At 69.4% G+C, this 224569-nt stretch carries 212 protein-coding genes, 1 tRNA gene and 2 other RNA genes (2 of these 215 running past the window's edge); 88 read left to right on the top strand and 127 right to left on the bottom strand.

From position 1 onward, the window contains the following. The 6 genes from flgC to cckA form a co-directional block, all read left to right on the top strand. Positions 1–113: the end of a flagellar basal body rod protein FlgC gene (gene flgC / locus ACWH43_RS08770; protein ID WP_158444519.1), read on the top strand. The gene continues 298 nt to the left of window position 1, outside the view; only the last 113 of its 411 coding nucleotides appear in the window; its start codon lies off the left edge, out of view; it ends in the stop codon at positions 111–113. Between the two features lie 31 nt (positions 114–144). Beyond that, positions 145–468, top strand: coding sequence for a flagellar hook-basal body complex protein FliE (locus ACWH43_RS08765; protein ID WP_158448348.1), 324 nt, complete (start codon positions 145–147; stop codon positions 466–468). Positions 469–557: 89 nt separating this feature from the next. Then, positions 558–824 (top strand): flagellar biosynthesis protein FliQ, encoded by a 267-nt coding sequence (gene fliQ / locus ACWH43_RS08760; RefSeq protein ID WP_158444521.1) that lies wholly within the window; start codon positions 558–560, stop codon positions 822–824. A gap of 80 nt (positions 825–904) precedes the next feature. Next, a complete protein-coding gene (fliR, locus tag ACWH43_RS08755; protein WP_158444522.1) occupies positions 905–1663 on the top strand; it encodes a flagellar biosynthetic protein FliR in 759 nt (252 codons plus the stop codon). A 7-nt stretch (positions 1664–1670) separates the two neighbouring features. Beyond that, positions 1671–2738: a flagellar biosynthesis protein FlhB gene (gene flhB / locus ACWH43_RS08750; protein WP_158444523.1), complete on the top strand. Its 1068-nt coding sequence runs from the start codon at positions 1671–1673 to the stop codon at positions 2736–2738. An 85-nt stretch (positions 2739–2823) separates the two neighbouring features. After that, positions 2824–5328, top strand: coding sequence for a cell cycle histidine kinase CckA (cckA, locus tag ACWH43_RS08745; RefSeq protein WP_158444524.1), 2505 nt, complete (start codon positions 2824–2826; stop codon positions 5326–5328). Between the two features lie 84 nt (positions 5329–5412). Here cckA and ACWH43_RS08740 read toward each other — a convergent pair whose 3' ends face one another. Next, positions 5413–6729, bottom strand: coding sequence for an MFS transporter (locus ACWH43_RS08740; protein ID WP_260347766.1), 1317 nt, complete (start codon positions 6727–6729; stop codon positions 5413–5415). A 346-nt stretch (positions 6730–7075) separates the two neighbouring features. Between ACWH43_RS08740 and recA the strand changes: the two genes are divergently transcribed. The 4 genes from recA to ACWH43_RS08720 all read left to right on the top strand — a co-directional run bounded on the left by recA (position 7076) and on the right by ACWH43_RS08720 (position 12178). Next, a complete protein-coding gene (gene recA, locus ACWH43_RS08735; RefSeq protein ID WP_311734767.1) occupies positions 7076–8161 on the top strand; it encodes a recombinase RecA in 1086 nt (361 codons plus the stop codon). Positions 8162–8498: 337 nt separating this feature from the next. Continuing rightward, entirely contained in the window at positions 8499–11141 is a 2643-nt protein-coding gene (gene alaS, locus ACWH43_RS08730) for an alanine--tRNA ligase (protein ID WP_158448349.1), read from the top strand. Next, positions 11141–11800 carry a hypothetical protein gene (locus tag ACWH43_RS08725; RefSeq protein ID WP_158448350.1) on the top strand — a complete coding sequence of 220 codons (660 nt, stop codon included), beginning with the start codon at positions 11141–11143 and terminating at the stop codon, positions 11798–11800. The genes alaS and ACWH43_RS08725 overlap by 1 nt, the downstream gene beginning before the upstream one ends. 81 nt (positions 11801–11881) lie before the next feature. Next, the gene (locus ACWH43_RS08720) at positions 11882–12178 is read left to right on the top strand and encodes a cupin domain-containing protein (RefSeq protein ID WP_158444395.1); all 297 of its coding nucleotides are present in this window, start codon (positions 11882–11884) and stop codon (positions 12176–12178) included. A gap of 94 nt (positions 12179–12272) precedes the next feature. Here the strand turns inward: ACWH43_RS08720 and ACWH43_RS08715 are convergent, their stop codons facing one another. Then, the gene (locus ACWH43_RS08715) at positions 12273–13487 is read right to left on the bottom strand and encodes an NADP-dependent isocitrate dehydrogenase (protein ID WP_158444394.1); all 1215 of its coding nucleotides are present in this window, start codon (positions 13485–13487) and stop codon (positions 12273–12275) included. 210 nt (positions 13488–13697) lie between these two features. Between ACWH43_RS08715 and ACWH43_RS08710 the strand changes: the two genes are divergently transcribed. The 3 genes from ACWH43_RS08710 (at position 13698) to ACWH43_RS08700 (ending at position 16076) form a co-directional block, all read left to right on the top strand. Then, the gene (locus ACWH43_RS08710; RefSeq protein WP_158444393.1) at positions 13698–14513 is read left to right on the top strand and encodes a hypothetical protein; all 816 of its coding nucleotides are present in this window, start codon (positions 13698–13700) and stop codon (positions 14511–14513) included. Positions 14514–14607: 94 nt separating this feature from the next. Beyond that, on the top strand, positions 14608–15345 hold the full coding sequence (locus tag ACWH43_RS08705) for an SDR family NAD(P)-dependent oxidoreductase (protein ID WP_158444392.1): 738 nt from the start codon (positions 14608–14610) through the stop codon (positions 15343–15345). Between the two features lie 185 nt (positions 15346–15530). Beyond that, positions 15531–16076 (top strand): 2,4'-dihydroxyacetophenone dioxygenase family protein, encoded by a 546-nt coding sequence (locus tag ACWH43_RS08700; protein ID WP_448153439.1) that lies wholly within the window; start codon positions 15531–15533, stop codon positions 16074–16076. A gap of 158 nt (positions 16077–16234) precedes the next feature. On the opposite strand, the gene ACWH43_RS08695 is transcribed toward ACWH43_RS08700, so the two are convergent. Then, positions 16235–16642, bottom strand: a complete 408-nt coding sequence (locus tag ACWH43_RS08695; protein ID WP_158444391.1) for a flagellar assembly protein FliX — start codon at positions 16640–16642, stop codon at positions 16235–16237. Between the two features lie 309 nt (positions 16643–16951). On the opposite strand from ACWH43_RS08695, the gene ACWH43_RS08690 reads away from it, so the two are divergent. The 8 genes from ACWH43_RS08690 to flaF all read left to right on the top strand — a co-directional run bounded on the left by ACWH43_RS08690 (position 16952) and on the right by flaF (position 23574). Then, positions 16952–18058, top strand: a complete 1107-nt coding sequence (locus ACWH43_RS08690; protein WP_375796984.1) for a flagellar basal body P-ring protein FlgI — start codon at positions 16952–16954, stop codon at positions 18056–18058. Continuing rightward, positions 18058–18411, top strand: coding sequence for a rod-binding protein (locus ACWH43_RS08685; protein ID WP_158444389.1), 354 nt, complete (start codon positions 18058–18060; stop codon positions 18409–18411). Before ACWH43_RS08690 ends, ACWH43_RS08685 begins: the two co-directional genes overlap by 1 nt. Before the next feature lie 2 nt (positions 18412–18413). Then, entirely contained in the window at positions 18414–18902 is a 489-nt protein-coding gene (locus tag ACWH43_RS08680) for a hypothetical protein (RefSeq protein ID WP_158444388.1), read from the top strand. A gap of 178 nt (positions 18903–19080) precedes the next feature. Beyond that, a complete protein-coding gene (locus ACWH43_RS08675) occupies positions 19081–19533 on the top strand; it encodes a hypothetical protein (protein ID WP_158444387.1) in 453 nt (150 codons plus the stop codon). Positions 19534–19798: 265 nt separating this feature from the next. Next, entirely contained in the window at positions 19799–21193 is a 1395-nt protein-coding gene (locus ACWH43_RS08670; protein ID WP_260347764.1) for a flagellin N-terminal helical domain-containing protein, read from the top strand. Between the two features lie 188 nt (positions 21194–21381). Then, positions 21382–22785 (top strand): flagellin N-terminal helical domain-containing protein, encoded by a 1404-nt coding sequence (locus ACWH43_RS08665; RefSeq protein WP_158446964.1) that lies wholly within the window; start codon positions 21382–21384, stop codon positions 22783–22785. Positions 22786–22826: 41 nt separating this feature from the next. Next, complete coding sequence (gene flbT / locus ACWH43_RS08660; RefSeq protein ID WP_158446965.1) at positions 22827–23219, top strand: flagellar biosynthesis repressor FlbT; 393 nt, start codon at positions 22827–22829, stop codon at positions 23217–23219. Further along, on the top strand, positions 23203–23574 hold the full coding sequence (gene flaF, locus ACWH43_RS08655) for a flagellar biosynthesis regulator FlaF (protein WP_158446966.1): 372 nt from the start codon (positions 23203–23205) through the stop codon (positions 23572–23574). Before flbT ends, flaF begins: the two co-directional genes overlap by 17 nt. Positions 23575–23662: 88 nt before the next feature. Here the strand turns inward: flaF and ACWH43_RS08650 are convergent, their stop codons facing one another. The 7 genes from ACWH43_RS08650 to ACWH43_RS08620 form a co-directional block, all read right to left on the bottom strand. Then, positions 23663–25186 (bottom strand): flagellin, encoded by a 1524-nt coding sequence (locus ACWH43_RS08650; protein WP_158446967.1) that lies wholly within the window; start codon positions 25184–25186, stop codon positions 23663–23665. Positions 25187–25193: 7 nt separating this feature from the next. Further along, a complete protein-coding gene (flgK, locus tag ACWH43_RS08645; RefSeq protein ID WP_158446968.1) occupies positions 25194–27041 on the bottom strand; it encodes a flagellar hook-associated protein FlgK in 1848 nt (615 codons plus the stop codon). Positions 27042–27168: 127 nt separating this feature from the next. Then, positions 27169–28569 (bottom strand): flagellar hook protein FlgE, encoded by a 1401-nt coding sequence (locus tag ACWH43_RS08640; RefSeq protein WP_158446969.1) that lies wholly within the window; start codon positions 28567–28569, stop codon positions 27169–27171. 177 nt (positions 28570–28746) lie between these two features. Then, on the bottom strand, positions 28747–29784 hold the full coding sequence (locus ACWH43_RS08635) for a YcjF family protein (protein ID WP_260347762.1): 1038 nt from the start codon (positions 29782–29784) through the stop codon (positions 28747–28749). A 13-nt stretch (positions 29785–29797) separates the two neighbouring features. Continuing rightward, positions 29798–31243 (bottom strand): YcjX family GTP-binding protein, encoded by a 1446-nt coding sequence (locus ACWH43_RS08630; protein ID WP_375796978.1) that lies wholly within the window; start codon positions 31241–31243, stop codon positions 29798–29800. Positions 31244–31256: 13 nt separating this feature from the next. Continuing rightward, positions 31257–31784, bottom strand: coding sequence for a SixA phosphatase family protein (locus ACWH43_RS08625; RefSeq protein ID WP_158446947.1), 528 nt, complete (start codon positions 31782–31784; stop codon positions 31257–31259). Positions 31785–31793: 9 nt separating this feature from the next. After that, a complete protein-coding gene (locus ACWH43_RS08620; RefSeq protein WP_158446946.1) occupies positions 31794–32492 on the bottom strand; it encodes a TetR/AcrR family transcriptional regulator in 699 nt (232 codons plus the stop codon). 104 nt (positions 32493–32596) lie between these two features. Here ACWH43_RS08620 and ACWH43_RS08615 point away from each other — a divergent pair, with 104 nt between their 5' ends. After that, positions 32597–33850 (top strand): ABA4-like family protein, encoded by a 1254-nt coding sequence (locus ACWH43_RS08615; RefSeq protein WP_158446945.1) that lies wholly within the window; start codon positions 32597–32599, stop codon positions 33848–33850. 5 nt (positions 33851–33855) lie between these two features. On the opposite strand, the gene ACWH43_RS08610 is transcribed toward ACWH43_RS08615, so the two are convergent. After that, positions 33856–34701 (bottom strand): AAA family ATPase, encoded by an 846-nt coding sequence (locus ACWH43_RS08610; protein WP_158446944.1) that lies wholly within the window; start codon positions 34699–34701, stop codon positions 33856–33858. Between the two features lie 214 nt (positions 34702–34915). On the opposite strand from ACWH43_RS08610, the gene ACWH43_RS08605 reads away from it, so the two are divergent. Continuing rightward, positions 34916–36706 (top strand): cation:proton antiporter domain-containing protein, encoded by a 1791-nt coding sequence (locus tag ACWH43_RS08605; RefSeq protein WP_260347761.1) that lies wholly within the window; start codon positions 34916–34918, stop codon positions 36704–36706. Here ACWH43_RS08605 and ACWH43_RS08600 read toward each other — a convergent pair. Both ACWH43_RS08600 and ACWH43_RS08595 read right to left on the bottom strand, forming a co-directional pair. Continuing rightward, positions 36645–37757 carry a glycosyltransferase family 4 protein gene (locus ACWH43_RS08600; protein WP_158446942.1) on the bottom strand — a complete coding sequence of 371 codons (1113 nt, stop codon included), beginning with the start codon at positions 37755–37757 and terminating at the stop codon, positions 36645–36647. The genes ACWH43_RS08605 and ACWH43_RS08600 overlap by 62 nt on opposite strands. Further along, complete coding sequence (locus tag ACWH43_RS08595; protein WP_158446941.1) at positions 37757–38662, bottom strand: UDP-2,3-diacylglucosamine diphosphatase; 906 nt, start codon at positions 38660–38662, stop codon at positions 37757–37759. The genes ACWH43_RS08600 and ACWH43_RS08595 overlap by 1 nt, the downstream gene beginning before the upstream one ends. 142 nt (positions 38663–38804) lie before the next feature. On the opposite strand from ACWH43_RS08595, the gene ACWH43_RS08590 reads away from it, so the two are divergent. The 4 genes from ACWH43_RS08590 to ACWH43_RS08575 all read left to right on the top strand — a co-directional run bounded on the left by ACWH43_RS08590 (position 38805) and on the right by ACWH43_RS08575 (position 41866). Further along, the gene (locus tag ACWH43_RS08590; protein WP_158448094.1) at positions 38805–39584 is read left to right on the top strand and encodes an SDR family oxidoreductase; all 780 of its coding nucleotides are present in this window, start codon (positions 38805–38807) and stop codon (positions 39582–39584) included. Between the two features lie 181 nt (positions 39585–39765). Further along, complete coding sequence (locus ACWH43_RS08585; protein ID WP_260347760.1) at positions 39766–40689, top strand: DMT family transporter; 924 nt, start codon at positions 39766–39768, stop codon at positions 40687–40689. Positions 40690–40815: 126 nt separating this feature from the next. Next, the gene (locus tag ACWH43_RS08580; protein WP_158448093.1) at positions 40816–41436 is read left to right on the top strand and encodes a helix-turn-helix domain-containing protein; all 621 of its coding nucleotides are present in this window, start codon (positions 40816–40818) and stop codon (positions 41434–41436) included. Positions 41437–41461: 25 nt separating this feature from the next. After that, positions 41462–41866 carry a (R)-mandelonitrile lyase gene (locus ACWH43_RS08575; protein WP_158448092.1) on the top strand — a complete coding sequence of 135 codons (405 nt, stop codon included), beginning with the start codon at positions 41462–41464 and terminating at the stop codon, positions 41864–41866. Positions 41867–41896: 30 nt separating this feature from the next. Here the strand turns inward: ACWH43_RS08575 and ACWH43_RS08570 are convergent, their stop codons facing one another. From ACWH43_RS08570 to lysM, 6 genes are all read right to left on the bottom strand, one after another. Beyond that, positions 41897–42826 carry a c-type cytochrome gene (locus ACWH43_RS08570; protein WP_375796983.1) on the bottom strand — a complete coding sequence of 310 codons (930 nt, stop codon included), beginning with the start codon at positions 42824–42826 and terminating at the stop codon, positions 41897–41899. A gap of 219 nt (positions 42827–43045) precedes the next feature. After that, complete coding sequence (locus ACWH43_RS08565) at positions 43046–43477, bottom strand: c-type cytochrome (protein WP_158443319.1); 432 nt, start codon at positions 43475–43477, stop codon at positions 43046–43048. A 133-nt stretch (positions 43478–43610) separates the two neighbouring features. Beyond that, positions 43611–45920, bottom strand: a complete 2310-nt coding sequence (locus ACWH43_RS08560) for a xanthine dehydrogenase family protein molybdopterin-binding subunit (RefSeq protein WP_158443318.1) — start codon at positions 45918–45920, stop codon at positions 43611–43613. Positions 45921–46015: 95 nt separating this feature from the next. Continuing rightward, positions 46016–46972, bottom strand: a complete 957-nt coding sequence (locus ACWH43_RS08555) for a YiiG family protein (RefSeq protein ID WP_158443317.1) — start codon at positions 46970–46972, stop codon at positions 46016–46018. Positions 46973–47024: 52 nt separating this feature from the next. Next, entirely contained in the window at positions 47025–47342 is a 318-nt protein-coding gene (locus ACWH43_RS08550; RefSeq protein ID WP_158443316.1) for a rhodanese-like domain-containing protein, read from the bottom strand. Between the two features lie 173 nt (positions 47343–47515). After that, a complete protein-coding gene (gene lysM, locus ACWH43_RS08545) occupies positions 47516–47959 on the bottom strand; it encodes a peptidoglycan-binding protein LysM (RefSeq protein ID WP_158443315.1) in 444 nt (147 codons plus the stop codon). 208 nt (positions 47960–48167) lie between these two features. On the opposite strand from lysM, the gene ACWH43_RS08540 reads away from it, so the two are divergent. Both ACWH43_RS08540 and ACWH43_RS08535 read left to right on the top strand, forming a co-directional pair. Beyond that, positions 48168–48596, top strand: coding sequence for a GlcG/HbpS family heme-binding protein (locus tag ACWH43_RS08540; protein WP_158448091.1), 429 nt, complete (start codon positions 48168–48170; stop codon positions 48594–48596). 98 nt (positions 48597–48694) lie between these two features. Continuing rightward, positions 48695–49756, top strand: coding sequence for an NAD(P)/FAD-dependent oxidoreductase (locus ACWH43_RS08535; RefSeq protein WP_158443314.1), 1062 nt, complete (start codon positions 48695–48697; stop codon positions 49754–49756). 31 nt (positions 49757–49787) lie between these two features. Here the strand turns inward: ACWH43_RS08535 and ACWH43_RS08530 are convergent, their stop codons facing one another. Together ACWH43_RS08530 and ACWH43_RS08525 are read right to left on the bottom strand one after the other, a co-directional pair. Then, the gene (locus ACWH43_RS08530; protein ID WP_158443313.1) at positions 49788–52298 is read right to left on the bottom strand and encodes a YfhO family protein; all 2511 of its coding nucleotides are present in this window, start codon (positions 52296–52298) and stop codon (positions 49788–49790) included. A 324-nt stretch (positions 52299–52622) separates the two neighbouring features. After that, a complete protein-coding gene (locus tag ACWH43_RS08525; RefSeq protein ID WP_158443312.1) occupies positions 52623–53861 on the bottom strand; it encodes a urate hydroxylase PuuD in 1239 nt (412 codons plus the stop codon). A 133-nt stretch (positions 53862–53994) separates the two neighbouring features. Here ACWH43_RS08525 and uraH point away from each other — a divergent pair, with 133 nt between their 5' ends. The 3 genes from uraH (at position 53995) to ACWH43_RS08510 (ending at position 56080) form a co-directional block, all read left to right on the top strand. Next, complete coding sequence (gene uraH / locus ACWH43_RS08520; protein WP_158443311.1) at positions 53995–54348, top strand: hydroxyisourate hydrolase; 354 nt, start codon at positions 53995–53997, stop codon at positions 54346–54348. A 57-nt stretch (positions 54349–54405) separates the two neighbouring features. Then, positions 54406–55830: an allantoinase PuuE gene (puuE, locus tag ACWH43_RS08515; RefSeq protein WP_158443310.1), complete on the top strand. Its 1425-nt coding sequence runs from the start codon at positions 54406–54408 to the stop codon at positions 55828–55830. Positions 55831–55921: 91 nt separating this feature from the next. Next, the gene (locus tag ACWH43_RS08510) at positions 55922–56080 is read left to right on the top strand and encodes a hypothetical protein (RefSeq protein ID WP_260347759.1); all 159 of its coding nucleotides are present in this window, start codon (positions 55922–55924) and stop codon (positions 56078–56080) included. A 15-nt stretch (positions 56081–56095) separates the two neighbouring features. On the opposite strand, the gene ACWH43_RS08505 is transcribed toward ACWH43_RS08510, so the two are convergent. Further along, positions 56096–57499, bottom strand: coding sequence for an SNF2-related protein (locus tag ACWH43_RS08505; protein WP_158443309.1), 1404 nt, complete (start codon positions 57497–57499; stop codon positions 56096–56098). Between the two features lie 135 nt (positions 57500–57634). On the opposite strand from ACWH43_RS08505, the gene ACWH43_RS08500 reads away from it, so the two are divergent. Beyond that, a complete protein-coding gene (locus ACWH43_RS08500) occupies positions 57635–59023 on the top strand; it encodes a M20 family metallopeptidase (protein WP_158443308.1) in 1389 nt (462 codons plus the stop codon). A 167-nt stretch (positions 59024–59190) separates the two neighbouring features. Next, on the top strand, positions 59191–59787 hold the full coding sequence (locus ACWH43_RS08495) for an acyloxyacyl hydrolase (protein ID WP_260347757.1): 597 nt from the start codon (positions 59191–59193) through the stop codon (positions 59785–59787). Between the two features lie 21 nt (positions 59788–59808). On the opposite strand, the gene ACWH43_RS08490 is transcribed toward ACWH43_RS08495, so the two are convergent. Both ACWH43_RS08490 and ACWH43_RS08485 read right to left on the bottom strand, forming a co-directional pair. After that, on the bottom strand, positions 59809–60066 hold the full coding sequence (locus ACWH43_RS08490) for a hypothetical protein (RefSeq protein ID WP_158443307.1): 258 nt from the start codon (positions 60064–60066) through the stop codon (positions 59809–59811). 120 nt (positions 60067–60186) lie between these two features. Then, complete coding sequence (locus ACWH43_RS08485; protein ID WP_260347756.1) at positions 60187–60642, bottom strand: MgtC/SapB family protein; 456 nt, start codon at positions 60640–60642, stop codon at positions 60187–60189. Positions 60643–60895: 253 nt separating this feature from the next. Between ACWH43_RS08485 and ACWH43_RS08480 the strand changes: the two genes are divergently transcribed. Next, positions 60896–61225, top strand: a complete 330-nt coding sequence (locus ACWH43_RS08480; protein WP_158443305.1) for an RcnB family protein — start codon at positions 60896–60898, stop codon at positions 61223–61225. A 78-nt stretch (positions 61226–61303) separates the two neighbouring features. On the opposite strand, the gene ACWH43_RS08475 is transcribed toward ACWH43_RS08480, so the two are convergent. The 3 genes from ACWH43_RS08475 to ACWH43_RS08465 form a co-directional block, all read right to left on the bottom strand. After that, positions 61304–61379 (bottom strand) — tRNA-Lys (locus ACWH43_RS08475). Positions 61380–61619: 240 nt separating this feature from the next. Then, entirely contained in the window at positions 61620–62891 is a 1272-nt protein-coding gene (locus ACWH43_RS08470; protein ID WP_158443304.1) for a solute carrier family 23 protein, read from the bottom strand. Positions 62892–63176: 285 nt separating this feature from the next. Further along, positions 63177–64739: a 2-isopropylmalate synthase gene (locus ACWH43_RS08465; RefSeq protein WP_158443303.1), complete on the bottom strand. Its 1563-nt coding sequence runs from the start codon at positions 64737–64739 to the stop codon at positions 63177–63179. Between the two features lie 408 nt (positions 64740–65147). Here ACWH43_RS08465 and ACWH43_RS08460 point away from each other — a divergent pair, with 408 nt between their 5' ends. Next, positions 65148–65798: a YoaK family protein gene (locus ACWH43_RS08460; RefSeq protein ID WP_260347755.1), complete on the top strand. Its 651-nt coding sequence runs from the start codon at positions 65148–65150 to the stop codon at positions 65796–65798. Between the two features lie 70 nt (positions 65799–65868). Then, positions 65869–66207 (top strand): hypothetical protein, encoded by a 339-nt coding sequence (locus ACWH43_RS08455; RefSeq protein WP_158443302.1) that lies wholly within the window; start codon positions 65869–65871, stop codon positions 66205–66207. Between the two features lie 21 nt (positions 66208–66228). Here the strand turns inward: ACWH43_RS08455 and ACWH43_RS08450 are convergent, their stop codons facing one another. The 11 genes from ACWH43_RS08450 to ACWH43_RS08400 all read right to left on the bottom strand — a co-directional run bounded on the left by ACWH43_RS08450 (position 66229) and on the right by ACWH43_RS08400 (position 78238). Then, positions 66229–67956, bottom strand: coding sequence for a SulP family inorganic anion transporter (locus ACWH43_RS08450; protein WP_448153438.1), 1728 nt, complete (start codon positions 67954–67956; stop codon positions 66229–66231). A gap of 87 nt (positions 67957–68043) precedes the next feature. After that, positions 68044–68295 (bottom strand): helix-turn-helix domain-containing protein, encoded by a 252-nt coding sequence (locus ACWH43_RS08445; protein WP_158443300.1) that lies wholly within the window; start codon positions 68293–68295, stop codon positions 68044–68046. A 165-nt stretch (positions 68296–68460) separates the two neighbouring features. Beyond that, positions 68461–70548 carry a M3 family metallopeptidase gene (locus tag ACWH43_RS08440; protein ID WP_448153437.1) on the bottom strand — a complete coding sequence of 696 codons (2088 nt, stop codon included), beginning with the start codon at positions 70546–70548 and terminating at the stop codon, positions 68461–68463. A gap of 4 nt (positions 70549–70552) precedes the next feature. Then, positions 70553–71299, bottom strand: a complete 747-nt coding sequence (locus ACWH43_RS08435) for an NUDIX hydrolase (protein WP_260347754.1) — start codon at positions 71297–71299, stop codon at positions 70553–70555. Then, positions 71296–72189, bottom strand: coding sequence for a PhzF family phenazine biosynthesis protein (locus tag ACWH43_RS08430; RefSeq protein ID WP_158443298.1), 894 nt, complete (start codon positions 72187–72189; stop codon positions 71296–71298). Before ACWH43_RS08430 ends, ACWH43_RS08435 begins: the two co-directional genes overlap by 4 nt. Before the next feature lie 14 nt (positions 72190–72203). Next, on the bottom strand, positions 72204–73319 hold the full coding sequence (locus ACWH43_RS08425; RefSeq protein WP_158443297.1) for an endonuclease/exonuclease/phosphatase family protein: 1116 nt from the start codon (positions 73317–73319) through the stop codon (positions 72204–72206). Positions 73320–73329: 10 nt separating this feature from the next. Next, positions 73330–74178 (bottom strand): pyridoxal kinase PdxY, encoded by an 849-nt coding sequence (gene pdxY / locus ACWH43_RS08420; RefSeq protein WP_158443328.1) that lies wholly within the window; start codon positions 74176–74178, stop codon positions 73330–73332. A 98-nt stretch (positions 74179–74276) separates the two neighbouring features. Further along, a complete protein-coding gene (locus tag ACWH43_RS08415) occupies positions 74277–75356 on the bottom strand; it encodes a sensor histidine kinase (RefSeq protein ID WP_260347753.1) in 1080 nt (359 codons plus the stop codon). 95 nt (positions 75357–75451) lie between these two features. Continuing rightward, the gene (locus ACWH43_RS08410; protein ID WP_375796982.1) at positions 75452–76477 is read right to left on the bottom strand and encodes an ABC transporter substrate-binding protein; all 1026 of its coding nucleotides are present in this window, start codon (positions 76475–76477) and stop codon (positions 75452–75454) included. 91 nt (positions 76478–76568) lie between these two features. After that, a complete protein-coding gene (locus ACWH43_RS08405; RefSeq protein ID WP_158443295.1) occupies positions 76569–77363 on the bottom strand; it encodes an ABC transporter permease in 795 nt (264 codons plus the stop codon). Further along, positions 77360–78238 (bottom strand): ABC transporter ATP-binding protein, encoded by an 879-nt coding sequence (locus ACWH43_RS08400; RefSeq protein WP_158443294.1) that lies wholly within the window; start codon positions 78236–78238, stop codon positions 77360–77362. The genes ACWH43_RS08405 and ACWH43_RS08400 overlap by 4 nt, the downstream gene beginning before the upstream one ends. 192 nt (positions 78239–78430) lie before the next feature. On the opposite strand from ACWH43_RS08400, the gene ACWH43_RS08395 reads away from it, so the two are divergent. After that, positions 78431–78955, top strand: coding sequence for a DedA family protein (locus ACWH43_RS08395; protein ID WP_158443293.1), 525 nt, complete (start codon positions 78431–78433; stop codon positions 78953–78955). A 157-nt stretch (positions 78956–79112) separates the two neighbouring features. Here ACWH43_RS08395 and ACWH43_RS08390 read toward each other — a convergent pair whose 3' ends face one another. From ACWH43_RS08390 to ACWH43_RS08380, 3 genes are all read right to left on the bottom strand, one after another. After that, positions 79113–79343 carry a hypothetical protein gene (locus ACWH43_RS08390; protein ID WP_158443292.1) on the bottom strand — a complete coding sequence of 77 codons (231 nt, stop codon included), beginning with the start codon at positions 79341–79343 and terminating at the stop codon, positions 79113–79115. A 305-nt stretch (positions 79344–79648) separates the two neighbouring features. Beyond that, the gene (gene ilvC, locus ACWH43_RS08385; protein ID WP_448153436.1) at positions 79649–80668 is read right to left on the bottom strand and encodes a ketol-acid reductoisomerase; all 1020 of its coding nucleotides are present in this window, start codon (positions 80666–80668) and stop codon (positions 79649–79651) included. 14 nt (positions 80669–80682) lie between these two features. Then, the gene (locus ACWH43_RS08380) at positions 80683–81348 is read right to left on the bottom strand and encodes a TetR/AcrR family transcriptional regulator C-terminal domain-containing protein (protein WP_158443290.1); all 666 of its coding nucleotides are present in this window, start codon (positions 81346–81348) and stop codon (positions 80683–80685) included. A gap of 157 nt (positions 81349–81505) precedes the next feature. Here ACWH43_RS08380 and ACWH43_RS08375 point away from each other — a divergent pair, with 157 nt between their 5' ends. Further along, a complete protein-coding gene (locus ACWH43_RS08375) occupies positions 81506–82051 on the top strand; it encodes a DUF924 family protein (RefSeq protein WP_260347752.1) in 546 nt (181 codons plus the stop codon). 176 nt (positions 82052–82227) lie between these two features. Here the strand turns inward: ACWH43_RS08375 and ACWH43_RS08370 are convergent, their stop codons facing one another. The 5 genes from ACWH43_RS08370 to ACWH43_RS08350 form a co-directional block, all read right to left on the bottom strand. Next, positions 82228–82458 carry a hypothetical protein gene (locus tag ACWH43_RS08370; protein ID WP_158443288.1) on the bottom strand — a complete coding sequence of 77 codons (231 nt, stop codon included), beginning with the start codon at positions 82456–82458 and terminating at the stop codon, positions 82228–82230. Then, positions 82455–82997, bottom strand: a complete 543-nt coding sequence (ilvN, locus tag ACWH43_RS08365; protein WP_158443287.1) for an acetolactate synthase small subunit — start codon at positions 82995–82997, stop codon at positions 82455–82457. Before ilvN ends, ACWH43_RS08370 begins: the two co-directional genes overlap by 4 nt. A 50-nt stretch (positions 82998–83047) precedes the next feature. Beyond that, the gene (locus ACWH43_RS08360; RefSeq protein ID WP_158443286.1) at positions 83048–83737 is read right to left on the bottom strand and encodes a glutathione S-transferase family protein; all 690 of its coding nucleotides are present in this window, start codon (positions 83735–83737) and stop codon (positions 83048–83050) included. Then, entirely contained in the window at positions 83734–84444 is a 711-nt protein-coding gene (locus ACWH43_RS08355; protein ID WP_448153435.1) for an aspartate/glutamate racemase family protein, read from the bottom strand. The genes ACWH43_RS08360 and ACWH43_RS08355 overlap by 4 nt, the downstream gene beginning before the upstream one ends. Before the next feature lie 160 nt (positions 84445–84604). Next, a complete protein-coding gene (locus ACWH43_RS08350) occupies positions 84605–86368 on the bottom strand; it encodes an acetolactate synthase 3 large subunit (RefSeq protein ID WP_158443284.1) in 1764 nt (587 codons plus the stop codon). Between the two features lie 336 nt (positions 86369–86704). Between ACWH43_RS08350 and ACWH43_RS08345 the strand changes: the two genes are divergently transcribed. Next, entirely contained in the window at positions 86705–88165 is a 1461-nt protein-coding gene (locus ACWH43_RS08345; RefSeq protein WP_158448090.1) for a GGDEF domain-containing protein, read from the top strand. Positions 88166–88167: 2 nt separating this feature from the next. Here the strand turns inward: ACWH43_RS08345 and miaA are convergent, their stop codons facing one another. Next, the gene (gene miaA / locus ACWH43_RS08340) at positions 88168–89109 is read right to left on the bottom strand and encodes a tRNA (adenosine(37)-N6)-dimethylallyltransferase MiaA (protein WP_158443282.1); all 942 of its coding nucleotides are present in this window, start codon (positions 89107–89109) and stop codon (positions 88168–88170) included. On the opposite strand from miaA, the gene serB reads away from it, so the two are divergent. Continuing rightward, positions 89108–89992 carry a phosphoserine phosphatase SerB gene (gene serB, locus ACWH43_RS08335; protein ID WP_158443281.1) on the top strand — a complete coding sequence of 295 codons (885 nt, stop codon included), beginning with the start codon at positions 89108–89110 and terminating at the stop codon, positions 89990–89992. The two genes, miaA and serB, sit on opposite strands and share 2 nt — an antisense overlap. A 147-nt stretch (positions 89993–90139) precedes the next feature. On the opposite strand, the gene ACWH43_RS08330 is transcribed toward serB, so the two are convergent. From ACWH43_RS08330 to ACWH43_RS08295, 8 genes are all read right to left on the bottom strand, one after another. Further along, the gene (locus ACWH43_RS08330; RefSeq protein ID WP_158443280.1) at positions 90140–90481 is read right to left on the bottom strand and encodes a DHCW motif cupin fold protein; all 342 of its coding nucleotides are present in this window, start codon (positions 90479–90481) and stop codon (positions 90140–90142) included. Positions 90482–90661: 180 nt separating this feature from the next. After that, entirely contained in the window at positions 90662–92179 is a 1518-nt protein-coding gene (locus ACWH43_RS08325) for a DegQ family serine endoprotease (protein WP_158443279.1), read from the bottom strand. 125 nt (positions 92180–92304) lie between these two features. After that, the gene (locus tag ACWH43_RS08320; RefSeq protein ID WP_158443278.1) at positions 92305–92496 is read right to left on the bottom strand and encodes a DUF2065 domain-containing protein; all 192 of its coding nucleotides are present in this window, start codon (positions 92494–92496) and stop codon (positions 92305–92307) included. A gap of 18 nt (positions 92497–92514) precedes the next feature. Continuing rightward, entirely contained in the window at positions 92515–93459 is a 945-nt protein-coding gene (hflC, locus tag ACWH43_RS08315) for a protease modulator HflC (RefSeq protein WP_158443277.1), read from the bottom strand. Further along, a complete protein-coding gene (gene hflK / locus ACWH43_RS08310; protein ID WP_158443276.1) occupies positions 93456–94613 on the bottom strand; it encodes an FtsH protease activity modulator HflK in 1158 nt (385 codons plus the stop codon). The genes hflC and hflK overlap by 4 nt, the downstream gene beginning before the upstream one ends. 155 nt (positions 94614–94768) lie before the next feature. Beyond that, entirely contained in the window at positions 94769–95299 is a 531-nt protein-coding gene (locus tag ACWH43_RS08305; protein WP_158443275.1) for a dihydrofolate reductase, read from the bottom strand. A 6-nt stretch (positions 95300–95305) separates the two neighbouring features. Further along, the gene (locus ACWH43_RS08300; RefSeq protein WP_158443274.1) at positions 95306–95788 is read right to left on the bottom strand and encodes a GNAT family N-acetyltransferase; all 483 of its coding nucleotides are present in this window, start codon (positions 95786–95788) and stop codon (positions 95306–95308) included. Further along, positions 95785–96594 (bottom strand): thymidylate synthase, encoded by an 810-nt coding sequence (locus ACWH43_RS08295; protein ID WP_158443273.1) that lies wholly within the window; start codon positions 96592–96594, stop codon positions 95785–95787. The genes ACWH43_RS08300 and ACWH43_RS08295 overlap by 4 nt, the downstream gene beginning before the upstream one ends. A 193-nt stretch (positions 96595–96787) precedes the next feature. Between ACWH43_RS08295 and ACWH43_RS08290 the strand changes: the two genes are divergently transcribed. The 7 genes from ACWH43_RS08290 (at position 96788) to ACWH43_RS08260 (ending at position 100373) form a co-directional block, all read left to right on the top strand. Beyond that, the gene (locus ACWH43_RS08290; RefSeq protein ID WP_260347751.1) at positions 96788–97093 is read left to right on the top strand and encodes a PepSY domain-containing protein; all 306 of its coding nucleotides are present in this window, start codon (positions 96788–96790) and stop codon (positions 97091–97093) included. Positions 97094–97206: 113 nt separating this feature from the next. Continuing rightward, the gene (locus tag ACWH43_RS08285) at positions 97207–97479 is read left to right on the top strand and encodes a hypothetical protein (RefSeq protein ID WP_260347750.1); all 273 of its coding nucleotides are present in this window, start codon (positions 97207–97209) and stop codon (positions 97477–97479) included. Between the two features lie 59 nt (positions 97480–97538). Continuing rightward, positions 97539–97893, top strand: a transfer-messenger RNA (tmRNA) gene (gene ssrA, locus ACWH43_RS08280). Between the two features lie 58 nt (positions 97894–97951). Then, positions 97952–98530 (top strand): SspB family protein, encoded by a 579-nt coding sequence (locus tag ACWH43_RS08275; RefSeq protein WP_158443270.1) that lies wholly within the window; start codon positions 97952–97954, stop codon positions 98528–98530. Between the two features lie 13 nt (positions 98531–98543). Then, entirely contained in the window at positions 98544–99938 is a 1395-nt protein-coding gene (fumC, locus tag ACWH43_RS08270) for a class II fumarate hydratase (RefSeq protein WP_158443269.1), read from the top strand. Positions 99939–99951: 13 nt separating this feature from the next. Then, entirely contained in the window at positions 99952–100149 is a 198-nt protein-coding gene (locus tag ACWH43_RS08265) for a DUF4169 family protein (RefSeq protein ID WP_158443268.1), read from the top strand. Next, complete coding sequence (locus ACWH43_RS08260; RefSeq protein ID WP_158443267.1) at positions 100146–100373, top strand: ribbon-helix-helix domain-containing protein; 228 nt, start codon at positions 100146–100148, stop codon at positions 100371–100373. Before ACWH43_RS08265 ends, ACWH43_RS08260 begins: the two co-directional genes overlap by 4 nt. Positions 100374–100648: 275 nt before the next feature. Here the strand turns inward: ACWH43_RS08260 and ACWH43_RS08255 are convergent, their stop codons facing one another. Both ACWH43_RS08255 and ACWH43_RS08250 read right to left on the bottom strand, forming a co-directional pair. After that, complete coding sequence (locus ACWH43_RS08255; protein ID WP_158448089.1) at positions 100649–104203, bottom strand: AsmA family protein; 3555 nt, start codon at positions 104201–104203, stop codon at positions 100649–100651. Positions 104204–104479: 276 nt separating this feature from the next. Then, the gene (locus tag ACWH43_RS08250; RefSeq protein WP_448153434.1) at positions 104480–105919 is read right to left on the bottom strand and encodes an FAD-binding oxidoreductase; all 1440 of its coding nucleotides are present in this window, start codon (positions 105917–105919) and stop codon (positions 104480–104482) included. A 216-nt stretch (positions 105920–106135) separates the two neighbouring features. On the opposite strand from ACWH43_RS08250, the gene ACWH43_RS08245 reads away from it, so the two are divergent. Next, positions 106136–106696 (top strand): thioesterase family protein, encoded by a 561-nt coding sequence (locus tag ACWH43_RS08245; RefSeq protein WP_158443264.1) that lies wholly within the window; start codon positions 106136–106138, stop codon positions 106694–106696. Between the two features lie 16 nt (positions 106697–106712). On the opposite strand, the gene ACWH43_RS08240 is transcribed toward ACWH43_RS08245, so the two are convergent. The 3 genes from ACWH43_RS08240 to ACWH43_RS08230 all read right to left on the bottom strand — a co-directional run bounded on the left by ACWH43_RS08240 (position 106713) and on the right by ACWH43_RS08230 (position 109576). Then, positions 106713–107510, bottom strand: a complete 798-nt coding sequence (locus tag ACWH43_RS08240) for a potassium channel family protein (protein ID WP_158443263.1) — start codon at positions 107508–107510, stop codon at positions 106713–106715. A 147-nt stretch (positions 107511–107657) separates the two neighbouring features. Further along, positions 107658–108326: a class I SAM-dependent methyltransferase gene (locus ACWH43_RS08235; protein WP_375796977.1), complete on the bottom strand. Its 669-nt coding sequence runs from the start codon at positions 108324–108326 to the stop codon at positions 107658–107660. After that, on the bottom strand, positions 108323–109576 hold the full coding sequence (locus ACWH43_RS08230) for a DUF3419 family protein (protein ID WP_260347748.1): 1254 nt from the start codon (positions 109574–109576) through the stop codon (positions 108323–108325). The genes ACWH43_RS08235 and ACWH43_RS08230 overlap by 4 nt, the downstream gene beginning before the upstream one ends. Positions 109577–109767: 191 nt before the next feature. On the opposite strand from ACWH43_RS08230, the gene msrB reads away from it, so the two are divergent. Next, complete coding sequence (gene msrB, locus ACWH43_RS08225) at positions 109768–110208, top strand: peptide-methionine (R)-S-oxide reductase MsrB (protein WP_375796976.1); 441 nt, start codon at positions 109768–109770, stop codon at positions 110206–110208. A 12-nt stretch (positions 110209–110220) separates the two neighbouring features. On the opposite strand, the gene ACWH43_RS08220 is transcribed toward msrB, so the two are convergent. Then, positions 110221–111891 carry an acyl-CoA dehydrogenase family protein gene (locus ACWH43_RS08220; protein ID WP_158443262.1) on the bottom strand — a complete coding sequence of 557 codons (1671 nt, stop codon included), beginning with the start codon at positions 111889–111891 and terminating at the stop codon, positions 110221–110223. Between the two features lie 64 nt (positions 111892–111955). Here ACWH43_RS08220 and ACWH43_RS08215 point away from each other — a divergent pair, with 64 nt between their 5' ends. The 4 genes from ACWH43_RS08215 to ACWH43_RS08200 all read left to right on the top strand — a co-directional run bounded on the left by ACWH43_RS08215 (position 111956) and on the right by ACWH43_RS08200 (position 115449). Then, complete coding sequence (locus tag ACWH43_RS08215; protein ID WP_260347747.1) at positions 111956–112330, top strand: hypothetical protein; 375 nt, start codon at positions 111956–111958, stop codon at positions 112328–112330. A gap of 132 nt (positions 112331–112462) precedes the next feature. Then, entirely contained in the window at positions 112463–114814 is a 2352-nt protein-coding gene (locus ACWH43_RS08210) for an ATP-dependent helicase (protein ID WP_260347746.1), read from the top strand. A gap of 142 nt (positions 114815–114956) precedes the next feature. After that, the gene (locus ACWH43_RS08205; protein WP_158443260.1) at positions 114957–115151 is read left to right on the top strand and encodes a type II toxin-antitoxin system HicA family toxin; all 195 of its coding nucleotides are present in this window, start codon (positions 114957–114959) and stop codon (positions 115149–115151) included. A 1-nt stretch (position 115152) separates the two neighbouring features. After that, on the top strand, positions 115153–115449 hold the full coding sequence (locus ACWH43_RS08200) for a type II toxin-antitoxin system HicB family antitoxin (protein WP_158443259.1): 297 nt from the start codon (positions 115153–115155) through the stop codon (positions 115447–115449). Positions 115450–115470: 21 nt separating this feature from the next. Here the strand turns inward: ACWH43_RS08200 and ACWH43_RS08195 are convergent, their stop codons facing one another. Further along, a complete protein-coding gene (locus ACWH43_RS08195) occupies positions 115471–116265 on the bottom strand; it encodes a GGDEF domain-containing protein (RefSeq protein ID WP_260347745.1) in 795 nt (264 codons plus the stop codon). Positions 116266–116358: 93 nt separating this feature from the next. Here ACWH43_RS08195 and ACWH43_RS08190 point away from each other — a divergent pair, with 93 nt between their 5' ends. Next, positions 116359–117306, top strand: coding sequence for a 50S ribosomal protein L11 methyltransferase (locus ACWH43_RS08190; RefSeq protein ID WP_158443258.1), 948 nt, complete (start codon positions 116359–116361; stop codon positions 117304–117306). 51 nt (positions 117307–117357) lie between these two features. Here the strand turns inward: ACWH43_RS08190 and ACWH43_RS08185 are convergent, their stop codons facing one another. Further along, on the bottom strand, positions 117358–117486 hold the full coding sequence (locus ACWH43_RS08185) for a hypothetical protein (RefSeq protein WP_260347744.1): 129 nt from the start codon (positions 117484–117486) through the stop codon (positions 117358–117360). Between the two features lie 23 nt (positions 117487–117509). Next, positions 117510–117755 carry a hypothetical protein gene (locus ACWH43_RS08180; protein ID WP_158443257.1) on the bottom strand — a complete coding sequence of 82 codons (246 nt, stop codon included), beginning with the start codon at positions 117753–117755 and terminating at the stop codon, positions 117510–117512. Positions 117756–118068: 313 nt separating this feature from the next. On the opposite strand from ACWH43_RS08180, the gene ACWH43_RS08175 reads away from it, so the two are divergent. Beyond that, positions 118069–119889 carry an aminopeptidase P family protein gene (locus ACWH43_RS08175; RefSeq protein ID WP_158443322.1) on the top strand — a complete coding sequence of 607 codons (1821 nt, stop codon included), beginning with the start codon at positions 118069–118071 and terminating at the stop codon, positions 119887–119889. 52 nt (positions 119890–119941) lie between these two features. Here the strand turns inward: ACWH43_RS08175 and ACWH43_RS08170 are convergent, their stop codons facing one another. The 4 genes from ACWH43_RS08170 to ACWH43_RS08155 form a co-directional block, all read right to left on the bottom strand. Next, the gene (locus tag ACWH43_RS08170) at positions 119942–120241 is read right to left on the bottom strand and encodes an AzlD family protein (RefSeq protein ID WP_158443256.1); all 300 of its coding nucleotides are present in this window, start codon (positions 120239–120241) and stop codon (positions 119942–119944) included. Further along, the gene (locus ACWH43_RS08165; RefSeq protein ID WP_158443255.1) at positions 120238–120960 is read right to left on the bottom strand and encodes an AzlC family ABC transporter permease; all 723 of its coding nucleotides are present in this window, start codon (positions 120958–120960) and stop codon (positions 120238–120240) included. Before ACWH43_RS08165 ends, ACWH43_RS08170 begins: the two co-directional genes overlap by 4 nt. A 25-nt stretch (positions 120961–120985) precedes the next feature. Beyond that, positions 120986–121849, bottom strand: a complete 864-nt coding sequence (locus ACWH43_RS08160) for an AraC family transcriptional regulator (protein WP_158443254.1) — start codon at positions 121847–121849, stop codon at positions 120986–120988. Between the two features lie 96 nt (positions 121850–121945). Further along, positions 121946–123190: an MFS transporter gene (locus ACWH43_RS08155; protein WP_158443253.1), complete on the bottom strand. Its 1245-nt coding sequence runs from the start codon at positions 123188–123190 to the stop codon at positions 121946–121948. A 95-nt stretch (positions 123191–123285) separates the two neighbouring features. On the opposite strand from ACWH43_RS08155, the gene ACWH43_RS08150 reads away from it, so the two are divergent. Further along, entirely contained in the window at positions 123286–124260 is a 975-nt protein-coding gene (locus tag ACWH43_RS08150) for an AraC family transcriptional regulator (protein ID WP_158443252.1), read from the top strand. A gap of 12 nt (positions 124261–124272) precedes the next feature. On the opposite strand, the gene ligA is transcribed toward ACWH43_RS08150, so the two are convergent. Further along, positions 124273–126441, bottom strand: coding sequence for an NAD-dependent DNA ligase LigA (ligA, locus tag ACWH43_RS08145; protein WP_158443251.1), 2169 nt, complete (start codon positions 126439–126441; stop codon positions 124273–124275). A gap of 215 nt (positions 126442–126656) precedes the next feature. Here ligA and ACWH43_RS08140 point away from each other — a divergent pair, with 215 nt between their 5' ends. Continuing rightward, a complete protein-coding gene (locus tag ACWH43_RS08140; protein WP_158443250.1) occupies positions 126657–127448 on the top strand; it encodes a DUF2189 domain-containing protein in 792 nt (263 codons plus the stop codon). A gap of 330 nt (positions 127449–127778) precedes the next feature. On the opposite strand, the gene ACWH43_RS08135 is transcribed toward ACWH43_RS08140, so the two are convergent. Beyond that, a complete protein-coding gene (locus ACWH43_RS08135; RefSeq protein ID WP_448153433.1) occupies positions 127779–129776 on the bottom strand; it encodes a DEAD/DEAH box helicase in 1998 nt (665 codons plus the stop codon). A gap of 229 nt (positions 129777–130005) precedes the next feature. Here ACWH43_RS08135 and aidB point away from each other — a divergent pair, with 229 nt between their 5' ends. Further along, positions 130006–130830 carry an AidB family quorum-quenching N-acyl homoserine lactonase gene (gene aidB / locus ACWH43_RS08130; RefSeq protein WP_158443248.1) on the top strand — a complete coding sequence of 275 codons (825 nt, stop codon included), beginning with the start codon at positions 130006–130008 and terminating at the stop codon, positions 130828–130830. A gap of 18 nt (positions 130831–130848) precedes the next feature. On the opposite strand, the gene recN is transcribed toward aidB, so the two are convergent. The 8 genes from recN to ACWH43_RS08090 all read right to left on the bottom strand — a co-directional run bounded on the left by recN (position 130849) and on the right by ACWH43_RS08090 (position 140221). Then, entirely contained in the window at positions 130849–132531 is a 1683-nt protein-coding gene (gene recN, locus ACWH43_RS08125) for a DNA repair protein RecN (protein WP_158448088.1), read from the bottom strand. 63 nt (positions 132532–132594) lie between these two features. Then, complete coding sequence (locus ACWH43_RS08120; RefSeq protein ID WP_260347743.1) at positions 132595–133518, bottom strand: outer membrane protein assembly factor BamD; 924 nt, start codon at positions 133516–133518, stop codon at positions 132595–132597. Positions 133519–133686: 168 nt separating this feature from the next. Further along, the gene (gene lpxC / locus ACWH43_RS08115; protein WP_158448086.1) at positions 133687–134634 is read right to left on the bottom strand and encodes a UDP-3-O-acyl-N-acetylglucosamine deacetylase; all 948 of its coding nucleotides are present in this window, start codon (positions 134632–134634) and stop codon (positions 133687–133689) included. A gap of 299 nt (positions 134635–134933) precedes the next feature. Continuing rightward, positions 134934–136628: a cell division protein FtsZ gene (gene ftsZ / locus ACWH43_RS08110; RefSeq protein WP_158448085.1), complete on the bottom strand. Its 1695-nt coding sequence runs from the start codon at positions 136626–136628 to the stop codon at positions 134934–134936. Between the two features lie 153 nt (positions 136629–136781). Beyond that, complete coding sequence (gene ftsA / locus ACWH43_RS08105) at positions 136782–138077, bottom strand: cell division protein FtsA (protein WP_448153660.1); 1296 nt, start codon at positions 138075–138077, stop codon at positions 136782–136784. A gap of 32 nt (positions 138078–138109) precedes the next feature. Then, a complete protein-coding gene (locus ACWH43_RS08100; RefSeq protein ID WP_260347742.1) occupies positions 138110–139039 on the bottom strand; it encodes a cell division protein FtsQ/DivIB in 930 nt (309 codons plus the stop codon). Between the two features lie 5 nt (positions 139040–139044). Further along, positions 139045–139959 (bottom strand): D-alanine--D-alanine ligase, encoded by a 915-nt coding sequence (locus tag ACWH43_RS08095; RefSeq protein WP_158446675.1) that lies wholly within the window; start codon positions 139957–139959, stop codon positions 139045–139047. 76 nt (positions 139960–140035) lie between these two features. Next, entirely contained in the window at positions 140036–140221 is a 186-nt protein-coding gene (locus ACWH43_RS08090) for a hypothetical protein (RefSeq protein WP_158446676.1), read from the bottom strand. A gap of 332 nt (positions 140222–140553) precedes the next feature. Between ACWH43_RS08090 and ACWH43_RS08085 the strand changes: the two genes are divergently transcribed. Continuing rightward, positions 140554–141444 carry an EamA family transporter gene (locus ACWH43_RS08085; RefSeq protein WP_158448084.1) on the top strand — a complete coding sequence of 297 codons (891 nt, stop codon included), beginning with the start codon at positions 140554–140556 and terminating at the stop codon, positions 141442–141444. Here ACWH43_RS08085 and murB read toward each other — a convergent pair. The 15 genes from murB to ACWH43_RS08010 all read right to left on the bottom strand — a co-directional run bounded on the left by murB (position 141419) and on the right by ACWH43_RS08010 (position 157757). Then, positions 141419–142345 carry a UDP-N-acetylmuramate dehydrogenase gene (gene murB / locus ACWH43_RS08080; protein ID WP_158446151.1) on the bottom strand — a complete coding sequence of 309 codons (927 nt, stop codon included), beginning with the start codon at positions 142343–142345 and terminating at the stop codon, positions 141419–141421. The two genes, ACWH43_RS08085 and murB, sit on opposite strands and share 26 nt — an antisense overlap. Positions 142346–142385: 40 nt before the next feature. After that, the gene (gene murC / locus ACWH43_RS08075; RefSeq protein ID WP_158446152.1) at positions 142386–143792 is read right to left on the bottom strand and encodes a UDP-N-acetylmuramate--L-alanine ligase; all 1407 of its coding nucleotides are present in this window, start codon (positions 143790–143792) and stop codon (positions 142386–142388) included. A gap of 16 nt (positions 143793–143808) precedes the next feature. Then, a complete protein-coding gene (gene murG / locus ACWH43_RS08070; protein ID WP_448153432.1) occupies positions 143809–144912 on the bottom strand; it encodes an undecaprenyldiphospho-muramoylpentapeptide beta-N-acetylglucosaminyltransferase in 1104 nt (367 codons plus the stop codon). Position 144913: 1 nt separating this feature from the next. After that, the gene (locus ACWH43_RS08065; RefSeq protein WP_158446154.1) at positions 144914–146047 is read right to left on the bottom strand and encodes an FtsW/RodA/SpoVE family cell cycle protein; all 1134 of its coding nucleotides are present in this window, start codon (positions 146045–146047) and stop codon (positions 144914–144916) included. A gap of 300 nt (positions 146048–146347) precedes the next feature. Next, positions 146348–146494, bottom strand: a complete 147-nt coding sequence (locus tag ACWH43_RS08060; protein ID WP_260347741.1) for a hypothetical protein — start codon at positions 146492–146494, stop codon at positions 146348–146350. Positions 146495–146983: 489 nt separating this feature from the next. Beyond that, positions 146984–147256, bottom strand: coding sequence for a hypothetical protein (locus ACWH43_RS08055; protein ID WP_158446155.1), 273 nt, complete (start codon positions 147254–147256; stop codon positions 146984–146986). Between the two features lie 87 nt (positions 147257–147343). After that, positions 147344–148777 (bottom strand): UDP-N-acetylmuramoyl-L-alanine--D-glutamate ligase, encoded by a 1434-nt coding sequence (gene murD / locus ACWH43_RS08050; protein ID WP_158446156.1) that lies wholly within the window; start codon positions 148775–148777, stop codon positions 147344–147346. 1 nt (position 148778) lies between these two features. Then, on the bottom strand, positions 148779–149861 hold the full coding sequence (mraY, locus tag ACWH43_RS08045) for a phospho-N-acetylmuramoyl-pentapeptide-transferase (RefSeq protein WP_158446157.1): 1083 nt from the start codon (positions 149859–149861) through the stop codon (positions 148779–148781). 103 nt (positions 149862–149964) lie between these two features. Then, entirely contained in the window at positions 149965–151389 is a 1425-nt protein-coding gene (locus ACWH43_RS08040; protein ID WP_158446158.1) for a UDP-N-acetylmuramoylalanyl-D-glutamyl-2,6-diaminopimelate--D-alanyl-D-alanine ligase, read from the bottom strand. A gap of 78 nt (positions 151390–151467) precedes the next feature. Next, positions 151468–152916 carry a UDP-N-acetylmuramoyl-L-alanyl-D-glutamate--2,6-diaminopimelate ligase gene (locus ACWH43_RS08035; RefSeq protein ID WP_158446159.1) on the bottom strand — a complete coding sequence of 483 codons (1449 nt, stop codon included), beginning with the start codon at positions 152914–152916 and terminating at the stop codon, positions 151468–151470. Positions 152917–153123: 207 nt separating this feature from the next. Next, positions 153124–154953 carry a peptidoglycan D,D-transpeptidase FtsI family protein gene (locus tag ACWH43_RS08030; RefSeq protein ID WP_158446160.1) on the bottom strand — a complete coding sequence of 610 codons (1830 nt, stop codon included), beginning with the start codon at positions 154951–154953 and terminating at the stop codon, positions 153124–153126. Then, positions 154950–155336 (bottom strand): cell division protein FtsL, encoded by a 387-nt coding sequence (ftsL, locus tag ACWH43_RS08025; RefSeq protein WP_158446161.1) that lies wholly within the window; start codon positions 155334–155336, stop codon positions 154950–154952. Before ftsL ends, ACWH43_RS08030 begins: the two co-directional genes overlap by 4 nt. A 2-nt stretch (positions 155337–155338) precedes the next feature. Further along, positions 155339–156355, bottom strand: coding sequence for a 16S rRNA (cytosine(1402)-N(4))-methyltransferase RsmH (rsmH, locus tag ACWH43_RS08020; protein ID WP_158446162.1), 1017 nt, complete (start codon positions 156353–156355; stop codon positions 155339–155341). Further along, positions 156352–156825 (bottom strand): division/cell wall cluster transcriptional repressor MraZ, encoded by a 474-nt coding sequence (locus ACWH43_RS08015; RefSeq protein ID WP_158446163.1) that lies wholly within the window; start codon positions 156823–156825, stop codon positions 156352–156354. Before ACWH43_RS08015 ends, rsmH begins: the two co-directional genes overlap by 4 nt. A gap of 446 nt (positions 156826–157271) precedes the next feature. Then, positions 157272–157757: a MarR family winged helix-turn-helix transcriptional regulator gene (locus tag ACWH43_RS08010; RefSeq protein ID WP_375796975.1), complete on the bottom strand. Its 486-nt coding sequence runs from the start codon at positions 157755–157757 to the stop codon at positions 157272–157274. Between the two features lie 152 nt (positions 157758–157909). Here ACWH43_RS08010 and ACWH43_RS08005 point away from each other — a divergent pair, with 152 nt between their 5' ends. Continuing rightward, positions 157910–158332 (top strand): organic hydroperoxide resistance protein, encoded by a 423-nt coding sequence (locus tag ACWH43_RS08005; RefSeq protein WP_158446164.1) that lies wholly within the window; start codon positions 157910–157912, stop codon positions 158330–158332. A gap of 169 nt (positions 158333–158501) precedes the next feature. On the opposite strand, the gene rnpB is transcribed toward ACWH43_RS08005, so the two are convergent. Further along, positions 158502–158893: RNase P RNA component class A (rnpB, locus tag ACWH43_RS08000), an RNA gene on the bottom strand. A 103-nt stretch (positions 158894–158996) separates the two neighbouring features. Beyond that, complete coding sequence (locus ACWH43_RS07995) at positions 158997–159563, bottom strand: lytic transglycosylase domain-containing protein (protein WP_260347740.1); 567 nt, start codon at positions 159561–159563, stop codon at positions 158997–158999. 445 nt (positions 159564–160008) lie between these two features. On the opposite strand from ACWH43_RS07995, the gene ACWH43_RS07990 reads away from it, so the two are divergent. Both ACWH43_RS07990 and ACWH43_RS07985 read left to right on the top strand, forming a co-directional pair. Next, on the top strand, positions 160009–160758 hold the full coding sequence (locus ACWH43_RS07990; RefSeq protein ID WP_260347739.1) for a J domain-containing protein: 750 nt from the start codon (positions 160009–160011) through the stop codon (positions 160756–160758). Positions 160759–160764: 6 nt separating this feature from the next. Continuing rightward, positions 160765–161565, top strand: a complete 801-nt coding sequence (locus tag ACWH43_RS07985; protein ID WP_260347738.1) for an N-acetylmuramoyl-L-alanine amidase — start codon at positions 160765–160767, stop codon at positions 161563–161565. Between the two features lie 44 nt (positions 161566–161609). Here the strand turns inward: ACWH43_RS07985 and ACWH43_RS07980 are convergent, their stop codons facing one another. The 6 genes from ACWH43_RS07980 to ACWH43_RS07955 form a co-directional block, all read right to left on the bottom strand. Further along, positions 161610–162023, bottom strand: coding sequence for a GNAT family N-acetyltransferase (locus tag ACWH43_RS07980; RefSeq protein WP_260347737.1), 414 nt, complete (start codon positions 162021–162023; stop codon positions 161610–161612). After that, positions 162023–162331: an alkylphosphonate utilization protein gene (locus tag ACWH43_RS07975; protein WP_158446168.1), complete on the bottom strand. Its 309-nt coding sequence runs from the start codon at positions 162329–162331 to the stop codon at positions 162023–162025. The genes ACWH43_RS07980 and ACWH43_RS07975 overlap by 1 nt, the downstream gene beginning before the upstream one ends. A gap of 144 nt (positions 162332–162475) precedes the next feature. Next, positions 162476–166228 carry a methionine synthase gene (metH, locus tag ACWH43_RS07970; protein WP_158446169.1) on the bottom strand — a complete coding sequence of 1251 codons (3753 nt, stop codon included), beginning with the start codon at positions 166226–166228 and terminating at the stop codon, positions 162476–162478. A 166-nt stretch (positions 166229–166394) separates the two neighbouring features. After that, entirely contained in the window at positions 166395–167306 is a 912-nt protein-coding gene (metF, locus tag ACWH43_RS07965) for a methylenetetrahydrofolate reductase [NAD(P)H] (RefSeq protein ID WP_158448083.1), read from the bottom strand. After that, positions 167306–168319, bottom strand: a complete 1014-nt coding sequence (locus ACWH43_RS07960) for an ArsR/SmtB family transcription factor (protein WP_158448082.1) — start codon at positions 168317–168319, stop codon at positions 167306–167308. Before ACWH43_RS07960 ends, metF begins: the two co-directional genes overlap by 1 nt. Before the next feature lie 562 nt (positions 168320–168881). Further along, the gene (locus ACWH43_RS07955) at positions 168882–169085 is read right to left on the bottom strand and encodes a cold-shock protein (RefSeq protein ID WP_158447053.1); all 204 of its coding nucleotides are present in this window, start codon (positions 169083–169085) and stop codon (positions 168882–168884) included. 359 nt (positions 169086–169444) lie between these two features. Here ACWH43_RS07955 and ACWH43_RS07950 point away from each other — a divergent pair, with 359 nt between their 5' ends. After that, a complete protein-coding gene (locus ACWH43_RS07950; RefSeq protein ID WP_158447052.1) occupies positions 169445–170596 on the top strand; it encodes an alpha-hydroxy acid oxidase in 1152 nt (383 codons plus the stop codon). A gap of 51 nt (positions 170597–170647) precedes the next feature. After that, positions 170648–172495 carry an acyltransferase family protein gene (locus ACWH43_RS07945; RefSeq protein WP_158447051.1) on the top strand — a complete coding sequence of 616 codons (1848 nt, stop codon included), beginning with the start codon at positions 170648–170650 and terminating at the stop codon, positions 172493–172495. A 78-nt stretch (positions 172496–172573) separates the two neighbouring features. Here ACWH43_RS07945 and ACWH43_RS07940 read toward each other — a convergent pair whose 3' ends face one another. Then, positions 172574–174361 (bottom strand): peptide ABC transporter substrate-binding protein, encoded by a 1788-nt coding sequence (locus ACWH43_RS07940; RefSeq protein WP_260347734.1) that lies wholly within the window; start codon positions 174359–174361, stop codon positions 172574–172576. 325 nt (positions 174362–174686) lie between these two features. Between ACWH43_RS07940 and ACWH43_RS07935 the strand changes: the two genes are divergently transcribed. Beyond that, positions 174687–175079 (top strand): GFA family protein, encoded by a 393-nt coding sequence (locus ACWH43_RS07935; RefSeq protein WP_158446826.1) that lies wholly within the window; start codon positions 174687–174689, stop codon positions 175077–175079. Positions 175080–175155: 76 nt separating this feature from the next. After that, positions 175156–175749 carry an exonuclease domain-containing protein gene (locus tag ACWH43_RS07930; protein WP_158446825.1) on the top strand — a complete coding sequence of 198 codons (594 nt, stop codon included), beginning with the start codon at positions 175156–175158 and terminating at the stop codon, positions 175747–175749. A gap of 95 nt (positions 175750–175844) precedes the next feature. On the opposite strand, the gene ettA is transcribed toward ACWH43_RS07930, so the two are convergent. Both ettA and ACWH43_RS07920 read right to left on the bottom strand, forming a co-directional pair. Next, entirely contained in the window at positions 175845–177497 is a 1653-nt protein-coding gene (gene ettA, locus ACWH43_RS07925) for an energy-dependent translational throttle protein EttA (protein ID WP_158446824.1), read from the bottom strand. Between the two features lie 105 nt (positions 177498–177602). Next, positions 177603–178583, bottom strand: coding sequence for a serine hydrolase domain-containing protein (locus tag ACWH43_RS07920; RefSeq protein ID WP_158446823.1), 981 nt, complete (start codon positions 178581–178583; stop codon positions 177603–177605). A gap of 162 nt (positions 178584–178745) precedes the next feature. Between ACWH43_RS07920 and ACWH43_RS07915 the strand changes: the two genes are divergently transcribed. Both ACWH43_RS07915 and ACWH43_RS07910 read left to right on the top strand, forming a co-directional pair. Further along, entirely contained in the window at positions 178746–179555 is an 810-nt protein-coding gene (locus tag ACWH43_RS07915; protein WP_158446822.1) for an MBL fold metallo-hydrolase, read from the top strand. A gap of 81 nt (positions 179556–179636) precedes the next feature. Further along, complete coding sequence (locus ACWH43_RS07910; RefSeq protein WP_158446821.1) at positions 179637–179954, top strand: hypothetical protein; 318 nt, start codon at positions 179637–179639, stop codon at positions 179952–179954. A gap of 7 nt (positions 179955–179961) precedes the next feature. Here ACWH43_RS07910 and ACWH43_RS07905 read toward each other — a convergent pair whose 3' ends face one another. Beyond that, positions 179962–180969: an aldo/keto reductase gene (locus tag ACWH43_RS07905; protein WP_158446820.1), complete on the bottom strand. Its 1008-nt coding sequence runs from the start codon at positions 180967–180969 to the stop codon at positions 179962–179964. A gap of 244 nt (positions 180970–181213) precedes the next feature. Here ACWH43_RS07905 and ACWH43_RS07900 point away from each other — a divergent pair, with 244 nt between their 5' ends. From ACWH43_RS07900 to mog, 4 genes are all read left to right on the top strand, one after another. Next, a complete protein-coding gene (locus ACWH43_RS07900) occupies positions 181214–182791 on the top strand; it encodes a flagellar hook-length control protein FliK (RefSeq protein ID WP_260347733.1) in 1578 nt (525 codons plus the stop codon). After that, entirely contained in the window at positions 182788–183081 is a 294-nt protein-coding gene (locus ACWH43_RS07895; protein WP_158446781.1) for an EscU/YscU/HrcU family type III secretion system export apparatus switch protein, read from the top strand. Before ACWH43_RS07900 ends, ACWH43_RS07895 begins: the two co-directional genes overlap by 4 nt. After that, the gene (locus ACWH43_RS07890) at positions 183078–184241 is read left to right on the top strand and encodes a GNAT family N-acetyltransferase (protein WP_158448372.1); all 1164 of its coding nucleotides are present in this window, start codon (positions 183078–183080) and stop codon (positions 184239–184241) included. The genes ACWH43_RS07895 and ACWH43_RS07890 overlap by 4 nt, the downstream gene beginning before the upstream one ends. A 198-nt stretch (positions 184242–184439) precedes the next feature. Continuing rightward, positions 184440–184973: a molybdopterin adenylyltransferase gene (gene mog, locus ACWH43_RS07885; RefSeq protein ID WP_158448373.1), complete on the top strand. Its 534-nt coding sequence runs from the start codon at positions 184440–184442 to the stop codon at positions 184971–184973. A 120-nt stretch (positions 184974–185093) separates the two neighbouring features. Here mog and ACWH43_RS07880 read toward each other — a convergent pair whose 3' ends face one another. The 11 genes from ACWH43_RS07880 to ACWH43_RS07830 form a co-directional block, all read right to left on the bottom strand. Then, positions 185094–185480 carry a response regulator gene (locus ACWH43_RS07880; RefSeq protein ID WP_158446858.1) on the bottom strand — a complete coding sequence of 129 codons (387 nt, stop codon included), beginning with the start codon at positions 185478–185480 and terminating at the stop codon, positions 185094–185096. A 10-nt stretch (positions 185481–185490) separates the two neighbouring features. Next, the gene (gene cheB, locus ACWH43_RS07875) at positions 185491–186594 is read right to left on the bottom strand and encodes a chemotaxis-specific protein-glutamate methyltransferase CheB (RefSeq protein WP_158446859.1); all 1104 of its coding nucleotides are present in this window, start codon (positions 186592–186594) and stop codon (positions 185491–185493) included. Further along, positions 186591–187193, bottom strand: a complete 603-nt coding sequence (locus tag ACWH43_RS07870) for a chemoreceptor glutamine deamidase CheD (RefSeq protein ID WP_158446860.1) — start codon at positions 187191–187193, stop codon at positions 186591–186593. Before ACWH43_RS07870 ends, cheB begins: the two co-directional genes overlap by 4 nt. Beyond that, entirely contained in the window at positions 187190–188068 is an 879-nt protein-coding gene (locus tag ACWH43_RS07865; RefSeq protein WP_158446861.1) for a CheR family methyltransferase, read from the bottom strand. Before ACWH43_RS07865 ends, ACWH43_RS07870 begins: the two co-directional genes overlap by 4 nt. A 4-nt stretch (positions 188069–188072) precedes the next feature. Next, positions 188073–189887: a methyl-accepting chemotaxis protein gene (locus tag ACWH43_RS07860; RefSeq protein ID WP_158448374.1), complete on the bottom strand. Its 1815-nt coding sequence runs from the start codon at positions 189885–189887 to the stop codon at positions 188073–188075. A 64-nt stretch (positions 189888–189951) separates the two neighbouring features. Then, positions 189952–190467, bottom strand: coding sequence for a chemotaxis protein CheW (locus tag ACWH43_RS07855; RefSeq protein WP_448153431.1), 516 nt, complete (start codon positions 190465–190467; stop codon positions 189952–189954). Further along, the gene (locus ACWH43_RS07850; RefSeq protein ID WP_377785401.1) at positions 190464–192725 is read right to left on the bottom strand and encodes a chemotaxis protein CheA; all 2262 of its coding nucleotides are present in this window, start codon (positions 192723–192725) and stop codon (positions 190464–190466) included. The genes ACWH43_RS07855 and ACWH43_RS07850 overlap by 4 nt, the downstream gene beginning before the upstream one ends. Before the next feature lie 18 nt (positions 192726–192743). Next, positions 192744–193103, bottom strand: coding sequence for a response regulator (locus tag ACWH43_RS07845; RefSeq protein WP_158446973.1), 360 nt, complete (start codon positions 193101–193103; stop codon positions 192744–192746). Positions 193104–193108: 5 nt separating this feature from the next. Then, a complete protein-coding gene (locus tag ACWH43_RS07840; protein WP_158446974.1) occupies positions 193109–193423 on the bottom strand; it encodes an STAS domain-containing protein in 315 nt (104 codons plus the stop codon). Between the two features lie 82 nt (positions 193424–193505). Continuing rightward, complete coding sequence (locus tag ACWH43_RS07835; protein WP_158446975.1) at positions 193506–193973, bottom strand: response regulator; 468 nt, start codon at positions 193971–193973, stop codon at positions 193506–193508. A 53-nt stretch (positions 193974–194026) separates the two neighbouring features. Further along, positions 194027–195529: a methyl-accepting chemotaxis protein gene (locus tag ACWH43_RS07830; protein WP_158446976.1), complete on the bottom strand. Its 1503-nt coding sequence runs from the start codon at positions 195527–195529 to the stop codon at positions 194027–194029. Between the two features lie 209 nt (positions 195530–195738). Between ACWH43_RS07830 and ACWH43_RS07825 the strand changes: the two genes are divergently transcribed. Continuing rightward, entirely contained in the window at positions 195739–196485 is a 747-nt protein-coding gene (locus tag ACWH43_RS07825) for a superoxide dismutase (protein WP_158446977.1), read from the top strand. A gap of 92 nt (positions 196486–196577) precedes the next feature. Here the strand turns inward: ACWH43_RS07825 and ACWH43_RS07820 are convergent, their stop codons facing one another. After that, complete coding sequence (locus ACWH43_RS07820; RefSeq protein ID WP_158446978.1) at positions 196578–197801, bottom strand: MFS transporter; 1224 nt, start codon at positions 197799–197801, stop codon at positions 196578–196580. 79 nt (positions 197802–197880) lie between these two features. On the opposite strand from ACWH43_RS07820, the gene ACWH43_RS07815 reads away from it, so the two are divergent. Continuing rightward, the gene (locus ACWH43_RS07815) at positions 197881–198255 is read left to right on the top strand and encodes an FtsX-like permease family protein (RefSeq protein WP_260347731.1); all 375 of its coding nucleotides are present in this window, start codon (positions 197881–197883) and stop codon (positions 198253–198255) included. Between the two features lie 17 nt (positions 198256–198272). Here ACWH43_RS07815 and ACWH43_RS07810 read toward each other — a convergent pair whose 3' ends face one another. Further along, the gene (locus tag ACWH43_RS07810) at positions 198273–198914 is read right to left on the bottom strand and encodes a TetR/AcrR family transcriptional regulator (protein ID WP_158446980.1); all 642 of its coding nucleotides are present in this window, start codon (positions 198912–198914) and stop codon (positions 198273–198275) included. A 132-nt stretch (positions 198915–199046) separates the two neighbouring features. Here ACWH43_RS07810 and ACWH43_RS07805 point away from each other — a divergent pair, with 132 nt between their 5' ends. The 4 genes from ACWH43_RS07805 to ACWH43_RS07790 all read left to right on the top strand — a co-directional run bounded on the left by ACWH43_RS07805 (position 199047) and on the right by ACWH43_RS07790 (position 203090). After that, positions 199047–199829, top strand: a complete 783-nt coding sequence (locus ACWH43_RS07805) for a cyclase family protein (RefSeq protein ID WP_158446981.1) — start codon at positions 199047–199049, stop codon at positions 199827–199829. A 23-nt stretch (positions 199830–199852) separates the two neighbouring features. Beyond that, entirely contained in the window at positions 199853–200779 is a 927-nt protein-coding gene (locus ACWH43_RS07800) for a BKACE family enzyme (RefSeq protein ID WP_158446982.1), read from the top strand. Beyond that, complete coding sequence (locus ACWH43_RS07795) at positions 200779–201798, top strand: SMP-30/gluconolactonase/LRE family protein (protein ID WP_158446983.1); 1020 nt, start codon at positions 200779–200781, stop codon at positions 201796–201798. Before ACWH43_RS07800 ends, ACWH43_RS07795 begins: the two co-directional genes overlap by 1 nt. Before the next feature lie 83 nt (positions 201799–201881). Next, positions 201882–203090, top strand: a complete 1209-nt coding sequence (locus tag ACWH43_RS07790) for an ABC transporter substrate-binding protein (RefSeq protein WP_260347730.1) — start codon at positions 201882–201884, stop codon at positions 203088–203090. Positions 203091–203121: 31 nt separating this feature from the next. Here ACWH43_RS07790 and ACWH43_RS07785 read toward each other — a convergent pair whose 3' ends face one another. The 4 genes from ACWH43_RS07785 to ACWH43_RS07770 form a co-directional block, all read right to left on the bottom strand. Then, positions 203122–204402 (bottom strand): NAD(P)/FAD-dependent oxidoreductase, encoded by a 1281-nt coding sequence (locus ACWH43_RS07785; RefSeq protein ID WP_158471875.1) that lies wholly within the window; start codon positions 204400–204402, stop codon positions 203122–203124. Positions 204403–204523: 121 nt separating this feature from the next. Beyond that, positions 204524–204778, bottom strand: a complete 255-nt coding sequence (locus ACWH43_RS07780) for a DUF2171 domain-containing protein (RefSeq protein WP_158471876.1) — start codon at positions 204776–204778, stop codon at positions 204524–204526. A 141-nt stretch (positions 204779–204919) separates the two neighbouring features. Continuing rightward, on the bottom strand, positions 204920–205201 hold the full coding sequence (locus ACWH43_RS07775; protein WP_260347729.1) for a chaperone modulator CbpM: 282 nt from the start codon (positions 205199–205201) through the stop codon (positions 204920–204922). After that, positions 205198–206103 carry a DnaJ C-terminal domain-containing protein gene (locus ACWH43_RS07770; protein WP_158447071.1) on the bottom strand — a complete coding sequence of 302 codons (906 nt, stop codon included), beginning with the start codon at positions 206101–206103 and terminating at the stop codon, positions 205198–205200. Before ACWH43_RS07770 ends, ACWH43_RS07775 begins: the two co-directional genes overlap by 4 nt. A 468-nt stretch (positions 206104–206571) precedes the next feature. Here ACWH43_RS07770 and ACWH43_RS07765 point away from each other — a divergent pair, with 468 nt between their 5' ends. The 6 genes from ACWH43_RS07765 (at position 206572) to ACWH43_RS07740 (ending at position 217937) form a co-directional block, all read left to right on the top strand. After that, complete coding sequence (locus tag ACWH43_RS07765) at positions 206572–207918, top strand: efflux transporter outer membrane subunit (protein WP_375796974.1); 1347 nt, start codon at positions 206572–206574, stop codon at positions 207916–207918. After that, positions 207915–209372, top strand: a complete 1458-nt coding sequence (locus ACWH43_RS07760) for an efflux RND transporter periplasmic adaptor subunit (RefSeq protein WP_158471841.1) — start codon at positions 207915–207917, stop codon at positions 209370–209372. Before ACWH43_RS07765 ends, ACWH43_RS07760 begins: the two co-directional genes overlap by 4 nt. A gap of 13 nt (positions 209373–209385) precedes the next feature. Further along, positions 209386–212550: an efflux RND transporter permease subunit gene (locus ACWH43_RS07755; RefSeq protein WP_158446401.1), complete on the top strand. Its 3165-nt coding sequence runs from the start codon at positions 209386–209388 to the stop codon at positions 212548–212550. Further along, positions 212547–215702 (top strand): efflux RND transporter permease subunit, encoded by a 3156-nt coding sequence (locus tag ACWH43_RS07750; RefSeq protein ID WP_158448369.1) that lies wholly within the window; start codon positions 212547–212549, stop codon positions 215700–215702. The genes ACWH43_RS07755 and ACWH43_RS07750 overlap by 4 nt, the downstream gene beginning before the upstream one ends. Before the next feature lie 211 nt (positions 215703–215913). Continuing rightward, complete coding sequence (locus ACWH43_RS07745) at positions 215914–216756, top strand: DUF6502 family protein (RefSeq protein WP_158443525.1); 843 nt, start codon at positions 215914–215916, stop codon at positions 216754–216756. Beyond that, positions 216753–217937, top strand: a complete 1185-nt coding sequence (locus ACWH43_RS07740) for a DUF5666 domain-containing protein (RefSeq protein WP_260347727.1) — start codon at positions 216753–216755, stop codon at positions 217935–217937. Before ACWH43_RS07745 ends, ACWH43_RS07740 begins: the two co-directional genes overlap by 4 nt. 7 nt (positions 217938–217944) lie before the next feature. Here ACWH43_RS07740 and rfbA read toward each other — a convergent pair whose 3' ends face one another. From rfbA to ACWH43_RS07715, 5 genes are read right to left on the bottom strand one after another with little or no spacing between them, the layout of a single operon-like run. Further along, on the bottom strand, positions 217945–218817 hold the full coding sequence (gene rfbA, locus ACWH43_RS07735; protein WP_158445169.1) for a glucose-1-phosphate thymidylyltransferase RfbA: 873 nt from the start codon (positions 218815–218817) through the stop codon (positions 217945–217947). Further along, positions 218814–219734: a dTDP-4-dehydrorhamnose reductase gene (gene rfbD, locus ACWH43_RS07730; RefSeq protein WP_158445170.1), complete on the bottom strand. Its 921-nt coding sequence runs from the start codon at positions 219732–219734 to the stop codon at positions 218814–218816. Before rfbD ends, rfbA begins: the two co-directional genes overlap by 4 nt. Beyond that, positions 219731–220732: a glycosyltransferase gene (locus tag ACWH43_RS07725; RefSeq protein WP_158445171.1), complete on the bottom strand. Its 1002-nt coding sequence runs from the start codon at positions 220730–220732 to the stop codon at positions 219731–219733. The genes rfbD and ACWH43_RS07725 overlap by 4 nt, the downstream gene beginning before the upstream one ends. Next, a complete protein-coding gene (locus ACWH43_RS07720; RefSeq protein ID WP_158445172.1) occupies positions 220729–221496 on the bottom strand; it encodes an ABC transporter ATP-binding protein in 768 nt (255 codons plus the stop codon). Before ACWH43_RS07720 ends, ACWH43_RS07725 begins: the two co-directional genes overlap by 4 nt. A 7-nt stretch (positions 221497–221503) precedes the next feature. Further along, positions 221504–222337, bottom strand: coding sequence for an ABC transporter permease (locus ACWH43_RS07715; RefSeq protein WP_158445173.1), 834 nt, complete (start codon positions 222335–222337; stop codon positions 221504–221506). Between the two features lie 213 nt (positions 222338–222550). On the opposite strand from ACWH43_RS07715, the gene rfbF reads away from it, so the two are divergent. The 3 genes in view from rfbF to ACWH43_RS07700 are tightly spaced (each overlapping or abutting the next) and all read left to right on the top strand, a layout consistent with a single transcriptional unit that may run on beyond the window. Then, on the top strand, positions 222551–223330 hold the full coding sequence (rfbF, locus tag ACWH43_RS07710) for a glucose-1-phosphate cytidylyltransferase (RefSeq protein ID WP_158445174.1): 780 nt from the start codon (positions 222551–222553) through the stop codon (positions 223328–223330). Next, positions 223315–224400 carry a CDP-glucose 4,6-dehydratase gene (rfbG, locus tag ACWH43_RS07705; protein ID WP_260347726.1) on the top strand — a complete coding sequence of 362 codons (1086 nt, stop codon included), beginning with the start codon at positions 223315–223317 and terminating at the stop codon, positions 224398–224400. Before rfbF ends, rfbG begins: the two co-directional genes overlap by 16 nt. Then, positions 224400–224569 carry the start of a class I SAM-dependent methyltransferase gene (locus ACWH43_RS07700; RefSeq protein WP_158445175.1) on the top strand. Its footprint extends 1066 nt past the window's final position, so only the first 170 of its 1236 coding nucleotides appear in the window; it begins with the start codon at positions 224400–224402; its stop codon lies off the right edge, out of view. Before rfbG ends, ACWH43_RS07700 begins: the two co-directional genes overlap by 1 nt.

The following is a 224569-nucleotide window of genomic DNA, read 5'->3' as shown; positions in this document are numbered from 1 at the left end:
TGGTCGAGATGGTCGACATGCGCGAGGCCCAGCGCAGCTACGAGGCCAATCTCAACCTGATCTCCTCCACCCGGCGGATGATCCAGCGCACCATCGACATCCTGCGCGCCTGAACCCGCGCCCTCCAGAAGGAGACCGATCACCATGGCCACACCGGGTTTCGCCGCGGGCGCCTATGCCTCGATCAACGGGCTCGGCGCCGGCACGCTGATGAAGAAGCCGCTGGCGGCCGGCGGCGCGGAAGCCGGCGGCCCCGACTTCTCGGCCCTGCTCGGCAAGGCGCTCGACGCCACCGCCGAGGCCGGCCGCAAGGCCGACGTCCAGACGGCGAGCGTCGCCGCCGGACGCGCCGATGTGGTCGACGTCGTCACCGCCGTCGCCGAGAGCGAGACCGCGATCCAGACGCTCGTGGCCGTGCGCGACAAGGTCATCGCGGCCTATGAGGAAATCATGCGGATGCCGGTCTGACCCCGCAGAGCAGCGCGGGTCGCCCCGGATCTCCGCTTCGCTCCGTCCGGGACGACGGCACCACCATCACTTCTCGGCAGGACCAGATCATGACCTCCGCAGCCATCCTCGACATCGCCCGCGACGGCATCGTCACCTTCCTCAAGGTCGGCGGGCCGCTGATGGCGATCGCGCTCGCGGTCGGCCTCACCGTCTCGCTGCTGCAGGCGCTGACGCAGATCCAGGAGCAGACACTGGTCTTCGTCCCGAAGATTCTCGCCATCTTCGCCTCGCTCCTGCTGCTTCTGCCGTTCATGGGAGACGCGCTGGCGGGGTATATGGGACGAGTCGCCGTCCGAATCGCCACGGGCGGATGAGCCGGCCGCCGCTGCATCCCGCCTTCGCCGGCGGAGCCGCATCGCGGTCCCCGGTCTGGCGCGGAGGTGCCCGCGGCACGATGCAGATCGCGATCCTGCCCCAGATCGGCGCGTTGTTCGTGCTCGTCTTCGCGCGGGTCGGCACGCTCGTCATGCTGATGCCCGGCATCGGCGAGCGCTTCATCTTCTCGCGCGCCCGGCTTTCGCTCGCCTTCTTCATCGCGCTGGTGATCCTGCCGGTGGCGCGCCCCTCCCTGCAGATCCCCGAGACGCTCCCCGCCCTGTGCACGCTGCTGATCGGCGAATTGCTGATCGGGCTCGTCATCGGCGTCTGCGCCAGATTGGTCATGGCCGCCCTCCAGACCGCCGGCACCATCGTCGCCCAGTCGATGGGGCTCGGCTTCGCCATGACGGTCGACCCGACCGCCGGCAACCAGAACCCCTCGATCGGCAACTTCCTGACCATGCTCGGCATCACGCTGGTGCTGGCCAGCGACCTGCACCACCTCGCCATCGCCGCGATCCATGAGAGCTACCGCCTGCTGCCGCCGGGCGGCACGCCGGAGCTGACCGACGTGCTGGCGCTCGCCGTCCGCTCGACGGCGCAGGGTTTCGCGCTGGCGGTGCAGATTTCCGCGCCCTTCATCGTCTTCGGACTGCTCTTCAACCTCGGGCTCGGCGTGCTGGCGCGGATGATGCCGCAGCTCCAGGTCTTCTTCCTCGCCGTGCCGGCCTCGATCTTCGGCGGCATGCTGGTGCTGCTCGTCGTTATCGGCGTGATGATGAGCGTCTTCATGAACGGGCTCGGCGTCTTCCTGCGCCAGTTCACCGGAGGCTGAGCCGGCCATGGCGGAAGAAGCCGACAACGAGGACAGGACGGAGGACCCGACCCAGCGCAAGCTGGACGACGCCACCGAGAAGGGCGACGTCCCCAAATCGCAGGAGATCGGCACCTTCTTCGTGCTCTGCGGCTTCACGCTGGCGCTGCTGGTCGCGGCCGGCTGGTCGGCGCGCGACGCCATGCTCTCGCTGCGCGGCTTCCTGATGAACGCCCACCAGATCCCCTCGGACGGCGCCGCCTTCATGCAGGTGACGGAGCGCGGCATCCTGACCGGCTTCATGGCGCTGGGCCTGCCCTTCGCCTTCATCCTCTGCGCCGGCCTCGCCGGCGCGCTGCTGCAGCACAAGCCGCTCTGGACCTTCGAGCCGCTGATGCCGAAATTCGACCGCATCTCGCCGCTGGCCGGGGCGAAGCGGCTGTTCGGCAAGCAGGCCTGGGTCAACTTCGCCAAGGGCCTCGCCAAGACGGCCCTGATCGGCATCGTGGTCTGGTCGACGCTCTGGGGCCAGCACGACCGGCTCGAGACCTTCGCCGAGATGAACGTCTCGGCCCTGATGCCGGCGACGCTGTCGCTCGCGATCAGGCTGATGGGCGCGGTGCTCGCCCTCTTCGCCGTCATCGCCATCGGCGACTTCGCCTGGCAGCGCTATAGCTGGTACCAGCGCCAGAAGATGACGAAGCAGGAGATCAAGGAGGAGTTCAAGAACTCCGAGGGCAATCCCGAGATCAAGGCGAAGCTGCGCCAGATTCGCAGCCAGCGCGTGCGCAAGCGGATGATGGCGGCCGTGCCCAAGGCGACCGTGATCATCACCAACCCGACCCATTTCGCCGTCGCGCTGCAATACGAGCCCGGCATGGCCGCCCCTCTCTGCCTCGCCAAGGGCGTCGACGCCATCGCGCTGAAGATCCGCGAGGTCGCCGGCGAGCATCGCGTGCCGATCGTCGAGAATCCGCCGCTCGCGCGTGCTCTCCATGCAACGGTGGACATCGACGAAGAGATTCCTGTCGAACACTATCAGGCGGTCGCCGAAGTCATCGGTTACGTCTTGCGCCTGAAGGGCCGGCGCGCCTAACTCGACGCCGGATGCGCATGAACGGAAGCTGCGGAATCCCGGCGCCCCCGAAGGGCCCGGCAGCAAGGAAACGGACTTGACCGCAATGAGCGGAAGCACGGCCACCAGCACGATCGATCGCTCCGACAAGCCGGGCCATATCGGCGTCATCCTGCTCGTCGCCGGGCTGCTCGTCGGCGCGGCGGTGGCGCTCGGCTTCATCGCCAACGAATGGGCGCAGCCGCTGATCCTGGCCCTGCTCGCCATCCTCTCCGTCGTCGGCGTCTTCGGGCTCTTCGCCTATGCGATCGGCCTGATCCAGTTCGCCGGCCGCGCCGCCCGCAACGACCTGACCAAGACCGTGGTCGACGAGGCCGATGACGGCATCGTCGTCACCGAGGGCGAGAACGACATCGTCTACGCCAATGCGGCCTATCTGAAGCTCGCCGGCGCCACCGGCGCCAACGACCTCAAGCCGGTCGGCCGCCTGCTCACCGGCCGCGCCGACGTCTCGGAAGCGATCTACCGCCTGGCCGCCGCCGCGCGCGAGAACCGCCGCCTCGTCGAGGAGGTCCGGCTGGAGCCGGCGCTGAACGGGCGCGGCGAGGTCGGCTGGTACCGCGTCCGCGTCGCCCCGGTGCGCCGCGAAACCACGACCGCGACGCTCTGGACCGTCTCCGACGTCACGCCCGAGCGCGAGCGCCAGGAGAACGCCTTCCAGGAGCTCCAGCACGCCATCGACTATCTCGACCACGCGCCCGCCGGCTTCGTCTCGATCGACGCCGATGGCGAGGTCTCCTATCTCAACGCCACGCTGTCGAGCTGGCTCGATTTCGACCTCGCCCGCTTCGGCTCCGGCGGCCTGCATCTCGACGACATCTGCACGCCGGCCGCCGCCGCGCTGATCCAGGCGATCCGCGGCCAGCCCGGCGACGTCCGCGTCGAGGTGCTCGACGTCGACCTGAAGCGCCGCAACGGTGCGCCCCTGCCGGTGCGCCTGCACCATCAGGTCGCCTTCGGGCAGGACGGCCGCGCCGGCCCCTCGCGCACCCTCGTCCTCAACCGGGCGGCCGGCGAGGCCGGCGCCGACAGCGGCAGCGACGCCGAGGTCCGCTTCGCCCGCTTCTTCCATTCGACGCCGATGGCGATCGCCACCGTCGACAAGGCCGGCGCGATCCTGCGCTCCAACGCCGCCTTCGCCCGGCTGGTCCCGGCCGGCGTCCAGGCGGCGACGATCCAGGACCTCGTCGCGCCGGGCTCCGGTCTCGACAAGGCGATCGCCGAGACCATGGAGGGACATCCCGGCGCGAGCCCGCTCGACGTGACGCTGAACGGCGAGGACGGGCGCTCGGCCCGGCTCTACCTCTCCCCTGTCGCCGCCAGCGAGGACAGCGACGGCGAGCGCGCCATCGTCTACGCGCTCGAGACCACCGCCGAGCGCAAGCTGCGCGACAACATGGACCAGGCCGGCAAGATGCAGGCGGTCGGCCAGCTCGCCGGCGGCATCGCGCACGACTTCAACAACGTGCTGCAGGTCATCATCAACGCCTCCGAATTCCTGCTGGCGAGCCACCGGCCGACCGATCCGTCCTTCCCGGACATCATGCAGATCAAGCAGAACGCCTACCGCGCCGCGGCGCTGGTCCGGCAACTGCTCGCCTTCTCGCGCCGCCAGACCCTGCGCCCGCAGGTGCTGGAGCTCGGCGAGGTGCTCTCCGACCTCTCGCTGATGCTGAAGCGCGTCGTCGCCGACAAGGTCACGCTCGACGTGCGCCAGGGCCGCGACCTCTGGCCGGTGAAGGCCGATCTCGGCCAGCTCGAGCAGGTCATCGTCAACCTCGCCGTCAACGCCCGCGACGCCATGCCCGACGGCGGCAAGCTGACCGTGCGCACCCGCAACGTCCCGCGCGACGACTGCAAGGGCTTCGGCCACGACTCCCTGCCCGCCGACGACTACGTGCTGCTCGAGGTCGAGGATACCGGCAGCGGCATCCCGCAGGAGCATCTCGACAAGATCTTCGAGCCTTTCTTCACCACCAAGGAGGTCGGCAAGGGCACGGGCCTCGGCCTCTCCATGGTCTACGGCATCGTCAAGCAGACCGGCGGCTACGTCTTCGTCGATTCCACCATCGGCAAGGGCACGGCTTTCCAGATCTTCCTGCCCCGCCATGTCCCGAGCGAGGAGGAGGTCGCCGCCGAAGCCGCCGCCAGGGAGGCGCCGAAGAAGCTCGCCGCCGACCATACCGGCGCCGGCGTCATCCTGCTGGTCGAGGACGAGGATGCGGTGCGCGCGCTCAACGCCCGCATGCTGGTCTCGCGCGGCTACACCGTCCACGAGGCGGCGTCCGGCGTCGAGGCGCTCGACATCTTCCTGCAGAACGACGGCAAGATCGACCTCGTCGTCTCGGATGTGGTGATGCCGGAGATGGACGGCCCGACCCTGCTCGGCGAATTGCGCAAGCGCAACCCGAACACCAAGGTCGTCTTCGTCTCGGGCTATGCCGAGGAGGCCTTCCGCAAGAACCTCCCCGAGGGCGAGGGCTTCCACTTCCTCCCCAAGCCCTTCACCATGAAGCAGCTCGTCGAAACGGTGAAGGCGGCGATGGGCTGAAGGCTCCCATCGTTCCGGCAGCCCTCAAGGCCGAAGCCGGAATGACGGGAGGCTTCTCGAAAAGCCTCCCTGCCGCCGCGCTCCTCAGAGCGCCGGTGCCGCAGCGCCTTCCTCCACCTGCCCCCCGGCCAGCGCCCCGACGCCGAGGAGCGCCAGGATGGTGATGAGCGCCGAGACGCTGAGGTAGTAGCCGACATAGGCCAGCCCCTTCTCGGTCGCGAGCCAGGTCGCGGCATAGGGCGCGAGCGAGGCGCCGACGATGCCGCCGAGGTTGAAGGTCAGCGAGGCGCCGGTATAGCGCACCGCCGTCGGGAACATCTCGGCCAGCGCCGTGCCGAGCGGGCCATAGGTGAAGCCCATCAGCGACAGCCCGATCACGAAGAAGGCGAGCGCGCCGAGCCAGCTCCCCGAGCCGAAGAGCGGCGCCAGCAGGAAGCCGAACACCGCGATCCCGACCGTGGTCCAGAGCAGCGTCCGGCGCCGGCCGAAGCGGTCGGCCAGCACGGCCGAGAGCGGGATCGTCAGGCCGAAGAAGACGACGCCGATCATCTGCAGCGGCAGGAACTGGTCGCGCGAGAAGCCGAGCTTGGTCGTGCCCCAGCTCAGCGCGAACACGGTCATCAGATAGAACAGCACGAAGGTCGCCAGCGCCGCGAAGGTGCCGCAGAGCAGCGCCAGCTTGTGCCGGGCGAAGATGCTGACGAAGGGCACCTGAACCCGCTCCTGCTTCTCGATCGCCTTGCGGAAGGCCGGGGTCTCGCTGATGCGCAGGCGGATATAGAGCCCCATGAAGACGAGCAGGGCGCTGGCGATGAAGGGAATGCGCCAGCCGAAGGAGAAGAACTGCGCGTCGCTCATCAGCGAATCGAGGATCAGGAAGCTGCCCGTCGCGCAGATGAAGCCGATCGGCGCGCCGAGCTGCGGGAACATGCCGTACCAGGCCGATTTGCCGGGCGGCGCGTTCTCGGTCGCCAGCAGCACCGCCCCGCCCCACTCGCCGCCGAGGCCCAGCCCCTGCCCCAGCCGACACAGGGCCAGCAGCAGCGGCGCGACGACGCCCACGCTCGCATAGGTCGGCAGCAGGCCGATCGCGACGGTCGAGAGCCCCATCGTCATCAGCGCGGCGACGAGCGTCGCCTTGCGGCCGATGCGGTCGCCGAAATGCCCGAAGATCGCCGCGCCGACCGGCCGCGCGAAGAAGGCGATGGCGAAGGTGGCGAAGGATTGCAGGATCGCCGAGGTCGGATCGGCGCCCGGGAAGAACAGCTTCGGGAAGACGATCACCGCCGCCGTCGCATAGATATAGAAGTCGAAGAACTCGATCGTCGTGCCGATCAGGCTGGCGAGAAGGATCCGGCCCGGCGAGTTCAGGGCGTCGGACGGAGCAGGAGCGGAGGACACGCGGGCAACTTTCAGAAAGGGAACGACAAGCCGCGCGCAATATCAAAGACATCCTCACCCGCCCATGGGCAATTCCCTGACCTTGATATGCAATATACGCATATCAAGGTCAGTAAAATCTAGAAAGCATACAATTCAAGCATATCGAAGCGGCCGCGACGCCGGCTGCAAGGCGCTCCGTCGCGCCCGAACGCGATACACCCTCCTGCAATGCAGGCAGCCCTCCTGACAGAAACTGACATGCAGAACAAAAAAAGAACTTGCGGCAAAGAACAAAGAGTGATCATTCTCCTGTCAAGACATGATTGAGATGTCCCCGTCGCCCTGCCATAAGGAGCCGATACCCGTGAATCAGGCAAATCTCAGACTCGTGGAAGGCTCCTCGATGGACAAGGCCAAGGCGCTCGATGCGGCGCTCTCCCAGATCGAACGCGCCTTCGGCAAGGGCTCGATCATGCGGCTCGGCAAGAACCCGCAGTCGATCGAGATCGAGACGATCTCGACGGGTTCGCTCGGCCTCGACATCGCGCTCGGCGTCGGCGGTCTGCCCAAGGGCCGCATCGTCGAGATCTACGGTCCGGAATCTTCGGGCAAGACCACGCTGGCGCTGCACACCATCGCCGAGGCGCAGAAGAAGGGCGGCGTCTGCGCCTTCGTCGACGCCGAGCACGCGCTCGACCCGGTCTATGCCCGCAAGCTCGGCGTCAATCTCGACGACCTGCTGATCTCCCAGCCCGATACCGGGGAGCAGGCGCTGGAGATCACCGACACCCTCGTCCGCTCCGGCGCCATCGACGTGCTCGTGGTCGACTCGGTCGCCGCGCTGACGCCGCGCGCCGAGATCGAGGGCGAGATGGGCGACGTCCAGCCCGGCCTGCAGGCGCGCCTGATGAGCCAGGCGCTGCGCAAGCTCACCGCCTCGATCTCGCGCTCGAACTGCATGGTGATCTTCATCAACCAGATCCGCATGAAGATCGGCGTGATGTACGGCTCGCCCGAGACCACCACCGGCGGCAACGCGCTCAAGTTCTACGCCTCGGTGCGCCTCGACATCCGCCGCGTCTCGACGCTGAAGGAGCGCGACGAGGCGACCGGCAACCAGGTCCGCGTCAAGGTCGTCAAGAACAAGGTCGCGCCGCCCTTCAAGCAGGTCGAGTTCGACATCATGTTCGGCGAGGGCATCTCCAAGGTCGGCGAATTGATCGATCTCGGCGTCAAGGCCGGCATGGTCGAGAAGGCCGGCGCCTGGTTCTCCTTCGACAGCCAGCGCCTCGGCCAGGGCCGCGAGAACGCCAAGAGCTTCCTCAAGAACAATCCCGACCTGGCCGCCAGGATCGAGGCCACGATCCGCCAGAATTCCGGCCTGGTCGCGGAGCGTATCCTCGACGAGGCCAACCCGACCGACGACGACCTCGACGAAGGCGAGGCCTGAGACGGCTCTCGCCGCGCCGAACCGTCATCGCGAGGCGCGAAGCGACGAAGCGACGAAGCGATCCACGGGGCGTAAGGCTCGACGACACTGGATTGCTTCGCGGAGCGTGTCCTTGAGCTCGCCGGAGGGGAGATCCGAAGGCTCCCAATGACGGCGAGGGCTTCGATGATCCGGGCAAATCGGCGGGCGGCCTTCGGGGCCGCCCGTTTTCGTTTGAAAATAAGGCCTTTGCCTCCCGTGCGGCGCGTCGAGCTTTCTGGACAGGGCGGGGCTGCCTGACTAGAACCTGTCGTCCCGCCGGGCATGTCCGGCCCCGAGTTGAGAAGCGCAAGAAGCGATGAGCGGCGTCAACGATATCCGGTCGACCTTCCTCGACTACTTCAAGTCCCAGGGACACGAGGTGGTGGCCTCGAGCCCGCTCGTGCCGCGCAACGACCCGACGCTGATGTTCGCCAATTCGGGCATGGTGCAGTTCAAGAACGTCTTCACCGGCCAGGAGAAGCGCCCCTATTCGCGCGCCACCACCGCACAGAAATGCGTGCGCGCCGGCGGCAAGCACAACGACCTCGACAATGTCGGCTACACCGCCCGCCACCACACCTTCTTCGAGATGCTGGGGAACTTCTCCTTCGGCGACTATTTCAAGGAGCAGGCGATCCACCACGCCTGGACGCTGGTCACCCGCGAATTCGGCCTGCCCAAGGACAAGCTCCTCGTCACCGTCTATTCCGAGGACGACGAGGCCCATGGTCTCTGGAAGAAGATCGCCGGCCTGACCGACGACAAGATCATCCGCATCCCGACCTCGGCGAATTTCTGGCGCATGGGCGACACCGGCCCCTGCGGCCCCTGCTCCGAGATCTTCTACGACCATGGCGACCAGATCTGGGGCGGCCCGCCGGGCTCTCCCGACGAGGACGGCGACCGCTTCATCGAGATCTGGAACCTCGTCTTCATGCAGTATGAAGAGGCGGCCGGCGGCATCCGCACCGACCTGCCCCGCCCCTCGATCGACACCGGCATGGGGCTGGAGCGCATCGCCGCCGTGCTCCAGGGCACGCATGACAACTACAATATCGACCTGTTCCGCGCCCTGATCGGCGCCATCGCCGATCTGACCTCGGTCGATCCCGACGGGCCGATGAAGGCGAGCCACCGCGTCATCGCCGACCATCTGCGCTGCTCCGCCTTCCTGATCGCCGACGGCGTGCTGCCTTCCAACGAGGGTCGCGGCTATGTGCTGCGCCGGATCATGCGCCGCGGCATGCGCCATGCCCAACTCCTCGGCGCCAGAGAGCCGCTGATGTACAAGCTCGTCCCGGCGCTGACCCGCGAGATGGGCCGCGCCTATCCCGAGCTGCTGCGCGCCGAGGCGCTGATCACCGAGACGCTGAAGCTGGAGGAGACCCGCTTCCGCACCACGCTGACGCGCGGCCTCTCGCTGCTCGACGAGGCCGCGAAGGACCTTTCCGCCGGCCAGAGCCTGAAGGGCGACGTCGCCTTCACGCTCTACGACACCTATGGCTTCCCGCTCGACCTGACGCAGGACGCGCTGCGCTCCCGCGACATCACCGTCGATGTCGAGGGCTTCGACGCCGCCATGCAGCAGCAGAAGGCCAAGGCGCGCGCCGCCTGGGCCGGCTCCGGCGAGGCCGCCACCGAGACGCTCTGGTTCCCGCTGCGCGACAGGCTCGGCGCCACCGAATTCCTCGGCTACGACACCGAAAGCGCCGAGGGCGTGGTCACGGCGCTGATCCGAGACAATGCCGAGGTCCCGTCGCTGAAGGCCGGCGAGAGCGGCTTCGTGCTGGTCAACCAGACGCCGTTCTACGGCGAGTCGGGCGGTCAGGTCGGCGATGCCGGCCTGATCCGCGGCACTGACGCGACGGCCGAGGTCACGGACGTCCAGAAGAAGCTCGGCGACGTCTTCGCCCACGCCGTCACGGTCAAGGAAGGCGAGCTCAAGCTCGGCGCCGCCGTGGAGCTCGTCGTCGACCATGAGCGTCGCACCGCGATCCGCGCCAACCACTCGGCGACGCATCTGCTGCACGAGGCGCTGCGCCTCGTGCTCGGCGACCATGTCGCGCAGAAGGGCTCGCTGGTCTCGCCCGACCGGCTGCGCTTCGACTTCTCGCATCCCAAGCCGATCAGCGCCGAGGAGCTGCGCGAGGTCGAGGAGATCGCCAACGCCATCGTGCTGCGGAACGAGCCGGTCACCACCCGGCTGATGAGCGTCGACGAGGCCATCGCCTCGGGCGCGCGCGCTCTGTTCGGCGAGAAATACGGCGACGAGGTCCGCGTCGTCTCGATGGGCACCAACCCGGCCGGCAAGGCCTTCTCGGTCGAGCTCTGCGGCGGCACCCATGCGGCGCGCACCGGCGATATCGGCCTCGTCAGCATCGTCGGCGAAAGCGCCGTCGCGGCCGGCGTGCGCCGCCTCGAAGCCATGACCGGCAAGGGCGCCCGCCTGCGCCTCAACGAGGAATCGCGTTTGCTCGACGGGCTCGCGAGCCTGCTCAAGGTTCCGCCCGCCGAAGCCGGAAACCGCCTCGCCGCGCTGCTCGAGGAGCGTCGCAAGCTCGACCGCGAATTGACCGAGGCCCGCAAGAAGCTCGCCATGGGCGGCGGTGGCGCGGCCGAAGAGCCGGTGCGCGAAGTCGCCGGCGCCAAGCTGCTGGCGCGGGCCGTCACCGGCATCGAGATGAAGGACCTGAAGAGCCTGGCCGACGAGGCCAAGGCGCGTGTCGGCTCCGGCGTCGTCGCCATCGTCGGCGTCGCGGAGGACGGCAAGGCCGGCGTCGTCGTCGGCGTCACGCCCGACCTGACCGAGCGCTTCGACGCGGTCACGCTGGTGCGCGCGGCTTCCGAGCAGCTCGGCGGCAAGGGCGGCGGCGGCCGCCGCGACATGGCCCAGGCCGGCGGCCCGGACGGCAGCAAGGCGCAGGCCGCGCTCGACGCCGTCGCCGCCGCGATGGGCTGATGCCGGCCGGGAAGGCTTCCCGCCCCGCGGGTCCCCTCTCCCGCCGTGCGCTGCTGGTCGCGGCGGGCCTGTGGCCGGTTGCGGCCGCGGCGCAGAAGCAGCAGAAGCCTGCTCCCCGGCCGGCCCAGCCCTCGCTCTCGGCGGCGCGCAGCATCATGGCCGGTGCCCCGCTCAGCGTCTTCCTGACCAACCCGCCGCCGGGCGTGCGCCTCGCCATCGCCCGGCCCGACGACCCGGCCGACAGGGCCATCGTCGTGCTTCAGCCGAAGAGCAGCGTCCCCGCCCTGCAGACGCCGGGCGCCGTCGGCGCCTATGAGTTGCGGCTGACCGTCGAGAAGGACGGAGTGCCCCGGATCATCCTGCGCCAGCCGCTCGCCACCACGGAACCGAGCGCGACCCTGGCCGCGCCGTCCCGCGTCAGCCCCGGCCAGGCGCTGCCGGTGCGCGGCATCGGCCCCAATGGCGAGCAGGATCGCGTCGTGCTGGTCAGGCCCGATGCGCCGGCCGAGGCCGAGGGGCCGCGCTTCTTCCCGGCCGAGAATGTCGAGGCGACGCTGGAGGCGCCGGATCTGCCGGGCGAATACGAGCTGCGCTACGTCATGCATGCGCCCGTCAGCGGCCTCGCCATCCTGGCGCGCCGCCCGCTCAGCGTGGAATAGCCCCGCATCGGGGACGGCTTGCCGGCTCCGGCATGGCCGCCATACTGGCTGCGACGCTTCGCCTCGAGGAGACCGCAGCCCATGCCTTTCGAATGTACGGTTCCGGCCGTCGCCACCGTTCTCGCCGATGACAGCCGCGCCCGGATCACCCGCTGGGATTTCGAGCCGGGCGCCACCACCGGCTGGCACGAGCACGGCATGGACTACGCCGTCGTGATCATGACCGATGCCACCATGGCCTACGAGGTCGACGGCGTCGTGACGCAGGCCGAGGTCAAGGCCGGGCAGAGCTATATCCGCCCGGCCGGCGTGAAGCATGACGTGAAGAACGCCGGCGAGACCCGCCTCAGCTTCATCGAGATCGAGATCAGGCGCTGACCGGACCGCCGCGGCGGCAGGGCGCCGCCTGGAACGAAAAAGCCCGGCCTGGCGGCCGGGCTTTCATTCTGGAAGCGCTGCGCAGCGCCCGTAATCAGGCGGCCATCGCCTTCTTCATGTTCTCGCTGACCTTCTCAAGGAAGCCGGTGGTCGAGAGCCATTTCTGGTCGGCGCCGACCAGCAGCGCCAGGTCCTTGGTCATGTCGCCGGCCTCGACGGTGTCGACCGTGACCTTCTCGAGCAGCTTGGCGAACCTGGCCAGCTCCTCGTTGTTGTCGAGCTTGGCGCGGTGGCTGAGGCCGCGGGTCCAGGCGAAGATCGAGGCGATCGAGTTCGTCGAGGTCTCGTTGCCCTTCTGGTGCTCGCGATAGTGGCGGGTGACGGTGCCGTGCGCGGCCTCGGCCTCGACGGTCTTGCCGTCCGGCGTCATCAGCACGGAGGTCATCAGGCCGAGCGAGCCGAAGCCCTGCGCCACGGTGTCGGACTGCACGTCGCCGTCATAGTTCTTGCAGGCCCAGACATAGCCGCCCGACCATTTCAGCGCCGAGGCGACCATGTCGTCGATCAGGCGGTGCTCATAGGTGATGCCGGCCTTGTCGAAATCGGCCTTGAACTCGGCCTCGTAGACCTCCTGGAAGATGTCCTTGAAGCGGCCGTCATAGGCCTTGAGGATGGTGTTCTTGGTCGAGAGATAGACCGGGTACTTGCGCAGCAGGCCGTAGTTCAGCGAGGCGCGGGCGAAGTCCCGGATCGACTCGTCGAGATTGTACATCGCCATGGTGACGCCGGAGCCGGGAGCCTTGAAGACCTCCTTTTCGATCACCTGGCCGTCCTCGCCGACGAACTTGATCGAGAGCGTGCCCTTGGTCGGGAACTTGAAGTCGGTGGCGCGGTACTGGTCGCCATAGGCGTGGCGGCCGACGACGATCGGCTTGGTCCAGCCCGGCACCAGGCGCGGCACGTTCTTGCAGATAATCGGCTCGCGGAAGATCACGCCGCCGAGGATGTTGCGGATCGTGCCGTTGGGCGACTTCCACATCTCCTTGAGGTTGAACTCCTTCACGCGGGCCTCGTCCGGCGTGATGGTGGCGCATTTCACCGCGACGCCGTGCTTCTTGGTGGCGTTGGCGGCGTCGATGGTGACCTGGTCGTTGGTGGCGTCGCGGTTCTCGACCGAGAGATCGTAGTATTCGAGCGGCAGGTCGAGATAGGGGAAGATCAGCGTGTCCTTGATCTTCTGCCAGATGATGCGGGTCATCTCGTCGCCGTCCATGTCGACGACCGGGTTGGCGACCTTGATCTTGCTCATGCGATGACCCCTGTGCTCTCCAGATAGAACGTCTCGGGCTCCGGCTTGTGGGCGCAGCCCGCGGCTGGGTCGCTTCCTAGCGGGTTCGGGCCGGCGGGGGAAGCGCGGCTTTCGGGCAATCCGTCGCGGCCCGATGTTGCACTGCCGCAAAATCGGCGCCTTCCCCGCCTAGCCTGACCTGCCGCTCGTCATAGCGACAGGACGAACGACGTGCCTCGCACCACCATCATGCCCGCCGCCCCGGCCCGGACGGCGCTCCTCCTCGCCGGCCTGTTCGGCTGCGGCTCCGCCCCGGCCCAGGCGGCGAGCCCGGACGCCGCCGTCCAGCTCCCGATTCCGCGCGGCGCCCTGCTCGACCCCGCGGCCGGGGAGATGGGCCCGGCCGAGGCCGCGGCGGCAGGCCCCGAGGCCGTGATGTTCAACCCCAACCTGGCGGCGATCGGCCGGGCGGGCGCCGCGTCCGGCGCGCATCTGCGCGCCCGCGCCCCCATCCCGGTCGACATCATCCGCAAGGGCTTCGCGGCGCGCGAGACGATGGCCAGCGCGCAGGAGGACCGCTCCGTCGGCTTCAAGCTCGGGCGGGACGTCTTTTCGCTCTCGACCAGCCTGACGACGCCGGCGCAGGCCGGCGCTGCGCGCGACGCGAAGCTCGGCTGGCGCTGGGCGCAGCCGGTCTCCAGCGGCCCGGGCCTGATCTGGGGCGTCTCCGCCGGCGGCAGCGGCGCGGTCGGCGGCAAGCCCGAGCAGACCGGCGACGCCCTGATCGGCTATCGCCGGCAGCTCTTTCCGCATCTGACCCTGACGACGCAGCTCTGCATGGCCGGCACTTACGTCTTCGCGCCGGATGACGGCTTCCATTCGGCCGTGACGCCCGAGGTCAAGCTTTCGGTCGATCTCGCCAGGATGGCGGACCTGCCGTGGCAGGCCTCGCTCGACCTCGCCCTCGCCCGCAAGCTGCCGCTCGTCGCCAGCGACTACGAGACGCGCGGCACCGCACGGCTGTCGCTGAAATACACCTGGCAATAATGCGCCCGGTACCGGCGCCGGCAGGCCGCAGGCTCATGGCGGCCTGCGGCGGGCGCGCTTCCCCATCGCCGGCCGGCGCTCTACCCTCCGGCGCATGACATCGTCGACTTCGTCCAAATTCGCTCTCGTCACCGGCGGCACGCGCGGCATCGGCGCCGGCGCCGCCCTCTCCCTCGCCCGCGCCGGCTACGCGGTCCTCGCCACCGGCCTCACGGAGGAGGAGGTCGCCGCCGCGCCGGCCCATCCCGCCATCCGCCACGCCCGCCTCGACGTGACCCGCGACGACGAGGTCGCCGCCATCGTCGCGTCCTGCCCCCGGCTCGACGCGCTGGTGAACTGCGCCGGCATGATCCAGCGCGGCGGCAAGGAATTCGAGATCGACGCCTTCCGCCTGACCATCGAGGTCAACCTCAACGGCACGATGCGAATGTGCCTCGCCGCGAAGAACAGGCTCGCCGCCAAGGCAGCGGACAAGCAGGGCGGCGCCATCGTCAACACCGCCTCGATGCTGACCTTCCACGGCTCGGCCTTCGCGCCGGGCTATGCCGCCTCGAAAGGCGGCGTCGGCCAGCTCACCAAGTCGCTCGCGGCCGCCTGGGCGCAGGACGGCATCCGCGTCAATGCCGTCGCCCCCGGCTGGATCGCGACCGAGCTCACCCGGCCGCTGGTCGAGGATGCCGAGCGCTCGTCCCCGATCCTCGCCCGCACCCCCATGGGCCGCTGGGGCGAGCCCGGCGATGTCGGGGGCGCCATCGCCTTCCTCCTCTCGGACGCGGCGCAGTTCGTCACCGGCGCGATCCTGCCGGTCGATGGCGGCTACCTCGCGGTTTAGGGCGCCCTTCCTCTAACCGGGCACGGCACCGGCCAGCCTCCCCGGACGGCTTGGCCGCCAGGGGCCCCGCGCGATGGCGGAAGCGGCCCGGTCCCGGAAAGCGGTTCCGCTCCAGGAACTTGGGCGGAAACGTTGAATCAAGTTGGATGCCAGTTGAATCAGAATATCAGCACGGGAGAAACGCCATGAACACCACCAGCCCGATGCCCGTCGCCGCCACGACGGAGGAACGCTGGACGCCCTATCGCCATCCCCAGCCGAAGGAATTGCCGCCGGAGCTGATCGTCCCGAACGTCATCCCGGCCGACGAGCGCGTCTGGGTGCCGGTCGACGACAATGTCTGGTTCCGCCCCCTGCTCTTCTGCGTCTCGCGCGGCTACTGGATGAACCTGCTCAAGGTCCGCCGCGCCGGGGTGCTCTCGCGCCACCGCCATCCGCTGCCGGTGCATGGCTATGTGCTCAAGGGCAAGTGGCGCTACCTGGAGCATGACTGGGTCGCGACCGAAGGCTCCTATGTCTACGAGGCGCCCGGCGAGACGCATACGCTGGTGGTCGACCCGGACGTCGAGGAGATGATCACCATGTTCCAGGTCAACGGCGCGATGATCTATGTCGATCCGGACGGCAAATGCCTGGGCTATGACGACGTCTTCACCCGCATCGACAAATGCCGGGCGCATTACGCGGAGAACGGCCTCGGCGCGGATTACGTCGACCAGTTCATCCGCTGAAACGCGCCCGCTGTCATTCCGGGGCATTGCGCAGCGATGAGGCCGGAAGCCAGGGCCGAAACGTTTTTCATCGAAGCGGGCCGATCATGGCCTGCGCGACAGGCGTGCCGGTTCCGGGCTCGGGCCTCCGGCCCGCCCCGGAATGACGGCGGAGCGGCTCACCGTCCGAGCTTCGCCAGCTCCACCGCCGCGCGCAGCTCGATATGCGCCAGAACCTCGTCGAGGCGCGGATCGTCGGTGGTCTCCCGCCTGAGCGCCAGCGCGTGCCGCAGGCGCTCCAGCTCCGAGGGCAGCACCCGGCCCGAAAGCAGCGCCGCCTTCAGCCGGTCGAGCCCGTCGAGCAGGTCATGGCCGCGCCGGGCCTGGCGCCGCTTGCGCTCCTGCTGGTCCTCCTGCGCCTGCACCGCCAGCAGCGTGTCGAGCGGTCCGGCCGCGGCCGGGCCGGCGCTGCGGGCCGGGGCTTCGCTCTCCGGGGCCGGAAGCGTGAAGGAGGAAGCGCCGGCGCGCTTCGCCGAACTGGCCGGACTGGCGCCCGCGACGGGCGCGCGCTGGTCGATCCTGATCATGGCGGCCTCACTGAAACATCGGATCGGGAGGACGAGCCGGTCGCCGGGCGCCGATGCGAGCATGCAAAACGTTAACGAAAGCTTGGGGCCGCAGGGTTAACAGCCGGTAAACCGCCCGGCAGAAACTGCCGCCCCGGCAGGATCGGCACGCCGCCCCGCCCGCCCTGCGCCGGCGCATTTTCCATAACCAACTGACGAACAAGGATTTTCGACTTCGGCAGAACTGGCACGCCTCTCGCAAGGGGAAAGCGAGTTTCGCACATGAGCATCGGAAGCCCCATGTTTCGCCTGCCCGCCCTGAGATCGCTGATGCGGCCGCTCGTCGGCCTGCTCGCGCTCGGCCTCAGCCTGCCGGCGCAGCCCGCCTTCGCGCTGTCCCGCATCAAGGACCTCGCTTCCGTCGAGGGCGTGCGCTCCAACCAGCTCCTCGGCTACGGCATCGTGGTCGGCCTCAACGGCACCGGCGACACGCTCAACAACACGCCCTTCACCAAGCAGTCGCTGCAGGCGATGCTGGAGCGGCTCGGCGTCAACACCCGCGGCGCCAACATGCGCACCGCCAATGTCGCCGCCGTGATGGTCACCGCCAACCTGCCGCCCTTCGCGACGCAAGGCACCCGCCTCGACGTCACCGTCTCGGCGATGGGCGATTCCAAGTCGCTCCAGGGCGGCACGCTGCTGGTCACGCCGCTGCTCGGCGCCGATGGCGAGGTCTATGCGGTCTCGCAGGGCCCGGTCGCGATCTCCGGCTTCTCGGCCGAGGGCGAGGCCAGCAAGATCACCCGCGGCGTGCCCACCGTCGGGCGCATCGCCAATGGCGGCGTGGTCGAGCGCGAGATCGACTTCGCGCTGAACAAGCTCTCGACGCTGCGCCTGTCGCTGCGCAACCCGGACCTGACCACGGCGCGCCGCGTCGCCGCCGCGATCAACGACTTCATCGGCGGCGATTCCGCCGAGCCGACCGATCCCTCGACCGTGGTGCTCCAGATCCCGCCGCGCTTCAAGGGCAACATGATCAAGCTGCTGACCGATATCGAGCAGTTGCGCGTCGAGCCGGACCAGGGCGCCCGCGTCGTCATCGACGAGCGTTCCGGCGTCATCGTCATGGGCAAGGATGTGCGCGTCTCCACCGTCGCCGTGGCGCAGGGCAACCTCACCGTGACGATCAGCGAGCAGCCGCAGGTCTCGCAGCCCGAGCCCTTCTCGCGCGGGGGGCAGACGGTCGTGGTGCCGCGCACCAGCGTCAAGGTCGACACCGAGGGCGGCAACAAGCTCGCTTTGGTCAAGGAGAGCGTGACGCTCGCCGAGCTCGTCGACGGGCTGAACGCGCTCGGCATCGGCCCCCGCGACCTGATTTCCATTCTCCAGGCCATCAAGTCGGCGGGCGCGCTGCAGGCCGAAATCGAGGTGATGTGATGACTGCCGCTCTCGCTCTCCCCGCCGCCAAACTCGCGCTCGGCGTCGCCGGCCAGGTCGTCGGCAAGGTCGCCGACGGCATCGCCGACGCGCTCGACCCGGCCAAGGCCAAGGCCAGGAAGCAGGCCGAGGATTTCGAGGCGATGTTCCTCGAGCAGATGACCCAGCATCTCTTCGCCGATACCGGCACCGAGGGGCCGCTCGGCGAGAACGGCACGGGCGGCGACATCTGGCGTTCGCAGCTCACCCAGCAATACGCCAAGCAGATCCAGAAGGCCGGCGGCGTCGGCGTCTCCGACCAGATCCTGCGCGAGATGCTGAGCCTGCAGGCGCAGGCCTCGACGAGGAGCTGAGCATGGCGGCGACAGGACGCATTCTCGACGAGCGGCCGCGCATCGCCGGCGCGGGCGAGGCCCGCATGCTGGTCGAGACCGTGCTGGAATCCCTCGCCGCGCTGGCGCATCTCGTCGGCGAGGAGACCGAGCTCGTCCGCGCCGGCCGCCTGCCGGAGGCGATGACGCGCGAGCCGCGCAAGACCGAGCTCGCCGGCATCTACATGCGCGGCGTCGAGCAGGTGAAGCTCAATGCCGTCGCGCTCGCCCGCTTCGCGCCCGAGCAGGTGAAGCGGCTGAAGGAGGCGCACCACGCCTTCCAGGGGCTGATCGAGACCAACCAGATCGTGCTGGCGACGGCGCGGGCCGTCTCCGAATCGATGATCCGGGACCTCGCCGCCGATGCCAACAGGCCGATGCGGGCGAATGGCTACGGCCCCACCGCAACGGTCGGCGCCGGCGTCTTCGCACGCCCGAATTCTGGCCCGCTGGTCGTGTCCCGGCGGCTGTGACGCCCCTCCCGCCGCGCCGCCCCAGGCCCGCGGCAGGGCACCTCGCGCTATTTACCTAATTTCCTAACGCGCGATTCAATCATTTCCGGCAGTCTCGCCAGGATCGGACGGGTATGCCTGTCCGCCAAGCCATGAAACGGCGCGACGGCGCCGTCGAGAGCTCCAGAAGGAGTGCGATATGGACTTTGGCAATGTCCCGAAGGTCGCCGCCGCGGCCGGCATGCCTGTCGTTGCCCGCGCCGACGTCGCCGCCCAGCCCGGCAGCGTGGCCGTCGACCTCCCGCCCGAAAAGACCGTTCAGTCCGCTTCCGCCGGCGATGCCGTCCATGTCGATGTCCGCGCCCAGGAGCGCGACGCCCGCAGCCGCGCCGCCGGCGAGCGCCGCAGCTTCGAGCGCGAGCAGAACGGCCGCGCCGCCGACAAGACGCTGGACGAGAGCGTCGAGCGCAAGCTCGTCATCGACCCCCGCACCCGCGCCCTCGTGCTGCAGAAGAAGGACCGGCAGACCGGCGAGACGGTCTTCCAGCTTCCCGACGAGGCCACGCTGAAGCTGCGCGCCTATTCGCGCGAGCTCTCCGAGCGCGCCCGCGAGGCCGACGAGGCCCCTCCCCGGGTCGAGCGCACGGCCTGAGCCGCCTCCCATTCCAGGGACCATGCCCGATCAAGCCGCCCGCCCGCCAGCGGGCGGTTGTCGTTCGCGGCGGCCGTCCCGACCGGACCCCGCCGGAGGCCGGGCGGTTAAGCCGCCCTTAACCACCTTCGCGCGCGGCCGGCATCGCCAACAATTCGACCGGCGAAATTTACCTCTTGTTACGGGTGGTGCGGCGAGTGTTGCCCGTGTCCAGCCAGAACGGCTGCGACGCCAGAAGGCATCTTACCAGAAAGGTAGCATCACGATGGCCATCTCCCTCTCGGCGAACGTCCGCAACAACCTGACGTCGCTGCAATCCATCACCGCCCAGGCCGCCGCCGTCCAGAACCGTCTCGCCACCGGCAAGAAGGTCAACACGGCCGTCGACAATCCGGTGAACTACTTCACGGCCCAGTCGCTCAACAGCCGCTCGGATGCGCTCAAGGGCCTGCTCGACGGCATGTCGAACGGCATCCAGACCATCCAGGCCGCCTCGAAGGGCATCGACGGCATCACCAAGCTCGTCAACTCGATGCAGTCGACGATCAAGCAGGCCCAGTCCGACGCCGCCCAGAACCGTCCGACGGCGACCGGCACGGCGCTCGTCTCCACGGCCGAGAAGATCGCGACCAACAAGAGCCTGAAGGATATCGCGCTCGACAAGGCGATCGTCAACGACAACGGCGCCGACGCCGATGCCGCGACCGCGAGCTATGCCGGCAATATCGGCGTTGCTGCTCCCGCCGCCGGCACCGCCGGCAAGATGCTGGCAATCAGCATCAAGGCCGGAGACAACGCCTACGAGGCCACCTTCAACGCCGCGAACATGACCGTCCGCGACGTCGTCAACGAAATCAACAAATCCGGCATCGCCACCGCCTTCGTCGACGAGAAGGGCCAGTTCAACGTCAAGGGCACCGGCTCCGAGACGCTCCAATTCGGCTTCGGCGCCGCCGACATCACGGCGGCGAATCCAGCCGCTCCGACCGACACGGAGCTCGAGACCGCCAGGACCGCAGCCCTGACCAACTCCAAGGACAACGACGCGACGACGCCGCTCAACAGCAACGCCGCGCTCGGGCTCGCCAGCAACAGCTACGATGTCGGCACCACCGCCTCCAACGTCACCTCGGCGGTGCGCTCGAACCTGATCCAGCAGTTCAACGACCTGCGCACGCAGATCGACGAGCTCGCCAAGGATTCGAGCTTCAACGGCATCAACCTTCTCGCCGGCGACCAGCTCAGCATCGCCTTCAACGAGAAGACCGGCGCCAACCAGAGCAAGATGAACATCCAGGGCTCGGTCGTTACTGCCGAGAATCTCGGCATCTCCCAGGCGGTCAACACCCAGATCGACGGGCTGTTCAACTTCCAGAACGACAACGATCTCGGCAAGGCGTCCGACGCCCTGAACAGCGCGCTGACCTCGCTGAAGTCGCTGTCCTCGACCTTCGGCGCGCAGCTCTCGGTCGCCAACACCCGCCAGGACTTCACCAAGGGCCTGGCCGACACGCTGACGGTCGGCGCCGACAATTTGGTCAACGCCGACGCCAACGAGGAAGCCGCCAACCTGCTCTCGCTGCAGACCCGTCAGCAGCTCTCGCAGACGGCCCTCTCGCTGGCCTCCCAGTCCGACCAGGCGGTCCTGCGCCTGTTCTGATCCTTCGTCCGCAGAAGCGGGCCCGCCCACAGGATGTGGGCCGAAGACAAAAGGCGGCGGGGCCCTGCTCCGCCGCCTTTCGCATCGCCGCCGCCGGTCCGCGCGATTAAGATTTTATTATCCTTAACGAGGAATGATCCCCGCATACCAACGGGTCAGCGCCGAATCGCGCTCTCAGGGGATCGAAGATGGCGAATACGATTCTTTCCAGCGGCGTGCGCAACAATCTCCTGACCTTGCAGCAGACCGCGGCGCAGCAGAGCATCATCCAGAATCGCCTTGCCACCGGCAAGAAGGTCAATTCCGCCATCGACAATCCGGTGAACTATTTCACCTCGATGGGGCTGAACGACCGCGCCACCCAGCTCACCGGCCTGCTCGACGGCATGTCGAACGGCATCCAGACCATCCAGTCCGCCTCGAAGGGCATCGACGGCATCATCAAGCTCGTCAACTCGATGCAGTCGACGATCAAGCAGGCCCAGTCCGACGCCGCCCAGAACCGTCCGACGACGACCGGCACGGCGCTCGTCTCCACGGCCGAGAAGATCGCGACCAACAAGAGCCTGAAGGACATCGCGCTCGACAAGGCGATCGTCAACGACAACGGCGCCGACGCCGATGCCGCGACCGCGAGCTATGCCGGCAATATCGGCGTTGCTGCTCCCGCCGCCGGCACCGCCGGCAAGATGCTGGCAATCAGCATCAAGGCCGGAGACAACGCCTACGAGGCCACCTTCAACGCCGCGAACATGACCGTCCGCGACATCGTCAACGAAATCAACAAATCGGGCATCGCCACCGCCTTCGTCGACGAGAAGGGCCAGTTCAACGTCAAGGGCACCGGCTCCGAGACGCTCCAGTTCGGCTTCGGCGCCGCCGACATCACGGCGGCGAATCCAGCCGCTCCGACCGACACGGAGCTCGAGACCGCCAGGACCGCGGCCCTGACCAACTCCAAGGACAACGACGCGACGACGCCGCTCAACAGCAACGCCGCGCTCGGGCTCGCCAGCAACAGCTACGATGTCGGCACCACCGCCTCCAACGTCACCTCGGCCGTGCGCTCGAACCTGATCCAGCAGTTCAACGACCTGCGCACGCAGATCGACGAGCTCGCCAAGGATTCGAGCTTCAACGGCATCAACCTTCTCGCCGGAGACCGCCTCAGCATCGCCTTCAACGAGAAGACCGGCACCAACCAGACCAAACTGGACATCCAGGGCACCGTGGTGAGCGCCGAGAATCTCGGCATCTCCCAGGCGGTCAACACCCAGCTCGACGGGCTGTTCAACTTCCAGAACGACAACGATCTCGACAAGGCGACGAACGCCCTCAACGGCGCGCTGACCTCGCTGAAATCGCTGTCCTCGACGCTGGGCTCGAACCTCTCGGTCGCGCAGACGCGCCAGGACTTCACCAAGGAGCTGGTCAACACCTTGAAGACCGGCGCCGACAACCTCGTCCTCGCCGATCCCAACGAGGAAGGCGCCAGCCTGCTCGCGCTCAACACCCGTCAGCAGCTGTCGCAGACGGCCCTCTCGCTCGCCTCCCAGGCGGACCAGAGCGTGCTGCGCCTGTTCGGCGGCTGAGGCGCCCCCTTCCCTCCGCCAGCCAGAAGGCTCAGACAGACATGGCTCTCAAGGTCGAGCTCAAGCCGCGCGAGCGGATCATCGTCGGCCAGGTCGTCATCCGCAACGACGAGCAGCGCACGCGCTTCTTCATCGAGGGCGAGGCGCCGATCCTGCGCGAGAAGGACATCCTCACCGCCGCCACCGCCGACAGCCCGGCGAAGAAGATCTATTTCGCCATCCAGTTGATGTATCTGGCGCAGGATCCCACGCATCAGCACGAAGCCTTCTTCCAGCTCGTGCGCGATTTCGTGCAGGCGGCGCCGAGCGCTCTGCCGCATGTTCACGAGATCAATAACCGCATCTTAAGCGGCGATCTCTACAAGGCATTGAAGGCAGCCAAGAAGCTGATCGCCTACGAAGCGGAACTGATCGAGCATGCAAAACGGGTTTAGCGCCTATGCCGCCGCTGCCAGGACGGCCCAGACCGTCGTTTCGCCCCGCGAGCTCGAAGCCTCCCTGCTGATCAAGGCCGCCACCCGCCTCCAGTCCGTCGCCGACGACTGGGCCGGCCGCGAAGGCGAGCTGGACGAGGCCCTGACCTATAACCGCCGGCTCTGGACCCTGCTGGTCACGGCCGTCACCGCCGAAGACAATCCGCTGCCGGTGGGGATCAAGACCAACATCCTCGGCCTGGCGAACTTCATTTTCAACCACACCTTCCGGGTCGCCGCCGACCCGCAGCCGCAGCGCCTCGGCATCCTGATCAACATCAACCGCGAGATCGCGGCGGGCCTGCGCGGGCGCTGACCGCCGCCCGACCTGCCGGAGCCGAACGAAGGACGCCGCCCTCACGGGCGGCGTTTTCGCGTTCGGCTCCCGGGCGCGGGCCCGGCGGTCAGAGATAGTTGGTGAGCGAGAGCTTCGAAAGCATCGAGGTCACCTGATAGCTCGCCTGCAACTGCGTCTGCAGGGCGAGGATCTGCGTCGCCACCTCTTCCGTCGTCACGTTCTGGACCCCGGAAAGCGTGGTGGTGAGGTAGTCCTTGGTGCTCTGGTGGCGCTCCTTGGCGCCGGCGAGGGCCGTCTGCGCCGAGCCCAGCTCGGTGATGATCTCGGCCGGCTTCTGCGTGGTGCCGCCGAAGCCGAGCCGGTCCGCCACCCGCTCGGCCATGGCGTCGTAGCGCGCCTGCGACGCCGGGTCATCGGCGGGAAAGCTCTCGACCGCCATGATGCCGAACTGGGCCAGGCCGACCCGGAACGCCTCCTCGTTCGCCCGGGCGCCGGTGCCGACGACCTGCCCCTGGTCGACCTGGACGATCGCGGTGCCGCGCGCGCTGTCGGCGGCATCGTCGCCGCGATACCAAATCACCGTGTCGCTGACGCCGACATTGGTCGGGTCGGCCGTCGCCGTATAGGGGTCGGCCCCCGGCACCCGCACCGGCGGGTTGCCGGTGCTGCCGGCGAAGAAGGCCGCCGCCGCGACCTGGGACGAGGCGGCGGAGAGCGAGGTCTGCGCCGCAGTCTCGAGCCCCTTGCCGATGGCGTTCCGCAGATTGGCCGCCGTGGCGGCGGAATCGGCGCCGATCTCGAAGGAATCGGCGTCCGAGCCGGTCGTCCCCGGCGCCCGCGCGGTCAGGGTGACCTGCGCCTGGGTTCCGTCCGGCAGGTCGAGCGTGATGCTGACCTTGTCGCCGGGGGCGGGCTGGTCGGTGACGGCGATCGAGAACGCCGCCTTGGTCCCGGCCGGCAGCGGCGTCTGCGGCGTGACCGCGATGCCGGTTCCCGTGGCGGAAACGCTGCCGAGCTTGAAGCCGTAGCCGTGATCGGCATCCGACATCGCGATCGTCTCCGGCGTCTCCATCCCGAGCTGCAGCCGGCCGAGCCCGTCGCTGCCGAGATCGGCCTTCCGGCGCTCCTCGATCACCTGCCGCAGCCCGTCCTTGCCGGCGCTGCCGTTGATGATCTCGTCATAGCCCAGCGCCGGCTGGGTGTCCGAGGTCCGGCCGGAGAAGAGATAGCGCCCGTTGACGTTGCTGTTGAGCAGGTCGAGCGTCTGCTTGAACTTCTCCTGCGCCAGCACCTGCGGCGCCGTCTGGCCGGTCGAGCTGGCGAGATAGGTGTTCGAGCGCATGTCGTTGCGGCTCTCCGTCGCCATCTTGGCGAAGTTCTCGACGGCGCCGGACATCAGTTTCAGGTTGACGTCGGCGAGGCCGATGCCGGCGAGCCAGCCGTCGAGCGAGGAGAGCTTGGCGTTGAGATCGAGGCTGACGCGCCGGTCGATGCCGAGGTCGCCATAGCTCGTGCTGCGCTCCTTGGTGGCGAGCTGCCGCTGCAGATCGTCGAACTGGGTGCGGCTGGAGACGAAGCTGTCGGGCTTGGCCGAGCGATAGGCGCCGGAACCATAGGCGGTGATCGTCATGGCGGCCTCACACTCTCATCAGCATGTCCATCATCTCCTTGACCGTGGAGATGATGCGGGCATTGGCGGCATAGGCGTTCTGGAGCTCGATCAGCATCGACATTTCCTGGTCGATATTGACCTGCGCCGTCTCCTGGAAGCGGCTCTGGATCGAGGCGAGAGCGACCTGCTGGCCCTCGTCGAGCCGCTGGGCCGCCTCGACGGCCTGGCCTTGCGCGGAGACGACGCGCTGGACGAAGCTGCCGACCGTCCCCGAGAAGGGCGCCGTGCCGCCATCGGGCGAGGAGGAGTTGTCGAAGCTGCGGACATCGCGCGTCAGGCTGTCGAACAGCGCGCTGGCGCGGGCCGTGTCGCCGGCCGCCGTGCCGGGCGCGCCGGAGAGCAGCGCCCGGTTGGCGACGATGTCGGCGTTGACCGTGATCCGCGCCGCGAAGCCGACCTTGCGCGAGGCCTCGTCATAGGAGCCGGCGAAGGCCTGGTTGCCGGCGTCGACGAAGAGCGGCATCTCCGGCGTATCGGCATCGGCGCTCGTCACGGTCGTCTGGGCGCCGAGCCCCGCGACCCGTCCTCCCGGCTCGGTGATGCGCAGCAGGCCGGTGCCGGGGTTGGAGACGGTGAAGCCCGTCGCGCCATTGGCGTCGAGCGCGCTCTGGATCTGGCTGGCGATCGCGGCCGGGCCGGCCGAGAAGTCGATCGCGATCACCTTGTTGTTCGGGTCGCTGCCGATCGGCACGGTGACGCCGGCCGGCGCGTCGACGAAGGTGAAGCGCTGCGTGCCGGTGGCCGGGGGCGAGCTGTAGTCGAAGGTCAGCGTGTTGACGCGCTGCTTGTCGATGTCGAGCTCCAGCCCCGTGGGCGTGGTCGAGCCCGCCGGATAGGCCGCGCCCTGGATCGAGCGCTCCGACAGCGCCTTGGCCATCTGCGCGGCGATCTCGTCGAGCTGCGCCTGGGCCTTGACCAGGGTCTTGTCGCGCAGCTCGATATTCGCGGCGATCTCGCCGGAACGGAAGACGTTGTTGGTGATCGCGTCCGACACGCTGCCATTGGCGCTGCGCATCGTGATGGTGCCGACGCCGCGCTGGGCCGGGTCGGTGCTCCACTGGTCGTCGGGGCCGAGCCCGCTATGGGCGTCGAAGCTGAAGGTGACGGCCGGCTGCCCGTCGAAGAGCTGCGTGCCCGAGCCGGTCACGACGCTGATCGAGCCGCGCGCATCCTCCGTCGTCTTGATGTCGACATATTGCGACAGCTCGGACAGGATCAGGTCGCGCTGGTCCTTCAGGCTCGCGGTCGCGCTGTCGTTCGGCGCGGCGACGATCCGCGCATTCACCTTGGTCAGCGCACCGAGCAGGTCGTTGACCTTGGCGACGGCGGTCGCGATCCCGGTCTCGGCCTGGTCGCGCTGGGCCTGGATGCCGTTCGACAGGGTGTTGAGCTGCCGCGCCAGCAAGGCGGCGGAATCGACCACCTGCGAGCGCAGGCTGTAGGAGGAAGGGTCGTTCTGCAGCGACTGCAGCGCGCTGGTGAAGTTGTTGAAGATGGTGTCGAGCGCCGTGGCGCTGCCGGGCGCGCCATAGAGCTTGTCGAGGTTGGAGAGCGCGTTGGCGCGGGTCGCGGTATAGGCCGCGCCCGCCGATTCCTGCCAGAGCTGGCTCTGGACGATGGCGTCGAGCAGGCGCTGCACCTGCGTGCTCTGCACGCCGATGGTGAGGCCGCTCAGGCTGTCGCTGTTGGAGACGACGCGGCGGACATAGCCCGTCGTGCCGGCATTGGCGACGTTCTGCGAGACGACGCCGATGCCGACCTGGCTGGCGGTGAGGCCGCCGATCGCCGTATTGAGGGAGGTGCTCAGCCCCATCGTCGACTCCTGACGCGATGCGCGCCCCTTCTGGAACGCGGCAGCGGCGATCCGTCCGTCTGCTGCCGCATGGCCGTCCGGGAAGCGGCTGCCGCCTCCCGGCCCGGCGCCATGAGCGGAGGCCCGCTCAGCGGATGATGTTGAACACCGAGGTCAGCATCTCCTGCGCGGTGGTGATGACCTTGGTGTTGGCCGAATAGGCCTGCTGGGTGACGATCATCTTCGAGAATTCGTCGGCGATGTCGGTGTTCGACTGCTCGACGCTGCCGCCCACCATCTGCGAGGTGCCTAGCCCGATGATCGGCGGGCCGGATTCGATTGTCTCCTCGAAGGCGCCGCCATCGAGCCGCTTCAGCGAGTTGTCGGCGTTGAAACGGGCGACCGAGACCTGGGCGAGGGCCACGACCTGACCGTTGCTGAAGGTGCCGATCACCTGGCCCTCGGCCGAGACCGAGACGCGGTCGAGCGTGCCGGCGGTATAGCCGTCCTGGCGGATGCTGCGCGCGTCGATCTGGCCGCTGACGTCGCCGTTCTGGGTCACGCCGTTGCCGCCGGTCGTCAGGCTGATGCCGGAGATCGTCGTGCCGCCGATCGTCATGGTCGGCAGCGCGATGTCGCCGCTCGCCGGGGAGACCATCTGGCCGGTGGTGCCGAAGGTGATGGTCTGGCCGGCCTGGACATAGGCGACGTCGCCGGCCGCCGTCGCGCCGGTGTTCTGGGCGATGAACAGGCCCCAGGTGCCGGTCGTTGGCGGCGTCGCCGTCGAGTCGCCGTCGTCGATCTTGGCCCAGCGCATCTCGACGCTGGTGGCCTTGCCGAGCTCGTCATAGACGGTCACCGAGCCGCCGGGGATCGAGGTCGCCAGGAAGCTGCCAATGTTGTTGCCCATCACCGCGGCGTTGCCGGCATAGGGGTTGGGCGCGGCGCCCGCCGCCGTGACCGAGGCGGGATTGAGGAATTCGGAACCGCCCTGCGACTTCTGCGTCGTCCCCGGCACGGCCGGGATGTTGGCGCGGTACTCGATCGAGGTCGTCGCCTTGGCCGGGAACTGCTCCTTGGTGATGCGCAGCACTTCCGGCTGCGTGCCGATGAGCTGGCCGGTGACCTGGTCGATCTTCAGGCCCTTCAGGTAGTAGCCGGCGCCGTTGACGAGATAGCCGTTCGCATCGAAGTCGAAATCGCCGCGCCGGGTGTAGAGGTTCTGGTTGGCGAACTGCGTGTTGGCGCCGACGCCGCTCTGGCGCTGGTCGACCACGAAGAAGCCGTCGCCGTTGATCGCGATGTTGGTGTCGATGCGGGTCGGGTTGAGATCGCCCTGGATCGAGTTCGTCGCCTGGCTGAAGGCCGCGACCGAGCCGGCGACCTGCCGGTTCAGCGCCGCATCCGGCACCAGATCGGCGAAGGCGGTGTCGACCCGCTTGTAGCCGGCCGTCCGCGAGTTCGCGATGTTGCCGGAGATGTTCTCGAGCGCATAGGACTGCGCCGTCATGCCTGAAACCGCTGTCGTCAGCGCGCTGAAAACACCCATGGAACCCTCACCTCGACCGATGGCCCCCCAAGGGCCGCACACAACGTCGCGGTGAAGTCTGCATGCGCCATGCCAGCGGCGCGGCCTCGGTATTTCAGCGGGTTAGATCGTTTACGAAAGGTTTCGCGGCAATCCGCGCCGGGTAGAAACGCCCCGGGCCCGGCAGATTCTGCCGGGTCATTCCGCCTCGGCCTCGGCCTTGCCGGCGCGCCGGACCGCAAGGTCGCCGGCGACGTCGGACAGCGTCGGCGGCGTCGCCTCGACGAAGGGCAGCGGCCGGCAGACGGCCAGCGCCGCGAGCCCGATCCGGGCGGTGAGCATGCCGTTGATCACGCCCTCGCCGAGCTTGGCGGAAAGCCGCGCCGCGAGCCCCTGCCCCAGCACCTGCTGGACCACCGCGTCGCCCGCCGCCATGCCACCGGTCAGGACCAGATGGTTGAGGACCTGTCGCGCCAGCCGGAGCAAGCCGAGCGTGCCGGGCCGCCCGGCATAGATGCCGGCGATGGCGCGCAGCAGCCGGGCGCAGGCGACCAGCACGAACAGCACGTCGACCAGCGCCCGCGGGCTGACCGCCGTGACCAGCGAAACCCGCCGGGCCGCGATCGCGATCTGCGCCTGGGCCTGCCGGTCGAGCGGCACCAGCAGGCAGCGCTCCGCCACGCTCAGCACGTCGCGCGGCGCGAAGAGCTGGGGCAGCGCCGCCGCCAGCTCCGCCCGGCCCCGCGCGGCCTCGGCCCGCCCCCTGTAGAGCCCGGAAAGCTCGCCGGCGAGCGCCTTGGCCGCCTCGGTGCTGCCGCCGGACAGCAGGTCGCCGCCCTGCCGGTGCAGCGTCTCGACCTTGCGCTCGCGCAGGATGTCGCGCAGCACCCGCGCCAGCATCACCGCCAGGGCCAAGCCCGCCAGCGCGGCGCAGGCCAGCGCGGCATAGCCCAGCGCCGGGTTCTGGCGCATCAGCGCCGTGATCGTGTTCTCCACCCAGATTCCGGCCGCCAGCGCGAGGAAGCCGGAAAGCCCGGCGACGAAGAGCGAGCCCCAGGACAGCCCCAGCCCGAGGACGCCGCGCGGCCGGGGCGTCGTCCGCGCCGGCTCGCCGGCATCGATCGGCTCGCTCTCCGGCAGGATCGCGACGTCGCCCTGCCGGAGGGCGCCGTCCTCGGCCGCGATCTCCTCCGCGGCCCTGTCGCCGAGGAGGATCGCGCGCGGAGCCTTCGTCATCGTCCGGCCCTCCTCACGCCAGCCTGTCGCCGAGCAGGAATTCCAGCGCACGGTCGAGGCGGATCTGCGGCGGCGGCCTGGTCCGGCCGCCGGCATCGGCCTCGACCAGCGGCGGGCGGAAGCGCGGCGCCCGGATCTGCCAATGCGCATCGGAAGCGAAGATCGCCTCCGGCCGCTCCGGCAGCTCCCCCGGAAAGATCGCCGCCTTGGCGATGCCGTCGAAGACCTGCCCGTCGATCGCCTCGCCGGCTTCCGGCACGCCGGCGATGGCGGGCAGTTCCTCGCGCCCCTGCCGGATCCGCACCTCCTCCGTCGCCCGCACCGCCGCCAGCGCCATCGCCTCGACCTGCGCCCCGGCGCCCTGCGCGCGCGACAGCGCCCGCGCCACCAGATGCGACATCACCGCGGCGAGCCGGTCGTGGCTGGTGTGGTGGATATGGTCGGCCTTGGTCGCGGCGAAGAGCACGCGCTCGATGCGCGGCGCGAACAGGCTGGAGAGCCAGGAATTGCGCCCGACCGAGAAGGCGGCGAGCGCCTGCCCCAGCGCGGTTTCGAGATCGGCCAGCGCCGGCGCTCCGGCATCAAGCGCCGCCAGCACGTCGACCAGCACGATCTGCCGGTCGAGCCGGGCGAAATGGTCGCGGAAGAACGGCGCGACCACGACGCGCTTATAGGCCTCGAAGCGCTCCGCCATCAGCCCGGCGAGCGTGCCCGGCCGCGGCGCGCGGTCATGGCCGAGATCGAGGGCTGAGAAGGTCAGCGCCGGCGAGCCCTCGAGGTCGCCGGGCATCAGGAAGCGGCCGGGCGGCGTCACCGCCACCGCTTCGGGGTCGGCCCTGAGCCTCGCCAGATAATCCTTGAACAGGTCGCTCGCCGCCTCGGCAGCGAGCTCGTCGGGCGGCCCGTCCGGGTCGCGCGCGCCGAGATCGGCGAGCCAGCCGGCGGCGGCCTGCCGCCGGTGGGGCTTTCGCGCATCGGCCACGGCCTGGGCCGACCAGGCCTTGTAATCCTGCCCGATCAGGGCGAGGTCGAGCAGCCACTCGCCGGGATAGTCGACGATGTCGAGCGTCAGCGTCGCCGGCCCCTTGAACCAGCCGGAAGCGCGCTCGTAGTCGATCTCGACGCGCAGCTCCGAGATGCGCCGCGTCGACTCCGGCCAGCGCCGCCCGGGCCCGTTCATCGCGGCGCGATGCGCCTCATAGGGAAAGCGCGGCACGTCCGGGTCCGGCTGCGGCACCAGCCTGACGCGGGCGATGCGTCCCTGCGAGGCCGCCTTCAGCACCGGCAGCCGCGCCCCTTCCATCAGGTTCTGGATCAGGGCGGTGGTGAAGACGGTCTTGCCCGAGCGCGAGAGCCCGGTGACGCCGAGCCGCAGGCGCGGCCGCGCCAGCCCGAGCAGGCTGTCGCCGAAGGCCAGCGCCGCATTGCGGGCGGTATCGAGATAGGAGGTGTCGCTCACGACGCCGCCGCGGTCATTCGTCGGGTCCTTCCCCGAGCGAGGCCGGCGTGACGAAACGGTCGAGCCGCCCGCCATGCTCGGCGACATCGCGCCAGTCGTCGATGGCGAAATCGAGCACGGCGAGGCCGGCGGTCGGATATTTCTGGCTCATCCGCGCCGAGGCGTAGCGGTCGCCATGGCCGGCGAGCCGCCGCGCCAGCTCCTCGAAGCCGGGATTGTGGCCGATCATCAGGAGCGTCTTCACCGAAGGCTCCATCTCCTGCACGACATAGAGCAGCGCCGCGGCCTTGGCCTCGTAGATGCGCGGCTCGTACTGGGTCGCGGGCTTCTCCGGCAGCATCGGCGCGACCAGCTCCCAGGTCTCGACCGTGCGCTTCGCCGGCGAGATCAGCACCAGATCCGGCAGCAGCAGCTCGTCCGCGAGATAGCGCCCCATCACCGGGGCCGCCTCGCGCCCCCGCGCAGCCAGGGGCCTGTCCCGATCGGCGACGCCGGCGGGCCAGTTCGATTTCGCATGGCGCAGGAGCATGAGGCGTCGCATGCGGGAAACCTAATCGCGGGCGGCTTCTTTTGCGAGCCCCTGCCCGGCCGAAAGCGCCGATGCCAGCAATGCGAAGAGCCGGGCCGCATGCTTGTCGAGAAAAGCCTGCCGCCCCTCTTCTGCAGTCAGGAAATCCAGCGCGCCATCGATCAGCAGGGTCGAGAAGCCGTGGACCGCGGACCAGGCGAGCAGCACCTCCGGCAGATCGGGAGCGGGGGCCTGGGCAGCGGGCTTCTCGTCCGGCAAACGAGAAGGCTGCAGGCCGCGGCTCAACCGCACCTCGCGAACCAGGATGCCGAAGGACCGCGTCGCCGCAGCCCGGAAGGCGGCGTCCTGCCGGTCCATTTCCCGCTGGCCGAAGACGACGCGAAAGCGCCCCGGATTGCCGAGTGCCGTCTCGACATAGGCCCGCGCGATCGCGGCGAGGCGGCTGCGTCCCTGCGCCTGTGCCGACGCAACAGCCGCCTCCATCGCATCCGAGAGATCGTCGAACCCGAGCGTCGCGATCGTCGTCAGCAAGCCGGTCAGATTGCCGAAGTGATGGGCCGGGGCGGCCGGCGACACTCCCGCCCGCCGGGCGCATTCGCGCAGGGTGAAACCGCCGAGCCCGCGCTCGGCCAGCACCGCTTCCGCCGCCGCGATCATCGCCTGGCGCAGGGCGCCGTGGTGATAGTGCTCGCGCGTGACCCGCGACATCGCTTCGGTCATCGGGAACTCCGCTCATCTAAACAGCGTCAAAATAATCTTGACGTCGTTAAGATACCGGGTCACAACCAGCCTGCAACTGAACACTGTCAAGTTCGGAGGATATGATGCCGCCTTCGATAGGGAACGCTGCCTTCTCCGGCGCGAATCTGCTGGCCGTCTGCGGCTGGCTCCTGCTGATCGCCGCGCCGCGCTGGCGGGCGAGCCAGGTCCTCGCCGGCCTCGCCATTCCGACGCTGCTCTCGCTCGGCTACCTGGTCCTGATCGCGGTGCATTGGCACGAGGCCCGCGGCGGCTTTTCCTCGCTCGACGACGTCGCCGCCCTGTTCGCCTCGCGACCGCTGCTGCTCGCCGGCTGGGTCCATTACCTCGCCTTCGACCTCCTGACCGGCGCCTGGCTGCTGCGCCGCGCGCAGCGCGAGGGCCTGCCGCATTGGGCGATGCTGCCGGTCCTCGCCCTGACCTTCCTTTTCGGCCCGGTCGGCTACCTGCTCTATCGCCTCGTCGCGACGAGCCGGGACATCGTTGCGGAAGACCGGATTCCACGTTTCCTGGCGCGGCTGCCGGCGCCGTTCCGGGCACTCGAATGGGAGCCCCGCCTGGGCGCCGCGGGCATTGCGATGGCGCTGCTCGCGATCCCGACGGCGCTTGCCTATGCCATCGACCCGCGGCTCTTCAATGGCGACCCCGTCTGGCTCAAGCCGCTGAAATTCGAGATCTCGATCGCGGTCTACCTGTTCTCCTTCGCGCTGCTGCTGCCGCTGACCAGCGAAGCCTTCCAGCGTTCGCGGCTCGGCCGCTTCACGGTCTGGCCGGTGATCGGCCTGCTCTTCTTCGAGCTCGTCTACATCGCCTGGCGCGCCTCGCGCGCGGAGGCTTCCCACTACAACGCCGACGGCCCGGCCGCCATCGCGCTCTATTCGGCGATGGGGATCGCTGCCGTGCTCTTCACCGCCGCAAGCGGTATCCTCGCCTACGGCCTCGCCCGCAAGGATGCGGCTCCGCTGCCCCCGATCCTGCGCCGCTCCCTGATCCTGGGCCTCGGCCTGACGGCCGTGCTCGGCATTCTCTCCGGCGCAACGCTGAGCGGCGCCGGCGGGCATACGGTCGGCACCCCGTTGCCGACAGCCGCCGTCATCCCCTTCTTCGGCTGGTCACTGAGCGTCGGCGATCTGCGCCCCGCGCATTTCCTGGCGTTGCATGCCATGCAGATCGTGCCGGGCTTCGCGCTCCTGGCTTCGCCGCTCCGTCCGGCTGTGGCGCTGCGCGCCGTCGACGCCTTCGCCCTCGCCTATGCCTGCCTGACGGGCGCGGCTCTCGTCGCCGCGCTCAATGCCCGCCCGCTGCTGGGTATCGGTTGATCGCTTCAGCGGCTCTCCCGCCGCGCCATGAAGGCGAGCTTCTCGAACAGCGAGACGTCCTGCTCGTTCTTGAGCAGCGCCCCGTGCAGCGGCGGGATCAGCTTGCGCGGGTCGCGCTCGCGTAGCACCTCCGGCCCGATATCCTCGGCGACGAGCAGCTTCAGCCAGTCGAGCAACTCCGAGGTCGAGGGCTTCTTCTTGAGGCCGGGCACCTCGCGCATCTCGAAGAACAGGCGCAGCGCCTCCTCCATCAGGCGCTTCTTGATGCCGGGGAAATGCACCTCGACGATCGCCTGCATGGTCTCGGCGTCGGGGAAGCGGATATAGTGGAAGAAGCAGCGGCGCAGGAAGGCGTCCGGCAGCTCCTTCTCGTTGTTGGAGGTGATGATCATCACCGGCCGCTGCGCCGCCTTGATGGTCTCGCCGGTCTCGTAGACGTGGAACTCCATCCGGTCGAGCTCGAGCAGCAGGTCGTTGGGGAACTCGATATCGGCCTTGTCGATCTCGTCGATCAGCAGCACCGGCCGCACCGGCGAGGCGAAGGCCTCCCAGAGCTTGCCGCGCTTGATGTAGTTGGCGATGTCCGAGACGCGCGGATCGCCGAGCTGGCTGTCGCGCAGCCGGCTCACCGCGTCATATTCGTAGAGGCCCTGCTGCGCCTTGGTCGTCGACTTGATGTGCCAGGTGATCAGCGGCGCCCCGAGCGCGGCCGCGATCTCCTCCGCCAGCACGGTCTTGCCGGTGCCGGGCTCGCCCTTCACCAGCAGCGGCCGCTCCAGCCGGATCGCGGCGTTGACGGCGACGGTGAGATCCTCGGTCGCGACATAGTTCTCGGTGCCGGTGAAACGCATGAGCCATCCTTCTGAGCGTGCGCGCGAAGGCTAGCCCATCCCCGAAGCCGGCGGGAACCGCTTTTTGCGCAAGGCAGCCGGGCAGCCATGCCTAAAGTCTCGCCCTGCAATGCAAATTTCTCGCAGGGCGCGGCGATTCCGCGATTGTGCATCGCACCGGCGGGCCGCAAGAATGGCGGGTCATCCCGACCCGCTCGAATCGCAAGGACAGTCCGTGGCCGGAACCGTCGATCCCGCCGTCTACAAGGACGCCGTCGTCGTGCTCGCGACGGCGGGGGTGGTGGTGCCGCTCGCCAAGACGCTCAAGGTCAACTCTATCATCGCCTTCATCGCCTGCGGCGCGCTGCTCGGCCCCTTCGGCCTCGGCGGGCTGGTCTCGTCGATTCCGCTGCTGCGCACCGTCACCGTCTCGAACGCCGAGGCGCTGGCCGGGCCGGCCGAGCTCGGCGTCGCCTTCCTGCTCTTCGTCATCGGGCTGGAACTGTCCTTCGAGCGCCTGATGACGATGAAGCGCCTCGTCTTCGGCCTGGGGCTCGGACAGGTCGGGCTCTCGGCCGCCGCGATCGGGCTGATCGCCTATGCGCTCGGGCAGCCGGCGACCGCGGCGCTGATCATTGGCTTCGGGCTCGCCCTCTCCTCCACCGCGATGATCGTCGAATTGCTCGCGGCGAAGAAGCGGATGACCTCCTCGGCCGGGCGCGCCAGCTTCGCCATCCTGCTCTGCCAGGACCTCGCCGTGGTCCCGCTGCTCTTCCTGGTCCATGTGCTCGAGACGCAGAACGGATCGGGCTCGCTGCTCGCCGGGCTGGCCCAGGCCTTCGTCCAGGCCGCGGCCGCCATCGCCACCATCGTCGTCATCGGCCGGCTGGCATTGAAGCCGCTCTTCCGCCTCGTCGCCTCGACCGATTCGGCCGAGAGCTTCATGGCGGCGACGCTGCTGACTGCCCTCGGCACCGGGCTGATCGCCGCCGCCGCCGGCCTGTCCATGGGGCTCGGCGCCTTCATCGCCGGGCTGCTGCTGGCCGAGACCGAATTCCGCCGCGCGGTCGAGGTCACGATCGACCCGTTCAAGTCGCTGCTGATCGGCGTCTTCTTCCTGACGGTCGGCATGGGCGTGAACCCGGCCGAGATCGCCGGGCACCCGGTGGCGATCCTCTTGGTCGCGGTCGGGCTGGTCGCAATCAAGAGCCTGATCATCTTCGTGCTCGCCCGCCGTTTCCGGCTGAACGCGGCGGCAGCGCTCGAAACCGCGCTGATGGTCAGCCCCGGCGGCGAATTCGCCTTCGTGCTCCTGAACGGCGCCTCCAGCGTCGGGCTGGTCGGGCACGGCGCGACCAGCATCGCGCTCGCCGCCGTCTCCCTGAGCATGATCACCCTGCCCCTGCAGGCGCGCTTCGCCCGCCATTTCGCCCAGAAGCTCGCGCCGGCCGTCGCGCTGCCCGAGGAGGCGAAGGCCCTGCCGCCGGACGACCGGGCGCCCCGCGCCATCGTCGTCGGCGGCGGCCGCGTCGGACGGCTCGTCGCCTCGATGCTGGAGGAGCATGGCAAGTCGCATATCGTGATCGATTCGGACGCGGCGCTGATCACCGCCCAGCGCCGCGCCGGCCGCCCCGCCTTCTACGGCGACGCGACGCAGCCGGAATTCCTCAAGCTCTGCGGGCTGGAGGAGGCGACGGCGCTGATCCTGACCATCGACAATCCGCGCGCCGTCGATGCGACCGTGCAGGCGGCGCGGGCGCTGCGGCCGGACATCGTCATCGTCGCCCGCGCCCGCGACGCCGCCCATGCCCGCCATCTCTACGAGATCGGCGTCAACGACGCGGTGCCGGAGACGATCGAGGCGAGCCTGCAATTGTCTGAAGCCGCGCTGGTCGGGCTCGGCGTGCCGATGGGCCTGGTCATCGCCTCGGTGCACGAGCGCCGCGACGGCTTCCGCGCCCAGCTCAAGCCGGCAGGCGCCGCGGCGCGCGCCCTTCCGCGCCACGCCCGCTCGCGAAGGCTGTGAAGCCGCTCGCCGCGGGCGCGGCCGGCTGCTCGCGCGGCAGATAGCCGGCCTCGCGCGCCACGCGGCGGATATGCCCGTAGAACTGCGCCGCGCTGCTCGCCCAGCTATGGCGCGCAGCCAGCTCCATCGCGGTCTCGGGCGCGATCCTGAGCGCCTGCATCGCGGCGTTGCGCAAATCCTCGCCGAGCACGGCCGCACCGCTGCCGGCGAAGACGTCGCGCGGTCCCTGCACCGGAAAGGCCGCGACCGGCAGGCCGCTCGCCGCCGCCTCCAGCAGCACGATGCCGAAGGTGTCGGTCAGGCTCGGAAACACGAAGACGTCGCTGGAGGCGTAGATCGCCGCCAGCTCCTCGCCCTCCTTCACCCCGAGGAAATGCGCGTCGGGAAAGGCGCGCTGCAGATCCGCCCGCGCCGGCCCGTCGCCGACCACGACCTTGCTGCCCGGCAGCCTGAGCGACAGGAAGGCCTCGAGATTCTTCTCGACCGCGACCCGCCCGACGCTGAGGAAGATCGGCCGCGGCAGGTCGAGCACGCTGTGCGGGCGCGGATGGAACAGGTCGAGATCGACGCCCCGCCCCCAGCGCACCAGCTTCTCGAAGCCGTGCCCGCGCAGCTCCTCCTCCACCGTCGCGGTCGAGACCATGACCGCCGCCGCGGGCCCGTGGAAGCGCCGCAGCAGGCGGTAGCTCCAGCTTTCGGGGATCGGCCAGCGCGCCGCGACATATTGCGGGAAGCGGGTGTGGTAGCTCGTGGTGAAGGGCCGCTTCTGCGCCAGGCAGACCGCCCGCGTCAGCCAGCCGATCGGCCCCTCGGTCGCGATATGGATATGGTCCGGGCCGAACTCCGCGATCCGCTGCGCCAGCGCCCGGCGGGTGGCGAGGGCAAGCCGGATATCGGGATAGCTCGGCATCGCGATCTGCCGGAAGCCGTCCGGGGTCAGCGCCGCCGCCGTCGCGCCGAAATCCGGCGCGGCCCGGATCATCCGCTCCAGCGAGCGCACCACCCCGTTGATCTGCGGCCGCCAGGCGTCGGTGGCGATGAGGACGCGCATCAGCGCGCTTTCCGTCCGGCCGTCTCCGCTTGCGCGCCGAGGATGCGCGCCAGCTCTGCCGGCCGGAGCAGGCTGCGCGCCGCCTCCGCCAGCTCCGGCACGGCGGCCGGGCGGGCCGGCACGACGACGGGCGCGGGCGCCTCGCCCTTGAGGCGCCCCTGCGGCCAGCGGATCAGCTCGAAGCGCCCGTCATGATGCTCGACGAAGGCCGTGCAGCTTTCGACCCAGTCGCCGGTGTTGATGTAAGTCAGCCCGTCGATCTCACGGAAGGCGGCGTGATGGATATGGCCGCAGATCACGCCGTCGGCGTCGTGGCGGCGCGCCTCCTCGGCGAGGCAGGTTTCGAACTCGCCGATATAGTTCACGGCGTTCTTGACCTTGTGCTTGGCCCAGGCCGAGAGCGACCAGTGCGGCAGTTGCAGCCAGCGCCGCACCTTGTTGAGCGCCATGTTGAGGCCGAGCGCGACGGTGTAGGCCCAGTCGCCGAGCAAGGCGAGCCATTTGGCGTTGCGCACCACCAGGTCGAACAGGTCGCCATGGATCACGAGCAGGCGCTTGCCGTCGGCGGTCTCGTGGACGATGTCGTCGACCAGCGTGATGCCGCCGAACTGCAGGCCGGTGAAGTCGCGCAGGAAGTCGTCGTGGTTGCCGGTGACGTAGATCAGCTTCGAGCCCTTGCGCACCTTGCGCAGCAGCTTCTGGATGACGTCGTTGTGCGTCTGCGGGAAATACCAGCCGCTTTTCAGCCGCCAGCCGTCGATGATGTCGCCGACCAGATAGATGGTCGGCGCATCGTAGGCGCGCAGGAACTCCAGCACGAGATCGGCCTGGGCTCCCCGCGTGCCCAGATGCAGGTCCGAGATGAAGATGCTGCGGACCTGCTTCGCGTCGTCCTCGTCGCTCATGCCCGGCGGCCCATGCTGTTGCGATGCCTGCGGCGTGTGTCTGATTTGCGTTGCGCTTTGATGACGGAGCCGCCAATCCATGCTCTGCCTTTCCGATGCATGGCTGCATGAGCGCAGCAGGCGAAGCTGACGGAGAAAGCTGATGGATCTTGGAATCGCCGGCCGCACGGCCATCGTCTGTGCCTCCAGCAAGGGGCTGGGCCGCGGCTGCGCGCAGGCCCTGGCCGAGGCCGGCTGCACGGTCGTGGTCAATGGCCGCGACGCCGCCACCCTCGAAGCGACGGCAAGCGATATCCGTGCCAGCACCGGCGCGACCGTCATCGCCGTCGTCGCCGACGTCTCGACCCGGGCCGGGCAGGACGCGCTGCTCGCCGCCGCGCCGAATCCCGACATCCTCGTCAACAACAATGGCGGCCCGCCGCCGAAGCCTTTCCGCGAGGTGACGCGCGAGGGCCTGCTGGAAGGCGTCGTCCAGAACATGGCGACGCCGCTCGAGCTGGTGCAGCGCGTCATCGACGGCATGGTCGCGCGCGGCTTCGGCCGCATCGTCAACATCACCTCGGCGAGCGTGGTGACGCCGCTGACCGGGCTCGACGTCTCCTCCGCCGCCCGCGCCGGCCTCACCGCCTTCCTGGCCGGCGTGGCGCGCGAGGTCGCCCATGCCAACGTCACCATCAACAACATCCTGCCCGGCGTGTTCGACACCGACCGGATCAAGACCGCAACCAACAAGGTCGCCGAGATGCAGGGCATCAGCATCGAGCAGGCGACCAGGAACCGGCTCGCCGCGGTCCCGGCCGGGCGCCTCGGCACGCCCGACGAGTTCGGCAGGCTCTGCGCCTTCCTGGCGAGCGCCCATGCCGGCTACATCACCGGCCAGAACGTCCTGATCGACGGCGGCTCCTTCCGCGGCACCTTCTGACGCCGGCGGCGGGCCGGCCGTCATGGCGGGCGGCCCGCTCCTCGCGGCGACGGCTGGGGGCCTGCCCTCGCCAGCCGCTGGGCGGCGTTGCAGCCTTGGCGCTTCGCAACCCCGCCGCGCCATGATCTAAGGAGGGACGGTTTCGCCCGAAACCGTTCCCGCCCTCCCGCCGCGCGCCGCCTTGTCCCCTCTCCTCGGCATCAGTCTCAAGCTGCTCTCGGCGCTGTTCTTCACGCTGATGTCGGCCGGCATCAAGGCCATCTCGACGCGCTACCCGACGGGCGAGATCGTCTTCATCCGCTCCTTCTTCGCGATGATCCCGCTGCTGATCTGGCTCGGCTGGCGCTCCGAGCTGCCGGAGGCGCTGAAGACGAGCAATCTGCGCGGCCATCTCAAGCGCGGCATCATGGGCTCCACCGGCATGTTCTGCGGCTTCGCGGCCCTGCAGTTCCTGCCGCTCTCGGAGGCCGTCGCCATCGGCTATGCCGCGCCGCTGGCGGTCGTGGTGCTCGCGGCGCTGGTGCTGAAGGAGCGCGTGCGGATCTATCGCTGGAGCGCCGTCACGATCGGCTTCGTCGGCGTGCTGATCATGCTCTCGCCGCATCTCGGCGCCGGCGCCCACCAGCTCGGGCCGGGCGCGGCCATCGGCGCGGCGCTCGGCCTCGCCGGCGCCTTCTGCTCGGCCTTCGCCTCGGTCGAGGTCCGGCTGCTGACGCAGACGGAACGCACCGGCGCCATCGTCTTCTACTTCATGCTGCTGACCAGCCTGCTCGGCCTCTCGACCATCCTGCTCGGCTGGAACCTGCCGAGCTACCAGGACGCCGCGCTGATGGTCCTCATCGGCGTGCTCGGCGGCCTCGGCCAGATCCTGATCGTCCAGGCCTATCGCTATGGCGACGCCTCCCTGGTCGCCCCCTTCGAATATTCGACCATGCTCTGGGCGGTGGCGATCGGCTGGTTCTGGTTCGGGGAATGGCCGGCGGCGACGATCCTGATCGGCGCCTTCATCGTCATCGCCTCGGGCATTTACGTGATCTTCCGCGAGCGCCAGCTCGGCCTCGCCCGGCGCGCCCAGCGCGAAGCCGGCCCCAGCCGCGTCGCCTGAAGCCGCCCCGACCGGCCGCGAGACTCGCTCCCGAGACTTGCTCCGCAGCCGGAGAACAGGCATTGTCCGTTCGTTATAAAGATCGTTGCGAGGCAGGCGATCGGGACAGCGAGCGGGACAGGCCGGATGGGCATCGAGACGAAAGAGCGCGGCGGGCGCGAGCTGGAATCGGGCGCGCAGGTGATCTCCGGCCAGCTCGGCAAGACGATCCAGCGCCTGCGCAAGGCCTACAACTTCTCGCTCTCCGACCTCGCCGAACAGTCCGGCGTCGCCAAGTCGATCATCAGCCAGATCGAGCGCAACGAGACCAACCCGACGCTGGCGACGATCTGGCGGCTGTCGCAGGCGCTCGACATCTCGATCGAGCGGGTGCTTTCCAGCGGCGAGGAAGAGCCCTTCATCGACAAGACCACCCGCGCCGACACGCCGATCCTCGTCTCGGAGGACGGCAAGCTCAGGCTCGCCATCATCGGCTGGATCAAGACCGTCGAATGGCTGCAATGGTACGATGTGACCTCGGAGCCGGGCGGCGAGCTCGATTCGGAGGGCCATCAGCGCGGCTCGATCGAATCCCTCTCCGTCACCGCCGGCGAGTTCGAGGTCGAGGTCGGCGACATCGTCCAGCGTGCCAAGGCGGGCGAGACGCTGCGCTATCGCTGCGACCGCCGGCATGTCGTCCGCTGCGTCGGCAAGGAGCCGGGGCATGCGCTGATGGTCTGCATCCTCAAAGCCGCGGTGATGGAATAGCCCGGCCGAAAGCGGAGGCGAAGCCATGGAGATCCGCCGCATCGGCACCCAGCCCTCGGGCCCGGGCCCGGCCGCATACTTCACCGGCCCGGTCCGCATCGACCCGCTGTTCAACCCGCCGGAACCGGCGCGGATCGCCACGGCGCTCGTCACCTTCGAGCCCGGCGCCCGCACCGCCTGGCATACCCACCCGCTCGGCCAGACCCTGATCGTCACGGCCGGCTGCGGCTGGGCCCAGCGCGAAGGCGGGCCGGTCGAGGAGATCCGGGCGGGCGACGTCGTCTGGTTCCCACCCGGCGAAAAGCACTGGCACGGCGCCACGGCGACCACAGCGATGAGCCATATCGCCCTTCAGGAGAAGCTGAACGGCTCGGCCGTCGAGTGGCTGGAGCACGTCACCGACGCGCAATATGCCGGGTCACGCGCGTAACCGCGGAACAGGCCACGGCTTCCGCGACCGCTACTTCGCCTGAGGCCGCGGCGGAGTCGCGACCGCCGGCAGGGACTTCAGATATTCCGCCATCGCCGCCCGATCGGCATCGGAAAGCTGCGCCATATTGCGCACCACCTCCGCCATCGGGCCGCCGACGCTGTCGAAGCTCGGCGTGAAGCCGGTCTTCAGCAGCTCCGCGATCTCCTCCTTCGACCATTTGCCGAGCCCGTCCGCCTCGTCCTGCGTGATGTTGGGGACGAAGCCCTTGCCCTCCGGGTCGGGCCCGCCGGCGAAGCGCGTCGCCGGCACGATCGCGCCGAAGCCGTTGCGGCTGGAGTGACATTCGGCGCAATGGCCGGGTCCGTTGACGAGATAGGCGCCGCGGTTCCAGGCCTCGCTCCTCGCCGGGTCCGGGCGGAAGGAGCCGCCCTCGAAGAACAGCAGCTTCCAGCCGCCGACCAGCCGCCGGATGTTGAAGGGGAAGCGCAGCTCATGCGCCGGCGCCCGGCCCTCGACCGGCGGCAGGGTGCGGATATAGGCGAAAAGATCGGCCAATGCCTTGGGCGGCATCAGCCGGTAGGAGGTATAGGGAAAGGCCGGATAGAGATGCTCGCCCTGCCGGCCGACGCCGGCCGCCATCGCATCGACGAAATCCTGGATGCCCCAGTTGCCGATGCCGTCGCGCGTATGCGGCGAGATGTTGGGCGCGTGGAAGGTGCCGAAGGCCGAGGCCAGCGCCAGCCCGCCGCCGAGCCGCGTGCGGTCGTCCTGCCCCGGCGTGGCATGGCAGGAGGCGCAGCCGCCCGCCGCGAACAGCACCTTGCCGTTCTCGATATCGGGAGCCGGCAGCGCCCCGACCTCGGGAGCCGGCGAGACCAGGCGGGGATCCGTCAGCAGGTAGAAGCCGCCCAGCGCGACGGCCGCCAGCAGGACGAGCGTGACCAGAAGGCGGCGCAGCAGCAGCATCGTTGTCTCCATCAGGCGCAATCGACAGATTGGACGGCGGAGCCGATCGCCGGCAACCCTTTCGCTGCAACAATTCCAGAATAGGCCGCGCCTCGCGGGGCGCGGCGAGCCTGCTTCAAACGCCTCGAAAGCGCGAAAGGCTCCCTCGCATGCGAAAAAAGCGGGCGGCCATCTCTGGCGCCCGCTGTTCCGAAGGCCTCCTGCGGGCCTTCACCTCTTGACCCGGTAGACCTCGTGGCAGGCGCCGCAATTCTTCGTCGCGGCCCCGAAGGCGGCACGGAAGCCGGCGAGATCGGTCACGCCCGCGCCGGCGCCCGCATCGGCCTCGAATTTGGCGAAGGCGGCCTTGAAGCCGGCCTGGTCCTCCCAGATCTTCGGCGCGGCCGTGGTCTCGCCGCCGGTCCTGGAGGTCTCGGGAAACAGCGTCGGCATCGTCTTCGCCGCATCGGCATAGGTCTTGAAGATGCCCTGCGCCTTGGCCGCGTCGAAGGCGGCGTCGCCCTTCGCCATGGCCGCCCCCTCGCGCGTCGCCCGGCCCACCCCCTTCATCAACTGCTGGCGTTCGGCGATCGGATCGGCCTGGGCCATGGTGGCGGCGAGGCCGAGCCCGAGGCCGGCGAGCACGAAAGCGGTGCGGATCATTCAGTTCCCCTTCGAAGCGTGGCGCCGCCGGGGCGGCGCCGTTTTGAACGCTTCCAGATCAAACGATGATCGCGGCGGAGCCAAGTCGCTTTTGCGTGAGCGGCGCAGCGGACCGGCGTAATCCACACCCGCCTCAGAGCCGGTAGCCCGCCTCCTTCAGCGCGTTGAACACCTTCACCGGCGTCGCCGGCATGTCGATCGCCTTGATGCCGGCGGCCCGGTCGAGCGCGTCGACCATGGCGTTCATCACCGCCGGACAGGCGCCGATCGCCCCCGCCTCGCCCGCCCCCTTCACGCCGATCGCATTGGTGAGGCAGCGCACATTGCGGGTCTCGAAATGGAAGTTCGGCACGTCGATCGCACGCGGCATGGCGTAGTCCATGAAGGTCGCGGTCAGCATCTGCCCGTCGGCATCGAAGCGGATCTCCTCCATCAGCGCCTGGCCGATGCCCTGCACCGCGCCGCCATGCACCTGGCCCTGCAGCATCAGCGGATTGAGCGTCACGCCGAAATCGTCGACCACGACATAGTTGAGGATCTCGGTGTGGCCGGTACCGGGGTCGATCTCCAGCTCGCAGACATGGGTGCCGTTCGGATAGGTCGCCTCCGGCGGCGTCCAGCTCTGATGCACCTTGAGCATCTGCGGCGTCGCGCCCGGCAGCACCGCGATCTCCGCGAGGTCGAGCGCCTTGTCGGTGCCGACGACACGGACCGCGCCGCTGGCGATCTCGAGGTCCCCGACGGCCGCCTCCAGCTTCTCGGAAGCGAGCTGCTTGAGGTTGTCGGTGAGGATCTCGGTCGCCTTGTCCAGCGCCGCTCCGCCGACGGGGATCGAGCGCGAGCCGCCGGTGCCGGAGCCGGTCTCGACCCGGTCGGTATCGCCCTGCACCACGCGGATCCGGTCCATCGAAATGTCGAGATGCTGCGAGACGAGCTGCGAATAGGCCGTCTCATGCCCCTGCCCGTTCGACTGGGTGCCGATCAGCACCGTGACGGTGCCGTCCTTCTCCAGGATCACGGTCGAGCTTTCCGGCCCGCCGCCGCCGCAGGCCTCGATATAGCAGGACATGCCGATGCCGCGGATCCTGCCCGCCTTCTTCGAAGCCGCGGCGCGGGCCTTGAAGCCCTTCCAGTCGGCCACCTCCATGGCGCGGCGCATATGGCCCTCGAACTCGCCGGAATCATAGACCGGGCCGGTCTCGGTCCTGTGCGGCATCTGCGAGGGCTTGACGAAATTCTGCGCCCTCACCGCATCGGGCGACTTGCCGGTCTCGCGGGCGACGGCGTCGACCAGCCGCTCGATCAGATAGGCCGCCTCCGGCCGCCCGGCACCGCGATAGGCGTCGACCGGTGTCGTGTTGGTCAGCACCCCGCGGAACAGCACATGCACCGCCGGGATGTTGTAGCAGCCGGGCGTCATCGTCGTGCCGACCCAGGGGATGAAGGGCCCGTATTGCGAGAGCCACGCCCCCATCTCGGCGCAGAGATCGACCTTGAGTCCGATGAACCTGCCCCGCGCATCGAGCGCCATCGTCGCCGTGGCGAGATTGGCGCGGCCATGGGTGTCGGCGAGGAAATGCTCGTTGCGGTCCGCGACCCAGCGCACCGGGCGCTTGAGCTTCTCCGCGGCGATCATCGCCAGCGGATATTCGCGATAGAGGAAGATCTTGGTGCCGAAGCCGCCGCCGACATCCGGCGTCACCACGCGGATGCGCCTGGGATCGACCTTGAGCACATAGCTCGCGATCAGGTCGCGCATGCCGTGGCTGCCCTGGCTGCCCAGCGTCAGCGTCCAGCGCTTCTCGGCCTTGTCGTAATCGGCGATGCAGGCGCGCGTCTCCATGTAGTTGGAGGCGAGCCGGTTGTTGACGACGGTGAGCGAGACGGTGCGCGCCGCCTTGGCGAAGGCCTTCTCGGTCTTTTCGCGGTCGCCCTGCTCCGCCTCGAAGGCGACATTGCCCGGCCGGTCCGGCCAGATCTGCGGCGCGCCCTCGGCCAGCGCTTCCGCGATGCCGGTCACCGCCGGCAGCGGCTCCCAGTCGATCGCGATCGCCTCGGCCGCGTCGCGGGCCTGCGCCAGCGTCTCGGCGACGATGAAGGCGACCGCCTCTCCGACATGGCGCACGGTGTCGCGCGGCAGCACCGGCACGGGCAGCGACTGAGACATCCCGCCCGAGACCGTCTCGATATGCCCCTTGCAGGGCAGGTCGCCGTAATGGGCGACGTCCTCCCCGGTCAGGACGAGCTTGACGCCCTTCATCCCGCGGGCGGCTTGCTTGTCGCGGATGGCGAAGCGGGCATGGGCGTATGGCGAGCGCAGCACATAGGCGTGCAGCGCGCCCTCGGCTGCAATGTCGTCGGTATAGCGGCCGGTGCCGGTGGTCAGGCGCAGATCCTCGACCCGCCGCACCGGCTGGCCGAATCCGAATTTCATGGGACGCATGAGGCATATCCTCAGTTAGGTCTCATGAAAGACTGGAACAGAAACGCGCCCATGTCAGCCCCGGCGCGCCATGCGCCGGGGCCGCGCCCTTCGCTCTATCGGGGGAAGCTGACCGCGGTCTCCGAGAGGGTGATCATCGTGTTGTAGTTGTTGACGATCCAGTTGGCGTCGTTGGCGGCGCCGCGGCGGACGTCGCCCTTGCTCTTGGCGAGCTTCTCCGAGAAGTCGCGCAGCTTGCCGAGCCAGGAGCTCGCCTGGCTGTCCATGAACAGCGACTTGCCCGGATTCTTGTCCTTGAAATCGTCCATTTCGCGGATCGCCCTGGCATAGCCGGCGACGGCGGCATCGAAGGCCTTGAGATCGACGATCGGCTTCTCGTTGGTCGGCATCAGGTCGATCACCGCGCGCGCATTGATCATGACGTTGCGGACCACCCAGCGCACCGACTTGCCCTCGCGCTGCTCGATCGCCGCCAGCTCCTGCGCATCGAGCGCCGTCTTGTAGACGCGCATCATCGCGTCGACCCGGGCGCGCTGCTCGAGGAAGGCCTTGGCCGCCGGCACCATCTGCTCGTGCAGCGCCTTGCCCTCGGCGAGATTGTCGTCGCGGTAATCCTTGCGGTTGTAATAGCGTTCGGCCCGGGTGATCAGCGGCGCCAGCTCCTGATAGGCCTTGATATAGGCCAGCATCGCCGCGTCGATCTCGGGCAGCTTGGGCTCGCGCGCCGCGGCCTCCTCGGCCTTCCTGATCTCGCCGGTGACGTCATAGAGGCTGTAGAGCCCGTAGGAGATGTAGCGCTCCTTGCCGGTCGGCCCCTTCTTCATGTCGACCCAGCTCGCATAGCGCTCCCAGGACTGGATCGCCCGCAGCGTACGGTTCATCAGCGCGGTATAGGCGTTCGACTTGGTGATGGCGGCCTGCAATTCGGCCTCGCCGGCGGGCGCGGAAGCGGCCCCCTGGGCCGGGACGCCCTGCGCCGGCGCCGCGACCGGCAGCGCGGCCGCGAGAACCAGGGCGCAGGCGGTGCTGCAAAGAAGCGTACGAATGGACATGACAATAACCTTGGTCTTGAACGGGCCCGCCGCGACGGCGGCAACCCTCGGATCAGTCGTGTGAAATCGGCTCGCCGCGCATCGCCCAGTCCCTGAAGCCGCCGGCATAATGGCTGTCGATGTCGAGCCCGGCCGATTGCGCGAAGGCGAGCGCGTGCCGCGAGCGGACGCCCGCGGCGCAGGAAAAGACCACGCGCTTGCCCGGCGCGCTCGGCAGCTCCGCCGGATCGAACCGGGACAGCGGCAGCGAGACGGCGCCGGGAATATGACCGGCCGCGAATTCATGCGGCTCGCGCACGTCGACGAGCAGGATCGAGCCGTCGGCCAGCCCGGCCTTGAGGTCGTCGATATCGAGGTCGTGCATGGTCATGGCGGATCGCTCCTTCGCTGCGGCCGGAGGCGGAGATAGGGCCGTCGCAGCGAAACGCCAATGCCCGCCGCGCCGCCCGGGGCATGATCCCGGGGCAGCCGGCGGGCAGCGGAGCAGCGGCGCTCTCGGACCGGCGCCGCGCTCGCCAGGGCGGGCCCGCGCCGGCGGCGCGTTCAGCCCAGCGGCGGGATGCGCAGCACCCAGCCCGGCTGGATCAGGTCGGGATTCTTGACCGGCGGCGTGTTGGCCTTGACGATCTCGGTGTATTTCGCGCCCTGGCCCTTGCCGTAATGCTCCTCGGCGATCTTCCAGAGCGTGTCGCCCTTCTTCACGGTGTAGAACACGGCGGCCGGCGCCTCCTTGTTGACGATCAGGTCGGACTCGACCTGCGCCACGCCGGTGGTGTTGCCGAGCGCGAGGATGATCTTCTCGGCCTCCTCGGTCGAGACCGCCTTGCCCGAGACCTTCACCTTGTCGCCGTCGATCTGGATGTTGACGTCGGAAGGCAGGCCGTGGCCGGCCAGTTCCTTTTGCAGAGCGTCGGGCGTCGCCGCCTGGGCCGAGCCCGAGCCGAAGATCTTGGCACCGGCTTCCTTGATGAAACTGAACAGACCCATGGATACCTCCTTGGTTTGGCAGGCTATCAAGCCTTTTCCATGTGTCCAGCGCAAGACAATCATGCCTCTTCAGGTGCGTTCTCAAGCGGATCGCGCCGGATTGCGGGCATTATCTCCCTCGCCACACAAGACTTTGCCTGCCGGCCCGCTTCACCGCGCCGCGCGAGACTGGCAGGGAAAACCCCCGCCCCGAATCGGAGTTGCCACGATGCTGACGCTCGCCCAGGCCCAGACGATCCTCGCCACCGCCCTCACCCACGCCACCGCGAACGGCTTCAAGCCCCTCGCCGTCGCGGTCATCGACGCGCGCGGCGCGCAGAAGGCCTTCGCCGCCCAGGACGGCACCAGCCTTAAGCGCGGCGAGATCGCCCTCGGCAAGGCGCAGGGCGCCGTGGCGCTCGGGCTCGGCTCGCGCGCCCTCCACAAGATGGCGCAGGAGCGGCCCTATTTCATCGAGGCGGCGACCCATGCCGTGGGCGGCCTGCTCGTGCCCGTCCCGGGCGGCGTGCTCGTCCGGGACGCGGCGGGCGAACTGCTCGGCGCCGTCGGCATTTCCGGCGGCACGTCCGACAACGACGAGGCCGCGGCAACCGCCGGCATCGCCGCCGCCGGCCTGCACGCCGATACTGGCGCCTGAGCCGTCGCGGCGCTTGCCAAGCGGCACCGAAAGCCTCATGTCCTGCGCCGAAGGGGTTCGTTCAAACGCACGATTTGGACCGGATCGAAGGTAGGATCATGAGCGACGCCGCGAACAGCGACACCGAAGTCATCGCCACGGACGTCGTCATCGTCGGCGCCGGCCCCTGCGGCCTCTTCGCCGTCTTCGAGCTGGGCCTGCTCGATATCCGCGCCCATCTGGTCGACATCCTGCCGAAGGTCGGCGGGCAATGCGCCGAGCTCTATCCCGAGAAGCCGATCTACGACATCCCCGGCTTCCCGCTGGTCACCGGCCAGGCGCTGGTCGACAACCTGCTGGAGCAGATCAAGCCCTTCGGCCCGACCTTCCATCTCAACCAGATGATCGCCTCGGTCGAGCCGACCGGCACGGCCGAGGCGCCGCGCTTCCGCGTCACCACCGATGCCGGCACGGTCTTCGACACCAAGGCGGTGGTCATCGCCGCCGGCGGCGGCTCCTTCCTGCCGAAGAAGCCGCCGATCCCGGGCATCGAGGAATACGAGCGCGGCGGCTCGGTCTTCTATGCCGTGCGCAAGATGGAGGCCTTCCGCGGCCGCAACATCCTGATCGTCGGCGGCGGCGATTCCGCCCTCGACTGGACGCTGAACCTCCAGCCGCTGGCCAGCCGCGTCACGCTGATGCACCGCCGCGACGATTTCCGCGCCGCGCCGCATTCGGTCGAGCAGATGCGCGCCCTCGTCGCCGACGGCCGGATGGACATGAGGCTCGGCCAGATCACCGGGCTCAAGGGCGAGAACGGCAAGCTCGCGGCCGTGACCTGCCGCGACAATGACGGCGGCAGCTTCGAGATCGCCTGCGATACGCTTTTACCCTTCTTCGGGCTGACCATGAAGCTCGGCCCGATCGCCGATTGGGGGCTGAACCTGCACGAGAACCTGATCCCGGTCGACACCGAGAAATTCGAGACCAGCGTGCCCGGCATCTTCGCCATCGGCGACATCAACACCTATCCGGGCAAGCTGAAGCTGATCCTCTCCGGCTTCCACGAGGGCGCGCTCTGCGCCCAGAAGGTCCATCGCTACGTCTATCCGGACAAGCGGCTGACCTTCCAGTACACCACCTCCTCCAGCAGCCTGCAGAAGAAGCTCGGCGTCGCCTGAGCCGGTGTGCGACCGCCGCCCATGCGGGCGGTCAATGCGCCTCGGCCTCGCCGAAGATCTGGGCCGAGGCGGTCGCCTTGCGGCGGGCCGGACCGGCCTGCCGCGCGCCGAAGCCCAGCGAATCCCGCACCGCCGGCGACAGCCCCGACAGGAAAGGCTCCTCGCCCGGCCCCGTCACGACCTGCGGCTCGTTCCCGTCGAAGGGAGGCGGCGGCGGCAGCGTGTCGTCCGGCTCCTTCGGCGCGAGCCGCGCCTCGACCTCGGCGATGGCTCCCGCCAGCGGCTGGAAGCTGAATGTCACCTTATGCGTGCCGGCGGGAACCTGCACCGCGCGGAACAGCACATTGGCCCGCAGGATCTCGGTCTCGACGCCATCGACCTGCGCCCGCCACCAGGGATGCCAGATATCGTTGAGCACGACGAAGCCGGCGGCCGGGGTGGTGACCTCGATCTCGACCACGGTGTTGCGGTAGCTCGCGAGCTTGACCTCGGCATCGACCGCGACCGGCCCTTCCGGCGTGGCGAGCGGCGGCTCGCCGTCGAGCAGCACCGCCTGCGCGGGATCGGTGTCCGGCCAGCGTCCCGAAAGCTTCATGCTTTCGAAATCGGCCAGCTCCCAGCCGCCGACGAACTGCACGCGCGGCAGGGCCTGCGGGTTCTCGTAGACATAGCCCTGCTTCGTCCGCGCCAGCAGCTTGAGGTCGCCCTCCTTCAGCGCGCGGTCGACCTGCTCGATCGGCACGGGCGAGGCGATGTAGCGCAGGCCGAGCAGGTTCGCGAGCCGGCAATGATAGGAGGGGAAGAGCGGCGTGAACTTGCGGTCCGCCGGGCGGGCGATGCCGTCGCCGGTGCCGACCGCTTCCGAGAAGTCCTCGAGCCGCAGGGGATTGTAGCCGAGCGTGTGGTCGAAGCCGTGGATCATGCCGGCATTCGGCCATTCGAAGCCCATGCCGAGCAGCTCCACCCGGTCGCGGCGCGGCGAGCCCGCCGGCTGCGCCGTGAGCTGCTTGAGCAGCGCGATGGTCTGGTTGTGGGTCTTCGGCCGCAGCACGTCGTAGAGCTCGGGCGACAGGGCGGTCGATTCGTTGGGCCCGTTGTTGCTGCCGAGATCGGAGGCGACGACGCCGGCGACCAGCACCACGGCCGCCGCCGGCCCGAGCGCGGCGCGCCAGCGCAGCAGCACGAAGAGCAGCAGCGCCGCGGCGCCGAACCAGCCGAGCGCCATGGCCACCGGCTTCCAGGCATCGGCGAGATGCCCCTCGCCGCGCGAGAGCAGCACGGCGCCGAGCGCGATCGCCAGCACCGCCGCTCCACCGATCGCCAGGTCGCGGCGGAAGGAGACGCCCTCGGCCGTCAGCATCCGGTGCAGCACATAGCCGGAGAGGATCGCCCCGAGCGCGCCGATCAGGAAGGTCGCATCCGCCGGGCGGCGGAACATCTTCACGCCGGGCAGATAGTCGTAGGCGGCCTCGAAGAGCGGCGTGTAGCGCCCCAGCGCATAGAGCAGCATGAACAGGAAGAGCAGCGTCAGCGGCCTGACCGCCTTGTCCCACAGCCAGCCGCGCGTCAGCCCCGGCGCGATCAGGAGCAGCATCGGCAGCGCGCCCATATAGACCTGCGCCATGTTCTGCGAGAGCGCCAGATCCTTCACCCAGTTCGGGTTGAGATAGGGGCCCCAGAACTCGACCTTCGGGTCCTTGGCGCCGAACAGGTCGCCGATGAAGGCGGTCAGCAGCGAGGCCGGATGGAGCGAGCCCGAGGTCGCGACGCCGAGGCTGATCTCCGGCCGCGTCGTCGCCTCGGCGAACAGCCAGGTCCAGAGCAGCGGCATCGCGATCACCGCAAGCCCGGCGAGGCTCGCCAGCGCGGCCGGCAGCAGCGAGCCGCGGATGGCCGGCCAGCCGCCCGAAATCCAGTGCGCCACCACCATGCCGATCAGCACATAGCCGCCGAGCATCGCGACCTGGTCCGGCTTCAGCACCATCAGCCCCGCCGAGAGCCCGGCGAAGACGCCCGCCCAGGCCGAGTGGCGCTGCAGCATGCGCGCCGTCAGCCAGAAGGCGATGGCAAAGAAGGCCAGGCTCTCGATCTGCCCGATATGCTGGACGCGCCAGGAGGCCGAGGCGCCGAAGGCGAAGACCAGCGCCGCCAGCAGCCCACCGGCCGGATGCCAGCCGCGATCCCGGAAGAACATCATCACGGCGAGGCCGGCCGCCAGCAGATGCAGCAGCACGAAGGCATCGACCATGCGGAAGCTCGGCGCCGGCGACAGCAGCGCCAGCAGGATCGCCGGCGAGAAGATCAGCGACTGCGGATCCGCGATCTGCGGCGAGCCGGCGAAGACGTTATGGTTCCAGAAGGGCGACTGCCCGGAATGCAGCGCCCGGGCCAGGAACTCGACCTGCGCCTGGAAATGCGCCTTGGCGTCGAACGGAATCGTTACCGCCCCCGACAGCCAGGGCCAGCACAGCACGATCCACGCCACGGCGAAGCCGATGGCCGCCAGCAGGTAGCCGGCGCCCCTTGCATCCAAGCGCTTCAAGCGGACCCCCACGGTCCCAAGGCCCGGACGGCCCCTTCATGGCGCCTGCCTCCAGCCTGTTCGGGCGGGACATTGCTGAGGGACAGATGAACCGAATCTGAACGCCGGCGCGCCGATGCGGTCCCGTTGGGCGGAAGCTGAACAAAGAACGAATGCGATTGCCGACGGACCGGCCGGAGGAAGCGAAGTTCTCGCCACCGCGCGGCGCGTCCCGGACGCGGCGAAGCGGAGATCCGGGATCCGTGCCTGAACCCTCAGCGGACAGGCTCCGGCCTGGCATCCGGCATGAGGGCACGTTTCCGTGGAGAAGGGCCGGAGGGCCCCTCAGCGCCCCGCTCCGGCGAGCCAGGCGGCGAGCACCCGCCGTTCCCCGGCCGTCATGCCGGACAGGTTGTTGGGCGGCATGGCATGGGTCATCACCGCCTGCGTCCTGATGGCGCGGGCATGGGCGGCGATCCGCTCCGGCTCGTCGAGCAGCACGCCCTTGGGCGCGATCTGGATGCCGGGCCAGGACGGCTCGGGCGCATGGCACATGGCGCAGCGCCCTGTGACGATGTTGGTGACCTCGGCCGGCGGCAGGCTCATGCCCGCCAGCAGAACCGGCCGGCCCGGCTCGCGCGGCTTCAGGCCGAGCTGCTCGCGCCCGCCCGGCGAGGACGACATCGCCGCCCAGAAGGCGAGCCACAGCGCCAGGATCGCCACCGCCCAGCACCACCACGGCGATTTCGCATGGTCGGCATGGCGGACATTGAAGAAGTGCCGGATCAGCGCGCCGGCCACGATCACCAGCGCCACCAGCAGCGGGATCACCGCGGCATTGGCAAAGGTCACCGGATAATGGTTCGACAGCATCAGGAACAGCACCGGCAGGGTGATGTAGTTGTTGTGCGTCGAGCGCTGCTTGGCGGCCTTGCCGTATTTCGGGTCGGGCTTCTCGCCCGCCGTCAGCGCCGCGATCACCTTGCGCTGGCCGGGCATGATGTTGAAGAAGACGTTGGCGGTCATGATCGTCGCCATCAGCGCGCCGGTATGGATCAGCGCGCCCCGGCCGGAGAAGACGTTGGCGAAAGCCCAGCTCGCCGCGACGACATAGCCGAAGCCGATCAGCCCGAGCAGGACGTCGTGCCGCCCCAGCGGCGACCGGCACAGCCAGTCATAGATCAGCCAGCCGGCGACCAGCGCCGCGATGCCGATCGCGCCGGCGGCGAGAGGCGAGAGCTGCATTACCGCCGGGTCGATCAGATAGAGCTCGGACTGGGCGTAATAGACCCAGACGAGCAGGAAGAAGCCCGAGATCCAGGTCCAGTAGCTCTGCCATTTGTGCCAGGTCAGCTCGGCCGGCATCACGGCGGGCGCAACCATGTATTTGCGCATCTCGTAGAAGCCGCCGCCATGGACCTGCCAGGCGCGTCCGCCCGTGCCCGGCGGAATGTCCGGCGCGGCCTTGAGCGAGGCGTCGAGGTGGATGAAGAAGAAGGAGGAACCGATCCAGGCGATCGCCGTGATGACGTGGAGCCAGCGCAGCATCATGCTGCCCCATTCCATCAGATAGGCGCTGAGCATGGCGGTTCGCGATCCCCGATGCGGCCGAGCCGGCGCGGCGCGCCGTTGGATTTCGCCGCAGGGCAAATTACGGTCGACGCAAGCCGGCATGCAAGCCGCCGGCCCCGAAACCAATCCGATGGAAAGACCGGGCATGGCAGGGCTGACGACGCATATCCTGGATACGCATGGCGGAGTGCCCGCCGCCGGCGTCGCGGTCTTGCTGCGCCGCATCGGGCCGGAGGGCGGCGAGACGCTCGTCGAAACCGTGACGAATGCGGACGGCCGCACCGACGGCCCGCTCCTCGCGCCCGAAGCCACGCGGCCCGGCATCTACGAGATCGATTTCGCGATCGGCCCCTATTTCCGCGAGCGTGGCGTTCCGCTGTCGGAGCCGGCTTTCCTCGACGTCGTCACCGTGCGCTTCGGCCTCTCCGACACGAGCCGCCACTACCATGTGCCGCTCCTCGCCTCGCCCTATGGCTATACGACCTATCGCGGAAGCTGAGCGCCCGGCGAGCGCGACCCGCATCACCATCCGAATCCGTTTGCGAGCACCTGCCCGATGACCGACAGCGCCTATCCCCGCGACCTCAAGGGCTATGGCCGCACCCCGCCCCATCCGCATTGGCCGGGCGAGGCCCGCATCGCCGTCCAGTTCGTGATCAATTACGAGGAGGGCGGCGAGAACTGCATCCTGCATGGCGACGCCGCCTCCGAGGCCTTCCTCTCCGAGATCGTCGGGGCCGCGCCCTGGCCGGGCCAGCGCCACATGAACATGGAGTCGATCTACGAATACGGCTCCCGCGCCGGCTATTGGCGGCTCTGGCGGATGTTCACCGAACGCCAGCTCCCGGTCACCGTCTTCGCCGTTGCGACGGCCCTCGCCCGCTATCCCGAGATCGTCGGCTCGATGCAGGAGGCCGGCTGGGAGATCGCCACCCACGGGCTGAAATGGATCGACTACCGCGACGTGCCGAAGGAGCGCGAGCGCGCCGACATCCTCGAGGCGATCCGCATCCAGACCGCGCTGACCGGCGAGCGCCCCCTCGGCTGCTATCAGGGCCGCACCTCGGAGAACACCATTCCGCTGACGATGGAGGAAGGCGGCTTCCTCTACACGGCCGATGTCTATGCCGACGAGCTGCCCTATTGGCTGGCCGGTCCGAAAGGCCCGCAGCTCGCCGTGCCCTACACGCTCGACGCCAACGACATGCGCTTCGCCACGCCGCAGGGCTTCAACAGCGGCGACCAGTTCTTCGCCTATCTGAAGGATTCCTTCGACACCCTCTACGCCGAGGGCGAGACCGCGCCGAAGATGCTGTCCGTCGGGCTGCATTGCCGCCTCGCCGGCCGGCCGGGCCGCGCCGCGGCGCTCGCCCGCTTTCTCGATTACGTGAAAAGCCATGACAGGGTCTGGATCGCAACCCGCCTCGACATCGCCCGCCACTGGGTCAGGACGCATCCGCCGGAAGGCGGCTACGTGCCTTCCAAGCTGCCGAAAGCGCTGTTCACCGAGGTCTATGGCCGCGTCTGGGAGCATTCGCCCTGGATCGCCGAGGCGACCTGCGACGCCGGCATCGCGGCAGGCCAGGACAGCGCCGAAGGCCTGCACGCGGCGATGGTCGCGGCGCTGCACAGGGGCACCCCGGAGCAGCGGAAGGCCCTGCTCCTCGCCCATCCCGACCTCGCCGGCAAGCTGGCGGCCGCGGGCGGGCTGACGCCGGAATCGAGCGGCGAGCAGGCCTCCGCCGGGCTCGACCGCCTGAGCGGCGAGGAGCGTGCCCGCTTCACGGCGCTGAACGAGGCCTACAAGGCCCGCTTCGGCGTCCCCTTCATCATGGCGGTGAAGGGCGCGAGCAAGACCGCGATCCTCGCTGCCTTCGAGGAGCGGTTGAACAATACCCCCGAGCAGGAATTCGCGACCGCGCTTGAGCAGGTCGAAAAGATCGCCTTGCTGCGGCTGAAGGAACTGCTGCCCGCCGGCTGAAACCGGCCTGCGGCCGCTCACCGCGCCCGCGGAACGGGAACCCTCCCCTGAGCGCGGCGTTGATGCGACGCCAACCGAGGGAGTGTCTTTCGTGTTCCGCGTGCTTCTGCTGATCATCGTGCTGGTCGTCGGCTACGATGCCGTCGTGCATCAGGGCGCCTATACGCGCGAGGCCTGGAACAGCATCGTGCGGCTGACCCAATCCTCGGTCGAAGGCGCCAGGGAACTCGGCGAGCGCGCCCGCCAGTAATACTGGAAGGCCTTCTCAGGCCGCCGCACGCCCCTCGACGATCTGCGCGATCGCCTCGAGCATCCGCGTGTCGTCCCCTGCCAGCCCTTCCATCGCCGCCATGCGCTGGATGACCGTGCCGGCGATCGCCTCCTCCACCGTCTCCTCGGCATAGGTGTAGAAGATCGTCGCGTGCTGGCCGTCGCGATGGCAGCGGCCCTCGATCTGCTGGAGCTGGATCGCGCTGTGGCGCATGTCGTGGATGACGAGCGCCCGCTCGCGCTCGCCGCCCGGCATCTCGCCGCGATGCAGGGAGATCGACTCGGTCACGGTGAAGATCACCGCATCGAGCCTTCCGGTCTGGAAGGCGATGCGCGCCTCCTCGTTCTGGGCGCCGGAGCGCTCGCCATTGATCTCGGCCGTGCGCCAGCCGCGCCCGCTCAGCGTCCCGGCCAACATCGCGCTGGTCTCGAGGAAGGCGACCGAGATCGCGACCTGCTCGTCATTGCCGAGCAGGTCCTCGCAGAAATCGGCGGTGCCGGCGATGCGCAGCAGGCTGGCCTTCTGCCGGAAGCGCAGATCCGCGGCCCAGCCCTGCGGCTTGCGGGTCGAGCCGCCGGCCAAACCCAGCTCCTTGCGGAACTCCCGCCAGGTCGCCTCGTAGAGCCGGCGCGCGGCGGCATCGAGCGCGACGGGTGCGAGCTCGCGCTGCACCTCCGGCCAGCCGGCGATCTCCTCCGGCCGGCGGCGCAGGCCGATGGCGTTGGCGCCGCGATAGAGCAGATCGGCCATTGCCTTGCGGTCGGCCTCGTTCGGCTCCCAGCTCCAGTTCTTCCAGCGCCCCCTGGCCTTGCCGATCTTCAGCCGCTTCATCAGCGTGCGGAAGCCGTCGAGATCGGCGCTCGGCATGCCGGCCGCCCTGGCGAGCAGCGGGGCGAGATAGGACAGCTCATGCGGCGACTGCCCGGCCGTCGCGCTCATATAGATGGTGAAATCGGCCCGCGCCGCCATCTGCCGGCAGACCAGCCCCTGCTGGGAGTTCGGATTGCGGATGCGGTGCGCCTCGTCGATCACCACCAGCGGCCAGACCCGTTTCGGCGTGCCGAGCTTGGCGAGCTCGTTGTTCTTCGCCCGCGTCGAGCGCTTCCTGCTGTCCGGCGGGGGAGCGAGCAGCGTCTTCGTCTTCTCGAAATTCATCAGCGTCACCCGCTTCGCCGGCAGGCCCGACAGCGCGATCGTCCGCCGCCATTGCGGGATCGCGCCCTTCGGGCAGATCACCAGCACCTCCTCCTCCGGCATGGCCGACAGCGCGAGCCAGGCCGAGAGCGTCTTGCCGAGGCCGGTGAGGTCGCCGAGCAGGAAGCCCGCCGCCCCCTTCGCCCGCGCGGCGAGAATGGCGTCGCGTGCGACGAGCTGGTGGGGATGGGGGATGAAGGTCATGGGTGACGAAGCACGATTCCGGAAGCCGCAGCGGATGCCCTGATCGTCCGGCATGGCGCATCCCGCTCTCTTGGCACTGGCGCATCCTTGCGTCCACCGGCACTGTGCCGGCCTCGAATCCGGGAGACGACCAGAATGACCCGCGCCCAGGCGATCGCGACAGCACAGGACTATTTCGACTCAGGGCGCATGAAGAGCGATCTCGCCCGCCTCGTCGCGATCCCCAGCGAAAGCCAGAACCCGGACCGCGCCCCGATCCTCTCCGAATATCTCGACCTCGAGATGCGCCCTCTGCTCGAATCGCTCGGCTTCGCCTGCCGCATCCTGACCCATCCCAAGGCCAAGGGCCCCTTCCTCTACGCCGAGCGCATCGAGGACCCGGCCCTGCCGACCATCCTCGGCTACGGCCATGGCGACGTCATCCGCGGCCTCGACGCTCAGTGGAGCGAGGGGCTCTCGCCCTGGAAGCTGGTCGAGAAGAACGGCCGCTGGTACGGCCGCGGCGTCGTCGACAACAAGGGCCAGCACCTCATCAACATCAACGGCCTGCGCGCCGTGCTGGAGGCACGCGGCAGGCTCGGCTTCAACGCCAAATACCTGATCGAGATGGGCGAGGAATCGGGCTCGCCCGGCCTGCGCGAGCTCTGCGCCGACAAGGCCGAACTGCTGAAGGCCGACATCCTGATCGCCTCGGATGGGCCGCGCCTCAACGCCGAGCGCCCCACCGTCTTCCTCGGCGCCCGCGGCGTCATCACCTTCGACCTGCGGATCGATGCCCGCGACGCCGGCCATCATTCCGGCAACTGGGGCGGCTTGCTGTCCGATCCGGCGATCCAGCTCGTCCACGCCCTCGCCTCGATCACCTCGCCGACCGGCCAGATCCGCATCCATGAATGGGTGCCGAAGGAATTGCCGGCTTCGGTGCGCCGAGCGCTGGCCGATTGCGAGGTCGATGGCGGCCCCGACGGCCCGACCATCGACCCGGACTGGGGCGAGGCCGGCCTGTCGCCCGCCGAGCAGGTCTTCGGCTGGTGCTCCTTCGACGTGCTGGCGATGAAGTCCGGGGTGCCGGAGACGCCGGTCAACGCCGTGCCGCCGAGCGCCTGGGCCCGCTGCGGCCTGCGCTTCGTCGTCGGCATCGACCCGCATGACGTGATCCCGGCGCTGCGCCGCCATCTCGACCGCCACGGCTTCCCGATGGTCGAGATCGTCACGCCGGGCACAGAGCGCTTCGGCGCGACGCGGCTCGACCCGGACGATGCCTGGGTCCGCTTCACCATCGATTCGATCGCCCGGAGCACCGGCAAGAAGCCGGCCCTGCTGCCCAATCTCGGCGGCTCGCTGCCGAACGACATCTTCGCCGAGATCCTGAAGCTGCGCACGATCTGGGTGCCGCATTCCTATCCCGGCTGCCAGCAGCACGCCCCCGACGAGCACCTGCCGACGACAATCGCCCGCGAAGGACTTACCGCCATGGCCGGGCTCTACTGGGACATCGGCTCGGGCGAGGCGCCGGCGGTCTAGCGCTCTTCACCCGTCAGCCGAAACCCGCCATCGTCCCCGGATCGCCGCCCCTCTCCGTCCGGGACGACTCAGGCCGCGCGATCTTAAGGATTGGGAAACCATATTTTGGCGATGCTCCGCGCCACAGGATTCGTTAACCATAACGAATCACAGCGGGGATTCGGTTGATGCGGTCTTTGCAGTTGCCTCTGATGGGCGCCCTGTTCCTGGCCGCCCTCGCCCTCCTCGCCTGCGAGGCCAGCGCCGCCGATCTCACCGTTCCCCTGGCCTATGCGCCCCCTGCCGTCGGCGTCGGCCTGATCTCGGAGCTGCGCGGCGGCGTCCTTGCGCATAACCCCGCCGCACGCGAAAGCGGCAGCGCCGACGTCAATCTCGAGATCCTGTTCGCCAAGCCGTTCCAGCCGGCCGATCCGGCGATGGCCTTCCTCGTGCCCCGGATCCATCTCGGCACGACGCTCAACACCGCGGGCGACACCAGCGCCGTCTATGCCGGCTTCACCTGGACCTACGATTTCACCGACAAACTTTTTGCCGAGGTCAGCGCCGGCGCAGGCTTCCATAACGGCAAGACCGGCCGCATCGTCCCTCTGGACAGGATCGCGCTCGGCTGCTCGCCGCTGTTCCGCGAATCCGCCTCGCTCGGCTATCGCATCAGCCAGAACTGGAGCGTGATGGCGACGGTCGAGCACATGTCGAATGCCGGCCTCTGCCGCAGCAATCCCGGCATCACCAATTACGGCCTGCGCCTCGGCTACGTCTTCTGAGCGCCCGCAGGCCCCGCCCGCTCATTCCTGCGGCTCGCGCGGATCGCGCCCCGGGGGCAGGTCGACCGGCGTGGCCGGAGGCGCCTCCGGCGGCGCATCGGGGGGCAGTTCCGGCGGCGGCTCGCTCGGGATGCCCGGCGGCTCCGGCTCCGGCGGGGCTTCGACGGGAGGTGCCGGCGGCACCTCGCCGGGCGTCAGCGGCGGCGCCTCGGGCGGGGGATCGGGAATGGCCGGCACGTTGCCGGGGCCTGCACGCCGTTCGTCCGCAGCAAATCTCATGAGTGGCTGAACCTCCTGCGCAAGCAACGCCGCACGCCGCCGAAGGTTCGCCGCGGGCGTTGCGCCGGTCCCGCGTCAGGACCGGGATGACGGCCTGTTTCCGCCTGAAATCAGCATGGGCTATCCGCGCTCGTCCTCTCCGTCGGCATCCCGGTGATGCGGATAGTGCCGCTGCAGCCAGTGTTCGAGCGAATGGTCGAGCGTCAGCAGGCCGATGGCCAGGATCGTCGCCACGGCCACCACCGCCCAATGACCGAGGCCGGCGGCGCAGCCCAGCGCCCCCGCCACCCAGACCGCCGCGGCCGTCGTCAGGCCATGGGGCATGAAATCGCTCTGCCGCCGCACGATCAGCCCCGCACCGAGGAAGCCGATCCCGGTCAGGACGCCCTGTACGACGCGGCTCGCCGCATCCGGGTGCAGCGTCTCGTTGAACAGGCAGGCCGCCGTCGCCGTCCCGAGCCCGACGAGGCCGAAGGTGCGGATGCCGGCGCTCTTGTGGCGCAGGGTCCGCTGCCAGCCGACAGCGATGCCGGCGGCCAGCCCCACGATCAGGCGCAGAAGCAGTTCAACATCCAAGGCATCGCTCCGCCCGACCGGAATCCGCGGAGCAGAAGAACCCGAAACCGCGGCCCGGTCCAGCACCTCTCCCGACCGCGAGCAGGTCGCGGCACCGGCGCCGCCGCCAGGAAACCGGGAACCAGACAAGAAATCGAAGAGAGCACCGAATTGGTAAATTACAGAGACATTACAGGGATTTAATCCGAGCGTTCATCTATCGTTTAAGTTCCGGACGCCATGATGACTGCATCAAGACGAAAGGAGTTTCCACATGAATAAATTTCTATCCGCCGGCATTATCGGCCTCTCTCTTCTTGCAGTGCCGACCATTTCTTTAGCTCAACCTTATCACGGCCCCAATCGCGGCCCGGTTCATGCGCAGAAGCACGGCGTCGCCAAGAAGCACTTCGCCCCGCAGAAGCATCGCTGGTCGCGTGGCCACGCCCTGCCCTCGCAGTATCGCCGCAACTATGTCGGCGACTATCACCGCTATCACCTGCGGGCGCCGGGACCCGGCCAGCGCTGGGTCCGCGTCGACAACCAGTTCGTGCTGATCAACACCGTTTCGGGCATCATCGCGGCTTTCGCGGCCGCGCGGTGACGCGAGGCGTGGGCGGCCGCGCCTTCGGTCCGGCCGCTCGCGCAGCCCGTCGATTTCAGCGATGTCGGAAGGAAATCGTGGTGGGTGATGTAGGGCTCGAACCTACGACCCGCTGATTAAGAGTCAGCTGCTCTACCAACTGAGCTAATCACCCATACGCCACGAAGCGTCGCCGGTCGGCGGCGTCGGCCGCGTCAGGCAGGGGGCGTGTAGCAAAGGCCCCCCGCCCTGTCCACCCATCCATGACAGAAATTTTGCAGGCCCGCCGGATTTCTTCCGCAGGCCCTCGCGGCCGACCCCAAAGTGGCAGCCGCTTTTCGCGGAATCCGGTGCGAAAGCGGAAAGAAGCCATCGCAACGCGCCCGTCGGGACGCGCTGCGATGGCTGTGAATCGTCACGCCGTGCGGCGGTTCAGCAGGTGATAGAGCGCGATGGCGCCGAAGGTCGCGGTGCCGATGCCGCCGAGCTCGTAGCCGAAGATCGGCAGCTTCAGGTCGCCGGCGCCGAGAATCAGGGCCGTCGCCACGGTGATCAGGTTCTTGGGCTGCGAGAAGTCGACCTTGTTCTCCACCCAGATCCGGCCGGCGGTGGCGGCGATGAGGCCGAAGACCACGACGGCGAGCCCGCCCAGCACCGCCACCGGAATCGTCCCGATCACCGCACCGAATTTCGGCGAGAAGCCGAGCAGGATGGCGATGATGCCGGCGGCGACGAAGACCAGCGTCGAATAGACCCGCGTCACCGCCATCACGCCCATGTTCTCGGCATAGGTGGTGACGCCGGTGCCGCCGCCCGCGCCGGCGATCATCGTGCCGAGGCCGTCGGCGAAGAAGCCGCGGCCGATCAGATGGTCGAAATTGCGCCCGGTCATCACCGAGATGCCCTTGATGTGCCCGAGATTCTCCGCGACCAGGATGATCGCGACCGGCACGATCAGGGTGATCGCCTTCATCTCGAAGACCGGCGCCACGAACTGCGGCAGGCCGAACCAGGCGGCGGCGCCGATCTTGCCGAAATCGATGGTCGGCGCCCCGAAGCGCGACGCCGTCAGCGCATAGAGCACATAGGCCGCAAGCCCGCCGATCAGCACCGGCAGGCGCTGCGGCAGGCCGCGCCCGTAGACGGCGACCAGCGCCACCGCGACCACGGTGAAGAGCGCGATCCATTTGGTGTAGGGGCTGGCCGCGATCATGTTGATCGCGACCGCGGTCAGGTTGAGGCCGATGGCGGCGACGACGGCGCCGGTCACCACCGGCGGCAGAAGCGCCTCGATCCAGCGCGTGCCGACCGCCTGAACGATCAGGCCGATCAGCGCATAGACGGCGCCGCAGGCGATGATGCCCCCGAGCGCCACGGCGATGTTGGCGTTGGGACCCGAGCCGGCATAGCCCGTCGCCGCGATGACGACGCCGATGAAGGCGAAGGACGAGCCGAGATAGCTCGGCAACTGCCCGCGGGTGATAACGAAGAACAGCAGCGTCGCGATGCCCGAGAAGAAGATCGCGACATTGGGATCGAAGCCCATCAGCACCGGCGCCAGCACGGTCGAGCCGAACATGGCGACGACATGCTGGAGGCCGGCGACGATCGTCTGTCCCGCCGGGAGCCGCTCGTCCGGCAGCACGTCGCCGGTCGTCTTCAAGGTCCAGTTCGGAAAATAGCCCATCGCCACCGCTCCCCAGGGTCGCCGGAGGAGCGACCGCACCGGAAGAGCAGATGAAGGCAAGATCGGGGCCGGCGCCAGATCGCGCCGGCGTCATCCACCGGAATCAGGTGGTGTCATCCCGTGTCTGCGCAGCGGCATGAAATGCCGCTGCGCAGACACGGGACCGTACCCAGGAAGAGGTGCTTTAACGGAGGCCGTGCGACAGGGAGGCCCAAGTCGTCACGCGGTCCCGTGTCTGCGCCGCAGCGTTTCACGCTGCAGCGCGCACGGGATGACGCGCTTTCCCTACTCCGCCGCTTGCGCGTGCAGCCGCCCGCCCCGCGCCATCAGCTTGTTGAGGGCCGACAGATAGGCCTTGGCGGAAGCGACGAGCGTGTCCGGATCGGCGCCGCGCCCGGTCACGGAGGCGCCGTCGCGCGCGATCCTGACAGTGACCTCTGCCTGGGCATCGGTGCCCTCGGTGACGGCGTGGACGTCGTAGAACTCCAGCCGCGCCTCGTGCGGGACGATCGCGGCGATGGCGTTGAAGACCGCGTCGATCGGGCCGTTGCCCTCGGCCTCCTCGGTGACCGAGCGCCCATCGACATCGAGCTTCATCGTCGCCCGCTGCGGCCCGCGCGTGCCGGCGATCACGGTCAGCGATTCGAGCCTGATGCGGTCGTTGGCGGTGGCGATGTTGTCGTCGACCAGCGCCTCGATATCCTCGTCGTAGACGTGCTTCTTGCGGTCGGCCAGCGCCTTGAAGCGGGTGAAGGCGTCCTCGAGCTGGTTGTCGCCCAGCTCGTAGCCCATCTCCTTCAGCTTGGAGCGGAAGGCGGCGCGGCCGGAATGCTTGCCCATCACCAGCGAGGTCTTGGTGACGCCGACCGAGGCCGGGGTCATGATCTCGTAGGTGGTGTTGTTCTTCAGCATGCCGTCCTGGTGGATGCCGCTCTCATGGGCGAAGGCGTTCCGGCCGACGATCGCCTTGTTGTACTGCACCGGGAAGGAGCAGGCGGTGGAGACCGCCTTCGAGACGCGCATCAGATGCGTGCTGTCGATCCCGGTCTCGTAGGGCAGCGCGTCGCCGCGCACCTTGAGCGCCATCACGATCTCTTCCAGGGCGGCGTTGCCGGCCCGCTCGCCGATGCCGTTGATGGTGCATTCGATCTGGCGGACGCCGCCTTCCAGCGCGGCGAGCGAATTGGCGACGGCCAAGCCCAGATCGTTGTGGCAATGCGCCGAGAAGACCGCCTTGTCGGCGTTCGGCACGCGCTCGCGCACCGCCTTGAACATGGCGCGGTACTCGTCCGGCGTGGCGTAACCGACCGTATCGGGCAGGTTGATGGTGGTGGCGCCGGCCCTGATCGCGGTCTCGACCGCGCGGCAGAGATAGTCGATCGGGGTGCGCGTCGAATCCATGCCGGACCATTCGACGTCCTCGACCAGGTTGCGCGCCTGCGTCACCGTGGCGGTGATGATGTCCAGCACCTCCTGCTGGCTCTTGCGCATCTGGTGCTCGAGATGGATCGGCGAGACCGAGACGAAGGTGTGGATGCGCGGCCTGGCGGCATGGCGCACCGCCTCGCCGGCCCGGGCGATGTCGGCGCCGATGGCACGGGCGAGGCCGGCCACGCTGGCGCGCCCGATCCGCCGGGCGATCTCGGAAACGGCCTCGAAATCGCCCTCCGAGGCGATCGGGAAGCCGGCCTCGATGATGTCGACGCCCATGGCGTCGAGCGCATCGGCGATCTCCAGCTTCTCCTCGAAGCTCATGGTGGCGCCGGGGCACTGCTCGCCGTCGCGCAGGGTAGTGTCGAAAATCAGCACGCGTTCCTTGGCGGAGCGGGTCTGGTTCGGATGGGTCATGATGGTCTTCCGGCTCTGGCGCGCCGCTGCGGTCGATCAGGAGCGGGCGCGGGGTTTCGCTTGGCGGTTCTCGTCACTCCCCTGAGCGCCCAGGCAGCATGCCCGGCCGGCCCTCAGGGGCAGCTAAGGAGAAGGAGGCCGAGAAGCGAGCGGGAAGCCGGAGCGAGGAAGGCGCGAGCGCGCATGCCGACGGTCTGCGCGGCGGCGCAGTCCTTCGTCGGGTCATGGCGGGCGGTCGAAACCACGGGCGTTCCTCAAATCGGCGAGACGGGGTGTAACCGAAACGGGGGCCCCGGCGCAAGCATATGTCGCATGCGGTTACCGGATCACGGCGAAGTTCGTCCGGCGCTTATGATATGCAGGCGTCGATTCGGTCGGCCGCCGCACCGGATCGCTTATCCGGGGTCCATGTCCATCATGATGCGCTACCAGAGGCGCGAGATCGCGCTCGCCGCCTGTTTCTCGGCGCTTGCCGGCTATGTCGACGCTCTCGGCTTCATCACGCTCGGCGGCTTCTTCGTCTCCTTCATGACCGGCAACACGACGCGGCTCGGCATCGAGCTCGCGGGCGGACAGGCCGGCGGGATCGCGCTCGCCGGCGGCATCATCGCGCTCTTCGTCTGCGGGGTCGTGACCGGCTCCCTCGTCGGCCACGCCGCCGGCCGGCAGCGCGCCCCGGCGGTGCTGGCCACGGTGACGGTGCTGCTCGCCCTCGCCGCCCTGATGGAGACGAGCGGCGAGACGATGCCGGCCGTCGGCCTGCTCGCCGTGGCGATGGGCACGGAGAACGCCGTCTTCCAGCGCGACGGCGAGGTCACGATCGGCCTCACCTACATGACCGGCACGCTGGTCAAGATGGGGCAGCGCATCGCGGCGGCGATGCTCGGCGGGCCGAAGCGCGCCTTCCTGCGCCATTTCATGCTCTGGCTCGGCCTGATGGGCGGGGCCTATCTCGGCGCCACCGTCCACGGCCTGATCGGGCTCACGGCGATCTGGCTCGCCGCCGGCGCCGCCGCCGCCATGACGCTCGCGGCCACCTTCTTCCTGCGCGGCGGCTGAGCCGGCGCCCGCGCTGGCGCGCCCCGGCAGAATCGGCGATGGTCGGCGCCACCATCCGCCGGAGAGACCGATGCGCGCGCTGCCCTTCCTTGCCTTCGCCAGCCTCGCCCTCGGCGCCTGCCAGACGCCGGCCGGCGGACCGCCCCCGGCGCCCCCGCCGGAACAGGCGGCGCCGGGCGTGACGCCGAGCACCTTCCGCATGCCGGGCGGCACCGGCTGCTCCGGCGAGGTCGAGCGCTTCCAGGCGGTGATCGACAACGACGTCGCCACCGGCCACACCACCAGGAGCGTGCATGACCGCGTCAGCGCCGAGATCGCCTCGGCCCGCTCGGCCTGCTCGGCCGGCAACGAGGCCGGCGCCCTCGGCCAGCTCCGCGCCACCAGGGCGAAGTTCGGCTATCCGGGCTGATCCGCCCTTAGGCGGCAGGCGCTACGGCGCGGCCGCCACGGCCTGCCCCGCTCCGCTGCCCGCCCCGCGGCCGGCGGCGACGGCATCGTTCACAGACGCAGCGAAGCGCACCCGCGGCCGCCTGATGCCGTGGGCGAGCAAGGTGCGCCGCACCGCCCGTTTCGCGCCGGCGATATGGACGACGGCACCCTGCCTGTCGGCCTTGCGCACGAAGCCCTCCAGCGTCGCGGCCCCGGTCGAATTGAGCAGCGAGACCGCCGAGAGGTCGACGACATAGGTCCTGGGCGCCTCGCCGATCCGGTCGAGCGCCGCGCCCACCGCCGCCGCCGCGCCGAAGAAGAAGGCGCCCGAGATCCGCACCACCACCATGTCGGGATCGGTCGCCGGCCTCGAATTGTAGGGGCCCTGGCCGTTGCCGTTGACGCCGTCGGCCTTGTCCTCGTCGAGCATCGGCAGCCCGTTCTCGATCGCCACCGACTGCGCGATGCGGTGCAGGAACAGCATCGCGCTGACGACGAAGCCGGCGACGATGCCCGTCGTCAAATCGACGAAGATCACCAGCAGGAAGGTCAGCAGCAGCACCGCGGCATCGCCGCGCGAGGCACGGATCAGCGTCGCGAATTCCTGCTTCTCGGCCATGTTCCACGCCACCACCGCGAGCACCCCGGCCAATGCCGCGAGCGGGATGAAGGCTGCGAGCGGCGCCGCGATCAGCATGAACAGCAGCAGGAAGACCGCGTGCAGCATCCCCGAGACCGGCCCGCGCGCGCCCGAGCGGACATTGGTCGCGGTGCGCGCGATGTTGCCGGTGACGCAGATGCCGCCGAACAGCGGCGAGGCCATGTTGGCGAGCCCCTGCGCCACCAGCTCGCAATTGGAGCGATGCCGCCGGCCGGTCATCGAATCCGCCACCACCGCCGAAAGCAGGCTCTCGATGCTGCCGAGCAGCGTGAAGGAGAGCGCGTTGGGCAGGACCGCGACCGCCTTGTCCCAGGAGAAGGCCGGCAGATGCGGCATGGGGAGGGTCTGCGGAATGCCGCCGAAGCGCGTCCCGATGGTCTCGACCGGGGCCCCGGCGAGCGCCGCTCCCAGCGAGGCGACCGCCACGCCGATGATGAAGGAGGGCCAGTGCGGCCGGAGGCGGCGGACGGCGAGGATGATCCCGATCGTGACGGCCGTGACCAGCACCGCCGCAGGGCTGACCGTCGGCAGCGCTCCGACGAGCGCCTGCAGTTTCGGCAGCAGCGGGCCCGGCTCATGGGCCAGGGTGAGCCCGAGCAGGTCCTTGATCTGGCTGGCGAAGATGATGACGGCGATGCCCGCGGTGAAGCCCACCGTGACCGGATAGGGGATGTATTTGATGAAGGTGCCGAGCCCGAGCAGCCCGACGGCCGCCAGCATCAGCCCGGAGAGGAAGGTGGCGAGCAGCAGCCCGTCGATCCCATGCGCGGCCACGCAGGCCGCGACCAACACAATGAAGGCGCCCGCCGGGCCGCCGATCTGGAAGCGGCTGCCGCCCAGCGCGGAAACGATGAAGCCGCCGACGATCGAGGTGTAGAGCCCTCTGTCGGGCGTGACGCCCGAGGCGATGGCGATCGCCATGGAGAGCGGCAGGGCGACGATGGCGACAGTCAGCCCGGCGATGGCGTCGGCCTTGAGGCTTGCGGGGCCGTAGCCCTCGCGCAGGACGGTCAGCAGCTTGGGGGTGTAGAGCTCGACGAAGCTGGGCTTGGCGCTCGTGGCAGCCATGGCGACCCTTTCCTTTGCCATCTGGAGCGGGTTCGCCGGCCGGGTCGCGGTCGACGCCGCTCTGTCGCAACGGTGTTCCGGCAACGGTCAGGGCGGGCCCTTGAGGCGGACGCCGCGCCCGCCGCCGCTGCTGGCCGCATTCTCCCCGATCAGCACGATGCCGGCACGGTCGAGCGCCTCGACGACGCGGGTCAGGGATTCGATCATGCCGCGGACGGTGCCGTCGCTGCGCTCCATGCGCTGGATCGTCGGCACGGAGACGCCCGCCATCTCGGCAAGCTGGCGCTGGTCGATCCCGAGCATGGCCCGGGCAGCTCGCATCTGCGCAGCGGTCATCATGAGCCGGCTCGCATCGCTGGGACCTCGGCTCGAATATAACGCCCATCCGAACTGAGGTCTACGACATCAGCTCTGCGAGGCAGGCAGCAGCGCTCCGCGACCGGCCGCCACCCTGCCCGGCCCTGCCCCGGACGGGACGCAAGCCGCGGGCGGGTTCGGACCGCTTCAGGCCGCCAGCCCGCGCTTCTCCAGCAGCGCGTCCGGCGTCGGCAGCCGGCCGCGGAAGAGCGTGTAGGCCTCGGCCGCGTCGCGCGTATCGCCGGCCGAATAGATGTAGCGCTTCAGCTTTCCGGCGACCTCGGCCGAGAACACGTCGCCGGTCTCGATGAAGGCGTTGAAGGCGTCGGCATCCATCACCTCGGACCAGAGATAGCTGTAATAGCCGGCCGAATAGCCGTCGCCCGAGAACACATGGGTGAAATGCGGCGTGCGGTGGCGCATGGTGATCTCGGCCGGCATGCCGAGGCGCTGAAGCTCCGCCGCCTCGAAGGCGAGCGGGTCGACCTCCGCCGGCGCCTCGAGCGAGTGGAAGGCGAGATCGACCAGGGCCGAGGAGGTGTACTCCACGGTGGCGAAGCCCTGGTTGAAGGTCTGCGCCTTCTCGATCTTCTCGATCAGCGCCTCGGGGATCGGCTCGCCCGTCTCGGCATGCAGGCAGTATTGCCGCATCACCTCGCGCGTCAGGAACCAGTGCTCGTAGAGCTGCGAGGGCAGTTCGACGAAGTCGCGCGCCACCGAGGTCCCGGCCAGCGAGCCATAGGTCACGTTGGAGAGCAGCCCGTGCAGGGCATGGCCGAACTCGTGGAACAGCGTGCGCGCATCGTCGAGCGAGAGCAGCGCCGGCTTCCCCTCGGCCGGCTTGGCGAAATTGCAGACATTCACGATGAGCGGCCGCACCTCGCCGTCGAGCTTGCGCTGGCCGCGGAAGGCGCTCATCCAGGCGCCGGAGCGCTTCGAGGAGCGGGCGAAATAGTCGCCGAGGAACAAGCCGATATGACGCCCGGTCGCGGTCTCCGTCACCTCGAAGATGCGCACATCCGGGTGATAGCCCGCGAGCTCCGGCCGCTCGGCGAAGGACAGGCCGAACAATTTGCCGGCGACGTCGAAGGCGGCCTGCCGCACGCGGTCGAGCTGGAGATAGGGCTTCAGCACCGCCTCGTCGAGCGCATAGGTCTTCTGCCGCACCTTCTCGGCGTAGTGGCGCCAGTCCCAGGGCCGGATCGGCCCGTTCTCGCCCTCGTCCTGCGCCAGCGCGGCGAGGTCGGCGGCCTCGCGCGCGGCCCGCGCCTTGGCCGGCTTCCAGACCAGCTCCAGCAGGTCGCGCACATGCTCGGGCGTCTTGGCCATGGCGTCGTCGAGCTTGAAATGCGCGAAGGTCGGATAGCCGAGCAGCTTCGCCTTCTCGGCGCGCAGGCTCACCATCTCCGCGACGATGCCGCGGTTGTCGCTCTCGCCGCCGTTCTCGCCGCGCCGGCTCCAGGCGATGAAGGCCTCCTCGCGCAGGTCGCGCCGGGTCGAGAAGGTCAGGAAGGGCTCGATGATCGAGCGCGACAGCGTCACCGCATGCTGGCCCGGCCTGCCGCGATCGGCCGCCGCGCGCGCCATCGCCGCCTTCAGGAATCCCGGCAGGCCGGCGAGCCCGGACTCGTCCGCGATGAACAGCGCATAGGCGGATTTGTCCTTGAGCACGTTCTGGCTGAACTGCGTGCCGAGCGCCGCCAGCCGCTCGTTGATCGCGGCGAGGCGCTGCTTGTCCGCGGGGCCGAGTTTGGCGCCGGCGCGGACGAAGCCCTTATGGGTCCGCTCCAGCAGCCGCGCCTGCTCGGCGTTCAGGCCGAGCTCGTCGCGCTTCGCATGGACGGCGTCGACCTGCGCGAACAGAGCTTCGTCCATCATGATCGCGGACCAGTGCCGCGAGGTGACCGGCGCGATCTCGCGCTCGATCGCCTGCAGCGCCTCGTTGGTGTCGGCGCCCGCCAGATTGTAGAACACGCCGCCGACGCGGGAGAGCGCCCGGCCCGCCCGCTCCAGCGCCTCGACAGTGTTGACGAAGTCCGGCGCGGCCGGATTGGCGACGATCGCCGCGATCTCGTCCCGGTGCTTGGCCAGCGCCGCGTCGAAGGCCGCCCGGATGTGCTCCGGCCGGATCGCCGCGAAGGGCGGCAGGCGGAACGGGGTCTCCCAGCGGGTGGCGAAAGGATTGTCGGCCGGCAGAGGCAGGGCTTCGGGATAGGCGGTCGCGGCGGAATGCATCGGGTCACTTCCGTGAGGCGGACGAGGATCGGTCGCCCGCGAAGATATGTGCAAGGTAGCGCCGCATGAAGGGCGGCATATCGTATCGCCCGGTGTCGCCGAGGGCCCGGATCACGACGATGTCGGAAAGCTCCTCCTCCGCCAGCGTCTTCATGCGCTCCAGCATCAGCGCCCGCGCCGCCTCCGCCGGCAGGCCGATCCCGACCTCGCGCATGAAGGCGATGCGCCCCTCCTCGATCACCGCCGTCCAGCCGGCGCCGACGCTCAGTTCCGCGACCCGCAGGCCCGTCTCCTCGCCCAGCTCGCGCGTGACGCTGCCGGCGAGGTCGAGCGTGCCGTCCGGGCGGGCATCCTCGCGGTCCGGCGTGCCGGCGGCGAAATAGACCTTGCCGGCATTGGCGGTGTGGTCGCCCATCCGGCCGCAGAGGAAGGCGCCGTCGCTGGCCCTGAGCGCCGCCATGGCGAAGCCGTTGCGGATCACGGGGCCGGGATGGCCGGCGTCGCGCCAGGCCATGAAGGCGGCGTAGTCGGTCTCGAAATAGCCGGCCTCGAACACGCCGCCGCGGATCGCGGCGCGGTGCTGCAGCATGATGCGCCCGTTGAACATCGCCGGCTTGCCGGCGCTGATCCGCGCCCAATGCGCGGCGATGGCCGCGGCATTCTCGCGGGCATAGGCCCAGTCGTAAGGCTCGATCCGGGCATCGATCCGCTCGAGCCGGACGATGCTGCCGTTCTCGACCGTCCCGCTCACAGCAGCACGCCCTCGCTGACCACGATTGCCGAGCCGCCGATCCGCGCCGAGGCCAGCGCGCCGCCCCGCACGCTCAGCTCCAGCGTGATCTGCGAGGGCCGGCCCATCTCGTAGCCCTGTTCGATGACGAGGCGGTGGTCGCCGTCCTCCGGCTTCTCGCAGGCGATGATCGCGCCGGAGAAGGCGGCGACGGCCGCACCCGTGGCCGGGTCCTCGGCGATGCCGGCCGCCGGCCAGAACATCCGCGCATGGAAGGCATGGCCGGTCTCGGCGGTCTCCCGGCTGTAGAGGAACGCCCCGCCCGGGCCGATCGCCGCCGGCCAATGGGCCGCATCGGGCCGCGCGGCGCCGATGGCCTCGCGCGTCGCCACCGGCACGCAGAGGAACGGCACGCCGGCGGAATAGGTCGCCGGCCGATGCGCCCCGAAGCCGATCGCGGCGCGCGGCAGCCCGAGCGCCGCCGCCAGCGCGTCTGTGACCGGCTGCTCGCCGCCCCGCTCCGGCAGGCGCGGCAGGGTGAAGACCGCGTGGCCGGCATGGCTGCCCCTGACCTCGACCGCGCAGGAGACCGGCCCGACCTTCTCCTCCAGCACCAGCATCTCGGCGGAGCGCCCCTCGGCCTCGTCGGCGAGGGCGAGCCAGACCGCGGTTCCGACGGTCGGATGCCCGGCGAAGGGCAGCTCTCCCCCGGGCGTGAAGATGCGCACCGCAGCGCGGTGGCCCGGCTTTTCGGCCTCCCCGACGAAGACCGTCTCCGACAGGTTGAACTCGCGCGCGATGGCCTGCATCGCTTCCGTGTCGAGCCCTTCCGACTGGAGCACCACCGCCAGCGGATTGCCGGCATGGCGGCGGGTGGTGAAGACATCGAGCGTGACGAAGCGGCGTTTCATCGGGTATCCTTCAATCACCCTTCCGGGATTTCGAGATCGATGGTGAGCGGGCAATGGTCCGAGGCCTTGGGCCTGTCCCAGCCGACGCGCGGATAGCGGTCGGCGCAGGTCGCCAGCCGTGCCATCGAGCGGTCCGGCGCGCGCGGATCGAGCGGCACGCGGTAAGGCAGGCCGCGCCGGATCATCTGCATGGCGGGCTTCGGATTGGCCGCCGCCAGCGCCGGCGAGAGCAGGATGTGGTCGAGCGGCATGTGGCTGTCGACCAGCCTGTCCAGGGTTTCCGACCAGTAGCGCCGGAAATGCGTCCAGCGCTCGTGGACCGGCAGCGTCTCCATCGGGTCGCGCGCGAAATCGTCGAGCAGCGGCTCGATGCCGCTCGGCCCCTCGTCGACCGGCTCGGCCCGCGGCCCCAGGCCGTAGCGATAGCCGTTGAGGTCGCCCAGCACGATCCAGTTCGTCTCGCGCCAGCCCCCGCCGAAGCGCTGCCGGACCAGCCATTTCACCGCCCGCGCCTCGGCCCGGCGCACCGGCAGGGTCATCTGCCGGCCATCCTCGCGGCCGTTGTTCATCGACTTGAAATGGCAGCCGAACAGGGTGAGGCGGCGCCCGCCGAAGGAGAGCTCCACCTCCAGGCAATCGCGCGCGAAGACCTTGGCATGCGGGCCGATGCCGAGGCTGGCGAGGTCGTGATCGTGCACGCCGGCCTCGGCGAAGGTCAGGTCCTTGTGCGAGCGCACCGTGACCTGCCCCGGCCCGAGCAGGTCGCGCCGCGCGGCGAAGCCGATATCGATGTTGCGGCGGTCGTTGCCGTCGATCAGGGTGAAGTGGCCGTAGCGGTGGTCGGCGATGCGGTGCACGTAATTGGCGAAGAAGGCCTGCAGGCTGGCGAGCGAATCGACTTCCTGCAGCATCCACAGATCGGCCTGCGCCTCCGCCATGGCGAGCGCCGTCATCTGGCGCTTGTCGTCCTCCAACGCGACCGCCAGCGAGCGCTCCACCGCGTCGCGCTGATCGGCGCGCGGGAAGTGGAACAGCGACATTGCCGCCGCCGTCTCGGTGCGCCCGCCCTGCTCGAAGCGATGCCGCGTCAGCAGGTTCTCGACGTTGAAGGTGCCGACGCGCAGCCTCATCCCGGCGCGCTCAGATCGCTTCCGGCTCGAAGAGCTGCGAGGGCGCGACGAACTCGTCCTGCGCCGCCACGGTGAGGATCTCGCGCGAGCCGGCCTCCTTGGTCCGCCTCAGCAGCCCGTAGACCGAGGAAGCGGCCTTCGACAGGGCCGCCGCGGCCGACTGCTCGCGCAGGTAATGGGTGAAGAACAGCGCCGCGATCGCATCGCCCGCGCCGTTGAGGCTGACGTCGAGCCGGGGCGTGCGCACCCGCCAGCTCCCCCTGCTGTCCACCGCCATCAGGTCGATGGCGTCGGCCGGCGTCTCCTCGGTCTCGAGCGAGGTGACCATCACCACCTTGGGCCCGGCGTCGCGCAGCACCTCCACGGCGCGATGGGCATCGGCGATGCTCTTGATCCCGATATCGGTCAGCAGCTCGAGCTCGAACTGGTTGGGCGTGACGATGTCGGCGGCCGGCACCGCCTGCTCGCGCATGAATTCCGGGATGCCCGGGCGCACGAAGACGCCGCGGCCGGTGTCCCCGATCACCGGATCGCAGCAATAGAGCGCCTTGGGATTGGCGGCCCGCACCTTCTCGACGGCCGAGAGGATGGCGTGGCCGATATCGGCCGAGCCCATATAGCCGGAGAGCACGCCGTCGCATTGCGGGAGCACGCCGCGCTCGGCGATGCCCTCCATCACCTCGTCGATCATGCCGCCATCGAAGACCCGGCCCTTCCAGCCGCCATAGCCGGTGTGATTCGAGAACTGCACCGTATGGATCGGCCAGACATCGACGCCGAGCCGCTGCATCGGAAAGGTCGCGGAGGCGTTGCCCACATGGCCATAGGCGACGTGGGACTGGATCGAGAGGATGTTCATGAGCTGGAGCAGGACCGGATTCACGACAGGGAGCGCGAACCTAACCACTCCGGCGCCAGGCGCCAATCGAAAGCGGTGAAGTCACCGATCGCGCCGGCTCACGCATTCGGCGCGATGCGCGCCATGGTGGAAACCAGGCGGTAGCGCAGCCCTTCCGGCCGGTAGTCCAGCTCGACCTCGCCCTGGAACTTCTGCGCCATGACCTGCTCGACCAGCCGCGAGCCGAAACCCCGCCGGCGCGGCTCCACCACCGGCGGCCCGCCGCTCTCGCTCCAGGAGAGGCGGAACGGATCCTCGCTCCGCGGCCGCCCGGTCTCCCAGCGGATGACGACCTCGCCGGTCTCGACCGAAAGCGCCCCGTATTTCACCGCATTGGTCGCGAGCTCGTTGATCGCGAGCGCCAGCGTCATCGCCTGGTCGGCCGGCAGTTGCAGCGGCGGCCCCGCGATGCGGATCCGGTCGGCGCCGGCCCGGTGCGGCGCCAGCGCCCCCTCGATGACGCTGCGGATCGGCGCGCTGCTCCAGCTCGACCGCGTCAGGATCGAATGCGCCTCGCCCAGCGTGGCGATGCGCTCGCTCAGGATCGCCCTCGCCTCGTCGAGCGTCTCGGCGGAGCGGAAGGTCTGGCTGGCGATGGCGGCGATCATCGCCATGGTGTTCTTCATCCGGTGCGCCAGCTCGGCGTTGAGCAGGCGGGCATTGCGCACGGCCTGCATCTTGCCGGTGGTCTCGATCACCGTGTCGATCATGCCGAGGACGCGGCCGTGCTCGTCGCGGATCGGACTGTAGCAGAAGGTGAACCAGACCTCTTCCGGATGCCCGTAGCGGTTGATCGTCAGCGGGAAGTCCTCGATGAAGGTCGCCTCGCCGGCATAAGCCTTCTCGACCATGCCGCTGATCTCGCCCCAGATCTCCTCCCAGACCAGGCTGAACGGCTGGCCGAGCGCCGGCGGCTTGTTGCCGAGGATGGAGCGGAAGGCGTCGTTGTGGATCGTGATCAGATCCGCTCCCCAGACCATGCATTTGGGGAAATGCGAATTGACCATCATGCCGACGGCCGTCTTCAGCGCGACCGGCCAGTCCCGGATCGGTCCCAGCGGCGTCGACGACCAGTCGTGATCGCGGATGGCGGCGGCCATCTCGCCGCCGCCATCGAGAAATGCCGTCTCCTCACGCAAGTCTCACACCCTCCCCCCGCGCTTGGGCGCAGCCTGCACCGAATGACGCGGAGGCACGATGTCAAAAGACATTGACGGAGCGCTTCACGCCGGCGTCAGGCCCCGGACCCCGCCTTCTTCGCGAAGCTGTCGATGAAGGTCTTGGACAGGTCGACATTGGAGTTGGTCAGCTCCGGGTCGAGCAGCTTCAGCGAATCATACATGCTCTTCATCGCGTCCGGGGTGGCGATGCCGGTGCGCGAATAGCTCTCCTGCGAGTTCTTCACGGCGCGGACATAGAGCGGCCGGTCGCCCAGCAGGTATTCCTGCGGCACGAGGTCGGCGACCTCCTCGGGCTTTGCGGTCTCGAGCCATTTCAACGCCTTCATGAAGGCGTTGACAAGCTTCTGCGTGGTGACCGGGTTCTTCTCGGCGAAATCGTTCCTGAGATAGAGCACCGCGGCCGGGTTGGAGCCGCCGAACAGCGCCTTGGTGCCGGCCTCGGTGCGGGTGTCGATCAGCGAGACGATGTCGCCGTCGGCCTCGAGCTTCGAGGTCACCGGGTCGAGATGCGAGATCACGTCGACCTGCTTCTGCTTGATCGCGGCCACCGCGCTCGCGCCGGCGCCGACGCCGATGAAGGCCGCGTCGTCCGCCTTCAGCCCGGCCTTGACCATGGCGTATTGCGCGGTCAGCGCGGTCGAGGAGCCGGGCGCCGTCACGCCGATCTTCAGCCCCTTGAAATCGGCCGCCGACTTCACCTTGTCGGCGAGGTCCTTGCGCACCGCGATGGTGATGGCGGGGAAGCGCCCGAGTTCGATCACGGCCCGGATGTCCTGGCCCTTGGCCTGCATGCGGATGGTGTGCTCATAGGCGCCGGTGACGACGTCGACCGAGCCGCCGACCAGGGCCTGCAGCGACTTGGCGCCGCCGCCGAAATCGTTGATCTCGACATCGAGCCCCTGATCCTTGAAGTAGCCCTTCTTCTCCGCGACGGTGAGCGGGAGATAGTAGAGCAGCGGCTTGCCGCCGACGCCGAGCGTGAGCTTCGGCTTCTCGGCGGCCTGCGCGAGGACGGCGGCCGGCGACAGGCCTGCGGCGGTGGAGGCGGCAAGCGCGGCGAGCGCGTCGCGGCGGGTCAGTTTCATGGCGTAACCTCCGGTTGGGAAAGGCGCTTCTGGCAGGCGCGTGGACGTGACGATAGGCGAGTTCGGACCGGCGCGGCAACTCGTCTTACGTCGCGGTCGTGGTCGCGCTCTGCGCCGGGCGCCAGACGAGCAGGCGCCGCTCGACCAGCGTCACCAGCGCGTCGATCGCGATCACGAAGATGGTCAGGATCACCATGCCGGCGAAGACGCCGGTGACGTCGAAGACGCTCTCCGCCTCGTGGATCTTGTAGCCGAGCCCGGCCGAGGAGCCGAGATATTCGCCGACCACCGCGCCGACCAGCGCGAAGCCGACCGAGGTGTGCAGGCTGGAGAACATCCAGGTCAGCGCCGAGGGCCAGTAGACGTGGCGGAAGAGCTGGCGCTCGTTCATGCCCAGCATGCGGGCATTGGCGAGGATGGTCGGCGAGACCTCGCGCACGCCCTGATAGACGTTGAAGAACACGATGAAGAAGACGAGCGTGAAGCCCAGCGCCACCTTCGACCAGATGCCGAGCCCGAACCAGAGCGCGAAGATCGGCGCCAGCACCACGCGCGGCAGGGCGTTCGCGGCCTTGATATAGGGGTCGAACACCGCCGAGAGCAGCGCGTTGCGCGCGAAGGCGAAGCCGAACAGGATGCCGGCGGCAGAGCCGATCACGAAGGCCAGCACCGTCTCGGTCAGGGTGATGCCGAGATGCCAGTAGATCGCCGGCCCGCTCAGTTCCTTGACGGTGCGGGCGATCACCGCCAGCGGCGTCGAGAAGAAGAACTGGCTGGTCTTGACGTCGCCGAACAGGCTGGTGGTGGTCACCACATGCCAGAGGGCGAGGAAGACGATCATCACCAGGATCTGGAGGCAGAGCAGCTTCAGCCGCTTCATGGCGCGTCTCCTCCGACCAGCTCGCGGCCCTCGCCCATCGCATAGGCCTTCTGCACCTCGACCCGGAGCGACGACCAGATGTCGCGGTGGATCTCGTGGAAGGCCTTCTCCAGCCGGATGTCGGCGATGTCGCGCGGCCGCGGCAGCGCGACCCTGTAATCGGCCACGATCCCCGCCGCCGGCCCGGCCGACATCACCACGACGCGGTCGGAGAGCGCGATCGCCTCCTCGAGGTCATGGGTCACGAACATCAGCGCCTTGCGGTCGCGCGACCAGAGGTCGAGCAGGAGATTGCCCATGATCTGCCGCGTCTGCGCGTCGAGCGGCCCGAAAGGCTCGTCCATCAGGATGATCTCGGGATTGCGGATCAGCATCTGCGCCAGGCTGACGCGCTTGCGCTGCCCGCCCGAGAGCATGTGCGGATAGCGGTCGACGAAGGCGCTCAAGCCCACGCGCGCGAGCCATTCGCGGGCTCGCTGCGCCGCCTCGCGCTCGGGCACGCCCATCGGCTCCAGCGCCACCTTGACGTTGTCGAGCGCCGTCTTCCACGGCATCAGCGCGTCCTGCTGGAAGAGATAGCCGGCCCGCCGGTTCAGCCCGACGAGCGGCTTGCCGAAGATCCCGACCCTGCCGGCCGAAGGCGCGAGCAGCCCCGCCGCCGCGTTGAGCAGCGTCGACTTGCCGCAGCCCGTCGGCCCGACGATCGAGACGAACTCGCCGGGCGAGACCGAAAGGTCGATGCCCTTCACCGCCTGGTAGCGGCCGCCATCGGCGAGATGGAAGGTGATGTCCACACCCGCGAGCGCGACCGCCGCCCCGTCCGGCGATCCCGCCGCTGCTCCCGCGCCCGCCTGCGGGCGATCCTGCAACTCCATGAAACCCGTTTCCCCCAGGCACCCGTCCCGAAGCGATGCCATTCATCCGTTCTGTGTGGCGAAATTAATAGGCCATCGTTCCGGGAAGGCAACGCCGGCGCGGGCGCGTTCTTCGGCGCTTGCCTCATGCCTTGGTCGCAGGCCATATGCGCGAATCGAGACAGAACCGCCCCAGGAGCCGACGCGAACGCCATGGCCGCCCTCGAACACGCCATGCAGACGCTCGTCGAGTTCATGCGGGTCAACCAGGAATGGGCGATTCCGATCGTCTTCCTGGTCGCCTTCTGCGAATGCGTCGCGATCCTGTCCTGGCTGGTGCCGGCCACGGTGTTCTTCACGACGTTCGGCGCCGTCGCCGGCGCCTCGGGCCTCAGCCTCGCGCCGCTGGCGCTGGCGGCCTCGCTCGGCGCCGGCAGCGGCTTCCTGGTGTCCTACTGGGCCGGGCTGCATCTCGGCCCGCGGGTCCACGACTACTGGCCCTTCACCAGGAATCCGCAGCTCCTCGACCGGGGCCACGCCTTCTTCGAGAAATGGGGACTGGCCAGCATCCTGATCGGCCATTTCTTCGGGCCGCTGCGGGCGGTGATCGCCATCGTCGCCGGCATCGTCGCGATGCCGGCCTGGCAGTTCCACCTCGCCAACTGGATCGCCTCCTTCGCCTGGGGCTTCGGCCTGCTCTATGGCGTCGGCCGGATCAGCGAGTTCCTCGCCCGCTGAAGGCGGGCGCGCCGGCTCACAGCAGGCCGAGCACCACCGCCAGCATCATCGCGAAGCACAGCGCGAGCGCGACGCGGATCGCGGTCGCAATATCGAAATATCGCAAGAGTTCCATCGCTGCCTCCCTCGGCAAACCCGAACAGCTCACGCATCGCGCTCAATAAACAAGCCTTTCCACGACGATCCATGCGATCATCGCCAGGATCAGCCCGCCGATCAGCACCATCAGCACGGGGCGCCCCAGGAAACCCTGCCGAGCCTCGATCGGCGTCTCGACGGCAGGATCGGCATCGCTGTGGTCGGCGGCACGCAGCGGCGGAATCGGATCGCCCCCGCGGGCCTTGTCCAGATCCTCGACCGGGACCCGGGGCTTGGTGTCGACCGTCATGATCGCCTCCCTTCAGGCTCCGGGCCGCCTTGCGGCGACCCCGTTCCCATCGCAACGCGGGCGGCAGCACCGGGTTCCTGCGGGAGCCCGAAAAGCCGAAGGCGGCGCCATGGGCACCGCCTTCGCGAAAAGCGATCATGATTGAAATTCAGACACTTGCGAGACGAAGCGGATTCGATCCCGCAAGCCGTTGAATCAAACCGGGAAGCTCGGTTCCGCGCCGTGTCCGCCAGCATTCCGGCCTTGATCCCAAAGGCCCGGCGCCAGCCGGGCCGTCACAGAAACAAGGAGCCGGGGATCGGCTCTCAGTTCTTCGACTTGTCGACCAGCGCCTTGGCCTTGATCCACGGCATCATGTCGCGGAGCTTGGCGCCGACTTCCTCGATCGGATGGGCGGCCATGCGGGCGCGGGTCGCCTTGAACGAGGTCTGGTTGACCTTGTTCTCGAGCATCCAGTCGCGGGTGAACTTGCCCGACTGGATGTCGGCGAGGACGCGCTTCATCTCGGCCTTGGTCTCGTCCGTGATGATGCGCGGGCCGGTGACGTATTCGCCGTATTCGGCGGTGTTCGAGATCGAGTAGTTCATGTTGGCGATGCCGCCCTCGTAGATCAGGTCGACGATCAGCTTCACCTCGTGGAGGCACTCGAAATAGGCCATCTCGGGGGCGTAGCCGGCCTCGACCAGCGTCTCGAAGCCCGCCTTGATCAGCTCGACGAGGCCGCCGCAGAGCACGACCTGCTCGCCGAAGAGATCGGTCTCGCACTCTTCCTTGAAGGTGGTCTCGATGATGCCGGCGCGGCCGCCGCCATTGGCCGAGGCGTAGGACAGGCCGAGGTCATGAGCGTTGCCGGTGGCGTCCTGGTGGATCGCGACCAGGGTCGGCACGCCGCCGCCGCGCTCATATTCGGAACGGACGGTGTGACCGGGGCCCTTCGGGGCGACCATCAGCACGTCGAGGTCCTTGCGCGGCTCGATCAGGTTGAAATGGACGTTGAGGCCGTGCGCGAAGAGCAGCGCGGCGCCTTCCTTCATGTTGGCGGCGAGCTCGTCGCGATAGATGTCGGCCTGCAGCTCGTCCGGCGTCAGCATCATGATGACGTTGGCCCATTTGGCGCCCTCGGCCGGGGTGAAGACCTTGAAGCCGGCGCCTTCCGCCTTCTTGCGGGTGGCGGAGCCTTCCTTCAGCGCGATCGCCACGTCCTTGACGCCGGAATCGCGCAGGTTGAGCGCATGCGCATGGCCCTGCGAGCCATAGCCGACGATCAGGACCTTCTTGCCCTTGATCAGGTTGATGTCGGCATCACGATCGTAATAGACGCGCATGGGTGTCTCCTTTGTCACGCGTTGTTCGTCTTCCGGCCCGGATCGTTCTGCGCCGTGCCGTAGAGGGTGAGGAACTGGTCGGTGGCGCGCTCCGCGTCGCGCGCGATCTCGGCCCTGCCGAGCGTCAGCGGGTCGCCGAGCAAGAGCCGGATCTGGATGTCGCGGCCGACCAGGCCGAAAAAGGTGCGGAACGCCGTCTCGGTGTCGTCGAAGGCGAGCAGCCCCGCCTCGCGCCCCGCCTCGAGCACCGGCATCATGCGCTTGCCGATGGCGAAGCGGCCATTGGCCAGCACGATCGAGCCGAGATTGCCGTCGCGCGCCGCCGCCTGGCTGACGCCGATGCGGTTGAGCGCGATCGAGGTCGGCGATGAGATCACCTCGAGCCAGTTGACGGCGAAGCGCTTCAGGCTCTCGCGCAGGGCGCCGGCGTCGAGCGTCTGGCGGTCGAAATTGCCCGCCCTCACCTTCGAGGCCTGCCATTGCACCGTCGCGGTCAGCAGGCCGTCGCGGTCGCCGAACCATTTGTAGAGCGTTTCCTTGGAGCAGCTCGCGCGCCGCGCCACCGCGGTCATGGTCAACCCGCTGCCCCGCTCGACCATCAGGCTCAGAACGGCGTCGAGCACGGCCTGCTGACGCGCTGTCAGCGCTTCGCCTTGCGTCTCTGCCGGGGCCTCGGTCATGGGTCGGGACAAGTCAGTACCGTACGTTACGGTTCAGGCTCTAGCGCAGCCGCCGGGTCCCGGCAAGTGCAATTCGGGGCCGGGTGCCATTCGGTACTGGCGGCACGGCGTGGAAGGATTATCTCTCCCGCTCGCGTCCCGCAGAATGGAGTTGCCGATGCCGCTGCCCAGCCCCGCCGAGATCCTCGCCTTCTGGCACGAGGCCGGCCCGGAGAAATGGTTCGCCAAGGATGCTGGCTTCGACGCCGAGATCGGGCGCCGTTTCCGGCCCGCCTACGAAGCGGCAGCGGCCGGGCGCCTCGACGGCTGGCAGGAGACGCCCGAAGGCGCCTACGCCCTGCTCATCCTGCTCGACCAGTTCCCCCGCAACCTGTTCCGCGGCAGCCCGCAGGCCTTCGCCACCGACGCCAAGGCGCTGGAGGTGGCGCGACATGCCATCGCCAAGGGCTTCGACAAATCCTACGAACCGCCGGAGCGGCGCTTCTTCTACCTGCCCTTCATGCATTCGGAGGCGCTTCACGACCAGGAGCGTTGCGTCGCGCTCTGCGCGGCAGCAGACGATGCGGAAGGCGTCAAATTCGCCGAGATCCATCGCGACATCATCCGCGATTTCGGCCGCTTCCCGCATCGCAACGCGGTCCTCGGCCGCGAGACGACACCGGAGGAACAGTCATTCCTCGACGATGGCGGCTTCGCGGGCTGAAGGTCCAGCCAGCGGCTCTCCGTCATTCCGGGGCTTTGCGGCAGCAAAGAGCCCGGAACCCATGAACACGGGATCGGACGAGAAGGTGCGTCGGATCGGCGGTCTTGCGATGAACCGTCGCGTTCATGGGTTCCGGGCTCGGCCCTGCGGGCCGCCCCAGAATGACGAGGAGGCCGTCAGCCCGGTCCCTGCTGGCTGGCGATGCGCTGCAGGGCGATCGCCGCGACGGTCAGGACGAAGCCGACCCACCAGAGCGGCGAGCGCAGGCTCCTGCCGCTGCCCGGCGGCTCTGCCGGCGCCCGGCCGCTCAGGCGCAGGAACACCGGCCCGGCCAGGCAGGCGAAGCCGGCAATGCCGAGCCCGAGCGCGACCAGGCTGAGCGTCTCGGGCGTCAGGGCCGGGATCACATCGAATCCGGGCCGCGGCTCATCGCCGCGATGCCGGTGCGCGAGACTTCCGTCAGGCCCACCGCGGTCATCGTCTTGATGAAGCGCTCGATCTCCTCGGTCGCGCCGGTCAATTCGAAGACGAAGGAGCTCAGCGAGGCGTCGAGCGTGCGCGCGCCGAAGGCGGAGGCGAGCCGCATCGCCTCGACGCGGTGCTCGCCCTTGCCGACGACCTTGACCAGCGCCAGCTCGCGTTCGAGCGCCTCGCCATGCTCGGTCAGGTCGACGACGCGGTGCACCGGCACAAGCCGGTCGAGATGCGCCTTGATCTGGTCGATGACATGGGCCGTGCCCGAGGTCACCACGGTGATGCGCGAGAGGTGCTTCTCGTGCTCGGTCTCGGAGACGGTGAGGCTCTCGATATTGTAGCCGCGGCCCGAGAACAGCCCGGCGATGCGGGCGAGAACGCCCGGTTCGTTGTCGACGATCACCGCCAGGGTGTGGCGCGCGACCGGCTGCGACTTGGGAGCGTTCGGGTAGTGGGTGGCGGGCTTGGACATGGCAGACCTGTAGGCGGGTTGGAGCGGGAAATCCGGGCGGGGGGAAGGCTTCAAGGCTGGCGCAGATCGGCGAGGGCAGGCTCGTCCACCTCGTCCTGGTCGACGATCCAGCTTTCGCGGAGAGCGGCGGCCAGCCATTCGCGATAGGCGGGCAGGGCGAGCACGGCCTGCATATAATCCTGCGCGGCGGGATCGACCGCGATCCCATAGGTATCGAGGCGGGTGACGACCGGCGCATACATCGCATCGGCCGCCGAGAAGGCGCCGTAGAGGAACGGTCCCTGCCCGGCCCGGCCGAAGCGCTCGCGCGCCTGCCGCCAGAGATCGGCGATCCGCGCCGCGTCGCGGGCGACGCCCGGGCCGCGGTCGCGGGTGCCGAAGCGCTTGCCGAGATTCATCGGGCAGGCGCCGCGCAGCGCCGTGAACCCCGCATGCATCTCGCTGGAGATGGCCCGGGCATGGGCGCGTGCCGCCGGGTCGCGCGGCCAGATGCCGGCCTCGGGATGCGTCTCATGCAGATATTCGGCGATCGCCAGCGTCTCCCAGATGGCGATCGCGCCGTCGACCAGAGTCGGCACGGTGCCGCCGCTGCCGGGCGCCGCCGCGAAGACCGCCTCCTTGAAGCCCGGCTCGTCGAGCGGGACGAGATGTTCCGTGAACGGGATCCCCTTGGCGCGCATCAGGAGCCAGGCCCGCAGCGACCAGGACGAATAGCATTTGTTGCCGATCAGCAGCTTCATGCGGCGACGCTCTCCACTTCGGCGGCGTAGTCAAGCGCGGCCGCGACGTGCAGCGCCGTGGTGTCGAAGACCGGGACCGGAAAATCCGCCTGCGAAACCAGGAGCCCGATCTCGGTGCAGCCGAGGATGACGCCGTCGGCGCCCTGCTCCCGCACCGCCCGCGCGACGACCGCGCGATAGCGCTCGCGCGAGGCGGCTTCGATGCGGCCCCGGCACAGCTCCTCGTAGATGATGCGATGCACCTCGGCGCGCTCCCCGGCGTCGGGAACCAGCGTCTCGACGCCGAAGGCCTTGAGCCGGTCGCGGTAGAAGGGCTGCTCCATGGTGAAGCGCGTGGCCAGCAGCAGCGGCCGCCGCGACGGCGTCGCGCGGATCGCCCGCGCCGTCACATCCGCCAGATGCAGGAAGGGCAGATTGGTCGCGGCGGTGATCTGGTCGGCCACCTTGTGCATGGTGTTGGTGCAGAGCACGAGGCAGGAGGCGCCGGCATGGGCGAGCCGCCGCGCGCTTTCCGCCAGCGCCGCGCCGGCGCGCGCCCAGTCGCCCTGCGCCTGCATCTCGGCGATCGGCGCGAAATCCACCGAATGCAGCAGCACGTTGGCCGAGTGCAGCCCGCCAGAACGGGCGCGCACGCCCTCGTTGAGGAGCCGGTAATAGACCGCGGTCGACTCCCAGCTCATTCCGCCGATCAGGCCGATGGTAGCCATGGTGTTTTCCTTCAATCCTACCCTCAGCCCTCATCCTGAGGAGCGGGCTGAGCCCGCGTCTCGAAGGATGATCCCGATGCCTCCCGCGCCCGATGGAGCATCCTTCGAGACGCCGCTGACGCGGCTCCTCAGGATGGGGGCTGAGGGAGACGGGATCGGCTCAGACGAGCTGCTTGCCCTTGGCGTCGATGATCTCGCCGGTATCGCCTTCGAAATCGGGCAGGATCATCTCGTTATGCGCCTTGCCCGAGGGGATCATCGGGAAGCAGTTCTCTTCCTTGGCGACGATGCAGTCGAAGATCACGGGCTTCGGCGTCTCGATCATCTCCATGATCGCGTCGTCGAGCCTGGCGGGATCGTCGCAGCGGATGCCGTGGCCGCCATAGGCCTCGGCCAGCTTCACGAAGTCCGGCAGGGACTGCGAATAGCTCTCCGAATAGCGCCCGCCATGCAGCAGCTCCTGCCACTGGCGCACCATGCCCATATACTCGTTGTTGAGGATGAAGATCTTGACCGGCAGGCGGTACTGCACCGCCGTCGACATCTCCTGCATGTTCATCAGGATCGAGGCCTCGCCCGCGACGTCGATGACCAGCGCCTTGGGGTGGCGCATCTGCACGCCGATCGCGGCCGGCAGGCCGTAGCCCATGGTGCCGAGCCCGCCCGAGGTCATCCAGCGGTTCGGGTCCTGGAAGTGCAGGTACTGCGCCGCCCACATCTGATGCTGGCCGACCTCGGTGGTGATGAAGGGATCGCGGTCCTTGGTCAGCGCATGGAGCCGCTCCAGCGCGTATTGCGGCTTGATGATCGTCTCGGACGGCTTGTAGGCGAGGCTCTTGCGGCCGCGCCAGCCCTCGATCTGCGTCCACCAGGCGGCGAGCGCGGTCTTGTCGACCTGCGGCGAGGTCTCGCGCCAGATCCGCACCATGTCCTCCAGGACATGGGCGCAGTCGCCGACGATGCCGATATCGACCTTGACGTTCTTGTTGATCGAGGACGGGTCGATGTCGATATGGATCTTCTTCGAGCGCGGCGAGAAGGCGTCGATGCGGCCGGTGATGCGGTCGTCGAAACGCGCGCCGATCGCGATCATGACGTCGCAGTCATGCATGGCGAGATTGGCCTCGTAGGTGCCGTGCATGCCGAGCATGCCGAGCCACTGCTTGTCGGCCGCCGGGAAGGCGCCGAGCCCCATCAGCGTCGAGGTGACGGGGTAGCCGGTCAGCCGCGCCAGCTCCCGCAGCAGCGCCGAGGCGTGCGGGCCGGAATTGATGACGCCGCCGCCGGTGTAGAAGATCGGCTTCCTGGCACCGGCGATCAGCTCGACCGCGGCCTTGATCTTGTTGAGGTCGCCCTTGACCACCGGCCGGTAGGTCTTGTGTTGGTTGTCGCGCGGGCGGCTATAGGCGCCGGTCGCGAACTGGATATCCTTCGGGATGTCGATCACGACCGGGCCGGGGCGGCCGTTGGCGGCGACGTAGAAGGCCTCGTGCAGGATGCGCGGCAGGTCCTTGATGCTCTTCACCAGATAGTTGTGCTTGGTGCAGGAGCGGGTGATGCCGACCGTGTCGCATTCCTGGAAGGCGTCCGAGCCGATCAGATGCGTCGGGACCTGGCCGGTGATGACGACGAGCGGGATCGAGTCGAGCAGCGCGTCGGTCAGGCCGGTGACGGCGTTGGTCGCGCCGGGGCCGGAGGTGACGAGCACGCAGCCGACCTTGCCGGCGCCGGAGCGGGCATAGCCCTCGGCGGCATGGACCGCGCCCTGCTCGTGGCGGACGAGCACATGCTTGACCTTGTCCTGCTGGAAGATCGCGTCATAGATCGGAAGCACGGCGCCGCCGGGATATCCGAACAGATGCTCGACGCCCTGGTCCTGAAGCGCGCGGACGACCATCTCGGCTCCGGTCATCATCTCGCTCATAACGCTCTCCTGCGGCTTGTCTTCGGTTCGGGAGGAATTCGGACGGAAAAACGGCAATAAAAAAGGCCCTCGGAGGGGCCTGGGCGTGCGCTGGCGTCGGGGACGCCCGGTCTTGAAACCGGCCCCTACCAGCGCACCTCTACGATAATAAGCTTGCGCATCGCGCTCATGATCCTTGACGGAAGTTGCCGGACGCTAACGGAGGCCGGGCGGCCGGTCAAGCGCTAACGGCATCGGCAATGAAACGTTGACGCAATTGCCGAAAAATCACTTCCCTTGCGGAACCTTTTCTCAATCCGTTCGCCCTAGCCTCCGGCCGCTCGAACCGGGACGGCTATGTATCAGGAAATCCATACCGAGAATATCGCGGCCCGCGCCCATGCGCCGAAGATCGCGGAACTACTGAACCGGTTCACGCTCCACGGCCGCAAGGGCCGGCCGGTCTGCTACGAGAGCTTCGCCGCGGCGATCATGCCCGGCTTCGGCGACGACCTCGTCATCCTGGAACCGACCGGCGACGGCGATTATCGCTGGATCCATTACGGCCGCGAGATCACGCGCTATGTCGGCGGCACGCGCCTCGGCGAGAGGCTCTCGGCGATGCAGCCCGAAGTCGCCGCCTTCACCCGGCACTGCGCCGAGCGCGCCTTCGCCGAGGGCCGGCCGCTCTACACCATCCACCGCGCCAAGCCGACCCTGCGCGTCGCGATCTGGGAGCGCCTGCTGCTCCCGACCGTCGCGCGCGACGGCCGCAACCTGCTCGTCGCCTTCAGCCGCCCGCTGCAGTTCCGCGAGGACCTGCTCAACGCCGTGCTCGACAACTCGCCGAGCGGGATCGTCGCGCTCCGCGCCCTGCGCGGCGACGGCGGCGGCATCGACCGCACCATCATCGTCACCGCCAACCGCCGGGCCGCGGACCTCGCCGGGCAGCCCGGCGCCCGCCTGCTCGACCGCGAGGCCCGCGAGGCCCTGCCCTTCCTGGCCGACCCGACGATCTGGAAGCGCTGCCTCGCGGCGATGGAGCAGCAGAGCGGCGACAGCTTCGAGACCGCCTTCACCCGCCAGGACCGCACGAGCTGGCTGCGGCTCGCCATCGCGCCGCTCGGCGACGGCCTGCTCCTGACGCTGACGGACATCACCGACCTCACCGTCGCCAACCAGACCCTGCAGTCGCGCGCCGCGACGCTCGCCCTCGAGGTCGGCCGCGAGCGCGCGACCCGGCGCGCCCTGTCGGAGGAGATCGGCCATCGCGAGGAGCGCGAGAAGGAGCTGCGCCGGCTCGCCGAGACCGACCCGCTGACCGCCCTGCTCAACCGCCGCTCCTTCACCGAGCGGGCGCAGGCGGCCCTGGCGGAGGCAGGAGCGGAAGCCTCGCTGATCATCGTCGACCTCGACCACTTCAAGCAGGTCAACGACACCTATGGCCACCCGGCCGGAGACGCCGTGATCCGCGCCTTCGCCGACATGCTGCTCGGGCTGCTGCGCGGCGAGCGCCATCTCGTCGCCCGGGTCGGCGGCGAGGAGTTCGCGGTCCTGCTGCGCGGCGCCGACGCGGCCGAGGCGACGAAGCGAACCGCCCAGATCCAGGAGGCGCTGGCCCGCCGCGCCCTGCCCGCCTCCGAAACGCTCGCGCTCAGGATCACCGCCAGCTACGGGATCGCCACCCGCCGGCCGGCGGAGCCGCTGGCCGAGCTGTTCGCGCGCGCCGACCAGGCGCTCTACCGCGCCAAGAACGAAGGCCGCAACCGGATCGGCACCGCCGGGGCGGACGCCGATGCCGTGGCGGACGCCGCCTGACTTCAGCCCTCCAGGACGCGCAGCGCGGCGTCAAGCGCGGCCTCCGGCGCCACCGCCTGCCAGCCGGCCATCTGATGCCGGAACCAGGTCACCTGCCGCTTGGCATAGGCGCGCGTATCGGCCTGCCCGCGCCGGATCGCCTCCTCCAGCGTGATCGCGCCGTCGAGATGCGCGGCCAGCCCCGGCACGCCATGCGCCCGCATGACCGGCAGCAGCGGATCGAGCCGGCGCTCGCGCAGCCGCGCGACCTCATCCAGCGCGCCTTCCGCCATCATCGCCTCGAAGCGCCGGTCGATCCGGGCCCGCACCGCCTCCCGCTGCGGGCTGACGAAGAGGCGCAGCAGCGGCAGGCCGCCGAGCGGCCCCGGCTCGCGCTCGCCCTGGAAGCTCGCCAGCGAGCGCCCGGTCGCCAGGCGCACCTCGATGGCGCGCATGATCCGCATCCGGTCCGACGGCCGCAGCCGCCCCGCCATCACCGGATCGAGACCGGCGAGCTCGGCATGCAGCGCCTCGGTCGCCATGTCGCCCGCCCGCGCCCGGAACGCCTCGCGCACCGCCTCCGGCACCGGCGGCATGGCGGAAAAGCCCTCGGTGACCGCCTTGAAATAGAGCCCCGTCCCGCCAACGAGCACGGGCAGCCTGCCCTCTGCCCACAGCGCGGGCAGCAGCGCGGCGACCTCGGCGGCGTAGCGCATCGCGGAATAGTTCACCGCCCCGTCGACATGGCCGTAGAGCCGGTGCGGCACGCTTCGCTCCTCGGCTGCGCTCGGGCGGGCGGAGAGGATGCGCAGATCGGCATAGACCTGCATCGAATCGGCGTTGACCACCACCCCGCCGCAGCGCCGCGCGATCTCGATCGCGAGCGCGGACTTGCCGCTGGCGGTCGGACCTGCGATGAGCACCGCCCTGATCGTCCTTTCCGCCTGCTGCACCGGTCCTCCCATGCTCGTCGCGACACTCGTTTCCGCCCATGGCCAGGCGCTCGTCGATGAAGCCCTGCTGGCGCGCCTCGCCGGCATCGTGCCGGGCAGCCGCACGGCGGCGCTCGACGGCGCCGTCGCCGCCGATCTCTTCGCGGATGGAACCGATGCGCGCAAGCTCGAAGCCGAGATCCGCGCCGCGCTCGGCGGGGCCGCGATCGACATCGTGGTCCAGCCCGCCGCCGGCCGCCGCAAGGCGCTGTTCCTCGCCGACATGGATTCGACCATGATCGGCCAGGAATGCATCGACGAGCTCGCCGCCTATGTCGGCTTGAAGGACCTCGTCGCCGGCATCACCGAGCGGGCCATGCGCGGCGAGATCGCCTTCGAGCCGGCCTTGCGCGAGCGCGTCGCGCTGCTGAAGGGCGTGCCGCTCTCGGTCGTCGACGAGATCATCCGCGAGCGCATCACGCTGACGCCGGGCGGCGCCGCGCTGGTGCGCACGATGCGGGCGAACGGCGCCTATACCGCGCTGGTCTCGGGCGGCTTCACCGTCTTCACCGGGCCGATCGGCGCGGCCATCGGCTTCGACGAGCATCGCTCCAACCTGCTGCTGGCGCAGGACGGCGTGCTGACCGGCGCGGTCGCCGACCCGATCCTCGGCAAGCAGGCCAAGCGCGATTCGCTGGTCGAGCTGCGCGGCCGCTTCGCGCTGTCTCCCGTCCAGACGCTGGCGATCGGCGACGGCGCCAACGACCTCGCCATGCTCGGCGAGGCCGGCCTCGGCGTCGCCTTCCGGGCCAAGCCCGCCGTCGCAGCGGCGGCCGACGCCCGGCTGGAGCACGCCGATCTCACCGCCCTGCTCTACGCGCAGGGCTACACCGGCGACGAGATCGTCCGGGGCTAGAGCAGCTAGCGGCCAAGGGCGCGGGTCATCCCGGACGCAGCGAAGCGGAGATCCGGGATCCATGCCTGAGCCTCCATCGGGAAGGGCTCCGGCATGGATCCCGGGCCTCCCTACGGTCGCCCGGGATGACCCGCAGCTCCAAAAATCTCAATCGACGATGAAGAGCTTCACGCCCGTCTTCGAGTGCGAGCGATGCGCCTCGGCGCCGTCGGCGACCTGGTAACTCATCCCGGCCTTGAGCGGCATGACGCGGCCGTCCTCCAGCGTCGTCTCCATCTCGCCTTCGAGGCACAGGATGATGTGGCCCTTCGAGCACCAGTGATCGGCGACATAGCCCGGCGAATACTCGACCATCCGCACCCGGATGCGGTTCTCCTCCGGCCCGAAATACTGCGTGCGCCAGATCGCCTCGCCGACATCGCCGGCATGGCGCTCGGCCGGCACCGCGGACCAGTCGGTCGTGACGAAGGGAATGTCGCTGATCTTCATGGCGCTGCGCTCCGGCCTGGCCCGGCTCCTTCGGCGAAGGAGCGGCCCGGATCAGGATGCCAGCGCAGCCCGGCCGGCGCCATCGCCCGGCGCGGATAAGGGGCATGCCCGCAGCGGCGGCACAACAAAAAAGGGCGGCCCGACGGACCGCCCTCCAGGATCGCGTCGGCCGGCTGCGCCCTACTTCATCGCCACGGCGACGAAACGGACCTCGCCCTGCCCGTTGGAGACGAGCAGCAGCGCCGATTTCTTGCCGTCCTTCTTGAGCGCGTCGAGGCGCTTGGTCACGGCGTCCGGCGTCGTGACCGGCTCCTGGCCGACCTCGACGATCAGCTCGCCAACCATGACGCGCTTGTCGGCCGCGTTCGAGTTGGGATCGACCTTGGTGACGACGACACCCTTGAGGCCGTCCTTGATCGCATAGCGCTTGCGCAGCTCGTCGTTCTGCGTCGAGAGCTCGAGGCCGAGCGCATTGGCGACGGCGGGCTTGTCAGCCTCGCCGGCCGGCTTGCTGGCCGAGGCGGACTGGATCTTCTCGCCATCCTCGAGGCGGCCGAGCTTGACCGTCTTCTGCTCTTCCTTGCCCTTGCGGATGATGGTGACCGGCACGTCCTTGCCGACCGGGGTGGCGGCGACGATCCGCGGCAGGTCGCGCGAATCCTTGACCTCCTTGCCGTCGAACTTGGTGATCACGTCGCCGGTCTCGAGCCCGGCGGGCTTGGCTGGCCCCTTGTCGTCGACGCCGGCGATCAGCGCGCCCCGCGCCGCGCCGAGGCCGAGCGCGTCGGCCGTGGCGTCGTCGATGCTCTGGATGCGCACGCCGAGCCAGCCGCGCCGCGTCTCGCCGAACTCCTTGAGCTGCTCCACGACATTGGCCGCCAGCGACGAGGGCACCGCGAAGCCGATGCCGACCGAGCCGCCGGTCGGCGACAGGATCGCGGTGTTGATGCCGATGACCTCGCCGGCCATGTTGAACAGCGGACCGCCGGAATTGCCCTTGTTGATGGCCGCGTCGGTCTGGATATAGGTGTCGTAGGGCCCCTGGCTGATGTCGCGGTTGCGCGCCGAGACGATGCCCGAGGAGACCGAGCCGCCCAGCCCGAACGGGTTGCCGATCGCCATGACCGGGTCGCCGATCCGCATCTTGTCGGAATCGCCGAACTTGACCGCCGGCAGCGGCTTGTCGTGCTTCACCCGCAGCACGGCGAGGTCGACCTTGGTGTCCTTGCCGACCACCTCGGCCTTCAGCCGCAGCCCGTCGTTGAAGATCACCGTGATCTCGTTGGCGTCGCCGATGACGTGGTTGTTGGTGACGACGATGCCCGACGGGTCGATGACGAAGCCGGAGCCCGCCGATTGCGAGCGCCGCTGCTGCGGCGCCTGGCGCTCGCCCTGCTGGTTGCGGCGGTTGAAGAACTCCTCGAACAGGTCGCCGAAGGGGGTATCGGGGCCGAGCTGCGGCAGTTGCGGCAGGTTGCGGCCCTTGGTGTCGCTGGTGGTGACGGCGGAGATGTTGACCACCGCCGGCATCACCTTGTCGACCAGGTCGGCGAGGGAGGTCTGGCCCTGCAGCAGAGGGGTGTTGGCCTGGGCCTGCGCCGGCGCCAGCACCGGCGTCATCAGCGCCAGGCCGGCCACGCCGGCCGCGAGCGCGATGCGGACGGGCCGGGCAGCCACGGAAACGGTTTTCAATGCCATTTGGGTCCTCTTGACGGAAAAAGGCAGGCCGGCCGACGCGGCACAGGACGCGCCGCGACTTGAACGCGAAAATGCGGCGGAAGGGCGACGCGCGACCCTGTTCTCGAACACGATCGCGGCATCGTCTACCAGCTTCCGCGCGCGATCCAGACCAGGATCACGCCCAGAACCGCCGAGCCCAGCCCGATCAGGCGCATCCGATCGGGCGGCGTCTCCGCGGCGCTGCGCAGCGCATCCTTCGCCAGATGCGGAATCGCGGCGAAGAGGATGCCCTCGATAGCGAAAACCAGGCCGAGCGCCGCGATGAAATCGAACATCGGCGTCGCTCGCTCCGATCAGGGCCGAGCCGGCGCGGGCGCAGCCGGTGCCTGGGGGGCCGCCGGCGCCTGCGTCGTCCCGGCCCCGCGCTGCGCGTTCGGACCGTTGAAGAACTGGAAGAACGGCGAGTCCGGCGTCAGCACCATGCGCGTATCCCCCGGCTTGATGCTGGCCTCATAGGCCTGCATGGAACGGTAGAAGGCGAAGAATTCGGGGTCCTTGCCGAAGGCCTCGGCGAAGACGCGGTTGCGCTCGCCCTCGCCCTGGCCGCGGATCTCGTCGGCGTGCTGCTGCGCCTCGGCGACGATGACGGTCGCCTCCCTGTCGGCGCGGGCCCGGATCTCCTGCGCCTGCTGACCGCCGAGCGCGCGGGCTTCCGCCGCCTCGCGCTGGCGGTCGGTCTGCATGCGCTGGAACACCGCCGCCGAGTTCGCCGCCGGCAGATCGACCCGCCGCAGCCTGACATCGACCACCGTCATGCCGAAGCGGGCCGCCTCGCGGTTCACGTCGTCGCGGATGCGGGTCATCAGCTTGGCGCGCTCGTTGCGGACCATCGCCACGAAGCTGGCCTCGGCCAGCACGCTGCGGACATTGCCGTTCACGATCGAGGAAAGCTGCGAATTCGCCCGCGGGATGTTGTTGACCGCCTGGTAGAAGCGCAGCGGATCGGAGATCCGGTAGCGCGTGAAGGCATCGACCACCAGCCGCTTCTGGTCGGAGGCGATGATCTCCTGCGCCGGCAGGTCGAGGTCGAGGATGCGGTTGTCGAGCAGCGTCACCGTCTCGATCGGCGCGAACCACTTGAGGTAGAGGCCGGGCTCGGTCTTGACGGCGCGCACCGCGCCCAGCCGCAGCACCAGCGCCGACTGCGTCTGCGAGACGATGAAGGTGCAGGCGTAGAAGACGACCGCGACCGCGACGATGACGACGAGCAGCGCCGCCTTGAGAAAGGAGCCGTTCATCGGGTCGCTCCCTGCTGCTGGCCGGCCCGGGCGGGCTGCCGCTGCAACTGGTCCAGCGGCAGATAGGGCACCACGCCCTGGCCGTTGCCCGCCTGGTCGAGGATGATCTTGTCGGTTCCGCCCATCACGCGTTCCATCGTCTCCAGGAACAGACGCTCGCGCGTCACGCCCGGAGCGTTCTTGTACTGCTCGTAGACCGCGTTGAAGCGGCTCGCTTGGCCGCGCGCTTCCGCCACGGTCTGCTCCTTATAGGCTTCCGCCGACTGGGTGAGCTGGGCGGCGCGGCCGCGCGCCTCCGGCACCACGCGGTTGGCGTAGGTCTGCGCCTCGTTGCGCAGGCGTTCCTGGTCGGCGCGGGCCGCCTGGACGTCGCGGAAGGCGTCGATGACCTGCTGCGGCGGGTCGACCTTCTGGAGCTGGACCAGCCGGATCTGCACGCCGGCATTGTAGCTGTTGAGCGATTCCTGCATGAGCTGGCGCACCTCGGTCTCGATCGCGCCGCGGTCGGTGGTCAGCACCGGCTGGATGTTGCGCTTGCCGATGACCTCGCGCATCGCGCTCTCGGCCACGGCCTTCACGGTTCCGGACGGGTCCTGGATGTTGAAGACGTAGTTCTCGGGCGCGGCCGGGTCGATCTGCCACTGCACGATGAAATCGATGTCGACGATGTTCTCGTCGCCGGTCAGCATCAGGCTTTCCTCAATCACATCGGTCTGGCGCGGCGACTGGCGCACCGATTCGATGGTCCGGAAGCCGACCTCAGTGGTGATGACGTTCGTCACCTGCGGCTTGATCACGCTGCCGATCGGATAGGGCCAGTTCCAGTTGGCGCCCTCGCCGGTCTTGCCGACATATTTGCCGAAGACGACGTTGAGGCCGACCTCGTTGGGCCGCACGAAATAGAAGCCGGAGAGCAGCCAGACGGCCACCAGCGCCAGCGCGCCGAGCATCAGCCCGCGCCCGCCGAGACCGCCGCCCGGCACGAGATTCTTCAGCCGATCCTGGCTGCGCCGCAGGATTTCCTCCAGATCGGGCGGGTTGCCGTTGCCTCCGCCGGAGCCGCCGCCCCACGGGCCGCCGCCGCCACTGCCTCCGCGCTGGCCCCAGGGTCCACCCCCGCCGCTGCCGCCGCCGCTCTGGTTACTCCATGGCATACCTGGGCCGTTCCCTTTCATGTGCTTAAGGCCGAGCCATAGGCGAATGGCGGCCATTTGTCAGCGCCCCGGGGAGGGACGCTGGCCTCACTTGGTCATGGGCCATGATTTCGTCAACGGCGCAAGTCACCCGTCGCAAATGGAAAAGGCGGCGATCAGCCGCGCCCTGCCCCGCCCCGGCGCCGATAGGACACGAAGCTGAACGCATGCTCGTTGTCCGAATCGGCCGGATGATCCTCCCGCGCCACCTCGGCAAAAGCGCTCTCGTCCCAGGCGGGAAAGCGCGCGTCGCCGGCCGGCGCGGCATGGACCCGCGTCAGCTCCAGCCGGTCGGCGAGCGCCAGCATCTGCGCATAGATCTCGGTGCCGCCGCCGATGATCACCGCAGGGGCGCCCATCTTTGCCCCCAGCCGCTGCGCCAGGGCCAGCGCCTCGTCGAGCCCATGCGCGACATGGACGCCCTCGGCGGCGAAGCCCGGGTCCCGCGTCAGCACGATCGTCTCGCGCCCCGGCAGCGGCTTGCCGATCGAGAGGAAGGTCTTGCGCCCCATGACGACCGGGCAGCCGGTGGTGAGCTGGCGGAAGCGCTTCAGATCGGTCCTGAGCCGCCAGATCAGCCGGTTGTCGCTGCCGATCACGCCGTTATCGGCGATCGCCGCGACCAGGACGAGCGGGAGAGCCGCCATCGCCGGTCAGCCTTCCGCGCCGAGCCGGGCCAGGGCCTCGCCCTCCAGCCGCTTCACCGTCCACTCGTCCTGCGCCTTCGCGCCGATCGAGCGGTAGAAGACGCGGGAAGGCTCGTTCCAGTTCAGCACCCACCAGGCGAGGCGCGGCAGGTCCTCGTCGACGCAGCGCCTCGCCAGCCGCGCCATCAGCGCCTTGCCGATGCCGCGCCCGCGCTGCCCGGGCCGCACGAACAGGTCCTCCAGCCAGATGCCGTGCCGGCCCCGGAAGGTGGAATAGGTGTAGAACCAGAGCGCGAAGCCGACCGGCTCGCCCTCCCATTCGGCGATATCGCAGAAGACGCGCGGATTCTCGCCGAACAGCGATTCGGCGATGTCGGCCTCGCTGGCGACGACCTCGTGCAGCAGCTTCTCGTATTCGGCCAGCTCCCGGACGAAGCTCAGCACGAGGCCGGCTTCGCCGGGACGGACGGGGCGGATGGCGAGCGTCATACGGCGATCGGAGCCTTGATGGTCGGGTGGGGGTCGTAGCCTTCGATCGCCACGTCCTCGAAGCGGAAATCCTCGAGCTTCGTCACGGCCGGGTTGAGGACGAGCTTCGGCAGCACCCGCGGCGCCCGCGACACTTGCAGCCGCGCCTGGTCGAGATGGTTCACGTAGAGATGGGTGTCGCCCAGGGAATGCACGAAATCGCCGACGTCGAGGCCGGTGACCTGCGCGACCATATGGGTCAGCAGCGCGTAGCTGGCGATGTTGAAGGGCACGCCGAGGAAGACGTCGGCCGAACGCTGGTAGAGCTGGCAGGACAGCTTCCCGCGCCCGCTCTCCGAGGGCTGCACGAAGAACTGGAACAGGCAGTGGCAGGGCGCCAGCGCCATCTTGGAGATATCGGCCGGATTCCAGGCCGAGACCACGAGGCGCCGCGAATCCGGGTTGCGGCGGATCTCGTTCACCAGCCAGGCGATCTGGTCGATGGTCTGGCCGTCCGGCGCCGGCCAGGAGCGCCATTGCCGGCCGTAGACGGGGCCGAGATCGCCGTTCTCGTCGGCCCATTCGTCCCAGATGGTGACGCCGTTCTCCTGCAGATAGCGGATATTGGTGTCGCCGCGCAGGAACCAGATCAGCTCGTGGATGATAGACTTCAGATGCAGCTTCTTGGTGGTGACCAGCGGAAAGCCTTCCGACAGGTCGAAGCGCATCTGGTGGCCGAAGACGGCGAGCGTGCCGGTGCCGGTACGGTCGTCCTTGCGGACGCCCTCGGTCAGGACACGTTGGAGCAGGTCGTGATACTGGCGCATGACGAATCTCTGAGAGGCGGAGCACCATAGCGGCTCGCGGCGCCGCTGGCCCGGCCCCGCGCGCAGCCTTCCCCAACCTTTGCGGCATGGCGCGACAGGATGCGACCGGAACAAGCGCCCGCCGGCGCCGTTATGCGGTCATGTGGCCCGCATGGGCCTGTCCTGCCATGCGTCGGTGACGAGGAGGGATGGCATGCTCTCACGACGATCGGCCATGCTGGCCGTGATGGCCGCGCTCGCAGCGGCGCAGCCGGCCCTGGCCCAGCCCCCCGGGCCGGCGGAGCCGCCGGACGGAGCGATCTCGATGGAGGAGGCGCGCCGCATCGCCACGGAGAACGGCGTCGCCCGCATCGAGACCATCGCGCGCGAGGGCGGTCAGTGGAAGGTCGAGGGGCGCGACAGCCTCGGCTCCGGGATCGAGATCGAGCTGCGCGCGAGCGACGGCACCGTGATGAAGCTGGAGCGCGAACGGCCCGCCTCCGCCAAGGCCGGGAACTGAGGGGCCGCCGACGGCCGCCTCACGGCATTGCGAAGCGCCGTGAGGGATCCTGACCGAAACCTGCCGCAATCGCGGCCACTCTTCGCGCCTGATTCACGAGGCGCGATATGCGAATGACGATGACGGCCTGCCTGCTCGCCCTGGCCCTGCTGGGCGGCCTTGCCGTCCTGCCCGGCCGCGCCTCGCAGGCGGAGGGCGAGGCGCGGGCGCCGGACGGTCCGACGATCTCGGAGAGCCAGGCCCGCGAGATCGCCTGGAGCGCCGGCCTCGTCCATGTCGAGGAGATCACCCGCACGAGCGACCGCTGGGAGCTCGCCGGACGCACCGTCGACGACGACGAGATCATCCTCGACATCGACATCAGAGATGGTCGAATTCTCGATTGAGGCATGGAAGCCTCACTTTCACATTCCTTGGCGATCCTCGCTGTCGAAATCGAGCCGGCGGTCTTTCCCCGCGCCGCGGCTATGCCTATATTCCGCCTGCCGCTCGCAAGAACGGCTATGGCGATAAACGGATTTCGAAATAAGCCTTTCGGACCCGGGGGCGGTACCCGGCGCCTCCACCCAAGCCCTGGCCACAGGGTTTCGGCGGGGGCGAAATAGGATCGACGAGGGTGTAAAGGTTGTCCTTTTGCTCGGCATGGTTCCGCCGTTATCGGGCCAAAAGCATAGTTGCCAACGACAACAATGCTCGGGTTGCTGTCGCCGCGTAATGCGGTGCTGGTTCCCAAACCAAAGCCCTTGCGCTTAGCCGCGTAAGGCGGGGCTCGGAGGCGCCTGGCAACAGAAGCCTCCACTTTTATTTCTGGCCTGCCGGCTGTTCCCGCCGGGTAAGTGAAGCGGAAACGTCGACGCAATGTCCAAGGATGTCCTTCGTTACGATCTGATGGTCCAGGAGGCGCTCAAGGGCGTCGTCCGCAAGATCCTGTCGGAGGCCGCGCGCGACGGGTTGCCGGGCGAGCATCATTTCTACGTCACCTTCCGCACCGGGGCCCCGGGCGTGCGCCTGTCGCAGCGCCTGCGCGAGAAGCACCCGGAGGAGATGACCATCGTCCTCCAGCACCAGTTCTGGGACCTGAGCGTCAGCGAGCACGCCTTCGAGGTCGGCCTGTCCTTCTCGGGCGTGCCGGAGCGGCTGCTCGTGCCCTTCGACGCGGTCACGACCTTCTTCGACCCCTCCGTGCAGTTCGGCCTCAAATTCGAGACGCAGGACACGCCCGAGGAAGCGGCCGCGGCCGAGCCCGAGACCGCCGAGGCGCCGACCCCGCTGCCGGCCAAGCCGGTCCCTGCGGGCGTCCCCGCCGTGAAGTCGAAGGCCGCCGGCGCCGAAGAGGCCGACGGCGACGACAAGGAGGCCCCGGCCTCCGAAAGCGAGGGCGACGGCCGCGGCTCCGCCGAGGTGGTCAGCCTCGATTCCTTCCGCAAGAAGACCTGACGGATCTGCTCCCATGACCGAGACGCGCACCGAAACCGATTCCTTCGGCCCCATCGCCGTGCCGGCGGATCGCTACTGGGGCGCGCAGACGCAGCGTTCGCTCGAGAATTTCAGGATCGGCGGCGAGCGCGAGCGCATGCCGCTTCCGCTCGTCCACGCGCTGGTGCTGGTCAAGAAGACCGCGTCCCGCGTCAACGCCCGCCTCGGCCTGCTCGACCAGCGCATCGCCGGCGCCATCGGCCAGGCCTCGGACGAGGCGCTCGCCGGCAAGTTCGACGATCATTTCCCGCTGGTGATCTGGCAGACCGGCTCCGGCACCCAGTCGAACATGAACGCCAACGAGGTGCTGGCGAATCGCGCCAACGAGCTGCTCGGCGCCGGCCTCGGCGCCAAGAGCCCGGTGCATCCCAACGACCATGTCAACCGCGGCCAGTCCTCGAACGATTCCTTCCCGACCGCGATGCACATCGCCGCCGTGCTGGAGATCACGCGGCGGCTGCTGCCGGCGCTGCGCCATCTCGAGAAGGCGCTCGCCGACAAGGCCGAGGCCTTCAAGGATCTGGTCAAGATTGGCCGCACCCATCTCCAGGACGCCACCCCCGTCACGCTCGGCCAGGAATTCTCCGGCTATGCGATGCAGCTCCATCTCGGCATCGGCCGGATCGAGGCCGCGCTCGGCGGGCTCTACGCGCTGGCGCAGGGCGGCACCGCGGTCGGCACCGGCCTCAACACCCATCCCGATTTCGCCGCCCTCTTCGCCAAGGAGGTCGCGACCCTGACCGGCCTGCCCTTCCGCAGCGCCGACAACAAGTTCGAGGCGCTGGCGAGCCATGGCGCGCTCGCCGCGGCCCATGGCGCGCTGGCGGCGCTCGCCTCCGACCTGTTCAAGATCGGCAACGATGTCCGCCTGCTCGGCTCCGGCCCGCGCTCCGGCCTCGGCGAGATCAGCCTGCCCGAGAACGAGCCCGGCTCCTCGATCATGCCTGGCAAGGTCAACCCGACCCAGGCCGAGGCGCTGACCATGGTCGCGACCCAGGTCCACGGCAACCAGGCGACGGTGGGCTTCGCCGCGAGCCAGGGCCATTTCGAGCTGAACGTCTTCAAGCCTGTGATCGCCGCCGCCTTTCTGCAGTCGGTCCGGCTCCTGGCGGACGCCGCCGAGAGCTTCCGCACCAACTGCGTCGAGGGCATCGTGGCCAATGAGGGGCAGCTCAAGGAATTGCTGTCGCGCTCGCTGATGCTGGTGACGGCGCTGGCGCCCGCGATCGGCTACGACAAGGCGGCGAGCATCGCCAAGGCGGCCCATCACAACGGCACGACGCTCCGCGAGGAAGCGCTGAAGGCCGGCGTCGACGCCAAGCTCTTCGACGAGACGGTCAGGCCCGAGAAGATGCTCAGCCCCGCCTGACGGAGGTTCCGCCATGGCCGAGATCGTCAATCTGCGCCGCGCCCGCAAGCAGAAGGCGCGCGTCGAGGCCGGCGAGCAGGCCGAGCGCAACCGCATCGCCTTCGGCCTGAGCAAGGCCGAACGCAGCCTCGCGGCCTCCGAGCGCGACAAGGCCGAGCGCCATGTCGAGGGCCACCGCCTGTCCCGGAACGACGACCCGGAAACGGCATGACGCCGGAGCGCAAGCGCTCGCTCAGCATCGCCGGCCACCGCACCAGCGTCTCGCTGGAGGACGAATTCTGGGACGCGCTGAAGGCGATCGCGGCCGGCGAAGGCCGCAGCCTCGCCGCCCTGATCGCCGCGATCGACACGGCCCGCGGCGACATCAACCTCTCGGCGGCGCTGCGCCTCCATGCGCTGGCGCATTACCGCAAGCTGGCTGAAGAGCGCGGCTGACGCGCAGCCGCCCGGCCCAGCGTCATTGTGAACCGCCGTCATTGCGAGCCCTCCGGTCTTGTCGCCGGCAAGCCTAGGGACAGACTCCGCGAAGCAATCGAGGGGGGACTGGGTCGAACGGTTCGGCCCGGTTCCCCTGGATTGCTTCGTCGCTTGCTCCCCGCAATGACGGTCCGGTCGCGATCTCCGGCTCGGAAGCAGCGGCAATGAACGAGCATTTTCAAAATCTTGCGCCAAAAACCGGATTCATCCTGCGAAGCCGTTGAATCGGAATCTCAGTTCAGCGGCGCGGCGCGCGGCTGCGGCACGGGGGCGATCTGGAAGGGCGGCGGCAGTGCAGGAGCGGCCTGCCCCGGCGGCGTCTGCACCGTTCCTTCCGGAGAGCTGGCGCGCGGCGCGCTCGGTAGCTGGAGCGGCCCGGGCTGGGACTGCGGCTGCGCCGCGGCACGCTCGGCCGCGGCGCGGGCGCGCTCCTCGGCCTCGGCCCGGCGGCGCGCCTCCTGCTCGGCCCTGGCCTGCTCGGCCTGTTTCCGCTGCTCCTCGGCCCGCCGCAGCTCGTCCTGCCGCTTCTCCTCGGCGATGCGCGCTTCCTCCTGCGCCTTCAGGAACAGGTTGAGCTGGCGCTCGTTCTCGCGCATCTCGCGCTCGGCCCGGAGCCGGCGCGCATGCATCGCCCGTTCGCGCGCATCGGCCTCGAAGGCCTCCACCCGCTCGATCTCGCGCGCCAGCGCCCGCGCCGCCACCGTGTTCGAGAGGGCGCCGACATCGCTTTCGCGCTTCAGATCGGAGAGCGGCCCGCGCCAGGCGATCCCGACCTGCGGCGCGTCGCCGGGCCAGCCCTTCGGCAGCGGACCGACCGGCTTCAGGCCGAGCCTGAGATCCGCGGTCAGCCCGCGCAGGTCGACGGTGCCGCTCGCCTCGGCTCTCAGCCCGTCGCGCGCGAAGGCGAAGGGTTGCAGCCGGACCAGCCCGCCCGCGAGCGTGAAGGGCAGCGTGACCTCGCCCAAAGCCCAGGAATCCTTGTCGAGCGCCTCGGCCAGCCGCTCGCGCAGCCGCGCCGCATCGCTTTCGGAGGCATCCTCGCCGGTGTCGGCGATGATCCGGTCATAGGCCTTGGGGTCGAAGCGCGCGAGGCGCGTCTGCGCGAGCGCGAGGCTGCCCGCCCCGCTCAGGCCCGCCACCAGCCGCGCCGGCGTCTCGCCCGCGCCGCCGAACTCGAAGCGCCCCGCGCCCTTGCCGGCAAGCGCCCCGCCGGTCAGCCCGGCCAGATCGACGCCCGCCAGATCGACCCGGCCATTGAGCTGGGCGAGCCCGCCGTCGCGCCGGAGGCCGAGCCGGCCGGACACCTGCCCGCCGCCATAGCTGCCGGCGACATCCTCGAGCCGGAGCCCGTCCGCATCGGAGCGCAGCGCGAAACGGGCCTTCTGCAGCGCCACGCCGTCGAACAGCGTCAGCGTACCGGCCTCGACGGCGACATCCATCCCGGGCAGTTCCGCGACCCGCCCGAAGCGGGCCGTCGACCAGAGCGAGCCGGCGGTGGCGGGCGCCTGGCCCAAGGCGGCGCCGATCAATCGGCGCAGATCGGCGCCCGGCACGGAAAAGCGCCCCTGATAGCGTCCCTCTCGCGGCAAGGTCAGCGACCCGGTGGCCGAAGCCTCGCCGAGATGGGCGGCGATCGCGTCGAGCCCGACCGCCTCCTCGCTCAGCCGCAAGCGGGCATGGGCATCGAGCACGCCGTCCGGCAGGAGCCGGGCCGGGCCCTCCGCCAAGACCTGGCCCGGCCCGTCCGCCTGCAGGCTCAGTTGCGGCCCCTCCGCGCCGTCCTCGACGACGACGGACAGGCCCGGCCCGGCGAGCGAGCCGGCGGCGCGGCCGCCGGCGAGATCGAGCGCGAGCCTGCCCGGCCCGCCCAGCATCGGCGCCGGCAGGCCGAAGGCGGCGAAAGCCTGCCGCCGGTCGGCGAGGTCGAAGTCGAGCGCCACCCTCTGCCATGTTCCCGCCCGGTCGAGCCGCCCCTCCACCGAAAGCTTGCCGGCGGCGGCCGTGCCCTGCGCCGAAAGCGCGGTCTCGCCCGAGGCCGCCCGCGTCAGCCGGAAGCCCGCATCGAGCCGCGACAGCCCGTCGCCGGCCCGGGCGAGCGCCCGGGCGGCGCTTGCGGGCAGCAACGGCCCGGCGAGCGCGGCCAGCGTCTCGAAGCGCGGTGCCCGCACGCGGCCGGAAATCTCGCCGCCCTCCGCCAGCAGCGCGCCGGACCCCGTCACGCTGACACCGCCGAAACCCTCGATCGAAAGCCGGCTCAGCCGCCAGCTCTCGCCCTCGCGCCTGAGGTCGAGCGAGCCCGCGCCCGGCGGTGCGTTGCGGAAGCGCGCATCGGCGAGCGACAGATCGAGCGCGATGTCGCGCGTACCGAGCAGCCCGGCGAGGCTCGTCCCCGGCGGCAGGCCATTGAGGTCGAGCCCGCTGACCGCGGCCCTGGCGGCGAGCCGCGTCCCGGTCAATTCGCCGGAAGCCTCCAGCCGCAGCCCCGAGGAGCCCGCGAGCATCAGGCGCTGGAAGGCGAGGCCGGCCTCGTTCCAGGTCCCGGCCGCATCGGCATCGATCCGGCCGAGCCCGGCGACGAAGTCGGCCAGAGCGGGGTCGAGCCCGTTGCGCCCCAGCATCAGCGCGACGCGCCGCGCATCCTCGGCCTTGACGGTCAGACGCCCGGTGGCGCCGCCCTCCCCCAGGCTGCCGCTGGCGCCGATCAGCGCGCCGGCGACCCGCAGGGAGGCCGTGGCCTCCGAAAGCCCCCGATCGTGCAGCTTGCCGCGCAGGGCCAGCGCCGAGACATCCTCGCCGCGCCAGATCATCTGGTCGAGATCGAGGCTGACGTCGAAGCGGCCGGGCAGGCCGTGCAGCGCCTGCGCGAAGCCCTTGCGCTCGGCCAGCGCGGCCGCCAGCGCATCGGCGTCGAGCCGCCGCGCCCGCAGCGCCAGCGAACCCGTGCCGCTCGCCGGCAGGTACTGCCCCTCGCCTTCGAGCCGCGCCGCGCCGCCGGCGAGGTCGAGCGTCAGCCCGGAGAGGTCGAGCTGGCGGCTGCCGCCGCGAACCCGGCCGGACAAGGCCACGGCCCCGCCCGGCGAGAGATTGAACAGCCCGTCGGCCTCGATGCCGACGCTGCCGTCCTGCGGCGGAAGCAGCAGCGCCCCGTCGAAATTGAACTGGAGATTGTCGCCGGTGAGGAAGGCCTTGGCCCGCAGCCGGCCGCCCTCCTCCATCTCGCCGGTCGAGACGCGCAGCGAAACCCCCGCGACCTCGCCCTCGATGCGCCACGGCCCCGCCAGGCTGACCGCCGAGAGCTCGGCGGCGACCGGCGCGATGGTCACCGGCGCCGCCGCGGAGTCGCGCCAGACCAGCGCCGAGCGGCTGATCGTCAGCCGGTCGAGGCTGGCCTGCGCCGGCAGGCCGCCGCTCCGGCGCCGCGGCAGGAGGATCGCGCCCCGGGAATCGGCGACGAGCGACAGGGTGGCGCCATCGAAGCGCGCCTCGGAGAAGCGGAACTCGCCCCGCGCCAGCGACGCCAGGGCGAGCTCGACCGTCGCGTTCTCGACGGTGGCGGAGCTCGCCTCCCCCGACTCGCCGATCCTGAGCTTCCCGAGCGTGATCCGCGGCGACGGCAGCAGGCGCAGGCGGATGTCGCCGCCGATCGTCGTCTCGACGCCGAGCGCCTCGCTCAGCCGCGTCTCGAATTGCGGCCGCCAGGCGCGCCAGTCGACGAAGCCGGGGCCGACCAGGGCCGCCAGCAGCGCCAGCACCAGCAGGGCCGCGAGGACTGTCAGAGTTTCACGCAAATTCCGCCTTCTGCCCCTGTCGCCATGGTCGAACGCTACAGCCCCAGGCCGTCATTGCGAGCCCCGGCCGCTGCCTTGGGCAAGCCCGAGGACGGCTTCCGCGAAGCAGTCCGGGGAGCCGGGCCGAACCGTTCCGCCTTGCGGCCCCTGGATTGCCTCGTCGCTTCGCTCCCCGCAATGACGACAAGCGCCGTTACGCGCCTCATCCTGCCCGCAAGCCGCGGCGAGATCACGACGTTGCGGCGAAGCGGGCAGGCGGCGCAAGCCGCAGCGATGTCACAGAGCCAGGATTTTGCCCGGGTTGAGGATGTTCTGCGGATCGAGCGCCCGCTTCAGCGTGCGCATCGTCGCGAGCGCCTCGGCCCCGTGCTCGAGCTCGAGATACTTCATCTTCTTCTGGCCGACGCCGTGCTCGCCGGTGCAGGTGCCGCCCATGGCCAGCGCCCGCTTCACCAGCCGGTCGATGAAGGCCTGCACCCGCGCGACCTCCTCGGGATGGTCCAGGTCGACCAGCGGCTGGGTGTGGAAGTTGCCGTCGCCGACATGGCCGGCGATGGGGGCGATCAGCCCGCTTTCCTCGATGTCGCGCTTGGTCTCCTCGACGCATTCGGCCAGCCGCGAGATCGGCACGCAGACATTGGTCGCGACCGAGTCGGCACCGGGGCGAAGCGCCTTCGCCGCCCAGTAGGCGTCGTGGCGCGCCTGCCAGAGCTTGGAGCGGTCCTCGGCCTTGGTCGCCCATTCGAACGGCCCGCCGCCGAACTCGGCCGCGATCTCGCCGAAGCGTTCCGACTGCTCGGCGACGCCGGCCTCGGTGCCGTGGAACTCGACGAACAGCATCGTCGTCTCCGGCAGGCCGAGCTTGGAATGCAGGTTGACGCCGCGGATCATCACGTCGTCGAGCAATTCGATGCGGGCCATCGGCAGGCCGCTCTGGATGGTGAGGATGGTCGCGTCGCAGGCCGCCTTCACCGAGGGGAAGGGGCAGACGCCCGCGGCGATCGCCTCCGGGATGCCGTGCAGCTTCAGCGTGATCTCGGTGATGATGCCGAGCGTGCCTTCCGAGCCGACGAGCAGGCGCGTCAGGTCGTAGCCGGCCGAGGTCTTGCGGGCGCGCGTCGCGGTGGTGACGACCGAGCCGTCCGCCATCACCGCCTTCAGCGACAGCACATTGTCCTTCATCGTGCCGTAGCGCACCGCATTGGTGCCCGAGGCGCGCGTCGCCGCCATGCCGCCGATCGAGGCGTCCGCGCCCGGGTCGATCGGGAACATCAGCCCCTGGTCGCGCAGATGCTCGTTCAGCTCCTTGCGGGTCACGCCGGGCTCGACCACCACGTCGAGATCCTCGGCATGGACCGCGACGATCCGCTTCATCTGCGACATGTCGATCGAGACGCCGCCGAAGGGCGCGTTGACATGCCCCTCCAGCGAGGTGCCGGTGCCGAAGGGGATGACCGGCACGCCATGTGCGGCGCAGAGCCGCACGATCTCGGAAACCTCTTCCGTGCTCTGCGGAAACACCACCGCGTCCGGCGCCTGGTTCGGGATCCAGGTCAGCGTGTGGCCGTGCTGCTGGCGCACGGCGAGGCTGGTGACCAGCCGGTTGCCGAAGCGGGCGGCCAGCGCCCGCGTCACGGCCTCGACGGCCTCCCGCGACGGCGGCAGCGCGGCGCTGGTGCTGGAATGTTCGGAGTGCGACGCTGCAGGCAGGCTCATTGTCAATATCCGGATTTGGCGCTTAGACTTGGAACAGATCGGCTTCGGCTCCGGTTACGATCGCAGGATCGTTCCGGCAGGAGTCGTTTTTTCCGCCTCCGCCGAACGCATCGGCGCGGGCGGGACCGGGTCATACTAGAGCATGCAACTCAGGGATGGGCAGCAGAAATAATGCTGTCACCCCTTGAACGGAGCGCTGGACAGGGAGGGCGGACCATGCAGAACGAAAAGCGGGCCCCGGCGCTGTTCTTCGCACCGTTCGTTTCGTCGGCGATGCGGGTCGAGCCGCATTGGATCGACTATAACGGCCATCTCAACATGGCCTATTACCATGTGCTGTTCGACCGCGCCGTCGACGAGGTCTTCTCGCTGGTCGGCCTCTCCCGCGACTATGTCGAGACGCGCCACGCCTCGATCTTCGCGGCCGAATGCCATGTGCTCTACAAGCGCGAATTGACCGAGGGCGACCTCGTGCGCGTCACCGCCCAGCTCATCGCCTTCGACGACAAGCGGCTGCACTACTATCTCGAAATGCGCCACGCCAACGAGGGCTGGCTCGCCGCCACCAGCGAGAACCTGTCGCTGCATGTCGACATGGTCCATCGCAAGGTCGCGCCCTTCCCGCCGGACATCCTCGCCAATCTCGCGCTGATGAAGGCGGCCCACAGCATGATGCCGCTGCCGGCCGCGGTCGGGCGCATCATCGGCATGCCGGAGAGGCGGGCGATCAAGGTCGAGGACAAGGCGCCGGAGCCCGAGACCGAAACCCGGCACTGAGGCGCCGCCAGCCGCCTTACAGGCCCTCGTCGGGTATCTTCAGCCGGTGCCCGCAGGCCTTGCAGTAGACCGCGTCGGGCTCGTGCCGCTGCAGCGCGCATTCGGGGCAGGGAAACAGGATCTTGTTGGGGCGGAACAGGGTCTGCGCCAATCGCACGAACAGGGTGATGCCGACGATCATGACGACGATCGAGGTCAGCTTTCCGGCGATGCCCGGCAAGGTCAGGTCGCCGAAGCCGGTCGTGGTCACGGTCGCGACCGTGAAGTAGAGCGCCTCGACATAGCTCTCCAGCCCGCCGGCCTGCTGGAAGAAGAAGGTGTAGACGAAGCCCGTGACGACGAAGAGGAACGTCACGATGTTGCCGAGCGCGCGGATGACGTTCTCCCATTCGCTGAAGCGCGTCGCGCGCAATTGCACCCAGACGATGCCCTTCTTGGAGAGCGACCACAGCCGCAGGATGCGCAGGAAGCCGAAATTCTCCAGCCATTGCGGCATCAGCAGCGTCGACAGGATGAACAGGTCGAGCAGCATGGTCGGCTGGCGCAGGAGCCGCAGCATGTTCGTCGAGGCGAGCAGACGCGCCCCGATCTCGACCATCATCAGCACCGCGATCGAATAGTCGATCCAGAAGAAGGCCGGCCTGCCCTTGAGCAGCGGCGCGGCGATGAAGAAGGCGATGATCAGCAGGTCGACGATGGTGGTGACCGCCTGGAAGCGCAGGGCGGTCGGCGTGCGGCCGTGATAGAGCTGGCGCAGGCGGTCGCGCAGGATCTCGAAGCGGCTTTGCGGCGGGTGGAAATCGGCTTTGTCCATGCCGGCAGGATAGCGGCATGCGCGGCCGGCCGTCACCGGCTGCCTTGGAGAGCGCCGACCCGAACAGCGGAACGCCATTCCTGGGGAAACCCGACGCACAATCAAAGAGCCGGAGGATCGGACCGCATGCGCTGTTCGGTCCGGTCCCTAGCCCGGCGGCATCTCCGCCACGGCATGCACCGTATAGCCGCGATAAGGGGCGCCGACCCGGCATTCCGCTCCCGCCGCCCGCGCCAGCGCGCACATCACCAGCGGCAGGTCTTCGCGCGGCGCGACGTGGAACAGCGCGAGCCAGCGCGCCAGCAGGTGCCTGAAGGCGCCCGGCAGCCCGGACTGGTCGCCGAAATCGACGACATGCAGCGAACCGCCGGGGGCGAGCCGCCGCAGCGCCTCTGCCACCACCGGCTGCCAGGGCGGGATCATCGACAGGGCGTAGGAGATCACGATCCGGTCGAAGCCCGGCCGCCCGAACAGGAGCCGCGGATCGAAGCCGGTCGCATCGGCCTGCGCCAGGATGATCCGGTCGCCGAGCCCGGCGCGCGCCACCGCGGCCCGCGCCGTCGCCAGCATCTCGGCCGAGACGTCGAGCCCGTAGCAGTCGCAGGCAGGATAGCGCCGCGCGATCTTCACGAGATTGCGCCCCGTGCCGCAGCCGATCTCGAGGATCGCCGCGCCGGCCGGCGGCTGCAATCCCGCGATGAGCTGGTCGCGGCCGAGCAGGTAGAACTTGCGGCTGGCATCGTAGATATGGCGCTGATGCCGGTAGATCCGGTCCATCAGCCCGGCGGCGGAGCTTGTCGCCGCGGCCCCGCTCACGCCGCCCGTCCCGGCAGCGTGTAGAGGTGGAAGCCGCCATAGATCGCCGAGCGGTCCTGCCGGCAGAGCGCGCGGCTCCTGGCCTCGTCATAGCGCCACTGGTCGAGGATCGCGGCCGGCACCCGGCCGGGCAGAAGCCGTTCATCGGCCGCCGTGCGGAAGATCACCCGCGCGCCCGGCCTGGCCGTGCGCGTGATCTGCGACCACAGCGCCGTCAGCTCGGCATCGTTCATCCAGTCCTGCGCGTCGAGCAGCACATAGGCGTCGCAGCTTTTGGCCGGCTGGTCCTCCAGGAAGGCGGTGATCGCGCCCTGGCGATAGCCGACCCCGCCGGCCCGCGCCTTCACGGCCTCGAAGTGCTGCGGCTGGAGATAGGGCGGCAGCGCCGCATCCGGCCCTTCGCCATAGCGGCGGCCGAAGGCCTGCTGCGCGAAATAATTCTCCTTGAGGTCGAAATCGCAGGCGAGGCGTTCGAGCCTGAGCTTCAGCGCGCCGAGGATGCCGTCCTCGCCATCGGCGGCGAGCGCCTTGTACTGCGCCGGCGGGATGCCGAGGCCGTAGAGCGAGGCCGGCTGGCGCACCAGCCAGCGCACCAGCCGGCGCTCGAAGACCGGCGCGAGATGCTTCCCGTAGAGCGCCCGCTGTTCGGCGCGGTCGCGCGCCGCCAGCATGGCGCGGGGATTGCCGCCGAGCAGCCGTGCCAGCACATGGCCGGCGCCGATGAAGCGGCCGAGCAGCCCGTAGCGGTAGAAGCCCCTGGCGAAGAGATTGATCCGGCGCCGGCCGTCGAGGCCCCGGCCTTCCCAGTAGCCGCGCGAGACGGCATCGAGCCGGGGAGCGATCTCGCGGTCGTAGAACGCGACGTTCTCGCGGGCATCGGCAGCGGCGAAGAAGCGGCGGAAGCTCGCATAATCCGTCATCCGCGCCAGCGCCGCGAGCTTCAGCCGGCCGAGCGCGATATGGGCGCCGTTGAGATCGACCGCGCTGACGCGGATCGGCGCGGCGGTGAGATAGGACAGGATGTTGCAGGAGCCCGAGGCGATGGCGACGACATGGTCGTCCGGCTCAAGGGCGAGCGCCGCCATGTCGACGACCGGGTCCTCCCAGATCTGCGGATAGACCAGCCCGGAGAAGGCGCGGGTGAACATCCATTCCAGCAGGCCGGCCCTGGACAGCGTCCGGCTGCGCTGGACCGCCGTGCTCAGGCCCAGCGTGGTGGCCCGCCGGACCGTGCGTGCCGTTTGCGTCACGGGTTCCCTCCCCTTTCAGGTGGCGAGCCGACTAGAGGAGTCGCGTGACGGTCCGGTGACGGGACCGGCGATGCCGTCATCGTGAAGCGCGGCGCCGCACGGAAAGGGGGCTGAAAATCGGCGGCCGAAGCGCCATATTGGGCGCAGCGAGCCGATGGCCCGACGGGCCGTCCGCCGAGAAGGAGATCGCCATGGGTCTAACGCGCATGTTCGGCACCGGGAAGAAGCAGGCCGAGAGCTTTCCCTTCCAGCTCAGCGATGCCGAATGGCGCGAACGCCTGACGCCGGAGCAGTACCGTATCCTGCGCGGCCACGGCACGGAACGGGCCGGCTCCTGCGCGCTCAACTACGAGAAGCGCGCCGGCACCTTCTCCTGCGCCGGCTGCGGCCAGGAGTTGTTCAAATCGGGCAAGAAGTTCGAGAGCGGCACCGGCTGGCCGAGCTTCGACCAGCCGCTGGAGGGCGCGGTCGGAACCAGTGAGGATTTCAGCTTCGGCATGCACCGCGTCGAGGTGCATTGCGCCAATTGCGGCGGCCATCTCGGCCATGTCTTCCCGGACGGCCCGCCGCCGACCGGCCTGCGCTACTGTATCAATGGCGAAGCGATGAATTTCAGGCCGGAAGCGGCCTGAGGCCCGCTTCCGTCATTCCGGGACGCCGCGCGGCGGCGAACCCGGAACGCTCGGCACGGCCCGTCGCGCCAGCGCCGCCGCATCGACCCCCGGCGGCAGATCGCCGAACTGCCCGGCCCAGCCATCGCCGAGCCGCGTCGCGATGAAGGCGTCGGCCACCGCGGGCGGCGCGAACCGCAGCAGCAGCGAGCCTTGCAGCGCGAGCGCCAGTTGCTCCGTCAAGCGCCGCGCCTGCCCCTCGTTGCGCGTCAGATCCGGCAATGCGCCTTCCAGCCGCCGCAGCGCGGCATCGTAGCGCCGGTCCGCCCCCGCAGCCGCCATCAGCTCGGCCCGCAGCACGTCGACCACCCCCTCCTCCCGCGCCAGCGAGCGCAGCACGTCGAGGCAGATGACGTTGCCCGAGCCTTCCCAGATCGCGTTGAGCGGCGCCTCGCGGAAGAGCCGCGCGATCGGGTGCTCCTCGATGAAGCCGTTGCCGCCATGGCATTCCAGAGCCTCGGTGACGACGGCAGGCGCCCGGCGCGTGATCCAGTATTTCGCGATCGGCGCACCGACCCGCGCCAGCAGCCGCTCGCTCGCGGACGCCGCTTGCCGGTCGAGCGCCGCGAACAGCCGGAAGGCGAGCCAGGCGGCGGCCTCCGCCTCGATCGCGAGGTCGGCCAGCACGTTCTGCATGATCGGCTGGTCGATCAGCGCCTTCTGGAAGGCGCGCCGATGCCGGGCGTGATGGGCGGCGAGCGACACCGCCATCCGCATCAGCCCGGACGAGGCCGCCGCGATGTCGAGCCGCGAATTGTGGTTCATCGACAGCCCGGTGCGGATGCCCCTGCCCGGCTCGCCGACGAGGTGGCCGATCGCGCCGCGGAACTCGACCTCCGAGGAGGCGTTCGAGCGGTTTCCGACCTTGTCCTTGAGCCGCTGGATCGCGACGCCGTTGCGCTCGCCCGATGGCAGCCAGCCCGGCACGGCGAAGCAGGAGATGTCCTCGCCCGTCCGCGCCAGCGTCAGGAACAGATCCGAATGCGGCACCGAGAAGAACCACTTTCGCCCTTGCAGCGACCAGGTGCCGTCGCGATTGTCCTCGGCCACCGTCTGGGTCTGGCGCAGGTCGGAGCCGCCCTGCGTCTCGGTCATCGCGGTGCCGACGGTTGCCCCGGTCTTGAGCTGCGCCGGCCCCTGCCGCGGATCGTAGCGGCTGGAGGTGACGAGCGCCCCCCATTGCTCCCACAGCGCGGCGTCCTGCTTCAGAACCGGCACGGCGGCATAGGTCATGCTGATCGGGCAGCAGATGCCGCTCTCGGCGCCGTACCAGAGATATTGCAGCGCGGCGCGGGCCACCTGCGCGCCGGGCTCCGGCCGGTTCCAGGCGAGCGCATGCGTCTCCTGGCCGATGGCGAGGCCGATCAACTCGTGCCAGGCGGGATGGAAGGCGATCTCGTCGATGCGGTTGCCGAAGCGGTCGAACGCCCTGAGCTCCGGCGAGTAGCGGTTGGCGAGGGAGGCGAGCTCCTGCACGCGCGCCGAGCCCACCGCCCGCCCGGCCTCGTGCAGCCGCCCGCGCGCCCAATCGGCGCCGAAGGCCGAGACGATGCCGGGCAGCACCGGATCGGCGGCGAAGGCGTCGTAGCCGGCCAGCACCGGCACCTGATTGGTGACCTGATCGCCGCGCGATGGCTCCGCCATGGCTTTCCCTCCGATCCGCGAACCGCCCCGTCGTTAACCACCAGACTATGCCGCCGTTCGCCTTTTGCGAATCCGCCCGATTGGCGCCCGGGTTCTGGCGGCACGTCCCGCCCGCGCCGCGGCCGGCGCCTGCCCCTCCCTCTGGTACGACAAGCGCCACGCGCTGAGTCTCGAAGCGACCTACGCCGCGCGCAATCGCGATCTGCCGGCCAAGGTTTATCTTTACGTCGGAGAGTACGAGGCGCTGCGCAAAGGCGACCGGCGCTACAACCAAACGATCGACATGGTCGCCGACAACCGGACCCTGGAGGCGGCATTACGCGGCCGGAAATACCCGAGCTTGAAACTGAAATCGGCGATATTCAACGACGAGGACCACCTCTCCGTAGCTCCGCGCGGCTTTACGCATGCGCTGGAGTACCTTCTCCCGGCGCGTTGAACCTCCCGCGACGCCCCTGCCGCCACCTCCCTGTGGAACGGGATGTAAAATGATCGCTCCGGCAGGGCGCAATCCTGACATCGACGCCCTATATTCGCCGGAGAACGAATCACGCACGAGCAGCCCGCACCCGTGTCCGACGCAGACCCCTTTTCCGCTCCCCCGCCGCGCCCCGGCGGCCTTGCCGCGCGCGCCGCGGCGCAGCCGGCCGCCGGCTATCTCGCGGGGCTGAACCCGGAGCAGCGCCAGGCGGTCGAGGCGACGGAGGGCCCGGTTCTCGTGCTCGCCGGCGCCGGCACCGGCAAGACCCGCGTGCTGACCACCCGCATCGGTCATCTGATCGCGACCAGCCGCGCCTATCCCTCGCAGATCCTCGCCGTCACCTTCACCAACAAGGCGGCGCGCGAGATGAAGGAGCGCGTCGCCCATCTCGTCGGCTCGGTCGCCGAGGGCATGCCCTGGCTCGGCACCTTCCACTCGATCTCGGCCAAGCTGCTGCGCCGCCATGCCGAATTGCTCGATCTGCGCAGCGATTTCACCATCCTCGACACCGACGACCAGATCCGCCTGATGAAGCAGGTGATCCAGGCCGAGGGCATCGACGAGAAGCGCTGGCCCGGCCGCATGCTGGCCGGCTTCATCGATAGTTGGAAGAACCGTGGCCTTAGCCCCAATGACGTGCCGGCGGGCGAGGCCGCCGTCTTCGCCCATGGCAAGGGCGGCAAGCTCTACGCCGCCTATCAGGAGCGGCTCAAGGCGCTCAACGCCGTCGATTTCGGCGACCTGCTGCTGCATTGCCTGACGCTGTTCCGCGATTATCCGGACGTGCTCCAGACCTATCACGAGCGCTTCCGCTACATCCTGGTCGACGAGTATCAGGACACCAACACGGCGCAGTATCTCTGGCTCAGGCTGCTGGCGCAGGGCCGGCGCAACATCTGCTGCGTCGGCGACGACGACCAGTCGATCTATGGCTGGCGCGGCGCCGAGGTCGACAACATCCTGCGCTTCGAGCACGATTTTCCGGGCGCGACCGTGATCCGGCTGGAGCGCAACTACCGCTCGACCGGCCATATCCTCGCCACCGCCTCGAAGCTGATCGCCCGCAACGAGGGCCGCCTCGGCAAGACCTTGCGCACCGAGGGCGAGGCCGGCGACAAGGTCACCATCACCGGCGCCTGGGACAGCCAGGAGGAGGCTCGCCTCGTCTCCGACGAGATCGAGGCGATGCAGGCCAAGGGCCACGACCTCGGCGAGGTCGCGGTGCTGGTGCGCATCTCGGCGCAGATGCGCGAGATCGAGGAGCGCTTCGTCCAGGCCGGAGTGCCCTATCGCGTCATCGGCGGCCCGCGCTTCTACGAGCGCGCCGAGATCCGCGACGCGCTCGCCTATCTGCGCTGCGTCGTCTCGCCGACCGACGACCTCGCCTTCGAGCGCATCGTCAACGTGCCCAAGCGCGGGCTGGGCGACGCCACCGTCCAGCTCCTGCACAACCATGCCCGCGCCACCGGCTTCTCGCTGATGCAATCGGCCCGCGCCGCGGTCGAGAGCGACGAATTGAAGCCCAAGGCCCGCACCGCATTGCGCGAGCTGGTCGACGCCTTCGGCCGCTGGTCCGCCCGCGCCGAGCATATGCGCCAGGGCGAGCTCGCCGAGCTCGTGCTGGAGGAGAGCGGCTACACCGAGATGTGGAAGAAGGACCGCTCGGCCGACGCCGCCGGACGCCTGGAAAACCTCAAGGAACTCGTCCGTTCGCTCGACGAGTTCCCCGACCTGCCGGCCTTCCTCGAGCACGTCTCGCTGGTGATGGATGCCGATGGCGGCGAGGCCGAGCGCCGCGTCTCGATCATGACGCTGCATGCCGCCAAGGGGCTGGAATTCGACACGGTCTTCCTGCCCGGCTGGGAGGAAGGGCTCTTCCCCAACCAGCGCGCGCTCGACGAGAACGGCCGTGCCGGGCTGGAGGAGGAGCGCCGCCTCGCCCATGTCGGCCTCACCCGCGCCCGCAAGAAGCTGAAGCTCTATTTCGCCTCGAACCGGCGCATCCACGGCCTCTGGCAGACCAGCCTGCCGAGCCGCTTCATCGACGAGCTGCCGGAGGAGCATGTCGAGGTCGAGCAGGCCCCGACCAGCTATTCGCAGGGCGGCTACGGCGCCTCGCGCTTCGACCGGATGGAGAGCTTCGGCTCCAGTTACAACACGCCCGGCTGGCAGCGCGCGCAGGAGAACCGGGCGAAGAATGGCGGTTTCTCCGACAGCGGCCGGGGCTTCGGCGGCTCGCGCCAGCGCGGGCCGATGCTGATCGAAGGCGAGCTGACGGCGAAATCGACCGGCGAATCCGCCTACGGCACTGGGGCCCGCGTCTTCCATATCAAGTTCGGTCCCGGCTCCGTCGCCAGCGTCGACGGCAACAAGCTCACCGTCGATTTCGACAAGGCCGGACGCAAGATGGTGCTGGACTCGTTCGTGCAGAAGGCGGGGTGATTACCGCTACTTGCGACGAAAGAACTAGCCAGACGGACTCCCACTCTTCTGCGAAATCAGCGGCTTGCCGCGTGGTGCGGGATGTTGTGGCTTGCCAAGATATGCCTAGCATGGGTGGTCGGATTCCCAAGGAATTTGACCAATGCTCAACAACAGCGCCGACATCATGCGCCGCCTGGAACGCGAGGGCTGGGAATGCGTGCGCGTCGCCGGCTCTCACCATGTCTTCAAAAAGCCCGGCGCTCGTGACACTATCGTGCTGCCGCATCCGAAGAAGAATTTCGGACCGGGCCTCGTGTTGAAGATCTACAAGCAGGCGGGCTGGCCGCGCGACTGACATGACCCATTACGTCGCCATCATCGAGGATGCAGGCCCCGACCATGCCGTCGGCGTCTGGTTTCCCGACCTGCCCGGCTGCTTCGCGGCCGGCGACACGCTCGACGAGGCGTTGCGGAACGCCCCGGAAGCTCTGTCTCTCTGGATCGGAACGCTGCGCGAGAACAACGAGGCCGTTCCGCGCGCCCGCACGCCGAGCGAATTGAAGGCCGACCCCGACGCCGCGCGGGAGATCGCGGATTTCGCGATCGCGCTGATTCCGGCGCCGGATGTCGCCCTTCTGCCAGCCGCCGAATAGCGCCGGACGAAAGCGCGGGCGTCAGGCGGCGACGACGCCGTCCGGCGGGAAGACGGCCCGGTTGCGCCCCATCATCTTGGCCCTGTAGAGCTGCTCATCGGCCTCGGCGATCAGTTCGTTGAGCGTCACCCCGCCCGCCTGGGTCGCTCCGCCGATGCTCACCGTCAGCGAAATCGCCTCCTCGGCCGACACCGCGACGCGCAGGCGCCTGACCGTCTCGATGATCTTCGCGGCAATGCGGCGCGCCTCGCCGGTGGCGACGCCCGGCAGATAGACGGCGAACTCCTCGCCGCCGAGCCTCCCCGCGAGATGCCCCGCCTCGAGCGCGCCGGCAATCGCCTCCGCCAGGCCCTGCAGGGCCTCGTCGCCGACGGGATGACCGAAACGGTCGTTGATCTGCTTGAAATGATCGGCGTCGACGAGCAGCAGCGCGCCCGCCCTGGTTCCGGCCATCATCTCCCGGACGGCGGCGAGGAAGCTCCCGCGGTTGAGCAGGCCGGTCATGCCATCGCGCCGCGCCTTTTCGACGGTGACCGCATGGGCCGCCGACAGATTGCGATGCGCCTCCTCCAGCTCCCGGTGCAGCCTGGCGATCTCGTTGCGGGTCTCGCGCAGGCGCTCGGCCTGGCTGAACTGCCAGGCGCTCACGGGCCAGGCGATCAGCAGCGGGCAGAGGACGCACATCAGCCAGGCGTTGCCGTCGACGACCCCCCCGAGCAGCGGCACGATCGTCACGGCGAGACCGAGCGACGCCGCGATCGACAGCACCGTCGCGAGGCTCGCCTTGACGATGATCTTCCGCAGGAAGGGCGACATGGTCCCGCTCCTAGCAGCCATTTGCTGAACGCCAGGTTTAGCCGCGCCGCCATTTCCGATGACAGCGCCGGACGCGCCTGCTAATCCCGCGCCATGCGCGAAGGCCTTCTGCCAGCGACGGTCGCGACCGTCCTCGAACTCTCCACCTCGGGCGACAAGGCCCGCGCCCTGACCGAGCTGCTGGGCGAGGTCTTCGACCCCACCGAGACGGCGATCTCGTCCTTCGAGGTCGAGGAAGGCGTCACCACGCTCTCGCTCAACGCACCCTGGAAGGTGGAGATCTACTTCGCCCACCACCCGGACGAGGAGGCGGTGCGCGACCTGCTGCGGCCGATCGTCGGCGACGGCATCGACAGCACGCCCTTCACCACGGTGAACCAGCAGGACTGGGTGGCGACGAGCCTCGACGGGCTGAAGCCCGTGCGCGCCGGCCGCGTCCTCGTCCATGGCGCGCATGACCGCGACACCGTGCGGGTCAACGACGTCGCCATCGAGATCGAGGCGGCGCTCGCCTTCGGCACCGGCCATCACGGCACCACCGCCGGCTGCCTGCTCGCCCTCGACGCCGAATTGAAGAAGCGCCGTCCGCGCCGCGGGCTCGATGTCGGCACCGGCACGGGCATCCTGGCGCTGGCGCTCGCCAAGCAGATCAAGCGCAAGGTCGTCGCCGGCGACATCGACGCCATCGCGGTCGAGGTCTCGGCGCATAACGCCCGCCTCAACCACGCGCCGCATGCGCTCGACCTCTATGTCGCGCCCGGGCTGCGCCATGCCAAGGCCGACCGGCCCGGCCATTTCGACCTGATCTTCGCCAATATCCTGGCCGGCCCGCTGCGGCGCCTCGCCCCCGCCCTGGCGCGGGCGCTCTCGCCGGACGGCACGCTGATCCTCTCCGGCCTGCTCGCCATGGACGTCCCCGGCGTGATCGCGGCCTATCGGCACCAGGGGGTCGCGCTGGCGAGCCGGTCGCTGCGCGAAGGCTGGGCGACGCTGGTCATGAAAAAGGGCGGCGCGGCCCAAAGGCCCCGCCGCCCTGTCTGACCTGATGCGCCCGGCTGCGAAAGCCGGGTGCGAGGCCGTCGCCTCTCGGCGTCAGAACTCGATATGGCCGTATTTGGCCTCGGCTTCGGCCTGCAGGCTGCGGGCGTCGTGCCAGACGGCGGCGGCGAACTTCGCCGCATCGACGATCCGCTCGACGATATGCTTGGCGATGACGATCATGGGTTACTCTCTGCGCCGGGGCGTCAGCGGTTGAAGGGCAGCGCGGCGTCGTTCGACAGGCTCGTGAACGGAATGCCGCCGAGAACGATCCCGGCCTCGTTGACGAGGAGGTTGCGCGCGCGCAGCTCGCGGGCCGCGGAACGCATCCGGCTTTCGATGATCGCGTCATAGATCCGGCGCATCAGGCCAGGCTTCTCCGAACGCAGCGCCCCGCTCTCGGCGATCACCGGCACGGGCAGCACGTCGGCGTTGTTCAGCACATAGGTCATGGGTCCATCTCCGAAAAAACGAAGGACAGTCCCGGTCGCTTCCTCGTTCTCTTGTACGACTAAAGTGGAGTCATTTCGCACTTGCGAGAAGATGTTTTTGCATATGCGAGATATGCACCTTCCGCATATCGGCCAGCAGCATCGCTCAGTCCGCGCGCATGCGATGCATGACACATGGGCAATCGCCCGGCAAAGCGGCAGCCGCGGCCGGTCCGGCGAACGGCTCCCATGCCGCTTTGGGGCTGGCGCTTTGCGGGGCGGCGGCGCAACCATGCGCACCACAGCCATACCGGATTCCCAGATGAGCCAGTCGATGCCGAGCTGCCGTTTCCAGTCCTTCACCGAGCCCAGCGACCCGGCGCAGGTCGCCGGCCGCGTCGCCGCCTTGCGGCAGGCTCTGGCGGCGCAGGGGCTCGACGGCTTCGTCGTGCCGCGCGCCGACGAGCATCAGGGCGAATATGTGCCGGCGCATATGGCCCGCCTCGCCTGGCTGACCGGCTTCACCGGCTCGGCCGGCAATGCGGTGGTGCTGGCCGACAGGGCGGCGCTGATCGTCGACGGTCGCTACACCATCCAGTCGGCCGAGCAGACCGACACCAGGGTGGTGACCCCGGTCCGCATGGAGGAGTCGCCGCTGGAGCGCTGGGTCGAGCAGAACCTGCCGGCCGGCGGCAAGCTCGGCTACGATCCCTGGCTGCACACCGTCGATGGCGTCGCCCGGCTGGAGAAAGCGGCCGCGGCGGCCGGCGGCTCTCTGGTCCCCGTCGCGAAAAACCCAATCGACGCGCTCTGGAGCGACCGCCCGGCCGCGCCTTCCGCCCCGGTCAAGGCCCATCGTGCCGACTACGCCGGCGAGGACGCCGCCTCCAAGCTCGCGCGCATCCGCAAGGCGCTCGCGGATGCGAAGGTCGACGCCCTCGTCGTCTCCGACCCGCATGCGCTGGCCTGGACCTTCAACATCCGCGGCGGCGATGTCGAGCACACGCCGCTGCCGCTCGGCTATGCGATCGTCCCGCGCGAGGGCCGCCCGACCGTCTTCCTCGCGCCGGAGAAGATCACCAACGAGGCGGGCGACGCCATCGGCGCGGTTGGCGAGATCGCCTCCCCGGCCGAGCTCGAAGCGCAGTTGCGGAAGCTCGGCGCGGCCAAGGCCAGGGTCCGGCTCGACGCGGCGACGGCGGCCTCGGCGCTGGCGACGCTGATCCGCGAGGCCGGCGGCACGCCCGATGCCGGCGCCGATCCGATCGCCCTGATGAAGGCGCGCAAGAACGCGGCCGAGCTCGCCGGAACCCGCGCCGCCCATCTGCGCGACGGCGCGGCGATGGCGAACTATCTGTCCTGGCTCGCGCGCGAGGCGCCGAAGGGCGGCTTGACCGAGATCGATGCCGTCGCGGCGCTGGAGAACGAGCGGCTGAAGACCGGCCTGCTCAAGGACGTCTCCTTCACCACCATCGCCGGCGCCGGGCCCAATGCGGCGCTGCCGCATTACCGCGTGACGGCGGCGAGCAACCGGGCGATCGGGCCGGGCATCTTCCTGGTCGATTCGGGCGGGCAGTACGAGGACGGCACCACCGACATCACCCGCACCATCGTGATTGGCGCGCCGACGCCCGAGATGCGCGACCGCTATACCCGCGTGCTCAAGGGCCATGTCGCGATCTCGCGGCTGGTCTTCGTCAAGGGCACCTCCGGCGCGCAGCTCGACGCCTTCGCGCGCCTGCCGCTCTGGCAGGGCGGCTTCGACTTCGACCACGGCACCGGCCATGGTGTCGGCAGCTATCTCTCGGTGCATGAGGGGCCGCAGCGGCTCTCCAAGCTCGGCACCACGCCGCTGGAGCCGGGCATGATCCTCTCCAATGAGCCGGGCTATTACAAGGAAGGCCATTACGGCATCCGCATCGAGAACCTGCTCGTCGTCGAGGAGCGCAGGATCCCCGGCGCCGAGCGCACGATCTACGGCTTCGAGACCATCACCTGGACGCCCTATGAGCGGGCGCTGATCGATGTGAACCTGCTCGACGATGGCGAGATCGCCTGGATCGACGCCTATCACGCCAAGGTGCTGGAGAAGATCGGCCCGCTGGTCGCGGGCGAGGCCAGGGCCTGGCTGGAGGATGCCTGCCGGCCGCTGTGAAGGCCGCCCCCGGACGATGAGCAGCCGTCCTCCTCGCGGAGACGGGTGCCGATCACATCACCGCGCGAAACGCCACCACCGCCACGACTCCCACCGCCACGACCGCGAGCAGCGGCAGACGCGTCGCGGCCAGCGCCGCGATCGCCGCCGCAGCCGTCTCGGCCCAGCCGGTGGCGAGCGCGCTCGGCGCGATCACCGCGACCAGCACCGCCGGCGGAATCGCATCGAACGCCGCCTGCGCGCGCGGCGACAGGTTGAGCCGCCCCGCCAGCGCGAGCCCGGCGACGCGCGTGACATAGGTCACGATCGCCATGCCGAGAAAGGCGAGGAAATTGACCGGATCGACGCTCACGCCTCGGCCTCCTCGATCGCCACCGCCTGCGCCCGCGCCTCACTGCCCGCCGCGAGCCAGGCCGCCAGCAGGCCGCAGAGCGCGCCGGCCGCGACATGCCAGGGCGGCCCGGCGAGGCGATAGGTCACCGCCGAGGCGATGCCGGCGGCCGCCACCGTCCAGAACGTCACCCGCCCCTTCCAGAAGGCCGCGACCAGGGCGATGAACAGCGCCGTGAAGGCGAAATCGGCGCCGAGCCGCTTCGGGTCGCCGAGGACCGCGCCGATCGTCGCCCCCAGCGTCGAATTGACGAGCCAGCCGGCGACGAAGGGCACGACCATGGCGAACCAGTAGGCCGGCGTCAGGCTGTGGGTGCGGGCGCGTTTCTCGGCCAGCGCCCAGTTCTCGTCGGCCATGTAGTAGAGGCCGAGGAATTTCTGCCAGCGGCTGAAGCCCTGGAGCTTCGGCGCCAGCGAGGCGCCCATCAGGATATGGCGGGCGTTGATCAGCAAGGTCGAGAAGACCAGCGCCGCGACCGGCGCGGGCGTCGCCCACAGCTCCACCGCCGCGAACTGCGCCCCGCCGGCGAAGACCATGGCGCTCATCAGGAAGACCTCGAGCGGGGAGAGCCCCTTGCTCGCCGCCACGGCCCCGAACAGCAGGCCGATCGGCGCCGCGGCCACCGCCGCCGGCCAGATATCGCTCAGGCCGCGCCTGATGTCGTCGCGCATCGTGGACATGGATCGATTCTCTCGAAGGGCCGGCCTAGCCGGCATGCGCGGCGCGGAAGGCGCCGGGCGTGACGCCGAAGCGCGCCTTGAAGGCCCGCGTCAGATGCGGCTGGTCGCTGAAGCCGGTCGCCGCCGCGACGTCGCCGGGCTTCTCGCCGCGCCTCAGCCGCTCCCGCGCCCGCCGGACGCGGACATCGACGAGATAGGCATGCGGCGTCAGCCCGGTTTCGCGCCGGAAGGCCCGGATCAGGTGATGCCGCGGCAGGCCGGTCAGCCGCGCCAGATCGGCCAGCGACAGATCCTCGTCGTAGCGGGCCTCGAAAACCTCCCGCGCGCGGTCGACCGGGCCGGCCTCCGCCCCGACCGGCCGCACCGCCAGATCGGCGTGATGGGCCAGGCAATGCGCGTAGAAGCGCAGCAGCATCTCCTCGCCCGCCAGCAGGTCCTCGCCCGCCTCGATCGCGCGATGGGCGGCGGCGAAGAGCGCCGCCCCTTCCGCGTCCTCGACGAGCGGCTCCGGGAAGAACGGGGTCCCGTCCGCCTCCCGGCCGCTCAGCGAGGCGGCGACCTCGCGCATCAGCCCGATCTCGGGATAGGTCATGCGATAGCTGTAGCCGGGCCCGTAAGGCTCGCCGTCATGGGTCTCCAGCGGGTTGACGAAGGTGATCAGCCCCGGCCGGGCATAGTGGCGGGCACCGCGCACGCGGAAGGTCTCGCAGCCGGCCTCGATGGTGCCGAGCACATAGCTTTCGTGCCGGTGCGGCGCGTAGGCGTGGCGGCGGAAAGTGGCGGCGAGGCAGTCCAGCCCGTCGAAGCGCACGGCCGGAAACAGCTTCGCCCGCTCGCCGGCGACGAGCGGTTCGAGGCCAAATCTCTCGCCCTGGGCAACTGCTTCCATGCCGGGAGCATAAACCCTCTCGCGCCGCCGCTGTCTTGAAGAAAAGTGATCGGGCGCATCACGCGCCCGATCTGTTTCGCCGGCCGCGACGGCGCGTCAGAGGGCCTGCGCGGCCGCCTTGGCTCCGACCCGCTCGGGGCTCCTCGCGCCGAGCAGCAGCACGCCGAGCCCGCCGACCAGCGTCGCGACCGTGGCATAGGCGATGACGCCCAGCGTCCCGAAGCCGTCGACCAGCAGCCCGCCGAAGATCGCCCCGCTCGCGATCGCGACCTGGAAGGCGGCGACGAGCAGGCCGCCGGCCGATTCCGCCTCGTCCTCCGGCGCGACCCGCACCAGCCAGGTCTGGAAGCCGACCGGCAGGGCGCCGAAGGCGAAGCCCCAGAGCCCGACGGCGATGGCCGAGGCGATCGGCGATGCCCCGAGGACGAGCAGGCTCGCCCCCATCAGGGCGACGGCGAAGGCGCCGAAGATCACCGAGGCCTTGGCGCTGCGGGCCGTGATCGCCCCGCCGGCGAAATTGCCGAAGAAACCGCCGACGCCATAGGCCAGCAGCACCAGCGAGATCGCCTCGACCGACAGCTTCGGGATCTGTTCCAGGAACGGGCGGACATAGGTGAAGCCGGCGAAATGCCCGGAGATCACCACGGCGATGCCGGCGAGGACGAGCGCGATGCTCGGCCGGCCGAGCAGCCGGAACAGCGTGCGGATGTCGGGCGAGCCGCGCGCCGGCAGCCGCGGCAGCACCGCCATCTGGATGACGAGCGTCACCACGCCGATCAGGGCCGAGAGCCAGAACACCACGCGCCAGCCCATCAGATTGCCGAGATAGGCGCCGATCGGCGCGGCGCTCACCGTCGCGACCGAGACGCCGGTGAAGATCAGCGACATCGCCTTGGGCAGGGCGCTGGGCGGCACCAGCCGCATCGCGGTCGCGGCGACCATCGACCAGAAGGCGCCGAGGCCGATGCCGAGCAGCACGCGGGCGAAGAGCAGCGTCGGCAGGTTGGTGGCGACCGCCGCGATGGCGCTCGACAGGATCAGCAGGCCGGTCAGCGCCCAGATCACCACGCGCCGGTCGATGCCGCGGGTGACGATGGCGGCGGCGAGGCCGGCGATGGCGCCGACCACCGCCGTGGCGGTGACCGCCTGGCCGGCGGCGCCGACCGAGACGCCGATATCCGCCGCCATCGGCGTGAGCAGGCTGGCGGGCAGGAATTCTGCGGTGACGAGGCCGAAGACGCCGAAGGTCAGCGAGACGACCGCGGCCCAGGCGGGTCTTTCGCGGGTTTCCTCCCGCGCGTCGTCGAGTTCGAAAGGTGTTGCGGATAAAGCGTCGGACATGGGGATCTCCATGAGGTCGCCGGAAGATGGGTCTGGCGCCATGGAGTTTCCATGCTATATAATCCGCATTCCTTGATCATTCATCCAGGATTGCGATGACCGCCTCCACCGATCACCTGACCGAGATGCTCCGCGGCCTGCGGCTCGACGGCGTCGACTACAGCCGCTGCCAGATGGCCGCCCCCTGGGGCGTCGCCTTCCCTGCGACGCATGAAGCCTATTTTCACTTCGTCTCGCGCGGGAGCTGCTGGCTGAAGACGCAGGCCGGCGAATGGCTGGAACTGCACGACGGCGACGCCGTGCTGCTGCCGCGCGGCGGCGGCCATGTGCTGGCGAGCTCGCCCGAGGTCGTCCCCTCCCCGCCCCGCGACTGCCGGGTGCGCGAATTCTACGGCAACGTGTTCGATGTCGAAGGCGGCGGCAGCGGCCGGCACATGCTGATCTTCACCGGCCGCATGAGCTTCAACGTCGACGCCGACCACCCGCTGCTCAGGCTGATGCCGGAGCTGATGCGGATGTCCGACTTCATCGCCAACGAGCCCGGCATCCCGCATCTGCTCGAGGCGATGGGCCAGGAGGTGGCGATGGACCGGGTCGGCGCCGGCGGCATCTTGGCGCGCCTCGCCGATGTGCTGGCCGCGACCATCATCCGCGCCTGGGTGGAAAGCGGCTGCGGCACCAGCAAGGGCTGGGTCGCGGCGGCGCGCTGCCCGCAGATCGGCAAGGTGCTGGCGGCGGTGCATGCCCATCCCGAGACCGACTGGACGGTGGAAAGCCTGGCGGAACTGATGGGCGCCTCGCGCTCCGGCTTCGCCCAGCGCTTCGCCGAGGTCGTCGGCGAGACGCCGGCCCGCTATGTCGCGCAGGTCCGGATGCACCAGGCCCGGCAATGGCTCGCCCGCGACAAGCTGCGGATCGCGGTGGTGGCGCAGCGCCTCGGCTATGAGTCGGAAGCCTCCTTCAGCCGCGCCTTCAAGCGCATCACCGGTACCGCGCCGAGCCAGGTACGGGCCACCGGCGAGGCCCCGCCCGCCGCGATGTTCGCGCCCTCGGCGCAGGCGGCGGAATAGGCCTTCGCCGGCTCAGCCTCCGATCAGGTCGAACCAGCCGGCCTCGTCGATCACCGCGACGCCGTGCTTGGCCGCGTCCTTGAGCTTCGACCCCGCCCCCGGGCCGGCCACGAGCAGGTCCGTCTTCGACGACACCGAGCCCGCCACCTTCGCCCCGAGCCGTTCGGCCATGGCCTTGGCCTCGTCGCGGGTCATCCGCTCGAGCGCGCCGGTGAAGACCACCGTCTTGCCCGCGACCGGGCTCGTCGCGGCGACGGCCTCCAGCGGCTGCGGCTCGACCTGCGCCAGCAGCCGGTCGAGCAGCGCCTGGTTGTGCGGCTCGCCGAAGAACTGCAGCAGCGCCTCGACCACGGTCGGGCCGACGCCGTCGATGGCGTCGAGCTCCTGCCGCTGCGGCGCGGCGGGATCGGCCGCGGCGGCGACCGCCTCGCGCAGCGCCGCGAAGGAGCCGTAGTTGCGGGCGAGCAGCCGCGCATTGGTCTCGCCGATATGGCGGATGCCGAGCCCGAAGATCAGCCGGTTGAGCGGCGGCCGGCGCGCCGCCTCGATCGCCTCGAACAGCTTGCGCGCGCTGACGGCGCCGAAGCCTTCCTTGTCCTTGAGCTTCCTGAGATTGGCCTCGTCGCGCCGCGCCAGCGTGAAGATGTCGGCCGGTTCCTTCACCGGCAGGTCGGGGTCATTGTGGAAGAACTCGATCTGCTTGTCGCCGAGCCCGTCGATGTCGAGCGCGTCGCGCGAGACGAAATGCTTCAACCGCTCGACCGTCTGCGCCGGGCAGATCAGCCCGCCGGTGCAGCGGCGCACGGCATCCTCCTTGCCGGTGCGCGGATTGTGCTCGCGCACGGCATGGCTGCCGCAGGCGGGGCAGAGCGTCGGGAATTCATAGGGCCTCGAATCCGCCGGCCGCTTCGACAGGTCGACCGCCTCGACGCGCGGGATGACGTCGCCGGCGCGCTTCACCGTCACCGTGTCGCCGATGCGGATATCGGCGCCGTCGCGGATCGGCGCGCCCTTCGAATCGAAGCCGCGGATATAGTCCTCGTTGTGCAGCGTCGCATTGGTCACGACGACGCCGCCGACCGTCACCGGCTTCAATCGCGCGACCGGCGACAGCGCGCCGGTGCGCCCGACCTGGATGTCGATCGCTTCCAGGATGGTCGTCGCCAGCTCGGCCGGGAACTTGTGCGCGATCGCCCAGCGCGGCGCCCGCGAGACGAAGCCGAGCCTCGCCTGCAGCGCGAGGTCGTCGACCTTGTAGACCACCCCGTCGATGTCGTAGCCGAGCGTGGCGCGCTGGCTCTCGATCAGCCGGTACTGGGCCACCATCTCGGCCACGCTCTCGCAGCGCTTCATCAGCGGGTTGGTGCGGAATCCCCAGCGCCGGAACGCCTCGACCACGCCCATCTGCGTCGAAGCCGGCAGCACCGGCATCTCGCCCCAGGCATAGGCGAAGAAGCGCAAGGGCCGCGAAGCGGTGATGCTCGCATCGAGCTGGCGCAGCGAGCCTGCGGCGGCGTTGCGCGGATTGGCGAATTCGGGGAGCCCTTTTTCGCGCTGGCGCTGGTTGATTCCCGCGAAATCGGCATGGCCGAGATAGACCTCGCCGCGCACCTCGGCGATCTCCGGCACGTCCGGCCCGGCGAGCCTTTGCGGGATCTCGGCGATGGTGCGGGCGTTGACGGTGACGTCCTCGCCCTCCTCGCCGTCGCCGCGCGTCGCCGCGACGGCGAGCTCGCCCTTCTCGTAGCGCAGCGAGAGCGAGAGCCCGTCGATCTTCGGCTCGGCGGTGAAGGCGATGCCGCCCTCCTCCTCCTTGCGGCCGAGGAAGCGGTAGACGCGGGCGGCGAATTCGGCGACCGCCTCGTCGGAAAAGGCGTTGTCGAGCGAGAGCATCGGCACGCGATGCCGGATCTTGGCGAACTTGCCCGAGGGCCTGGCACCGACCTTGCCGCTGACGCCATCGGCCTCCTTCAGCTCCGGGAAGGCCTCCTCCAGCGCGACCAGCCGCCGGCGCTTCGCGTCATAGGCGGCGTCGTCCATGATCGGCTGGTCGTCCTGGAAATAGGCGTCGTTCGCCGCCTGCACCTGCGCCGCGAGCCGCTTGTGCTCGAGCTTCGCCCGGCGCGGCGTCAGATCCGCGACGGGTGTTTCGGTGGCTGAAGTGTCGTCGGTGTCGCTCATGCGGGAAGCATTAGGCGAGATGGCGCTGACGAGAAAGGGCAGCAGCCTCCTGCGCGGCGCGCCGCTCACAACCGCGCGAAAGGCTGCAACAAATCCCGCTCCCGCGTGTATAGTCCTTGTACTGGGAATTGGAAGCTCGACGCCGGACGGCCGTTGACGCCAAGGAACATGTCGATGGCTGCTTGGCGAACCGGGCCGGAACCGGGAGATACGCCATGGCCAATCTTGACGGCACACTCCATCACATCGGCGCAGCGGTCCAGCCGCAGGTCCGCACCATCACGACGATGGATCTGCGCGACGCGCTCTGGCGCGGATGGGAGGATTTCAAGGCTCAGCCGAGCCATCTCGTCTTCGTCGCGCTGATCTACCCCGTCGCCGGCGTGCTGCTGGCGCAGCTCACCGTCAGCTACAACATCTTCCCGCTGCTCTTCCCGCTGCTCGGCGGCTTCGCCCTGCTCGGCCCCTTCGCCGCGATCGGCCTCTACGAGACCAGCCGCCGGCGCGAGCAGGGGCTGGATTCGTCCTGGAGCCATGCGGTCGAGGTGCTGCACTCGCCGGGGATCGGGCAGATCGTCCTGCTCGGCCTGATGCTGACCGGGCTCTTCCTCGCCTGGCTGGCCTGCGCCTGGGTGATCTACCGCGCCCAGCTCGGCCTGCCCGCCGATGTCTCCACGGCCGAATTCCTGCGCGCGACCTTCACCACCTTCGACGGCTGGGTGATGATCGTCCTCGGCAACTCCATCGGCCTGCTCTTCGCCATCCTCGCCTTTTCGATCTCGGTGGTGTCCTTCCCGCTGATCATCGACCGCCATGTCGACATGCCGACGGCGGTGCGCACCTCGATCGCGGCCGTCGAAGCCAATCCGCGGGTGATGACGGTCTGGGGCCTGATGGTGACCGGGCTTCTGGTGCTCGGCTGCCTGCCGGTTCTGGTCGGGCTCGTGGTGGCGATGCCGGTGCTCGGCCACGCCACCTGGCACCTCTACCGCAAGGTGGTGGTCTGAACGGGCGGCGACCCGGCGCATCCTCTCACGCCGAGAGCATGGCGGCGATCCGGTTGATGCCGGATCGCATCCCGATCGAGGTTCACGCACGGATCCCGGGGTCCGGGCGTCGCTTCGCCTGGATGGGCGCATCCCGCGGCAAGCGGCTGCGATCGTCTGCCCACGGGAACCTTTCCCCGTCGAATCCGGTTCAACCTCCTGAAATCGCGCCTCGCGGCCTATCCATTCAGGGGGTTTTTCATGAACAATATCATCTACCTCGTCGGCCTGATCGTCATCGTCCTCGCCATCCTCTCCTTCCTCGGCCTGCGCTGAGGACGGCGCCGCCGATCAGCCGCGGCGCGGCGGCTTGCCCTTGCCGAAGGGCTTGCCGGCGGGGCGCCCGCCTTCCGGCCGCTCCGCCTTCCCCGGAAAGCGCTTGGCCTTCGGATTGAACGGCTTCTTGCCCGCCGGGCGCCCGTCGCCGGAATCCTCATAGGGCTTGCGCTCGCCCGCCTCGCGGCCGCGATAGGGCGCAGCCTGGCGCTCCGCTCTGCCGAGGCGCTCGAACTTGCCGCCCCGCTCCGGCCTGTCAGCGGAATCGGAGCCGTCCGCGGCACCACGGCGCGGCGGCGCCCGCCGCTCGGAAGACTTGTCCTCGAAGGACTTCGCCGCCCGCCGCTCCTCCGTCGCGGGCTCGATCGTGATCCGGTCGCGATCCGGCACCTTGGCGGATTCGTAGAAGCGATCGGCGACATTGGCGTCGATCTCGACCTTGGTCTCGCGGTCGAAGATGCGGATCGCGCCGACCTCGTCGCGGGTGATGCGGCCGCGCCGGCACAGCATCGGCAGGAGTTGGCGCGGATCGGCGCCCTGCTTGCGGCCGATATCGAGCCGAAACCAGACCGTTTCGCCGCGCGGGCCGGCGGCCTTGCGCGGACGCTCGCCCTCATCCGCCTCGCGGCCGGCGCCGAAGGGGCGGCGCTTGGCGGCGTAGTCCTCGTTCGCGCGCGGCGCCCGGCGCTCGTCGCGGCCGAAGCCCGGATCGCCGGCCTCCTCCGCCGCCGGCAGGCGCGAGCGATAGAGGCGCACCAGCGCCGCCGCGATCTCGCGCGCCTCGCGGCCCGCCATCAGCGCCTCGATCATCCCGGCGTCGTCCTCGCCTTCCTCGCCCGCCAGAAGCGGGTCCTGGAGCAGGCGCTGCTGGTCGAGCGCATGGATCTCCTCGGCCGTCGGCGGGCCGATCCATTCGGCCTCGACCTTGCCTTCCATCAGCAGGCGCTCGGCCTTGCGCCGGCGCGATTGCGGCACCAGCAGCACGCTCACGCCCTTGTTGCCGGCGCGGCCGGTGCGGCCCGAGCGGTGCTGCATCACCTCGGAATCATGCGGCAATTCGGCATGGATGACGAGGTCGAGCCCCGGCAGGTCGATGCCGCGCGCCGCGACGTCGGTGGCGACGCAGACCCGCGCCCGGCCGTCGCGCAGAGCCTGCAGCGCGGCGTTGCGCTCGTTCTGGCCGAGCTCGCCCGAAAGCGCGACGGCGGTGAAGCCGCGCTCCAGCAGGATGGCCTCGAGATGGCGCACGGCGTTGCGCGTGTTGCAGAAGACCAGCGCCACCGGCGCATTGTGGAAGCGCAGCAGGTTGACGACCGCGAGCTCGGCTTCCTTCGGATAGACGCGCACCGCCTTGTAGGCGATGTCGGCATGGCCGCGGGTCGTCGCCTGAACCTCGATGCGCAGCGCGTCGCGCTGATAGCTCTCGGCCAGCCGGATGATCTCCTTCGGAAAGGTCGCCGAGAACAGCAGGCTGCGGCGGCTCTCGGGCGCGCTCTTCAGGATGAATTCGAGATCCTCGCGGAAGCCGAGATCGAGCATCTCGTCCGCCTCGTCGAGCACGACGGCCTTGAGCTCCGAGAGGTCGAGGCGGCGGCGCTCGATATGGTCGCGCAGGCGGCCGGGCGTGCCGACGACGATATGCGCGCCCTCGTCGAGCAGCATCGCCTCGCGGCGCGGGTCCATGCCGCCGACGCAGGAGATCACCCGCGCGCCCGCCTGGGCGTAGAGCCAGGCCAGCTCGCGCTGGACCTGCAGGGCGAGCTCGCGGGTCGGCGCGATGATCAGCGCCAGCGGCAGCGCCGCACGGCCGAGCCTCTCGGCCCCGTCCAGCAGCGTCTCGCCGATGGCGAGCCCGTAGGCGATGGTCTTGCCCGAGCCGGTCTGCGAGGAGACCAGGAGGTCGCGCCCATGCGCGGCCTCCTCCAGCACGGCGCTCTGCACCGGCGTCGGCTCGGAATAGTTGCGGTCGGCGAGCGCGCGCGCGAGCGGCGGGCTCGTGAGGGAAAAGGACATGCGGAAGGCCTGGTTCTGCGGCTCGGAACGCGGGAAGATCGCGAAACTGGGGTGACGGATAAGCGGCGCGCGCAGCACCTGCAGGCCGTCGATCGAAAGCGGCTCATAGAGCAAGCCGGGCCAAAAGGAAATGGCGCAACCGCGCACGGCGCGCAAAGCCGCCCCTTGCCCGGCGGCATTGGCACCGTTCCGGGCCCGGCGCTACGCAGGAGGCGACAGGAGATCCTCGATGACCGCGCAGCCTCCCCGTTTCGGCGGATACGACGTCACGACCCTGCTCGACGGCATTTTCGAAGCGCCGGCGGACGTGATCGTCCACCAGTCCGGCGCCGCCGCCCGCGCCGAGGCGATCGCGCGCTTCGGCCAGCCGCGGATCAGCATCGCGGTGAACTGCTTCGCCCTGCGCGATGCAGGCGGCGTCACCCTGGTCGATGCCGGCACCGGCCCGTCCTGGGGCGCCGCCCTCGGCCACGCGCCGCAGGCGATGGCCGAAGCCGGCATCCGTCCCGAGGATGTCGGGCGCGTGCTCGTCACCCATCTCCATGGCGATCATGCGCTCGGCCTGTTCGACGGCGAGCGGCCGCGCTTCCCCGCGGCCGAGATCGTCGTCCCGCAGGCCGATCTCGGCTATTACGGCGACGAGGCGAAGCGGGCGGCGACGCCCGAGAGCAAGCGCGGCGCCTTCGACATCGCCGCCAGCTTGCGGCGGCTCTATGCCGGCCGCATCCGGGCGGCGGAGCCCGGGCCGGTCCTGCCCGGCGTCGCGCTCGTGCCCCTGCCCGGCCACAGCTTCGGCCATAGCGGCTACCTCATCGGCGATGGCGAGCGCTCTTTGCTGCTCTGGGGCGACGCCCTGCATCTCGGCGCCTTGCAGGCGGCCGATCCCGCCATCGGCATGGTCTACGACCTGGATGCCAACCAGGCGGTCCGGTCGCGCCGGGACATTCTGGAGCGCGCTGCCGCGAAGGGCTGGACGGTTTCGGGAGGGCACATCACCGGCTTCCGCCAGGTGCGCCGGCAAGGCGACGGCTACGCGCTCGTGCCGGCGGCCTGACGCCGCCTTCGCGGCAGCTCAGCCGCGCAGCCCGGCCGCTTCCAGAAGGCGCCCGGCCGCGGCCCGCGCCTCCTCGGTGATCGAGGCGCCGGCCAGCATCCGGGCGATCTCCTCGCGCCGCGCCTGGTCGGCGAGCGAGGTGACGCGGGTGACGGTGCGCGAGGCCTCGCCCTCCTCCGCCGATTTCGCGATCAGGAAATGCTGCCCCGCCTTGGCCGCCACCTGCGGCGCATGGGTCACCGAGATCACCTGCACCCGGTCCGCGAGCCGCGCCAGCCTCTCGCCGATGGCGTCCGCCACGGCGCCGCCGACGCCGGTGTCGATCTCGTCGAAGACCAGGGTCGGCGCCGAGCCGCGCTCGGCCAGAACGACCTTGAGCGCCAGCATGAAGCGCGACAGCTCGCCCCCGGACGCCACCTTCATCATCGGCCCCGGCCGCGTGCCGGGATTGGTCTCGACCCAGAACTCGACCCGGTCGAAGCCTTCCGGCCCGCGCGCGGCCTCGTCGCTCTCGATGCGGGTGATGAAGCGCGCCCGCTCCAGCTTGAGCGGCGGCAGCTCCGCCTTCACCGCCGCATCGAGCCGCGCCGCGGCCGCCTTGCGGGCCTCGGACAAGGCCTTGGCCTGCGCGAGGAAGGCCTGCTCCGCCGTCGTCAGCTCGGCCTCGAGCCGACCGAGCGAGGATTCGCTCTCGTCGAGCGCGGCGAGGTCGGCCGCCATGCTCGCCGCGAGCACGCAGAGGCCGTCGACCGGCACATCGTATTTGCGGCCGGCCGCCCTGAGCGCGAACAGACGCTCCTCGACACGCTCCTGCTCGCGCGGATCGTATTCGGCCGCCCGCGTCGCGGCGCCGAGCGCCTCGCCCGCCTCCTCCAGCGCGACGATGGCCGTGTTGAGCGCCGCGAGCGAGGGGTCGACCAGCTCCGGCGCCTGCCCGACCCGGCGCTCCAGCCGGCGCAGCACCGCCGCCAGCGCCGAAACCGGCGAGCCCTGGCCGCCGACCGCCTCATAGGCCTCGTTGAGATCGCGCGCGACCTTCTCGGCCTGCATCATCGCCTGGCGCGCGGCGGCGAGCTCGTCCTCCTCACCGGGCTTCGGCGCGAGCTTGCCGAGCTCCTCGACCGCGTGGCGCAGGAAATCGGCCTCCTTGCGCGCGGCCTCGACCCGCAGGCGCTGCGCCTGCAGGGCCTGCCGCGCCCGTTTCAGCGTCTCGCTCGCCTCGGCGACCGCCTGCGCCTGCCCTTCCAGCCCGCCGAAGCCGTCGAGCAGGGCGCGGTGCTGGGCCGGATCGGTCAGGGCCCGGTCGTCATGCTGGCCGTGGATCTCGACGATCGCGGCCCCGATCATGCGCAGGATCTGGACGGAGACCGGCTGGTCGTTGACGAAGGCGCGGGTGCGGCCGTCGGCGTACTGGACCCGCCGCAGGATGAGATCGCCGTCGGTGTCGATCTCCTGCGCCTCGGCGAGCCGGCGCGCCGCATGGTCGGACGGGAGGTCGAAGACGGCGCTGACCTGGCCCTGCGCCTCGCCATGGCGCACGAGCGAGCCGTCGCCGCGCCCGCCCAGCGCCAGCGCGAAGCCGTCGAGCAGGATCGACTTGCCGGCGCCCGTCTCGCCCGTGAGGACGCTCAAGCCCTCGCGGAAACCGAGATCGAGCCGGTCGATCAGGACGATGTCACGGATCGAGAGCTGCGCCAGCATGGGCGTTCAGCTCGGTTTGCGGAGCCGGCAGGGTCGCCTCTGGCCCGTCATGCATGCCTCTCGTCAGAGACTGCCAAGCCCGATGATGCCGCCCACCGTGCGCGAGAAGCCCTGGAAGGCGCGGCTGATATAGGAGCCACGATCCTCGCGCGGCTCCAGACCGTGGCTCTGCAGCAGGGCATAGGCGTCCTTGTACCACGGGCTGTCGGGGAAGTTGTGCCCCAGCACCGCGGCAGCAGTCTGCGCCTCGTTGGTGATGCCCATCGCCATATAGGCTTCGGTCAGGCGCTCCAGCGCCTCCTCGACATGGCGCGTGGTCTGGTACTTGATGATGACCTCGCGGAAGCGGTTCACCGCGGCGGTGTAGTTGCGCTTCTCGAGATAGTAGCGCCCGACATTCATCTCCTTGCCGGCGAGCTGGTCCTTCGCCACCAGGAGCTTCTCCTTGGCGTCGAGCACGTATTCCGACTTGGGATAGCGGCCGATCAGCTCCTCGAAGGCCTGGATCGCCTGGCGGGTCTTCTCCTGGTCGCGGGTCGTGTCCGGGATCTGGTTATAATAGGACATCGCCATGATGTACTGGGCGTAGGCCGCGTCCGGGCTCGCCGGGTTCTGCGCGATGAAGCGCTTGGAGGCGGTGATCGCCTCCTCCCATTTCGAGGCCTGGAAATTGGTGTAGGCCGTCATCAGCATGCCCTTGCGGGCATAGGGCGAGAACGGCGCCGACTTGTCGATGTCCTCGAACTTCTTGGCCGCGCCCTCGCTGTCGCCGTTCTGCAGGCGCGCCAGCCCCTCATTGTAGAGCTTGTCGGCCGGGGTCGGCGGCGTCAGGTCGGGCTTGTAGGTCTCGGGCCGGTCGAACGGATTGAGCGAGGACAGCGAATCGCAGCCGCCGAGCAGCAAGGCGGCGCCGAGCGCCAGGGCCAGGCCCTTGCGCGGAGATAGGCCGCGATGGATGGCCGGAAGGCTTTGCCGCGTCACGCTCACGTCGTCGGTCCTCTTTCGATCGTCCCTGCCTGCGGGAAGCATGCCTTACCTCAGACGCATCCCGCGCGCCACTGCCGAAAGCCGGTCACGGCACGATTCCGCAGCATTGCGGCATCTCGGACAAAAACCGGGCAAAGGAAAGGCGCGGCGAGGCCGGCCCTTCGGATTTCAGTGGAGATCGGGCGCGTAGGCGGCCGGCGCACCCGCCGCCATCGGCATGGCGCGGGCCGGGGCGAAGACCGGCTGGGCTTCGACGATCGCGAAATTGGCGCGGTCGGCGAAGAGCGCCTCGAGGATGCGGACGTTCATCCGGTGGCCGCCGCAATAGGAGCGGAACTCGCCGATGATCGGATAGCCGGCCAGGGCCAGGTCGCCGATGGCGTCGAGCACCTTGTGGCGGACGAACTCGTCGCCATAGCGCAGGCCTTCGGGGTTGATCACCTTGTCCTCGCCGATCGCGACCGTGTTGTCGAGCGAGGCGCCCTGGGCGAAGCCCGCCTTCCAGAGCTGCTCGACATCGCGCATGAAGCCGAAGGTGCGCGCCTTCGCGATGTCGCTGGCATAGGCCTTGGCCTCGAGGTCGAAGATCTTGCGCTGGCGGCCGATCACGGCGGTGTCGAAATCGATCTCGACGTCAAGGCGGAAGCCCTGCTCCGCCGGCATCAGCTCGGCGAAGGCGCGGCCCTGCTCGATGCGGACCGGCTGCAGCACCTTGAGATAGCGGCGCGAGGCGGCGAGCGTGGTCATCCCCGTCGCCTCGATGGCGGCGACGAACTCGCGGGCGCTGCCGTCCATGATCGGCATTTCGGGGCCGTCGATCTCGACCAGAACGTTGTCGAGGCTTAAGCCCGAACAGGCCGACATCAGATGCTCGATCGTCGAGACCGAGGCCGGGCCGCGGTCGCCGATCACGGTGCAGAGCTCGGTGGCGCTGACCTTGGTGTGCCTGGCATGGATGAGCTGGGGCGGCATGCCCTCGATGCCGGTGCGCAGGAAGACGACGCCGGAATTCGCGCTGGACGGCTTCAGGCAGATGCTGGCAGGCGCGCCGGAATGCACGCCGATCCCGGTCAAGGTCACCGCTGCCCGCAGGGTCGTCTGCCGATCGAAGCTCATTCCGTCTATCCAATCCTGGTCGCCGCGACCCTTGCGCGCTGCCTGTGCAGCGGCCGCCGGCGGCGACATCTCCGAAAGCGGCATCAAGCCGGTTCCGGTAGGCTCGTCCTCTTGATGCGGCCGCAACATAAGCCTTCGCGGCAGCCGCTCAAAATCACGCTTTCTTTCGCTGTGTTACAGTCGGAAAGCCAGTGAGGTGGAACAATAACAGATTGAAAGATAACGATTTTTAAACGGCCGAAATCCCGCCGCGCGATTGGCGCGGCGGGATCCGTGACAAGGCCTTCCGGAGGCCGGACTCAGTTCGCCTGACGGCGCAGGAAAGCCGGGATCTCCAGATGGTCGTCCTCGCTGCTGCGAGTTGGCGCGGCGCGGCCATGCGGGTCGAGCTGGCCCTGCGCCGGGCGCGCGGCCGGCTGCGGTGCCGGGCGGCGCATATACTCGGCATGGGCGGCGCTCGGCGCGGCCGCCTGCGGCATCGCCGGGGCCTGGCGCACCGGGACGGGCGCGGGGGCCGGGGCCTCCGCCTCGTCGTCCTTGCGGCCGAAGCCGACCGAAGCGAGGCGCTGCATCAGCGACATCCGCTTCTGCTCGACGGCGCTCGGCGCCTGCGGCACCGGCTGCGCGCCGCGCTGGGCGTGGAGCTGGGCCTGGCCCGGGGCCGGCAGGTCCTCGATCCGCGGCATGCGGGTCGGGCGCACCGCGCGCTCGGGCGCCGGCGGGATGAAGCTGTCGTCGAGATGCAGGGTCGGCTCGGCCGGGACGACCGGCTCGGGCGCCGGGGCGGCGACCATCACCGGGCGCGGCTGCACCGGCTCGATGCGGATGTCCTGGACATGGGCGGCGGGGGCCGGCTCGGCGGCCGGGGCGACGCGCGCCGTCTCGATCGACGGCGCGGGCGCCGGCTGCGGCGCCGGGCGGGCGGCCTGGGGCGCGGCGGTCGAGCGCAGGCGGGCTTCCTGCTTCAGGCGCTCGGCGACCTGGGCGATGCGGGCCTCGGTCTCGTCGACCTCGCCGACCTGGGAGATCGGCTTGTCGATGCCGGTCGCGACGACCGAGACGCGCACCGTGCCTTCCAGCGATTCGTCGAAGGTGGCGCCGACGATGATGTTGGCCTCCGAATCGACCTCCTCGCGGATGCGGGTCGCGGCCTCGTCGACCTCGTAGAGCTTCATGTCGCGCCCGCCGGTGATCGAGATCAGCAGGCCGCGCGCGCCCTTCATCGAGATGTCGTCGAGCAGCGGGTTGTTGATCGCGGCCTGGGCCGCGGTCAGGGCGCGCTTCTCGCCCTGCGCCTCGCCGGTGCCCATCATCGCCTTGCCCATGCCGCGCATCACGGCGCGCACGTCGGCGAAGTCGAGATTGATCAGGCCGGGGCGGACCATCAGGTCGGTGATGCAGGCGACGCCCGAATAGAGCACCTGGTCCGCCATGCCGAAGGCGTCGGCGAAGCCGGTGGTCTCGTTGGCGACGCGGAACAGGTTCTGGTTCGGGATGACGATGAGGGTGTCGACCGCCTCGTTCAGCTCGGCGATGCCGGCCTCCGCCATGCGCATGCGGCGCTGGCCCTCGAACTGGAACGGCTTGGTGACGACGCCGACAGTCAGGATGCCCATGTCGCGGGCGACGCGGGCGATGGCCGGGGCCGCGCCCGTGCCGGTGCCGCCGCCCATGCCGGCCGTGATGAAGACCATATGCGCGCCCGCCAGGTGATCGCGAATCTCGTCGATGACTTCCTCGGCCGCGGCCCGGCCGACTTCCGGCTGCGAGCCGGCGCCGAGACCCTCGGTGACCTGGAGGCCCATCTGGATGATGCGCGAGGAGCGCGACAGCGCCAGCGCCTGCGCGTCGGTGTTGGCGCAGACGAAGTCGACGCCGTCGAGGCCGGCCTCGATCATGTTGTTGACCGCATTGCCGCCCGCGCCGCCGACACCGAACACCGTGATCCGGGGCTTGAGTTCCCGGATGTCCGGGGCTTGCAGATTCATCGCCATGATTGCCTCTTCTGATCCCTTTGACCGGCGCCTGGCGGGAGCCGTCGATTGCTACGTTTGACGCCGTGGCGCACCCCTTCGAATGCGCCGGTACTCACTTGCTTTCGAACTTGGCTTCGCCGGAAAACCGGTTCCCACTTTTCCGCGCCAAGTTCAGAAACTGTCCTTCAGCCACCGCCCGACGCGCGAGAAGTAGCCGTCCGTCCCGGTCGCGAAATAGCGCCCGCCGGCGGCGCGTGGTTCGAAATGCTCGACATGGGCGACCTGCGGATAGACCAGCAGGCCGACCGCCGCCGAAAAAGCCGGGCCCTTGCCCGCCTCGGGCAGGCCCTTGATCCCGAGCGGGCGGCCGGTGCGGACCTGGCCGCCGAGGATGCGCCGCGCCACTTCCGGCAGGCCGGTGAGCTGGCAGGCGCCGCCGGTCAGCACGACGCGCCGCCCGGCCTGGGCCGAGAAGCCGGCATTGGCCAGCCGGTCGCGCACAAGTTCGAGGATCTCCTCGACGCGCGGCTTAATGATGCGGATGAGATGCGACTTGGCGAGATGGTTCGGCATGTCGCGCTCGTCGTCGTCGACCTGCGGCACGGCGATCATGTCGCGCTCGTCCGAGGCGCTGGCGATGCAGGAGCCGTGCAGCGTCTTCAGCCGCTCGGCCGCCGAGACCCGGGTGGACAGGCCCCGCGCCACGTCCATGGTGATGTGGTTGCCTCCGACCGCGATCGCGTCGGCATGCATCAGATGGCCGCCGGAGAAGACGCCGAGGCTGGTCGTGCCGCCGCCGAGATCGACCACGACGACGCCCATCTCGGCCTCGTCGTCGACCAGCACCGACAGGCCCGAGGCATAGGGTGTCGCCACGACCGCCTCGACTTCGAGATGGCAGCGCTCGACCGCGAGCATGACGTTGCGCGCCGCCGCCGCCTCGCTGGCGACGACATGCATGTCGACCGAGAGCTTGCCGCCGATCAGCCCGCGCGGGTCGAGCACGCCCGGCACGCCGTCGAGCGCATAGCCGGTCGGCAGGGCGTGGAGCACGGCCTTGCCGGGGCGGATCGCATGGGTGGCGGCGGTGGCGAGCACGCGCTTGATGTCGGAATTGCCGACCGAGCCGGAGCGCAGCTCGACGCCGGCCGCGTAATGCTGCGAACCGATGCGCCCGCCGGTGAGGTTGCAGATGACCGACTGGACCTCGACCTTGGCCATGCGCTCGGCCGCGTCGACGGCGGCGCGGATGGCGCGCTCGGCGCTTTCGAGGTCGATGATCGCGCCGCCCTTGAGCCCGAGCGAGCGCTGATGGCCGATGCCGATGATGCGCGCGACATGGGTGCGCCCGCGCAGCCGCTCATTGGCCTCGGCCGGGTTCAATTCGGCGATCAGGCAGACGACCTTGCTGGTGCCGATGTCGAGGATCGAGAGGATCGCGCTCTTGCGCGCCGAGAGCGGGCGCATGCGCGGCGTCAGGCCCTGGGAGGTGAAGTGGTTCACGCCTCGCCTCCCTTCTTCCTGGCCTTGTTGCGGTTCTTCAGCATGTCGGCGCGGGCGGCTGCGGCTTCTTCGGAAAGGCGGGCGACGACGCGGTCGGGCTGGCGCAGGTCGAGCGACAGGATGTCCTTGTCGAGGATGCGATCGTTCTGTTCGAGCGAGATCAGCCGCTGCATCGCGATTTCGGGCTTGGTCTCGGGCAGGCGCACATCCATGCCGTTGTCGAGCTTGATGTCCCAGCGCCGGTCGGAGACCAGCATGCCGGCGCGGATATGCTGGGCGAGCGGCCCGGCCTCCTTGCGCAGGGCCAGGTACTCGCTGGCGCGGTTGTTGGCGTTCTTGCCGACGACCAGCGGCAGATAGGCGAAGCGGCCGTCATCCATCTTGTCGATCACCGTGCCGTCCGCCGCGATCACGAAGAGCTCGCCCTTGACCTGCCAGAGCGCGTAAGGCTCGCGCTCGGTCAGCGAGATCGAGATCTCGCCGGGATAGAGCTTGCGGACCTGGGCCTCGCGGATCAGCGGATTGGCTTCGAGTTGCCTGCGCGCCTCGTCGGCGTCGAAGAACACCAGCGAGGTCTTCGGGTCGATGCCGGCGGCGACCAGCACCTCCTGCTCCGACAGCCCCGACAGGCCGGAGATGGTGACGCGGTCGATGCCGAAGCCGAGCATGCGCGCGATCATGTGCCGCGGCGGCCCGTAGGCCTCCTGCATCGCCTGATACTGCCCGCCAATGACGAAGCCCGAGCCGAGGCTGAGCGCGAGGAAGCCGACCGCGAGCCAGGAGCCGATGCCGCGCGGCAGCCGCTCGGCCCATGGCTGCGCCGAGCGCCGCGGGCGCCGCATCCAGCGCCCCTGCCGCTCGCTGCCGATCAGCAGTTGCGGGCCGGTCGCCACGACCGGCAGGCGTGAAGAGGAGTTCGCCTTCATCGCTTTCACCGATCGAGGGAGGCGTCCTGCACCATCCATTTGACGAGCTCACCGAAATTCAGGCCCGCATGGGCAGCCAGTTCGGGCACCAGGCTGGTTTCGGTCATCCCGGGCTGCGTATTGACTTCCAGCCAGACGAGCGTGTCGGTCTCGTCGTCGTAGCGAAAGTCAGATCGGCTGACGCCCCGGCATCCGATTGCTTGATGCGCCGTTAACGCACACTCTTCGATCTGCTGGTAAATTTTCGGTAAAATTCGCGCCGGACAGATGTGGATCGAGCCGCCTTTCGCGTACTTCGCGTCGTAGTCGTAAAATTCGCCGGTTGCGGCTTGTATTTCGGTCACACCCAGGGCGCGCTCGCCCATCACCGCGCAGGTCAGCTCCCGCCCCGCGACGAAGGTCTCGGCGAGCAGCGTCTCGCCGCAGGGCCAGTCCGGCCGGGCGATCTCCTGCGGCGGGTGCTCCCGCCCCTTCTTGACGATCACCACGCCGACGGAGGAGCCCTCATCGACGGGTTTGAGCACATAGGGAGGCGGCAGCACATGGCTCTTCGCGGCGGCGAAGCGGGAGACGTTGACGCCATGCGCGACCGGCACGCCGGCCGCCTGCACCACCGTCTTCGCCCGGTCCTTGCGGATCGCCAGCGCCGAGGCCAGCACGCCGGAATGGGTATAGGGAATGCGCAGGATCTCGAGCACGCCCTGGATCGTGCCATCCTCGCCGAAGCGGCCATGCAGGGCGTTGAAGGCGACGTCCGGCTTCAGCTTCGCCAGCACCTCGGCGATGTCGCGCTGCACGTCGATGCGGGTGACGCGGTAGCCCTGGCCTTCCAGCGCCCGCGCGCAGGCCGCACCGCTGTTGAGGCTGACCTCCCGTTCGACGGACCATCCCCCCATCAGCACTGCGACGTGTTTGCTCATGCCGGTCCCCGTTCGACGTGTCCGCCGAACCTCACCGGAGATGGTTAACAGCCCGTTAACCATAGGCCCGCAGGCGTTAACGGCTTTTAGATCGGCCGATTTTGGCGAGCAGGCGCCGCAGCTCCGCGCGCTCCGCAGGCGACAGCGCGCCCACCAGCCGCTCCTCGGTCGCGACATGCGGAACGACGATTCGCTTAGCCAGCGCGAAGCCCGCCCCGGTCAGAACGGCTGGAGTATCGAACTGAATACCCGTGCGCGGCACGGGAACGACATTCCGGTTCCGTACGGAACCGCCACCGTCATTCCGGGGTATGGCGAAGCCATGAGCCCGGAACCCGGAACCGACGCGCTTCGTCGGGAAGCAGGTCGATCGGGTGATGCCTTCGCGATCCGGGCTATCGGTTCCGGGCTCGGGCCTTGCGGCCCGCCCCGGAATGACGCTGGCGGATCCTGCGCCGATACCGACAGCCCGGGCAAAGCGCGTACGATGGTCAGTCCGGCGTTCCAGGCCTCTGATTTTGCATCGGCTTTTCCCGAAAACCGCGTGCCACTTTTCGGGCCGATGCTCTATCGTCCCCCATCCGGGAGCCCACCATGGCATTCAAGCTCAATACCACCCTGTTGACCACGATCCTGGTGCCCTGCCTCTGGGGCTCGACCTATATCGTCTTCACCCAGACGCTGCCGGTGGAGCATCCGCTGCTCGTCGGCGCGCTCAGGGCGCTGCCGGCCGGCCTGCTGCTGATGGCACTCGGCCCCGGCCTGCCGCCGCGCGACAGGCTCCTGCCGCTCGCGGCGCTCGGTCTTGCCAATATCGGACTGTTCTTCGCGCTGCTCTTCGTCAGCGCCGCGCGGCTGCCCGGCGGGCTGGCCGCCACGGTCGGCTCGATCCAGCCCCTGATCGTCGGCCTGCTGGCCTGGCCGCTGCTCGGCCGGCGTCCGGGCCGGGGCCAGATCCTCGCCGCGCTCGCCGGCCTCGTCGGGGTGGCGCTGCTGGTGCTCGATCCGCATGCCCGGCCGGACGCCGTCGGCCTCCTCGCCGGCCTCGCCAGCGCCGCCTCGATGGCGACCGGCACGGTGCTGATCGAGCGCTGGGGCAGGATGGGCTCAGCCCTGGCGCTGGCGGCCTGGCAGCTCACGCTGGGCGGGCTGGTCCTGCTGCCGGTCGCGCTGCTGGTCGAGGGCCTGCCGCCGGCTCCGACCGCCCTGAACGGACTCGGGCTCGGCTATCTCGTCCTGATCGGAACCGCGCTCGCCTACTGGTTCTGGGTCAGGGGCATCACCACGCTGGGCTCCAGCGTCGCCTTCCTCGGCCTGCTCAGCCCGATGGTCGCGACGCTTCTCGGCGCCGTCCTGCTCGGCCAGTGGCTCGGCGGCCTCCAGCTCCTCGGCATCGCGGTCATCCTGGGCTCGACCGTCGCCGGGATGCTTCTCGCCCGGCGGGCGGGAGCCGCGGCCGCTACGCCGCGACCCCGAGCCGCTTGATCTCCCACTGCAGCTCGAAGCCGGAACTCTCCTTGACCCGGCGGCGGACCTCTTCGCCGAGCCCTTCGACATCGGCGGCCGTGGCGCCGCCGGTGTTGATCAGGAAGTTGCAATGCATCTCCGAGACCTGCGCCCCGCCGACGCGCAGGCCGCGACAGCCGGCGGCGTCGATCAGCTTCCAGGCCTTGCCGCCTTCCGGGTTCTTGAAGGTCGAGCCGCCGGTCCGCTCCTTGATCGGCTGGGCGGCCTCGCGCGCCTGCGTCACCCGGTCCATCTCGGCCTGGATCGCGGCCTGCTCGCCCGGCCGCCCCTGGAACAGGGCGGAGGTGAAGATGATCTCGCGGGTCGATTCGGCGCTGTTGCGATAGGTGAAGCCCATCTGCGCGTGGGAGAGCGTCACCAGCTCGCCCTTGCGGGTGACGCCGCGCGCCTCGACCAGCACATCGGTGGTCTCGCCGCCATGGGCGCCGGCGTTCATGCGCAGCGCCCCGCCGATCGAGCCGGGGATGCCGCGATAGAAGGCGAGCCCTTCGAGCGCGGCATCGGCCGCGGCGCGGGCCACCTTGACGTCCGGCACCGCCGTTCCCGCCCGCAGCCGGTCGCCCGGCTCGCGGCTGATCTCGGCGAAGCCCTTGCCGCCGAGCCGGATAACGAGGCCGGGAATGCCGCCGTCGCGCACGATCAGGTTCGAGCCGAGCCCGACCACCGTGACCGGGACGTCCTCCGGCAGCCTGGAGAGCAGATAGGCGAGATCGTCCTCGTCCGCCGGCGTGAACAGCAGTTGCGCCGGCCCACCCACGCGAAACCACGTCAGGCCCGAGAGGTTCTGATTGGCGAGGAGCCGCCCGCGCAGGTCGGGCGCGGCGGCACGGATGTCGGAGGTAAGGTCCTGGAATGCCATGGCTCGACGCTTTAGCCTGTCCAAACCGAGCCGAAAAGGCTCACCCCTTCAGCGCCGCCAGTTCCCCCGGCAGCGCATAGGCCCATTGCGTGATGTTGCCGGCGCCGAGGCAGACGACATAGTCGCCCGGCCCCGCCAGCTCCGCCACCATGCCGGCGAGCTTGTCGGGGGCCTCCAGCGGCAGGGCATGGCGATGGCCGCGCGCCTTGATGCCCGCGACCAGCGAATCGCGGTCGGCCCCGGCGATCGGCGCCTCGCCCGCCGCATAGGTGTCGGCCACGATCACCGTGTCGGCATCGTTGAAGCAGGCGGCGAAATCGTCGAACAGGCTCGACAGCCGCGTATAGCGATGCGGCTGCACCACCGCGATGACCTTGCCCTTGGTCGAGGCGCGCGCGGCCCTGAGCACGGCCGCGATCTCGACCGGATGGTGGCCGTAATCGTCGAAGATCAGCGCGCCGTTCCACTCGCCGGTCCGGGTGAAGCGGCGCTTGACGCCGCCGAAGCCGGCCAGCGCCTCGCGGATGCGCTCGACCGGAATGCCGAGATCGTAGGCGACGGCGATCGCGGCGGTCGCATTCAGCGCGTTGTGATGCCCGGGCATCGGCATGACGAGGTCGCGGATTACCTCGTCCCGACCACTCTTGCGGTCGCGGATCAGGAGCGTGAAGCGCGCCTGCCCGCCGGAAAGATCGATATCGAGCAGGCGGAAATCGGCCTGCGGGTTCTCGCCATAGGTGATGACGCGCCGGTCGGTGATCTGGCCGACCAGCCCCTGCACGGTCGGATGGTCGATGCACATCACCGCGAAGCCGTAGAAGGGCAGATTCTCGACGAAGGAGCGGAACGCCCCCTTGATCGCATCGAAAGTGCCGAAATGGTCGAGATGCTCCGGGTCGATATTGGTGACGATCGCCACGTCCGCCGGCAGCTTCAGGAAGGTGCCGTCCGATTCGTCGGCCTCGACGACCATCCAGTCGCTCTCGCCCATGCGCGCATTGGTGCCGTAGGCGTTGATGATGCCGCCATTGATCACGGTCGGGTCGAGCCCGCCCTTCTCCAAGAGCGTCGCGACGAGCGAGGTCGTGGTGGTCTTGCCATGGGTGCCGGCGATGGCGACGCAGCTCTTCAGCCGCATCAGCTCGGCCAGCATCTCGGCCCGGCGCACCACCGGCAGGCGCAGCTCGCGCGCCGCGGCGAGTTCTGGATTGTCGCGCTTGATCGCGGTCGAGACCACGACGACCTCGGCCTCGCCGAGATTCTCGGCCTTGTGGCCGACGAAGGTGGTGATGCCCTTCTCGGCCAGACGCTTGACATTGGCGCCGTCGGAAGCGTCCGAGCCCTGCACCTTGTAGCCGAGATTGTGCAGCACCTCGGCGATGCCGGACATGCCGATGCCGCCGATGCCGATGAAATGGATGGGGCCGAGCTTCGGCGGCAGCTTCATGGTCCTGCGTGTCCTGTCAGTTCTGAAAGTTGGCCGTCGCGATCACGAGATCGGCGAGGCGGTCGGCGGCATCGGGGATACCGGCGCTCTTCGCGTTTGCGGCCATGGTCGTCAAGTGCGCCGGCTGGGCGATGAGCTGCGACAACTCGCTGGCGAGGCGCCGCGGGGTGAAGTCCGGCTGCAGGATGCGCATCGCCCCGCCGGCCTTTTCGAGGAAGGCCGCGTTCGCCGCCTGGTCCTGGTCGAGCGAGCCGGGCAGCGGCACGAGGATCGCCGGCCGGCCGATCACGGTCAGCTCGGCGACGGTCGAGGCGCCGGAGCGGGCGATGACGAGCTGCGCCGCCGCCATCTGCGCCGGCAAATCCTTGAAGAAGGGCGAGACCGTCGCGCGGATGCCGAGCTTCTCATAGATGCCGCGCACGCGCTCGTCGTCCTCGGCCCGCGCCTGCTGGACGATGGAGAGCCGCGCCCGCTCGGCCTCGCTCAGGAGCTGGATCGCCGGCGGCACGATATCGGCCATCACCCGCGCGCCCTGGCTGCCGCCGAAGACGAGCAGCCGGATCTTGCCCTCGCCCGGCCATTCGTAATCGCGGTCCGCCACCTCCAGCACCGCCGGGCGCACCGGGTTGCCGACATGGCGGCACTTTGCCTTCAGCGGCTCGGCGATGCCGCCGACCTCGGCGAAGCCGGTGGCGATGACGGTCGCCCGCCCGGCCAGGAAACGGTTCGCCCGGCCGATCACGGCGTTCTGCTCGTGGATCACCGTCTTCACGCCGGCGAGCGAGGCGCCGAGCACCGGCGGCACGGTCGGATAGCCGCCGAAGCCGACGACGACATTGGGCTTGATTCTGCCGATGATGCGCCGCGCCGCAAAGGTGCCCTTGGCGAGCTTGAGCAGCGCCCCGGTCATGGCGAATGGCGAGCGGCCGGACGGCGTCGCCGCGGGCACGGCATGCACCGCCTCGGCCGGGAAGCTGCCGGCGTATTCCGCCGCGCGCGTGTCGGTCATCAGCACGACGCGCTGGCCCCGGGCATGCAGCGCGTGGCTCAGCGCCTCGGCCGGGAAGAGATGGCCGCCGGTCCCGCCGGCCGCCAGCATGACGAGCTTGCCCGCGGCCATCTCAGCGCCCGTAGGAGCCGAGCTCCGCCGAGCGCGGCCGGCGCCGCGTCAGGGCGAGCAGGAAACCCGTGCCCACCGCCAGCGAGAGCAGCGAGGAGCCGCCATAGGAGATGAAGGGCAGCGTCATGCCCTTGGCCGGCATCATGTGCAGATTGACCATCATGTTGATCGCCGCCTGGATGCCGAAGAGCAGCGCGAGCCCCGTCACCGCGAGCCGCGTGAACGGGTCCTCGGATTTCTGCGCCACGAACAGCGAGCGGAGCACGATGATCGCGAAAAGCGCGACCAGGATCATGCAGACGATGACGCCGAACTCCTCGGCCGTGACGGCGAAGATGAAATCGGTATGGGCGTCGGGCAGGATGCGCTTCACCGTGCCCTCGCCCGGCCCCTTGCCGAGCCAGCCGCCCTGCGCGAAGCTTTCGAGCGCGGTATCGACCTGGAAGGTGTCGCCCGAGCCCTTGTCCATGAAGCGCTCGATGCGGGCGCGGACATGCGGCACCAGCTCATAGGCGATGAAGATGCCGGTGGCGCCGATGCCCCCTAACCCGATCACCCAGAACCAGTGCAGCCCGGCGACGAAGAACAGCCCGGCCCAGACCAGGCTGATCAGCATGGTCTGGCCGAAATCCGGCTGCAGCACCAGCGGCACGATCGAGACCGGCAGGATGAGCAAGGCGAGGATCGTGCCCGGCAGGTCCGGCCGGCGGGTGCCCTCGGCGAAGGCCCAGGCGGCGAGCACGACGAAGGCCGGCTTCATGAATTCGGAGGGCTGCACCGAGCCGAGGATGCTGAGCGTCAGCCAGCGCTTGGCGCCCTTGACCTCGACGCCGAAATACAGGGTCGCGACCACCATGGCGAGCGAGATCACATAGAGGATCAGCGCGGCGCGGCGCACCTGGCGCGGCGTCATGAAGGACACGCCCAGGAAGATCACGATGGCGCCGGCGAGATAGGCCGCCTGCCGGTTGACGAAATGGAAGGTCGAAAGCCCGAGCCGTTCCGCCACCGGCGGCCCGCCGGCCATCAGCAGCACGACGCCCGAGACCATCAGCGCGATCAGCGCGGCGAGGATCAGGCGGTCGATCGACCACCACCAGCGGCCGCTCAGGGAAGGTTCGGCGCGGGAGACCATGACAGCGCGTCCTATCGACAGTTTCGGCGCGGACGAGCCGCGCTTCGTGACGAATCACTCTGTCAATGAATGGTTAACCGTTTGATTCCGATGTGGCGCAAACTCGGCTTCCAAAGCAGGCGCGAACCGCGTGAAGCGAACGGCGAATTTCGACCCATTTCGGACCTTTTGCATTGGTTTCCTGTAAATGGTCGGAAGAGTTTCTGTAGATAGAAATTTTCAAATCACGGTTCACCGTGACCGTTCTCTCCACCAGAGCCATAGTCCGCTGAGTAATAAAACGGAGATAAGCAATAAAATTCACAAAATATCTGGATCATGAGACTTGATTGCTAAGATGATGCTCATCATCACGCCAAGATGTATCAGGCCACGCCAACTAAATAGGCGATAATCTTTACGATGATCTCTAACAAAATCTTTTAAAACTTCTAGAAAACCGCCCATTGCCACCTCCCGGGATCAAAGGTCGCAGCCGCAGATGTGCATGTCTTTCTCAATCCGACAAGATCCGCTGTCGACCCGTTGCGGGCACTCTCACAAGCGCAATATGTTTACTCGTCCACCATCTCGCGGAGCGTTTGAGGTTGACGATGTTGCATGGCCGCCCCGTTCCCCATCAATCCATGATTGTAACGATCCTGGCTTGGTCGGGGCTAGCGATGACTTTTGCGGTTTTACCGTGGTCGCTGAGTGACGAGCCGGCGTCCATATGGCTTCACTTGGTTAGGTTAGCGCCGGCACTCATGTTCCTTGCGATCCTTGTTTCGCATTGGACAGGAGCGCGAGTGATTGGGTTTCCTCGACGCCGCAACTCCCGATTTCCCCGCCAAATTGTCGTGCTCAGCGGAATAATAGTGGTCGTAGCGTTCGCGAACTTCGCATCTGGTCTGCTGCTTTCCTAATGTCCGCTTCCGACCCGAACGAGACACCCGGTCAGAGCCTCGACCAAGCCACGAACTTTGCAACAAGCACTCTAAAAACTACGATCCAGATGAACTCGGCGGGTATCAACCACAGCAACGACTGACCTATGAGCGCCCACCCGCCGTCCATGTAGTTGACAGTCGTGAGAGCGACAAAAACAGCCGAGGCTACAGCGAGGACAGCCAACGAGGTCAAGCTGGCAGGCCAACGGCGGATCGAGAGAAATAACGCAACGGCAAATGCAGTGCCCATGGTGATGGGTGAGAGGACAATGCCCCACATTGTGTTCTCCTGAGTCTTCGCCACCACCATAGTCGTTGTTTGGAGGCTCGCTACTTCCGCTTTCGGCCCAAATCGGACCCGCTTTATTTACTTTCCACCACCGAACGCCACGAATCCCGGCAGTTCCGCGACCAGCCTGCGGAACGTATCGCCGCGCACCTCGAAATTCGGGAACTGGTCGAAGGAGGCGCAGGCCGGCGAGAGCAGCACGGCGATCTCACCCTCGCCGGGCTTGGCGAGCGCGTCGCGCGTTGCAGCCGCCAGCGCCTTGTCGAGCGTGAGGCTGCGCTCATAGGTCACGCTGCCCTCGACGTCGAAGGTCGCGGCGAAGAGGTCGCTCGCCGCGCCGATCAGATAGGCTTTCGCGATGTTCGGGAAATAGCGGCGGAGCGACTCGATGCCGCCCTCCTTGGCCTTGCCGCCGAGGATCCAGAAGATGTCCCGGAAGGAGGTCAGCGCCTTTTCGGTCGAATCGGCGTTGGTCGCCTTGGAATCGTTGATGAAGACGACGCGGCCGATCCGGCCTAGCTCCTCCATGCGATGCGCCAGCCCGGGATAGCTGCGGAAGCCGGCGGCGATCTCCGCATCGCTCAGGCCCAGCGCCGCGCAGGTGGCGAAGGCGGCCGCCGCATTCTGGGCATTGTGCGTGCCGCGCAAGCTGCCGATGCCGGCGAGGCTGGCGACGACGCGCCGCTCGCCGTCCTGCGCCGCGACGATCCGCGTCTCGCTCCGTCCGTCATGCGCGACGGTCTCGGCGAAGACGCCCCGGTCGAGCGGCTGCTCGCCGCTGATCTCGACCAGCGGGCGGCCGCCGGCCGCGCGCCTGAGCGCCATCTGCCGCGAGGGCTCGTCGTCCACGCCGACCACGGCGATATCCGCCGCCGAAACCAGCCGCTCCTTGATCGCGGCGTAGTTCTCCAGCGAGCCGTGCCGGTCGAGATGGTCCGGCGTCAGGTTCATCTGGATGCCGACGGTGGGCGCGAGCGAAGGTGCGAGGTCGATCTGGTAGCTCGAACACTCGATGACATGGATGCGGTTCGTGGCCGGCGGCTCCAGCGCCAGCACGGCGGTGCCGATATTGCCGCCCATCTGGACGTCGCGTCCGGCCTGCTTCAGCACATGCGCGATCAGCGCCGTCGTCGTCGACTTGCCGTTGGTGCCGGTGATGCAAACGACCGGAGCGCTCGGCGCGATTTTCGCCCGCTCGCGGAAGAACAGCTCGACGTCGCCGATGATCGCGACGCCGGCTGCCTTCGCCTTGCCCACGGTCCAATGCGGCTCGGGATGGGTCAGCGGCACGCCCGGCGACAGCACGAAGGCGGCGAAGCCAGACCAATCCGCGCTCGCCAGGTCGACGACGGCGATGCCCTCGGCCGCCGCCTTCTCGCGGCTTGTCTCGCTGTCGTCCCAGGCGGCGACATCGGCACCGCCCGCCTTGAGCGCGCGCGCCGTGGCCAGCCCCGAGCCGCCGAGGCCGAACAGGGCGACCTTGCGCCCGGCGAAGACGGTGACCGGGGTCATCTCAGCGCAGCTTCAGCGTGGCGAGGCCGACCAGCGCCAGCACGACGGAGATGATCCAGAAGCGGATCACGACCTGCGGCTCGGTCCAGCCCAGCTTCTCGAAATGATGGTGGATCGGCGCCATCAGGAAGACGCGCTTGCCGGTGCGCTTGAACACCGCGACCTGGATGATGACCGAGAGCGCCTCGACGACGAAGAGCCCGCCGACCACGGCCAGCACGATCTCGTGCTTGGTGGCCACGGCGATCGTGCCGAGCAGGCCGCCGAGACCCAGCGAGCCGGTGTCGCCCATGAAGATCTGGGCCGGCGGCGCGTTGAACCAGAGGAAGCCGAGCCCCGCCCCGATCACCGCGCCGCAGATCACCGCGAGCTCGCCCGCGCCCGGAACGTGGTGGATCTGGAGATAGTTGGCGAAGATGGCGTTGCCGACGAGATAGGAGATGAAGCCGAAGGTGCCGGCCGCGATCATCACCGGCACGATGGCGAGCCCGTCGAGCCCGTCGGTCAGGTTGACCGAATTGCCGGCCCCCACCACGACGAAGGCCGTGACCAGCGGAAACAGGATGCCGAGCGGGATGATCGCTTCCTTGAGGAAGGGCATGGCGAAGCCGGAGGCGATCGCCGGCGGCTGGGTCTGCATCACGAAGGTGCAGGCGATCAGCGCGACCACGACCTCGATGGCGATGCGCGCCTTGCCCGAGAATCCCTTATGCGACTGCTTCGTCACCTTGAGGTAGTCGTCATAGAAGCCGATGGCGCCATAGGCCGCCGTGACGAAGAGCACGATCCAGACATAGGGGTTGCGCAGATTGCCCCAGAGCAGCACCGCGGCGAACAGGCCCGACAGGATCATCAGCCCGCCCATGGTCGGCGTGCCGCGCTTGGCAAGGTGGCTCTCGGGGCCGTCCGTGCGGATCGGCTGGCCCTTGCCCTGCTTGATCCTGAGCCAGGAAATCGCCGCCGGCCCGAAGAAGAAGACGAAGAGCAGCGCCGTCGCCGTCGCCCCGCCCGCCCGGAAGGTGATGTAGCGGAAGACGTTCAGCACGGGGAAAGTGCCGGACAATTCGGCAAGCCAGGCGAGCATGTGCGGGCTATCTTTCGGGAAACGGTCGGAAGGTCGGATCAGAATCTTTTGGCGTGTCGCATTTTCTTCACGCGAACCGGTGTCCGCTTCGCTTGAAAAGGCTTTAGTCTTCGGCAGGCAAGGCAGGAAAGCGCGCGAGGAGCGCCTTGACGATCGGCCCCATGCGCGAGCCCAGCGATCCCTTGACGGTGACGACGTCGCCGGCACGAACCGCATCGAGCACGAGCGGCTCCAATTCGCCCGCCCCGGGGGCATAAGCCCCCCGCATGGCCGAAGGCAAGCTCTCATAGAGTCCCTTCATCAGCGGCCCGCAGGCGAAGACCTTGTCGATGCCGTTGGCGGCGAGCGGCCCGGCCAGCCCCTCGTGCAGCTCGCCGCCGCTCGGCCCGAGCTCCAGCATGTCGCCGAGCACGGCGATGCGCCGCCCTCGGCCCTCCACGGGCAGGCGCCCGAGATTCTCGATCGCCGCGCGCATCGAGGCCGGGTTGCCGTTATAGCTCTCGTCGAGCAGCGTCAGGGTTCCGCCCGGCGCCTGCAGGATCTGCCGGGCGCCGCGGCCCGGCGGGGGCTTGAGGTCGCCGAGCGCCAGCGCTGCCAGCGCGAGGTCGGCGCCGAGCGCCTGCACCGCCGCCAGCACCGCGAGCGAGTTCAGCACGATATGCCGGCCCGGGCTGCCGAGCTTGTAGGTCACCGGCTGGCCGAGCACCCGCGCCTCAACCGTCGAGACGTCGGCCTTGAGCGCGCAGGAGACCAGCCTGACATCGGCGTCGGGGCTTTCGCCGAAGGTGACGATCCGCCCGGCCGGGCCGGATTTGGCGATGTCGCGCAGCAATTCCGATTGCGGGATGTCGGCGTTGATGATCGCCGTTCCGCCCTTCTCGAGCTCCCAGAAGACGCCCGCCTTCTCTTCGGCGATGCCTTCCAGCGAAGCGAAGGCGGCCAGATGGACCGGCTGGATCGTGGTGATGATCGCGACCTGGGGACGCACCAGCCGGGCCAGCGGCAGGATCTCGCCGGGGCTGTTCATGCCGATCTCGTAGACGCCATAGGCGATGTCGGCCGGCGTGCGCACCAGCGTCAGCGGCACACCCCAATGGTTGTTGTAGGAGGCGACCGGCGCATGGGTCTTGCCCTGGCGCGACAGCACGAGGCGCAGCGCCTCCTTGGTCCCGGTCTTGCCGACCGAGCCGGTGACGGCGACGACGCCCGCCTTCAGCGCCGCGCGGCGGGCCGCGCCCGCCTGCTCCATCGCCTTCAGCACGTCCGGCACGACGGCGAGCGCGCCCGCCCCCTCGAACTGCGCCGCATGCGCCTCGTCGATCACGGCAAGCGCGGCGCCCTTCTCCAGCGCGCCCCTGACGAAGTCGTGGCCGTCGCGGGCCTCGCCCCTGATGGCGAAGAAGGCGTCCCCCGGCTCCAGCGTGCGGGTGTCGATCGAGGCGCCGGTGACGGCCGGCGGCACCGCGCCTTCCGCCCGCGCGCCCAGCGCCGCGACCAGACTGTCTCCGCTCCAGAGGGGGGCGCTCATCCGTGAATCTCCGACAGCGCGCTTCCCGCCCGGACGGACGAAACGAATTCGCGCGAAATCCTATTCTGGCGCATGGGGCTATTTCCCCTGCGCCAGCGCCTTCCGCACGACCTCGTGGTCGGAGAAGGGCCATGTGCGCTCGCCTATGATCTGGCCGCTTTCATGGCCCTTTCCGGCCACGACCAGCAAATCCCCGGGCTGGAGCATCCCGACCGCGGCGCGAATCGCCTCCTCGCGGTCGCCGATCTCCCGCAGCTTCGGCGAGGCGGCCATGATCTCGGCCCGGATCGTGGCTGCGTCCTCGCTGCGCGGATTGTCGTCGGTGACGATGGCGATGTCGGCCTTCTCGGCGGCAATGGCGCCCATCAGCGGCCGCTTGCCCTTGTCGCGGTCGCCGCCGCAGCCGAAGACGCAGATCAGGCGCCCGGTCGCATAGGGCCTCAGCGTCGAAAGCACCGCCGCCAGCGCATCCGGCTTGTGGGCGTAGTCGACGACGACCAGCCCGCCATTGGCCTCGCCGACCCGTTCGAGCCGCCCGGCGACGCCGGTGAGCCCGCAGATCGCCTCCAGCGCCTTGCGCTTCTCCGCCCCGGTCGCGATGGCGAGCCCGGCCGCGACCAGCGCGTTGCCGGCCATGAAGTCCCCGACCAGCGGCAGCGAGACCGAAATCCGCTCGCCGTCGAAACCGATCGTCAGGCGCTGGGCGAAGCCGTCCCGCTCATTGGCGAGCAGGGTCAGCGTCTCACCCTTGCGGCCGATACCGATGAGCGGATGCCCGCCGTCGCTGGCGGCCTGCGCGGCTTCCTCGGCATAAGGCTCGTCGCGGTTGATCACCACCGGCGCGCCTGCCGGCAGCAGCTCCCAGAGCCTGAGCTTGGCGGCGAGATACGCCTCGACGCTCGGATGATAGTCGAGATGGTCGCGCCCGAGATTGAGGAAGGCGCCGGCCTTCAGCCTCACCCCGTCGAGCCGGCGCTGGTCGAGGCCGTGCGAGGAGGCTTCCATGGCCAGATGGGTAATGCCCTCCCCCGCCAGCCGGTCGAGCGAGGCGTGCAGCGACAACGGGTCGGGCGTGGTCAGCGAGCCGTAATCGGCCCCCCTGGCGGTGACGACGCCGATGGTGCCGAGGCTCGCCGCTTCATGGCCGAGCGCCTGGAAGATCTGGCGGGTGAAGTCCGCGACCGAGGATTTGCCGCTCGTCCCGGTCACGGCGACGATGGTTTCGGGCTGGTGCGGATGGAGCTTGGCCGCCGCCAGCGCAAGCGCAAGCCGCGGATCGGGAACCTGCGCGAAAGCGACGCCGGCCGGCAGGTCCGCCGGGCGCGGGCCGCCCGAAACCACGGCGACGGCGCCATGCCCGACCGCATCCATGATGAAGCGCGCGCCATCCGCCTTGGCCCCCGCGAGCGCGACGAAGACATCGTCCCCCGTCACCTTGCGGCTGTCGAAGGCGACGCCGTGCACCGGCTGCCCGGCGGCCTCGGCGTCGAAGGTCTCGGGGAAGAGCTCGTCTAGTCTCCAGGACATTGCCTCTACCATTCCGCTGTCATCCCGGGCGACCCCTCGGGTCCGATCTGCGATCGGCCCAAGGGCAGGCTCCGCGAGACCCGGGATCCATGCCGGAACATCTCCGTCAAAGGCTCTGGCATGGATCCCGGCTCTCCGCTTCGCTCCGGCCGGGATGACTCCCGGGTTTGAGCCCAACTGGACGGTCGAGCCGCCCATGGTCAAGCGCTACCGCGAACCCCACGCTCCCAGCTTCGCCATCAGCGGGAAGGGCGAGGGCGGCGGCTCGAAGCGCGGCGTGACGCCGAGCAGCGGCGCCGCGCGCTCGATCAGCTTGCCGGTGGTGACGCCGCCGTTCCAGGCCGCGGTCGAATAGCCGCCGCTCTCGGCATAGCCCTTCGGCTCGTCATAGATGGCGAGGAACAGGTATTTCGGCTTGTCCGACGGGAGGATCGCCGTGAAGGTGGTGAAGTTCTTGTTCTTGGCGTAGCGGCCGTTGATGACCTTCTCGGCCGTGCCGGTCTTGCCGCCGACGAAATAGCCGGGCACGTCGGCCTTGCGCGCCGAGCCCCGCTCGCCGTTGATGCGCATGATGTAGCGCAGCGCCTCGGAGGTCTCCGGCTTGATCACCCGGGTCGCGACCTTCATCGCGTCCTCCTGCGAGCGCTTCAGGAAGGTCGGCTTCATCAGATAGCCGCCATTGACCAGCGCGGCGACGGCGGCGAGCGCCTGCAGCGGCGCCACCGCGAGGCCGTGGCCGAAGGCGATGGTCGCGGTGTTGATCTCGCCCCAGCGCTGCGGGACGATCGGCGCGGCGCTCTCCGGCAGCTCGGTCTGCATGCGGTCGAGCTGCATCATCTTCTTCAGGAAGGCCTTGTGCCCGTCGACGCCGACGGCGAGCGCCATCTTGATCGAGCCCATATTGGACGAGTGCACGAAGACCTCGGGCACGGTCAGGGTGCGGCCGGTGCCGTGGTATTCCTTGATGACCTGGCGGCCGAAGCGCATCATCCCGCCGGCGGTCGAGAAGGTCGAGTTGATGTTGACCTTGCCGGAATCCAGCGCCATCGCGATGGTCAGCGCCTTGAAGGTCGAGCCCATCTCGTAGACGCCGACATTCATCCGGTTGATGCGGTCCTTCTCCAGCGCGTCGACCGGGTTGTTGGGGTCGAAGTCCGGCAGCGAGACCAGCGCCAGCACCTCGCCGGTGGTCACGTCCATGATCGCGCCCGCCGCCGCGATCGCCCTGAAGCGCTCCATGCCCTTGACCAGCTCGTCGCGCAGCACGTGCTCGACGCGCAGGTCGATCGAGAGCCTGACCGGCTTGAGGTCGCTCGCCTCGCTGGCGAGGCCGGCGCCGTTCAGGTCCTGCAGCCCCTGCGAATCGATATACTTCTCCATGCCGGCGATGCCGATATTGTCGATATTGGCGAAGCCGAGGACATGGGCGGCGGCCGGGCCGTTCGGATAGACCCGCTTGTGCTCGGGCAGGAAGCCGACGCCGGGGATGCCGAGGCGGTAGACCTCGGCCTGCTGGCGCGGCGTGATCTCGCGCTTGACCCAGACGAAGCCCTTCTTGGTGCCGAGCTTGTCGCGCAGGTCCTTGGCGTCGAGATCGGGCAGCACGGCGGTCAGCAGCTCGGTCGCCTCGTCCTTGTCGAGGATCTTGCGCGGCTCGGCGAAGACCGAGACGACGCCGATATCCGTGGCGAGGATCTCGCCGTTTCGGTCGACGATGTCGGGGCGCGCCGCCGAGATCGCGTTCGAGCTGGCGCGGCGGATGCCGACCTGCTCGTTCGGCAGCGTCGCCAGCAGGGCGAGCCGGCCGGTGATCGCGATGAACAGGACCGAGAAGCCGAGGATGACCAGCCCGACGCGCGGCTGGGCCTTGTGGCCGCTCATGCGGAAGACCTCGCGCAGCCAGGCGAGCCGCGAGCGCGGTGCCGGCTCCTCATAGGCCGGTGTCGCGTGGTCGCAGGCCTGCGCTTCGTGGGTCTGCGCCTCGTGGATCTGCGCCTCGGTGGCGAAAGCCGGTTCGGTCCGGGTCTTGTCGGTCATGGCATGGCTCCGGGCGTGGTCGCGCTCGTCCTGGCGCTCCGCGGCGTCTCGGTCGGCAGGCCGAGGCCGAGATCCTCGAGCTTGCGGCCGATGGCGTCGACCTTGGGCCCGCGATTGGGGATCTCGGAGGGCTTCACCACCTGCGTCGCCTGGAAGGCCTGCAGGTCGAGATGCCGGTCGGCCAGCGTCTGGATGCGGTCCGGCCGGTTGAGGAACTGCCATTCGGCCTTGAGCACCTGGATGGCGTCGCGCTCGCGCTGGGTCTTGGACCTGAGCTTCTGCAGATGCTCGGTCGCCAGCGTCGTCTCGTATTTGATCGTATAGGCATAGACCGCCGAGGAGACCAGCGCGCCGATGGCGATGACATGGAGAAACTTGATCACGCTCAGGATCTCCGGCGGGGCGCGGGTTCGGGAATGCCGGCAAGCGCGACGAGGCCGGCCTCGGCACGGCGCGGCGGCGCCTCGTTGCGCTCGGCGGCGCGCAGCTTGGCGGAGCGCGCCCGCGGATTGGCCCGCATCTCCGCCTCGGAGGGCGCGACCGCGCCCTTCTCGACCAGGCGGAAGGTCGGCCGCGCCGCGGCCGCGGCCGGGGCATGGCGCGAGCCCGCGGGCACGCGGCCCGAGCGCTCGGCCAGGAACTGCTTGACGATGCGGTCCTCCAGCGAATGGAAGGTGACCACCACGAGCCGGCCGCCGGGCTTGAGCACGGTCTCGGCCGCGTGCAGCGCCCGGACCAGCTCGCCGAGCTCGTCGTTGACCGCGATGCGCAGCGCCTGGAACACCCGCGTCGCCGGATGCGCCCCGCCGGGCTCGCCCCGCACGATGCCGGCGACGAGATCGGCGAGCTGCTTGGTGGTGGCGAGCGGCGCCTTGCGCCGCGCCTCGACCAGCGCCCGCGCCACGGCGCGCGAGCGCCGCTCCTCGCCGTAATGGTAGAAGATGTTGGCGAGCAGTCCTTCCTCGGCCTCGTTGACGATGTCGGCGGCGCTCTGCCCCTCGCCGCTCATGCGCATGTCGAGCGGCCCGTCGAAGCGGAAGGAGAAGCCGCGCTCCGGCTGGTCGATCTGCATCGACGAGACGCCGATATCCAGCACCACCCCGTCGAGCGGCACCATCCTGAAGCGCTCGGCCTCCTCGGCGAGATCGCCGAAGCGCGCCTGCGACAATGTCAGCCGTCCCGCCATCGCGGCGACGAGATCGGCCCCGCCGGCGATCGCGCTCGGGTCGCGGTCGAGCCCGAGCAGGATCGAATCCGGCGCGGCGTCGAGGATCGCCCGGCTGTAGCCCCCCGCCCCGAAGGTGCCGTCGAGATAGCGCCCGCCCGGCCTGGGCGCGAGCGCGGCCAGCACCTCCGCCAGCAGCACCGGGACATGACGCGCCGGCTCGCCCCGCTCCGTCATGAGCCCGAGCCTCCCGCCGAAGCCAGCCCGCCGAGCGTGCGCTTGACGTCGCGCAGCCGCGTCCGCGCCGCGTCGAGATGGGCGCGGAAGCGCTCCGGCTCCCAGATCTGGAATTTGTGGCCGTGGCCGACGAAGGTCACGGCGTCGCCGATGCCGGCATGCGCCTTCAGCGCCTCGCTCAGCACGATGCGCCCTTCCGGGTCGATCTTCAGCACCTCCGAGGTGCCGTTGAGCGCCGTCGAGAGCAATTCCCACTCGTCCGAGAACGGCGAGAAGCGCGCCAGGATATCGTCGATCGTCGCCCGCAGCGCATTGCCGCCCGCGTCGAGCGCCGGCAGGTCGAGCCCCTGATGGACGTAGAGCCCCTCGTAGCCGTCCTTCGCCAGGACGGAGCGGAAGCTCGACGGAATGGAGACGCGCCCCTTGGCGTCCAGCCGGTTGGTGAAGTTCGAGACGAAGCGGTCCGTCAACGCCGCCTCCCGGCCTGCTCTCCACACCGCCGAGGGGCGCCTGCCCGCACGGCGAAGAATCCACCCGTCGAAGCAGGCAAGCGGCGCCCGGCGACCGGGATCCGCGCGGCACACGGACCCCGATCTGAGACTTGCCTGCCGGCTTCGACGGGATGATTTGGGATAACATGGGTAATCATGGGCGTCAATGGAATCGTAAGCACGAGTCGGTGCTTGCGAGGGCTCGCCGCCATGACAGCCCCTTATGGTTAAGCAACCGTAAGCACGGGAGAATCGGGACCGCGGAACCCGCTTCCGAAGGCGGAGAGGGCCGGCGAAGCCCAGCAAGAATTTTGCGGGGCACGGCGAAAGGTCGCCATGATGCGCCTGGCTAGCCGCTCCGGAGGCGCAGCGAGCCGACCGCCCGCGCTCCAGGCCGCGCCGGCCCGCCCCTGTGACCTGCCCCGTCAGTCTTCGCGCAGGGCCGCCAGCAGCGCGTCGCGGACCTTGCCGAGCTGATCGCGCAGCGCCTCCGCCGTCGGCGCCGCCTCGCCGAGCGCCCGGCCGATCGCCTCCTGCACCCGGCAGCCTTGTGCGCGCAGCCGCTCACCCTTCGCCGCGAGCCGGATGCGCACCTGCCGCTCATCGGCGGCATCGCGCTCGCGCCGGATGAAGCCTGCCGCCTCGAGGCGCTTCAGCAGCGGCGTCAGCGTGCCGGAATCCAGCATCAGCCTGTCGCCGAGCGCCTTCACCGTCGGCCCGTCATCCTCCCACAGCGCGAGCATGACGAGATATTGCGGATAGGTCAGCCCGAGCGCGGCGAGCACCGGCCGGTAGACGCGGTTGAAGGCATGGCTCGCCTGATAGACCGCGAAGCAGAGCTGCTGCTCCAGCCTGGGTTCGCCGCCCCCGCTCCTGCGCTCGCGCTCCATTCTGCCCCCGGACACCGTCATCCCCGCCCTCGCCGCCGCAGGCAAAGCGGAAACCGAAGCGACAATCAACTCCGGCGCAACTCAGGCGGCCTGCCCTAAATTAATTGTTGACAATCTAATTGTGTACAATCTAAAAAGCAAGCCTCGGTTTCACCGCAGAGAAGGAGGCCATCATGAAAATCCTCTACACCGCCCACGGTTCCGCCACCGGCGGCCGCGAAGGCAAGGCCGCGACCGATACCGGCAACGTCAAGCTCGTGCTGAACACGCCCAAGGAGATGGGCGGCGGTGGCGGCGACGGCACCAATCCCGAGCAGCTTTTCGCAATGGGCTATTCGGCCTGCTTCCTCGGCGCGCTGAAATTCGTCGCCGGCAAGGAGAAGGTGAAGATCTCGGAGGATGCGAAGGTCTCGGCCGATATCGGCATCGGTCCGCGCGACGACGGCCAGGGCTTCGGCATCGCCGCCAAGCTGACGGTCTCGGTCCCGGGCGTCGACAAGGCCGTGGTCGAGGACCTCGTCAGGAAGGCCCATGTCGTCTGCCCGTATTCGCATGCGACCAAGGGCAATATCGCGGTCGAGACGACGGTCGCCTGAGGCCGGATCGCCTCCCCGCATGCGCCGTCATCCCGGACGCCGCGAAGCGGCGATCCGGGATCCAGGCCGGAGCGCTTCCGGCGCGTGTTCAGGCATGGACCTGCGCCTCCCCGCCGTCGCCCGGGATGACGCGGATACCGAAAGAGCGCCCGAAGCGTCGGCGAGCGAAGGTGCCAGCCGGCCTGTAAGCCGGGTTCTGGATGGCCGGGAGATCGCTCCCCCGACGTGACGGCCATTCCTCTGGGACGCGCATCGCTGCGCGCCTCGAGCAACCAACCCGGACGACAAGGCTCAGAAACCAGCCCCTTCCCGCTTGCGCGGGAAGCATCGTCCCTATTCGGTTTTGCTCCCGGTGGGGCTTGCCGTGCCGTCCCCGTTGCCGGGTCCGCGGTGCGCTCTTACCGCACCTTTTCACCCTTACCGCCGGCCGAAACCGGCGGCGGTTCGATCTCTGTGGCGCTTTCCCTGGGGTCGCCCCCGCCGGACGTTATCCGGCACCGTGTTTCCGTGGAGCCCGGACTTTCCTCCCTCGCGAGCGAGAGCGGCCGTCCGGCCGACTGGCGAGGGGGAGATGCGCGCTGGCGCGGCCGGCGTCAAGCGCGACCGCGACGGCAGGGCGTTTTCAAGCGAAGCGGGCGCCGCCTCGCTTGAAGAAAATACGGCGTCAGTTGCGGGCCGTGATCGTGCGCACCTTGGCGCAATAGGTCCGGTTCGCGCCGCTCATCCGGGTGGTCATATGGCCGCTCTGGTACTTCATCACCGTGCGGCAGGTGTCGCCGCCGGCCATCCTGTAGGCCATGGCGAGGTATTTCATGCCGTAGCGGGCGTTCGTCTCGGCATCGAGGAGGCCGCTGGCGCTGCCGGAATAGCCGAGGCCGCGCGCCGTCTGGTGGCGGATCTGCATCAGGCCGAAATTGCCGGCATGGGCCGCGCGCGGATTGTAGCGGCTCTCGATCCGCACCACGGCGTCGGCCAGGGAGAACGGGACGCCGTTGGCGGCCGCATGGCGGGCGACCAGCGCACGCAGGCCCTCTGCGCCGGCGGGAGCGGCGAGCGGGGCGGAGCCGCGCCGCTCGGCCCTGGCCGTCCTCGCATCGGACCGGCCCGCCTCGGCCCTGGCGCCTTGCGCGACGGCCCGGGCCTCGCCGGCGCCCCCGGCCGCAGCCGCCTTTTCGCGGGCGATCTCGGCGTCGCGGACGAGCAGTGCCCTGGGATCCGTTTCCGCGTTCACGAATTCCTCTGCCGACGCCAGCGCCGGAAGGCTAATCAGAACCGCAGCAGCCAGACCGCCAAAGATATACCGCATGATGAACCGAACCTCTTCTGTCCCAGCCCGTTGAGAAGGCGCGGTCAATTGCTGATCGAATGTGTCGATAATCTGACTTCGTCCGAAGAAATTCGTAGGTTTCATTACATGGCACGCGCCGAATTCTATATTTATCTGCCAAGTATTCGGATGTATTGATCGGGCCTGTAAACTTTGCCGGCGCGAAGGCGCGGCCGCGAATCAACAAAAACGGCCGACTGCCGCCCTTTCGCCTTATTCGGCCGGAAACGACGCGATTCCCTGCGGCGGGCGGTCGCGATGCCGGCCGCCCCCTTGATCGGCGGGCCTCTCCCCACACATCATGCTGCCGCGCTCCGGCGCGACGGATTCACGGGAGACCCGGCCCTTCATGGCTTCATCATTCTGGGGCGCGCTCGGCGGCGGCGGTCTGGGCTTCGCGCTCGGCGGCCCGCTCGGCGCCCTTCTCGGCGCCCTCGCCGGGCATGTGCTGATCGACCGCGAGGGCGCCCCGTTCGGGCCTGCCCCGCGCGAGCTCGTCTTCACCACCGGCCTCGTCGCGCTTGCCGCCAAGATGGCCCGCTCCGACGGCGTCGTGACCTGTGACGAGGTCACGGCCTTCCGGCGCATCGTCGAGGTCCCGCCCGAGCAGCAGCAGCGTGTCGAGGCGCTGTTCGACCTCGCCAAGCAGACCAGCGCCGGCTTCGAGGCCTATGCCGCGCGGATCGCCGCCGCCTTCCGCGACGAGCCGGCGCTGCTGGAGGACGTGCTCGACGGCCTGTTCCTGATCGCCACGGCCGACGGCGCCATCCATGAAGCGGAGCATGCCTATCTGCGCGCCGTCGCCGGCATCTTCGCCATCGCCGACAGCGACTTCGCCCGCATCGAGGCGCGCCATCTCCGCCGGCGCGACGATCCCTATCTCGTCATCCGCGCCAGCCGCGAGATGAAGGACGAGGAGCTGAAGCGGCACTATCGCCGCCTCGTCGCCGAGAACCATCCTGACCGCGAGATCGCACGCGGCCTGCCGGCCGAGGCGGTGGCGATCGCGACGAAGCGCCTCGCCGCCATCAACGCCGCCTGGGAGGCGATCGAGCGCGAGCGCGGCCTCCACCGCCGCCTGTCGCACCAGCCCGCCTGAATCGCCATGAACGATGACACCGACGCCATGGCGAAGCCGGACAGCCGCTTCGCCGCCAAGGTCTTCCCCTCGCCGAATCATGGCGAGCGCAAGCAGCCCGACGGCACGCCCGGCCGGCGCCCGGACATGCTGATCCTGCACTACACCGGCATGCCGATCGCGGGCGAAGCGCTGCAATGGCTGTGCAACCCGGTCTCGCAGGTCTCCTCGCACTATTTCGTCTTCGAGAACGGCCACACCCTCCAGCTCGTGCCCGAGGGGCGCCGCGCCTGGCATGCCGGCGCCTCGCACTGGGGCGGCGAGGCCGACATCAATTCCTGCTCGATCGGCATCGAGATCGCCAATCCCGGCCATCCCGGCGGCCTGCCCGATTTTCCCGAGGCGCAGATCGCCGCGACGCTCGCCCTCTGCCGCGACATCTGCGAGCGCTGGTCGATCCCGCCCGAGCGCGTGCTCGCCCATTCGGACGTCGCGCCGGGCCGCAAGATCGACCCGGGCGAGAAGTTCCCCTGGCGGCGGTTCGCCGAGGGCGGCGTCGGCCTCTGGGTCGAGCCGGCGCCGATCCGGGGCGGACGCTTCTTCGCCCGCGGCGAGGCCGGCCAGCCGGTCGAGGCGCTGCAGGCGATGTTCGCCATGCTCGGCTACGGCGTCACGGTCGATGGGATCTATGACGAGAGGCTGGAGGCTGTCGTCGCCGCCTTCCAGCGCCATTGGCGCCCGGAAAAGGTCGACGGCGTCGCCGATTCCTCGACGATCACGACCTTGCGCGACCTGCTCGCCGCGACGCAATCCGCGCGGGTCGCCTGAGCGCAGGCGCCGGGCGAGGCCGCCCCGGAACCGCCCGGAAGACGTTAGAGCGAGCGGATGAAGACGATCTGGCCGCCGAGCGACCGGCCCATCTCGCGCCAGCCATGGCGCCGGTAGAAGCGCTCGGCCCGGGTGCCGCCGCCCGTCGTCAGCCAGGCCTGCGCATGGCCTGCGGCCTTCAATCGCGCCAGCGTTTCGTCGAGCAGGGCGCGGCCATGGCCGCGTCCTTCCCGCGCCGGATCGACGAACAGCGCCCAGACCAGCCCGTTCTGGTGATTGGCGCAGGCGAAGCCCACCACCTCGCCGGCGCTCTCGCACACCAGGAAGATCGCCTGCTCGCGATACCAGTCGACCTCCTCGGCCGTGACCAGGGCGGGATCGTCGAGCACGTTCTCGCGCACGCCCATGCGGATGGCGTGGATGCGCGGCTGATCGGCGAGGCGCGCCTGACGGATCATCAGCGCTTGCGCACGAATTCGGTGCGCAGCACGAGGCCCTTGATCGCGTCGTGGCGGCAGTCGATCTCCTCGGGATTCCCGGTCAGCCGGATCGAACGGATCACCGTGCCCTGCTTCAGGGTCTGGCCGGCGCCCTTGACCTTCAGATCCTTGATCAGCACGACGGAATCGCCATCGGCGAGGAGGTTTCCAGCGGAATCGCGCACCTCGACGCGCGCCGCGGCCGCGGCTGCCGCCGCCACTTCAGAAGCCGGGCGCCATTCGCCGGTCGCCTCGTCGTAAACGTAATCCTCGTCGTCGTCGGCCATGACCGTCCCGCCCGTCTCGTGCCGCCGGACATCCCGGCCTGGCCGGGGTAGCGGAGCCGGGCGGATAATTCAACAAGCCGGATCTGTATAATCCGGCCCGCCGCCGCGATCGGCCGGACGAAGCCGGCTCCCGGCCGGCCTCGCCTATTCCGCCGCCTGCAGCCGATAGGCCGCGGTGTCGTAGTTGAGGATCGGCGCGAGCCAGCGCTCGACCTCCTCGATGCGCATGCCCTTGCGCGCGGCATAATCCTCGACCTGGTCGCGCTCGACCTTGGCGACGCCGAAATAATAGGCGTCGGGATGGGCGAGATAGAGCCCCGAGACCGAGGAGCCCGGCCACATCGCATAGCTCTCGGTCAGCTTCACGCCGACGCGCCGCTCGGCCTCCAGCAGCCGGAACAGCGTCTCCTTCTCGGTATGGTCGGGCTGGGCCGGATAGCCCGGCGCCGGGCGGATGCCGCGATACTCCTCGCGGATCAGCTCGTCATTGCCGAAGGCCTCGTCGGGCGCATAGCCCCAGAACTCCTTGCGCACGAGCTGGTGCATGCGCTCGGCGAAGGCCTCGGCGAAGCGGTCGGCCAGCGCCTTGACCATGATCGAGCGATAGTCGTCGTTGTCGCGCGCGAAGCGCTCGGAGATGCGCTCCTCCTCCGCGCCCGAGGTCACGACGAAGGCGCCGACATAATCCGGCGCCACGCCCTCCGGCGCGACGAAGTCGGAAATGCAGATGTTCGGCTTGCCGTCGCGCTTGGAAAGCTGCTGGCGCAGGCCGTAGAAGGTGGCGAGCTCCTCCTGCCGGCTCTCGCCGGTATAGAGCCGGATGTCGTCGCCGACCGCATTCGCCGGCCAGAAGCCGATCACCGCCTTGGGATTGAACCAGCGCTCCTCGACGACGCGCTTCAGCATCGCTTGCGCATCGTCCCAGAGCGCGCGCGCCGCCTCGCCCTGCTTCTCGTCCTGCAGGATCGCCGGGAAGCGGCCCTTCATCTCCCAGGTCTGGAAGAACGGCGTCCAGTCGATCACCGGCACGAGATCGGCGATGTCATAGGTCCGGAAGGTCCGCGTCCCGAGGAAGCTCGGACGCGGCGGCACATAGCTCGCCCAGTCCGGCCGGAAGGCGTTGGCACGGGCCCTGGCCAGCGGCAGGCGCTGCTTCTCGGCCTCCGAACGGCGATGCGCCTCGGCCACCCGCGCATACTCCGCCCTGATGCCCGCGACATAGGCCGGCTTCTGCTCCTGCGAGAGCAGGCTGGAGACCACGCCGACGGCGCGCGAGGCGTCGTTGACGTGGACGGTCTGGCCGGCGTTGTAGGCCGGGTGGATCTTCACCGCGGTATGGACGCGGCTCGTCGTCGCCCCGCCGATCAGCAGCGGGATGTCGAAGCCCTCGCGCTCCATCTCGGAGGCGACCGTCACCATCTCGTCGAGCGAGGGCGTGATCAGCCCGGAGAGCCCGATGATGTCGACCTTCTCCTTGCGCGCGGTGTCGAGGATCTTCTGGCTCGGCACCATCACGCCGAGGTCGATCACCTCGTAATTGTTGCACTGGAGCACGACGCCGACGATGTTCTTGCCGATGTCGTGGACGTCGCCCTTGACCGTCGCCATCAGCACCTTGCCGGCGGCGGCACGCTCGGAGCCGCCATTGAGGCGCTTCTCTTCCTCCATGAAGGGCATCAGATAGGCCACCGCCTGCTTCATCACGCGGGCCGACTTCACCACCTGCGGCAGGAACATCTTGCCCGAGCCGAACAGGTCGCCGACCACGTTCATGCCGGCCATCAGCGGCCCCTCGATGACGTGCAGCGGCTTCTCGGCCTTCTGCCGCGCCTCTTCCGTATCCGCCTCGATGAACTCGGTGATGCCGGCGACCAGCGCATGCTCCAGCCGCTTCTCGACCGGCAATTCGCGCCAGGCCAGGTCCTTGCCCGAGGCGGCGGCGGCGCCGTCGCCCTTGAAGCGCGGCGCGGCCTCCAGCAGCCGCTCGGTCGAATCCTTGCGCCGGTTGAGGACGACGTCCTCGCAGAGCTCGCGCAGCTCCGGATCGAGATCGTCGTAGCTGCCGAGCTGGCCGGCATTGACGATGCCCATGTCCATCCCCGCCTTGATGGCGTGGTAGAGGAACACGGAATGCATCGCCTCGCGCACTTTCTCGTTGCCGCGGAAGGAGAAGGACAGGTTCGAGACGCCGCCCGAGATATGGGCGTGCGGCAGGGTCTCGCGGATCGCCTTCGTCGCCTCGATGAAGTCGTTGCCGTAGTTGTCGTGCTCCTCGATGCCCGTCGCCACGGCGAAGATGTTCGGGTCGAAGATGATGTCCTGCGGCGGGAAGTTCAGCTTCTCGGTCAGGAGCTTGTAGGCGCGCGTGCAGATCTCGATCTTGCGCTGGAAGGTGTCGGCCTGCCCGGTCTCGTCGAAGGCCATCACCACCACCGCCGCGCCGTATTGCCGGCAGATGCGCGCCTGTTCGAGGAAGGCCTCCTCGCCCTCCTTCATCGAGATCGAGTTGACGATCGGCTTGCCCTGGATGGTCTTCAGCCCCGCCTCGATCACCGGGAACTTGGAGGAATCGACCATGATCGGCACGCGGGAGATGTCCGGCTCCGAGGCGATCAGGTTGAGGAACTCGGTCATCGCCTTCTGCGAGTCGAGCAGGCCCTCGTCCATGTTGACGTCGATGACCTGCGCCCCGTTGGCGACCTGGTCGCGCGCCACGTCGAGCGCGGCGGCATAGTCGCCATTGGTGATGAGCTTGCGGAACCGGGCCGAGCCGGTGACGTTGGTGCGCTCGCCGACATTGACGAAGGGAATGGTCTCGTCGAGCGTGAAGGGCTCCAGCCCGGCGAGCCGCAGATAGGGCTTCACCTCGGGAACCTGCCGCGGCGCCTTGCCGGCCACCGCTTCGGCGATCGCCGCGATATGGTCCGGCGTCGTGCCGCAGCAGCCGCCGACGACATTGACGAAGCCGGCGTCAGTGAACTCGGCCAGCATCTTCGCCGTCGCTTCCGGCCGTTCGTCATAGAGGCCGAACTCGTTGGGCAGGCCGGCATTCGGATAGGCGCAGACCAGCGTGTCGGCGACGCGCGACATGTCCTTGATATGCGCCCGCATCTCGCGGGCGCCGAGCGCGCAGTTGAGGCCGACGGTCAGCGGCGCGGCATGGCGGATCGCGTTCCAGAAGGCCTCGACCGTCTGGCCCGAGAGCGTGCGGCCGGAGAGGTCGGTGATCGTGCCCGAGATCATCAGCGGCAGGCGCAGGGCCTTCTCGCGATAGACCTGCTCGATCGCGACAATCGCCGCCTTGGCGTTGAGCGTGTCGAAGATCGTCTCGATCAGCAGCAGCTCCGAACCGCCGTCGATCAGTCCCCGCACCTGCTCGGCATAGGCGTCGCGCACCTGGTCGAAGGTCACGGCCCGGAAGCCGGGGTTGTTGACGTCGGGCGAGATCGAGAGCGTGCGGTTGGTCGGGCCGATGGCGCCGGCGACATAGCGGCGCCGCCCGTCTTCCTTGCGCGCGATCTCGGCCGCCTCGCGGGCGATGCGCGAGCAGGCGACGTTCAGCTCGTAGACATAGGCCTCCATGCCGTAATCGGCCTGGGCGATCGAGGTGCCAGAGAAGGTGTTGGTCTCGACGATGTCGGCGCCGGCCCGGAAATAGGCGAGATGGATGTCGCGCAGCGCCGCGGGCTGCGTCAGGGCAATGATGTCGTTGTTGCCCTTGAGGTCGTGGTTGAAGCCCTTGAAGCGCTCGCCGCGGAAATCCGCCTCGGAGAGCTTGAGGTCCTGGATCTGCGTGCCCATCGCGCCGTCGAGCACGAGGATGCGCTGCCGCGCGGTCTCGCGCAGGGAACGCTCGATCTCTGCACCGTCGACCGGGGCGGGAATGAAGTCGGACATCGTTACGCTTTCCAACCGGAAACGGGTCTGCTCGAAAACTCAGCCCTCGTCCTGAGAAGCGCTTCGCAGAAGCGCGTCTCGAAGGATGCTCCAGATGGTTCCGGAGCCTTCTGGACCATCCTTCGAGACGCCGCGTCGCGGCTCCTCAGGATGAGGGCTCGTCAGTTCACTCCGCCGCCACCGCCTGCGCTGCCGGCCTCTCCGGCTTCAGGCCGACGAGATGGCAGATGGCGTAGACGAGGTCGGCCTTGTTCATCGTGTAGAAATGCAGGTCGGTGGCGCCGCGATCGATCAGGTCCAGCACCTGCTCGGCGCAGACGGCGGCCGCCACCAGCCGGCGCGTCGCCACGTCGTCTTCCAGCCCCTCGAAGCGGTCGGCCAGCCATTGCGGCACGCTCGCCCCGGTCTTGCGGGCGAAACCGGCGGTCTGCCGGAAATTCTGCACCGGCACGATGCCGGGCAGGATCGGGATCTCGATCCCGGCCGCGCGCACCTTGTCGAGATAGCGGAAATAGACGTCGTTATCGAAGAAGAACTGGGTGATCGCCCGCGTCGCGCCGGCATCGACCTTCTTCTTCAGCGCGTCGATATCGGCGTCGAGCGAGGGGGCTTCCGGGTGCTTCTCGGGATAGGCCGAGACCGTCACCTCGAAATCGCCGATGCGCTTCAGCCCGGCGACGAGGTCCGAGGTCTGGTGATAGCCCTGCGGATGCGGCTCGTAGACCGTGCCGAGGCCGCCGGCCGGATCGCCGCGCAAGGCCACGACATGGCGCACGCCCGCATCCCAATAGGAGCGGATGACGTCGTCGATCTCCGCCCGCGAGGCCGAGACGCAGGTGAGATGCGCGGCCGGCTTCAGCGCCGTCTCCTCGACCATGCGCTTGACCGTGGCGTGGGTGCGCTCGCGGGTCGAGCCGCCGGCGCCGTAGGTCACCGAGACGAAGCTGGGCGAAAGCGGCTCGAGCCGGCGCACGCTCTCCCACAGCGCGACCTCCATCTCCGCCGTCTTGGGCGGGAAGAACTCGAAGGAGACGCGCGGGCGGCGCGTGCCGTGGCGGCTGGGGCGGAAGGCATTCATCACGCAACCTCGAGATTGATCTTGCGGGCCGGCGGGTCGGCCTGGATGCGGCGGTCGCGGCCGCGCCAGAGCATCACCGGCAACTGGCCGGAGCCGCCATCGGCGAGCGTCACCTCCTGCGACAGATCGCAGGCGAGCCCCGCCTCGGCGAACCAGCCCGCGATCTGCTGGCGCGAGAAGCCGAGCCGGCGATGGGCATGCTCGGTGCGCAGGAACTCCATCTCATGCGGCGCGAAATCGACGACGATCAGCCGCCCGCCCGGCGCCAGCATCGCGGCGGCCTCGCGCACCGCCCGGGCCGGATCGTCGAGGAAATGCAGCACCTGATGGATGATGACGAGGTCGAAGGAGCCGCGCGCGAAGGGCAGCGCATAGATGTCGCCCTGCCGGAGCTCGACGCGCGACAGCCCCGCCTGCTCCAGATTGGCCCGCGCCACCGCCAGCATCGCATGGTTGGCGTCGACGCCGACGGCGCGACCGAATTTCGGCGCGATCCGCTCCAGCATGCGCCCCGTTCCGGTGCCGAGATCGAGCATGGCGCCGGGCGTGCCCTCGCCGACCGCGGCCTCGACCGCCGCCTCGACGGCATGGTCGGGCACATGCAGGCTGCGCAGGCGGTCCCAGTCGCGCGCGACGCTGGCGAAATAGCTCTGCGCGGCCTCCGCCCGCGTCGCCCGGACGGCGGCGAGCCTTTCCCGGTCGGCGGCGAGGACCGGATCGTTCAGATCGAGCCAGGCCGCGAGCGAAGCGGCGAAGGCCCCGCCCGGCCCGGTCTCGTCGAGCCGGAAGAAGGCCCAGGCGCCCTCGCGCGAGCGCCGGACCAACCCGGCCTCGGCGAGCAATTTAAGATGGCGCGAGATGCGCGGCTGCGACTGGCCGAGGATGTCGGTGAGGTCGGAAACGGAGAGCTCGCCTTCGGAGAGCAGCGCCAGGATGCGCAGCCGCGTCTCCTCGCCCGCCGCCCGCAGGCCCGCCAGAAGCACTTCGGAGGACAATGTCGTCGGCTGCCGCACCTGCTCGCACTCCCCTCGACCGAGAAAAAAGATATAAAGATATCTTTATGTCGAAAGGACCGTTCGTGCAAGCGAATTATCGTGCGGAAGACAGGACGCCACCCCTGCCTTCTGCCTGTGCGGAAGAAAGCGTCGGCGCGCAGCCCTGACGGATCAGGGATCGTTCTGCGCTTCCCGTCGTTGCGCGCCCTCGGTCTTGCCTTCGGCAAGCCCAGGGGCCGGCTCCGCGAGGCGGTCCGGAAGGACCGGACTGACCGTGCGTCCGCTCCCTGATTGCTGCGTCGCCGACGCTTCCCGCCGTGACGGAGAAGGCCGGGATGGCACGGAAACGGAGGACGAGGCTCTTTTGCGCCGCCGGCCAAGCAGGGCCGGCCCCTCGGCTCACCCGGCCACAGCAGCGTCTCGGGTCGGCCCTCCGAGGCCGGCGCCGGCCTTGAGCGCAGGCCAGATGGCGGGCGGATCCGGCTGTGCCGGAGGCCGTCTGTCCCTCATGCCGTCGAACGCGCTCCCGCCGCCCCGTTCCAGGGGCGGCGTTTCGCAGGATTTTCCGAGATAGGCCGGTTCAGAGAACCTTGAGGTCCCCTGCAGCAGTCTTGCCGCGTTCCGTCTTGAGCTCGAACGAGACCTTCTGCCCTTCGGTCAGCGTCATCAGCCCGGCTTCCTTTACGGCAGTGATGTGCACGAACACATCCTTGCCGCCATCCGCCGGTTGAATGAAGCCGTATCCTTTCTCAGTATTGAACCATTTGACGGTTCCGGTCGCCATCGCCACATCCCTCGAAGCCGCGCCCGCAGGCCCACGGACCGCGATCCGAAAGCCGGCATCGAAAGGATTGACCGAAAATCGGACCTTGTCGAGGCCAAAGCTTGAGCGCGCGAATCGGCGGCGCCTCAAGTCTTCGCCAAGATTCGGCGTCTTCGCCAAGATCAGAGCCGTGCCGAGAGTGTCTCCGCCCGCAATCCCGCCGCCAGCCTGGCGCGATGCGGCCATCCCGCCCAGCCTGTTGCCTGCCGAGGCCATCTGTGCGACCGAGCAGATCTCGACTGTCCAGGGCATTGAGCGAGAGGCGGAAACCGGCTTTTCGTCGAGGCAATGCCCGAGAGGAATGCGGAGCCGCGAGGACCATGGCCCAGCCCCTGACCATCGAAGACCTGCGCCTGCTGGCGAAGCGCCGCGTGCCGCGCATGTTCTACGACTACGCCGATTCCGGCGCCTGGACCGAAGGCACCTATCGCGCCAACGAGGCCGACTTCGCCAAGATCAAGCTGCGCCAGCGCGTCGCCGTCGACATGACGAACCGCTCGCTCGCCAGCGAGATGATCGGCCAGCCGGTCTCGATGCCGGTGGCGCTGGCGCCCACCGGCCTCACCGGCATGCAGCACGCCGATGGCGAGATCCTCGCCGCCCGCGCCGCCGCCAAGGCCGGCGTGCCCTTCACCCTCTCGACCATGAGCATCTGCTCGATCGAGGACGTGGCGAACCACACCCAGGCGCCGTTCTGGTTCCAGCTCTATGTGATGAAGGACCGCGACTTCATTTCCCGGCTGATCCAGCGCGCCAAGGCGGCGGGCTGCTCGGCGCTGGTGCTGACGCTCGACCTGCAGATCCTCGGCCAGCGCCACAAGGACATCCGCAACGGCCTCTCCGCCCCGCCGAAGCCGACCATCGCCAACCTGATCAACCTCGCCTTCAAGCCGCGCTGGTGCCTGAAGATGCTGGACACGCCGCGCCGGCAGTTCGGCAACATCGTCGGCCATGTCACCGGAGTCGCCGACATGTCCTCGCTGTCGAACTGGACCTCCAGCCAGTTCGACCCGAAGCTGAACTGGGACGACGTCCAGTGGATCAAGGACCAGTGGGGCGGCAAGCTGATCCTGAAAGGCATCCTCGACCCGGAGGACGCCGAGATGGCCGCAAAGAGCGGCGCCGACGCGCTGATCGTCTCCAACCATGGCGGGCGCCAGCTCGACGGCGCGCTCTCCTCAATCGAGGCCCTGCCTGGGATCGTCGAGCAGGTCGGCAACCGCATCGAGGTGCTGTTCGACGGCGGCATCCGCTCGGGCCAGGACGTGCTGAAGGCGATCGCGCTCGGCGCCAAGGGCACCTTCATCGGCCGCGCCTTCCTCTACGGGCTCGGCGCCATGGGCGAGCAGGGCGTCACCGCCACGCTCGACATCATCCGCAAGGAGATGGACATCACCATGGCGCTCTGCGGCAAGCGCGACATCAGGGATGTCGACGCCAGCATCCTCGTCGGCGGCAAGCCGAAGCCCTGATCCGCCTGCGAGGGACGACGCGCCGTGACACGGCAGGACGATGAACCCGCCATGCCGGGGGCGCGGAGCCCGGCCGCCGGCATGGCGGGGATCTGGCGGCGCGCGCTGAGCGGCCCCTCCTTCGCGGAGCGGCTCGCCGACGCCGGCAACCGGCCGGCGGGCTTCGACTACATGCGCCTGCTGCTTTCGACGCTGGTCATCGTCAGCCATGCGGTCGGGGTGGCCTATGGCGTCGCGGAGACGCTGCGGGTCTTCGGCGGCGCGCTGCGCCCGGCGGTGGCGCTGATCCTGCCGATGTTCTTCGCGCTCAGCGGCTTTCTGGTCGCCGGCAGCCTGGAGCGCTGCCGCTCGCTGATTTCCTTCCTCGGCCTGCGGCTGATCCGGCTGGTGCCGGCGCTGGCGGTGGAGACCGTCGCGGCCGCCATCGTCATCGGCGCCATCTTCACGACGCTGCCGCTCTCCGAGTATTTTTCCAGCCCGCTCTTCCGGCGCTATTTCCTCAACATCGTCGGCGTCGTGCAGTTCGTGCTGCCGGGCGTCTTCCAGGACAATCCCTGGTCAGGGCTGGTCAACGGCCAGCTCTGGACCCTGCCCTGGGAGCTCTATTGCTACCTGATCATCGCCGGCATCACGGCGCTCGGCCTGCTGCGCCGGGACGGCGTCGCGCTCGCCACGATCCTGATCGTCAACGCCGTCTTCTTCGTCCTCTACGTCCTGGTCAGGCGCCACCAGCCCGGCGTCACCGTCTCCGGGCCGGTCCTGATCCTCTGCTTCCTCCACGGCATCGGCTTCTACCTGCTGCGCCGGCGGATCCCGTGGAGCGGGGGGCTGTTCGCGCTGTCGCTGGCGGCCGTCCTGCTGGGGCTCGGCGTCCATGGCGGCGATTATCTGATCGCCCTGCCCTGCGCCTATCTCACCGCCTTCCTCGGCCTGACCCGCCCGCCCCGCACCTGGCTGGTCTCCTCGGGCGACTATTCCTACGGCCTGTTCCTCTACGGCTTCCCGATCCAGCAGGCGGTGGTCGCTACCTTCGGCGCCGGAGGCCAGAGCTGGTGGGCCAATGCCGCGATCTCCTGGTGCCTGGCCTTCGCCCTCGCCTTTTTCTCCTGGCACCTCGTCGAAAAGAACGCGATGAAACTCCGCCCCCGCCTGCTCGCCACCGAGACCAGCCTGCTCGCGCGCCTGCCTCGCCCCGCCGCCTTCGCCGGATGGTTCACCCGCCGGCGCCTGCTCGCCGGCCTCGCCGCGCTCCTGGTCGTCGCCGCGGCGGCCGGCACCTATCTGGCGCTGCGCCCGCCCGCCGAGAATTTCCCGCTGCTGGCCCGGCTCGCCGTCATCAACGCCCAGATCGGCGAGGCCGACCCTGACTACGTCCTGATCGTCGGCGATTCCAATGCCGAGATGATCAACGCGACCCACGGGCTCTGCGGCCGCAACGTCGTCAATGCCGGGATCAGCGGCGCCAAGATGAAGGACATGAACGGCCATTGGGAGAAGTTCGCCTTCGCCAGGAAGCCCGGCCGGGTCGTCATCCTGGTCGGCACCAACGACCTGCACCGCAAGCGCAAGCCGACCCAGCCCAAATATCTCGACGCCTTCGAGAGCAGCGCCGAGCGGCTGATCGCCCGCGCGGCCGCGGTGTCGCCCAAGGTCTTCATCGCCGCCGTTCCCCCGGCCGAACCCTGGATGACCAAATATTACGAGCCGGCGGCGGTCGTCGCCCTGTCGGAGCGGCTGAAGCGGGCCTGCGGCCGCAATGCCTGCACCTATATCGACCCCTTCGCCGGGACGCGCGAGGGAACCGACGGCTTCGCCAAGCCGGGCAGCACCCATGACGGCATCCATGTCCGCTCCTACCGGAACGCCATGGCCTCGGTCGAAGACGAAATCTGCAAGTGACCGGCGCGCTGGCCCGGCGGGCCGGCGCGACATGAAAAAGCGCCGGCCGGGACGCATCGCGACCCGGCCGGCAGGTCCTCAGCTACGGTACCAGGCCGCGAGGTTCCAGGTATCGACGTCCCAGCCGGAATGGTCGATGGCCAGGTTCTGCGCGGCGGTGACCACCTTCGTGCGCGACAGGACCGGCAGGATGACGTTGGCCTCGCAGAAGATCTCGTTGACCCTGATCAGCAGCGCGGCGCGCTTAGCCGGGTCGAGCTCCTTCTGCGCCGCCCTATAGGCCTTGTCGGCCTCCGGGTCGGTGTAGCGCGAGACGTTGCGGCCCAGCCACTTGTTCTCCTTGCTGGCGACTTCCCAGGAGGTGAACTGGTTGAGGAAGCGTTCCGGATCGGGCTGCGGCTGCGTGGTCGTGTACATCTCGATGTCGGTGTACAGCTTGGTGTAGGTGTCCGGGTTCGCCACGTCCGACGAGAAGAACACCGAGGCCGTGACCGACTTCAGCTCGAGCTCGATGCCGGCCTTCTGGCAGGCCTGCTTGATGATCGCCTGGACCTTCTGGCGCGGAGCGTTGATCGAGGTCTGGAAGACGTATTTGAGCTTCTTGCCGTCCTTCTCGCGGACGCCGTCGGCGCCCTTCTTCCAGCCGGCCTCGTCGAGGATCTGGTTCGCCTTGGCGATGCTGAACTCGTATTTCAGCTTCTCCGACTTGAACTGCTTCGGCTGGTTGACGAAGCTCGCCGTCGCGATGCCGGCGCGGCCATAGATGAACTTCTGGATCGAGTCGCGGTCGATCAGCAGGTTGATCGCCTGGCGCACGGCCGGGTCCGACAGCGTCGGATGCTTGGTCTTGATGCTGGAGCGCTCGCCGTCGACCTCGGTCCAGGGATCGGTGGTGTTCAGCGTGATGAACTCGATGTCGCCGGCCACCGCGACGCTGACCTTGCCGCGCCCGCCGGTCTCCATGCGCTTGAGCACATCCTCCTCGACCAGCGTATCCCAGGCATAGTCGTATTCGCCGGTCTGCAGCACGGCGCGCGCCGCCGAGACGGCGTCGCCGCCGCCCTTGACCTCGAGCGTGTCGAAATGCGGCCGGTTGACGACATGGTAATCGGGATTGCGCTCGGCCCGGATGATATCGCCCGGCTTGAACTCGACGAATTTGTAGGCGCCCGTGCCGACCGGCTTCAGGTTCGCCGGGGCCTCGCGCGACTTGGCGCCCTTGTAATCGCCGAAATGATGCTTCGGGATGATCATGCCGGCGACGCCGACGAAGGGATCGGCCCAGAACGGCGTCGGCTCCTTGAACAGGACCTTGACCGTGAAGTCGTCGACCTTCTCGACGGTGATGTTGGTGTAGGCGCCGGAGGTATAGGCGGCGGTCGCCGGGTCCTTGGCATATTCCCAGGTGAAGACGACGTCGTCGGCCGAGAACGGCTTGCCGTCATGCCATTTCACGCCCTGCTTCAGCTTCCAGACGACGCTCTTGCCGTCCTCCGACAGGCCGCCATTGGCCTTGGTCGGCACTTCGGCGGCGAGCTGCGGGATGAGGTTGCCTTCCTTGTCCCAGCCGGCCAGCGGCTCGTAGAAGATGCGCGAGGCGATCTGGTCCTTGGTGCCCGAGGCGAAATGCGGGTTGAGCAGCGTCGGCGCCTGCCAGAGCAGGAGCTTCAGCGGCCCGCCGCCGCCGGCCTTGGTCGGCTTGTAGGCGAGCGTGGCATTGGCCATCGCGACGTCGTTCCAGGCCAGGATCTGGCTCGCGATCGGGGCGGTGATGCCGAGCGCCGCCAGCTTCTGGATGAAGGAACGCCGCGATACGCGCCCTTCCTTCACGTTCTGCACCATATCCTGGATATACTGACTACTCATAACGGACCTTCGCATAAGAGCGGCCCGCCCCGGATCGGCGACACCGAACCGGATCGAGCCATGGTGACGTGAGCCAGAACTGCATGCGCTGGCCGCGACTCCCTCGTAGGAGCACGGGGTGTAATCTGCCTTAAGGTCGCGGGAAGCCGGCGCGCATGCGGCTCATGCCCCCCATTCGCGCAGGGCGGCTCGCCCTTCCACGCGACAGGCGCGCCAAGCCCGCGCGGACCGTGCCCCGCGGGCCCGGCGCCGCGCCGGCCGCAGCGATGGACGCCGCACGCAAACCCTGCGACCATTCGTCCCTCGCTTTCAGAGGAGAGGCGCGATGGACCGCTCGACCGGCGGCTGCCTGTGCGGCGCGGTCCGCATCCTGGCTTCGGGGCGCCCCTACCGGGTCGGGCTCTGCCATTGCCTCGATTGCCGCAAGCATCACGGCGCGCTGTTCCACGCCTCGGCGATCTTCCCCGCCGATGCGGTGACCGTGGAGGGCGAGACCCGCTCCTATGCCGGGCGGCATTTCTGCCCCGGCTGCGGTTCCTCCGTCTTCGCGCGCAGCGGCGACGAGATCGAGGTCAATCTCGGCTCGCTCGACGCCCCCGACCGGTTCGTGCCGACCTACGAGCTCTGGACCGTCCGTCGCGAATCCTGGCTGCCGCCCTTTCCGGTCAGGAAGCGCTACGAACGCGACCGGGAGGCCACGGGCCGCTCGGAGGAATAGGCCGTTCCTTCCGAAATCCCAGTTTGCCTCCGGACAGGCTCGGGTAAGCTCGCTTCGCGAGAGACCGGGAGCTGCGATGCCATACCTCTATATCGTGACCGATTGCGAGTTTGACGGGCCGACGCCGGGAGCGAACTCGATGCTGTCGTTCGGCTCCGTGGCGGTATCGGCCGCCGGCCGGATCCTCGGCGCGTTCGAGGCGGTTCTGGAACCGATCGAGGGCGCCGAGCGCGATCCGGAGACGATGGCGTTCTGGCAAAGGCACCCGGAAGCCTGGGCGGCGGCCACGGCGGATCCGCAGCCCGCCGCCATGGTGATCGAGCGGTTTTCCGGCTGGATCAGGTCGCTGGGCGGCGAGCCGATTTTCGCGGCGCACCCCGTCGCGCTGGACGGTCCATGGATCGATTTCTACCTGAGGAGGTTCACCGGCCGGCCGCTGCTGGAAGGGCCGTGGATCTCCGACCGGCTCTTCCGGCACGCCCCGCTCTGCCTCATGTCGATGGTCGCGGGACGCACCGGGCGGGGACAGTGGGAATGCGATGTCGACCGCTATCCGAGCGAATGGCTCGGCGCGGTCGAGCATACGCATCGGGCGATCGACGACGCCCGAGGCTATGCGAACCTGCTGAGCTTTCTCATTCGCGACGAGGACGCGCGGCACGGAGCCTGACTGGCGCGACATACCGGGTGGCCGGGCATGCCGCCCGGGAAAACGCCTCGCGGCCGGCAGGGCGCCGCGGGGCTCTTCAGCGCGTGTCCGGCGCCTCAGCGCGAGAACTTCTTGTACTGGATGCGCTTCGGAATGGTCGAATCGATGCCGAGGCGGCGCTTCTTGTCCTCCTCGTAATCGGCGAAGTTGCCCTCGAACCACTCGACATGGCTGTCGCCCTCGAAGGCGAGGATATGGGTCGCGATGCGGTCGAGGAACCAGCGGTCGTGGCTGATGATCACGGCGCAGCCGGCATAATCCTCCAGCGCCTCTTCCAGCGCGCGCAGCGTGTCGACGTCGAGGTCGTTGGTCGGCTCGTCGAGCAGCAGCACATTGGCGCCGCTCTTCAGCATCTTGGCGAGGTGGACGCGGTTGCGCTCGCCGCCCGAGAGCATGCCGACCTTCTTCTGCTGGTCGCCGCCCTTGAAGTTGAAGGCCGAGCAATAGGCGCGCGAGTTGATCTCGCGCTTGCCGAGATAGAGCACGTCGTTGCCGCCCGAGATCTCCTCCCAGACGTTCTTCTTGTCGTCGAGCGAGTCGCGGCTCTGGTCGACATAGCCGAGCTGGACGCTCTCGCCGACGGTGATCGTGCCGGCATCGGGCTTCTCCTGCCCGGTGATCATCCGGAACAGCGTGGTCTTGCCGGCGCCGTTGGGGCCGATCACGCCGACGATGCCGCCCGGCGGCAGCTTGAACGACAAGTCGTCGATCAGGAGCTTGTCCTGGAAGCCCTTCGACAGCCCCTCGAAGTCGATGACGTTGTTGCCCAGCCGCTCGGCGATCGGGATGATGATCTGCGCGGTGTCCGGCCCCTTCTGCGAGGCCTTCTGCACGAGCTCGTCATAGCGCTGGATACGGGCCTTGTTCTTGGCCTGGCGCGCCTTGGGCGAGGCGTTGACCCATTCCTGCTCGCGCGCCAGCGTCTTCTGCCGGGCGGCGTCCTCGCGGCCCTCCTGCTCGAGGCGCTTCTGCTTCTGCGCCAGCCAGGAGGAGTAGTTGCCCTCGTAGGGAATGCCCTGGCCGCGGTCGAGCTCGAGGATCCAGCCGGTGACGTTGTCGAGGAAGTAGCGGTCGTGGGTGACGATCAGGATCGCGCCCGGATAGGTCCGCAGATGCCCTTCCAGCCAGGCCGTGGTCTCGGCGTCGAGATGGTTGGTCGGCTCGTCGAGCAGCAAGAGCTCGGGCTGCTCCAGCAGGAGCTTGCACATGGCGACGCGGCGGCGCTCGCCGCCCGAGAGCTTCGAGACCTCCCAGTCGTCCGGCGGGCAGCGCAGCGCGTCCATCGCCTGATCGACCTTGGAATCGAGGTCCCACAGCCCCTTGGCCTCGATCTCGTCCTGGAGATTGGTCATCTCGTCGGCGGTCTCGTCCGAATAGTTCATGGCGAGTTCGTTGTAGCGGTCGAGCACCGCCTTCTGCGGCGCCACGCCGAGCATGACGTTCTCGCGCACGGTCAGGCTCTCGTCGAGCTTCGGCTCCTGCGGCAGGTAGCCGACGCGCGCGCCCTCCGCCACCCAGGCCTCGCCGGTCCACTCCTTGTCCATGCCGGCCATGATCTTGAGCAGGGTCGACTTGCCGGCGCCGTTGACGCCGAGCACGCCGATCTTGGCGTCGGGATAGAAGGAGAGATGGATGTTGTTCAGGACCTGCTTGCCGCCCGGATAGGTCTTGGACAGGCCGCGCATATGGTAGATGAACTGACGGGACATGAGGCGAGCGGGCTCCGCTTTCGGGGCTGCGACACGGGGATGTCGGGAAATCTGGCCGCTATGTAGCGAGCCATCCCGCCTGCCGCAACCGGGACGCCCCGCCATTCACGCCGCCACGACCTCCTTCAGCAGCCGCACGAAACGCCGCGTGACATGGCCTCCGGCGGGAGAGCGTGCCGCCGTCTGCGCCACGACCAGCCCGTGGCGCGGCACCGCGGCGATGAACTGCCCGCCATAGCCGGCGGCGAAGCCGGCTCCCGGTCCGAACGTCGCCGGATCGAGCACCCACCAGAGATAGCCATAGCCCAGATCGCCGCGGGCCGTCCGCGAACGCGCCGTCAACGACTCCGCCAGCCAGTCCCGCGGCACGACCTGCCGCCCCTGCCAGGCGCCGCCGGCCAGCACCATCTCGCCGAAGCGCAGCATGTCGCGGGCCGAGAGGCTGAAGACATAGGCCGGATGGCGCGAGCGGGCATCGGCGACATAGCGCCCGTCGCGGGCGCTGAAGTCGCGCATGCCGACCGGCCGCGCGATGCGGCGCGCGAAGCTCTCGAAGATGTCCTCGCCGGTCTGCTGCCGGTAGATCGTGCCGAGCGCGTTGAAATCCCAGTTGTTGTAGAACCAGAAGCTGCCGGGCGGATGGCTGCCGCGCTCGGGGCGCGTGCGCTTCTGCGCGGCTGTCTCGTAGGCGGCGACGTGATAGACGCCCGAGCGGGCCGCCAGCAGGTCGGCAACCGTGGCGCGCTTCTCCCCGGCCGTCAGCGCGGGCGCGACATCGTCGATGCCGAGCTCGCCCAGCGTCGCGGCGAGCCGGATGCGCCCTTCCGCCACCGCGATGCCGTAGAGCGCGCCGAGCAGGCTCTTGCGCACGGAGGCGGCCGAGACCTTGCGGGCCGGATCGCCATGGCTCGCCAGCATTTTTCCATCGCGCATGACGAGAAGCGCGGTCGGCGCCGCCGCCTCGAGATAGGCCGCGATCCCCGGCGGCGAGGCGCTTTCCCGGGCAGCGGCCGCGGGCGGCCTGCCGAGGACGAGGACGGGAGCCAGCGCAAGCGCCTGGCGGCGCGAGAGGGACGACAACGGCATGCGGCTCGATCGGTCGCGGCGGAAGCCGCAAGCTCCCGCGCCTTGATGGCCGATTTGCGTCCGCCGCTCACGAATCCGCCAGCCGTCGCCGCCGGCGCTTTCCCCGGCCCGGCATTTGCCCGACACTCGAACCTCGCCGACGAGACCGCATGGAACCCGCCGATGAGCTTGCTTCGGATCGCCCTGCGCTTCCTGATCCTGCTCGTTTCCCAGGCCGCGATGGGCGCGCTGCCCGCTTTCGCCCAGTCAGGCGAGCCCGGCTGCCGGCCCGAGATGGCAAGCTATCGCCTGCCGATCCAGCGGGCCCAGCTCACCAGGGACGAGGTCCGGCTCACCTTCGTCGGCCACGCCACCTTCCTGATCGAGACGCCGGGCGGCGTGAGGATCGCGACCGATTACAACGATTATGTCCGCCCGCCGGTGACGCCCGACATCGCCACGATGAACAAGGCGCATTCGACCCATTACTCGAACCGCCCCGATCCCGGCATCAAGCTGGTGCTGCGCGGCTGGGATCCCGAGGGCAAGGGCGCCGCCCGTCACGACCTCACCCTGGGCGATGTCCGCGTGCGCAACGTGCCGACCAATATCCGCACCCTGGACGGCGGCACCGACTATGACGGCAATTCGATCTTCGTCTTCGAGATCGGCGATCTCTGCATCGCCCATCTCGGCCATCTGCATCACCCGCTGGAGCCCGGCCATCTGCGCGCGCTCGGCCGCGTCGACGTGGTGCTCTTCCCGGTCGACGGCAGCTACACGCTCGACCAGGAAGGCATGCTGGAGGTGCTGAAGTCGCTCCAGGCCCGGGTGATGATCCCGATGCATTTCTTCGGCGGCGGCACGCTGGAGCGCTTCCTCTCCCGCACGCGGGATCTCTGGCCGGTGGAGCGCCGCGGCGAGCCTGCGATCACGCTGAGCAGGGCCGGCTTGCCGGCCAGGCCGACCGTGATCGTCCTGCCGGGCCGTTAACGCCTCGGTCAGGCTGATCCGCGACTTTCCTTGCCGTTGCGGCAGGGCGCGGCATCATGTCGAAACCCGGAGATCCCCACGATGCGCCGCACCGCCGCCCTCGCCTGCCTCCTCGCCGCGGCAGCCCTCCTGCCCCTGCAGGCCGAAGCCGCGCGGTTCCGCTTCGGCGGACGCGGCAGCGCCCCCGCGGCCAAGACCGGCCGCAGCCTCATCGTCATCCCGGGCGCGGCCGCGGCGAGCCGGCCTCAGGCGGCCACCGCCGACAAGCCCGAGCGCGTACCCTTCCCGCCATCGAGCGCCGGCCCGGACAGGCCCGTGCTGCTGCGCCTGAGCACGAATGACGAGCAGCCCTGGTGCCGCACGCAGGTCGTCGTCGGCGGCTTCTGCATGATGAACTGAGCGGCGCTCAGACCCGGCTGACGCGCCCTTCCAGCGGATAGGCCGGATCGCTGTAGCCCGGCGTCGAGGGGTGGCCCGGCGGCACCAGCCTATCCACCAGCGCCTCGTCCTCCGGCGTGAAGCCGACATCGAGCGCCGAGAGATAGGCCTGCCATTGCTCGAAGGTGCGCGGCCCGGCGATGGCCGCCGTGACGAAGGCGTTGTTCAGCACCCAGCGCACCGCGAACTGGATCGGCGTCAGCCCGCGCTTCGCGGCATGCTCCTTGATCGTCTGGGCGATGACGAGGCTCTCCTCGCGCCATTCCGACTGCATGATCCGCTTGTCGCCGCGGCCGGCGCGCGTGCCCTCGGCCGGCGCCTGGCCGGGCGCGTATTTCGCCGTCAGCACGCCGCGCGCCAGCGGCGAATAGGAGGCGACGCCGAGCCCGAAATAATCGCAGGCCGGCAGATGCTCGACCTCGGGCATGCGGTTCATCGCGTTGTAGTAGGGCTGGCTGACGACGGGCCGGTCGATGCCGAGTTCGTCGCAGAGGCGGCAGATCTCGGCGAGCCGCCAGGAGCGGTGGTTCGAGATGCCGAAATGCCGGATCTTGCCCTGCCGGACCAGGTCGGCGATGGCGTTCACGGTCTCGGCCAGCGGCGTCTCGTGGTCTTCCTTGTGCAGGTAGTAGATGTCGATGACGTCGGTACCGAGCCGGCGCAGGCTGTCCTCGCAGGCCTGCATCACCCAGCGGCGGGAGAGCCCGCTGCGGTTGGGGCCGGAGCCCATCGGGTTGGCCACCTTCGTCGCCAGCACCCAGTCCCGCCGATGCGCTGCGATGGCGCGCCCGGTGATCTCCTCCGAGCCGCCTTCGTTGTAGACGTCGGCCGTGTCGATGAAGTTGATGCCGGCATCGCGGGCATGATCGATGATCCGGCGCGATTCCGCTTCGTCTGTCGCCCCGCCGAACATCATCGTGCCGAGGCAGAGCGGCGAGACCTTGAGGCCGGAGCGGCCGAGGCGGCGATAGTCCATGACAATCATCCTCACATACCGGGCCGGAAAGGCGGGCCGCCTCCGGAGAGCTCCGATTCCAGATCGAAGGGGCCCGGTCGCCGCCGTGCTTCCGGCGGGACGCAGGACGATCCAGGCGGCGAGCTTGCGGCAGGCGAGGCGCCCGCACCATTGCCGCCCACGCGCGGCCGCCCTGCGCACTCCGGGAGGCAACCGAATCCTTAATCTTTCCTGAGAGGCTGGCGCAGCTTTTCCTGGTCGCCCGATGAATCTCGCCCAGCTCGTCCAGAGCCAGAACCTCGCCAGACTGATGCAGGCGCTCGACGCGGCCGGCGAGCCGGCGGCCGGCCGGACGGTCCAGGCGCGCCTGCTGTCGCTGGAGAGCGACGGCACCGCCACCGCCGCGATCGGCGATGCGCGGATCACCCTCGTGCTGGCCGGGCCGCAGGCGAAGCAGGCCGCGCTGCAGCCCGGCGCCACCCTGGTCCTGCATCTGGAGGCCCCGGACAAACCCGGCGGAGACCTGCGCGCGACCCTCGTCGAGACCCGCCCGCCGGCCGACATGCCGGAGCCCCCGCAAACCCGGCCTGCGGGGCAATCGCCCGCCCTGGCGCAGCCCCCGGTCGCGAGCGGCAGCGCCTCCGCCCCGCCTGCGAACGCCCCGGCGGCCGGGCGCATGCCCGTCCAAGCCCAGCCGCCCGCCTCATCCGCCGGCGCCGCCTTGCCGGACCCTGCCATGACCGCCGCACCCGGACAGGCCGCGCCAGTCGGGACGCCGCCCTCGGCCGCCCCGCCCGGCCCCCTCGCGCCACCCACCGCGCCGGCGGCAGCGCATCCCGCCGAGGCCGGACAGTCGGCGATGCCGGCGCCGGCCTCCCCCCGTGCCGCCATCGGCCCGACGCTGGGTGCGGCGCTGACGAGGCAGGACAGCCTCGCCCCGCTCTTCGCCAATCTGCGCGGCCTCGCCGAGGGCACCGTCGCGCTGACGCTGCCGAAGCCGCTGCTCGGCGCCATCGACCAGGTGCTGCGCCAGTCCTTTCCTGCCGAAAGCCGGACCATGACCGGCCCGCGCCTGCAGGAGGCCCTGCGGAGTTCGGGGCTGTTCCTGGAAGCGCATCTCGCCGGCGGCCGGCCCGCGGTGCCGGGAAGCGACCTGAAGGCGGGCCTGCTGGCGCTGCGCGAGACGCTTCTGTCGCTGGTCGACACCCTCTCGCCCTCCGCCCCGGCAAACCGGACGGAGCGCCCCGCGCTTCCTGCGGACGCTGCGGTGAGTGCTCCCGCGGCGCCGCGCCGCGACGGCCCGCTCGCGGCGCAGCCCGTCGCGGAGCCGACGCTCGCCCCCGGCGAGAAGCCGCTCGCCATCGCCGCCACGCTGCTCGGCCAGACCGAGGCGGCGCTCGACCGGATCAAGCTCGCGCAATACGCCTCGCTGCCGCCCGACGCGCCGCGCCTCGACCCGGCGCAGCAGCAGCCGCAGCGCTGGCTCGCCGAGATCCCCCTCGCCTTCCAGCACGGCACCGCGGTCCTGCCGCTCCATGTCGAGAAGGACCCGCCCCGCCACGAGGCGCCAGGCGGGTCGCCGCCGCTCTGGCGCGTCCGCTTCGCGCTCGACGTCGAGCCGATGGGGCCGCTGCAGGGCGTCGTCACCCTGTGCGGCCGGGAGGTCGGCGTCACGCTCTGGGCGGAGCGCGAGGAGACGAGCCAGCTCCTGCGCGGCGCCGCGCCCGGCCTCGAGAACGCCCTCCTCGACGCCGACTTCACCGCCGGGTCGATCGACATCCACACCGGCCAGCCGCGCGTGATGCAGCCGACCGCCGGCCAGTTCCTGGACCGCCTGTCATGAGCGCGCAGCCGCCGCCCCGCATCGCCGTCGCGCTGGAATATGACGGGCAGAACGCGCCGCGCGTCACCGCCAAGGGCCATGGCGAGCTGGCCGGGCGCATCGTCGAGACCGGCCGCGAGCACGGCATCGCGATCGAGCAGAACGCCGTGCTCGCGCAGGCGCTCTCCGCCGTGGAGCTCGACGACGAGATCCCGCGCGAGCTCTATCGCGCGACGGCGCAGGTCATCGCCTTCGTCCTGCTGATGCGCGGCGAGATCGTGCGCCGCAACCGGGACGGCCTGCGCCGGTGAGCGGCCTCGTCGTCAGGCGCATCGGCCCGGCCGCCTACGAGGCGCTGGGGCCGGTCTTCGCGGAGCTCGCGCGCCACGCGCTCGAGCCCAATCCGCATATGGCGCCGGCGGCCGTCAGCGCCGCCACCGAGCTGGTCGCGCCCGACGACATCGTCGTGCTCTGCGCCTGGCACAGCGAGGCGCTGGATTTCGAGCGGCTGGTCGGGGTCTGGGCGCTGCGGCGCGCACGCGACTGGCGCAGCGGCTTCGTCCCGGTGCTGGTCGCGCCGATCCTGCCGCGCTACGAGGTTTCCTCGCTGCCGGTGGTCGACCGCGACCATGCGCTCGAAGCCTCCCGCGCCCTGCTGCGCTACCTGCTGGCCTCGAGCGACCTGCCCCACACCCTCGCCCTGCCGCTGCTGCCGCTGGAAGGCCCGGGCCATGCGGCGCTGGCGGAAGCCTGCCGCAGCACCGGCAGCGCGATCGCGGTAGCGGAGCGCTGGACCCGCCCGGTGATGGTCCCGCAGCCGGGCGACGATGCCGAGCGCTATCTGCGCCGCGCGCTCGGCCCGGGCTACAAGAAGCGGATGCAGCAGTTGCGCGCGGTGATCAGGAGCGGCGCCCTGACCTTCCGGCGCAGCCGCGGCCAGGCCGCGCTCGAGGCGCTCGACGGCTTCCTGGCGCTCGAAGCCGCCGGCTGGAAGGGCAAGGCCGGCACGGCGATCGCCTGCATTCCGGAAGACACCGCCTATTTCCGCCGGCTCGCCGCGCTTTTCGCCGCCGGGGACGGGCTGCAGATCGACACGCTGCTGCTCGACGGGCAGGTGCTGGCGATGGGGCTCCTGATCGAGAGCGCCGGCCGGCGGCATTTCCTCAAGATCGCCTATGACGAGGCGCAAGCCCGCCATTCTCCCGGCCGGACCCTGACCATCGCCATGCTGCGCGCCGATCTCGACGGCACCCCGCCCGACTTCTTCGACAGCGGCGCGGGCGACGGCGTCGATGCCGGCACCTATGCCTGGGGCGAGCGGCGCGCGATGGGCAACGCCCTGATCGGCATCGGGCGCGGGCGCATCGGCCTGCCGCGGGCGGCGGCGCTCAGCCGGATGGCGCTGCGGCGCCTGCGTGCGCTCCGGCGAGCCCGATCCGCGAAAGCACCCAGCGGCCGAGCGCCGGCTTGAAGTGCATCGTATCGATCCAATGAGGCGACGAGCCGCGATCCGCATGGCGCTGCGCTACAGCAATCGGCCCGAAAAGTGGAATCCGGTTTTCGAGGATACGGTCCGACCGCACAGACAGGGATCGGCCGCTCAGCGGCGGCCCGGCTTGACCGGGCCTGCCGCTTCCCCGAAACAGCGGGAATGGCGGGAGGAGACGGCATGGGCGAAGCGGCACGGATCGGAATCGTCACGGTCTCGGACCGGGCCTCGGCCGGCGTCTATGCCGACGAAGGCGGCCCGGCGATCCGCGACTATTTCGCCAGGGCCCTGGCCTCGCCCTGGCAGGCCGTCGCGCGCCTCGTCCCGGACGACCGCCGGCTGATCGCCGAAACGCTCGTCGACCTCGCCGAGCGCGAGGGCTGCTGCCTGATCGTCACCACCGGCGGCACCGGCCCGGCGCCGCGCGACGTCACGCCCGAAGCGACGGAGGACGTCATCGCGAAGCCGATGCCGGGCTTCGGCGAATTGATGCGGCAGGTCAGCCTCGCCAAGGTGCCGACCGCGATCCTCTCGCGCCAGACCGCCGGCATCCGCGGCAGGACGCTGATCGTCAACCTGCCCGGCCGTCCCCGCGCCATCGCCGAATGCCTCGACGCGGTGATGCCGGCGATCCCCTACTGCATCGACCTGATCGAGGGGCCCTATCTCGAAACCGATCCCGCCGTGGTCACGGCGTTCCGGCCGAAGAAGTAGCGGCGCGGTTCCCTTCAGTCCCCGTCCGCGCCTTGCCCCGGAAGCGAAGAGCCCCGCAGCCGGCGGCCGCGGGGCTCGCAGTCACAAGGGCGCAAGTCGCGCTTCAGCAGGCCAGGACCTTCAGCAGGCCAGGACCTTCCGCACCCGCACCTCGAGGTCGCGCAGCTCGTAGGGCTTCACGACATAGTGGTCGGCGCCGTTGCTGGTCGCCTCGTCCATCTTGTCGACCGAGCGCTCCGAGGTCGCCATGATGATCTTGATCTGGTTGAGCTCGGGCACGGAGCGGATGGCGCGGAGCAGGTCGATGCCGCTCATGCCCTCCATGTTCCAGTCGAGCAGCAGCAGGTCGTAGCGCTTCTGCTGCATCTTCATCAGCGCCTCGCGGGCGTTCTCGGCCTCGTCGATGTCCTGAAACTCGATCTGCTTCAGGAAATAGGTCGCCAGGCCGCGCATGCTCTTCTGGTCGTCGACGACCAGGATGCGGAATTCGCTTCGCGCCTTTGACATCACATCCTCCTTAGACGGTCCGCAGGCCCGGCCTCTCGCCGACCAGTTGCCCGACCGCCGCGCCGATCTGGCCGAGCGGAACCACCCTGTCGGCGGCGCCCAGCTCGAAAGCCGCTTTCGGCATCCCGTTTACCACGCAGGTCTCTCCACTTTGGATTAACGTTTCGGCCCCCGCTCTGCGCATGGCTAACAAACCGTCAGCGCCGTCGCGCCCCATGCCCGTCAGCAGGATGCCGACGGCATGGGGCCCGAGGCTGCGCGCCGCCGAATGGAACATCACGTCGACCGAGGGCGAGTGCCCGCAGACCAGCGGCCCCTCCCGGAGCAGGCAGACCAGCTCGCCGCGCCGCTCCTCGATCTCGAGATGGCGCAGGCCCCCCGGCGCCACCACGGCCATGCCGGGCTTCAGCCGGTCGCCATCCGCCGCCTCGTGCACCGCGAGGCCGGTCGCGGCCGCCAGCCGCGCCGCGAATTTCGCCGTGTAGCCCGGCGGCATGTGCTGCACCACCGCGACCGGCACCCTGAGATGGGCGATGTCGCGCATCACGGTCTGGATCGCCGGCACGCCGCCGGTCGAGGCGCCGATGGCGATCAGCGAGGTCTTTCCGGCGCGCGCCGGCTCCCGCCCCGGCATGGCGGGGCGTGCCGGAGCCGCGGCCTGCGCGCCCTGGCGCGCGGCGGCGAGCGGCCGGCGGCTGGTCGCGGCGCGCTGCAGCGCGGCGACGAGGTGCTTCATGAAGCCCTCGAGCGTGTTGGTGGACCCGTCCGGCTTCTCGATGAAGTCGATGGCGCCGAGCTCCAGCGCCTGGATGGTGTTGTCGGCGCCCGGCCCGCCGAAGGCCGAGACGATCAGCACCGGCAGCGGGTCCTGCTTCAGCACCCGCGCCAGCAGCTTGAGGCCGTGCCGGCCCGGCAGTTCGAGGTCGAGCGTCACCACGTCCGGACGCAGCGCCTGGATCGCGTCCCAGCCCTCCTCGGCGCTGCCGGCGACGCCGATCACCTTGAATCCGGGCGCGGCGTCGATGATCTGCGTCATCAGCTTCTGCATCAGCACGGAATCGTCGACGACCAGAACCGTGACCGTCGCCGCCGAGGAGGCACCCGCGCCGATCATGAGAAGATCTCGACCTCGCCCGCCACGGGCTGGGTCTTGAGCCGGTTGAGATAGGCCATCTCCTGGCCGCTGTCGCGCGCGGTCGGCTGGACGTGCTGGACCCAGGCGCGGCCGGAGGACGGCTGGTAGTGGATGCGCCGCGAGCGCGTGCCGCCGACATCCTTGGAGACGATCGGGATGCCCTCGCGCTTGAGGAACTCGGTGACGAAGGCGATGTTGTTGTCGCCGATCGCCAGCATCGTCGCGCCGGCGAGCACGCGCGCCCCGCCGAAGACCTTGGCCTCGAGATTCTGGCGCCTGGCGCCGCGCTTGAGCAGGTCGTTGATCAGCACCTCCATGGCGGTGTCGCCATAGCGCTCGCCGGCGCTGGGGTCGGCGTTGCCGTTGTTCTTCGGCAGCAGGAAATGGTTGAGCCCGCCGATCCCGGCGGCGGGATCGCGCAGGCAGACCGAGACGCAGGAGCCGAGCACGGTGGCGACGATCTCGTCCTGGGCGGCGGTGATCTCGTGCTCGCCCGGCGCGACGGTGATGATCGTCGCGGCGAAGCGCGGATCGAAATAGCGGCGGGAGGCGCGCGCGGCGCTGCGGGAGACGCTCATGCCGTCCTCTCGTAGATGGTGCGCCCGATCAGGCGCAGATTGGGATGCGGCTGCGGCAGCGATTCCGAATGGCCGAGATAGAGGAAGCCGCCGGGCGCCAGCAGCGTCACGAAGCGGTCGAGGATCGCGGCCTTGGTCTGCGTGTCGAAATAGATGAAGACGTTGCGGCAGAAAATGACGTCGAACGGCCCCTTCATCGGCCATTTCTCGATCAGGTTGAGGTGCTTGAAGGCGATCATCCGGCGCAGCTCCTCGGCGATCCGGGCCTCGCCGCGCCCCGGGGCGGCCTCCAGCCGCATCAGCGGCTTCACATCCGCCGGCAGGCGCTCGAACAGCTCGGCCGGATAGAGGCCGGCCTCGGCCCGCGCCAGGATATCCGTGTCGATGTCGGTCGCCAGGATCCTGAAGTCGAGGTCGCTGCGCGGGCCGATCGCGTCCCGGCAGGCGGCGGCGATCGAATAGGCCTCCTCGCCCGAGGAGCAGGCCGAGGACCAGATGCGGATGCGCCCGCGCCGGCCGGCCCGCTCCTGCACGAGGCGCGGCATCACCTCGCGGCGCAGATGGTCGAAATGGTGGCGCTCGCGGAAGAAGGCGGTGTGATTGGTGGTCACCGCATTGATCAGCTCGGGCAATTCGCCCGCCGCCTGCGGCGTCTTCAGGAAGGCGCAGTACTCCGCGACCGACCCCATGCCGAGCGCCTTGACGCGCCGCGCCAGCCGGCCGCGCGTCATCGCCTCCTTGTGCTCGCGGATGACGATGCCGGCCCGCTCATAGACCAGCGCGGCGATGAACTTCATGTCGTCGCGCGTCAGCGTCACGTCGCCGCCGACCGCCGGCGCCGGAGGCAGGGCCGGGAAGAGGTTCGGGCGCGACATGGCCTCAGCTCCCCGCGCGGCGGCCGAGCCGCTGCCCGCCCGAGGCGCCGCGGCGCGAGGCGGCCGGCGAGGCCGGCGCGAATTCGGAAGCCGGGGCGCGGCGCACCGGCTCGAGCAGCACCGGGGCGGCGGCCCCAGTCCGCAGCCCGGCGACGAGCTCGCCCAGGGCAGCGACCTGCCCGGCGAGCGCGCCGGCGGCCTCGGCGCTGCGCTGCGCCAGCGCGCCGGACTGGCGGATGCCGCCGTCGATCTCTCCGACGCCGCGGCCCATCGCCTCGACGCCCGTGACTTGCCCGGCGGCCTCGGCGGCGATGCCGGCCACCGTCGCGGAGACCTTTCCGACCGCTCCGACGATGCGGCCGAGCGCTTCGCCGGTGTCGCGCACGCAGCGGACGCCTTCCGCCACCTGGCCGTTCGCGGTGGCGATCAGCCCCTTGATGTCCTTGGCGGCCTGGGCCGAGCGCTGCGCCAGGGCCCGGACCTCGGAAGCGACCACGGCGAAGCCCTTGCCGGCATCGCCGGCCCGCGCCGCCTCGACCGCGGCGTTGAGCGCCAGCAGATTGGTCTGGAAGGCGATCTCGTCGATGACGCCGACGATGTCGGCGATGCGCGTCGAGGAGGTCTCGATCCGCTCGATGGCGTCGACCGCCTGGCCGACGACGGCCTGCCCGTCCTGCGCCACGCCCATCGTCTCGTCCGCGAGAGCGGTGGCCTCGCGCGAGCGCTCGGTGCTCTGCCGGGCGGAAGCCGCGATCCGGCCGGCCACGGCGGCGGCCTCGGCGAGCGCGCCGGCGGAGCGCTCGGTCCGCGCCGCGACGTCGCCCGTCGCCGCGGCGATCTCCTCGGCGACCCGGCCGGCCTGCCCCGCCGTCGCCTGGATCCGGCGCACCGTCTCGCCGAGCCAGTCCAGCGCGTCGTTGAAATCATGCTGCAGCGCCGCGAGGCGCCCGCGATAGCGCCCGGTCATGCGGCGCGACAGGTCGCCCTGCGCCAGGGCGCCGACCACATCGGCAACGTCGGCGAAGGTCTGCTCCGCCACCGCGCCGAGCTGGTTCATCCCGGCGACGACCTCGGCGAGCGCGCCCTCCCGCGCAGCGACGGCAACCCGCTGCGAGAAATCCCCCTCCAGCGCGGCGGCGACCGCCTGCTTCACCGCGGCGGTGGTGGCGAGCGCCTCGCTCAGCTCCTGCCATTCCACCGCCGTGCCGGCCTCGGACCGGCCGGTGGCGGCGACGGGCGTCAGCGTGAAGCGGATGCTGCGGCGCCCCAGCGCCATCTCGACGGGCAGGCCGGTGGCGCCATAGCCCTGCTCGCCCTGCACGCGCTCCATCACGCGGCTGAGCATGTCCTTGGCCGAGCAGCCCGGAAAGGCGGCACGGAAATCCTCCTGCGCCTCGCCGAAGAAGCGCAGCAGCGCCTTGTTGACATAGACGACGCGGCCTTCCTCGTCGCAGATCATCAGCTTGGAGCCGGCATGGTCGAGCGCGCTGCGGATGCGGCCGGCCTCCAGCACCCCGTCATGGAGGCGTTCGAGCGCCTCGGTGAGCCCGGTCTCCCCGCCGGCGCGGGCGGATGCGGCGTCGCCCTGCCCGGCGAGCAGCCGCGACAGGGCCTCGCGGACCGGGCCGAGCGGGCGCGTCGCGCCCCAGGCGGCGAGGCCGCCGAGCAGCGCGACGGCGGACACCGCGCCGATGCCGGCGGCCGGCAGGCCGTGGGATGCCGCCGCATAGCCGAGGCCTCCGGCCAGCAGCGCCGCGCCGGCGGCCGTCAGCGGCTGGCTGGTCGTGAGATGCGAGAGAGGGCCGAGGGCGTTGCCCATTCAGTCTGGTCGTTTCTTGGTCTGGCCCGCTCTCTCACGCTACGCCGGGCTGGTCGCTGGAAGGTCAGGCTGCGGCGCGGGCGGCGCGGGTCTGGGCATCGACCCCGCCGTCGCGGATCACGGCGGCGAGATCGAGCAGCGCCACGATGTCGGTGTCGAGCAGGACAAGCCCCTCGATCAGGCCGTGCTCGTCGCGCTCGAGATCGGGCGCCGGGCGTACGGCCGAGACCGGCACGTCGACGATGTCCGAGACCGAATTGACCAGCAGGCCCGCGGTCTTGTCCTCGACGTCGACCACGACGATGACATGGGTCGCGGTCGCCTCGGTGACGCCGATGCCGATCGCGGTGCGCAGATCGTAGACCGCGAGGATGACGCCGCGCAGGTTGAGCACGCCGCGCACATGCGGGGCCGCATGCGGCAGCGGCGTCGTCGCCTGCCAGCCCTTGATCTCGCGGACCATGCCGACATCGATGCCGAAGGTGCGGTCGCCGACCTTGAAGGTGACGATCCGACGCGCCGCCGCTTCAGGCTGCGCCGACGAGAAGTGCTTTTCGCCGATTTGGAGTGTCATGGTCATCCAGCCATCTTGAGGTCAGATTGTGGAACCCGGTCGCCCGAGGCGGCGAGCCGCAGCATGGAGTCGATATCCAGGATCAGCGCGACGAGGCCGTCGCCGAGGATGGTCGCGGCGGAGGCACCGTTGACCGTGCCGTAATTCGCCTCGAGGCTCTTCACGACCACCTGCTGCTGGCCGACGATCTCGTCGACCGCGATGCCGACATTGTTGCCGCGCTCGGTCTCGGCGATGATGACGATGTTCTCGTCCGTCGTGCCCATCGAGCCCATCACCTCGCCGAGCCGATAGAGCGGCGTCACCTCGCCGCGCCAGCGCAGCACCTCCTGGCCGAAGGGCAGGCGCTCGATCGGCGTCGAGGCGAGATGCTGGGTCTCGATCACCGAGGCGATCGGGATGACGTAGCGGTCGTTGCCGCAGCGGATCACCATGCCTTCCAGCACCGCGAGCGTCAGCGGCAGCGCCAGCGTGAACTTGCAGCCGCGGCCGGGCTCGGAATCGACGCTGATGCGCCCGCCGAGCGATTCGACGTTGCGGCGCACCACATCCATGCCGACGCCGCGGCCGGAGACGTCGCTGACCTGCTCGGCGGTCGACAGGCCGGCGGCGAAGATGAGCTGGTCGATCTCCTCCGGCGCGAGCCTGGCGTCGTCGTCGACGAGGCCGCGCGAGCGCGCCTTGGCGAGCAGCTTCTCGCGGTTGATGCCGCGCCCGTCGTCGGTGACGGCGATGACGATGCGGCCGGCGCGGTGCTCGGCGATCAGGCGGATGGTGCCTTCGCGCGGCTTTCCGGCCTCGGCGCGCTCGTCCGGCGTCTCCAGCCCGTGATCCATCGAGTTGCGGATCATGTGGGTGAGCGGGTCGGCCAGCTCCTCGATGATCGTCTTGTCGACCTCGGTGTTCTCGCCTTCGAGCACGAGGCGCACCTCCTTGCCGAGCGTCTGCGCCAGCTCGCGCACGAGGCGCGGCATGCGCTGGAACACCGCCTTCACCGGCTGGGCCCGCACGGCCATGACATGGTCCTGCAATTCGCGCGTCTGGCGCGACAGGGTCAGGATGCCCTCGGCCGTCTTGGCGTAGACGTCGTAGGGCAGCGAGCGCACGCACTCGACCAGCATCGACTGGGTGATGACGATCTCGCCGACCAGGTTCATCAGCTTGTCGATGCGCTCGAGATCGACGCGCACGCTGACCGGCTGGCGCTGGCGGGCGGACTGGTCGTTGACCGGTGCGCGCAGCGGCGGCGTGCGCAGCACGGGAACCGCCGCCGCGACAGGCTCCGGGGCAGCAGCGGCCGGCGCCGGCTGGGAAGCCGCCTCGTCGCGCGCTTCCGGCGCGGGACCGAGCTTCGCCAGGATGGCGGAGAGATCGGCCGCGACGGAGTTCGGCACCTCCGGCTCCGCGGCGGTCTCGGCAAGGTCGGGCTCGTCCTCCGCCGGGGCGATCTCGAACTCCTCGCCGCCGAGGCTGAAATCGATGCGCCCGTGCAGCTCCTCGACAGAGAGCTCCGTGTGCAGATCGACGTCGAAGCGCATCCAGCAATCGGTGACGTCGAGGCTTTCCAGCGGCGGCACCTGGCTCAGGTCGCAGCGGACCGCGACGATATCCTCGGCCGGCAGCGCGCCCAGCACGACGCGCGGCTCGATGACTCGGCGGAAGAGGTCGGCCTCGGGCGCGATGCGCAGGCGCAGCGCGCGGCCGGGCCGGGCTTCGGCGGCGGCCGGGACGTCAGCCGGAGCCGGGCCGGCGGGCTCGTCGTCCCAGCCGTCATCCGCTGCGGCTGGCGCCGCGCCGGAGCCGGCCTCGACCATGGCGAGCAGGTTGCCCAGCGCCGCGACGCCGGGAGGCGCGTCGGCAGGGGCCGCGGCCGGCGCCCGCGGCTCCGCCTGCAATTCCTGGCCGACCTGCTCGAGCGCGGCGAGGAGGTCGGGCCGCTCCACCGCCGGCTCGTCGTTGCGCGCCGCCGCGACCAGATCGGCCACCGCGTCCGAGCAGCGCAGGAACAGCGTGAAAGGCGCGTCCTCGATCGCGACGCGGCCCGACCTCAGATGGTCGAGCGAAGCCTCGAAGACATGCGAGAACGCGACCAGCTCGGTGCAGCCGAAGGCCCCCGCCCCGCCCTTGATCGAATGGATGGCGCGAAAGGCCGCATTGACGTCCTCGGGATCGTTCGAGCCCTCGTCGAGCGCCTGGAGCTTCTGCTCCAGCGCGCCGAGGAGCTCGTCGCATTCCTGGAAGAAGGTCTGCTTGAGTTCTGCCAACGGATCCATCGGCCGGCCTCAGTTCTGGTAGCGCGCGACGAGGCCGAGCAGCATGTTGGGCTCGAACGGCTTGACCATCCAGGCGCTGGCGCCGGCGCGGCGTCCCTCGGCCTTGATCTCGGCGCCGTTCTCGGTGGTCAGCACGATGATCGGCGTGTTCTGGCCGGTCGGGCGCGAGCGGCAGGCGCGCGTGAACTCGATGCCGTCCATGATCGGCATGTTCAGGTCGGTGATGACGAGGTCGGGCTTGAACTGGTCGAACTTGCTGAGACCCTCCTCGCCGTTCTCGGCCTCGGCGACTTCGTGGCCGGCGTTCCGCAGGGTGAGGCTGAGCAGGCTGAGCAAGGTCTTGGTATCGTCGATGGCCAGGATCTTCATGCCTGTCACTCCAGAACGAGGGGGCTTCGCGCGGCATCGAAGCCGATCGCCCGCAAGGATTCGCGGCAGTCGGAGGACGCCGCCAGGAGGGTGACCGACAGCCCGCGCGCGACCGCGCTGACGGCGGCGGAATGGAGGAGCTGGACCCAGAGGCTCGGCAGCGGGCCGGCCTGCGCGCATTCGACGGCGATGCTTTCGTTCTGCTCCAGGGCGACCAGGAGCTGATTGCGGAAGGAGGCCGCCTCGGAGCGTCCGAGGAAGGGCGGGAGCGAGACGGTGATGACCATGAAGACGCGACCCTGGATGATGCCGGCCAGCATCGCGCCAGACTGGTAAAAATTTCCCTAAACGCCGGGGTCCCGCATCAATCATTCGGGCAATTCGGCGGCAGGCGGGACGCCCTCAGAAGATGGCGTTGCTGATGGCGCGCGGCACCAGTGTCACCACCCCGTTCGCCTCCCGGTATTTGCGCGGCACGTTGATGATGCCGGAGAGGTGGAGCCACAGATTGTTGGGCGAGATCGGCTTGGTGATGATCTCGTGCGCGCCGAGCTTCGCCGCCTGGACCACCGAGCGCTTGTCCGGCCGCTCCATCATCACCAGCACCGGCGCCTTGGCGAAGGGCGAGGTGCGCTGCGAGCGGATCGCCGCGAGGCATTTCGGGCCGCCGCCATCGGGCAGGTCCCAGTCGAGGATCACGATGTTGGGCTGCTTCTGGATGAAGATCGCGGCGGCGGAGGGCAGGTCCGCCGCCTCGAAAATGCGGTGGAGCTGCGCCTGGTACAGCATGGTGCGGATGATGCGCCGGTAGTGCGGGCTGGCGTCGACCAGCAGCACGGAGAGGTTGGGAAAGGACGGCGCGATATGCATGGCGCTGACTCGAAACTCACTCACTCGACCCGACGGACGGCCCCGGCGCGGCGCTACACCTTCAACCCGATGCGGAAGCCGCCCCAATGCCGGCCCCGGACCAGGATCGGCGCCGAAAGGTCCTCCATCACCAGGAACTCGCCGCCGCCCATGTCGCGCCGGTAGCTCTGGAGCAGGAAGGGCTTGCGGTTGCGCGCCGCCGCGAGCCCGGTGCGGTCGTCGAAGATGCGGCGGTTGCGGCAGTTGGCGTTGTTCCAGACCGGATCGCTGCCCTGGGCCTGCGCATATTTGCGGTTATGCGTCGGCAGGAAGCCGTTGCGGTCCACCGCCGCGCAGAAGACGATGCGGCCGTTCGAGGCCAGGAGCTTCTCCTGGATCGGCGGCAGGAGCCGGTCGGTCAGCGCGACGAAGCGGGTCAGGTATTGCTGCGGATCGGAGCCCGGCACCGGCGCATAGGTCTCGTCGAACAGCTCGGCCATGCCGATCTCGCCGCGGGCCAGCGCCTGCTCGAACAGGGCGGCGATGGCCGCGGCCGTCTCGGTCGCCGCCGCGATCAGCTCGGACTGCGGGGTGCGCACGCCCGAACCGGCGATCGCGCCGAGGATGCCCTCGCTGATCGCCACCAGGGCGTCGGTGCGCTGCGCCGCCCGGTCCAGGCTTTCGGTCGAGCGGTCGACCCCGGCCACCAGCCCGGCGAGGTCCTGCCCGGCCTTGGCGCAGGCGGCGGCGTTCTCCTTCGCCGGCTGCGAGATCGCCTCGATCTCGCCGATGAGCCCGACCACCGAGCGGCCGAAGCTGTCGAGCTCGCCGATCTGCGACGAGATCGTCCGGCTGCCCTCGATGGCGCGCCGGGCGGTCTGGGCGTTCTCCTCGCTGCGCCGGGCGAGCGTGTTGACGGCGTTCACCAGCAGGTCGAGCTGCGCCGCGCTCGCCGCCGTGGCCTCGCGCGTCTGCTCGGCCAGCGCCTTCACCGCCGCGGCGATGACGGCGAAGCCGCGGCCGGCCTCGCCGCTGCGCGCCGCCTCGACGCCGGCATTGATCGCCAGAAGCTGGATCTCGCGGGTGATCGCCTGGATCGCGTCGCTGGAGACGCGCGCCTTGTGCGCGTCGCTGACGGCCTGGGCGAGCGCCTGCGACATCGCCTGCGCCCCTTCCGACAGCGCCTCGATGTCGCTCTGCGCGGCGTTGAGGCCGAGCTTGACCGAGCCGGTGACGCGCTCGAGCCCGCTGCGCACGGCCGAGGCCGCTTCCTGCGCGCCCTCGGCCGCCCGCCGGATCGTGTTGTTGGCCTGCGAGACCTGGTCCACCGCGCCGACGACGCGGCGCAAGCCGGCGGTCTGCCCCTCGAGCTGATGGCTCACATCGACGATACGGCCGGCGACGTCGGTGATCTCGGCGTCGAGCTTGCCGAAGCGCTCGGCGATCTCGCGGACGGCACGCGCCGCCCCGCTCTCGGCCGGAACATCCTCGTTGGCCGGCCGGAGCGCGGAAGGCGCCGGAGCGGCCGGATCGAACTCGTGCGGTAGTCCCTCGGCCTTGAGAGCCTGTGCCTGCATGGCGCGATCCCTGGCTGGATTCCTTCCGGAACGTAGCCAAACGCGGTAAACTGGCGGTTAAGGGCGCGCTGCGCGGCCATGCCGCAAGAAACAGCGCCGGCCGCGGGAACATCCGCCGCCCCGGCACGTCGTCATCACGACGATCCGGCGCGGCGGAACCCGAATGCCGCAAGCCCGCCGCGAACCCCGACCTGCAGGAGAGATGCGCCATGACAGCAGCTTCCGTGATCTCGCGCCGCAGCCTGTTCGCCCTCGGCGCGGGCGCCGCCCTCGCCGCCTCCGCGCCGAAGGCCTGGGCGCAGGCGGCGGCCCCGGCCGCGCCGGCCGGCCCCTTCACCCTGCCCAAGCGCGCCTACGAGGCCAATGCGCTCGAGCCGCATATCGACGCCGCGACGATGGACATCCATTACAACCGCCATCACGCAGCCTATGTCGCGGCGCTCAACGCCGCCGCCAAGGACAATGGCCGGATCGCCAAGGCCTCGGTCGAGGCTCTGCTGGCCGAGCTCAACCATCTGCCGGAGAGCGTCCGCACGGTCGTCCGCAACAATGGCGGCGGCCACGCCAACCACACCATGTTCTGGGAAGTGATGGGCCCGAATGCCGGCGGCGCGCCCAGCGGCGAGGTCGCGGCCGCGATCACGCGCGACCTCGGCGGCTTCGACAAGTTCAAGGCCGATTTCGAGGCGGCGGGCCTCAAGGTCTTCGGCTCCGGCTGGATCTTCGTCACGGTCGACAAGGCGGGCGGGCTCGCCCTGCTGCCACAGCCCAACCAGGACAGCCCCCTGATGAGCGGGCGCAAGGTGCTGTTCGGCAACGACGTCTGGGAGCACGCCTATTACCTGAAATACCAGAACCGCCGCGCCGACTACCTCAAGGCCTGGTGGAACGTGGTGAACTGGCCGAAGGTCGAGGAGCGCTACGCCGCCGCCAGGGCCGGCAAGCTCGCGATCTGAGGGCTCTTGGGCCTTCCATTCAGGAAGCGCGGGTCATCCCGGCTCAAGCCCGGGATGACCCGCATGTTTTCGACGGCAGCGCGGTCTGCTCCCTAATGCCCGACCTTCGCGCCGCGCGTCCCCTCGCTGAGGCGCGGCAGGAACCAGGCGAGCAGCCCGATCAGCGGGATGAAGGAACAGAGCTTGTAGACCATCTCGATGCCGAGCCAGTCGGCGACGGTGCCGAGCAGCGCCGCCGCGAGGCCGCCCAGCCCGAAGGAGAGCCCGTAGAAGAAGCCGCCGACCAGCCCGACCCGGCCCGGCAGCAATTCGAGCGCGTAGATCAGGATCGCGGCGAAGGCGCTCGACATGATGACGTTGATCACGATCGTCAGCACGCCGGTCCAGAACAGGTCGGCATAGGGCAGGACCAGCGTGAAGGGCAGCGCGCCGAGGATCGAGAACCAGATGATCTTGTTGCGGCCGATGCGGTCGCCCAGCATGCCGCCGCCGAGCGCGCCGGCCGCCGAGGAGGCGAGGAACAGGAACAGCATCTCCTGCGAGTGCTGGATCGAGACGCCGAACTTGCCCATCAGATAGAAGGTGTAGAAGGAGGTGAAGCTCGCCGTATAGGCGTTCTTCGAGAACAGCAGCACGATCAGGATGGTGATCGCGAAGGCGACCGAGCCCCGGCCCGGCCGCGCCGTTGCGGCCTTGGCCACGCCGGCGGGCTTCGGCGGCCGCGCCCGGTCGAGCCTGGCATAGCTCGCCGCCGTCCAGACCATCAGCATCATCGCGACCAGCGCCGCCACCGAGAACCAGGCGAGGCTGGCCTGCCCGCGCGGCACGATCACGAAGGCCGCCAGCAGCGGCCCGAGCGCTCCGCCCGTCTGGCCGCCGACCTGGAAGATGCCCTGGGCCAGCCCGTGCTGCCCGCCCGAGGCATTGCGCGCCATCCGCGTCGCCTCGGGATGGAAGATCGAGGAGCCGATGCCGACGCAGGCGGCCGAGACCAGCAGCAGGCCGTAGCTGCCGGCATAGGCGAGGCCGATCAGCCCGGCGAGGGTGAAGCCCATGCCGACCACCATCGAATAGGGCATCGGATGCTTGTCGGTATAGAGCCCGACCGCCGGCTGCAGCAGCGAGGCCGAGACCTGGAAGGTCAGCGTGATCAGCCCGATCTGCCCGAAATCCAGCCGATACGCCTCCTTGATGATCGGGTAGATCGCCGGGATCAGCGACTGGATCATGTCGTTGAGCAGATGCGTGACGCTGAGCGCGATCAGCACGGGCATCATCGCGCGCTGGGCTGTGGAAACCGGGGCCGCGGCTGTCATGGGGAGCGATCTTGGCTGAGTCGGACGGTCGGAAGCTGGCTTACGGTTCCTCCTAGACGATCGCATCCCCTGCGACAATTTGAGCGTCCCACGCCCGGAGGGAAGCTGCCATGCGCGCCACACGCGGCTTGCGCCGGCCGCCAGGCCGGCCGAGGTGCTGGTCTCGCTCTACGGCGCGCTCGGGGATATCCGCGCCATCCTCGTCGTCGCCTCGGCGCTGAACACCGTGCTGATCTTCGCCTCGGTGCTGCTGCTCCTGCTCGCCGTCGCGGGGCTGCGACGCAGGCGCCATGCCGTGCTGAGGGCGCTCGGCGCGCCGCGCAGCTATGTCATGCTGGTCGTCTGGCTCGGGGTCGCGCTGATCACGCTCGGCTGTCTCATCGGCAGCCTGTTCGCCCTGCTGCCGGCGGCCCTCTCCTATCGCCAGCCCGTGGTGGCCGGACTGCGCGGATAAGGCAGGCTGCCGAGGCGTCAGCCGGCCAGCATCTGCCTGATCCCAGCGGCGCAGAACTGCGTCAGACGCCCGAGCAGAAGCTCGGCATGGCCATCGGCCGAAAGCGCGCGACGCTCCTCGTCGAGGCGCGCGGCACGGTCGCCCGCGGCCATCGTCATCACCAGCGCTCCCACCATGAACAGATAGGCATCGACCATCGCCCCGCGCGAAGCCTGCGGATAGAGCCGCGCGAAGGCTGCGAAGAACGCCGTGGCGGTCGGATCGAAATGCTCTGCCAGGACGCCCCGTGCGGATTCGCGCGGATCGACCGCCTCCCGCGCCGTCATCAACGCGAAGGCCGCGCCCTGCACGCCCTCGGCGAAGCGCTGCCGAACGGAAGGACCGATGAAGGCCTCGACCACGGCGCGGATATCGGGCGCGGGCTCAGCCATCGCCTGCGCCAGCGCCCTCCCGCGCGCCGAGGCCAGCGCCTCCGCCCGTCGCGCGAAGACGGCCCGGTAGAGCGCTTCCTTCGAGCCGAAATAATAGGAAAGCTGGGACAACCTCACCCCGGCCGCGGCGGCGAGATCGCGCATCGAGGCGCCGTCGGCGCCGCCCCGCTCGGCGAACATCCGCTCGGCTGCGTCGAGAATGCGCTCGGGCGTCGGCGCCGCTGCCATCGAATCCCTCCTGCGCAGCGCCCCTGCCCTGCGTGATCGGCTCTTACCAGAAAGCGCCTTCTACGCTATTGGTCGGACGTTCGTCCAAATTCATGCCGCAAGAGCAAATCGAGACGGCAGGAGGAAACCAGTATGCTAGCGACAGGGCGCCTCGTCGACCTCTCGATTCCGCTCGAAAACGACGTGCCCGCCGACCCGCCCTTCCAGAAGGTCAGGATCGACTACCGCACCCATGCGGGTACGGCGAAGGACATCGCGGCCGCCTTCCCCGGCCTCAAGCCCGAGCAATTGCCGGAGGGCATGGGCTGGGCGGTCGAGCTGGCGACGATCTCGACCCATAACGGCACCCATGTCGACGCGCCCTGGCACTACCATCCGACGCAGGATGGCGGGGCGCCTGCGCTCAAGATCGACGAATGCCCGCTCGAATGGTTCCTGCAGCCGGGGGTGAAGCTCGACTTCCGCCATCTGCCCGACGGCCATGTCGTCACCCCCGCCGAGATCGACGCCGAGCTGGACCGGATCGGGCATCGCCTGAGCCCGCTCGAGATCGTCGTCGTCAACACCCGCGCCGGCCGGCGCTATGGCGAAGCCGACTACATCGATTCCGGCTGCGGCTTCGGCCGCGAGGCGACGCTGCACCTCGTCCGCCAGGGCATCAAGGTCGTCGGCACCGACGGCTGGAGCTGGGACGCGCCCTTCAGCCATACCGCCCGCCGCTTCGCCGAGAGCGGCGACGCCTCGCTGATCTGGGAGGGCCACAAGGCCGGGCGCGAGGCCGGTTACTGCCAGATCGAAAAGCTGCACAATCTCGAAGCCCTGCCGGCGACCGGCTTCGTCATCAGTTGCCTACCCGTGAAGGTCCGCAACGGCTCCGCCGGCTGGACGCGGGCCGTCGCCATCCTTCCGGCCTGAACCGACAACCAAGGGAGAAACGCGTGAGCAAGGTCATCATCACCTGCGCGGTCACCGGCGGCATCCATACGCCGACCATGTCCGACCACCTGCCGATCACCCCCGACCAGATCGCGGAGCAGGCCATCGCCGCGGCGGAAGCCGGGGCCGCCATCCTGCATCTCCACGCCCGCGACCCGAAGGACGGCCGCCCGACGCCGGACCCGGCGGTGTTCATGGAGTTCCTGCCGCGCATCAAGCAGGCGACCGACGCGGTGGTGAACATCACCACCGGCGGCGGCCTCAACATGAGCGTCGAGGAGCGGCTCGCCGCCCCGCTCAAGGCCGCGCCCGAGATGTGCTCGCTCAACATGGGCTCGATGAACTTCGCGCTGCATCCGCTGGCGGAGAAATACAGCGAGTGGAAGCATCCCTGGGAACAGCCCTATCTCGCCGGCACCAAGGACTTCATCTTCCGCAACACCTTCGGCGACATCGAGCGCATCTACAAATTGCTTGGCGAGCAGCACGGCACCAAGTTCGAGCACGAGTGCTACGATGTCGGCCATCTCTACAATCTGGCGCATTGCCTCGACCGCGGTTGGTTCAAGCCACCGGTCTTCCTGCAGCTCATCTTCGGTATCCTCGGCGGCATCGGCGCCGATCTCGACAACCTGATGTTCATGAAGCGCACCGCCGACAAGCTCTTCGGCAAGGACTACCACTGGTCGGTGCTCGCCGCCGGGCGCTATCAGATGGCCTTCTGCACCCAGGCCGCGATGATGGGCGGCAATGTCCGCGTCGGTCTGGAGGACAGCCTGTTCATCGGCAAGGGCAAGCTCGCCACCTCCAATGCCGAGCAGGTCGCCAAGATCCGCCGCATCGTCGAGGAGCTCGGCCACGAGATCGCAACCCCGGACGAGGCCCGCGCGACGCTCGGCCTCAAGGGCGGCGACCGGGTCAGCTTCTGATGGCGTCCCGCCCCAACCCGCTCGACGGCTTCACCGTCGAGCCTGGCGCAATCCGCTATCTCGGCGAAGGGCTGCAGCGGCCGGAATGCATCCTGGCCGAGCGCGACGGCTCGCTCTGGAGCGCCGATGCGCGCGGCGGCGTCGTCCAGATCCGGCCGGACGGCTCCCAGCGCCTGATCACCCAGACGGCGAGCCGCGGCTTCGCCGAGGCCGCCGACGAAGAGGCGCGCTTCGTCTCGGGCACATTGCCGAACGGCCTCGCCTTCGCCCGCAACGGCGACATCCTGATCTCCAATTTCGGCACGGACCGGCTGGAGATCATGACGCGCGACGGCGCGAGCCGGGTGCTGGTCGACAGCATCGACGGCGTGCCGATCGGCAAGGTCAATTTCGTCCTGCGCGACAGCAGGGACCGGATCTGGCTGACCGTCTCGACGCGGACGAAGAACTGGATGAAGGCGATCAGCCCGAATGTCCGCGACGGCTTCGTCGCGCTCTATGACGGCGGGCGCCTGCGCATCGTCGCCGACGGCTTCGCCTTCACCAACGAGATCAGGCTCGATGCCGGGGAGGAATGGCTCTATGTCGCCGAGACCTGCGCGCGGAAGGTAACGCGGCTGCGCGTCCAGCCCGACGGCAGCCTGACCGACCGCGAGACCTTCGGGCCGGAGGATCACGGCGCCTGCATCGACGGCATCGCCTTCGACGCCCATGGCAATCTCTGGGGCACCCATGTCTTCACCGACCGGATCTTCGCGATCACGCCGGAGGGCGAATTGCGCATCCTGCTCGACGACGACCGTGGCAGCGAAGCCGGCAAGGCCTTCCTCGCCGCCTTCGCGCGCGACGAGGCAACGCCGGAACTGATGCTCGCCTGCGGCGGCACGATCGCGCCCTGGTGCGCCAGCGTCACCTTCGGCGGTCCGGACCTGAAGACGGTCTATGTCGGCAGCCTGAAGGGCACGCGCATTCCCTATTTCCGCTCGCCCGTCGCCGGCCTGCCGATGGCGCATTGGTAGCGCCGGGCCGGCTCGATCGCTCCACGCCTCGGTCAGAACGGAACTCGCAGAACAGAACTCGCAGAACAGGTTCGGGAGGAATCATGAAACGCATCGTCTCCGCCCTCGCGGGCGTCTCCGCGCTGTGCCTCGCCGGCGCGGCCCAGGCCGAGATCTCCGGCGGCACCGTCAAGATCGGCGTGCTGACCGACATGTCCGGCGTCTATTCCGACATCACCGGCAAGGGCTCGATCGTCGCCACCCAGATGGCGGTCGACGACTGCCTGAAGGCGGAATGCGCCGGCATGAAGATCGAGATCGTCTCGGCCGACCACCAGAACAAGCCGGATGTCGGCTCGACCATCGCGCGCGAATGGATCGACCGGCAGGGCGTCGACGTCCTCGCCGACATGTCGAACGCCTCGCTGCAGCTCGGCATCCCGCCGCTGCTCAAGGACAAGAACCGCGTCGGCCTGTTTCCCGGCGGCACCGCGCGGCTGACCGGCGACGCCTGCCAGCCCGACCATGTCGTGCAATGGATGTGGGACACCTATGTCCAGGTCGCCGGCATCGCCAACTACCTGACCAAGCCCGGCACCAAATGGTACCTCGTCACCGCCGACTACGCGCTCGGACACCAGCTCGAGGCCGACGCCAAGACGCTGGTCACCGCCAGGGGCGGCACCTATGTCGGCTCCGTCCGCCACGCCTTCCCGGCTGTCGATCTCTCCTCCCAGCTTCTGACGGCCCAAGGCTCGGGGGCGGACTACATCGCGCTCGCCAATGCCGGCGGCGACACCGTTGCCGGCATCAAGACCGCGCGCGACTTCGGCATCGGCCAGGACAGGCAGAAGCTCGTCGCCTTCTTCCTCACCGCCATGGACGTGAAGAGCGTCGGCCTCGCCGCGGCGCAGGGCACGGTGCTGACCGAAGGCTTCTACTGGAACCTCGACGACCGTACCCGCGCCTTCTCGGAGCGGTTCAAGGCGGCGCATGGCGCGGTGCCCTCGGCCATCCAGGCCGGCATCTATTCCTCGGTGCGGCATTACCTCAAGGCGGTCGCCGCCGCGAAGTCGGACGAGGCCAAGACGGTGATCGCCAGGATGCGCGAATTGCCGATCGAGGACGACGTCGTCCGCAACGCCAGGCTGCGCGAGGACGGCCGCATGGTCCACGACTTCTACGTCTTCCGCGCCAAGCAGCCTTCCGAATCGAAGAGCGAATGGGACCTCTACGACCTCGTCGCCACCATCCCCGGCGATCAGGCCTTCCGCCCCCTGAGCGAAAGCGCCTGCCCGGCGGTCAAGCGCTGAAGCCGGGCGCACCCTCCCGGCCCGCCGGGCGTCACTGCGCCTTGCGGGCCGTTCCCGCCTGGCCCTGGGTGATCAGCCGGGCGCTGCGATGGCCGCTGACATAGATCCACAGCCAGTTGAGCGCGACGGCGAGGCGGTTGCGCAGGCCGATCAGGAAGAAGATGTGGGCGATGCCCCAGATCCACCAGGCGAGCCGGCCGCGCAGCTTGATCCAGCCGAAATCGACGATCGCCGCCCTTTTGCCGATGGTCGCGAGGTTGCCGGCGTTTTTGTAGGCGAAGGGCCCGGGAGCCGGCTTGCCCTGCAGCCGCGCCTTGATCACCTGCGCGACATAGCCGCCCTCCTGCTTGGCCGCCGGCGCCACGCCGGGAACCGGCTTGCCGTCCGCCCCCGCGACGAAGGCGGTGTCGCCGATGACGAAGATCTCCGGCTCGCCCGGCACGGAGAGATCGGGCTCGACGCGCACCCGCCCGGCCCGGTCGGCCGGCGCCTCCAGCCATTCGGCCGCGGGCGAGGCCGCGACGCCGGCCGCCCAGAGAACGGTGCGCGCCGGCAGGAAGGCGCCGCCGAGCACGATTCCGTCCTCCCGGCAATCCGAGACCGGCTGTCCCAGCATGACCTCGACGCCGAGGCGCTTCAGCGCCCGTTCGGCATAGGCCGAGAGGTCTTCGGTGAATCCCGCCAGGATGCGCGGACCCGCCTCGACCAGGATCACGCGGGCGCTGCGCGTGTCGAAATTGCGGAAGTCGCCGCGCAGCGTGTCATGCGCCAGCTCGGCGATGGTGCCGGCGAGCTCCACGCCGGTCGGCCCGGCTCCGATGATCACGAAGGTCAGCCATGGCGCGCGGCCGTCCGCATCGCTCTCCCATTCCGCCTGCTCGAAGGCGAAAAGGATGCGCCGCCGGATGCGCGTCGCATCCTCCAGCGTCTTCACGCCCGGCGCATAGGGCTCCCATTCGTCATGGCCGAAATAGGCGTGGCGCGCGCCGGTCGCGAGGATCAGCGTGTCGAAGGCGATCGGCGGCTCGCCGTCGAGCAGCACCGTCTTCGCGCCCCGGTCGACGCCGGTGACGCTGCCGAGCAGGGTCGTGACGTTCCGGTGGCCGCGCAGCAGCGACCGGATCGGCCAGGCGATCTCAGAGGTCGGCAGCGAGGCGGTCGCGACCTGATAGAGCAGCGGCTGGAACAGATGGTGGTTGCGCCGGTCGATCATGGTGATCCTGACCGGGACGCCGGCGAGGTGGCGCGCCGCCTCCAGCCCGCCGAAGCCGGCGCCGACGATGACGACGTGGCGATCCGCCCCGGTGGTCACGGGGCGCCTCCGGGCGGCCTTCTCGCATCGGGGCGGAGGTCGCAGGCGTGCATCGAACCGATCCTCCCGGGGGCGGAAAGGGCCGCGGCCAGCCTTCCGCGGCCGCCGCGGCCAGGGGGCATCAGAGAGACACCGGCTTGCCGGACGCCTCCTCCTCCAGCGTCACCGCGACATCCGCATTGGCGGACAGCCGCACCGTGTCGCCCTCGACTCCGGCGACGAAGCCGAGGTCGATATAATGGTGATGGCCCTCATGGCGGCCATGGGCGTCGCTCTTCTTGAGCTTGATGCGCGCCGCCTCGACGCGATCGACCGTCCCGACATGGACGCCGTCCGCGCCGATCACCTCCATGTTCTCCCTGACCTTGTCGTTCATGCTCTCGCCTCCTCTGTCGGGGCCTGGCTTGCCGAAATCGTCCAGGCGGCGCGCGGCTCCAGGCGCGTGGAGCCGTAACGCCTGCCGCCGGAGCCGGTTCCCGGCGCGGCAGCGCGAGCCCGGCGCCGGCAAGGCCCGCCCCTAGCCCCCGCCCCGCCGCGCCTCCTCGCGCAGCTCGGCCAGCGCCCGGCGCACGCCGTGGAGCTGGTCCATCAGATGCAGGATCACGTCGATGCCGGCGTCGTTGGCGCCGAAATCCTCGCTGAGCTGGCGGATGAGCCGGGCGCGGGCGATGTCGATCTCGCGGAAGCGCGGCTCCCCCGCCTCCTCCTCGGGCACCAGCCAGCGCTGCTCCAGCCAGAGCTCCAGCACCTGCACCTTGAGCCCCGCGCTCCTCAGGAATTCCTGCTTGGTCATCGTCATGACGTCCGGCCCTCGCGCGGATCGTAGTCCTTGCCCTTCCAGCCCGCCACGAAAGCCTCCAGCTCCGGGTCCGGTTCCGGCGGCAGCATCACCCTGAGCCGGACGAACTGGTCGCCATGGCCGCCGCCGCGGCGCGGCGCGCCCTTGCCGCGCAGGCGCAGCTTCGTCCCGGTATTGGCACCCTTCGGCACCCGCATGCTGACTTCGCCCGTCGCGGTCGGTACCCGGATCTCCCCGCCGAGCACGGCCTCGGTCAGCGAGATCGGAACCTCGATGGTGATGTCGTCGCCCTCGCGGGTGAAGCGCCGGTCAGGCCGGACCTCGACCTCGATCAGCGCATCGCCCGGCCCGCCCTTGCCCGTTCCGGGCGCGCCCTTGCCCTTGAGCCGCAGCGTCTGGCCGTCGACCAGCCCGGGCGGGATCGTGACGTCGATGGTGCTGCCGTCCGGCAGGGTCAGGCGCTTGGTCGCTCCGGTGATCGAATCGACGAAATCGACGGCGAGGCGGTAATGCAGATCCTGCCCGCGCCGGTTCGCCCGCGCGTGATGGCTGCGCCGCAGCATCTCGGCGAACGGGTCGTCCTCGTCCATGAAATCGGCATAGCCCGACGCATCGGCATAGGGATTGCCGTGATTGCCGGCGGCGTAGTCGCGATAATAATGCTGCTGCGGCGGCTTCTCGGCGCCGGACGCGTCGATCTCGCCCGCGTCGAAGCGCTTGCGCTTGTCTGCGTCGCCGAGCAGGTCATAGGCGGCCGCGACCTCCTTGAACCTGTCCTCCGCCGCCTTGTCGCCGGGATTGAGGTCGGGGTGCAGCTTCTTGGCGAGCTTGCGGTAGGCACTCTGGATCTCGGCGGAAGAGGCCGTCGCGGCGACGCCGAGAACCTCGTAGGGATTTCTCACAGGCTACTCCGAAAGGACTGTCGCAAGGCCCGGACCGGGGCGGAACTGCGCGATCTCCGTTCTGCATCCGGCATCACCTCGCCTGAACGTCTCGACAGCACGGGCCGCCTCGCAGGAAGGCCGATTTTCCGCCGCGCCGCAACGGCAAAATGCAGTATGATCGCCCGGCCCGCGCAAGCCGGACGAGGCGGCCGCCGTCCTGCCGGCCGGCGCCGGAAGGCTGCGAACATGAAGAGAAATTCACTTTCTCTCCCGTGCCGTTCCCTCTAGAAGCGGCCTCGGTCGCGTCGTGTTCCGCGTTCTTTCGAATCGAGGCTGGAGAAGAGCGGAATGGTGCCGGGCTACAGGCGTGATCTTGCGGGACACGCAGTCGGACATCCGCTCCTCCGCCTTTGCTCGGCAACCGCCGTCGTTATCGGCCTCGGCGCCTGTCTGCCGGCCGATCCGCGCCCCGATCCCGGCGTCGCCGTGACGCGCAGCTTCGCAGCCGGCGAGCGCCGCGCCGCACCGGCGGTCTCGCCCGACTGGCCGCGCCTGTTCCGCTCGGCCGAGCTGAACCGCCTCGTCGAACGCACGGTCGGGGAGAATTTCGACATCGCCATCGCCATGACGCGGATCCGGCAGGCCGACGCGCAGTCGCGCATCTCCTCGGCCGCGCTCTATCCGACGCTGACCGGCTCGAGCGATGCCTCGCGCAGCCTGCGGCCCGGCACGCTGGGCTCCAAGCGCGGGCCGTTCGGCGAGAGCGTCGGCAACCAGTTCAGCCTCGGCCTCTCGGCGAGCTACGAGCTCGACTTCTGGGGCAAGAACGGCGCGACAGCCGATGCCGGGCGCTTCGCCGCGGAGGCGACGCGCTTCGACCGCGACGTGGTCGCGCTCACCGCCGTCTCCAGCGTCGCCGGCACCTATTTCCAGGTGCTCGCGGCGCAGGACCGCCTGCGCATCGCGCGGGAGAACATCGCCGCGGCGGAGCGGACGCTCAAGGCGATCCAGGCGCGGCTCTCGGTCGGCACCGCGACCCAGCTCGACATCGCGCAACAGGAAAGCGTCGTCGCCCAGCAGAAGGCTTCCGTGCCGGCCCTCGAACTCTCGCTGCGCCAGGCCAAGGTGACGCTCGCCGTGCTCGTCGGCGAGACTCCCGCCGCCGTCGCGATCAAGGGCGGCAGCCTGAATGCGATCGCCGTGCCCGCCGTGCGCGCCGGCCTGCCCTCGCAACTGCTGCAGCGCCGGCCCGACATCGCCGAGGCCGAGGCGCGTCTGACCTCGCAGGAGGCGACGCTCTACGCCGCGCGCGCCGCGCTCTTCCCCAGCATCAGCCTGACCGGACAGGGCGGTCTCGAAAGCGCGGTGCTGAAGAACCTGCTACGACCGGACGCCGCCTTCGCCTCGGCGGCGGCGGGCCTCGTCCAGCCCATCCTCGACGGCGGCAATCTCAGGGCCCGGGTCGAGCTCGAACGCGGCGTGGCCGACGAACTGATCGCGACCTATCGCAAGACCATCGTCAGCGCCTTCGCCGATGTCGAGAACGCCCTGATCGCGATCCAGGAGAACACCCGCCACGAGCGCCTGCAGGCCGAGACCGTCGCCTCGGCCCGGCGGGCCTATGCCATCACCGAGCAGAGGCTGCGGGAAGGCACCATCGACATCGTGACATTGCTCAACACCCAGCAGACCCTGTTCCAGGCGCAGGACCAGCTCTCGCAGATCAAGCTTCAGAAGCTCATCGCCTATGTCGACCTGTTCAAGGCGCTGGGCGGCGGCTGGACCGAGGCCGACCACCGCGCCGCCATCAACGCGACCGAGGCGGCGGAATGAAGCGCTTTCTGCTCATCCTGGTGCTGCTCGGCGGCGCCCTCTGGGGCTGGCACAGCTATCATGGCGGCTGGATTCCGGCCGGCGGGGACGGCGTCGGCGCCGCCCAGCAGGCCGGCGGACGAGGCGGCCGCCGCGCCCGTTTCGGCGGCGGCGAGGGGCCGATCCCGGTGATCGCCACCCCTGTCCGCTATGACGACGTGCCGGTCACCGCCGATGCCGTCGGCACGATCCAGGCGCTGAACACGGTGACCGTGCGCACGCAGGTCGACGGCCGCCTGCTCGAGATCGCCTTCAGGGACGGCCAGGACGTCAGGAAAGGCGACGTGCTGGCGAAGATCGACCCGGCGACCTATCAGGCCCAATACGACCAGGCCGTCGCCAAGAAGGCGCAGGACGAGGCCCAGCTCGCCAATGCCCGCGCCGACCTCGAGCGCTATGCCAGGCTCGCCCAGACCGATTACGGCTCGCGCCAGCAGGCCGACACCCAGCGCGCCACGGTGGCGCAGCTCGAGGCGCAGATCCGCTCCGACCAGGGCGCGATCGACAACGCCAAGGCCTATCTTGACTACACCACGATCCGCGCGCCGATCGACGGCCGGCTCGGCATCCGGCAGGTCGACCAGGGCAACATCGTCCGCGCCTCCGATACCAACGGCCTCGTCGTGATCACTCAGTTGAAGCCGATCGCCATGGTCTTCAACCTGCCGCAGCAGCAGTTGCGCGCGGTGAGCGCGGCGGTGGCGCGCGGGCCGGTCGAGGTCGATGCGCTCGATTCGGACGGCACCACGATCATCGACAAGGGCGTCGTCGAGGTCATCGACAACGTCGTCGACCAGGCCACCGGCACGATCAAGGTCAAGGCCCGCTTCCCCAATGAGCGGCTGCAGCTCTGGCCGGGCCAGTTCGTCAATGTCCGCGTCTTCGTCGACGTGCTGAGGCAGGTCGTCGTCGCGCCGACCGCCGCGATCCAGCGCGGCCCGAACGGGGCCTATGTCTTCGCCGTCGAAGAGGACGAGACGGTCCGCCTGGTCAACGTCACCGTCGGCCAGCAGAACGAGACGACGGCCGTGATCACCGCGGGCATCGTGCCGCCGGCGAAGCTGGTCACCACCGGCTTCGCGCGCCTGACCGACAAGGCCAGGGTGCGCGTCTCGACGCCCGAGCAGGCGGCCCAGCCGCCCGCCGACGCGCCCGGCCGCCGCGGCATGCGCGAGCCCGGCCAGGGACCGCGGCGCGACCGGCCTGGCGCCGGCGGCGGTCCCGCGACCGGCTCGACCGCCCCGGCGCAGGATGCCTCGCCCGCCCCGCCCGCCGGAGCCGAGGGCGGCCGCGAGAACCGGCCGCGGCGCAACGGCGCGGCGCCGGGCGCAGCCGGCCCAGAGGCAGCGCCCTCCGGCGCACCGGCTTCCCCCGGCCGCGGATCGGGTGCACAAAGACCGCAAGCGCAGCCATGACGGGTGAGCCGCGATGAGCGTGTCCGCGCCTTTCATCAGCCGGCCCGTCGCGACCTCGCTGCTCGGCATCGCGGTTCTGCTTTGCGGCATCCTCGGCTATCTGCGCCTGCCGGTCTCGGCCCTGCCGCAGGTCGATTTCCCGACGATCCAGATCACCACGCAATTGCCGGGCGCGAATCCCGAGACCATCGCCTCGCTGGTGACGGCGCCCTTGGAGCGGCAGTTCGGCCAGATCCCCTCCCTCTCGACGATGTATTCGCAGAGCTCCTTCGGCCTCAGCCAGATCACGCTGCAATTCGATCTCGACCGCGACATCGACGCCGCGGCGCAGGACGTGCAATCCGCGATCAACGCGGCGGGCTCGACCCTGCCGCGCACCCTGCCCTATCCGCCGACCTATGCGAAGATCAACCCGGCCGATGCGCCGATCATGGTGCTGGCGCTGACCTCGGACACGGTCTCGCTGCGCCAGCTCTCCGACCTCGCCGATACGCTGCTCTCGCCACGCCTTTCGGAGGTCTCCGGCGTCGGCCACGTCTCGATCGAGGGCGGCGTCAGGCCGGCGATCCGCATCCAGGCCGACCTCGCCAGGCTCGCCGCCTACGGGCTCGGCATGGAGGATCTGCGCACCGCCATCGTCGCCGCCAATGTCGCCGGCTCCAAGGGCGCGCTCGACGGCAACCATCAGGCCTATACAATCAGCGCCAACGACCAGATCGGCAGCGCCTCGGCCTATCGCGACATCGTCGTCGCCTATCGCAGCGGCGCACCGGTTTTCCTGCGCGACGTGGCGGTGGTGCTGGAAGACCTCGAGAACAGTCGCGTCGGCGCCTGGTTCAAGGGTAGGACCGCCGTCGTGCTCGACGTGATGCGCCAGCCCGGCGCCAACATCGTCACCACGGTCGCGCGGGTGCAGGAGGAGATCCCGCGCCTGAAGAACGGCATGCCGGCCGGCGTCGATTTGCAGGTGGTCAGCGACCGCACCGAGACGATCCGCGCCTCGATCGCCGACGTCCAGTTCACGCTGGTCCTCGCCTGCGCGCTGGTGGTGCTGGTGGTGCTGCTCTTCCTGCGCACGGTGCGGGCGACGATCATCGCGGGCGTCGCGCTGCCGCTCTCGCTGATCGCGACCTTCGCGGTGATGTGGCTCGCCGGCTTCAGCCTCGACAATCTCTCGCTGATGGCGCTGACCATCGGCACCGGCTTCGTCGTCGACGATGCGATCGTGATGATCGAGAACATCGTGCGCAACATGGAGCAGGGCAAGAAACCGCTCCAGGCCGCCTATGACGGCGCCCGCGAGATCGGCTTCACCGTGATCTCGCTGACGGTCTCGCTGGTCGCGGTCTTCATCCCGCTGCTGTTCATGACCGGGCTCGTCGGCCGCATGTTCCGCGAATTCGCCCTGACGCTGACCATCGCCGTCGTGGTCTCGGCGGTGGTCTCGCTGACGCTGACGCCGATGATGTGCGCAAGGCTGCTGCGCCATGGCGATCCCGGGCGTGAGAACCGGCTGATGCGGCTGGCGGAATGGCCGGTCGCGGCGATGGCGCGGGTCTACGAGGTGACGCTCGGCTGGGCGCTGAAGGCGCGCGGGCTGGTGCTGCTGGCGACGTTCGCCACGCTGGTGCTGACGGTCTGGATGTATGTCGTCATCCCCAAGGGCTTCCTGCCGAGCCAGGATACCGGCCTGCTCAATGTCGTACTGGAATCCTCGCCGGACGTCTCCTTCAACGAGATGAAGCGCTTGCAGGAGAAGGTGTCGCAGGCCTTCGAGCAGGATGGCGACGTCACCGGCGTCGTCTCGGTGCTCGGCATCGGCCAGGCCAACGCCACCCTCAACACCGCCCGCATGACGGTGACGCTCAGGCCCAAGGACGAGCGCCGCGACGACGCCGTCACCATCGCCGAGCGGCTGCGCGCCGTCGCTTCCGCGATTCCCGGCGTCGTCACCTTTGTCCAGCCGGTGCAGGACATCCAGATCACCACCCGCGCCAGCCGCTCGCAATACCAGTACACCCTGACCGGCGCCGACCAGCCGCAGGTGATGGAATGGGCCGGCAAGCTCGCGGAGGCGCTGCGGCGCGAGGCGATCGTCCGCAACGTCGCCAACGAGACGCAGGATGGCGGCCTGCGCGCCCATGTCGAGATCGACCGGGCCAAGGCCGGCCGGCTCGGCATCTCGATCCAGGCCGTCGACGACACGCTCTACGACGCCTTCGGCCAGCGCCAGATCGCCACGATCTACGAGCAGTCGAACCAGTACCGCGTCATCCTGGAGGCGGCGCCGCAATATCTGCGCGACCCCTCGGCGCTGTCGAAGCTCTACGTCACCGGCAACACCAACACCCAGGGCCAGACCAACGCCGCCGGCAACACCACGGTGACGCAGAACAGCGTCCAGGTGCCGCTCTCCTCCTTCACCCGGCTGATCCGCGAGACCGCGCCTCTCTCCATCGCCCATCAGGAGCAGTTCCCGGCCGCGACCGTCTCCTTCGATCTCGCGCCCGGCGAGGCGCTCGGCGACGCGGTGACGATGATCGCGGCGGTCGAGCGCGAGATCGGCATGCCCAGCTCGATCTCCGGCTCCTTCAGCGCCGATGCGGCGGAGTTCAATCATTCGCTCGCCAACCAGCCCTGGCTGATCCTCGCCGCGGTGGTGACGATCTATCTCGTGCTCGGCATCCTCTACGAGAGCTATGTCCACCCCTTCACGATCCTGACGACGCTGCCTTCCGCTGGCGTAGGCGCCCTCCTCGCCCTCGTCCTGACCGGCCGCGAACTCTCGATCGTGGCGCTGATCGGCATCATCCTGCTGATGGGCATCGTCAAGAAGAACGCGATCATGATGATCGACTTCGCGCTGGAGGCCGAGCGGCATGAGCGCCTCCCACCGGAGGAGGCCATCGTCAAGGCCTGCCTGCTGCGCTTCCGGCCGATCATGATGACGACGCTGGCCGCCCTGTTCGGCGCCCTGCCTCTGGCGCTCGCGACCGGCACCGGCAGCGAATTGCGCCAGCCGCTCGGCATCACCATCGTCGGCGGCCTGCTGCTCAGCCAGTTGCTGACGCTCTACACCACGCCGGTGATCTATCTGGCGCTCGAGAATATCCGCCGGCGCCTCGGCGGCGGCCCCGACGGCGTCGTGCCCTATCCCGATCCGGAGGCGGCCGAATGAGCGACGCCGCGGGCCGAAGTGGCGAGGACAAGGGCTGGAAGACGGTCCGGGGCCTCTCCGACGCCTTCATCCTGCGCCCGGTCGGCACGACGCTGTTGGCGATCGGCCTCTTCCTCGTCGGCATGGTCGCCTACATGGTCCTGCCGGTGGCGAGCCTGCCGAGCGTCGACTTCCCGACGATCCGCGTCTTCGCCAGCCGGCCGGGCGCCGACCCGGCGACGATGGCGGCGAGCGTGGCGGCGCCGCTCGAGCGCCGGCTCGGCTCGATCCCCGGCGTCACCGAGATCACCTCGACGAGCTCGCTCGGCTCGACCTCGATCGTGCTCCAGTTCGACATGACGCGGAACACCGACAGCGCCGCCCGCGACGTCCAGGCGGCGCTCAACGCCGCCGCGACCGACCTGCCCGGCGACCTGCCGACCCTGCCGCAGTTCCGCAAGGCCAATCCCAACGCCGCGCCGATCCTGATCCTGGCCCTGACCTCGGACACGATGACGCCGAGCGCGATGTACGACGCGGCCGATACCGTGATCGCCCAGCGCATCTCCCAGATCGAAGGCGTCGGCGAGGTCACGGTCGCCGGCGCGGAGCAGCCGGCGATCCGCGTCCGGGTCGACCCCGCCCGGCTCGCCGCCATGGGGCTGAGCCTCGACACCATCCGCACCGCCATCGTCAACGCCAACACCGTCTCTGCCGTCGGCTCCTTCGACGGCGACAGGCTGGGCGAGACGCTCTCGGCCAACAACCAGATCCGCCAGCCGGAAGACTACGGCAACATCGTCGTGCGCTCGGCCAGCGGCACGGTGGTCCGCCTCGCCGATGTCGCGGCCGTCGAGCGCGGCGTGCGCAACAGCCGCGCCGCCGGCTGGTACAACGGCAAGCCGGCGATCCTGATCACCATCACCAAGCAGGCCGACGCCAACGTCATCGACACGGTCGACCGGGTGAAGGCGCTTCTGCCCGAGATCCAGCGCTGGGTGCCGGCCGGAATCCAGTTCTCGATCATGTCGGACCGCACCGTCACGATCCGCGCCTCGATCGCCGACATCCAGCATACGCTGCTGATCTCCATCGCGCTGGTGATGCTGGTCGTCTTCCTGTTCCTGCGCCGCACGACGCTGACGGTCGCCGCCGGCGTCACCGTGCCGCTCTCCATCGCCGGCACCTTCGCCGCGATGTGGGTCGCCGGCTTCACGCTCGACAATCTCTCGCTGATGGCGGTGACGATCTCGGTCGGCTTCGTCGTCGACGACGCCATTGTCATGATCGAGAACATCGAGCGCAACGTCGCCAGGGGCCTCTCGCCGCTGCGCGCCGCCCTGCTCGGCGCCGGGCAGATCGGCTTCACGGTGGTCTCGATCTCGCTCTCGCTGATCGCCGCCTTCATCCCGCTCTTCTTCATGGAGGGGGTGGCGGGCCGCTTCTTCCGCGAGTTCACCCTGACGCTGACCTTCGCCATCCTGGTCTCGACGGCGGTCTCGCTCAGCGTCACGCCGATGGTCTGCGCCCATTTCCTCAGGAGCGGGCCGCATGCGCCCAGCCGCTTCGACCGCGCGGTCGAGCGCGTGCTGTCGGCGATGACGGGCTTCTATGCCCGCACGCTCAGGCTCGTGCTGCGGCACAACTGGTTCATGCTCGCCGTGATGATCGCGACCGTGGCCCTGACCGTGCAGATGTTCCGCAGCGCGCCGAAGGGCTATTTCCCGCAGGACGACACCGGGCTGATCATCGGCTTCACCCAGGCCTCGACCGACATCTCCTTCCCGGCGATGGCGCAGCTCCAGCAGCGCGGCGCCGCCATCGTCTCGAGCGACCCGGCGGTCCTCGGCGTCGCCTCCTTCATCGGCGGCGGCAGCGGCTCGGTGAATACCGGGCGCTTCTTCGTCAGCCTGAAGCCGCTGGAGGAGCGTGGGCTGAGCTCGGCCCAGGTGGTCAACCGGCTGCGCGGGCGCCTCGGCTCGATCCCGGGCCTGCGCATCTTCCTGACCCCGGTGCAGGACGTGCGCGCCGGCGGCCGGCAAGGCCGCTCGCAATACCAGTTCACGCTCTGGGACCCGAACCTGCCCGAGCTCGAGGAATGGGTGCCCAAGGTGCTGGAGCGCCTGCGCGCCCTGCCCGAGCTGGTCGACGTCTCGACCGACCGCGAGCAGGGCGGCCTGCAGGCCAATGTCGTGATCGACCGCAACAAGGCCTCGCAGCTCGGCGTCGCGATCCAGGACATCGACAACGTCCTCTCCGACGCCTTCAGCCAGCGCCAGATCTCGACGATCTACGGCGAGCGCAACCAGTACCGGGTCGTGCTGGAGGTCGCGCCCTCGCGCAGCCGCGACCCGAACCACATCCTCGATCTCCACGTCCCCGGCCGCAACGGCGCGCAGGTGCCGCTGCGCAGCCTCGTCACCGTCGAGCGCGGCACGGCGCCGCTGGTCATCAACCACCAGGGCCAGTTCCCGGCCGTGACGATCACCTACGACCTTGCGCCCGGCGTCGGCATCCAGGAGGCGAGCGACGCCCTCGTCGCCGCCGTGGAGGAGCTGCACCTGCCGGCCTCCCTGCGCGCCGAATTCGCCGGCGACGCCAAGGCCTTCACGCAGGGAGCAGGCAGCCAGGGCCTGATGATCCTGGTCGCGATCCTGGCGGTCTACATCATCCTCGGCGTGCTCTACGAGAGCCTGATCCACCCGGTGACGATCCTCTCGACCCTGCCCTCGGCCGGGCTTGGGGCGCTGATCGCGCTGCGCATCGCCGGCGCCGACCTCACCATCATCGCCTTCATCGGGATCATCCTGCTGATCGGCATCGTCAAGAAGAACGGCATCATGCTGGTCGACTTCGCCATCGCCGCCGAGCGCCAGCGCGCCCTGCCCTCGCGCGAGGCGATCTTCGAGGCCTGCCTCGAGCGCTTCCGGCCGATCCTGATGACGACGCTCTCGGCCATGCTGGGCGCCGTCCCGCTGATGATCGCGACCGGGCCGGGCGCGGAGCTGCGCCGCCCGCTCGGCATCACCATCGTCGGCGGCCTCATCCTCAGCCAGATCCTGACGCTCTACACCACGCCGATCATCTATCTCTGGATGAGCCGGCTCGGCCGCTCCCGCCGGACCGCGGCCGGCTCGCCGCCAGCGGCTCAGCCCTCGCCCGGGCCGGGCTGAGGCGGCGCCGGACCGATGCCGAGGACGCGGCGCGTCACCGCCGGGCGCTCCGGCCCCTTCGGAAAGCGCGGCTCGCCACCGCCAGCGCATGGCGAAGACCGTCCGGCGCGAAGCGCCCCGCTGCGGGCGGCGGCGCGCCGTCGATTTGAGCGAAAGTTTGGCGACAGCTTGTGGGATTGTGTCCCACCTCGAATGAAGTTATTGGGTTTCCATGACGGACGCTGGCCATGGCCCCACCGCCGACAAGCTTTATCCGCCTCTTGCGCGCGTGCTGCGGCCGCTGGTGCGGCTTTGCATTCGGGCCGGGATGACCTTTCCGGCGCTGAGCCAGCTTCTGCGCGAGCTCTACGTCAATGTGGCGGAATACGATTTCGCCCTGCCGGGCAAGGAGCAGACCGACAGCCGCGTCAGCCTGTTGACGGGCATCCATCGCAAGGAGGTGAGCCGCCTGCGCGGCGCCGGCGCCCCGGTCAATGCGGTGCCGGCCTCGGTGTCGCGCACCGGCGCGATCATCGCGCGCTGGCTGGCCGCGCCGCGCTTCTGCGACGCCGCGGGCGCGCCCTTGCCCTTGCCGCGCACCGCGCAGGGCGGGCACCCCTCTTTCGAGGAACTCGTCGCTTCCGTGACCCGGGACCTGCGGCCGCGCGCCGTCCTCGACGAATGGATCGACCGCCGCATCGTCTCGATCGACGCGCGGGATCGCATCGTGCTGGCCGAGTCGGCGTTCATCCCGCAGCAGGGCGACGACGAGAAGCTGTATTACTTCGGCCGCAACCTGCAGGACCATCTCGCCGCCGCCACCGCCAACGTGCTGACGGCACCGCCGCCTTTCCTGGAGCGTTCGGTCCATTACGACGGGCTTTCCGACGAACTTGCCCGGCGTCTAGAGGCGCGCTCGCGCGAGCTCGCGCTGGAGATGCTGCAGAAGCTCAACCGCGAGGCGAACGCCGCCTGCCAGACCGACCCGGGCGGCGAGCATCGCTGGAATTGCGGCGTCTATATCTTCAGCGAGAACGCCGCTCCCGCGAAGCCTGACGAGAGCGGGCGCAGATGAGCGGCCCCCTGGTCATCACCCGCCGGGCGCTGCTGGCTTCGCTCGGCGCCGCGGCCACCTGCACGCCCGCTTTGGGCGCGCCGGAACGGCCGCGCGACATCGGCATCGGCGGCACGGGCTTCACGCCGGAGGAGCAGAGCGGCTCCGACCGCGGCATCGGCGGTACGGGCTTCGTCGGCACGATCCAGCGTTTCGGCAGCATCGTCGTCAACGACAGCCGCATCGCCTACCCGGCGGACGCGCCGGTGACGATCGACGGCCTCCTCCGCCGGGCGCGGGACCTGCGCGTCGGCCATGTCGTGCGCGTCGTCGCCCGGCCGGAAGCCGCTGGCCTCGTCACCCATGCGATCGCCGTGGAAAGGGAGGTGGCAGGCCCGGTCACCGCGGTCTACCGGGACGGCATCGACGTTTTGGGGCAGGCCGTGCTGCTGCCGGCCGACAAGCGCGGCCGCGCCTGGCGCAAGGGCCAGTCCGTCGCGGTGAGCGGCCTGCGCAGGCTCGACGGCACGATCGTCGCGAGCCTGATCGAGCCTCATGACGACGCGGTGATGCGTGCGGTCGGGCCGGTGGAGAAGGATGATGACGGCCTCTGGATCGGCGGGCTCAAGCTGCTGGGCCTCGACGAAGGCTGGTCCGGTCGCCGCATCGCCGCTTCAGGCCGGATCGTCAGAGGCGGCTTCCGCGTCGGCCATGTCGTCCCGGCCCCGCCGCTCCCGGCGACGGGCGTCTTCTCGGTCGAGAGCTATCTGCGCGCCGCAGAGGGCCGCCTGCTGCTCGGCTCGGGCCTTTCGGTTCGCAGCGACGTCTTCGGCTCCGCCTTGTCCCCCTGGCAGGAGGTCCGGGCGGTGCTGACCGGCCGCCTCGGCCCGGACGGCGTGCCGAGCATCGACAGCCTGCGCCTGGCCCGGAGCGAGGGCGAAGGCGGTGGGCTGGACGGCGGCCCGGCCATGTCGGGGCCGGCCGGACGGGGCGGCTTCGGCCGCGGCGGGTTCGGCGGGCCGGGAGGCTTCGGCCCGGGCGGCGGGGGCCCCGGAGGCGGCGGCTTCGGAGGCGAAGGGCCCGGAGGTGGCGGTCCGGGGGGCGCAGGACCGGGAGGCGGCGGTCCCGGAGGCGGCGGCCCTGGCGGCGGCGGCGGTCCTGGGGGCGGCGGGTCGGGAGGCGGCGGCGGGCCCGGGCGTTGACCCCGGTTCAGGCATGGTCGGCCGCGATCGCGAGCAGCTTGCGGCCATAATCCGTCCTGGCAAGGGCGGCGCCCTGTTCACGAAGCCGGGCGAGCGGGATGAAGCCCTGCCGGAAGGCGATTTCCTCGAGCCCGGCGACAAGCTGCCCCTGGCGCTTCTGGATGGTGCGGACGAACTCGCCCGCTTCCAGCAGGCTGTCATGCGTCCCCATGTCGAGCCAGGTATAGCCGCGCGACATGCGCTCCACATGGAGCTCGCCGGCGCGGAGATAGGCGGCGTTGACGTCGGTGATCTCCAGCTCGCCCCGCGGCGAAGGGCGAATGCCGGCAGCGATGTCCAAGACCCGGTTGTCGTAAAAATAGAGGCCGGTGACGGCCCAGGGCGATTGCGGCGCCTTCGGCTTCTCGTCGATCCGCAGCGCCCCGCCCTGCCCGTCGAGGGTGACGACGCCGTAGCGCTCCGGGTCTTCGACCGCATAGGCGAAGATCGTCGCGCCGCTCTGGCGGGCACGCGCGCGGGCAAGCATGCCTTCGAGCCCGGCGCCGAAGAAGATGTTGTCGCCCAGGACCAGCGCGACGCTGTCGTCGCCGACGAAGTCGCGTCCGATGACGAAGGCTTGCGCCAGCCCCTCGGGCCGTGGCTGCACGGCGTAGCTCAGCTTCAGGCCGAGGCTCGCCCCGTCCCCGAACAGCGCAACGTAGTTGGCGAGGTAGTCCGGCGCCGAGATCAGCAGGATCTCGTCGATTCCGGCCTGCATCAGCACGGAAACCGGATAGTAGATCATCGGCTTATCGTAGACGGGGAGGAGCTGCTTGTTGACGGCGAGCGTCGCGGGGTGGAGACGCGATCCGCTGCCCCCGGCCAGAACGATACCTTTCACGATGCCCTCGACGGGTTCAGGCGGTGCTGCGCCAGATGGGTGGCTGCCGGCCCGATCAGGCGATCGAGGGTGGCCTCGACATCGTCCGCGAACGCTCCGAGCGCGATGCCCTGGCGCGCGGCGAGCGTGCAGTCGAGTACGGCGTTGCATGGCCGCGCGGCCGCGGTCGCATGGGCGCTGGAGGGAACGGGGATCACCCTCGCCCACGGGCCGCCGCGCCGGCGGGCCGCATCGAGAATGAGCTGGGCCTGCTCGGCCCGGCTCAGCACGGTCTCGCCGGCCAGATGCAGCAATCCGCCGGGCAGCGTCCGGCCGATCAGGCGGGGCGCGAGCGCCAGCAGCGCATCCGCGAGGGCCGGCGCATAGGTCGGCTTGCCGCGCTGGTCCCCCGCGACCGTGAGCGTTTCGCGCCCCTGCGCCCAGCCGAGCAGGCGGGTCACGAAACTCTCGCCCCGCGGCCCGAAGACCCAGGAGGTCCGCACCACCAGCGCCGAAGGCAGCGCTTCGAGGACGGCCCGCTCGCCCGCCCGCTTCGAGGCCCCGTAGATATTGAGCGGGCGGGAGATGTCGGCTTCGCGATAGGCGCCTGCCTTCGCGCCGTCGAAAACGCAGTCCGTCGAGATGTGGATGAGGGGCAGGCCGGCGCGTGCGCAGGCCTTCGCCAGGGCGGCGGGGCCGTCCCGGTTGAGGGCGAAGGCCAGTTCCGGCTCGCTTTCCGCACGGTCGACCGCCGTATAGGCCGCCGCGTTGATCACGGCGGCAGGGCGGACCATGTCCAGCAGGCGCGCCGGCGCATCGGGCCGCGTCAGGTCGAACTCCGGCCGCCCGGCCGCGACGACGGCGCCGCATCCGCGCTCGGCCAGGGCTCCGGCGAGCTGGCCGCTGCGTCCGAGCACGAGGATGGTCGGCGCGCTCATGGCAGGCGCCGTCCCGGCGCCGCCGCGTCGGCCGCCGGCGAGCTCCGGGGCGCATCCATCCGCAGGCCGGGATCCCGCCAGGGAATCAGCGCGCGGTCGGGCGGCCCCATCCGTCCGAGCACGCCGTCGACGAGGCCGTTGGCCAGCGCCGTGATGCAATCGGACGAGAAGCGGTGATGGATCAGATGGGCCGCGAGCCTCACCGGCAGCGAGAGCAGGAACTTGGCTTTGTAGCGGACGGGAACATGCCGCAGGCGCAGCATGGCGAGCTGGTTGCGGACATAGGTGTAGAGGCGGCGCGACGGCTGGTCGGTCAGCAACAGGCCGAATGGCAGCCTGATGATGCCCTTGCCCAGGCTGTGCGGCATCGGCACCGCGGGATCGACCCAGATCGAATAGCCCGCGGCGCCGGCCCGCAGGCACCATTCGATGTCGATGGCGTCGATGAAGTAGTCGGCCCGGAAATCGCCGATCGCCGCCAGCGCGTCGAGGCGGATCAGCGAGCCGGACGAGATGACGAAGGAGGCGCGCAGAGGCTCCGTGCCGCTTGGCGGCACTCCCGTCCGCGTCGACAGCCGCATCGCCTTGCCTTGCAGGTCGATCGGCTGCGGCCCGACCACGGCGGCGCGCTCGCCGCGCGCGGCGAGGCGGCGATGGGTCGCGACCAGCGTCTCGACCGTGCCGGGACGGGGCGCGCTGTCCTGGTCGAGCAGCAGCAGGAACTCGTTTTCGGTCGCCTGCGCCAATGCGCGCAGGGCGTTGTAGGCGGCGCCGAGGCCGCGGTTGAGGGCCGGCCTCAGAACGACCAGCTCGGCCGCCCCCGCCGCCGCCGCGAGCCTCTGCTGCTCGTCTGCGCCGATCGGCGAGTTGGCATAGATGGCGACGATGGCGACCTCATCGGCCAGCGAGGCGACGAGACGCCGCAGCGCCTCGATCTGCGGACGATAGATGACGATGCCGGCCACGCAGGGCGCCCGGCCTCCGGCCAGCCTGTTCATGCCGATAATCTCCCGAGAACCGCAGGATGCGCGCTGGGCTGCAGCACCTGCTGCAAGGGCCCGTCGGCGACGAGGCGGCCGTGCTCGAGCCGCAGCGCACGGCTGCACAGGCTGGCGAGCAGGCTGTCGCTGTGCGAGGCGAGAACGAGGATGCCGGCCCGGGCCACGAAGGCCGCCAGCCGCGCCTGCGCCTTCTCCATGAAGGCCGCGTCGCCGGCGAGGATGCCTTCGTCGAGCAGCAGCACCTCCGGATCGACGCTGGTGCAGATCGCGAAGGACAGCCGCGTCTGCATGCCGGCCGAATAGGTGCGGATCGGCATGTCGAGGAAGCCGCCGAGCTCGCTGAAGGCTGCGATCTCGTCGATGCGGCATTCGATCTCGCGCCGGCTCAGCCCCAGATAAAGGCCGCGCAGGCGGATATTGTCGTAGCCGCTCGCCTCGCCGTCCATGCCCAGCCCGATGTCGAAGAGCGGGGCGACCTTGCCGCTGACGGCGACGCGGCCCGCCTGCGGCACATAGATGCCGGCCAGGACGCGCAGCAGCGTCGTCTTGCCGGCGCCGTTATGGCCGACGAGGGCGACGCGCTCGCCATGGGCGATGCGGATGTCGATGTCGCGCAGGGCCTCGATGCAGGTGCGCGAGCGGGCATCCGAGCCGATGCGCCCGCCGGTGGCGCTGCTGACGATGCGGTTGCGCAGGGAACGGGCGCTGCCGCCATAGAGCGGGAACTGCACGCTGACGCGGTCGAGGCGGATCGAGCTCATCGCCGCCTCAGAGCCAATAGGCCACGCGCCAGCGCAGCCTCGTATAGAAGGCGAAGGCGAGCCCGAGATTGAGCGCGGTGACGGCGAGCGCGACGGCGAAGCTGCCGAGCGGGACGCCCGCCCCGAGCAGCGGCGCCCGCACGATCTCGATCAGATGGAACAGCGGATTGAGCTCCGCCAGGATGCGCCGGTCGCCGAGATCGCCGGCACGCCACAGCACCGGCGTGACGAAGAGCAGCATTTGCGTCGCGTTGGCGACGAGGGGCATCACGTCGCGAAAACGCGCGCCGACGAGACCGAGCGTCACGCTCCAGCCGATGCCGTTGAGCAGCAGGAGCGCCAGGCCCGGCAGGGCCGCGAAGCCCGCCCAGCCCGGCCTCACCCCGCAGGCCGCGAGGACGATCAGGACGATCACCGCGTTATGGGCGAGGATGATCAGGTTGCGCCAGACGACGCGCAGCGCATGGATTCCGATCGGCGCCGGCATCTGCTTGATCGCCGCGGTCGCCGCCGTGAAGGTCGCGGCGCCCTCGTTGAGTAGGGCGGAGATCAGCGACCACAGCACCATGCCAACGGTGACATAGGGCAGATAGGCCACCACCGGCACGCGGAAGAGCGCCGCATAGGTGATGCCCAGCCCCGCGACGAAGACGGCGAGGCTGATCGTCACCCAGAAGGGGCCGAAGACCGAACGGCTGTAGCGCTGGCGCACATCGTACCAGCCCATGGTCAGCCATAATTCGGCGAGGCGCGCGGCCCGGGCGGCATCGGCGATCGCGTCCCGCCAGGGCCGGCTGTCGCGCGACTGCGCATCGTGAACGAACATGGCAGGGGTCGACACCCGCGGTCTCCTCGAACGGATATTTCCACATGCCGCCGATCGCGGAAGGCGATGTCGGATGGGTTGACAGGCTCAATAAGTGGGAATATTTCCCACGTCAACACCATGTGGGTAAATTTCTCACGACCCGCCGCGAGGCCCGGCACGGCCAGGAATGCAGAAGCGCCGGATGCCAAAGCGCAGGAACGCGGAAGCGCAGGAACACGGAAGAGAATGACGAAGATCAGGAAAGCGGTGATCCTGGCCGGCGGCCGCGGCACGCGGATCATGGAGGAATCGGAATATCGCCCGAAGCCGATGATCGAGATCGGCGGGAGGCCGATCATCTGGCACATCATGAAGCTGTATTCGCGCTACGGCATCGACGAATTCGTGATCTGCCTCGGCTACAAGGGCTATTTCCTGAAGGAGTATTTCGGGAACTACCTTCTCCACTCGTCGGACGTCACCTTCGACTTCACCTCCGGCGCGGTGACCACCCATGCCGGCCGCGCCGAGCCCTGGAAGGTCACGCTGGTCGACACCGGCCAGGAAACGATGACGGGCGGCCGCATCGCTCGCGTGAAGCCCTATCTGGAGGGCGAGAGCTTCTGCCTGACCTATGGCGACGGCGTCTCGGACGTGCCGATCGACCGGCTGATCGCCTTCCACGAGAGCCATGGCCGCGCCGCGACGGTGACGGCGGTGCGCCCGCCCGGCCGCTTCGGCGTGCTCGACCTCGACGGCAACGGCGTATCCGGCTTCCGCGAGAAGGCGCCGAGCGACACCGGCTTCATCAATGGCGGCTTCTTCGTGCTCTCGCCGCGCGCGCTCGACCGCATCGCGGGCGACGACACCGTCTGGGAGAGCGGCCCGATGGAGGGCCTCGCGCGCGACGGCGAGCTGATGGCCTACCCGCATGACGGCTTCTGGCAACCGATGGACACGCTGCGCGACAAGCGGCGGCTCGAGGAACTCTGGGAAACCGGCGAGGCACCATGGCGCGTCTGGTGAATCCCGATCCCGGCTTTTGGCGGGGGCGCCGCGTCCTCGTCACCGGCCATAGCGGCTTCAAGGGATCATGGCTCAGCCTGTGGCTGGCGCGGCTCGGCGCGCTGCCGCTCGGCCTGTCCCTGGCGGCGCAGGACGAAGCGGAAGCCGAGCGGCTCGGCTTTCTCGCCGGTCGCGTGACGCCCCTCGCCTGCGACCTGCGCGATGCCGGGGCAACGCGCTCCGCCCTGGCCGAGCTGGCGCCGGAAATCGTGCTGCATCTCGCCGCCCAGCCGCTGGTGAGACGGTCCTATCGCGACCCGCGCGAGACCTTCGAGACGAATGTCATGGGCACCCTGAACCTGCTCGAGGCGGTGCGCGCTCAGCCAAGCGTGCGATGCGTCCTGATCGCGACCAGCGACAAATGCTACGAGAACCGTGAATGGCCGTGGCCTTACCGGGAAACGGACCCGCTCGGCGGGCACGATCCCTACAGCGCGAGCAAGGCCTGCACGGAAATCGTCGTGGCGTCCTGGCGGGCTTCCTTCGCGGCCATGGCGGATCGCAACATCGCGATCGCGACGGCGCGGGCCGGCAACGTCATCGGCGGCGGCGACTGGGCGCAGGACAGGCTCGTCCCGGACGCCATCCGCGCCTTCGCCCAAAACCGCCCCGTGACGGTTCGCAGCTCCGGCGCGACCCGGCCCTGGCAGCATGTTCTCGATGCGCTGGGCGGCTATCTGCTGCTGGCCGAGCGGCTGCACGCAGATGCCGGCCGTTTCGCGCGGGCCTGGAATTTCGGCCCCGACGCCAACGCCGAACGCTCCGTTTCCGACGTTCTCGAGAGCCTGATCCAATTCTGGGACGAAAGCGCCTCCTGGAACAGCGCCGCGCCGGCCGATCTCCATGAGGCGCACCGGCTGACGCTCGATTCGAGCAGGGCCCGCCAGGAGCTGGGCTGGCGCCCGCGCCTGGACTTCGCCGCGGCGCTGGCGCTGACCGCCGAATGGTACCGGCGGCACCGTCTCGGAACGCCGGCCGCCGAACTCATCGCGGCCGATATCGACACTTACGAGAGCAGGGCCTTTCACTGATGACCCCATGCAAGTGCCGCTTCTGCAGCGCGCCTTTGACGACGATCTTCGCCGATCTCGGCATGACGCCGCTCGCCAACAGCTTTGTCGCGCCGGAAGACGCCGCCGAGCCGGAAGCCTTCTATCCCCTGCAGATCTATGTCTGCGACCTCTGCAAGCTGGTGCAGGC

This window comes from Allobosea minatitlanensis, assembly GCF_964020775.1.
This window is presented reverse-complemented; position numbering and strand designations above follow the sequence as displayed.

Coding starts and splice junctions, on each gene's coding strand:
- ACWH43_RS08765 (WP_158448348.1), top strand. CDS start 145: ATGGCCACACCGGGTTTCGCCGCGGGCGCCTATGCCTCGATCAACGGG.
- fliQ (WP_158444521.1), top strand. CDS start 558: ATGACCTCCGCAGCCATCCTCGACATCGCCCGCGACGGCATCGTCACC.
- fliR (WP_158444522.1), top strand. CDS start 905: ATGCAGATCGCGATCCTGCCCCAGATCGGCGCGTTGTTCGTGCTCGTC.
- flhB (WP_158444523.1), top strand. CDS start 1,671: ATGGCGGAAGAAGCCGACAACGAGGACAGGACGGAGGACCCGACCCAG.
- cckA (WP_158444524.1), top strand. CDS start 2,824: ATGAGCGGAAGCACGGCCACCAGCACGATCGATCGCTCCGACAAGCCG.
- alaS (WP_158448349.1), top strand. CDS start 8,499: ATGAGCGGCGTCAACGATATCCGGTCGACCTTCCTCGACTACTTCAAG.
- ACWH43_RS08725 (WP_158448350.1), top strand. CDS start 11,141: ATGCCGGCCGGGAAGGCTTCCCGCCCCGCGGGTCCCCTCTCCCGCCGT.
- ACWH43_RS08720 (WP_158444395.1), top strand. CDS start 11,882: ATGCCTTTCGAATGTACGGTTCCGGCCGTCGCCACCGTTCTCGCCGAT.
- ACWH43_RS08715 (WP_158444394.1), bottom strand. CDS start 13,487: ATGAGCAAGATCAAGGTCGCCAACCCGGTCGTCGACATGGACGGCGAC.
- ACWH43_RS08705 (WP_158444392.1), top strand. CDS start 14,608: ATGACATCGTCGACTTCGTCCAAATTCGCTCTCGTCACCGGCGGCACG.
- ACWH43_RS08700 (WP_448153439.1), top strand. CDS start 15,531: ATGAACACCACCAGCCCGATGCCCGTCGCCGCCACGACGGAGGAACGC.
- ACWH43_RS08695 (WP_158444391.1), bottom strand. CDS start 16,642: ATGATCAGGATCGACCAGCGCGCGCCCGTCGCGGGCGCCAGTCCGGCC.
- ACWH43_RS08690 (WP_375796984.1), top strand. CDS start 16,952: ATGCGGCCGCTCGTCGGCCTGCTCGCGCTCGGCCTCAGCCTGCCGGCG.
- ACWH43_RS08685 (WP_158444389.1), top strand. CDS start 18,058: ATGACTGCCGCTCTCGCTCTCCCCGCCGCCAAACTCGCGCTCGGCGTC.
- ACWH43_RS08680 (WP_158444388.1), top strand. CDS start 18,414: ATGGCGGCGACAGGACGCATTCTCGACGAGCGGCCGCGCATCGCCGGC.
- ACWH43_RS08675 (WP_158444387.1), top strand. CDS start 19,081: ATGGACTTTGGCAATGTCCCGAAGGTCGCCGCCGCGGCCGGCATGCCT.
- ACWH43_RS08670 (WP_260347764.1), top strand. CDS start 19,799: ATGGCCATCTCCCTCTCGGCGAACGTCCGCAACAACCTGACGTCGCTG.
- ACWH43_RS08665 (WP_158446964.1), top strand. CDS start 21,382: ATGGCGAATACGATTCTTTCCAGCGGCGTGCGCAACAATCTCCTGACC.
- flbT (WP_158446965.1), top strand. CDS start 22,827: ATGGCTCTCAAGGTCGAGCTCAAGCCGCGCGAGCGGATCATCGTCGGC.
- flaF (WP_158446966.1), top strand. CDS start 23,203: ATGCAAAACGGGTTTAGCGCCTATGCCGCCGCTGCCAGGACGGCCCAG.
- ACWH43_RS08650 (WP_158446967.1), bottom strand. CDS start 25,186: ATGACGATCACCGCCTATGGTTCCGGCGCCTATCGCTCGGCCAAGCCC.
- flgK (WP_158446968.1), bottom strand. CDS start 27,041: ATGGGGCTGAGCACCTCCCTCAATACGGCGATCGGCGGCCTCACCGCC.
- ACWH43_RS08640 (WP_158446969.1), bottom strand. CDS start 28,569: ATGGGTGTTTTCAGCGCGCTGACGACAGCGGTTTCAGGCATGACGGCG.
- ACWH43_RS08635 (WP_260347762.1), bottom strand. CDS start 29,784: ATGACGAAGGCTCCGCGCGCGATCCTCCTCGGCGACAGGGCCGCGGAG.
- ACWH43_RS08625 (WP_158446947.1), bottom strand. CDS start 31,784: ATGCGACGCCTCATGCTCCTGCGCCATGCGAAATCGAACTGGCCCGCC.
- ACWH43_RS08620 (WP_158446946.1), bottom strand. CDS start 32,492: ATGACCGAAGCGATGTCGCGGGTCACGCGCGAGCACTATCACCACGGC.
- ACWH43_RS08615 (WP_158446945.1), top strand. CDS start 32,597: ATGCCGCCTTCGATAGGGAACGCTGCCTTCTCCGGCGCGAATCTGCTG.
- ACWH43_RS08610 (WP_158446944.1), bottom strand. CDS start 34,701: ATGCGTTTCACCGGCACCGAGAACTATGTCGCGACCGAGGATCTCACC.
- ACWH43_RS08600 (WP_158446942.1), bottom strand. CDS start 37,757: ATGCGCGTCCTCATCGCCACCGACGCCTGGCGGCCGCAGATCAACGGG.
- ACWH43_RS08595 (WP_158446941.1), bottom strand. CDS start 38,662: ATGAGCGACGAGGACGACGCGAAGCAGGTCCGCAGCATCTTCATCTCG.
- ACWH43_RS08590 (WP_158448094.1), top strand. CDS start 38,805: ATGGATCTTGGAATCGCCGGCCGCACGGCCATCGTCTGTGCCTCCAGC.
- ACWH43_RS08580 (WP_158448093.1), top strand. CDS start 40,816: ATGGGCATCGAGACGAAAGAGCGCGGCGGGCGCGAGCTGGAATCGGGC.
- ACWH43_RS08575 (WP_158448092.1), top strand. CDS start 41,462: ATGGAGATCCGCCGCATCGGCACCCAGCCCTCGGGCCCGGGCCCGGCC.
- ACWH43_RS08565 (WP_158443319.1), bottom strand. CDS start 43,477: ATGATCCGCACCGCTTTCGTGCTCGCCGGCCTCGGGCTCGGCCTCGCC.
- ACWH43_RS08560 (WP_158443318.1), bottom strand. CDS start 45,920: ATGCGTCCCATGAAATTCGGATTCGGCCAGCCGGTGCGGCGGGTCGAG.
- ACWH43_RS08555 (WP_158443317.1), bottom strand. CDS start 46,972: ATGTCCATTCGTACGCTTCTTTGCAGCACCGCCTGCGCCCTGGTTCTC.
- ACWH43_RS08550 (WP_158443316.1), bottom strand. CDS start 47,342: ATGACCATGCACGACCTCGATATCGACGACCTCAAGGCCGGGCTGGCC.
- lysM (WP_158443315.1), bottom strand. CDS start 47,959: ATGGGTCTGTTCAGTTTCATCAAGGAAGCCGGTGCCAAGATCTTCGGC.
- ACWH43_RS08540 (WP_158448091.1), top strand. CDS start 48,168: ATGCTGACGCTCGCCCAGGCCCAGACGATCCTCGCCACCGCCCTCACC.
- ACWH43_RS08535 (WP_158443314.1), top strand. CDS start 48,695: ATGAGCGACGCCGCGAACAGCGACACCGAAGTCATCGCCACGGACGTC.
- ACWH43_RS08525 (WP_158443312.1), bottom strand. CDS start 53,861: ATGCTCAGCGCCTATCTGATGGAATGGGGCAGCATGATGCTGCGCTGG.
- uraH (WP_158443311.1), top strand. CDS start 53,995: ATGGCAGGGCTGACGACGCATATCCTGGATACGCATGGCGGAGTGCCC.
- puuE (WP_158443310.1), top strand. CDS start 54,406: ATGACCGACAGCGCCTATCCCCGCGACCTCAAGGGCTATGGCCGCACC.
- ACWH43_RS08505 (WP_158443309.1), bottom strand. CDS start 57,499: ATGACCTTCATCCCCCATCCCCACCAGCTCGTCGCACGCGACGCCATT.
- ACWH43_RS08500 (WP_158443308.1), top strand. CDS start 57,635: ATGACCCGCGCCCAGGCGATCGCGACAGCACAGGACTATTTCGACTCA.
- ACWH43_RS08495 (WP_260347757.1), top strand. CDS start 59,191: ATGCGGTCTTTGCAGTTGCCTCTGATGGGCGCCCTGTTCCTGGCCGCC.
- ACWH43_RS08490 (WP_158443307.1), bottom strand. CDS start 60,066: ATGAGATTTGCTGCGGACGAACGGCGTGCAGGCCCCGGCAACGTGCCG.
- ACWH43_RS08480 (WP_158443305.1), top strand. CDS start 60,896: ATGAATAAATTTCTATCCGCCGGCATTATCGGCCTCTCTCTTCTTGCA.
- ACWH43_RS08470 (WP_158443304.1), bottom strand. CDS start 62,891: ATGGGCTATTTTCCGAACTGGACCTTGAAGACGACCGGCGACGTGCTG.
- ACWH43_RS08465 (WP_158443303.1), bottom strand. CDS start 64,739: ATGACCCATCCGAACCAGACCCGCTCCGCCAAGGAACGCGTGCTGATT.
- ACWH43_RS08460 (WP_260347755.1), top strand. CDS start 65,148: ATGTCCATCATGATGCGCTACCAGAGGCGCGAGATCGCGCTCGCCGCC.
- ACWH43_RS08455 (WP_158443302.1), top strand. CDS start 65,869: ATGCGCGCGCTGCCCTTCCTTGCCTTCGCCAGCCTCGCCCTCGGCGCC.
- ACWH43_RS08450 (WP_448153438.1), bottom strand. CDS start 67,956: ATGGCTGCCACGAGCGCCAAGCCCAGCTTCGTCGAGCTCTACACCCCC.
- ACWH43_RS08445 (WP_158443300.1), bottom strand. CDS start 68,295: ATGATGACCGCTGCGCAGATGCGAGCTGCCCGGGCCATGCTCGGGATC.
- ACWH43_RS08440 (WP_448153437.1), bottom strand. CDS start 70,548: ATGCATTCCGCCGCGACCGCCTATCCCGAAGCCCTGCCTCTGCCGGCC.
- ACWH43_RS08430 (WP_158443298.1), bottom strand. CDS start 72,189: ATGAAACGCCGCTTCGTCACGCTCGATGTCTTCACCACCCGCCGCCAT.
- ACWH43_RS08425 (WP_158443297.1), bottom strand. CDS start 73,319: ATGAGGCTGCGCGTCGGCACCTTCAACGTCGAGAACCTGCTGACGCGG.
- pdxY (WP_158443328.1), bottom strand. CDS start 74,178: ATGAACATCCTCTCGATCCAGTCCCACGTCGCCTATGGCCATGTGGGC.
- ACWH43_RS08405 (WP_158443295.1), bottom strand. CDS start 77,363: ATGAAGCGGCTGAAGCTGCTCTGCCTCCAGATCCTGGTGATGATCGTC.
- ACWH43_RS08400 (WP_158443294.1), bottom strand. CDS start 78,238: ATGGAGTTGCAGGATCGCCCGCAGGCGGGCGCGGGAGCAGCGGCGGGA.
- ACWH43_RS08395 (WP_158443293.1), top strand. CDS start 78,431: ATGGCCGCCCTCGAACACGCCATGCAGACGCTCGTCGAGTTCATGCGG.
- ACWH43_RS08390 (WP_158443292.1), bottom strand. CDS start 79,343: ATGACGGTCGACACCAAGCCCCGGGTCCCGGTCGAGGATCTGGACAAG.
- ilvC (WP_448153436.1), bottom strand. CDS start 80,668: ATGCGCGTCTATTACGATCGTGATGCCGACATCAACCTGATCAAGGGC.
- ACWH43_RS08380 (WP_158443290.1), bottom strand. CDS start 81,348: ATGACCGAGGCCCCGGCAGAGACGCAAGGCGAAGCGCTGACAGCGCGT.
- ACWH43_RS08375 (WP_260347752.1), top strand. CDS start 81,506: ATGCCGCTGCCCAGCCCCGCCGAGATCCTCGCCTTCTGGCACGAGGCC.
- ilvN (WP_158443287.1), bottom strand. CDS start 82,997: ATGTCCAAGCCCGCCACCCACTACCCGAACGCTCCCAAGTCGCAGCCG.
- ACWH43_RS08360 (WP_158443286.1), bottom strand. CDS start 83,737: ATGAAGCTGCTGATCGGCAACAAATGCTATTCGTCCTGGTCGCTGCGG.
- ACWH43_RS08355 (WP_448153435.1), bottom strand. CDS start 84,444: ATGGCTACCATCGGCCTGATCGGCGGAATGAGCTGGGAGTCGACCGCG.
- ACWH43_RS08350 (WP_158443284.1), bottom strand. CDS start 86,368: ATGAGCGAGATGATGACCGGAGCCGAGATGGTCGTCCGCGCGCTTCAG.
- ACWH43_RS08345 (WP_158448090.1), top strand. CDS start 86,705: ATGTATCAGGAAATCCATACCGAGAATATCGCGGCCCGCGCCCATGCG.
- serB (WP_158443281.1), top strand. CDS start 89,108: ATGCTCGTCGCGACACTCGTTTCCGCCCATGGCCAGGCGCTCGTCGAT.
- miaA (WP_158443282.1), bottom strand. CDS start 89,109: ATGGGAGGACCGGTGCAGCAGGCGGAAAGGACGATCAGGGCGGTGCTC.
- ACWH43_RS08330 (WP_158443280.1), bottom strand. CDS start 90,481: ATGAAGATCAGCGACATTCCCTTCGTCACGACCGACTGGTCCGCGGTG.
- ACWH43_RS08325 (WP_158443279.1), bottom strand. CDS start 92,179: ATGGCATTGAAAACCGTTTCCGTGGCTGCCCGGCCCGTCCGCATCGCG.
- ACWH43_RS08320 (WP_158443278.1), bottom strand. CDS start 92,496: ATGTTCGATTTCATCGCGGCGCTCGGCCTGGTTTTCGCTATCGAGGGC.
- hflC (WP_158443277.1), bottom strand. CDS start 93,459: ATGAACGGCTCCTTTCTCAAGGCGGCGCTGCTCGTCGTCATCGTCGCG.
- hflK (WP_158443276.1), bottom strand. CDS start 94,613: ATGCCATGGAGTAACCAGAGCGGCGGCGGCAGCGGCGGGGGTGGACCC.
- ACWH43_RS08305 (WP_158443275.1), bottom strand. CDS start 95,299: ATGGCGGCTCTCCCGCTCGTCCTGGTCGCGGCGATCGCCGATAACGGC.
- ACWH43_RS08300 (WP_158443274.1), bottom strand. CDS start 95,788: ATGACGCTCGCCATCCGCCCCGTCCGTCCCGGCGAAGCCGGCCTCGTG.
- ACWH43_RS08295 (WP_158443273.1), bottom strand. CDS start 96,594: ATGCGCCAGTATCACGACCTGCTCCAACGTGTCCTGACCGAGGGCGTC.
- ACWH43_RS08290 (WP_260347751.1), top strand. CDS start 96,788: ATGCTCTCACGACGATCGGCCATGCTGGCCGTGATGGCCGCGCTCGCA.
- ACWH43_RS08285 (WP_260347750.1), top strand. CDS start 97,207: ATGACGATGACGGCCTGCCTGCTCGCCCTGGCCCTGCTGGGCGGCCTT.
- ACWH43_RS08275 (WP_158443270.1), top strand. CDS start 97,952: ATGTCCAAGGATGTCCTTCGTTACGATCTGATGGTCCAGGAGGCGCTC.
- fumC (WP_158443269.1), top strand. CDS start 98,544: ATGACCGAGACGCGCACCGAAACCGATTCCTTCGGCCCCATCGCCGTG.
- ACWH43_RS08265 (WP_158443268.1), top strand. CDS start 99,952: ATGGCCGAGATCGTCAATCTGCGCCGCGCCCGCAAGCAGAAGGCGCGC.
- ACWH43_RS08260 (WP_158443267.1), top strand. CDS start 100,146: ATGACGCCGGAGCGCAAGCGCTCGCTCAGCATCGCCGGCCACCGCACC.
- ACWH43_RS08250 (WP_448153434.1), bottom strand. CDS start 105,919: ATGAGCCTGCCTGCAGCGTCGCACTCCGAACATTCCAGCACCAGCGCC.
- ACWH43_RS08245 (WP_158443264.1), top strand. CDS start 106,136: ATGCAGAACGAAAAGCGGGCCCCGGCGCTGTTCTTCGCACCGTTCGTT.
- ACWH43_RS08240 (WP_158443263.1), bottom strand. CDS start 107,510: ATGGACAAAGCCGATTTCCACCCGCCGCAAAGCCGCTTCGAGATCCTG.
- msrB (WP_375796976.1), top strand. CDS start 109,768: ATGGGTCTAACGCGCATGTTCGGCACCGGGAAGAAGCAGGCCGAGAGC.
- ACWH43_RS08220 (WP_158443262.1), bottom strand. CDS start 111,891: ATGGCGGAGCCATCGCGCGGCGATCAGGTCACCAATCAGGTGCCGGTG.
- ACWH43_RS08205 (WP_158443260.1), top strand. CDS start 114,957: ATGCTCAACAACAGCGCCGACATCATGCGCCGCCTGGAACGCGAGGGC.
- ACWH43_RS08200 (WP_158443259.1), top strand. CDS start 115,153: ATGACCCATTACGTCGCCATCATCGAGGATGCAGGCCCCGACCATGCC.
- ACWH43_RS08195 (WP_260347745.1), bottom strand. CDS start 116,265: ATGTCGCCCTTCCTGCGGAAGATCATCGTCAAGGCGAGCCTCGCGACG.
- ACWH43_RS08190 (WP_158443258.1), top strand. CDS start 116,359: ATGCGCGAAGGCCTTCTGCCAGCGACGGTCGCGACCGTCCTCGAACTC.
- ACWH43_RS08185 (WP_260347744.1), bottom strand. CDS start 117,486: ATGATCGTCATCGCCAAGCATATCGTCGAGCGGATCGTCGATGCGGCG.
- ACWH43_RS08180 (WP_158443257.1), bottom strand. CDS start 117,755: ATGACCTATGTGCTGAACAACGCCGACGTGCTGCCCGTGCCGGTGATC.
- ACWH43_RS08175 (WP_158443322.1), top strand. CDS start 118,069: ATGCCGAGCTGCCGTTTCCAGTCCTTCACCGAGCCCAGCGACCCGGCG.
- ACWH43_RS08165 (WP_158443255.1), bottom strand. CDS start 120,960: ATGTCCACGATGCGCGACGACATCAGGCGCGGCCTGAGCGATATCTGG.
- ACWH43_RS08160 (WP_158443254.1), bottom strand. CDS start 121,849: ATGGAAGCAGTTGCCCAGGGCGAGAGATTTGGCCTCGAACCGCTCGTC.
- ACWH43_RS08155 (WP_158443253.1), bottom strand. CDS start 123,190: ATGTCCGACGCTTTATCCGCAACACCTTTCGAACTCGACGACGCGCGG.
- ACWH43_RS08150 (WP_158443252.1), top strand. CDS start 123,286: ATGACCGCCTCCACCGATCACCTGACCGAGATGCTCCGCGGCCTGCGG.
- ligA (WP_158443251.1), bottom strand. CDS start 126,441: ATGAGCGACACCGACGACACTTCAGCCACCGAAACACCCGTCGCGGAT.
- ACWH43_RS08140 (WP_158443250.1), top strand. CDS start 126,657: ATGGCCAATCTTGACGGCACACTCCATCACATCGGCGCAGCGGTCCAG.
- ACWH43_RS08135 (WP_448153433.1), bottom strand. CDS start 129,776: ATGTCCTTTTCCCTCACGAGCCCGCCGCTCGCGCGCGCGCTCGCCGAC.
- aidB (WP_158443248.1), top strand. CDS start 130,006: ATGACCGCGCAGCCTCCCCGTTTCGGCGGATACGACGTCACGACCCTG.
- recN (WP_158448088.1), bottom strand. CDS start 132,531: ATGCTGGCGCAGCTCTCGATCCGTGACATCGTCCTGATCGACCGGCTC.
- lpxC (WP_158448086.1), bottom strand. CDS start 134,634: ATGAGCTTCGATCGGCAGACGACCCTGCGGGCAGCGGTGACCTTGACC.
- ftsZ (WP_158448085.1), bottom strand. CDS start 136,628: ATGGCGATGAATCTGCAAGCCCCGGACATCCGGGAACTCAAGCCCCGG.
- ftsA (WP_448153660.1), bottom strand. CDS start 138,077: ATGCGCCCGCTCTCGGCGCGCAAGAGCGCGATCCTCTCGATCCTCGAC.
- ACWH43_RS08100 (WP_260347742.1), bottom strand. CDS start 139,039: ATGAAGGCGAACTCCTCTTCACGCCTGCCGGTCGTGGCGACCGGCCCG.
- ACWH43_RS08095 (WP_158446675.1), bottom strand. CDS start 139,959: ATGAGCAAACACGTCGCAGTGCTGATGGGGGGATGGTCCGTCGAACGG.
- ACWH43_RS08085 (WP_158448084.1), top strand. CDS start 140,554: ATGGCATTCAAGCTCAATACCACCCTGTTGACCACGATCCTGGTGCCC.
- murB (WP_158446151.1), bottom strand. CDS start 142,345: ATGGCATTCCAGGACCTTACCTCCGACATCCGTGCCGCCGCGCCCGAC.
- murC (WP_158446152.1), bottom strand. CDS start 143,792: ATGAAGCTGCCGCCGAAGCTCGGCCCCATCCATTTCATCGGCATCGGC.
- murG (WP_448153432.1), bottom strand. CDS start 144,912: ATGGCCGCGGGCAAGCTCGTCATGCTGGCGGCCGGCGGGACCGGCGGC.
- ACWH43_RS08065 (WP_158446154.1), bottom strand. CDS start 146,047: ATGGTCTCCCGCGCCGAACCTTCCCTGAGCGGCCGCTGGTGGTGGTCG.
- ACWH43_RS08060 (WP_260347741.1), bottom strand. CDS start 146,494: ATGGGCGGTTTTCTAGAAGTTTTAAAAGATTTTGTTAGAGATCATCGT.
- ACWH43_RS08055 (WP_158446155.1), bottom strand. CDS start 147,256: ATGTGGGGCATTGTCCTCTCACCCATCACCATGGGCACTGCATTTGCC.
- murD (WP_158446156.1), bottom strand. CDS start 148,777: ATGACCCCGGTCACCGTCTTCGCCGGGCGCAAGGTCGCCCTGTTCGGC.
- mraY (WP_158446157.1), bottom strand. CDS start 149,861: ATGCTCGCCTGGCTTGCCGAATTGTCCGGCACTTTCCCCGTGCTGAAC.
- ACWH43_RS08040 (WP_158446158.1), bottom strand. CDS start 151,389: ATGAGCGCCCCCCTCTGGAGCGGAGACAGTCTGGTCGCGGCGCTGGGC.
- ACWH43_RS08035 (WP_158446159.1), bottom strand. CDS start 152,916: ATGTCCTGGAGACTAGACGAGCTCTTCCCCGAGACCTTCGACGCCGAG.
- ACWH43_RS08030 (WP_158446160.1), bottom strand. CDS start 154,953: ATGACCGACAAGACCCGGACCGAACCGGCTTTCGCCACCGAGGCGCAG.
- rsmH (WP_158446162.1), bottom strand. CDS start 156,355: ATGACGGAGCGGGGCGAGCCGGCGCGTCATGTCCCGGTGCTGCTGGCG.
- ACWH43_RS08010 (WP_375796975.1), bottom strand. CDS start 157,757: ATGACGGTGTCCGGGGGCAGAATGGAGCGCGAGCGCAGGAGCGGGGGC.
- ACWH43_RS08005 (WP_158446164.1), top strand. CDS start 157,910: ATGAAAATCCTCTACACCGCCCACGGTTCCGCCACCGGCGGCCGCGAA.
- ACWH43_RS07990 (WP_260347739.1), top strand. CDS start 160,009: ATGGCTTCATCATTCTGGGGCGCGCTCGGCGGCGGCGGTCTGGGCTTC.
- ACWH43_RS07985 (WP_260347738.1), top strand. CDS start 160,765: ATGAACGATGACACCGACGCCATGGCGAAGCCGGACAGCCGCTTCGCC.
- ACWH43_RS07980 (WP_260347737.1), bottom strand. CDS start 162,023: ATGATCCGTCAGGCGCGCCTCGCCGATCAGCCGCGCATCCACGCCATC.
- ACWH43_RS07975 (WP_158446168.1), bottom strand. CDS start 162,331: ATGGCCGACGACGACGAGGATTACGTTTACGACGAGGCGACCGGCGAA.
- metH (WP_158446169.1), bottom strand. CDS start 166,228: ATGTCCGACTTCATTCCCGCCCCGGTCGACGGTGCAGAGATCGAGCGT.
- metF (WP_158448083.1), bottom strand. CDS start 167,306: ATGAATGCCTTCCGCCCCAGCCGCCACGGCACGCGCCGCCCGCGCGTC.
- ACWH43_RS07955 (WP_158447053.1), bottom strand. CDS start 169,085: ATGGCGACCGGAACCGTCAAATGGTTCAATACTGAGAAAGGATACGGC.
- ACWH43_RS07950 (WP_158447052.1), top strand. CDS start 169,445: ATGGCCCAGCCCCTGACCATCGAAGACCTGCGCCTGCTGGCGAAGCGC.
- ACWH43_RS07945 (WP_158447051.1), top strand. CDS start 170,648: ATGCCGGGGGCGCGGAGCCCGGCCGCCGGCATGGCGGGGATCTGGCGG.
- ACWH43_RS07940 (WP_260347734.1), bottom strand. CDS start 174,361: ATGAGTAGTCAGTATATCCAGGATATGGTGCAGAACGTGAAGGAAGGG.
- ACWH43_RS07935 (WP_158446826.1), top strand. CDS start 174,687: ATGGACCGCTCGACCGGCGGCTGCCTGTGCGGCGCGGTCCGCATCCTG.
- ACWH43_RS07930 (WP_158446825.1), top strand. CDS start 175,156: ATGCCATACCTCTATATCGTGACCGATTGCGAGTTTGACGGGCCGACG.
- ettA (WP_158446824.1), bottom strand. CDS start 177,497: ATGTCCCGTCAGTTCATCTACCATATGCGCGGCCTGTCCAAGACCTAT.
- ACWH43_RS07920 (WP_158446823.1), bottom strand. CDS start 178,583: ATGCCGTTGTCGTCCCTCTCGCGCCGCCAGGCGCTTGCGCTGGCTCCC.
- ACWH43_RS07915 (WP_158446822.1), top strand. CDS start 178,746: ATGAGCTTGCTTCGGATCGCCCTGCGCTTCCTGATCCTGCTCGTTTCC.
- ACWH43_RS07910 (WP_158446821.1), top strand. CDS start 179,637: ATGCGCCGCACCGCCGCCCTCGCCTGCCTCCTCGCCGCGGCAGCCCTC.
- ACWH43_RS07905 (WP_158446820.1), bottom strand. CDS start 180,969: ATGGACTATCGCCGCCTCGGCCGCTCCGGCCTCAAGGTCTCGCCGCTC.
- ACWH43_RS07900 (WP_260347733.1), top strand. CDS start 181,214: ATGAATCTCGCCCAGCTCGTCCAGAGCCAGAACCTCGCCAGACTGATG.
- ACWH43_RS07895 (WP_158446781.1), top strand. CDS start 182,788: ATGAGCGCGCAGCCGCCGCCCCGCATCGCCGTCGCGCTGGAATATGAC.
- mog (WP_158448373.1), top strand. CDS start 184,440: ATGGGCGAAGCGGCACGGATCGGAATCGTCACGGTCTCGGACCGGGCC.
- ACWH43_RS07880 (WP_158446858.1), bottom strand. CDS start 185,480: ATGTCAAAGGCGCGAAGCGAATTCCGCATCCTGGTCGTCGACGACCAG.
- cheB (WP_158446859.1), bottom strand. CDS start 186,594: ATGATCGGCGCGGGTGCCTCCTCGGCGGCGACGGTCACGGTTCTGGTC.
- ACWH43_RS07870 (WP_158446860.1), bottom strand. CDS start 187,193: ATGAGCGTCTCCCGCAGCGCCGCGCGCGCCTCCCGCCGCTATTTCGAT.
- ACWH43_RS07865 (WP_158446861.1), bottom strand. CDS start 188,068: ATGTCGCGCCCGAACCTCTTCCCGGCCCTGCCTCCGGCGCCGGCGGTC.
- ACWH43_RS07860 (WP_158448374.1), bottom strand. CDS start 189,887: ATGGGCAACGCCCTCGGCCCTCTCTCGCATCTCACGACCAGCCAGCCG.
- ACWH43_RS07855 (WP_448153431.1), bottom strand. CDS start 190,467: ATGACCATGACACTCCAAATCGGCGAAAAGCACTTCTCGTCGGCGCAG.
- ACWH43_RS07845 (WP_158446973.1), bottom strand. CDS start 193,103: ATGAAGATCCTGGCCATCGACGATACCAAGACCTTGCTCAGCCTGCTC.
- ACWH43_RS07840 (WP_158446974.1), bottom strand. CDS start 193,423: ATGCTGGCCGGCATCATCCAGGGTCGCGTCTTCATGGTCATCACCGTC.
- ACWH43_RS07835 (WP_158446975.1), bottom strand. CDS start 193,973: ATGCATATCGCGCCGTCCTTTCCCAACCTCTCCGTGCTGCTGGTCGAC.
- ACWH43_RS07830 (WP_158446976.1), bottom strand. CDS start 195,529: ATGCAGGCACAGGCTCTCAAGGCCGAGGGACTACCGCACGAGTTCGAT.
- ACWH43_RS07825 (WP_158446977.1), top strand. CDS start 195,739: ATGACAGCAGCTTCCGTGATCTCGCGCCGCAGCCTGTTCGCCCTCGGC.
- ACWH43_RS07820 (WP_158446978.1), bottom strand. CDS start 197,801: ATGACAGCCGCGGCCCCGGTTTCCACAGCCCAGCGCGCGATGATGCCC.
- ACWH43_RS07810 (WP_158446980.1), bottom strand. CDS start 198,914: ATGGCAGCGGCGCCGACGCCCGAGCGCATTCTCGACGCAGCCGAGCGG.
- ACWH43_RS07805 (WP_158446981.1), top strand. CDS start 199,047: ATGCTAGCGACAGGGCGCCTCGTCGACCTCTCGATTCCGCTCGAAAAC.
- ACWH43_RS07795 (WP_158446983.1), top strand. CDS start 200,779: ATGGCGTCCCGCCCCAACCCGCTCGACGGCTTCACCGTCGAGCCTGGC.
- ACWH43_RS07790 (WP_260347730.1), top strand. CDS start 201,882: ATGAAACGCATCGTCTCCGCCCTCGCGGGCGTCTCCGCGCTGTGCCTC.
- ACWH43_RS07780 (WP_158471876.1), bottom strand. CDS start 204,778: ATGAACGACAAGGTCAGGGAGAACATGGAGGTGATCGGCGCGGACGGC.
- ACWH43_RS07775 (WP_260347729.1), bottom strand. CDS start 205,201: ATGACGATGACCAAGCAGGAATTCCTGAGGAGCGCGGGGCTCAAGGTG.
- ACWH43_RS07760 (WP_158471841.1), top strand. CDS start 207,915: ATGAAGCGCTTTCTGCTCATCCTGGTGCTGCTCGGCGGCGCCCTCTGG.
- ACWH43_RS07755 (WP_158446401.1), top strand. CDS start 209,386: ATGAGCGTGTCCGCGCCTTTCATCAGCCGGCCCGTCGCGACCTCGCTG.
- ACWH43_RS07750 (WP_158448369.1), top strand. CDS start 212,547: ATGAGCGACGCCGCGGGCCGAAGTGGCGAGGACAAGGGCTGGAAGACG.
- ACWH43_RS07745 (WP_158443525.1), top strand. CDS start 215,914: ATGACGGACGCTGGCCATGGCCCCACCGCCGACAAGCTTTATCCGCCT.
- ACWH43_RS07740 (WP_260347727.1), top strand. CDS start 216,753: ATGAGCGGCCCCCTGGTCATCACCCGCCGGGCGCTGCTGGCTTCGCTC.
- rfbD (WP_158445170.1), bottom strand. CDS start 219,734: ATGAGCGCGCCGACCATCCTCGTGCTCGGACGCAGCGGCCAGCTCGCC.
- ACWH43_RS07725 (WP_158445171.1), bottom strand. CDS start 220,732: ATGAACAGGCTGGCCGGAGGCCGGGCGCCCTGCGTGGCCGGCATCGTC.
- ACWH43_RS07720 (WP_158445172.1), bottom strand. CDS start 221,496: ATGAGCTCGATCCGCCTCGACCGCGTCAGCGTGCAGTTCCCGCTCTAT.
- rfbF (WP_158445174.1), top strand. CDS start 222,551: ATGACGAAGATCAGGAAAGCGGTGATCCTGGCCGGCGGCCGCGGCACG.
- rfbG (WP_260347726.1), top strand. CDS start 223,315: ATGGCGCGTCTGGTGAATCCCGATCCCGGCTTTTGGCGGGGGCGCCGC.